Source organism: Janthinobacterium sp. ROICE36 (genome assembly GCF_002869965.1).
GTDB lineage: Bacteria > Pseudomonadota > Gammaproteobacteria > Burkholderiales > Burkholderiaceae_D > Janthinobacterium.
Window position 1 is genome coordinate 1 of record NZ_PEBS01000002.1, and the last position, 177,833, is coordinate 177,833.

168 protein-coding genes, 7 tRNA genes, 2 pseudogenes and 2 riboswitches are annotated in these 177,833 nt (G+C 62.4%); of the genes and pseudogenes, 69 read left to right on the forward strand and 108 right to left on the reverse strand.

Annotated features, from left to right (window positions below; translation table 11 throughout):
• Window positions 1–161: 161 nt before the first annotated feature.
• Window positions 162–545, reverse strand: a pseudogene (locus CSZ94_RS01035) (LysR family transcriptional regulator); the annotation flags it as partial.
• Window positions 546–678: 133 nt separating this feature from the next.
• Here CSZ94_RS01035 and CSZ94_RS01040 point away from each other — a divergent pair.
• Together CSZ94_RS01040 and CSZ94_RS01045 are read left to right on the forward strand one after the other, a co-directional pair.
• The gene (locus tag CSZ94_RS01040) at window positions 679–1,086 is read left to right on the forward strand and encodes a RidA family protein (RefSeq protein WP_258000707.1); all 408 of its coding nucleotides are present in this window, start codon (window positions 679–681) and stop codon (window positions 1,084–1,086) included.
• Between the two features lie 189 nt (window positions 1,087–1,275).
• Window positions 1,276–3,387, forward strand: coding sequence for a prolyl oligopeptidase family serine peptidase (locus CSZ94_RS01045; RefSeq protein ID WP_102119926.1), 2,112 nt, complete (start codon window positions 1,276–1,278; stop codon window positions 3,385–3,387).
• A gap of 59 nt (window positions 3,388–3,446) precedes the next feature.
• Here the strand turns inward: CSZ94_RS01045 and CSZ94_RS01050 are convergent, their stop codons facing one another.
• On the reverse strand, window positions 3,447–4,070 hold the full coding sequence (locus tag CSZ94_RS01050) for a glutathione S-transferase family protein (protein WP_102119795.1): 624 nt from the start codon (window positions 4,068–4,070) through the stop codon (window positions 3,447–3,449).
• A gap of 254 nt (window positions 4,071–4,324) precedes the next feature.
• Here CSZ94_RS01050 and CSZ94_RS01055 point away from each other — a divergent pair, with 254 nt between their 5' ends.
• The 3 genes from CSZ94_RS01055 to CSZ94_RS01060 all read left to right on the forward strand — a co-directional run bounded on the left by CSZ94_RS01055 (window position 4,325) and on the right by CSZ94_RS01060 (window position 8,285).
• Window positions 4,325–7,018 (forward strand): M1 family metallopeptidase, encoded by a 2,694-nt coding sequence (locus tag CSZ94_RS01055; RefSeq protein WP_102119796.1) that lies wholly within the window; start codon window positions 4,325–4,327, stop codon window positions 7,016–7,018.
• Window positions 6,990–7,361 (forward strand): hypothetical protein, encoded by a 372-nt coding sequence (locus CSZ94_RS27480; protein ID WP_146009705.1) that lies wholly within the window; start codon window positions 6,990–6,992, stop codon window positions 7,359–7,361. Before CSZ94_RS01055 ends, CSZ94_RS27480 begins: the two co-directional genes overlap by 29 nt.
• 183 nt (window positions 7,362–7,544) lie before the next feature.
• Window positions 7,545–8,285 (forward strand): YceI family protein, encoded by a 741-nt coding sequence (locus CSZ94_RS01060; RefSeq protein WP_258000708.1) that lies wholly within the window; start codon window positions 7,545–7,547, stop codon window positions 8,283–8,285.
• On the opposite strand, the gene CSZ94_RS01065 is transcribed toward CSZ94_RS01060, so the two are convergent.
• A complete protein-coding gene (locus CSZ94_RS01065; RefSeq protein ID WP_102119927.1) occupies window positions 8,248–8,877 on the reverse strand; it encodes a LysE family translocator in 630 nt (209 codons plus the stop codon). The two genes, CSZ94_RS01060 and CSZ94_RS01065, sit on opposite strands and share 38 nt — an antisense overlap.
• Window positions 8,878–9,030: 153 nt before the next feature.
• Between CSZ94_RS01065 and CSZ94_RS01070 the strand changes: the two genes are divergently transcribed.
• Window positions 9,031–11,919: a hybrid sensor histidine kinase/response regulator gene (locus CSZ94_RS01070; RefSeq protein ID WP_258000709.1), complete on the forward strand. Its 2,889-nt coding sequence runs from the start codon at window positions 9,031–9,033 to the stop codon at window positions 11,917–11,919.
• Here CSZ94_RS01070 and CSZ94_RS01075 read toward each other — a convergent pair.
• Together CSZ94_RS01075 and CSZ94_RS01080 are read right to left on the reverse strand one after the other, a co-directional pair.
• Window positions 11,904–12,815, reverse strand: a complete 912-nt coding sequence (locus CSZ94_RS01075) for an alpha/beta hydrolase (RefSeq protein WP_102119797.1) — start codon at window positions 12,813–12,815, stop codon at window positions 11,904–11,906. The genes CSZ94_RS01070 and CSZ94_RS01075 overlap by 16 nt on opposite strands.
• On the reverse strand, window positions 12,812–15,973 hold the full coding sequence (locus tag CSZ94_RS01080; protein ID WP_258000710.1) for an NAD(P)-binding protein: 3,162 nt from the start codon (window positions 15,971–15,973) through the stop codon (window positions 12,812–12,814). The genes CSZ94_RS01075 and CSZ94_RS01080 overlap by 4 nt, the downstream gene beginning before the upstream one ends.
• 208 nt (window positions 15,974–16,181) lie before the next feature.
• Between CSZ94_RS01080 and CSZ94_RS01085 the strand changes: the two genes are divergently transcribed.
• Both CSZ94_RS01085 and CSZ94_RS01090 read left to right on the forward strand, forming a co-directional pair.
• Window positions 16,182–16,763 (forward strand): phosphohydrolase, encoded by a 582-nt coding sequence (locus tag CSZ94_RS01085; RefSeq protein ID WP_102119799.1) that lies wholly within the window; start codon window positions 16,182–16,184, stop codon window positions 16,761–16,763.
• A gap of 329 nt (window positions 16,764–17,092) precedes the next feature.
• Window positions 17,093–17,692, forward strand: a complete 600-nt coding sequence (locus tag CSZ94_RS01090) for a response regulator (protein ID WP_258000711.1) — start codon at window positions 17,093–17,095, stop codon at window positions 17,690–17,692.
• Between the two features lie 417 nt (window positions 17,693–18,109).
• On the opposite strand, the gene CSZ94_RS01095 is transcribed toward CSZ94_RS01090, so the two are convergent.
• Window positions 18,110–18,331, reverse strand: a complete 222-nt coding sequence (locus CSZ94_RS01095; RefSeq protein WP_102119930.1) for a hypothetical protein — start codon at window positions 18,329–18,331, stop codon at window positions 18,110–18,112.
• A gap of 220 nt (window positions 18,332–18,551) precedes the next feature.
• Here CSZ94_RS01095 and CSZ94_RS01100 point away from each other — a divergent pair, with 220 nt between their 5' ends.
• Window positions 18,552–19,145: a chromate transporter gene (locus CSZ94_RS01100; protein WP_102119800.1), complete on the forward strand. Its 594-nt coding sequence runs from the start codon at window positions 18,552–18,554 to the stop codon at window positions 19,143–19,145.
• Window positions 19,142–19,726 (forward strand): chromate transporter, encoded by a 585-nt coding sequence (locus CSZ94_RS01105; RefSeq protein ID WP_102119801.1) that lies wholly within the window; start codon window positions 19,142–19,144, stop codon window positions 19,724–19,726. Before CSZ94_RS01100 ends, CSZ94_RS01105 begins: the two co-directional genes overlap by 4 nt.
• 2 nt (window positions 19,727–19,728) lie before the next feature.
• Here CSZ94_RS01105 and urtE read toward each other — a convergent pair whose 3' ends face one another.
• From urtE to CSZ94_RS01140, 7 genes are all read right to left on the reverse strand, one after another.
• On the reverse strand, window positions 19,729–20,427 hold the full coding sequence (gene urtE, locus CSZ94_RS01110) for an urea ABC transporter ATP-binding subunit UrtE (RefSeq protein ID WP_102119802.1): 699 nt from the start codon (window positions 20,425–20,427) through the stop codon (window positions 19,729–19,731).
• Between the two features lie 2 nt (window positions 20,428–20,429).
• Window positions 20,430–21,260, reverse strand: a complete 831-nt coding sequence (gene urtD, locus CSZ94_RS01115) for an urea ABC transporter ATP-binding protein UrtD (RefSeq protein ID WP_102119803.1) — start codon at window positions 21,258–21,260, stop codon at window positions 20,430–20,432.
• Window positions 21,257–22,372 carry an urea ABC transporter permease subunit UrtC gene (urtC, locus tag CSZ94_RS01120; protein ID WP_180977312.1) on the reverse strand — a complete coding sequence of 372 codons (1,116 nt, stop codon included), beginning with the start codon at window positions 22,370–22,372 and terminating at the stop codon, window positions 21,257–21,259. Before urtC ends, urtD begins: the two co-directional genes overlap by 4 nt.
• Window positions 22,369–23,955, reverse strand: coding sequence for an urea ABC transporter permease subunit UrtB (urtB, locus tag CSZ94_RS01125; protein WP_102119804.1), 1,587 nt, complete (start codon window positions 23,953–23,955; stop codon window positions 22,369–22,371). Before urtB ends, urtC begins: the two co-directional genes overlap by 4 nt.
• A gap of 108 nt (window positions 23,956–24,063) precedes the next feature.
• Entirely contained in the window at window positions 24,064–25,317 is a 1,254-nt protein-coding gene (urtA, locus tag CSZ94_RS01130) for an urea ABC transporter substrate-binding protein (RefSeq protein ID WP_102119805.1), read from the reverse strand.
• 317 nt (window positions 25,318–25,634) lie between these two features.
• A complete protein-coding gene (locus CSZ94_RS01135) occupies window positions 25,635–26,501 on the reverse strand; it encodes an ADP-polyphosphate phosphotransferase (protein ID WP_102119806.1) in 867 nt (288 codons plus the stop codon).
• Between the two features lie 51 nt (window positions 26,502–26,552).
• Entirely contained in the window at window positions 26,553–27,374 is an 822-nt protein-coding gene (locus CSZ94_RS01140; protein ID WP_102119807.1) for a PRC-barrel domain-containing protein, read from the reverse strand.
• Window positions 27,375–27,694: 320 nt separating this feature from the next.
• Here CSZ94_RS01140 and CSZ94_RS01145 point away from each other — a divergent pair, with 320 nt between their 5' ends.
• Window positions 27,695–29,020, forward strand: a complete 1,326-nt coding sequence (locus CSZ94_RS01145; protein WP_102119808.1) for a DUF2254 domain-containing protein — start codon at window positions 27,695–27,697, stop codon at window positions 29,018–29,020.
• Between the two features lie 167 nt (window positions 29,021–29,187).
• Here CSZ94_RS01145 and CSZ94_RS01150 read toward each other — a convergent pair whose 3' ends face one another.
• Window positions 29,188–29,985: a DUF4349 domain-containing protein gene (locus CSZ94_RS01150; protein ID WP_102119809.1), complete on the reverse strand. Its 798-nt coding sequence runs from the start codon at window positions 29,983–29,985 to the stop codon at window positions 29,188–29,190.
• A gap of 16 nt (window positions 29,986–30,001) precedes the next feature.
• On the reverse strand, window positions 30,002–30,613 hold the full coding sequence (locus tag CSZ94_RS01155; RefSeq protein WP_102119932.1) for a transglutaminase-like domain-containing protein: 612 nt from the start codon (window positions 30,611–30,613) through the stop codon (window positions 30,002–30,004).
• 255 nt (window positions 30,614–30,868) lie between these two features.
• Here CSZ94_RS01155 and CSZ94_RS01160 point away from each other — a divergent pair, with 255 nt between their 5' ends.
• Genes CSZ94_RS01160 through CSZ94_RS01170 form a run of 3 tightly spaced genes read left to right on the forward strand, consistent with a single transcriptional unit; the run spans window position 30,869 to window position 36,104 of the window.
• The gene (locus CSZ94_RS01160) at window positions 30,869–31,447 is read left to right on the forward strand and encodes a DUF2760 domain-containing protein (RefSeq protein WP_102119810.1); all 579 of its coding nucleotides are present in this window, start codon (window positions 30,869–30,871) and stop codon (window positions 31,445–31,447) included.
• Complete coding sequence (locus CSZ94_RS01165; protein ID WP_102119811.1) at window positions 31,444–33,324, forward strand: Hsp70 family protein; 1,881 nt, start codon at window positions 31,444–31,446, stop codon at window positions 33,322–33,324. Before CSZ94_RS01160 ends, CSZ94_RS01165 begins: the two co-directional genes overlap by 4 nt.
• A gap of 2 nt (window positions 33,325–33,326) precedes the next feature.
• Window positions 33,327–36,104, forward strand: a complete 2,778-nt coding sequence (locus CSZ94_RS01170; protein ID WP_102119812.1) for an Hsp70 family protein — start codon at window positions 33,327–33,329, stop codon at window positions 36,102–36,104.
• 30 nt (window positions 36,105–36,134) lie between these two features.
• Here CSZ94_RS01170 and CSZ94_RS01175 read toward each other — a convergent pair whose 3' ends face one another.
• Window positions 36,135–37,703: a CHASE2 domain-containing protein gene (locus CSZ94_RS01175; protein WP_102119813.1), complete on the reverse strand. Its 1,569-nt coding sequence runs from the start codon at window positions 37,701–37,703 to the stop codon at window positions 36,135–36,137.
• Between the two features lie 233 nt (window positions 37,704–37,936).
• On the opposite strand from CSZ94_RS01175, the gene CSZ94_RS01180 reads away from it, so the two are divergent.
• Window positions 37,937–39,079 (forward strand): sigma-54-dependent Fis family transcriptional regulator, encoded by a 1,143-nt coding sequence (locus CSZ94_RS01180; protein ID WP_102119814.1) that lies wholly within the window; start codon window positions 37,937–37,939, stop codon window positions 39,077–39,079.
• A 143-nt stretch (window positions 39,080–39,222) separates the two neighbouring features.
• A complete protein-coding gene (locus CSZ94_RS01185; protein ID WP_102119815.1) occupies window positions 39,223–41,031 on the forward strand; it encodes an NAD(P)/FAD-dependent oxidoreductase in 1,809 nt (602 codons plus the stop codon).
• A 74-nt stretch (window positions 41,032–41,105) separates the two neighbouring features.
• On the opposite strand, the gene CSZ94_RS01190 is transcribed toward CSZ94_RS01185, so the two are convergent.
• Entirely contained in the window at window positions 41,106–41,672 is a 567-nt protein-coding gene (locus tag CSZ94_RS01190) for a YceI family protein (RefSeq protein WP_102119816.1), read from the reverse strand.
• A 275-nt stretch (window positions 41,673–41,947) separates the two neighbouring features.
• Between CSZ94_RS01190 and CSZ94_RS27485 the strand changes: the two genes are divergently transcribed.
• From CSZ94_RS27485 to CSZ94_RS01215, 5 genes are all read left to right on the forward strand, one after another.
• The gene (locus CSZ94_RS27485) at window positions 41,948–42,142 is read left to right on the forward strand and encodes a hypothetical protein (RefSeq protein WP_146009706.1); all 195 of its coding nucleotides are present in this window, start codon (window positions 41,948–41,950) and stop codon (window positions 42,140–42,142) included.
• A complete protein-coding gene (locus tag CSZ94_RS01200) occupies window positions 42,142–42,600 on the forward strand; it encodes a YbaN family protein (RefSeq protein WP_258000712.1) in 459 nt (152 codons plus the stop codon). The genes CSZ94_RS27485 and CSZ94_RS01200 overlap by 1 nt, the downstream gene beginning before the upstream one ends.
• A gap of 325 nt (window positions 42,601–42,925) precedes the next feature.
• Window positions 42,926–43,735 carry a methionine ABC transporter ATP-binding protein gene (locus CSZ94_RS01205; RefSeq protein ID WP_102119818.1) on the forward strand — a complete coding sequence of 270 codons (810 nt, stop codon included), beginning with the start codon at window positions 42,926–42,928 and terminating at the stop codon, window positions 43,733–43,735.
• Window positions 43,728–44,402, forward strand: coding sequence for a methionine ABC transporter permease (locus CSZ94_RS01210; RefSeq protein WP_102119819.1), 675 nt, complete (start codon window positions 43,728–43,730; stop codon window positions 44,400–44,402). Before CSZ94_RS01205 ends, CSZ94_RS01210 begins: the two co-directional genes overlap by 8 nt.
• A gap of 25 nt (window positions 44,403–44,427) precedes the next feature.
• The gene (locus tag CSZ94_RS01215) at window positions 44,428–45,255 is read left to right on the forward strand and encodes a MetQ/NlpA family ABC transporter substrate-binding protein (RefSeq protein WP_102119820.1); all 828 of its coding nucleotides are present in this window, start codon (window positions 44,428–44,430) and stop codon (window positions 45,253–45,255) included.
• Window positions 45,256–45,345: 90 nt separating this feature from the next.
• Here CSZ94_RS01215 and CSZ94_RS01220 read toward each other — a convergent pair whose 3' ends face one another.
• Complete coding sequence (locus CSZ94_RS01220) at window positions 45,346–45,963, reverse strand: OmpW/AlkL family protein (protein WP_102119821.1); 618 nt, start codon at window positions 45,961–45,963, stop codon at window positions 45,346–45,348.
• A gap of 362 nt (window positions 45,964–46,325) precedes the next feature.
• Between CSZ94_RS01220 and fur the strand changes: the two genes are divergently transcribed.
• From fur to CSZ94_RS01255, 7 genes are all read left to right on the forward strand, one after another.
• A complete protein-coding gene (gene fur, locus CSZ94_RS01225; RefSeq protein ID WP_102119822.1) occupies window positions 46,326–46,763 on the forward strand; it encodes a ferric iron uptake transcriptional regulator in 438 nt (145 codons plus the stop codon).
• A gap of 68 nt (window positions 46,764–46,831) precedes the next feature.
• Window positions 46,832–47,197, forward strand: a complete 366-nt coding sequence (locus CSZ94_RS01230) for a MerR family transcriptional regulator (protein WP_102119823.1) — start codon at window positions 46,832–46,834, stop codon at window positions 47,195–47,197.
• 59 nt (window positions 47,198–47,256) lie between these two features.
• Window positions 47,257–47,847 carry an NAD(P)H-dependent oxidoreductase gene (locus tag CSZ94_RS01235; protein ID WP_102119824.1) on the forward strand — a complete coding sequence of 197 codons (591 nt, stop codon included), beginning with the start codon at window positions 47,257–47,259 and terminating at the stop codon, window positions 47,845–47,847.
• Window positions 47,848–48,027: 180 nt separating this feature from the next.
• Complete coding sequence (locus CSZ94_RS01240; RefSeq protein ID WP_219725955.1) at window positions 48,028–49,242, forward strand: SpoIIE family protein phosphatase; 1,215 nt, start codon at window positions 48,028–48,030, stop codon at window positions 49,240–49,242.
• Window positions 49,243–49,306: 64 nt separating this feature from the next.
• Window positions 49,307–49,864, forward strand: coding sequence for a SiaB family protein kinase (locus CSZ94_RS01245; RefSeq protein ID WP_102119825.1), 558 nt, complete (start codon window positions 49,307–49,309; stop codon window positions 49,862–49,864).
• Between the two features lie 22 nt (window positions 49,865–49,886).
• Complete coding sequence (locus CSZ94_RS01250; protein ID WP_102119826.1) at window positions 49,887–50,285, forward strand: DUF1987 domain-containing protein; 399 nt, start codon at window positions 49,887–49,889, stop codon at window positions 50,283–50,285.
• A 3-nt stretch (window positions 50,286–50,288) separates the two neighbouring features.
• Window positions 50,289–51,029 carry a GGDEF domain-containing protein gene (locus CSZ94_RS01255; protein WP_102119827.1) on the forward strand — a complete coding sequence of 247 codons (741 nt, stop codon included), beginning with the start codon at window positions 50,289–50,291 and terminating at the stop codon, window positions 51,027–51,029.
• Between the two features lie 11 nt (window positions 51,030–51,040).
• Here the strand turns inward: CSZ94_RS01255 and CSZ94_RS01260 are convergent, their stop codons facing one another.
• From CSZ94_RS01260 to CSZ94_RS01300, 9 genes are all read right to left on the reverse strand, one after another.
• The gene (locus tag CSZ94_RS01260) at window positions 51,041–51,754 is read right to left on the reverse strand and encodes a substrate-binding periplasmic protein (RefSeq protein ID WP_258000714.1); all 714 of its coding nucleotides are present in this window, start codon (window positions 51,752–51,754) and stop codon (window positions 51,041–51,043) included.
• A 154-nt stretch (window positions 51,755–51,908) separates the two neighbouring features.
• Window positions 51,909–52,004 (reverse strand) — tRNA-Sec (locus CSZ94_RS01265).
• A 12-nt stretch (window positions 52,005–52,016) separates the two neighbouring features.
• On the reverse strand, window positions 52,017–53,972 hold the full coding sequence (selB, locus tag CSZ94_RS01270) for a selenocysteine-specific translation elongation factor (RefSeq protein ID WP_102119828.1): 1,956 nt from the start codon (window positions 53,970–53,972) through the stop codon (window positions 52,017–52,019).
• The gene (selA, locus tag CSZ94_RS01275) at window positions 53,969–55,378 is read right to left on the reverse strand and encodes an L-seryl-tRNA(Sec) selenium transferase (protein ID WP_102119829.1); all 1,410 of its coding nucleotides are present in this window, start codon (window positions 55,376–55,378) and stop codon (window positions 53,969–53,971) included. Before selA ends, selB begins: the two co-directional genes overlap by 4 nt.
• Window positions 55,375–56,445, reverse strand: coding sequence for a formate dehydrogenase accessory protein FdhE (fdhE, locus tag CSZ94_RS01280; protein WP_180977314.1), 1,071 nt, complete (start codon window positions 56,443–56,445; stop codon window positions 55,375–55,377). The genes selA and fdhE overlap by 4 nt, the downstream gene beginning before the upstream one ends.
• 120 nt (window positions 56,446–56,565) lie before the next feature.
• Window positions 56,566–57,237 carry a formate dehydrogenase subunit gamma gene (locus tag CSZ94_RS01285; protein WP_102119831.1) on the reverse strand — a complete coding sequence of 224 codons (672 nt, stop codon included), beginning with the start codon at window positions 57,235–57,237 and terminating at the stop codon, window positions 56,566–56,568.
• Complete coding sequence (gene fdxH / locus CSZ94_RS01290) at window positions 57,224–58,147, reverse strand: formate dehydrogenase subunit beta (protein ID WP_102119832.1); 924 nt, start codon at window positions 58,145–58,147, stop codon at window positions 57,224–57,226. Before fdxH ends, CSZ94_RS01285 begins: the two co-directional genes overlap by 14 nt.
• Before the next feature lie 13 nt (window positions 58,148–58,160).
• On the reverse strand, window positions 58,161–61,232 hold the full coding sequence (fdnG, locus tag CSZ94_RS01295; RefSeq protein WP_102119833.1) for a formate dehydrogenase-N subunit alpha: 3,072 nt from the start codon (window positions 61,230–61,232) through the stop codon (window positions 58,161–58,163).
• A gap of 266 nt (window positions 61,233–61,498) precedes the next feature.
• A complete protein-coding gene (locus CSZ94_RS01300; protein WP_102119834.1) occupies window positions 61,499–63,649 on the reverse strand; it encodes a TonB-dependent receptor in 2,151 nt (716 codons plus the stop codon).
• Window positions 63,650–64,030: 381 nt separating this feature from the next.
• Between CSZ94_RS01300 and CSZ94_RS01305 the strand changes: the two genes are divergently transcribed.
• Window positions 64,031–65,746, forward strand: a complete 1,716-nt coding sequence (locus CSZ94_RS01305; RefSeq protein ID WP_102119835.1) for a methyl-accepting chemotaxis protein — start codon at window positions 64,031–64,033, stop codon at window positions 65,744–65,746.
• Between the two features lie 25 nt (window positions 65,747–65,771).
• Here the strand turns inward: CSZ94_RS01305 and CSZ94_RS01310 are convergent, their stop codons facing one another.
• The 3 genes from CSZ94_RS01310 to CSZ94_RS01320 all read right to left on the reverse strand — a co-directional run bounded on the left by CSZ94_RS01310 (window position 65,772) and on the right by CSZ94_RS01320 (window position 68,875).
• Window positions 65,772–66,224 carry a hypothetical protein gene (locus tag CSZ94_RS01310; protein ID WP_102119836.1) on the reverse strand — a complete coding sequence of 151 codons (453 nt, stop codon included), beginning with the start codon at window positions 66,222–66,224 and terminating at the stop codon, window positions 65,772–65,774.
• A gap of 66 nt (window positions 66,225–66,290) precedes the next feature.
• The gene (locus CSZ94_RS01315; protein ID WP_102119837.1) at window positions 66,291–67,778 is read right to left on the reverse strand and encodes a SulP family inorganic anion transporter; all 1,488 of its coding nucleotides are present in this window, start codon (window positions 67,776–67,778) and stop codon (window positions 66,291–66,293) included.
• A 458-nt stretch (window positions 67,779–68,236) separates the two neighbouring features.
• On the reverse strand, window positions 68,237–68,875 hold the full coding sequence (locus tag CSZ94_RS01320) for a TetR/AcrR family transcriptional regulator (RefSeq protein WP_102119838.1): 639 nt from the start codon (window positions 68,873–68,875) through the stop codon (window positions 68,237–68,239).
• 76 nt (window positions 68,876–68,951) lie between these two features.
• Here CSZ94_RS01320 and CSZ94_RS01325 point away from each other — a divergent pair, with 76 nt between their 5' ends.
• On the forward strand, window positions 68,952–69,776 hold the full coding sequence (locus CSZ94_RS01325) for an inositol monophosphatase family protein (protein WP_102119839.1): 825 nt from the start codon (window positions 68,952–68,954) through the stop codon (window positions 69,774–69,776).
• Window positions 69,777–69,800: 24 nt separating this feature from the next.
• Window positions 69,801–70,418: an NAD(P)-dependent oxidoreductase gene (locus tag CSZ94_RS01330; protein ID WP_102119840.1), complete on the forward strand. Its 618-nt coding sequence runs from the start codon at window positions 69,801–69,803 to the stop codon at window positions 70,416–70,418.
• A gap of 74 nt (window positions 70,419–70,492) precedes the next feature.
• Here CSZ94_RS01330 and CSZ94_RS01335 read toward each other — a convergent pair.
• The 15 genes from CSZ94_RS01335 to lepA form a co-directional block, all read right to left on the reverse strand.
• Window positions 70,493–70,566 (reverse strand) — tRNA-Cys (locus CSZ94_RS01335).
• Window positions 70,567–70,608: 42 nt separating this feature from the next.
• Window positions 70,609–70,684: transfer RNA gene (locus CSZ94_RS01340), tRNA-Gly, on the reverse strand.
• A gap of 83 nt (window positions 70,685–70,767) precedes the next feature.
• Window positions 70,768–70,843 (reverse strand) — tRNA-Gly (locus tag CSZ94_RS01345).
• A 56-nt stretch (window positions 70,844–70,899) separates the two neighbouring features.
• Window positions 70,900–70,975 (reverse strand) — tRNA-Gly (locus tag CSZ94_RS01350).
• 70 nt (window positions 70,976–71,045) lie between these two features.
• Window positions 71,046–71,121 (reverse strand) — tRNA-Gly (locus CSZ94_RS01355).
• 93 nt (window positions 71,122–71,214) lie between these two features.
• Window positions 71,215–71,290, reverse strand: a tRNA-Gly gene (locus CSZ94_RS01360).
• 105 nt (window positions 71,291–71,395) lie between these two features.
• Complete coding sequence (gene pgsA, locus CSZ94_RS01365; protein ID WP_071322919.1) at window positions 71,396–71,980, reverse strand: CDP-diacylglycerol--glycerol-3-phosphate 3-phosphatidyltransferase; 585 nt, start codon at window positions 71,978–71,980, stop codon at window positions 71,396–71,398.
• A gap of 127 nt (window positions 71,981–72,107) precedes the next feature.
• The gene (gene uvrC / locus CSZ94_RS01370; RefSeq protein WP_102119841.1) at window positions 72,108–73,988 is read right to left on the reverse strand and encodes an excinuclease ABC subunit UvrC; all 1,881 of its coding nucleotides are present in this window, start codon (window positions 73,986–73,988) and stop codon (window positions 72,108–72,110) included.
• 31 nt (window positions 73,989–74,019) lie between these two features.
• Window positions 74,020–74,415, reverse strand: coding sequence for a holo-ACP synthase (gene acpS / locus CSZ94_RS01375; RefSeq protein WP_102119842.1), 396 nt, complete (start codon window positions 74,413–74,415; stop codon window positions 74,020–74,022).
• A gap of 16 nt (window positions 74,416–74,431) precedes the next feature.
• Entirely contained in the window at window positions 74,432–75,193 is a 762-nt protein-coding gene (gene pdxJ, locus CSZ94_RS01380) for a pyridoxine 5'-phosphate synthase (protein WP_102119843.1), read from the reverse strand.
• Between the two features lie 47 nt (window positions 75,194–75,240).
• Window positions 75,241–76,104, reverse strand: a complete 864-nt coding sequence (gene recO, locus CSZ94_RS01385) for a DNA repair protein RecO (RefSeq protein WP_102119844.1) — start codon at window positions 76,102–76,104, stop codon at window positions 75,241–75,243.
• A gap of 28 nt (window positions 76,105–76,132) precedes the next feature.
• A complete protein-coding gene (gene era / locus CSZ94_RS01390) occupies window positions 76,133–77,035 on the reverse strand; it encodes a GTPase Era (RefSeq protein WP_102119845.1) in 903 nt (300 codons plus the stop codon).
• 1 nt (window position 77,036) lies between these two features.
• Complete coding sequence (gene rnc / locus CSZ94_RS01395; RefSeq protein WP_102119846.1) at window positions 77,037–77,852, reverse strand: ribonuclease III; 816 nt, start codon at window positions 77,850–77,852, stop codon at window positions 77,037–77,039.
• A gap of 91 nt (window positions 77,853–77,943) precedes the next feature.
• Complete coding sequence (lepB, locus tag CSZ94_RS01400; RefSeq protein WP_102119847.1) at window positions 77,944–78,861, reverse strand: signal peptidase I; 918 nt, start codon at window positions 78,859–78,861, stop codon at window positions 77,944–77,946.
• Window positions 78,862–78,863: 2 nt separating this feature from the next.
• Window positions 78,864–80,654: a translation elongation factor 4 gene (gene lepA, locus CSZ94_RS01405; RefSeq protein WP_102119848.1), complete on the reverse strand. Its 1,791-nt coding sequence runs from the start codon at window positions 80,652–80,654 to the stop codon at window positions 78,864–78,866.
• A 93-nt stretch (window positions 80,655–80,747) separates the two neighbouring features.
• Between lepA and CSZ94_RS27490 the strand changes: the two genes are divergently transcribed.
• Window positions 80,748–80,969, forward strand: coding sequence for a hypothetical protein (locus tag CSZ94_RS27490; protein ID WP_146009707.1), 222 nt, complete (start codon window positions 80,748–80,750; stop codon window positions 80,967–80,969).
• A 1-nt stretch (window position 80,970) separates the two neighbouring features.
• On the opposite strand, the gene CSZ94_RS01410 is transcribed toward CSZ94_RS27490, so the two are convergent.
• From CSZ94_RS01410 to CSZ94_RS01470, 13 genes are all read right to left on the reverse strand, one after another.
• Window positions 80,971–81,216 (reverse strand): glutaredoxin family protein, encoded by a 246-nt coding sequence (locus tag CSZ94_RS01410; RefSeq protein ID WP_102119936.1) that lies wholly within the window; start codon window positions 81,214–81,216, stop codon window positions 80,971–80,973.
• A 99-nt stretch (window positions 81,217–81,315) separates the two neighbouring features.
• Window positions 81,316–82,812 carry a DegQ family serine endoprotease gene (locus tag CSZ94_RS01415; RefSeq protein WP_102119849.1) on the reverse strand — a complete coding sequence of 499 codons (1,497 nt, stop codon included), beginning with the start codon at window positions 82,810–82,812 and terminating at the stop codon, window positions 81,316–81,318.
• A 221-nt stretch (window positions 82,813–83,033) separates the two neighbouring features.
• A complete protein-coding gene (locus CSZ94_RS01420; protein ID WP_102119850.1) occupies window positions 83,034–83,357 on the reverse strand; it encodes a sigma-E factor negative regulatory protein in 324 nt (107 codons plus the stop codon).
• A gap of 72 nt (window positions 83,358–83,429) precedes the next feature.
• Window positions 83,430–84,053 (reverse strand): RNA polymerase sigma factor RpoE, encoded by a 624-nt coding sequence (gene rpoE / locus CSZ94_RS01425; protein WP_180977315.1) that lies wholly within the window; start codon window positions 84,051–84,053, stop codon window positions 83,430–83,432.
• A gap of 66 nt (window positions 84,054–84,119) precedes the next feature.
• Window positions 84,120–84,650: a hypothetical protein gene (locus CSZ94_RS01430; RefSeq protein WP_146009708.1), complete on the reverse strand. Its 531-nt coding sequence runs from the start codon at window positions 84,648–84,650 to the stop codon at window positions 84,120–84,122.
• Between the two features lie 130 nt (window positions 84,651–84,780).
• Window positions 84,781–86,031, reverse strand: a complete 1,251-nt coding sequence (gene fabF / locus CSZ94_RS01435) for a beta-ketoacyl-ACP synthase II (protein WP_102119852.1) — start codon at window positions 86,029–86,031, stop codon at window positions 84,781–84,783.
• Window positions 86,032–86,060: 29 nt separating this feature from the next.
• A complete protein-coding gene (acpP, locus tag CSZ94_RS01440; RefSeq protein WP_008449912.1) occupies window positions 86,061–86,300 on the reverse strand; it encodes an acyl carrier protein in 240 nt (79 codons plus the stop codon).
• Window positions 86,301–86,478: 178 nt separating this feature from the next.
• Complete coding sequence (gene fabG / locus CSZ94_RS01445; protein ID WP_102119853.1) at window positions 86,479–87,222, reverse strand: 3-oxoacyl-ACP reductase FabG; 744 nt, start codon at window positions 87,220–87,222, stop codon at window positions 86,479–86,481.
• Between the two features lie 49 nt (window positions 87,223–87,271).
• Window positions 87,272–88,213 carry an ACP S-malonyltransferase gene (gene fabD, locus CSZ94_RS01450; RefSeq protein ID WP_102119854.1) on the reverse strand — a complete coding sequence of 314 codons (942 nt, stop codon included), beginning with the start codon at window positions 88,211–88,213 and terminating at the stop codon, window positions 87,272–87,274.
• Between the two features lie 31 nt (window positions 88,214–88,244).
• Window positions 88,245–89,243 carry a beta-ketoacyl-ACP synthase III gene (locus CSZ94_RS01455; RefSeq protein ID WP_102119855.1) on the reverse strand — a complete coding sequence of 333 codons (999 nt, stop codon included), beginning with the start codon at window positions 89,241–89,243 and terminating at the stop codon, window positions 88,245–88,247.
• 15 nt (window positions 89,244–89,258) lie between these two features.
• Window positions 89,259–90,326, reverse strand: coding sequence for a phosphate acyltransferase PlsX (gene plsX, locus CSZ94_RS01460; protein ID WP_102119856.1), 1,068 nt, complete (start codon window positions 90,324–90,326; stop codon window positions 89,259–89,261).
• A 210-nt stretch (window positions 90,327–90,536) separates the two neighbouring features.
• Entirely contained in the window at window positions 90,537–90,719 is a 183-nt protein-coding gene (rpmF, locus tag CSZ94_RS01465; RefSeq protein ID WP_010399517.1) for a 50S ribosomal protein L32, read from the reverse strand.
• 245 nt (window positions 90,720–90,964) lie between these two features.
• Entirely contained in the window at window positions 90,965–91,462 is a 498-nt protein-coding gene (locus tag CSZ94_RS01470) for a YceD family protein (RefSeq protein ID WP_102119857.1), read from the reverse strand.
• Window positions 91,463–91,697: 235 nt separating this feature from the next.
• On the opposite strand from CSZ94_RS01470, the gene CSZ94_RS01475 reads away from it, so the two are divergent.
• The gene (locus tag CSZ94_RS01475; RefSeq protein WP_102119938.1) at window positions 91,698–92,306 is read left to right on the forward strand and encodes a Maf-like protein; all 609 of its coding nucleotides are present in this window, start codon (window positions 91,698–91,700) and stop codon (window positions 92,304–92,306) included.
• 18 nt (window positions 92,307–92,324) lie between these two features.
• Complete coding sequence (locus tag CSZ94_RS01480) at window positions 92,325–93,074, forward strand: SAM-dependent methyltransferase (protein ID WP_102119858.1); 750 nt, start codon at window positions 92,325–92,327, stop codon at window positions 93,072–93,074.
• 65 nt (window positions 93,075–93,139) lie between these two features.
• Here the strand turns inward: CSZ94_RS01480 and CSZ94_RS01485 are convergent, their stop codons facing one another.
• A complete protein-coding gene (locus tag CSZ94_RS01485) occupies window positions 93,140–94,057 on the reverse strand; it encodes a 23S rRNA (adenine(2030)-N(6))-methyltransferase RlmJ (RefSeq protein ID WP_096236456.1) in 918 nt (305 codons plus the stop codon).
• Window positions 94,058–94,334: 277 nt separating this feature from the next.
• On the opposite strand from CSZ94_RS01485, the gene CSZ94_RS01490 reads away from it, so the two are divergent.
• On the forward strand, window positions 94,335–94,763 hold the full coding sequence (locus CSZ94_RS01490) for a thioredoxin family protein (protein WP_102119859.1): 429 nt from the start codon (window positions 94,335–94,337) through the stop codon (window positions 94,761–94,763).
• A gap of 6 nt (window positions 94,764–94,769) precedes the next feature.
• Here CSZ94_RS01490 and CSZ94_RS01495 read toward each other — a convergent pair whose 3' ends face one another.
• The gene (locus CSZ94_RS01495) at window positions 94,770–97,043 is read right to left on the reverse strand and encodes a xanthine dehydrogenase family protein molybdopterin-binding subunit (protein ID WP_180977316.1); all 2,274 of its coding nucleotides are present in this window, start codon (window positions 97,041–97,043) and stop codon (window positions 94,770–94,772) included.
• Between the two features lie 10 nt (window positions 97,044–97,053).
• Window positions 97,054–100,179 carry a bifunctional diguanylate cyclase/phosphodiesterase gene (locus CSZ94_RS01500; protein ID WP_102119860.1) on the reverse strand — a complete coding sequence of 1,042 codons (3,126 nt, stop codon included), beginning with the start codon at window positions 100,177–100,179 and terminating at the stop codon, window positions 97,054–97,056.
• Between the two features lie 261 nt (window positions 100,180–100,440).
• Here CSZ94_RS01500 and CSZ94_RS01505 point away from each other — a divergent pair, with 261 nt between their 5' ends.
• Entirely contained in the window at window positions 100,441–100,947 is a 507-nt protein-coding gene (locus CSZ94_RS01505; protein ID WP_102119861.1) for a DUF1993 domain-containing protein, read from the forward strand.
• Window positions 100,948–101,013: 66 nt separating this feature from the next.
• On the opposite strand, the gene CSZ94_RS01510 is transcribed toward CSZ94_RS01505, so the two are convergent.
• Together CSZ94_RS01510 and CSZ94_RS01515 are read right to left on the reverse strand one after the other, a co-directional pair.
• Complete coding sequence (locus CSZ94_RS01510; RefSeq protein WP_102119862.1) at window positions 101,014–101,208, reverse strand: DUF1289 domain-containing protein; 195 nt, start codon at window positions 101,206–101,208, stop codon at window positions 101,014–101,016.
• A complete protein-coding gene (locus CSZ94_RS01515; RefSeq protein ID WP_374703553.1) occupies window positions 101,208–101,786 on the reverse strand; it encodes a DUF1415 domain-containing protein in 579 nt (192 codons plus the stop codon). The genes CSZ94_RS01510 and CSZ94_RS01515 overlap by 1 nt, the downstream gene beginning before the upstream one ends.
• A gap of 343 nt (window positions 101,787–102,129) precedes the next feature.
• On the opposite strand from CSZ94_RS01515, the gene CSZ94_RS01520 reads away from it, so the two are divergent.
• The 3 genes from CSZ94_RS01520 (at window position 102,130) to CSZ94_RS01530 (ending at window position 106,336) form a co-directional block, all read left to right on the forward strand.
• Window positions 102,130–103,545: a transglycosylase SLT domain-containing protein gene (locus CSZ94_RS01520; protein ID WP_102119863.1), complete on the forward strand. Its 1,416-nt coding sequence runs from the start codon at window positions 102,130–102,132 to the stop codon at window positions 103,543–103,545.
• A 102-nt stretch (window positions 103,546–103,647) separates the two neighbouring features.
• Window positions 103,648–104,436, forward strand: coding sequence for an enoyl-ACP reductase FabI (gene fabI, locus CSZ94_RS01525; protein ID WP_102119864.1), 789 nt, complete (start codon window positions 103,648–103,650; stop codon window positions 104,434–104,436).
• 493 nt (window positions 104,437–104,929) lie between these two features.
• Window positions 104,930–106,336: a DEAD/DEAH box helicase gene (locus CSZ94_RS01530; RefSeq protein ID WP_102119865.1), complete on the forward strand. Its 1,407-nt coding sequence runs from the start codon at window positions 104,930–104,932 to the stop codon at window positions 106,334–106,336.
• Window positions 106,337–106,410: 74 nt separating this feature from the next.
• Here CSZ94_RS01530 and CSZ94_RS01535 read toward each other — a convergent pair whose 3' ends face one another.
• From CSZ94_RS01535 to CSZ94_RS27850, 4 genes are all read right to left on the reverse strand, one after another.
• Window positions 106,411–106,869, reverse strand: coding sequence for an acyl-CoA thioesterase (locus CSZ94_RS01535; protein WP_102119941.1), 459 nt, complete (start codon window positions 106,867–106,869; stop codon window positions 106,411–106,413).
• Between the two features lie 83 nt (window positions 106,870–106,952).
• Window positions 106,953–107,321 carry a hypothetical protein gene (locus CSZ94_RS01540; RefSeq protein ID WP_102119866.1) on the reverse strand — a complete coding sequence of 123 codons (369 nt, stop codon included), beginning with the start codon at window positions 107,319–107,321 and terminating at the stop codon, window positions 106,953–106,955.
• Window positions 107,322–107,450: 129 nt separating this feature from the next.
• Window positions 107,451–107,588: a hypothetical protein gene (locus CSZ94_RS27845; RefSeq protein WP_166674638.1), complete on the reverse strand. Its 138-nt coding sequence runs from the start codon at window positions 107,586–107,588 to the stop codon at window positions 107,451–107,453.
• Between the two features lie 273 nt (window positions 107,589–107,861).
• A complete protein-coding gene (locus CSZ94_RS27850; protein WP_180977317.1) occupies window positions 107,862–108,035 on the reverse strand; it encodes a hypothetical protein in 174 nt (57 codons plus the stop codon).
• A 116-nt stretch (window positions 108,036–108,151) separates the two neighbouring features.
• Between CSZ94_RS27850 and CSZ94_RS01545 the strand changes: the two genes are divergently transcribed.
• The 3 genes from CSZ94_RS01545 (at window position 108,152) to CSZ94_RS01555 (ending at window position 111,670) form a co-directional block, all read left to right on the forward strand.
• Window positions 108,152–109,408, forward strand: coding sequence for a glycosyltransferase (locus tag CSZ94_RS01545; protein ID WP_258000718.1), 1,257 nt, complete (start codon window positions 108,152–108,154; stop codon window positions 109,406–109,408).
• 190 nt (window positions 109,409–109,598) lie between these two features.
• Window positions 109,599–110,582: an EDSAP-1 family PEP-CTERM protein gene (locus CSZ94_RS01550; protein WP_102119868.1), complete on the forward strand. Its 984-nt coding sequence runs from the start codon at window positions 109,599–109,601 to the stop codon at window positions 110,580–110,582.
• Window positions 110,583–110,683: 101 nt separating this feature from the next.
• On the forward strand, window positions 110,684–111,670 hold the full coding sequence (locus tag CSZ94_RS01555) for an EDSAP-1 family PEP-CTERM protein (RefSeq protein ID WP_102119869.1): 987 nt from the start codon (window positions 110,684–110,686) through the stop codon (window positions 111,668–111,670).
• On the opposite strand, the gene CSZ94_RS01560 is transcribed toward CSZ94_RS01555, so the two are convergent.
• The 6 genes from CSZ94_RS01560 to CSZ94_RS01585 all read right to left on the reverse strand — a co-directional run bounded on the left by CSZ94_RS01560 (window position 111,651) and on the right by CSZ94_RS01585 (window position 119,242).
• Window positions 111,651–112,334, reverse strand: coding sequence for an acyltransferase (locus CSZ94_RS01560; RefSeq protein ID WP_102119942.1), 684 nt, complete (start codon window positions 112,332–112,334; stop codon window positions 111,651–111,653). The two genes, CSZ94_RS01555 and CSZ94_RS01560, sit on opposite strands and share 20 nt — an antisense overlap.
• Window positions 112,335–112,336: 2 nt before the next feature.
• Window positions 112,337–113,449 (reverse strand): nitroreductase family protein, encoded by a 1,113-nt coding sequence (locus tag CSZ94_RS01565; protein ID WP_308410527.1) that lies wholly within the window; start codon window positions 113,447–113,449, stop codon window positions 112,337–112,339.
• Window positions 113,446–114,315: a ThiF family adenylyltransferase gene (locus tag CSZ94_RS01570; protein ID WP_102119870.1), complete on the reverse strand. Its 870-nt coding sequence runs from the start codon at window positions 114,313–114,315 to the stop codon at window positions 113,446–113,448. The genes CSZ94_RS01565 and CSZ94_RS01570 overlap by 4 nt, the downstream gene beginning before the upstream one ends.
• A gap of 82 nt (window positions 114,316–114,397) precedes the next feature.
• Window positions 114,398–115,984: a methyl-accepting chemotaxis protein gene (locus tag CSZ94_RS01575; protein ID WP_102119871.1), complete on the reverse strand. Its 1,587-nt coding sequence runs from the start codon at window positions 115,982–115,984 to the stop codon at window positions 114,398–114,400.
• 122 nt (window positions 115,985–116,106) lie between these two features.
• Window positions 116,107–116,304 (reverse strand): hypothetical protein, encoded by a 198-nt coding sequence (locus CSZ94_RS01580; RefSeq protein ID WP_102119872.1) that lies wholly within the window; start codon window positions 116,302–116,304, stop codon window positions 116,107–116,109.
• Between the two features lie 94 nt (window positions 116,305–116,398).
• A complete protein-coding gene (locus CSZ94_RS01585) occupies window positions 116,399–119,242 on the reverse strand; it encodes a M16 family metallopeptidase (protein WP_102119873.1) in 2,844 nt (947 codons plus the stop codon).
• A gap of 184 nt (window positions 119,243–119,426) precedes the next feature.
• A riboswitch (FMN riboswitch) is annotated at window positions 119,427–119,577 on the forward strand.
• Between the two features lie 95 nt (window positions 119,578–119,672).
• Between CSZ94_RS01585 and ribB the strand changes: the two genes are divergently transcribed.
• Window positions 119,673–120,320, forward strand: coding sequence for a 3,4-dihydroxy-2-butanone-4-phosphate synthase (gene ribB / locus CSZ94_RS01590; protein WP_102119874.1), 648 nt, complete (start codon window positions 119,673–119,675; stop codon window positions 120,318–120,320).
• Window positions 120,321–120,327: 7 nt separating this feature from the next.
• Here ribB and CSZ94_RS01595 read toward each other — a convergent pair whose 3' ends face one another.
• Window positions 120,328–120,672 (reverse strand): hypothetical protein, encoded by a 345-nt coding sequence (locus tag CSZ94_RS01595; protein ID WP_180977318.1) that lies wholly within the window; start codon window positions 120,670–120,672, stop codon window positions 120,328–120,330.
• A gap of 126 nt (window positions 120,673–120,798) precedes the next feature.
• On the opposite strand from CSZ94_RS01595, the pseudogene CSZ94_RS01600 reads away from it, so the two are divergent.
• The 5 genes and pseudogenes from CSZ94_RS01600 to CSZ94_RS01620 form a co-directional block, all read left to right on the forward strand.
• Window positions 120,799–120,948, forward strand: a pseudogene (locus CSZ94_RS01600) (LysR family transcriptional regulator); the annotation flags it as partial.
• Window positions 120,949–121,017: 69 nt separating this feature from the next.
• Window positions 121,018–121,836: an MlaE family ABC transporter permease gene (locus tag CSZ94_RS01605; RefSeq protein ID WP_102119875.1), complete on the forward strand. Its 819-nt coding sequence runs from the start codon at window positions 121,018–121,020 to the stop codon at window positions 121,834–121,836.
• Between the two features lie 55 nt (window positions 121,837–121,891).
• A complete protein-coding gene (locus tag CSZ94_RS01610) occupies window positions 121,892–122,908 on the forward strand; it encodes an MlaD family protein (protein WP_102119876.1) in 1,017 nt (338 codons plus the stop codon).
• Entirely contained in the window at window positions 122,905–123,576 is a 672-nt protein-coding gene (locus tag CSZ94_RS01615; RefSeq protein WP_102119877.1) for a hypothetical protein, read from the forward strand. Before CSZ94_RS01610 ends, CSZ94_RS01615 begins: the two co-directional genes overlap by 4 nt.
• An 87-nt stretch (window positions 123,577–123,663) precedes the next feature.
• Window positions 123,664–124,992 (forward strand): ATP-binding protein, encoded by a 1,329-nt coding sequence (locus CSZ94_RS01620; protein ID WP_102119878.1) that lies wholly within the window; start codon window positions 123,664–123,666, stop codon window positions 124,990–124,992.
• A 10-nt stretch (window positions 124,993–125,002) separates the two neighbouring features.
• Here CSZ94_RS01620 and CSZ94_RS01625 read toward each other — a convergent pair whose 3' ends face one another.
• The 8 genes from CSZ94_RS01625 to CSZ94_RS01660 form a co-directional block, all read right to left on the reverse strand.
• Window positions 125,003–126,316: an HD domain-containing phosphohydrolase gene (locus tag CSZ94_RS01625; protein WP_102119944.1), complete on the reverse strand. Its 1,314-nt coding sequence runs from the start codon at window positions 126,314–126,316 to the stop codon at window positions 125,003–125,005.
• A gap of 14 nt (window positions 126,317–126,330) precedes the next feature.
• Entirely contained in the window at window positions 126,331–127,794 is a 1,464-nt protein-coding gene (locus CSZ94_RS01630; RefSeq protein WP_102119879.1) for an ATP-binding protein, read from the reverse strand.
• Between the two features lie 14 nt (window positions 127,795–127,808).
• The gene (locus CSZ94_RS01635) at window positions 127,809–128,648 is read right to left on the reverse strand and encodes an HDOD domain-containing protein (RefSeq protein WP_102119880.1); all 840 of its coding nucleotides are present in this window, start codon (window positions 128,646–128,648) and stop codon (window positions 127,809–127,811) included.
• Window positions 128,645–128,977: a hypothetical protein gene (locus CSZ94_RS01640; RefSeq protein ID WP_146009709.1), complete on the reverse strand. Its 333-nt coding sequence runs from the start codon at window positions 128,975–128,977 to the stop codon at window positions 128,645–128,647. The genes CSZ94_RS01635 and CSZ94_RS01640 overlap by 4 nt, the downstream gene beginning before the upstream one ends.
• Window positions 128,978–128,985: 8 nt before the next feature.
• Window positions 128,986–129,816, reverse strand: coding sequence for an ATP-binding response regulator (locus tag CSZ94_RS01645; protein WP_258000719.1), 831 nt, complete (start codon window positions 129,814–129,816; stop codon window positions 128,986–128,988).
• Between the two features lie 154 nt (window positions 129,817–129,970).
• Window positions 129,971–130,429, reverse strand: a complete 459-nt coding sequence (locus tag CSZ94_RS01650) for a hypothetical protein (RefSeq protein WP_146009710.1) — start codon at window positions 130,427–130,429, stop codon at window positions 129,971–129,973.
• A gap of 87 nt (window positions 130,430–130,516) precedes the next feature.
• On the reverse strand, window positions 130,517–131,779 hold the full coding sequence (locus tag CSZ94_RS01655; RefSeq protein WP_102119883.1) for a DEAD/DEAH box helicase: 1,263 nt from the start codon (window positions 131,777–131,779) through the stop codon (window positions 130,517–130,519).
• A gap of 80 nt (window positions 131,780–131,859) precedes the next feature.
• Window positions 131,860–132,918, reverse strand: a complete 1,059-nt coding sequence (locus CSZ94_RS01660; protein ID WP_180977320.1) for an Lnb N-terminal periplasmic domain-containing protein — start codon at window positions 132,916–132,918, stop codon at window positions 131,860–131,862.
• Window positions 132,919–132,990: 72 nt separating this feature from the next.
• On the opposite strand from CSZ94_RS01660, the gene CSZ94_RS01665 reads away from it, so the two are divergent.
• The 4 genes from CSZ94_RS01665 (at window position 132,991) to motA (ending at window position 135,696) form a co-directional block, all read left to right on the forward strand.
• Window positions 132,991–133,500: a hypothetical protein gene (locus tag CSZ94_RS01665; protein WP_146009711.1), complete on the forward strand. Its 510-nt coding sequence runs from the start codon at window positions 132,991–132,993 to the stop codon at window positions 133,498–133,500.
• Between the two features lie 4 nt (window positions 133,501–133,504).
• The gene (locus tag CSZ94_RS01670; protein WP_102119885.1) at window positions 133,505–134,209 is read left to right on the forward strand and encodes a hypothetical protein; all 705 of its coding nucleotides are present in this window, start codon (window positions 133,505–133,507) and stop codon (window positions 134,207–134,209) included.
• A gap of 135 nt (window positions 134,210–134,344) precedes the next feature.
• Window positions 134,345–134,701 (forward strand): glyoxalase superfamily protein, encoded by a 357-nt coding sequence (locus tag CSZ94_RS01675; RefSeq protein WP_102119886.1) that lies wholly within the window; start codon window positions 134,345–134,347, stop codon window positions 134,699–134,701.
• Between the two features lie 131 nt (window positions 134,702–134,832).
• Window positions 134,833–135,696: a flagellar motor stator protein MotA gene (motA, locus tag CSZ94_RS01680; protein WP_102119887.1), complete on the forward strand. Its 864-nt coding sequence runs from the start codon at window positions 134,833–134,835 to the stop codon at window positions 135,694–135,696.
• Here the strand turns inward: motA and CSZ94_RS28420 are convergent.
• From CSZ94_RS28420 to CSZ94_RS01700, 4 genes are all read right to left on the reverse strand, one after another.
• Window positions 135,585–135,980, reverse strand: coding sequence for a VOC family protein (locus tag CSZ94_RS28420; RefSeq protein WP_258000720.1), 396 nt, complete (start codon window positions 135,978–135,980; stop codon window positions 135,585–135,587). The genes motA and CSZ94_RS28420 overlap by 112 nt on opposite strands.
• A 349-nt stretch (window positions 135,981–136,329) precedes the next feature.
• Window positions 136,330–137,058 carry an alpha/beta fold hydrolase gene (locus tag CSZ94_RS01690; RefSeq protein WP_102119888.1) on the reverse strand — a complete coding sequence of 243 codons (729 nt, stop codon included), beginning with the start codon at window positions 137,056–137,058 and terminating at the stop codon, window positions 136,330–136,332.
• A 240-nt stretch (window positions 137,059–137,298) separates the two neighbouring features.
• On the reverse strand, window positions 137,299–139,143 hold the full coding sequence (locus CSZ94_RS01695; protein ID WP_258000721.1) for a DUF4153 domain-containing protein: 1,845 nt from the start codon (window positions 139,141–139,143) through the stop codon (window positions 137,299–137,301).
• 78 nt (window positions 139,144–139,221) lie between these two features.
• On the reverse strand, window positions 139,222–139,641 hold the full coding sequence (locus CSZ94_RS01700; protein ID WP_102119889.1) for a hypothetical protein: 420 nt from the start codon (window positions 139,639–139,641) through the stop codon (window positions 139,222–139,224).
• An 81-nt stretch (window positions 139,642–139,722) separates the two neighbouring features.
• Here CSZ94_RS01700 and CSZ94_RS01705 point away from each other — a divergent pair, with 81 nt between their 5' ends.
• Window positions 139,723–140,112, forward strand: coding sequence for a MerR family transcriptional regulator (locus tag CSZ94_RS01705; RefSeq protein ID WP_102119948.1), 390 nt, complete (start codon window positions 139,723–139,725; stop codon window positions 140,110–140,112).
• Between the two features lie 58 nt (window positions 140,113–140,170).
• Here CSZ94_RS01705 and CSZ94_RS01710 read toward each other — a convergent pair whose 3' ends face one another.
• From CSZ94_RS01710 to CSZ94_RS01720, 3 genes are all read right to left on the reverse strand, one after another.
• A complete protein-coding gene (locus tag CSZ94_RS01710) occupies window positions 140,171–140,812 on the reverse strand; it encodes a choice-of-anchor C family PEP-CTERM protein (RefSeq protein ID WP_102119890.1) in 642 nt (213 codons plus the stop codon).
• A gap of 143 nt (window positions 140,813–140,955) precedes the next feature.
• Window positions 140,956–141,450 (reverse strand): ribonuclease E activity regulator RraA, encoded by a 495-nt coding sequence (rraA, locus tag CSZ94_RS01715; RefSeq protein WP_102119891.1) that lies wholly within the window; start codon window positions 141,448–141,450, stop codon window positions 140,956–140,958.
• A gap of 33 nt (window positions 141,451–141,483) precedes the next feature.
• Window positions 141,484–142,719 (reverse strand): MFS transporter, encoded by a 1,236-nt coding sequence (locus CSZ94_RS01720; RefSeq protein ID WP_102119892.1) that lies wholly within the window; start codon window positions 142,717–142,719, stop codon window positions 141,484–141,486.
• Window positions 142,720–142,819: 100 nt separating this feature from the next.
• On the opposite strand from CSZ94_RS01720, the gene CSZ94_RS01725 reads away from it, so the two are divergent.
• The gene (locus CSZ94_RS01725) at window positions 142,820–143,620 is read left to right on the forward strand and encodes an AraC family transcriptional regulator (protein WP_180977321.1); all 801 of its coding nucleotides are present in this window, start codon (window positions 142,820–142,822) and stop codon (window positions 143,618–143,620) included.
• Between the two features lie 23 nt (window positions 143,621–143,643).
• Here the strand turns inward: CSZ94_RS01725 and fliD are convergent, their stop codons facing one another.
• Window positions 143,644–145,029: a flagellar filament capping protein FliD gene (gene fliD / locus CSZ94_RS01730; protein WP_102119894.1), complete on the reverse strand. Its 1,386-nt coding sequence runs from the start codon at window positions 145,027–145,029 to the stop codon at window positions 143,644–143,646.
• 28 nt (window positions 145,030–145,057) lie between these two features.
• Between fliD and CSZ94_RS27855 the strand changes: the two genes are divergently transcribed.
• The gene (locus CSZ94_RS27855; protein WP_180977322.1) at window positions 145,058–145,225 is read left to right on the forward strand and encodes a hypothetical protein; all 168 of its coding nucleotides are present in this window, start codon (window positions 145,058–145,060) and stop codon (window positions 145,223–145,225) included.
• A 32-nt stretch (window positions 145,226–145,257) separates the two neighbouring features.
• On the opposite strand, the gene CSZ94_RS01735 is transcribed toward CSZ94_RS27855, so the two are convergent.
• The 3 genes from CSZ94_RS01735 to alr form a co-directional block, all read right to left on the reverse strand.
• Window positions 145,258–145,527: a PilZ domain-containing protein gene (locus CSZ94_RS01735; RefSeq protein ID WP_102119895.1), complete on the reverse strand. Its 270-nt coding sequence runs from the start codon at window positions 145,525–145,527 to the stop codon at window positions 145,258–145,260.
• Window positions 145,528–145,708: 181 nt separating this feature from the next.
• Window positions 145,709–147,085: a DNA repair protein RadA gene (gene radA, locus CSZ94_RS01740; RefSeq protein ID WP_102119896.1), complete on the reverse strand. Its 1,377-nt coding sequence runs from the start codon at window positions 147,083–147,085 to the stop codon at window positions 145,709–145,711.
• Between the two features lie 74 nt (window positions 147,086–147,159).
• Window positions 147,160–148,254 carry an alanine racemase gene (gene alr, locus CSZ94_RS01745; protein WP_102119897.1) on the reverse strand — a complete coding sequence of 365 codons (1,095 nt, stop codon included), beginning with the start codon at window positions 148,252–148,254 and terminating at the stop codon, window positions 147,160–147,162.
• Between the two features lie 266 nt (window positions 148,255–148,520).
• Between alr and lplT the strand changes: the two genes are divergently transcribed.
• Window positions 148,521–149,783, forward strand: a complete 1,263-nt coding sequence (lplT, locus tag CSZ94_RS01750) for a lysophospholipid transporter LplT (protein WP_102119898.1) — start codon at window positions 148,521–148,523, stop codon at window positions 149,781–149,783.
• 99 nt (window positions 149,784–149,882) lie between these two features.
• Here the strand turns inward: lplT and CSZ94_RS01755 are convergent, their stop codons facing one another.
• The 4 genes from CSZ94_RS01755 to tsaB are packed head-to-tail and all read right to left on the reverse strand — an operon-like array spanning window position 149,883 to window position 152,920.
• Complete coding sequence (locus CSZ94_RS01755; RefSeq protein ID WP_258000722.1) at window positions 149,883–150,830, reverse strand: DUF1853 family protein; 948 nt, start codon at window positions 150,828–150,830, stop codon at window positions 149,883–149,885.
• Entirely contained in the window at window positions 150,814–151,704 is an 891-nt protein-coding gene (locus CSZ94_RS01760) for a uracil-DNA glycosylase (protein WP_102119900.1), read from the reverse strand. The genes CSZ94_RS01755 and CSZ94_RS01760 overlap by 17 nt, the downstream gene beginning before the upstream one ends.
• Window positions 151,701–152,198, reverse strand: a complete 498-nt coding sequence (gene rimI, locus CSZ94_RS01765; protein WP_102119901.1) for a ribosomal protein S18-alanine N-acetyltransferase — start codon at window positions 152,196–152,198, stop codon at window positions 151,701–151,703. Before rimI ends, CSZ94_RS01760 begins: the two co-directional genes overlap by 4 nt.
• Complete coding sequence (gene tsaB / locus CSZ94_RS01770) at window positions 152,195–152,920, reverse strand: tRNA (adenosine(37)-N6)-threonylcarbamoyltransferase complex dimerization subunit type 1 TsaB (protein ID WP_180977323.1); 726 nt, start codon at window positions 152,918–152,920, stop codon at window positions 152,195–152,197. The genes rimI and tsaB overlap by 4 nt, the downstream gene beginning before the upstream one ends.
• 224 nt (window positions 152,921–153,144) lie before the next feature.
• Here tsaB and dapC point away from each other — a divergent pair, with 224 nt between their 5' ends.
• From dapC to CSZ94_RS01805, 7 genes are all read left to right on the forward strand, one after another.
• Entirely contained in the window at window positions 153,145–154,374 is a 1,230-nt protein-coding gene (dapC, locus tag CSZ94_RS01775; RefSeq protein ID WP_102119902.1) for a succinyldiaminopimelate transaminase, read from the forward strand.
• A 16-nt stretch (window positions 154,375–154,390) separates the two neighbouring features.
• Window positions 154,391–155,218, forward strand: a complete 828-nt coding sequence (dapD, locus tag CSZ94_RS01780) for a 2,3,4,5-tetrahydropyridine-2,6-dicarboxylate N-succinyltransferase (protein ID WP_102119903.1) — start codon at window positions 154,391–154,393, stop codon at window positions 155,216–155,218.
• Between the two features lie 121 nt (window positions 155,219–155,339).
• Window positions 155,340–156,887, forward strand: coding sequence for an FAD-dependent monooxygenase (locus CSZ94_RS01785; RefSeq protein WP_102119904.1), 1,548 nt, complete (start codon window positions 155,340–155,342; stop codon window positions 156,885–156,887).
• A 134-nt stretch (window positions 156,888–157,021) separates the two neighbouring features.
• Window positions 157,022–157,378, forward strand: coding sequence for an ArsC family reductase (locus tag CSZ94_RS01790; protein WP_102119950.1), 357 nt, complete (start codon window positions 157,022–157,024; stop codon window positions 157,376–157,378).
• 34 nt (window positions 157,379–157,412) lie between these two features.
• Entirely contained in the window at window positions 157,413–158,549 is a 1,137-nt protein-coding gene (gene dapE / locus CSZ94_RS01795) for a succinyl-diaminopimelate desuccinylase (protein ID WP_102119905.1), read from the forward strand.
• Between the two features lie 56 nt (window positions 158,550–158,605).
• On the forward strand, window positions 158,606–159,496 hold the full coding sequence (gene prmB, locus CSZ94_RS01800; protein ID WP_102119906.1) for a 50S ribosomal protein L3 N(5)-glutamine methyltransferase: 891 nt from the start codon (window positions 158,606–158,608) through the stop codon (window positions 159,494–159,496).
• A gap of 55 nt (window positions 159,497–159,551) precedes the next feature.
• Entirely contained in the window at window positions 159,552–161,552 is a 2,001-nt protein-coding gene (locus CSZ94_RS01805) for an ATP-binding cassette domain-containing protein (RefSeq protein WP_102119907.1), read from the forward strand.
• 39 nt (window positions 161,553–161,591) lie between these two features.
• On the opposite strand, the gene CSZ94_RS01810 is transcribed toward CSZ94_RS01805, so the two are convergent.
• A complete protein-coding gene (locus CSZ94_RS01810) occupies window positions 161,592–162,092 on the reverse strand; it encodes a chemotaxis protein CheW (protein WP_102119908.1) in 501 nt (166 codons plus the stop codon).
• A 196-nt stretch (window positions 162,093–162,288) separates the two neighbouring features.
• On the opposite strand from CSZ94_RS01810, the gene arfB reads away from it, so the two are divergent.
• The gene (gene arfB / locus CSZ94_RS01815; protein ID WP_034749850.1) at window positions 162,289–162,687 is read left to right on the forward strand and encodes an alternative ribosome rescue aminoacyl-tRNA hydrolase ArfB; all 399 of its coding nucleotides are present in this window, start codon (window positions 162,289–162,291) and stop codon (window positions 162,685–162,687) included.
• A gap of 3 nt (window positions 162,688–162,690) precedes the next feature.
• On the opposite strand, the gene CSZ94_RS01820 is transcribed toward arfB, so the two are convergent.
• Window positions 162,691–164,550, reverse strand: coding sequence for a flagellar assembly protein A (locus CSZ94_RS01820; RefSeq protein WP_180977324.1), 1,860 nt, complete (start codon window positions 164,548–164,550; stop codon window positions 162,691–162,693).
• 159 nt (window positions 164,551–164,709) lie between these two features.
• Window positions 164,710–165,099, reverse strand: a complete 390-nt coding sequence (locus tag CSZ94_RS01825) for a hypothetical protein (RefSeq protein WP_102119910.1) — start codon at window positions 165,097–165,099, stop codon at window positions 164,710–164,712.
• Between the two features lie 264 nt (window positions 165,100–165,363).
• Here CSZ94_RS01825 and ompR point away from each other — a divergent pair, with 264 nt between their 5' ends.
• Window positions 165,364–166,065 (forward strand): osmolarity response regulator transcription factor OmpR, encoded by a 702-nt coding sequence (gene ompR / locus CSZ94_RS01830; protein WP_258000724.1) that lies wholly within the window; start codon window positions 165,364–165,366, stop codon window positions 166,063–166,065.
• Window positions 166,066–166,078: 13 nt separating this feature from the next.
• Window positions 166,079–167,437 carry a sensor histidine kinase gene (locus tag CSZ94_RS01835; protein ID WP_102119912.1) on the forward strand — a complete coding sequence of 453 codons (1,359 nt, stop codon included), beginning with the start codon at window positions 166,079–166,081 and terminating at the stop codon, window positions 167,435–167,437.
• A 34-nt stretch (window positions 167,438–167,471) separates the two neighbouring features.
• On the opposite strand, the gene CSZ94_RS01840 is transcribed toward CSZ94_RS01835, so the two are convergent.
• Together CSZ94_RS01840 and CSZ94_RS01845 are read right to left on the reverse strand one after the other, a co-directional pair.
• Window positions 167,472–167,951, reverse strand: coding sequence for an Imm26 family immunity protein (locus CSZ94_RS01840; RefSeq protein ID WP_102119913.1), 480 nt, complete (start codon window positions 167,949–167,951; stop codon window positions 167,472–167,474).
• Window positions 167,952–168,045: 94 nt separating this feature from the next.
• Complete coding sequence (locus tag CSZ94_RS01845) at window positions 168,046–168,351, reverse strand: ferritin family protein (RefSeq protein ID WP_258000723.1); 306 nt, start codon at window positions 168,349–168,351, stop codon at window positions 168,046–168,048.
• Between the two features lie 142 nt (window positions 168,352–168,493).
• Here CSZ94_RS01845 and CSZ94_RS01850 point away from each other — a divergent pair, with 142 nt between their 5' ends.
• Window positions 168,494–169,651 carry an iron-containing alcohol dehydrogenase gene (locus tag CSZ94_RS01850; protein ID WP_102119915.1) on the forward strand — a complete coding sequence of 386 codons (1,158 nt, stop codon included), beginning with the start codon at window positions 168,494–168,496 and terminating at the stop codon, window positions 169,649–169,651.
• Window positions 169,652–169,718: 67 nt separating this feature from the next.
• Window positions 169,719–169,816: riboswitch (TPP riboswitch) on the forward strand.
• A gap of 87 nt (window positions 169,817–169,903) precedes the next feature.
• Complete coding sequence (locus CSZ94_RS01855) at window positions 169,904–172,039, forward strand: TonB-dependent siderophore receptor (protein ID WP_102119916.1); 2,136 nt, start codon at window positions 169,904–169,906, stop codon at window positions 172,037–172,039.
• On the opposite strand, the gene CSZ94_RS01860 is transcribed toward CSZ94_RS01855, so the two are convergent.
• From CSZ94_RS01860 to CSZ94_RS01870, 3 genes are all read right to left on the reverse strand, one after another.
• Complete coding sequence (locus tag CSZ94_RS01860) at window positions 172,036–172,584, reverse strand: AAA family ATPase (RefSeq protein WP_102119917.1); 549 nt, start codon at window positions 172,582–172,584, stop codon at window positions 172,036–172,038. The two genes, CSZ94_RS01855 and CSZ94_RS01860, sit on opposite strands and share 4 nt — an antisense overlap.
• Window positions 172,584–173,195, reverse strand: coding sequence for a nicotinamide riboside transporter PnuC (pnuC, locus tag CSZ94_RS01865; RefSeq protein ID WP_102119951.1), 612 nt, complete (start codon window positions 173,193–173,195; stop codon window positions 172,584–172,586). Before pnuC ends, CSZ94_RS01860 begins: the two co-directional genes overlap by 1 nt.
• An 85-nt stretch (window positions 173,196–173,280) precedes the next feature.
• Window positions 173,281–173,805, reverse strand: coding sequence for a DUF2867 domain-containing protein (locus CSZ94_RS01870; RefSeq protein WP_102119918.1), 525 nt, complete (start codon window positions 173,803–173,805; stop codon window positions 173,281–173,283).
• A gap of 67 nt (window positions 173,806–173,872) precedes the next feature.
• Between CSZ94_RS01870 and CSZ94_RS01875 the strand changes: the two genes are divergently transcribed.
• The gene (locus tag CSZ94_RS01875; RefSeq protein ID WP_102119919.1) at window positions 173,873–174,508 is read left to right on the forward strand and encodes a TetR/AcrR family transcriptional regulator; all 636 of its coding nucleotides are present in this window, start codon (window positions 173,873–173,875) and stop codon (window positions 174,506–174,508) included.
• A 123-nt stretch (window positions 174,509–174,631) separates the two neighbouring features.
• On the opposite strand, the gene CSZ94_RS01880 is transcribed toward CSZ94_RS01875, so the two are convergent.
• The 3 genes from CSZ94_RS01880 to CSZ94_RS29145 form a co-directional block, all read right to left on the reverse strand.
• On the reverse strand, window positions 174,632–175,165 hold the full coding sequence (locus CSZ94_RS01880; RefSeq protein WP_102119920.1) for a hypothetical protein: 534 nt from the start codon (window positions 175,163–175,165) through the stop codon (window positions 174,632–174,634).
• A gap of 112 nt (window positions 175,166–175,277) precedes the next feature.
• Window positions 175,278–176,051: a substrate-binding periplasmic protein gene (locus CSZ94_RS01885; RefSeq protein WP_102119921.1), complete on the reverse strand. Its 774-nt coding sequence runs from the start codon at window positions 176,049–176,051 to the stop codon at window positions 175,278–175,280.
• 88 nt (window positions 176,052–176,139) lie between these two features.
• A partial coding sequence (locus CSZ94_RS29145) for a tetratricopeptide repeat protein (protein WP_219725956.1) occupies window positions 176,140–177,833 on the reverse strand: 1,694 nt, incomplete at its 5' end.

The following is a 177,833-nucleotide window of genomic DNA, read 5'->3' on the forward strand; positions in this document are numbered from 1 at the left end:
GTGTATCGATGGTTTGCGACCGGACCCTTCGTTCCAGTTCGGCACGGTCTTCCTCGCTCAATATAATCGGCGCCGCAGTCAGCATTGCTCACCTCATCTCAAACTCAATATGTAGATGATAGCGCAGTCTTTAAATAGTGCAACCATTTCGCAAGCAGTACACTAGCGCCCATATCGAGCTGGATGTCCGGATAGCGCGCGTAAAATTGCGGCAGCGCCGGTACCAGCAGCATGCTGGCGAGCGGACTGGGCACATCTACCCGCAACTGGCCACGCGGCAGCGCCGCAGCGCCGGGCAAGCCCGTTTCAATCTCGTCCAGGCTGGCCAGCACGGGCACGATGCGTTCGTAATACTCGGCGCCATCGGCCGTGACGTTGACTTTGCGCGTCGTACGGTTAAGCAGCTTCAGGCGCAAACGCGCTTCCAGCTGCTGCACCAGCTGCGTTACGCTCGTACGGCTCATGTGCAAGGTATGGGCCGCCTTGGTAAAACTGCCTGTCTCGACCACCCGCACGAATGCCCGCATCGTATCCAACTTGTCCATCGCCACCTCCGCATCCCGATTGTTTGGATTATACAAACAGTCTTGGGGGAGCCTGCCCCTTTATCTGCGCGCCGGCCCTGGCTAAAGTTCTGCCCAGGCCGCCGTTCGGCGGCAACATCCAAGGAGCCATGCCATGCGTAATGCAATCACCACCCGCGACGTCGTCTTCCCACCCGGACGCCAGGCGCTGTATGAAAAAAATCGCTATTCGCCGGCCGTGCGGGCCAACGGTTTGCTGTTTGTCTCCGGCCAGGTGGGCAGCCGCGCGGACGGCTCCCCAGAACCGGAACTGGAAGCGCAAGTCAGGCTGGCCTTCGACAACCTCAACGCCATCCTTCAGGCTGCCCATTGCACCTTCGACGATGTGCTCGACGTGACCATCTTCCTGGTCGAGCCGGAAGCAACATTCCAACGCATCTGGGATATGGTGCAGGCGCAGTACTGGGGCGTGGCACCCCATCCCACCGTCACGGCCGTGGGGGTGACGTGGCTGTACGGTTTCCAGTTTGAAATCAAGGTGGTGGCCAAGCTGCCGGACTAAGACGCATCCGGGCAGCGCCAGCGCCGCAGAATATACGGTCTGTTGCAGTCACGGCAAATATTACAGGAAAAACATGCCATCACTTTACTGATATCCAAGAGACACTGGTTCCCCACAGCAATCCATGGCAACATGAATGCGCCGTTTTTCCTGCAACACGGCGCAAACGAAACCATCAAGGAACCGTCCATGTCTTTTTATCGCACCTTCGCCGGCGGCCTGTTGCTCGGCCTGGCCGGCGCGGGCCTCGCCCATGCTCAAGCACCTACGCCCGCCGCGTCCGACTCTCCGGCTGACCCTCACCAGTGGCTGGAAGAAGTCCTCGGCGACAAGCCGCTGGCTTGGGTCAAACAGCACAATGCCGTCACCACCAAAGAATTGGAAGCCCGGCCCGACTTCCCTGCCCTGCAGGCGCGCCTGAAAACCATCCTCAATTCGAAGGAACGCATTCCCTACGTCAGCAAGGAAGGCGAGTTTTATTACAATTTCTGGCGCGACGCTCAGCATGTGCGCGGCATCTGGCGCCGCACCACCCTGGCGCAGTACCAGCTGGCCGAACCAACCTGGGAAACCGTGATCGACCTCGACCAGCTGGCCGCCGGCGAGCATGAAAACTGGGTCTGGGGCGGCGCCTCCTGCCTGTATCCGAAAGGCGAACGCTGCCTCATTTCCCTGTCGCGTGGCGGCGGCGACGCGAAGGTGGTGCGCGAATACGACGTGGCGAAACGCGCCTTTGTCGACGGCGGCTTCACCCTGCCGGAAGCGAAGGGCAGCGCCAGCTGGATCGACCAGGACACGCTGTTCGTCTCCACCGATTTCGGCCCCGGCACGATGACCAGTTCCGGCTACCCGCGCATCATCAAGGAATGGCAGCGCGGCACGCCGCTGGCGCAGGCGCACACGCTGTATGAAGCCAAGACCGACGACCTGAGCGCCGGCGCCTACAAGGACTTCACGCCCGGCCACGAACACCAGTTCATCGAGCGGCAGATCGATTTCTACAGCGGCGAAACCTTTTTGCGCGACGGCGCGAGCCTGACCAAAGTGCCAAAACCGGACGATGCCACCGTGTTTACCGTGCGCGGTCAATTGATCATCACCTTGCGCTCGGACTGGAAAGTCAACGGCAAGACCTACCTGCAAGGCTCCTTGCTGGCGACCGATTTCAAGGACTTCATGCAAGGCAAGCAGGCGCTGGAAGTGCTGTATGCGCCCACGGCCACGTCGTCGCTGGACAATGTCACGCCAACGAAGTCGGCCATCCTCGTGACGACCCTGGACAAGGTGAAGAACCGCCTGACGGAACTGCGCCACGTGAACGGCAAGTGGCAACGCCGCGCCGTCGATGCGCCCAAACTGGGCACCCTGGCCGTCAGCGCGCTCGATCCCGTCGACACGGATCAGTACTTCCTGACGGTGACAGACTTCCTCAACCCGACCACCCTGTACCTGGCCACGGCGCAAAGCGACAAGCGGACAAAAATCAAGTCGCTGCCGGCCTATTTCGACGCGACACCGTACAAAGTGGAGCAGTTCGAATCGACGTCGAAGGATGGCACCAAGGTGCCGTATTTCGCCATCATGGGCAAGAAGACGAAGTTCGACGGCCGCAACCCCACCGTGCTGTATGGCTACGGCGGCTTCGAAGTGTCGCTGAAACCAAGCTACAGCGGCACCACCGGCGTGGCGTGGCTGGAAAAGGGCGGCGTGTATGTACTGGCGAATATCCGCGGCGGCGGCGAATTCGGCCCCCGCTGGCACCAGGCGGCGCTGAAGGAAAACCGCCAGCGCGCGTATGACGATTTCATCTCGGTAGCGCAGGATTTGATCAAGCGCAAGGTCACCAGTCCGCGCCACCTGGGCATCATGGGCGGCAGCAATGGCGGCCTACTGACGGGCGCCATGCTGGTGCAACGTCCCGACCTGTTCAACGCCGTCGTCAGCCAGGTGCCGCTGCTCGACATGCGCCGCTATAACAAGCTGCTGGCGGGCGCCTCGTGGATGGGAGAATACGGCGACCCGGACGTGCCGGAACAATGGGCTTACATCAGCAGATACTCGCCGTACCAGAACGTCTTCAAGGATAAAAAATATCCGCGCGTGCTGTTTACCACCTCGACGCGCGACGACCGAGTCCACCCTGGCCATGCGCGCAAGATGGTGGCGAAGATGGAAGAGCAAGGCCACGACGTGCTGTACTGGGAAAACACGGAAGGCGGCCATGCGGGCGCCGCCAACAACGACCAGCAGGCGCTGATGTGGGCGCTGACCTACACCTTCCTGCTGGAGCAGCTGAAGTAAGGTGGTGGTAGGTCGGATTACGCGTTCCGCCAATCCGATCTACCCGGCTGCGGCAGCCCTTACTTCGCCTGCGCGCTGGGGCGCTCGGCGATGCGGTCGCGGTAGGCCTGCAGGTTCGACAAGCCTTCCGCGCCCGGCCGGTACTTCATCAGGCCGCGCGCGAATTCCAGCGCGCAGAAGGCCGTGATGTCGGCAATGGTGAAGCGCTCGCCGGCGATATACGGCTGCTGCGCCAGCACCTGGTCCAGCCATTGCGCCGTTTCGCGCAGCTTGCCCGCCTGCGCCGTGGCGAAGTCGGGAAACTGCGGGTTTTCCAGCGCCACCAGGGCCGGATGGCCATGGCGCACCCAGTTGGCGACGGCACTGAACAGATGCAGTTCCACGCGGCGGTCGGCCATTTCAATGAAGGCGCGCTCCTCGAAACCTTCGCCCATCAGCTTAGGCTGCGGCTGCAAGCCTTCCAGGTAGGTGCAGATGGCGCGCGTCTCGGTCAGCACGCGCCCGTCCGCCAGTTCCAGCACGGGCACGCGGCCCAGCGGGTTTTTCGCCAGGAAGGCGGGATCGCGGTGCTGGCCCGCCATCAGGTCGAGTGCCACTTCCTCGATGCCGGTGATGCCCTTCTCGGCGATGAACATGGTAACGCGGCGCGGGTTGGGCGTGCGGGGGCTGATGAACAGTTTCATGTGCGTGGGTCTCGTCTCGTTATGGTGTTGGCCAATCAACTGTGGCACCAGCCTGTGGCAATGCAGTCAGGCACCCATCATACCAGCGCGCGGCAGGCGTGCGCTGCTCCTGGCGCGTTGACTTTGCCCCCGTTTCACCTTAGATTGCTGTACGGGAACGCTGGCTTTCAGTTCCAGCGATGTCCCGCACACGTCATCAACGCCCGCAGCCTATCCGGCTGGCGGGCGTTTTATCCAAGAACCAAGGGCATACCATGCATCGCACACCGACTCCGCGTTTCCGCCGCAGCCAACTGGCCGCCGCCGTCCTGGCACTGACCGCCGCCACCGCTTTCAACACGGGCCACGCCGCCCCCGCCGTCAAATATACCTTGACCAGCCATGCTACCGGCACCACCACGCAGCTGCCGCGCGGCGTCACGCCTTTGCATTATATTGTGTCGATCACGCCGGACGCCGCGGCCTCCACCTTCAAGGGCGAAGCCGCCATCAAGGTGGCCATCGACACGCCAACGGCCAGCATCACCTTTAATGCCCTGAATCTGGCGTTTGCCGCCGCCGCCATCGAAGGCAAGGGCGGTAGCAAGCAGGTGACGCGCAAGATCGATTTCGATGCGGACAAGCAGACGGCCACCGTGCATTTTGCCGAGCCCGTGGCCAAGGGCGAGTACCTGTTGCGCATTGACTACAGCGGCAAGATCGGCACGCAGGCGACGGGCCTGTTCTCGCTCGACTACGACACGCCGCAAGGGCGCCAGCGCGCGCTGTACACGCAATTCGAAAATTCGGATGCGCGCAGCATGCTGCCGTCGTGGGATGAACCGGACTACAAGGCCACCTTCGCGCTGGACGTGGTCGTACCGAGCCACCAGATGGCCGTCGGTAACATGCCGATCGCCAGCAGTGAAGAGCTGGGCAATGGCATGAAGCACGTGTACTTCGCCACCACGCCGCGCATGTCGACGTATCTGCTGTTCTTCGGCCTGGGCGACTTCGAGCGCGCCACGGAGATGGTCGACGGCACGGAAGTGGGCGTCATCACGAAGAAAGGCGCGCTGGCGCAAAGCCGCTTCGCGCTCGACGAGTCAAGCGCCCTGCTGCGCGAATACAACGATTATTTCGGTGTGCGCTACCCGCTGCCAAAGCTCGACAACATCGCCGCGCCGGGCCGCAGCCAGTTCTTCGGCGCCATGGAAAACTGGGGCGCCGTCTTCACCTTCGAATACGGCCTGCTGCTCGACCCGAGCATCTCGACCCAGACCGACAAGGAAAACATCTACACCACGCTGTCGCATGAAATAGCGCACCAGTGGTTCGGCGACCTGGTCACCATGCGCTGGTGGGACGACCTGTGGCTCAACGAAGGTTTTGCGTCGTGGATGGAAAGCCGCACCACGGAGCGTCTGCACCCGGAGTGGAACACGGCCCTGTCCAACGTGGGCGGGCGCGAATCGGCGATGAGCCAGGATGCGCTGCGCACCACGCATCCCGTGGTGCAGCGCATCGCCACCGTGGAGCAAGCCAGCCAGGCCTTCGACGGCATCACCTATCAAAAGGGCGAAGCGGTGATCCGCATGCTCGAAGCGTACGTGGGCGCCGACACGTGGCGCACGGCCGTGCGCAGCTACATGCGCAAGCATGCGTATGGCAATACGGTGTCGGACGACCTGTGGCGCGAAGTCGATGCGGCCGCCGGCAAGCCTGTCAGCGCCATCGCCCATGATTTCACCCTGCAGCCGGGCGTGCCGATGATCACGGTGGGCCAAGCCGTGTGCAGGCAGGGCAGCACCCGCGTGACCCTGACGCAGACGGAATTTTCCAAGGACCAGCCGGACAAGAAACCGCTGTCGTGGAAAGTGCCGGTGATCGCCTCGACGGTCGGCAGCCACAAGCAGGCGCGCGTGCTGGTCAAGAATGGCAAGGCGACATTGAACGTGCCCGGTTGTGGCGCCCTGCTGGTGAACGCGGGCCAGAGCGGCTATTACCGAACCGTGTACGCGCCCGCCAACACGCGCGCGCTGGCGCGCAGCTTCGCACGCCTGGCGCCGATCGACCAACTGGGCTTGCTGGCGGACAGCCAGTCGCTGGGCCTGTCGGGCGCGCAAAATCTGGCCGACTTCCTGGAACTGGTGAAAGCGACGCCGCTGTCGGCAGATCCGCAAGTGCTGGGCAAGGTGGCCGCTTCGCTGAACGACCTGTATGAACAGTACGCGGGAGATTCTGTGCGCCAGCAGGCTTTCGGCCGCTACGCCATGGCGCGCCTGGCGCCGATGATGGCGCAGACGGGCTGGGAAGCGCGCTCGGGCGAAGCATCGAGCGTGGCGACCCTGCGCGGCCGGCTGATCGCCATCCTCGGCGACATGGGCGAGCCTGGCGTGATCGCGGAAGCGCGCCGACGCTACGCGGCCAGCGAACAGGATCCCAGCGCCATGCCTGCGCCGCTGCGCCGCACCATCCTGGGCGTGGTGGCGCAGCATGCCGACAGCGCCACCTGGGAACAATTGCACGCCAAGGCGCAGCAGGAAAAGACACCGCTCATCAAGAACCAACTGTATGACTTGCTGGCCTCAACCGACGATACGGCCCTGGCGCAGCGGGCGCTGGCGTTGGCGCTGACGGAGGAACCGGGCGTGACCAATAGCCCGGCCATGATCTCGCGCGTATCGCGCGCGCATCCGGAACTGGCCTTCGACTTCGCGCTGGCCCATCTGGAGCAAGTCAATGCGCGCATCGACGCCAGTTCGCGCAGCCGCTACTTCCCGCGCCTGGCGGCCGGCTCGGCACAGCCGGCGATGATCGCCAAGCTGGAAGCGTACGCGCAGGCCAACCTGCCGGCCAGCGCGCGCGGCGACGCCGACAGTTCCGTGGCCGGCATCAAGTACCGCATCAAGTTGCGTGCAGAACGGCTGCCAGCCGTCGATGCATGGCTGGCGCAGCAGGCGGGCTAAGTGGCATTCCCGGCGTCTCACGCCGGGAACTGCTGAAAACGCAGGCAAAAAAAACCGGCTTCGCAAGTCGCGGCAGCCGGTTGAAACGCTGTTTCAGAGCGCAGGGATAAAACGGGAAACACATGAAGAAGTGGAAATCGTGCCGGTCATTGAGGTGTCCGGCAACCTTGCGCCCGGGGTTTCCGTGCGCCATGTAGCCACTATGCCAGTCCTTCCCTCGGACAGGCTTAGGACTTCATTAAATCCCATTTCTTTTCCCGCTTTTACCCTGCATGCCTTGCCATCGCAGCAATTTCACGCTGCGCCAGCCTGTCTGGTGCCGATGGTTGAGCTCACCGGCTAAGCTGTTGAGTCATGCCTGCATCCTAGCGCTCCCGGAGCGTAGTGATCTGCGCAATGCATGCTGTGGCCAACGAAAGCATCATAACAGCCTCATATGACCGCCATATGACCTGGCTCTAACATTGCTCACGCGCTGCGGCGCGGATCGCGTACTATTCTCCCATCGCCCTTGCCCCTTTTGCCCATGCTCAGCCAGAACCGCCGCAGGCCCTCGAACATCCGCACCACTTTTCTGCTTGCCTGCGCCGTGCTGGCCTCCTGCACGCCCCTGCCTCCGGCGCCGCCCCCTGCGCCGGTCGCCCCCGCCATCATGCCCGCGCCCGCCTGGCAACAGCCGGGCGTGCGGGTCTTGCACATCGCGCCGCAGGAATCCCTGCTGACCATCACCGTGCGGCGCGGCGGCGCGCTGGCCCGCCTGGGGCATGACCACGTGATCGCCAGCCGCACCCTACAGGGCGTGGTCGCGCCGGCACTGGGGCGCGCGCAATTTCAGTTCCGGCTCGATGAGATGAGTGTGGATGAGGAAAGCTTGCGCCAGGCGGCCGGCCTGACGACGACGCCGTCGGCCGATGCCATCGCCGGCACGCGCCACAACATGCTGGTGCGCGTGCTCGAGGCGGAACGCTATCCGTGGGTGAGCATCGACGCCCGGCGCACGGGCGACAAGGAAGTGCTCGAGGCCGACATCACCCTGCATGGCGTGACGCGCACGCTGCAACTGCCGGTGCGGATCGAGCAAGCGGCCGAAGGGCGCGGCCTGCAGGCCAGCGGCAGCCTGCTGTTAAAACAGAGCGACTTCGGCATCGTGCCGTTCGCCGTCCTGGGCGGCGCCATGGCCGTGCAAGACCAGATGGAACTGGCGTTCCGCATTGCCGCCCGGCAAGAGGTCAGCGCGCCAGGATCAGGCGCAAACCCAGGCCGATAAAGATGCTGCCGGCTACGCGGTCCAGCCACAGGCCGGCGCGCGGGCGGCGGTTGAGCCACAGGCCGACGGCGCCGGAAAAATAGCCGAGCAAGCCAAACAGCACGCACGCCTGCGCCGTGAAGACCAGGCCCAGCTGCGCCGTCTGCCAGCTGGCATTGCCCTGCCCCGCGACGATGAACTGCGGCAGAAACGAGAGGAAAAACAGCACGACTTTCGGATTGATACTGTTGGCAAACAAACCCTTGCCGAACAGGCGCAGCAGCGACTCGTCGGGCAGGGCCGCCGCGCCATCGACCCTGGCGCCGCCACGGCTGCGCAAGGCGCCGATGCCCAGCCACACCAGGTACAGGCCGCCAGCCACTTTCAGCGCGCTAAATGCGGTGGGCGAGGCGGCCAGCAAGGCCGACACGCCGATAGTCGCCAGCACCGTGTGCGTGAGGCAGCCAAGGGCGCAGCCCAGGCCGAACGCCATGCCCTGGCGGCGCCCGCGCGACATGCCCATGCCCAGCACCATCAGGTTGTCGGGGCCGGGACTGGCGGTGATCAAAACGGCAGCGGCCAAGAAGGCCAGCAACTGGTCGGGACTGAGCATGAATATCTCGCGGGCAAAGGCGCCATGATACCGGAGCGTGACCATGCCGGCAGGACAGGAGTGCCCGTGTGCAACCGAGAGTCGATTAAAATGAGTACTCAACAACAAACGGCGTTGCCGCCAGTGCCCGCGCGACCATCACCACACTCATCGATGACAGCCCACCCGCCCCCATCCCGCTACTGCGCTTCCTGCTCCCGCGTCAGCGCCTGGCTAGGCGGCTGGCTGCTTGTGTTCGGCCTGCTGTTCGGCTTGCTAGGCTTGGCGGGCGCGGCGCAGGCAGCGCCATTACCCCTGGGCAAGCAAGGCATCGCTCACCTGGGTAGCGGCGGGCAACTGTTTTTCGCCGGAAATGAAACCGTGCCTGCCGATGCCACCGCCCTGCCCGCCTGGCTGGCGCGCCAGCGCCCGGCCAAACAGGTCGACCTGTTTGGCGGCGCCTACTGGCTGCATGCGCAGGTACGCAACGACAGCAACGTGGCGGCCTGGGTCATCGACCCGAACGACACCCTGATCGACCTGGTCGACCTGCACGTGTATGGCCCCGGGCCGCACGCGGCGCCGCAGACCTTGCTGACGGGCTACCAGCGCCCGCACGCATATTTGCTGCACTACGGCAGGAACGTGCAACTGGCACCGGGCGCCACGTATGACATCCTGATCCGCTTTTCCAGCCCCTACTATGCGCGCGCGCCCCTGTTCGGCGTGAGGACGCAACAGGACTACCGCAAGCTGGTGGGCAAGGAAAACTTCCTGATAGTCGCGTCCATCGGCGCCCTGCTGGCGCTGGGCCTGTTCAATTTCTTCATCTTTTCCATCACCCTGGAAAAAGCCTCGGCCTATTACGCGCTGTACGTGCTGACGTACGGCCTGGCCTGGGCCATGACCTTCCACGTCTTTGCCGACCTGTTCGACTGGCACCAGTTGCAGCTGCATTACCTGCCGTTTTTCCTGCTGCCCGTCTTCAGCACCCTGTTCTACATGCATTTTTTGCGCCTGCGCGACTACTCGCCCCTGCTGTACCGCATCAGCAAGATCAACCTGGTGCTGCCCCTGCTGCTCTTGCCCAGCTGCTTCTTCGCCCTGTCGTATGCGCACACCCTGGCCACCATCGCCATCAGCATCTGGATGCTGCTGGCGCTCATTTGCGGCATCGTCGTGTGGTGTCGCGGCTACCAGCCGGCGCGCTTCTTCGTGCTGGCCTTCGTCGCCCTGATGCTGCCCGGTTTTCTGATCCTGCCGGCCAACCTGGGCCTGATGCCGGCCATGGTGGCCAACGCCCAGCTGGTGACCCTGCTCGGTGGCACGCTCGACGGCTTGCTGCTGGCGTTTGCCCTGGCCGATCAGATCCGACTGCTGCGCAACAACCTGGAACAGCGCGTGCAGGAACGCACCTTGGCGCTGACCCTCAGCAACGACGCCCTGCTGAAGGCCAAGGAACACGCGGAAGTGGTCAGCCGCCACCGCATCGACTTCCTGTCGGCCATGAGCCACGACATCCGCACGCCGCTGGCCGGCGTGATCGGCATGCTGAAATTCGCCCTGCGCGACCAGTCCGTCAAAGGCCGCACGCAGGAATACCTGCGCATCGGCCTGCATAATGGCGTGTCGCTATTGACCATCCTTAATGATATCCTCGATTTCTCGAAGATCGACGCGGGCAAGCTGACCCTGGAAACCGTGGACTTCGACCTGCTGGCGCTGATCGGCGACGCGGCCGGCATCGTGCAGGGCCAGGCCGACGCCAAGAGCCTGCTGCTGCGCCGCGAACTGGCGCTGGACTTGCCGCGCTACGTGCGCGCCGATCCCACGCGACTGCGGCAAATCCTCATCAACCTGCTGGGGAACGCCTTGAAATTCACGGCGAACGGCGAAGTGCAGCTGGAAGTGCGGCGCGCCCGCACGCCGCCGCGCGGCGATGGCCGCAGCGAGATCGACTTCATCATCAGCGATACGGGCCCCGGTATCGACGCGGACACCTTGCCGCGTTTGTTCCAGAAATTCGAGCAGGCCGACCATTCCACCACGCGCCGCTACGGCGGCACGGGCCTGGGCCTGGCCATCTGCAAGGAACTGGTCGAACTGATGCAAGGCACGATCGGCGTGGAAAGCCGGGTCGGCATCGGCTCGCGCTTTCATTTCACCTTGCCGCTGCAAGACGGCAGCGCGCCGGCGGCCGACGCGCGCCGGCCGGAACGCCAGGCGCGCCATGCCTGCCGCCTGCGCATCCTGTGCGCCGAAGACGTGCGCACCAACCAGATCATCATCGGCACCCTGCTGGAAGGCATGGGACATGCCGTGGGCATCGTGGAAAACGGCGAGCAGGCGCTGCACGCGCTGGGCACGGGCGCCTACGACTGCGTGCTGATGGATGGCCGCATGCCGCTGATGGATGGCGAACAGGCCGCGCGCCTGATCCGCGATGGGGGCAACGCGCAGTTTCCCATTCCCGACGCGCACATCCCCATCCTCGCGCTGACAGCCAACGCCAGCGAACATGATCGACAACGCTACCTGGCCGCCGGCATGGACGACTTCCTCAGCAAGCCCGTCGACGAAGCGCTGCTATTTGAAAAAATCGACACCATCATCGACCTGCTGCTGGCGCGCGGCCTGGCACTACCGCCGGCCATGCCCACCGCAGACGATACCCTGGCGCGCCAGTTCGGCCTGGATGACGCCGACGAGTCACCGGCATCGGCCGATCCCATGACGGCGCCCGTGCACATCCTGCCGCTGGCAGGCCTGTCGCCGCAGCACTTGCAGCGCATCGCGCAAGCGTTCCTGATGGAAGCGCCGCGGCGCCTGGACCTGGCGTGCCACGCCGTGCGCGATGGCAACGCCAGCGCGGCCGCTGCCGCCTTCCACGCATTGAAAGGCAGCGCCGGCTACCTGAGCCGCCCCACCCTGCACGGCCTGTGCCACCAGATGGAAACCCTGGCCTCGAACGGCCAGCTCGATACTGTGGAGCCATTCCTGCCGCAGCTGCAGGCAGCGCTGGACGTGGCGCGGCGCGACCTCGAAGATCAACCCGGAGCTTGAGCCATCCAGCCGTGCGATCGCAGCCACGCCAGCAACAGTTGCGGCCAGGCGGCCGGCTCGCTGCCCGGCTTGCCCAGGCCCCAGCCATGGCCGCCGTGCTGGAACTGGTGCAGCTCGACGGGCACGCCCGCGCGGCGCAAGGCCGCTGCCATCAATAGACTGTTCTCGGGCGGCGCAATCGTGTCGTCCTGCGCCTGCGCGATGAACGTGGGCGGCGTGCGTGCATCGACGTGCAGTTCCACCGACAGCGCGTCGCGCGCCGCCGGCGTGGGGTGGCTCCCCAGCAACTGCTTCTTCGCATGCGTCGTGTCGAATGGCCGCTGCATGGTCAGCACGGGGTACAGCAGCACGGCAAAGTCGGGCCGCGCGGATACGCCATCGATCGCGTCGACGGGCGTGTAGCGGAAACCATCCGCTTGCACGGCCGTCATGCCGGCCAGGTGCGCGCCGGCGGAAAAGCCCAGGATGCCGATGCGCGCCGGATCGATGCGCCATTCGGCCGCCCGCGCACGGACCACGCGCATGGCGCGCTGGCCATCCTGGAAGGGCGCGGCCACCCCGCCGCCCTCCTGCGGCAGGCGATACACGAGTTCAAACGCCGTGATGCCCTGCGCCTGCAGCCAGTCGGCGGCCGGGCCGCTTTCCCTGCCCGCCTCGATATGCGCATAGCCGCCGCCGCTGACCAGCACGATGGCCGTACCGTTCGGCTGCACCGGGCGGTGCACGAGCAGGTAAGGCTGATCGACCTGCGTGATGGAACCCTTGGCGCTGTCGCGCTGCGGCCCGGGCGCCGCGCCACCGGGCGGCGCGCCCGGCCACAGCACAAGCGCGCCGGCCGGCGCCGCGCCCGCGTGCAGGTGGACAAGGACAAGGCACAAGCGCATCAAGCGCTTCATGCCTGGAAATCCGTCTCGCCCTGAATCACGGCCGGATAACCGGTCATGGCGCGCGCAGTCTGCATGCCCGCCATCACGGCCGCTTCCACGCAGCCCGCGTTGAGGCCCGTCCTGATCCAGTCGCCCGTGAGGAACAGGTTGGAAAAGCCTGACTGGTCGGTGGCCAGCCGGTACTGCGTGCTGCCCACCACGGACATCACGTAGCGTTCGGACGGGTCGACGTTGGCGCGCCAGTACTGGCTGTTGAAGCGCGCCGGCCCCGTGCCAGCCTTCGCGTCGACCAGCCATTGCCACGGAAATGCGCCCGGCGCGCCTGCCTCGGGCCACAGCGCGCCGATCTCGCGCTCCAACTGGTGCAGCGCGCCCTGTTTCGCCTTGGCTGCGCAGCGGGCGGGAAAGCCCGTGTCGGTGACGGGCGGGTAGCTGTCGATGGGGAAGGCGCTGCAAAAATACGAGACGTTTTTCGGCTCCAGTCCCGCCGGCCAATCCTCGTGCGCCAACAACTGGTCCATCGGCGCCCACGTGTCGTACGGCTCCGTGAAGGCCGATAGCACGGGCTGTTGCCCTTTCGGCTGAGTGGTCCAGCCCATCTGCGCCAGGCTTTTGTTCAACCACACCTGGTAAGCCTGCGTGGCCACGGTTTTCACCTTCTCGGCCGCCAGTTGCAGGGCCGGGCTTTGCGCCAGTAGTTGAGGGCACAGGGCGGGCAACGAGCCGATGGAAATGCCGAACACCACCTTGTCGAAATCGACGCCCTTCTTCAATACCGTGGCGGGCAACTGGCGGCCGAACGCCTGCTGATACTGCTGCGGCCAGTCGCTCCAGTACGATTCCAGCTTGACTTCCTGCGCTTGCAGCAGCGCCGCCTGGGCCGGCTCGATCTGCGCATAGTCGGGCGCGCTGGGCCAGCATGCCAGGCCCTTGACATCCACCAGCGGCGCGTAGCCGGCGGCCGGGTCCTTCAATTGCACCTGCTGCGTGATGCGGATGCTGTCGATGTCGCCCGCGCCCGGCACCAGCTCTTCCACGCGCTGGAAGAATTTGAATTCCACGCCTCTTTTTTTCAGCACTTCGTACATCGGCGTGAAGATGGTGTCGCCCATGCCGGCCTGCATCTTGAACATGATGCCGCCCTTGTAGGCCAGGCCGATGCGCGCCATCGCCCGCAACAAGGTGCCCGCCTCGATGTTCGGCTTGGCGAAATCGCCGCCCTCGTAGGCGAACACCAGGTCGTAAAAGCCCCGCACGGGCGCCGAATTGACGCTGAACTGCTCGTCGCCGCCATGTTTTTTCAGCCAGGCGCGGAAATCGATGTCGTTGATGACGTCAAAGCCGTGCTTGAACACGCCATCCTCGAACATGCCTTTCATCACCGTGATGCCCAGGTCCAGGCAGGTGAACAGGCGGCGCAATGCATCGTCGCCATCGATCAGGGAGCGGTAGCGCAGGCGCAGCCAGGCACGGATGCCGTTCAGGGTGCTGGCCAACAGCTGGTGGCGCGCCTGGTCGTGGCGCGTGGAGTCGGGCGCCAAATCGGCCACCAGCGCCACCAGCGCGCCCACGGACAGGCCCACGTCCAGTCCCAGTTCATCGGCCTGCCCCACCACTTCGTCGGCCAGGCGACGCAGCCAGCCCGGCCACACGCCCTCGCCTTCGCCTTCGCCGTCACCAATCTGCGCGCTGGCGCGCACGATGCGCGCGTCGGTATCGGCCACCTGGCGTATCTGGCGTATCCATTGTTCGATCCAGCCCACCATGGCGATGGCCATCTGCCACAGGGTGATGTCTTCGCCGCCCTCGCCCGGCTCGCCCGGCAAGGTGGGGAAGACGATGGACCAGTTACGCCACTGCCCCTTGACGTCTTCCGACAGGGCCACGTAATCGTGCTGCTTGAAAGCGTCGCGCCAGGTGGCCAGCGGGGCGCCGGGCGGACGCTCCAGGCTGGCGTAGGCTTCCTTGATCATTTTGAAGGCGTTCGCATAGAAGCCGAACCAGATGTGCAAGCCGTGTTCCTCGATGCGCTGGCCCACTTGCGCGTTGCGCCCGCTGGCGCCCTTGCCGCCCAGGCGCCAACCCAACTGGTAGACGGTGATGGCGTGCCGGTTTTGCCAGCCCGGCTGGTTTGTCAAATAGTACGCGGCCGTCATGGCCGCCACGCCGCCGCCCAGGATGGCGATCTTTTCCGGCGCGATTTGCGAGTTGTCGACCAGTTCCTCGCCCGGCATGGCCGTGAAGTCAAAATTCACATTGAACGGCAATATCGCCGCCTGCGGTCCCAGGCGCAAGCCCAGTGTCTGGTCCAGCGGAAAGCTGTCGAAGGCGTGCAAGGTGCATTCGTATTCATAGCCCAGCAGGCGCGCGCTGTGCAAGCGCTTGATTTCGGCCGGCGCGGCCACCAAGGCCTGGTACACGGCTTTCACGCCCGCGCTGTCGGGGAATTGCTTGAGGAAGATCTGGTCGATGCGCGGCTTGCGCAGCAGCGACAAAATATCGGCCCAGCCGGCGTGATCCATGTCAAAGAAGTCGGGAATGGAGAGGAAAATCGTGAAAGCTTGCTCGATCAGTTCCAGGAAACTGTTGACGGGTTTGTGCTGCCCCGTCTGCACGGTGGCATTGACTTCCAGCAGCGGGTGCAGCGCCAGTTTGGTTTCCGGCGAAAAATGCTGGAAACCCTTGGCGGCGACGGAACAGCGCAGCGGCTCGTTGCCGGCGGCGGGCATGTCGTAGTCGCACAGGTATTTCGGATAGCCGAACAGCTCGCGTCCGTTAATCAGGGCCATGGCGTCATCGACGAAAATATGGCAGGGGTACCAATAGATATGCGCGAGCTTGCCCGACGCATCCATCTCGCCGACCATGATCCAGGTGACGATGTCGACTTCCGTGATCCAGCCCTTGGCCTGGTCGACGGGGTTGCTTGAATCCGCATGATTGACGCGCGTAAACGTCAGCATCACATACGGCGACAGGGCTTTCAGGGTCATCGTGCGGCCCGCCACCTGGTTCAAGGTGGTATTCACGGTCGCTTGCAACTTGGCCAGGTCGCCCCTGACGAAATAGCCGTACATTTCCGACTGTTTCAATTGCAGCGGCGAGTGCATCATCACCGAACCGCCCTGATAGATATACGCAGGTCTTGCCGAAGGTATCGCCGTCATTGCCCTGCCCCTGTGAAGTTTCAGACAAACAAGATTGCTACAGTGTATTGAGAAAGAACAATGAATGATATGAAATAAATGAAAGGATTTGCCAAGATGCATGGCTTAGGCTCCATTCCTGCAGGAAACTTCCTGCGCACGGCAGCCGGGGCAAGTCCCTGCCATCGGGTGTAGGATGAAACATCCTGACCGTTCCCAGCTCCCAGCCATGGCAATGATTACCACCGACTACGTTTCCACTTATTCCGGCAACCGTTTTTATCCCTTGCGCCCGCATATCGACAAGGTAGTCATCGAGGATATCGCCCACGGCCTCGCTTACCAGTGCCGCTTCAATGGACAGACGCAAGTGTTTTACTCAGTCGCCCAGCACAGCCTGATCGTCGCCGGTCTGGTGCCGCCCCATTTGCGCCTGGCCGCCCTGTTGCATGACGCGGCAGAAGCCTACCTGGGCGATATGGTGAAGCCCTTGAAAGTGCTGTTGCCGGAATTTGCCGTGCTGGAAGACAAGGTCAGCGCCATCATCGCCAGCACCTATGACCTGGATTTTTCCGATTACGCGCCCATCAAGCGGGCCGACCTGATCGCACTGGCCACGGAAAAGCGCGACCTGATGCCCCACTCGGCCGAGCGCTGGGCTTACCTTGACGGCATCGCCCCCTTGCCCGGCATAATCGAAGCCATGGGTCCGGCCGAAGCCAAGCAGTGCTTCCTGCATGCGTTTGCCCAGCTGGGCGGACTTGGGCTTGCGGCGTCCAGCCCCTTCCCCGGCCGCACGAACGGGCGCTAAGCCCCGGTTTTTGCACGACTTTTTTAGATATCCACAGCAACTGTGGATAAAGTTGTTGATAAGCCCCTCTTGACAAGCCGCAACACCAGTATTGATGCGGGTTTCAACAATTTGCTGATTTCACAGGCATTTTTTTACCCCAATGAAATCAATGACTTAGAATCATGCGTTTGGGCTAGCCCAAAATTACTCGACCACCATGAAAATATAGTTTGCTGTGCATAAGCAATCCTGCTCCAGGCCGTCTTGCCTGAACAGCATTGTTTTGACAAAGCCCGCAGACTGGCATAGTGTGGAGTGAGCGAGCACGATCAACGGTGGATAAATGCATGAATATGGATAGCGATAGCGGCGCCAAGGGGGCGGATGAACCCGACTGGCTGGTCGATGCGCCACTCGGGCAGGCAGACGCGGCGGCAGAGCCCGCCAACGCGGCGCCATGGCGCGTGCTGATTGTCGATGATGATGTCGATGTGCACGTGGTGACCAAGTTCGCCCTCAGCCAGGCCAGTTTCCAGGGCCGCAGGCTGAGCTTTCTGCACGCCTATTCGGGCGCCGAGGCACTCAGCTTGCTGCGCGGCACACCCGATATCGCCGTGGTGCTGCTCGATGTCATCATGGAAACCCAGGATGCCGGATTGCAAGTGGCGCGCCAGATCCGCGAAGACCTGCACAACAGCGCCGTGCGCATCATCCTGCGCACGGGCCAGCCTGGCCAGGCGCTGGAACACCGCATCATCATCGACTACGACATCAACGATTTCTGGTGCAAGACCGACCTCACCACGCGCAAGTTGTTTACCACCGTGATCGCCTCGCTGCGCACCTACGCCACCTTGCGCGAAGCACAGCAGCAAGTCGCCGAGCTCGCCGCCGCCCTGGCCCACTGCGGGGACGCGCCAACGGCACCGGCCGACGGCACGCCTTGAACCACCACCGCTACTTTTAGTCACAAAAACAAGAGCACTGGATAGGCATACAGGCTTGTGCAAGCCACCATTTTGGCCTGCCGCGCCGCTGCATTGGCTGCGCCGATCCGGCGTCATTATCTAAGTGGCGGATTGTTAAGCGCTTTTTCAGATATCCACACGGACTGTGGATATCTTTGTGGATAAGCGCCTATTGACAGGCATCAAAGCCACAGCCCGTGCGGCTTTCAATAAACTGCTCAATCAAACAGCAAAAATAAATCCCATTAAAATCAAGCACTTAGAAATTCACAGATCGTCACGAGAAAATTATTTCGTCAGTTTCGCTAAGCCATTATTTGTGCATAACTGAGCCGTAATGATCAAACCGACAACACAGCACTGTCGCTGCCGGCAACACAGTTGCCGTGCGGATTCTCAATGCACGGTCTGGCGGCGCTGCTCCGGGTGCAGCAGCACGCGCTCGATCAATTCGGGGGCAACATTGTATGACTTCAGGTATTCCAGTGCGCACAAGGTACTGAAGGCAGCCTGCACGGCGATGCCCAGGTTGACGATATCGCACATCTTTTGATCGAGCCGGGCATGCGGCATCACGGTTTTGACGGGCATATGCAGCGTTTCTGTGGAATTAGGCATGATGAACAACTCCTGCGAAGGGGGAAGGAGGGGCGGAGACGGCATACCGGTGCGTACCGCGCCAGCGCGGACAGGAACAGCGGTCGTGTTGCCGATAAAGTATTGCCGATAAACTCTCGATGTCAATGGCAGGGAAACATGAGCCACGGATTTTTTCTTGCAGGCACAACTGGAGCCGAAAGCGATGGACAAGCGCAATCGGCCACGGCGATAATCAGCCATGCCCTCATCCTCCCTTTCTGCCCTCACGCCCGACCTGCCCCGCCCGCAACCGGCTTCGCTGGCCGACCTGTTCTTCTCGTTTACCTGGCTGGCCCTGCAGGGATTCGGCGGCGTGCTGGCCGTGGTACAGAGCGAAATGGTCGAACGCAAGCGCTGGCTGACGCAAGAGGAATTCCTGGAAGACTGGGCCGTGGCGCAAATCATGCCAGGGCCAAATGTCGTCAACCTGTCGCTGATGGTGGGCGGGCGCTATTTCGGCCTGCGCGGCGCGCTGACGGCGCTGGCCGGCATGCTGGCCGTGCCCCTCGTCATCGTGCTGCTGCTGGGCGTGCTGTACACGCGCTTTGGCGACAACCCGCACATGGCGGGCGCCCTGCGCGGCATGGCGGCCGTCTCGGCCGGCATGATCGCCGCCACGGGCGTGAAACTGGCAGCCGCGCTGGGCAAGCATCCGCTGCCCCTGTGGCTGACCTTGTCCATCACCGTGCTGGGCGTGCTGATGGTGGCGATCTTGCGCTGGCCCCTGCTATACATCCTGCTGGGCCTGGGTGGCATAGCCTGCCTGCTGACCTACCGAAAACTGTCCTCATGACACCGCCTTTGCAACTGGTGTTGAGCGCGGGCGACTGGCTGAACCTGTTCAGCCACTACCTGATGCTGTCGCTGATGTCGATCGGCGGCGCCATTTCCACCACCGCTGAAATGCACCGCTTCCTGGTCGAGCAGCACGGCTGGCTGACACAGGCGCAATTCAATGAATCGATTGCCATCGCGCAAGCCGCGCCCGGCCCCAACGTGCTGTTCGTCGCCCTGATGGGCTGGAACGTGGGCATGAATGCGGGCAGCTACACGGCCGCGTACCTGGGCGTGCTGGTGACCATGGTGGGCATCATGCTGCCCAGCACCACTCTCACCTACGTGGCAGCCCAATGGGGCTACCGCAACCGCGACCTGCGCCCCGTGCGCGCCTTCAAGCAAGGCATGGCGCCCATCGTCGTCGCCCTGCTGATTTCCACCGGCATGATACTGGGCGGCGCCAATCACGATATCCTCACGGACTGGCCCCTGTGGAGCTTGTCCATCGTGGCCGGCCTGATCATCTGGCGCACGAAGATCCATTTATTGTGGCTGCTCGCGGCTGGCGCCGTGCTGGGCTGGTTCCAGCTCGTGTAAGCCTACACGGCCAGGTGGCGCTTCACCTCGTCGCCATCCATCTGTTCCGCCTTGCCGCTGGCGACGACACTGCCGCGTGACAGCACGATGAATTCGTCGGCCAGTTCACGGGCAAAGTCGAAATACTGTTCGCACAGCACGATGGCCATGTCGCCCCGCTGTTTCAATAAGGCAATGACACGGCCGATATCCTTGATGACGGAGGGCTGGATGCCCTCCGTCGGCTCATCGAAAATGATCAGCCGCGGCTCGGCCAGCAAGGCGCGCGCGATGGCCAGTTGCTGTTGTTGCCCGCCGGACAAATCGCCGCCACGCCGCTGCAGCATCTCCTTAAGCACTGGAAACAGTTCATATACGTGGGGATCGATGCGCGAAGCTAGCCTGCCCGTCTTGACGGCCATGCCCATCAGCAAATTTTCCTCGACCGTCAGGCGCGCAAAGATGTCGCGCCCCTGTGGCACATACGCCATGCCCAGCTTTGCCCGCGCATGCGGCGCCAGCCTGGTGATGTCGCGGCCATCGAGCGCCACCTGGCCCTGCGCCACGGGCAGCACACCCATCAGGCATTTCAAGAGCGTCGTCTTGCCCACGCCATTGCGCCCCAGCAAGGCCAGGCATTCGCCTTTACGGGCCGACAGGTTGATGCCGCGCAAGGTGTGCGAGGAGCCATAGTATTGATTCAATTGTTGGACTTCGAGCATGCTTACCTTCCCAGATAGACTTCGATCACGCGCTCGTCGGCTTGCACTTCGTCCATGCGCCCCTGTGCCAGCACGGCCCCTTCATGCAGCACGGTGACGATGCCTTGCCGGGCAATTTCCGTGACGAAGCCCATGTCGTGCTCGACCACCATGATGGAATGCTTGCCGCGCAATTCATTGAGCAATTCCGCCGTGCGCGCCGTTTCCGCATCCGACATGCCGGCCACCGGTTCATCGAGCAGTATCAGCTGCGGCTCCTGCATCAAGAGCATGCCGATTTCCAGCCACTGCTTTTGCCCATGCGACAGCAAGCCGGCCGGCCGGCCCTCGTGGCCATGGAGGCGGATCAAGCGCAAGATCGCTTCGATCTTGCCCTCCTGCTCCGACGTCAGGCGCGCAAACAGGGTGGGCGCCACGCGCTTGTCCATCTTCATCGCCAGTTCCAGGTTGTCGAACACCGTGTGCTGCTCGAACACGGTGGGGCGCTGGAACTTGCGGCCGATGCCCGCGTGGGCAATTTGCGCTTCCGTCATGGTGGCCAAATTCATGCTCTGGCCGAACCAGGCCGTGCCGGACGTGGGCCGCGTCTTGCCCGTGATGACATCCATCATCGTCGTCTTGCCCGCCCCATTCGGGCCTATGATGCAGCGCAATTCGCCCACGGAAATATCCAGGCTCAGCTTGTTAATCGCCTTGAAGCCGTCGAACGACACGCTGATGTCTTCCAGATACAAAATGGCGCCATGCGTGGTATCGACGCCCTCGCCTTTCACGCGCGAATAGCTGGCGCCCGCTTCCGCGCTGGCCATGCCGGGCAACATGCGGATACTCATGCTGCCTCCTCTGCCACGCTGGCCTTGCGTTTGAACTTGTTCAGCACGCCCAACATGCCTTGCTGCATGAACAGGGTCACGCCGATGAACAGCAGGCCCAGTGCGAACAGCCACAATTCCGGCAAGGCGGCCGTGAACCAGCTTTTCAGACCGTTGACGGTGAAGGCGCCCAGGATGGGGCCAAGCAAGGTGCCGCGCCCGCCGACGGCCACCCACACCACCATTTCGATGGAGTTGGCCGGCGACATTTCGGACGGGTTGATGATGCCCACCTGCGGCACGTACAGGGCGCCGGCGATGCCGCACAGCACGGCCGACAAAGTCCACACAAAGAGCTTGAACCACAACGGGTTGTAGCCAAGAAACATCAGCCGCGCCTCGCTGTCGCGCACGCCTTGCAGCACTCTGCCCAATTTCGAGCGGACGATGGCGCGCGCACCGATCAAGGCGGCCAGCAGGAAGGCCAGGGTCAGCAGGAACAGCACGGCCCGGGTGGCGGGCGCCGTGATGCTATGGCCGAGGATAGTCTTGAAATCCGTGAAACCGTTGTTGCCGCCAAAGCCGGTGTCATTGCGGAAGAACAAGAGCATGAAGGCATACGTCATCGCTTGCGTGATGATGGAAAAATACACGCCCTTGATGCGCGAGCGAAAGGCAAAGTAGCCAAACACGAAGGCCAGCACGCCCGGCACCAGCACGACGAGGGCCATGCAATACCAGAAATGTTGCGTGAAGGCCCAGTACCAGGGGTAGGTTTTCCAGTCGAGAAAGACCATGAAGTCGGGCAAGCTGCTGTGATACTGGCCCTGATCGCCAATGGCGCGCATCAGATACATACCGTGCGCATACGCGCCCAGGGCAAAGAACACGCCGTGTCCCAAAGATAAGATGCCCGTGTAGCCCCAGACCAGGTCCAGCGCCAGTGCGGCCAGCGCGTAGCACATGAACTTGCCCACCAGCGCCACCGTGTAGGCGGACACATGCAGCGCATGGCCTTCGGCAAACGCCAGATTAAAAATCGGCAACAGCGCCGCCAGCACCGTGCATGCGGCAATGGCCAGCCAGACGGGCCGGGGAAACAGGCCCTCGTTGACACGGAGTGAGGTAATCATTCGACGCTGCGTCCCTTCATGGCAAACAGGCCCTGCGGCCGGCGCTGGATAAAAATGATGATGAACACGAGGATGGCGATCTTCGCCAGCACGGCGCCCGCCACCGGTTCGAGGAATTTGTTCACTTCGCCCAGGCCCAGCGCGGCGATCACGGTGCCGGCCAGCTGGCCCACGCCGCCCAGCACCACCACCATGAAGGAGTCGACGATATAGCTTTGGCCCAGGTCCGGGCCCACATTGCCCAGTTGCGACAGGGCCACGCCGCCCAGCCCCGCGATGCCGGAACCGAGGCCGAAAGTCAGCATGTCGACCTTGCCCGTGGCCACGCCCACGCAATCGGCCATGCGGCGGTTTTGCGTCACGGCCCGCACGAACAGGCCCAGGCGCGTCTTGTTCAAAATCAACCACACGGCCACCACCACGACGACAGCGAAGACGATGATGGCCAGCCGGTTGTACGGCAGCACGAGGCCGCCCAGCACGGTGACGCCGCCCGACATCCAGGCCGGATTGGCCACTTCCACGTTTTGCGCGCCAAAGATCGTGCGCACCGTCTGCATGAGGATCAGGCTGATGCCCCAGGTGGCCAGCAGGGTTTCCAGCGGCCGGCCATACAGCCAGCGGATGACCGTGCGCTCCAGCACCACGCCCACCAGGCCGGCAACAAAAAAGGCGGCCGGCAGCGCGGCCAGCAGGTAGGCATCCTGCAGGCCGGGCAGGTAGGTGCGGAAAAACAACTGGCACAGATAGGTCGTGTAAGCGCCTATCATCAGCAATTCGCCATGTGCCATATTGATGATGCCCATCAAGCCGAAGGTGATGGCCAGCCCCAGCGCGGCCAGCAGCAGCACGCTGCCCAGCGAAATGCCGTAGAACACAGTGCCGGCCAATTCCATGCGCGCCACTCTTGCCTTGATCTGGCGCATGGTCTCGATGGCGGCCAGTTGCACGGCTTCGTCGGGCTCGCCTTCCTTTTCCAGCATGGCTTGCAGCGCGGCCAGCAAGCGCGCATCGCTGCTGCCGGCCAACGCCTGCACGGCGGCCTTGCGCGTGGCGGCATCGGGCGCGTGCAAATTGGCGCTGGCGATCAGCACTTGCAATATCTGCTGGATCTCGGCATCGCTTTCCCGCCCCAGGGCGGTGCGGATCAGTGGGATTTGTGCGGCATCCACAGCCTTTTGCAAGGCTTGCGCGGCCGCCAGCCGGGCGCTGCGTTCCGGCGCCAGCAGCTGCAAGCCCGACAAGGCGCCCGCCACGGCCGCGCGCAAGCGGTTGTTGACCATCACGCCATCGATGCCGTCGGGCACCGGAGCAGTCTTGCCGCTTGCCGGATCGTAAGCCTGCTCGCCGTCGACCACATACACCTTGCCGTCGGGCGCGGCATACAAAGCATCCTCCTGCAAGGCTTGCAGCAGGCGGGCGGCTTCGGGCGTGGCCAGGGCGGCGATCTGCGCGACGGCCGCGACGCGGGCTTCAGGGTCCTCGCCCGACAGCGATTTCAGCAGCTCAGGAGGGATGGCAGCCTGCGCCAGCGGGGATAGCAACAGGCAGACGAGAAGCAGCAGTTTGGGGATGAACCTCATTGTAAGTTCCATGGAAAAACTGCACGGGGCGAACGCTTACCCCAAAGGCGAGGACTGGGGTCGGACCCTCAGGGTCCGACCCCGGCATTTGCTGGTGGGTGCGAACTCCTATAACTTCTGCTTGCCCTCATTGCCCTTGATATACGGACTCCACGGCTGTGCGCGTATTACTTCCCTGGTTTTCCACACGACATTGAATTGCCCGTCGGCCTTGATCTCGCCGATCATCACAGGCTTGTGCAAGTGGTGATTCGTCGCGTCCATGGTCAGCGTGAAGCCCGATGGTGCTTTCATGCTCTGGCCGGCCATGGCGGCGATCACCTTGTCCGTGTCCGTCGATTTGGCTTTTTCCACCGCTTGCGCCCACAGGTGGATGCCCACATAGGTCGCTTCCATGGGGTCGTTCGTCACCACGGAAGCGGCGTTCGGCAACTTTTGCGCCACCGCATACGTTTTCCACTGCTTGATGAAGGCCGTGTTGACGGGATTCTTGACGGATTCGAAATAATTCCATGCCGCCAGATGACCGAGCAAGGGCTTGGTATCGATGCCGCGCAACTCTTCCTCGCCCACGGAAAACGCGACGACAGGCACGTCCGTGGCTTTCAAGCCCGCATTGCCCAGTTCCTTGTAAAACGGCACGTTGGAATCGCCATTGATGGTGGAAATGACGGCCGTCTTGCCCCCCGCGGAAAACTTCTTGATGTTGGCCACAATGGTTTGATAGTCGGCGTGGCCGAACGGCGTGTAGACCTCGCTGATATCGCTCTCCTTGACCCCTTTGCTTTTCAGGAAGGCGCGCAATATCTTGTTGGTGGTGCGCGGATACACATAATCCGTGCCCAGCAGCACGAAACGCTTGGCGCCGCCACCATCCTTGCTCATCAGGTATTCGACGGCGGGGATCGCCTGCTGGTTCGGCGCGGCGCCCGTATAAAACACATTCTTTTCCAGCTCCTCGCCCTCGTATTGCACCGGGTAAAACAGCAGGCTGTTGAGTTCCTTGAACACCGGCAAGACCGACTTGCGGGACACGGAGGTCCAGCAGCCGAACACCACCGCCACTTTATCCTGCGCCACCAGCTGGCGCGCTTTTTCCGCGAACAAAGGCCAGTTCGATGCGGGGTCGACGACCACGGCTTCCAGCTTCTTGCCCAGCACGCCACCCTTGGCATTGATTTCAGCGATCGTCATCAGGGCCACGTCTTTCAGCGACGTCTCGGAAATGGCCATGGTGCCCGACAGGGAGTGCAAAATGCCCACCTTGATGGTATCGGCGGCCAAGGCTGCCTGCATATAGGTGGACGTGGCCAGGGCCAGTGCGCCGGCGGCGGCCGCTTTCAGGATGATGCGTCGTGACATGGAGACTCCTGTGGATTGTTCGTGGGGGACGGACTGGGCATACGTTGTTGTTAAAGCAGAATGCATGCCAGCATGCATGGCATGCGCAACAGGACAGGGAGGCGGGGCGCGACGCTGTGGCCACACTCTTTTGGTGCGGCCGTGCCACCTGCTGGTGAACAGCGCCGCAGAAGCTGGGGGAACGGTGGGTAATGGTGCAGGAAGCGCACCTGACGATCAACTAGACCAGCTGTGCACGCGCCATGGCGGTGCCGAGCATGGCCCGAGGCGGGCGCCAAGACTGCCGCAGCCAGGGCGCTGGGCGTGCTGGTTGCAATTTATTTGGCCAATTGCTTGCGTATCGCCTTCAGCTCGCGCCGCCGTGCGGCACTGACCACGGGATAGCTTAATTTGAGTCCGAGCATGGCATCGAGGACGATCTGCGAGACGATCAGGCGCGCGTTGTGCTTGTCGTCGGCCGGCACGATAAACCAGGGCGTATCGGCGGTGCTGGTGGCGGCCAGGGCATGGCCATAGGCCAGCATATAGTCGTCCCAGTATGCACGCTCGGCAATATCGGCCGCGCTGAATTTCCAGTTCTTGTCCGGTTCGTCGATGCGCGCCAGCAGCCGCTTGCGCTGTTCCTCCTTGGACAGGTGCAGGAATACCTTGACGATGCGCGTACCGTTGGCATGCAGATGCCTTTCCAGGTCGACGATTGAGCGGAAGCGGGATTGCCACACGGATTCATCTGGAGCGGGGTCGGGCAGGGATTCGCTGTGCAGCAGCTCCCTGTGCACGCGCACGATCAGCACCTCTTCATAGTAGGACCGGTTGAAAATGCCGATGCGCCCCCGCTCTGGCAAGTCGCGGGTGGTGCGCCACAGAAAATCGTGCAAGAGTTCACGCGCGCTGGGATGCTGAAAGCTGAACACCTGGCAGCCTTGCGGGTTGACGCCCGACATCACATGGCGGATGGCGCCGTCCTTGCCGGCCGTGTCCATCGCCTGGAACACGACCAGCAAGGCATGGCGGTTCGACGCGTACAGCATGCGCTGCTGATCGCTCAGCGGCTCGACGTGATCGTGCAACTGTTTGCGGTACGCCTTCTTCGACTTGCACAGCGCATCGATCTTCGTGGCCCACAAACCGAGGTCCACCGCCTCGCCTTCGCCCACCTTGTATGCCTGCGCATCGATTTTCATGCTGACTCCCTGTTGCTCAACCATGCAGCAGCGCGGGCGCCCGCCCGCCGCTCAGCCATCGGACCGGGCAGTGCCAGCCTGCTCCGATGCAGGCGCCGCGCCCGGCCAGTGCCCCGCCCAGCCGTAGTGCTGGTAGACGGCAGTCTCCATCTCGCGCGTCAGCGGCACTGCCGGGTCATAGGCGGGCGCCTGCCTCAGCGCCTCGCGCGTCAGGTCCACACTCACAGTCTGTTCTGCCCAGCTCATTTGCCTGATGCTTTGCGGGGCCAGCAGCACCTCGTGTCCCAGCCACCAGTTGCCGGTACGCACCACCAGATAGCGGATGGCCCAGCTGTCTTCGTCCACCAGCAAGCCCTGGACATGCCCGATCTCGCCATCGATGGCGACGATATGGTATCCGACCACCGCCTTGCAGCTGCGCAGGTGCGGGTCGGCGTCGCGCTCACGCTCTTGCCTGATCGCCTGGACACGCTCCATTTCAGCGTCGTCGCCGGCATAGCCGGGCATGAGCATGGATGGATAGGCAGCGCTGTCCCACAAGCCCATGCCGCCCCAATAGTAAGGATAATTGTAGTAATCGAGATAGCTGGTCTCGTGCTGACGGGTCAGCGGCTTATCGGTATCGATATCGGGAGCGTTCTTGACTTGCTCGCGCGTCAAGGAGACGGGCAAGGTCTTGCTCAGCCAATCGGCTGTGCCTGCGGCAATGGGCGAGATCAATACCTTGCGGCTGAACAGCCACGAGCCGGTATCGACGACCAGATAGCGTATCGCCCAGGCCTCGTCATCAAAGTACAGATCCTTGACGTCGCCGATGGCGCCGTCGGTGGCGTGGATGGCGAGATCCTGCAAGTCTTTCGTTTGGCGCAACATGGTGGCCTCACTTTCTAATGTATTGAACGCACAGCGTCCGAGACAGGCAGGGACGGTGTGTGCGCTGAGCACGTTGGCGGCACATGGCCCTGCGGCTGGCGTACCCGGGGTACACCAGTCGAGGATAGGCGCGCGCTGGCGCCGCGTCTGTTAGTTGGCGCACAGGACCGCCCCATCGCCGCAACGCAGCCTGCGCTGAGTTGCCAGCTTGGTTCGCTGGCGCACAGCGCATGTTGACGTGCTGGCGCAAGCTCTGCAGATGGACTGTCCGGCTCCCCGTCGGGGCGCTGCGTTGCAGGCCGACGTCTAGCTGAGGAAGCATGAAAACACTGCTGATGAAATACTGGGACCGCTTGCGTTCCAGTTTCTGGTTCGTGCCAGCGGCCATGGCCTGCCTGGCCGTGGCCCTGGCCATGTCTGCCGTCGCGCTCGACAAGGCCGCCGGTCAGCGCCTGGACTGGAGCTATTCCGGTGGCGCAGAAGGGGCCAGCCAGCTGCTGGGCACCGTGGCCGGTTCGATGATCGCCATCGCCGGCACCGTCTTCTCGCTGACGCTGGTGGCGCTGTCGCTCGCCTCGTCGCAGCTGGGCCCCCGACTGCTGCGCAACTTCATGCGCGACACCGCCAACCAGGTGGCGCTGGGTACCTTCGTTGCCACCTTCGTGTACTGCCTGTTCGTGCTGCGCACCATACGGCGCGCCGACGAAGTCGCTTTCGTGCCGCATCTGGCCGTGAGCATCGGCGTGCTGCTGGCCGTGATCAGCATCGGCGTGCTGATTTACTTCATCCATCACGTCTCGGTGTCTATCCAGGCCGACGAAGTCGTGGCAAGAGTAGGCAAGGAGCTCGACGACAGCATCGACAGACTGTTCCCCGCGCCCCTGGGGCAGCCCGCATCGATGGCAAGGGAAGCGACGGGCGCTGAACACCTGCCCGCGACATTCGCGCGCGATGCACGTCCTGTGCCCGCCCTCGAAGATGGCTATCTCCAGCTGATCGACGCCGACACACTGATGGCGCTGGCCAGCGAGGAAGATATGCTGCTGCAACTCGAGCGCCGGCCTGGCCACTACCTCGTCAAAGGCCGCGCGATGGTGATGGTCTGGCCGGGGGAGCGCGTTACCGACAGCCTGGTGGCAAGGATGAACGCCGCCTTCGTGCTGGGCAACCGGCGCACCGCCGGACAGGATATCGAGTTCTGCGTCCATCAACTGGTCGAGATCGCCGTGCGCGCCCTGTCCCCGGGCATCAACGACCCGTTCACGGCGATCGCCTGCGTGGACAGACTGGGGTCGGCCCTGTGCCGCCTGGCCCGGCGCGACATGCCGTCGAGCCACCGATACGACCCGGATGGGAAACTGCGCCTGCTAGTGCCGGTGCCCACGTTTGCAGGCACCGTGGACAGCGCTTTCAACCAGATACGGCAAAGCGCGCGCTCCAACCCGGCCGTGGCCATCCGCATGCTGGACGCCATCGCCCAGATCGCCGACCAGGTGCAGTCTGCACAAGATGCCGTTTGTCTGCAGCGCCAGGCAGACATGCTGATCAGGGGCGCGCGAGTAGCCGTGCCGGAAGCGGACGACCTGTCCGCCATCGAGGCGCGCTACACGCTGGCGACACTGGCACTGCACGCGCAGCGCGCGTGAAGCGCGTACTTGAAGCGCGTACTGCGTCTTGCCTGCGACTGCGTGCGGCTGGCCGTCCCGCGAGGTCGCCACCGCACAGGAAACGCAGTTGCAGAGCCAGCCGGACACGCACAGGGCAGCAAGGCTCTGGCCGCGCAAGTGACGAGCGCGGCGAGAAAAGCCGGCGCTCAGTGCGTTCCACCCTTGTCAGCGACGCCGCGCAGGCGGCGCCAGCCCTTGCGTCCCAGCGGGAACAGCAGCACGAAAGCGATCAGCCACGGCAGGATGTAAGCCATGGCCGTGATGGCGTTGGCCACACCTTGCGACAGGTTTTCCGTGAAATTGCCCAGCGCCCGCTTGACGGGCCGCCAGAACGATTGCTTGCCTTCGGCGCTGAGGGCCACGTTCAGCAAATCCGTATCGATGCGCTGCATCAGCAAGGCATTGGCCGCCGTCGCCTGCTCCAGCTCCACTTGCACGGTAGCGAGTTCCTTGGTCACTTTGATCAGGGCATCGACGTTCGCGCCCGAGCGCTTTTCCAGGTCCTGCAATTGCGCCTGGTATTGCTTGAGCATGTCCAGGCGTTTCTTGCTGTCGAGCACGGGGCGCCCCAGGTCTTCCACCTTGGTGCCCTGGCTGGTGACGTCGCCGCCGGCCGCGACCAGCGCGACAAGCTTCTTGATGCCGGCCGGCTTGGCGCGCATGCTGATGCGCGCATGCACGTAACGGCCGCCGTCTATGCTCGAATCGAGCAGCAGACAGCCATTGTCCGTATCGGCCTTGCAGGCGGCGACCACTTTTTCATACAGGGGCCGCACTTGCGCCTCGTGCGTATCGACGCTGACATTGTGTTCATAGGCAAGAAACTCGCTGCCCTTTTCCTTGCCATCGAGACGCGCGGCACTGGACTGCCCGGCGCTCTCGCCCTTGCCGCCGCAACCGGCCAGCAGCAACAGGCCGAGCAAGCTGATATACACTTTTTTCATGATTTCTTTCTTTAAACTATTTTCTAACCGGCAACATTTCAATATCGGGCAAATGCGCGGCCACATCCTGCACCGTGGCATACGCGGTCAAGGACGCCACCACCTGCGGCAACGGTGCCGGCCAGATTTCCGGCAAATCGCGTTCCTCGGGCGCCAGCACGGGAAAAGCCAGTTGTTCCTGCGGTGGCGTGAAGGCGGCAGCGACGCCAGGCTTGTTGCCGCGCGCATCGATGCGATACCAGCCAAACTCTTGCAGGTACACGGCGTTCAAGCCATGCAGGCAAAACGGCGGCCCCGCTTCGCCCACGGTCAGGCGCTGGTAGCAAAGGCCGGCAGGAATGCCGTTGGCGCGCAGCAGCGCAGCCAGCAAATGGCTCTTCGCATAGCAATAGCCGGTGCCATGCTGCAAGACATCGGAAGCGCGGCAGGTCACGGGATTGCGCTGGTAGTCCCAGCTGTGGGCGATCTCGTCGCGCACGTAGGCAAAGCAGCGGGCCGCGATGGCGGCGTCGCCCACCGCGCCTGCCGCCAGCTCGGCCGCCCGGGCGCGCACGGCCGGATGGTCGCTGTCTATGTAGGTGCTGCTGGCTAGATATATGGAAAAGTCGGGGGAAAAATCGGTGGACATGGCATCAAGGTCATGCAAAAAGATAATGCGCGATTCTAGTCGAAGCGGCCCGAAATCGAGCGTTACCTTGCGCAGGAACAAAGAAAATGCATGCCTCAGGTCGGCTGGACGGGGGGCGGCGGCTTTGGCAGCGGCGCCGTAGCTGGTATCATGCGGGCAAACGCAGCCGGCCATATAGGCGCGGCACATGCACTACCTTGCGAAGCGGCCCCGCGCCGCCGACGCCACCCTACAGATCAGAGAAACGAGTTCCCTATGCGCACTTCATCGTCCCACCCATCGTTCTGGCGCCGCATCCCGCTGGCCTTCGGCGCCTTCTTCAGTACCTTGTCGGACGCCGCCTATGCGGCCCGCGTGGAAAAACTGTCCCTGCCCGAGGTGGCGCCGGTGGCCCCTGCACCGGCACCAGCGCCCGTGCCGACGCCGGCCGCCGCCCCCGTCATCTTAAAAGAAGCCACACCGGACGCCGCCCTGCAACTGCTGGCGCTGCTGCAACGCGAAGCGCGCCTGATCGACTTCACCCAGGAAAACCTGGGCAGCCATGCCGATGCCGACATCGGCGCGGCTGCCCGCGTCGTGCATGAAGGCTGCGCCAAGGTCATGCGCGAATACTTCACCATCGACGCCGTGCGCCAGGAAGCCGAGGGCAGCCGCATCGTCCTGCAGGAAGGCTTTGACAGCGCCCAGGTACGCCTGACGGGCAACGTCGTCGGTTCCGCGCCGTTCACGGGCACCCTCAGCCACCGCGGCTGGCGCGCCTCCAGCGTGCGCCTGCCGAAACTCAGCGGGCAGCACGACGCTGCCATCCTGGCCCCGGCCGAGGTGGAACTGTGAGCGACGCGACGAACAACACCTCGAACACCCCGCGCTATGCCATCGGCATCGACCTGGGCACCACCCACAGCGCCCTGTCGTATGTGAACCTGCTTGACAGCGATGGCGAAAAGTCCAGCCATGGCGTGCTGAAAGTGCCGCAGCTGTCGGCGCCGGGCAGCGTCGAAGATCTTTCATTGCTGCCGTCGTTCGTCTACCTGCCGCACGCCGATGAAGTGGCGGCGGGCGACCTGGCCCTGCCCTGGGTCACCGAGGAAGCCGAAGCGCCGTTTGTCGTTGGCGAAATGGCCCGCAGCCGTGGCGCCACCACGCCGATTCGTTTGGTCTCCAGCGCGAAAAGCTGGCTATGCCACCCGGGCGTGGACCGCCGCGCGGCCATCCTGCCGAACGACGCGCCGGCCGAAGTGGCGCGCATTTCGCCCATCACGGCCGCCACGCGCTACCTGACGCACTTGCGCCAGGCCTGGGACAACGCCCACCCGCAAGCGCCGTTCGCGCAGCAGGAAATCACCGTGACGATTCCCGCCTCGTTCGATCCGGCCGCGCGCGAGCTGACGATGGAAGCGGCGCAGGCTGCCGGCTACACCTCGCTGACCCTGCTGGAAGAGCCGCAAGCGGCCCTGTACAGCTGGATACAGACCAGCGAAGGACGCTGGCGCAAGGAAGTCAAGCCGGGCGACATCATCCTGGTGGTCGACGTGGGCGGCGGCACCAGCGACTTTTCGCTGATCGCCGTGCTGGAACGCGACGGCGTGCTGGAACCGCACCGCGTGGCCGTCGGTGAACACATCCTGCTCGGTGGCGACAATATGGACCTGGCCCTGGCCTACCTGCTGGCCCGCAAGCTGGCCGCCAACGGCACCCAGCTCGACGCCTGGCAAATGCGCGCGCTCACTTACGGCTGCCGCAGCGCCAAGGAAAGCCTGCTGGCCGACAGCGGCATGGAAACGGCGCCCATCGTCGTGCCCAGCCGCGGTTCGAAACTGATCGGCGGCTCCATCCGCACGGAACTGACGCGCGCGGAAGTGTCCACCTTCATCCTCGACAGCTTCTTCCCGCAAGTGGAAGCGTCGAGCCGCCCTGCCGTGCGCACGCGCGCCGGCCTGACGCAACTGGGCTTGCCGTATGCGCAGGACGCGGCCATCACGCGCCACCTGGCAGCCTTCCTGGGCCGGCAGGTGGCGGCGACCAGCGAACTGGAAGGCTTTGCGGGCCGCCAGGCGGATGGCGCCAGCTTCTTGCACCCGACGGCCGTGCTGTTCAACGGCGGCGTCTTCAAGTCGGACTTGCTGGTGCAGCGCATCATGGCCACCGTCAACGACTGGCTGTACCTGGAAGGCGCGGAACCGGCGCGCATGCTGGCCGGGGCCGACCTGGACTTGGCCGTGGCACGCGGCGCCGCCTACTACAGCTACGTGCGGCGCGGCCATGGCGTGCGCATCCGCGGCGGCACGGCTAGTGCCTTCTATGTGGCCATCGAGTCTGCCATGCCCGCCATCCCCGGCATGGAACCGCCGATCCAGGCCCTGTGCGTGGCGCCGTTCGGCATGGAAGAAGGCAGCGAACTGGAACTGCCGGGCCAGCAATTCGGCCTGGTGGTGGGCGAGCCCGTGCACTTCCGCTTCTTCGCCTCGTCCACGCGGCGCAACGACCAGATCGGCGACCTGCTCGACTTCTGGGGCCCCGACGAATTGCAGGAGCTGAGCGAAATCCAGGCAACGCTGTCTGCCGAAGGCCGGTCGGCCGGCGACGTGGTGCAAGTCAAATTGCACGCGCGCGTGACGGAAGCGGGCACCCTGGAACTGCTGGCCGTCTCCCCTGACGGCGCCGAGCGCTGGAAAGTGGAATTCGACGTGCGCGGCACGCCGCAGCAATAAGCATGCGCAGCGTTGTGGGCAAGCCGGCCTTCCTGGTCGGCATCGACCTGGGCACCACCAACACGGTGGTGGCGTATGCGGCGGCTGGCGATGCGCAGGCAGGTATCAAGCTGTTCGCCATCGAGCAGCTGCTCGCTCCCGGCGAAGTGGGCGCACGCCCCTTGCTGCCTTCCTTGCGCTACCACCGCGCTGCCGGCGAACTGGCGGCGGGCGATTTGCAGCTGCCATGGCCACAAGTCGAGACGGCGGGAGAAGAACAGCCGGTGCTGGGCGCCCTGGCGCGCCAGCTCGGCGCGCAAGTGCCGGGCCGCCTCGTTTCCAGCGCGAAGAGCTGGCTGTCGCACGCGAACGTGGACCGCCAGGCGCCCATCCTGCCCTGGGGCGCAGACGCCAACGTGGCCAAGGTGTCGCCCGTGGCGGCCAGCGCCAGCTATCTCGCTTATGTACGCGCCGCGTGGAATCACCGCTTTCCCGACGCGCCCCTGGAAGCCCAGGAACTGGTGCTGACCATCCCCGCCTCGTTCGACGAGGGTGCGCGCGCACTCACCCTGGAAGCGGCCCGCATGGCGGGCTTGCCCACGCTACGATTGGTGGAAGAACCGCAGGCGGCCTTTTATGATTATCTGCAGCGCCGGCGCGAAACGCTGCGCCTTGACCTGGCGCAAACGCGCCGCATCCTGGTCTGCGACGTGGGCGGCGGCACCACCGATTTCAGCCTGATCGACGTCGCCTTCGATGACGATGGCCAACCGCAGCTCACGCGCAGCAGCGTGGGCAACCATCTGATCCTCGGCGGCGACAATATGGACCTGGCGTTGGCCCACTTGGTGGAAACGCGCATGGCGGCAGGCGTCGAGGGCGGCATGAAGCTATCCGCCGCGCGCCTGTCCCAGCTGATGGAGCGCTGCCGCGCCGCCAAGGAATTGCTGCTTTCCAGCGATGCACCCGACAAGGCCAGCGTCACCCTGCTGGGCGCCGGCTCGCGCCTGATAGGCGCCAGCCGTTCCGCCGACATCACGCGCGAGGAAGTGGCGGCCATGGTGGTCGACGGCTTCTTCCCAAAAGTGGAACTCAGCGAGGTGGCCAGGAAGGGCCGCGCCGGCATCGTCGAATTCGGCCTGCCCTACGCGCAGGACGCGGCCATCACGCGCCACCTTGCCAGTTTCCTGCAGCAGCATGAAGGGGCACTGCCCGACACCCTGCTGCTGAATGGCGGCGTGTTCCGCGCCGACGCGCTGGCGCGCCGCCTGGCCGATACGCTGGCGCACTGGCGCGGCGCGCCGCTCACCATTCTGCACAACGACAATCCCGACGTGGCCGTGGCGCGTGGCGCCGTGGCCTACGCGCTGGCGCGGCGTGGCCAGGCGCCGCGCATCGGTGGTGGCTCTGCGCGCAGCTACTTCCTCGTGCTGGGCGAGGCGGGCAAGGAGCACCGCGCTGTCTGCATCCTGCCCCGTGGCAGTGCCAGCGGCGAAGAAATCCGCCTGAGGCAGCGCCTGTTCGCCCTGCGCCTGGGCCGGCCCGTGCGCTTTCACTTGGCGTCCTCGATCGCGGAAACGGGCACGCCACCCAAGCTGGGCGACATCGTCGACCTGGACGCTGGCGAGTATCTGCGCCTGCCGCCGCTGGCCAGCGTGCTGCACGATAAACACGATGCCAATGACAAGCGCGAAATCACCGTGCAGCTGGCCACCGTGATGACGGAATTAGGCACCCTGGAAGTGCATTGCGTGGCCGAAGCCGATGCCGGCCAGCGCTGGCTGCTGGAATTCCAGCTGCGTGGCGAAGAAGAAGCACACGCCGACACGTCCAGCGTGTCGCCACGCGTCAAAGACGCCATCGAGAAGATCGAGCGCATCTTCGGCGGCAAGGCGCAAAAGGTCGACACCAAAGAAGTGCGCCAGCTGCGCCAGCACCTGGAACGGGGGCTGGGCGGACGCGAAAGCTGGGATACGCCGCTGTTGCGCCAGCTGTTCGACGCCCTCCTGCTGCGCGCCCGTGGCCGGCGCCGCTCCGCCGAGCATGAGCGGGTCTGGCTGAACCTGGCCGGCTACTGTTTGCGGCCCGGCTACGGCGATGCGCTCGATCCATGGCGCATCGAACAGCTATGGGCCCTGTTCGACACGGGCGTGCAGCATCACAAGGATAACCAGGTGTGCGCCGAATGGTGGACGCTGTGGCGCAGGGTGGCCGGCGGCTTGAGCACGCAGCAGCAACTGCGCCTGCTCGACGACTTCGCCTTCAATCTGCAAGCCGATGCGGTCCAACGCGGCAGCCGCCCTATCACCCTGATCAACGGCAGCGACGACGACATGCTGCGCCTGGGCGCGTCGCTCGAGCGCATCCCCGGCGCCTACAAGGCGGAAGTGGGCGCCTGGCTGATCAAGCGTCTGCAGAAGGCTGATAAAAAGGGCGAAGCGGCGGATACGAATACCCTGTGGGCGCTGGCCAGAGTCGGCGCCCGCCAGCCCTTCCACGGCAGCGCGCACGAAGTGGTCGACAGCGCCAGCGTGGCAGAATGGCTGCACCTGCTGCTGGCGCTGGACTGGAAAAAGACCGAGCCGGCCGCCTTCGCCGCCGCCCACCTGGCGCGCATGACGGGCGACCGCTCGCGCGACATCGCCGATGAGCTACGGGCCACCATCCTGGCGCGCCTGAAAGCCGTCGGCGTCCCGCCCCTGTGGCAGGCGATGGTCAGCGAAGTCACGCAGCTGGACGAAACAGCTACCCGGCGTATGCTGGGCGAGGCACTGCCGCCGGGATTGAAACTGATAGTCTGATCGGCTTCAAACGCAACCCGTCCTCCAGCCCTACACCAGCGCCACCACCAGCAGCAGTACCGCCAGCGGCGCCTGCACCAGCACGATGCCGGGATGCGTGCGGCGCAGCTGGGCCCAGACGGACAGGCCCGGCACTTCCTCGTGCGGATGGTGGGCTTCGTCGCGCAGCGACATCGCGTGCAGGAACATGCCGGCGATCAGGGGGCCGGGATTGACCCACCAGCCTTGCTCGAGCAAGCCGCGCGACAGGTAGATGGCCATCGCGCCGATGACGAAGGGCGAGGCCCACACCAGCACCAGCATCAAGCGGATGCCATAGAATTCAGCCAGGGTACCCATGCGGTGCAGGCGGCTGAAATCGTGGTCTTCCATGCGTTCGTCGATGGCCAGTTCGGCGCGGCCATACAGGGTCCACAAGCCGCCGAACAGGCAGCCCAGCAGCACGCCGATGACGATATCGGCTACGAACACCGCATATTTGTTGACGTCGGCCGTGCCGATACCCAGCGACGTGTGGGCGGCCGCGTGCAGGTGCAGGCTGGCCTGCTCGCCTTCGGCCGTCGTATAACGGTCGCGCACATCGTAGGTGCTGCCGATATACACGACGTTCTTGCGCAGCGTCCCGGCAGCCACGCCGGCCTGGCCATCGATCAGTGTCACACGTGTGCGCGTAGGGTCCAGGAATTGCGACGCCATGGCGGCCGGGTGAAATGGCGCGGTGACGGCATTCTGTTCGGCCGCCGCCCTGGCATCGCCATGGATGACGGGTTCGAAGGCCCAGCGCGCCAGCTGCTTTTCACTGTCCGTGCGCCGGGCCAGCTGGCACACACGGTCGGCCAGCGCCAGCCCTTGCTTTTGCTCGGACAAGAGGGCCGGCATGGGCTGGCGCTGCTCTTGCGCGTCGGCGCCATGCGCCAGCTCGAAGGCGACGGCCGCCAGCACGGGGCTTTTCAGCTCGATGCGCGTGACGGCGCCCATGCGTTCGCGGATCTGCTGGCTGGCAAAATGCAGGCCGGCCGCGCAGCGCGCGCGTATCCACGCCAGGTTCGCGTTACGCTCCGATTGCTCGGGCAGGATCAGCACCAGTTGCCGGCCATCGGCGACCAGTTGGTCGAGCAGGCGGTCCAGCGGCCGCTCGCCCGGCTTGTGCTGTTCATACACGGCCGGCGCCAGGTCGAGATCGATGGCCAGCACCCTGCTACCGCGCGCGGCGGCGCTGGCGATCACTTGCTCCAGGCGTGAACGCTCCAGCGGTTCGCGTTCATCGAAGACCTGTTCAAACGCAGGCTGGTCGATCTCGATGATGCCGGGCCGGTAGGCGGCGCCCGGATCCTTGTCCCGCTTCAGCAGCTGCCCCTGCTCCGCGCTGACACGCAGCATGGCCGCATCGAGCCATTCGAGCACATGAAAACCTTCCAGCAGCAGCATCAGCGCGGCGATCAGACTGGCGCCGATCACGTGGTGCAGCAGATGCGTGCCCGTCAACTTGAAGGCCGAGCCAAGCTGGAAGACGGGCCACAGCAAGCGCCGCCAGAACGGCGGGCGCGGTTGGTGTGACTGGCTGGTGTCCACGGTGCATCCCCCTTGCGTACGCTGCATGAATTATTATTAGAGCAACAATTGATGACGAAAGGATAGTGTATTGCAGTTGTGGCCGTTCCGCCGCACGGCTGGCTGTCCAGCTTGCGTGACTTACCGCATGGCTTGAGACGAATGTCTCACAGCCGCACCATGCTGCAGCGCAGGATGCGCGGGCCGGCGCTTCGTGCTAAAAACGAAGGCGACTAACAAAACACCATAAAAACCCGGATAACGAGACACTGGAGAGCACCATGCCCTACGTCCGCCAGACCAGCCATATGGACCGCGTGCGCGACTTGATCGCCGGCAGGATTGTCAATCCAGGTGCCGACACGGCCAGGCTGGCCTCATCGTACCGGCGCTCGCTGAACAACTACCGGCTCGATCCCGCCTGCACCACGGGACCGCGCATCCTGACGGGCGCCGAACTGCGCGCCGTCCAGCAATCCGAGGAAGGCTTCCTGCGCTCCACGGGCCAGTGCCTGCCGCGCCTGCACGCCATGGTGCGCGAAGCGGGCTACTGCGTCATCCTCGCCAATGCGCGCGGCGTGACCATCGACTACGTGGTCGACACAGACCAGCGCAAGGACTTCAAGAAGGCGGGTCTGTATCCGGGTTCGTGCTGGTCGGAAGAGGAGGAAGGCACCTGCGGCATCGCCTCCGTGCTGCTCGACCAGGAAGCCATCACGGTGCACAAGACCGATCATTTTCGCGCCGCGTTCACGGGCCTCACGTGCAGCGCCGCGCCCATTTTTTCACCGCACGGCGATTTGATCGGCGTGCTCGATGCGTCGGCACTGAACTCGCCCGACGCGCGCGACAGCCAGCGTCTGGTCAAGCAGCTGGTGCGGCAAGGCGCGACCCTGATCGAGGACGGTTTTTTTCTCAAGTCCTACAGCCATTGCTGCATCTTGCTGGCGCACCGCAACCGCCACTTCGTGGAAGTGCAGCCAGAGGCGCTGCTGGCCATCGATGAACATGGCAACGTCGTCGCCGCCAACCGCTGCGCGCGCGACGTCATCGGGGGCCTCGATAGCCTGCCGCGCCCCGTCTCCGAGGTGCTGGAGGTGCGCGCCGAGCGGCTGTTCGACGCGCGCGCGGGGCACAATCTGCTGTCCCTGCGCCTGGCGGGCGGCAGCACCTGGCTGCACGCCCGCGTGCGCGCACCGCTGCGCCAGGCCAGCGCCCGCCCGCGCGCCACGCGCAAGACGGCCATCGCGGACGACGTGCTGGAATACACGCCGCCGGAGCTGGCCGAACGCACGCGCATCGTGCAAGCCATGAACGCCGCCAAATGGCGCCCGCTGCAGGCAGCTGCCATGCTGGGCATCTCGCGCGCCACGCTGTACCGGCGCCTCAAGCAGCTGCACATCGTGGCGCCGCACCGCCAGTAGCCCATCCGAAAAGCTGAGATTTCCGTCTCAAATTCAGCCATGCTGCGCTGCAGGATGCGGCGCCAGAACGCCGGTGTTACAACATCGTCAGCGGCAACACAGCCGCATCCCATCATAAAGTCAGCAGACTTGGAGGAGACACGATGCAAACCGATAGCAACCCGCACGACCTGGCCGTGGCCGGCATCCTGGAGCAGCTCGAAGGTGCCCTGCGCGCCAGCGACAGCACGGGCGCCGCGCAACTGTTCGAACAAGACGGCTACTGGCGCGACCTAGTGCTGTTTACCTGGAACCTGAAAACCCTGGAAGGCCGCGAGCAGATCGCCGCCATGCTGGCCGCCCAACTGGGCGCCGTGCAGCCAGTTTCCCTCCGCATCGCCGACGGCGAGCACGCCAGCGTAGCCGGCGGCGTGCTGCAAAGCTGGATCACGGTGGAAACGAACGTGGCGCGCGGCGTGGGCTTCCTCCGCATCCGCGATGGCAATATCTGGACCCTGCTCACCACCATGAGCGAATTGAAAGGCTTTGAAGAAGCCAAGGGCGGGCGCCGTCCCATGGGCGCCGAGCATGGCGCACGCACGGACCGCAGCAGCTGGCTGGAAAACCGCGAGCAGGCGGCCAGGGAACTGGGCTACGCGCGCCAGCCCTATTGCGTCATCATCGGCGGCGGCCAGGGCGGCATCGCGCTGGGTGCGCGTTTGCGCCAGCTCAATGTCCCCACCATCATCATCGAGAAAAATGCGCGCCCCGGCGACAGCTGGCGCAAACGCTATAAATCGCTGTGCCTGCACGACCCCGTCTGGTACGACCACATGCCCTACATCCCCTTCCCGGACAACTGGCCCGTCTTCACGCCCAAGGACAAGGTCGGCGACTGGCTGGAAATGTACACCAAGGTGATGGAACTCAATTACTGGGGTTCGACATCATGCGAATCGGCCAGCTTCGACGCCACCACGGGTGAGTGGACGGTGCAGGTGCTGCGCGACGGCCAGGCCATCACCCTGAAGCCGAAGCAGCTGGTGCTGGCCACGGGCATGTCGGGCAAGCCGAACATGCCCAAGTTCCAAGGCATGGACGTGTTCCAAGGCGAGCAGCAACACTCGTCGCAGCATCCGGGGCCGGACGCTTACGTGGGCAAGAAAGTGGTGGTGGTCGGCGCGAACAATTCCGCGCACGATATCTGCGCCGCCCTGTGGGAAGCGGGCGTGGACGTGACCATGGTGCAGCGTTCGTCGACGCACATCGTCAAGTCCGACTCGCTGATGGACCTGGCGCTGGGCGACCTGTATTCGGAACGGGCGCTGGCGGCTGGCATGACGACGGCCAAGGCCGACCTCACGTTCGCCTCGATGCCATACAAGATCCTGGCCGATTTCCAGAAGCCCGTCTTCAAGGCCATCCGCGAGCGCGACGCGGATTTCTATGCGCGCCTGGAAGCACGGGGCTTCATGCTCGATTTCGGCGACGACGATTCCGGCCTGTTCATGAAGTACCTGCGCCGCGGCTCCGGCTACTACATCGACGTGGGCGCCTCCGAGCTGGTCGCCGATGGCAAGATCAAGCTGAAAAGCGGTGTCGGCGTGCAGGAGCTGAAAGCCCATTCCATCGTGCTGTCCGACGGCACGGAACTGCCGGCCGACCTGGTGGTCTACGCCACCGGCTACGGCTCCATGAATGGCTGGGCGGCCGACCTGATCTCGCCCGAGGTGGCAAACAAGGTGGGCAAGGTATGGGGACTGGGGTCCGCCACGACGAAGGACCCGGGTCCGTGGGAGGGCGAGCAGCGCAATATGTGGAAACCCACGCAGCAGCAAGCCTTGTGGTTCCACGGCGGTAACCTGCACCAGTCGCGCCACTACTCGCAATACCTGTCGCTGCAGCTGAAGGCGCGCATGGAGGGACTCGATACGCCCGTGTATGGACAGCAGCAGGTGCATCACCTTTCCTGAGCCACTGTGTAGAGACGAAAAAAATGGCGGCGGACTTCGGTCCGCCGCCATTTTTCATCCTGCAGCCAAGCATATTATTGTTTGATGGCTTCGATCGCGAACGTCAAGGTCACATCATCGCTGACGGCTGGCGCATATTTGCCGGCGTTGAATTCCGAGCGTTTGATCTTGGCCGTGGCGTTGGCGCCGCAAGCGTCTTTCTTCAGCATCGGGTGCGGTGCGCAGGCGAACGAGGTGACGGTCAGGGTGACTGGCTTGGTCACGCCTTTCAGGGTCAGGTTGCCGTCCACGGACGCCAGCTTGTCGCCGTCGAAATTGAACTTGGTCGATTTGTAGGTCGCGACCGGAAACTTGGCCGTATCGAGGAAATCTTCACCCTGGATGTGCGAGTTGAACAGGGTTGAACCCGTGTCGACGGACTTGGTGTCGATCAGCACTTCGACGGCGCCCGTCTTGGCGGCGCGGTCCAGCGTGACCTTGCCGGTGGTGTTATTGAAACGGCTTTGCTGCGTCGAGAAACCCATGTGGGTGTACTCGAAACGGGGGAAAGTGTGGCTACCATCGATGATATAGACTTCAGGAGCGGCGACGGCGGACAGCGAGAAGCCGGCGGCGGCGATAAAAGCGAGCAGTTTTTTCATTGTAAATTCCTGATTGGGAGTGGAGGATGTCAAAACCGCATGCAGCTGCAGGCGAACGGCGCATGCGGCTGATTGTCTGGCTTCAGTTGCAACAGATTATGCATGGCATGAAGATCGATGTAAAACGGAAAATATGCCTAGTTAGTATCGATAAAATCGATACTAAGGACCATACTGGCCGCGACAGCGCCTTCTGCTGCCGATTATTGTCTGCATTGCCAAAAATATCCAGCCTTATCCTGTGCCTCAGATAATACATCAAATGAGAATGATTCTTGTTATTATTCTGTGCGATGGTTATCATCGCGGCCCTGGCGGGCATGCAGCGCCGCCTTGATTCCTCCATAATAGCGCTGAAAACAGAGCAGAAAAACATGACGGCCACCCGCCACGCTATGAACACCATGCACGCGCACTCCACCACCAAGCAGCCCCGCAGCCAGGGCCTGCCAGCCGGCACCTTCGCCTGATGCAGGAGCCGCACACCCAGCCCCCGCTGCGCGAAGCGCACGGCATGCGCCTGCGTCGCTGGGCCTGGACCGCCGCCGGCGCCTTGATGGTGCTGCTGGCGATCATCGGCGCCATGCTGCCCGTCATGCCGACGACGATTTTCCTGATCCTCGCCCTGGCCTGCTTCAGCCGCGCCTCGCCACGCCTCGAGCACTGGCTGCTGCAGCATCCCCGCTTCGGCCCGTCGCTGCGCCAGTGGCGCGCACACCGTGCCGTCTCGCGGCGTGGCAAGGCCATGGCTTGCCTGGGCATGACCATCGGCTTTGTCGCCATGTGCCTGGGCCATCCGCCGTGGTGGGTCATCGCCATGGTGGGCGCGATGGAAATCGCCGTCCTCAGCTACCTGTTGCGCCGTCCCGAAGGCCCTGCCGCCACCGAGGCAGAATCTGCCCGCGAAGACGGTAATAGCGGGCAGTAGTCTGCCATTCCTGTGTCAAAAAAACGGCAATTCAGCCGAACTGCACCTAAAAACATCGGGTCGAGGCCACGGGGCGCGTCGAACTTTTCACCAAGATGCGGCTCTGCCACGCCTGTCCGCACGATTAAATTCGGCAAGAACTGCGCTTTCCCGCTTTTTCAACTAAAAAACAGTCGCATAGACATTATTTGCATATTCAAAGCAAGATTCTGTCGTAGGAGTAATAACAAGATCGGAGGTATACTACGTAACCGACGTAACAGGCCGGGCGATTTGGCCCCTGCAAGCAAGCCTGTCACGGTCCAAAAAAAAAAGGAAACACTGCATGACCACACCACACCGTACGCCGGTAATTCGCATCGACGGCGCGAACAAGACCTTCGCGCTGCCCAAGGGCGAACAATTCCACGCGGTCAAATCGGTCACGCTGGAAGTCTATCCCGGTGATATTTTCGGCCTGATCGGCAAGAGTGGCGCCGGCAAATCGACCTTGCTGCGCCTGATTAACCTGCTCGAGCGTCCCGACAGCGGCAGCATTACCGTGGCCGGGCGCGAACTGACCCGCCTGGGCAAGAGCGAATTGCGCGACGCGCGCCAGAACATCGGCATGATTTTCCAGCAATTCAATTTGCTGCAAAACGCCAGCGTCTTCGACAACGTCGCCTTCCCCTTGAAAATCCATGGCACGACCAAGGGCGAGCAAATCGCCGCCCGCGTCGAGGAATGCCTGGCGCTGGTGGGCTTGTCCGACAAGCTGCACAGCTATCCGGCGCAATTGTCCGGCGGGCAGAAACAGCGCGTGGCGATTGCCCGCGCCCTGGCCAGCCATCCCGACGTGCTGCTGTGCGACGAGCCGACGTCCGCCCTGGACGCGGAAACCACGCGCGCCCTGCTCGACACTTTGCGCGACATCAATGCGCGCCTGGGCGTGACCATCGTCATCGTCAGCCATGAGCTGTCGGTGCTGGGCGCCATCTGCAACCGCGTGGCCGTCGTGGAAAACGGCGCCATCGCCGAACAATTCGATTTGAGCGACACGGCCACCCCGCGCAAGACGGCGCTGGGACGCGAGCTGGCGTATTACGGCACCGAGGCGTTTGAAGCCACCGCATGGAAGGATGCAACACATGTTTGAAGAATCGATCAATAACGTCATCAATCTGCTGCCGGAAATCTGGGTGGCGCTGGGCCAGACCATGACGATGCTGGGCATCGGCTTGACGGCCGCCATCCTGATCGGCGGCCCGCTGGGCATAGTGCTGTTCCTCGTCTCGGAAGGCCAGTCGCTGGAAAACCGACCGCTGTCGACGATTTTGGGCTGGCTGGTGAATGCCGTGCGCAGTTTCCCCTTCATCATTTTGCTGGTCGCCCTGACGCCGTTTACGCACATCATCGCAGGCACCTCGATCGGCCCGCTGGCAGCTGCCGTGCCGCTGTCGTTTGCCGCCATTCCCTACCTGGCGCGCCTGGTGGAACAGAACCTGCGCGAAGTGCCGCGCGGCGTGATCGAGGCGGCGCATGCCATGGGCGCCTCGGAAATGCAGATCATTTTCCGCGTGCTGCTGGTCGAAGCGCGCTCCGGCCTGGTGCTGGCGCTGACCGTGCTGTCGATCAGCTTCCTGTCGTATTCGGCCGTGGCCGGCGTGGTGGGCGGCGGCGGCATCGGCGACCTGGCCATCCGCTACGGCTACTACCGCTTCGAGACGGACATCATGGTCGTCACCGTGGCCATCCTGATCGTGCTGGTGCAAACCATCCAGTTCGCCGGCACGCGCATCGCCAAGCGCCTCGACAAACGTTAATTCATATTCAGAAACAAGGACCTACATGAACCACCTTCGCCGCACCCTGCTCCTGGCCGCCGCCAGCCTGGCCTTCGCCACCGCCGCCCACGCCAAGGACCCGAAAGAACTCGTCATCGGCACCAGCTCCGGCCCGTATTCCGACCAGCTGAAGCTGGGCATCAAGCCGATCCTGGAAAAACAGGGCTACAAGGTCAAGATCGTCGAATTCAATGACTACGTGCAGCCAAACTACGCGCTGGCCGAAGGCTCGCTGGACGCCAACGTGTTCCAGCACATCGTCTACCTGACCAAGTTCGCCACCGATAACAAGCTGCCATTGAGCCCATTGATCACCGTGCCGACCATGCCGATCGGCCTGTACGGCGGCAAGCAAAAAACGCTGGCCGAAGTGAAGAACGGCGCCACCATCACCATGCCGAACGACCCGACCAACCAGGCGCGCGCGCTGGTCATGCTGGCCAAGATGGGCTGGATCAAGCTGAAACCGAACGTCGACCCGCTGCGCGCTTCCGAGCGCGACGTGCTGGAAAACCCGAAGAAGCTGAAACTGGTGCCGCTGGAAGCGGCGCAGCTGCCACGGTCGCTGGCGGACGCCGACTACGCCTTCGTCAACGGCAACTTCGCCCTGGCCGCCGGCATGAAGCTGACGTCGGCCCTGAGCGTGGAAAAAATCTCGGCCAGCTACATCAACCTGGTGGCCATCCGCACGGCCGACAAGGCCAAGCCATGGGTGAAAGACCTGGAAGCGGCCTACCGCTCGCGGGCCTTCCTCGACGCGACGAACAAATACCTGGCCGGCTACGAAAAAACGGACTACCAGCTGGCGCTGGAAAAGACGCTGAAAAAATAAGCGCAAGCAAAGCGCTGCACGCAAAAAGACGGCCAGGTTCACACCTGGCCGTCTTTTTTATTCTGCGCGCCACTCTGGCGCCATCACTGCTTAGAAGCGGTAACCGACACCGACGCCGATCAAGACAGGATCGATCTTGACTTCGCTGATCTTGGCGCCAGCGGCCAGTACGTCGCTGCGGATCTGTACTTTCTTGATGTCGAAGTTCAAGGACCAGTTTTTATCCAGCTTGTAATCGACACCGGCTTGCAGCGAGTAACCCCAGCTATCATGCTCGAGGCGGCCGGCGCCGTTCAGCAATTTCACGTCGGAGATATTCGTGTAGTTGATGCCTGCACCCACGTAAGGGCTGAACTGTTTTTCAGGCATGAAGTGGTATTGCAGCGACAGGGTCGGTGGCAAATGCTTGAACGTGCCGATCTTCGTACCGGACAAGGTGACGTCATGCTTTTGCGGGTAGGTCAGGATCAGCTCGGCAGCGATATTCGGGGTGAAGAAGTACGAAATATCGATTTCAGGAATCGTCTTGCTGCTGACGTGAATCAAGTCGGATGCGCCGACGCCACCCACAGGAGCAGATTTATTGGCCGGATCGATATGCACGGCGCGCGCACGGACCAGCCATGGGCTTTCCTGTGCCATGGCATTGCCGGCGAATGCGCCGATGGCGGCCAGGACGATTGCTGCTGCAGTTGCGGACGTTTTCATTATGTTTTCCTCTGTCGTTAAGTAACGCTGCGAAGTCTATGAGTGCAGTGCAACAAAAACTTTGATCCACATCAAATAGTGCTAGATGGCATCATTAGAGGGATTTTTTTCTTTATCCAGGTCAAGAAAATGCGGCATTGCAGCGTGACCACTCGCATTGCCCCGGTTTCTCCGGCGGCCAGCCCGCCGCGCCATGCGGACCCCAGTTGCCCGCCACGCAATCGCCACTTGCGCCAACGTCACTGGATTGCCTCCTGCCCGCACAGCATACTATGTCCGGTTCGCACATGAGAATAGTAATGATTATCATTTGCGATATAATGGCGTACCTCGCTCAGCGACTACAAAAAGGAATGGGAGACATGGATATATTGAGGGAACTGCGTGAATCGGGCTTGAAAGTGACCATCCCCCGCTTGCGGATTCTGCAGCTGTTTCAAGAAGGCACGATCAAGCACCTGAGTGCGGACGATGTCTACAAACTCTTGCTGACTGAAAAAATCGACGTGGGTCTGGCCACCATCTATCGCGTGCTGATGCAGTTTGCCGAAGCGGGCATCCTGTTTCGTCGGCATTTCGAATCGGGCCATGCCGTCTTCGAACTGAATGAAGGCCAGCACCACGACCACCTGGTGTGCACGGGTTGCGGCAAGGTCGATGAATTCGTCGATGAAGGTATCGAACTGCGCCAGAATGAAATCGCCACCGAGCGGGGCTTCGTGCTGCACGAGCACGCGCTGTCGCTATACGGCACCTGCGCCGAGTGCACGGCGAAGAAAATTCCGCCGCGCCGGGCCTGAAGGCGCCTGGGCCGCCTGGGCGCCAGTGCCTTGGGGTAAGATTCGCTCAAGCTTGAGAAAGGATCACCATGTACATCGGAGAAATCGCCCGCCTGGCGGGCACCTCGCCCAAGGCCTTGCGCCACTATGAAACGCTGGGCTTGCTGGGCGACGTGCGCCGTTCCGGCGCCTATCGCGTCTACACACAGCAAGACCTGGCGCAAGTCAGACTGATACGCCAGGCGCAGGCCCTGGGCTTCCGCCTGGCAGAACTACTGCCCATCCTGGCCGGCGACGATACGGACTGGGCCTCCTTGTCCCGGCACATCGCCGCCAAGCGCGCGCAAGTGCAGCAAGATATCGCCCGCCTGCGCCAGCTCGACGCGCAGCTGGCCGCTATCGACACGGAAATCGGTGACTGCCTGGCGCGCCAGCACCTTCCAGCGGCCGCTTGACTCTGCCACTAGGGGCAGGCTTTAGCATGCAAGCTGTTCTTTAATAGAAAGCCTGCATCATGAGCAAGACGACAACCAAGCGCATTTTAATCCTCCTGGGCCACCCGTCCAGCGACAGCTTTTGCGCCGCCCTGGCCGAGGGCTACGCCGCCACGGCCCGCAGCGCAGGCCACAGCGTGCGCGAACTGCGCCTGGGCCAGCTGGACTTCGACCCCATCCTGCACGAAGGCTACCGCCAGGTGCAGCCGCTGGAAGCGGACTTGCTGGCGGCGCAGGAAGCCATCAGCTGGGCCGAACACCTGGTGTTCGCCTACCCCATCTGGTGGGGCGGCGCGCCAGCCCTGCTGAAGGGCTTTGTCGACCGCGTCTTCCTGCCTGGCTACGCCTTCAAGTACCGTCCGGGCAAGGCTTTCCCCGCGCAGCTGCTGAAGGGCCGCACGGCGCAGCTGCTGGTGACGATGGATACGCCGCCGTGGTATTTCCGCTGGGTCTACCGCATGCCCGGCATCCACCAGCTGCGCAAGACGACGCTGGAATTTTGCGGTATCAAGCCCGTCAAGGTGGCCAGTTTCGGCCCCATCTTGAATTCCACCGAGCCGCAGCGCGCGCGCTGGCTGGCACAGGCGCAGGCGCTGGCCCGGCGCCTGTAAGTCCGGCAACGGCTTGCCATGCAGCCATCTTGCATACGGTTTTGACAAGCTGGTAATCAAGCCGTCATATTCCAGGGCTACCATGATGATATTGCCTGTTTGTCAGTCGCCTTGCCGTCGCGACAACAAAGGTCCGACCTCCATGTAAAGGTAGCCGCTGTGGAGTTCAACGCTTCTCGATTGCATCTTCCCCGTTATCGCACGTCCGTGGCGCTTGATCTGTGCATACCCACGGAATCGGTGCAGGCCGACGCCAGCAATTTCGCCGTGCTGGAACTGTTCACGGAACGGCGCGACATGATGAGCCTGCCCGTCACGGAACAGCAAAAGCCCATCGGCTTGATCAGCCGCAACATCTTCATGTCGCAGATGTCCAAGCCCTTCTACCACGAGGTGTACGGCAAGAAGAGTTGCATCGCCTTCATGGACAAGGAACCGCTGATCGTCGACGGCGCCATGAGCATCGAAGACCTCACCTTCCGCGCCGTGGACGCGGGCGAAAAGGCGCTGGCCGACGGCTTCATCATCACCGAGGATGGCGCGCTGGCCGGCGTGGGCTTCGGCTTGCAGCTGATGAACGTGGTGGCCACCATGCAGGCGGAAAAGAACCGGCAAATCATGCACAGCATCGATTACGCCAGCGTGATCCAGCGCGCCCTGCTGCGCACCTCGGATGCGGAATTGCGCGCCACCCTGCCCGACGCCCACCTGGAATGGCAACCGCGCGACGTGGTCGGCGGCGATTTTTACTTCTTCGAGCGCCACGCAGGCGGCTGGTTTGCCGCCATCGCCGATTGCACCGGCCACGGCGTGCCGGGTGCCTTCATGACCCTGATCGCCTCGTCGGCCCTGAGCCAGGCCTTGCGCGAACTGGGGCCGCGCGACCCGGCCGCCCTGATCGGCGCCGTCAGCCGCGCCATCAAGAACTTGCTGGGCCAGGATGCCGGCAGCGGCGAGGCCACCGGCCATGCCGGCTCGAACGACGGCATGGATTGCGCCTTTCTGTGCTACGACGAGGCCAGCGCCAGCCTGCGTTTCGCGGGGGCGAAACTGGCTCTGCACGTGGTGGCACCAGGCGAAGAGGCCGTGCGCGCCATCGATGGCGCGCGCATGGGCGTGGGCTATGTCGACACGCCGGCCAACTACTGCTGGCACAACGAAACGCTGGCCACACCCGCCGGCAGCCTGCTGTTCATCACCACCGACGGCTTGCTCGACCAGATCGGCGGCGCGCGCGACATCGCCTATGGCAAGCGGCGCATGCGCGAGCAGCTGCTGGCGCAGCGCGGCGCGCCCGCCGGTGACGTGGCGGCAGCGCTGCTGCAGGATAGCGCCGCCTGGCAGGGAGCGCAGCCGCGCCGCGACGACCTGACCTTTTTCTGTTTCCGCCTGTAGTTGGGCGCCATCGAGCCACCTTATCAACAAGAAACCGGGTCACCGGCTAGCCAGGAGCACGAACGTGCTGTACGAAGAATTCAACGAGTTTTGGAATGTGGCGCGCAAGCGCAACATCATCTTTTTTTACGTGGGCTATTTCTCGCAGCACGTGGTCAGCGCCATTTCCGAAACCGTCAAGGCGCGCCTCGATACGGCCGGCGCAGCCGGGCCCACGCGGCGGCGCATCTTTTCCTCGTTCATCGAGATGTCGCAAAACATCATGCATTATTCCGCCGACAGCCTGACGACCGATGCGCAGCTTGACCAGCAGATGCGGCGCGGCTCGTTTTGCATCGGCACGCGCGGCGACAGCTTTTTTCTGCTGTGCGCCAACCCCGTCTCGACCGACAACGTGGCGCAGATCCGCGCCCGCCTGGAGCCGCTGCACAGCATGACGATGGAAGAAATCCGCCTCGCCTACAAGAAGGCCCTGCGCGAGGAAGCGCCGGCCGACAGCAAGGGGGCGGGCCTGGGTTTTCTCACCATGGCGCGCGACGCCAGCGAGCCGCTCGAATTCGAATTCGTCCAGGATCCCCAGGAGCCGGGCCACACGATCTTCTGCATCAAAGCCATCATTTGAAAGAGCCGACTCAGGAAAGCATATGCAATTACCGTCACCACTGTTCATCGCCGCGACCCCGAGTTCGCCCGAAATCGACTTCCGTTTCGCGCAGCACACCCTGTCGATCAAGGGCGAGTCGTATCCGGAAAACGCGGCCGCCTTCTATGGCCCGCTGATCGCCGCCGTGCGTGCCTACCTGGACGCCTGCCGCGAGAGCGCCATCACCGTCAACGTCTCGCTGGCCTACTTCAACAGCTCCAGCACGAAGATGCTGTTTACCCTGTTCGACACCCTGAACCAGGCGGCCGTGGAGGGTAACCAGGTACGCCTGAACTGGTATCACGACGAGGATGACGACACCATCCTGGAATTCGGCCAGGAGCTGCAACAGGATTTCACCGCATTGGATTTCTGCGACCATCCCGTGCAGGGCAACTAGGCCATGCGCGCAGCCATCTCCGAGGCAGGACTGGAAGCCGACCTGTTCACCGTGGAAGCGGCGGCGCTAGCCGCCGCGCGGCGCATGCACGCCGACGTCCATGCCAGCGGCGAAGCGCAGCGCCGCGTGCTCGGTGAACTGATCAATCACTACGAACGGCTGATGCGCGAGACGCGGCGCCTGATCGGCCGCAGCGACCGCGCCGAGCGCGACATGCATTTGCTGAACCGCCAACTACAAGCCCTGGCCGGCCAGCTCGAATACCGCGCCACGCACGATCCGCTGACGGGTGCCCTGAATCGCGGCGCCGTGATCGAGCATGCCTCGCGCTGCCTGGCGCAGGGCGACATGGCCCTGATCGTGCTCGACATCGACCTGTTCAAGCAGGTCAACGACGATTTCGGCCACCCCGCCGGCGACGGCGTGATCCAGGCCGTGGTCGACTGCCTGAAGGGCTTATTAGGACAGGAAACGGCCATCGGCCGGGTCGGCGGCGAAGAGTTTTCCGTGGTCTGGCCCACCTCTTCGCGCGACGACGCGGCAACAGTGGCGCAGCGCATCTGCGAGAGCGTCGGCCGCCAGCGCCATTCGGCACCCATCACGCGTCCCATCACCGTCAGCGTGGGCCTGAGCTGGAACCGCGCCGGCACGGCCTTCGAGACGGCCTACAGCCATGCCGACCAGGCCCTGTACCAGGCCAAACGCGATGGACGCAACTGCGTGCGCCAGTGGCTGGAAAGCTGAAGCGGGGGGAGCTAGCGGCTACGCTCGCGCGCCATGCTGCCGTCGCGACGCATGGCGGCTGCGGCGCGTTGCATGGCCGCCACCTGCGCCTCGGGTACCTTGAGGTTACAGGCCAGGTAAGTCTGCACGCGATTAAAGGTCAGCAGCGGCTCCACTTTGCCCTCCCACTCCTTGCCGGCAAACGGCTTGCTGCCCACCGCCATGCCCACGGCCCACAGATCGATGCGCCCGAGCAACAGTTTTTGCGGATTGAGCCACTCCTGCGTCACGGGCGCCACGCTCAGGCCATGCTGGCGCAGGTAGTCGTCGCGCGCGTCGCCCAGCACCGTGCCGATCACCAGGCCGCGCGCATCGGCTAGCGTGCGCAGCGTCAGATGGCGTTCGGCCAGGCCATACAGTATCCACTCCGCTTCGTTGAGGGGGCCGATCCAGCGAAATTGCGCTTCGCGCTCTTGCGTGCGGCTGGTGGAAAAGATGCAGGTGTCAGCCTCGCGCAGCGCCTGCGCATACGCGCGCTTCCACGGCAGTAATTCGATACTGTAGGCAATACCGGCGCGCCCCATGATGTCGCGCACCTTCGTCGTTTCGCGCCCGATGACGACATTGCCTTCCATCATGCTCGATGGCGGCAAGTGCTCGCCAACGATGCGCAGGCCTGCCGCTGCGGCCAGCGCCGGCATCAGCAGCGCCACTGCCAGCAGCCATGCCATGCTTGCTTGTTTCATGCTTGCTTTCATCTGCTACAGGGGAGTCAAGCCGATGTTACCATCGGCCCGCGCCAGCATCGCTGCATATTATCAATTACAACATTTATTTTCCGCAACGTGGCAACAGGCCAACGCCGGGACGATCACCATGCAGGGAGAAGGGAAGAATAACTGGCGGAAAACAGTAGGAGTCGAACCTACGGGAGAACGTCTGACGCCCTCCACCGGGTTTGAAGCCCGGCCACATCACCGGATGCGTGTGCTTTCCGCGGTGCCTGAGCTAGCTGTTGGGCAAAGCTGCACTATAGGACCACAGCGCTTGCGGGCGCAATAGATGCCCATTGCCAACACGGCGAGTATAACCGACGCGGTCAAAGAATTCCAAGACCTGGATCGCCCGCTTGCGGCCCAGACCGCTGGCGTCGCGGAAGGTGGCGGCACCCACGGCGCCATTACCGGGCGGTAGACCTTCATCCTGTCCGGCTTTTTCGGCCAGACTGCGCACCAGTTGCGCCAGCTCGGCCAGCGCCGCCTGGTGATAAAACAGGTCGTGCACGACCTGGCTGATCTGCCCTGCCTTGGCAAGTTTGCGCAACAGCCGGCGCGTTTCGTCCTCGGCCAGGCCGGAGTCGCGCGCCAGGTCGCGCGTCCACGGCGGATCGAAGCGCCCCTGCAGCAAGGCTGCCAGCAAGGGCTCGGCCAGCGCATGCTCCTGCGGCGTCAGTTCCACGCTGTGCGTCGGCAGATGCAGACTGGCGCCGCGCGCCAGCACCCTGCCCTGCGCCAGCAAGCCTTCGACCAGGTGGCTCCACAAGGCGTCTTCCATCTCGGCGTCGACGATGCGCTTCAGGCGCCACAGTTCCGGCCCCGCTTCATCGGGCGCGCGCGCGTGGAAGACAGCCAGGGCGGCCAACACACACTGTACCAGTGCCGCCTGGGCCGCTGGCGCCAGCAACAGGGCATCGCCACCGCGCAGGGCGATGCGCCGCGTGTCGGGCGGCAACGCCAGGGCGTCTGCCGGCAACAGCGACAGACGCACCAGCAGCGACTCGCGCAAACCCAGCGGGCTTTGCGCCAGCAGGGCCGCATAGTCGCCCTGCGCGACAAAGGCCGCCAGGGCGTCCAGCCAGGCAAGCCTGGCCGGGCTGCGGCGCTTGCGCGCGGGGCCGAACGGGTCGAGCACCATGCCGCCGCCCACCGTTTGCGTCGCCTGCGCATTGCGCACGACGAAGCGGTCGCCGGGCACGGCGTGCATGGGCGTCTCGAACACCAGTTGCACCCTGCCCGTCTGCCCCGGCGACAAAGTCTCGCCATCGACCATGACGGCGCGCGCCAGCTGGTGCGCCGCGCCCAAATGCACGTGCAGCGGCGACCAGGCTTTCAGTTGCACGCCGGCGTCGGGCAGCAGGGTCAGTTCCACATCGAGGCGCTCCGAGCATTGCGCCAGTGTCGGCGCGACGATCCAGTTGCCCCGCTCGATGCGTTCGCGGTCGATGCCGGCCAGGTTCAGCGCCAGGCGCTGGCCCGCCATGCCCGTCTCGGCCGCGCGGTTCTGCGCATGGATGCTGCGCACGCGCGCCGGCGCGCCGCCGGGCGCCAGCTGCAGCATGTCACCCACCTGCGCGCGGCCCGCCAGCGCCGTACCGGTGACGATGGTGCCCTGCCCCGACAAGGTGAACACGCGGTCCACGCCCAGGCGAAACAAGCGCCGTTCATCGCGCTGCGGCAGGCTGCGCGACACCTGCGTCAGGTGCGCCAGCAAGGCTGCCACGCCGGCATCGTTGTCGCGGCTGGCGGCCGTGAGGAAGATGGGACTGCCCGCCAGCGGCGTGGCGGCCAGCAGCGCCTCGATCTCAAGCTCCACCTGCGCCACGCGGGCGCCGTCGGCGCGGTCGATCTTGGTCAGCGCCACGGCGCCCCGCGCCACGCCCAGCAGCTGCAAAATGGCCAGGTGTTCGCGCGTCTGCGGCATGATGCCATCGTCGGCCGCCACCACCAGCAGGGCAAAGTCGATGCCCGTCACGCCGGACGCCATGGTGCGGATGAATTTTTCGTGGCCCGGCACGTCGATTACGCCCAGCACCGTGCCGTCTGCCAGCGGCAGATAGGCGTAACCGAGTTCAATCGAAATGCCGCGCGCCTGCTCTTCCTTCAGGCGGTCGGTGTGCACGCCCGTCAGCGCGCGCGTGAGCGTCGTCTTGCCATGGTCGATATGGCCTGCCGTGCCGACGATCATGCGCTCAACTCGTCGAGCTGTGCGATGAAGGCTGTTTCGTGCGCCGCTTCCAGGCAGCGCAAGTCCAGCCACAAGGCATCTTGCCCGATGCGCCCGATCACGGGACACGACAAGGCGCGCAGGCGCTGCTCCAGGGCGCCCAATGGATTGCTCAGGCGCGAGCCGGGGGCGCTGCAGATGGCCAGGCCAAAGCTGGGCAACTCGTCGACGGGCAAGGCGCCGCTGCCGATCTGACTTTGCATCGCTTCGGCCGTGACCACATAAGCGGCACCGAGCACGCCCTGCAGCTGCGGCAGCAGGGTTTGCGCCTGCGCGCGCATGGCGCAAGCGGGGCGCGTCAGCAAACGCAAGGTGGTCAGGCGCTCGGCCAGCAATTCCGGCGCGCGGTACAGCTGCAGCACCGGGGCCAAAGCAGCCAAGGTCAGTTTACCCACGCGCAGCGCGCGTTTCAATGGGTTGCGCTTGATCTTCGCGATCAGGTCGGCGCGCCCGACGATGACGCCGCATTGCGGCCCGCCCAGCAATTTATCGCCGCTGAAGGTCACCAGGTCGGCGCCCGCTGCTATGGTTTCGCGCACCGTCGTTTCGTGCGGCAGCCCGTATTGCGCCAGATCAAGCAATGTACCGCTGCCCAGGTCCACCGCCGTCGGCACGCCGTGTTTTGCCGCCAGCGGCACCAGTTCGTCGAGTTCCACGCTTTTCGTGAAGCCCGTGATCGCGTAATTGCTGCAATGCACCTTCATCAACAGACTGGTGTGCTCATTGATGCCATTGGCGTAATCGGCCAGGTGCGTGCGGTTGGTGCTGCCCACTTCGCGCAGCACGGCGCCCGCGCGCGTCATCACGTCGGGGATGCGAAAGGCGCCGCCGATTTCCACCAGTTCCCCGCGCGAGACGATCACCTCTTTATTCTGCGCCAGGGTATTGAGCATCAGCAGCACGGCGGCCGCATTGTTGTTGACGATGGTGGCCGCTTCGGCTCCCGTCAATTCGCGCAGCAATTCCTCGACCAGGTCGTCGCGGTCGCCCCGCTTGCCCGTTTCCAGGTCGAATTCCAGGTTCATCGGCCACTGCAGCGCTTCCACCACGGCTTGCACGGCGGCGTCGGGCAGCAGTGCGCGGCCCAAATTCGTATGCAACACGGTGCCCGTCAGGTTGAACACGGCGCGCAGCTGCGGGCGCGCTTGCGCCTGCAGGCGTTCGGCCATGTGCGCGACGATGGCGGCAATCGAGGCCCCCTCTTCGCACACGGCTTCGGCCAGCAAGGCCGCGCGCAGTTCGGCCAGCAGCGTGCGCGCACAGGCCAGCGTCTGCACGCGGCCGTATTGCGCAATCAGGTCCAGGCAAACCGCGTCGCCCAGTATGCGATCTACCGATGGCAGGCGCACGGTTTGCCCGGTCGTCATGCTGGCTGTTCTTCCGCTGCGCCGTCGCTTTTTCCGAGCCACAGCAGCGGATTGCCGCTGGCGCGCTGGTAGCCCGCTTCGCCCACCAGCAGGTCGAGCATCAGGCTGGCCAGGTCGTCGGCCAGCGGTTCGACGTTGTAATCGTGTTCCTGGTTGAAGACCTTGCGGTAGGTATGGCAGTCGTCGCAGGTTTCCGCGCGCGCCACTTTTTTAGGATCATTCGCCTTGTTGGGCAATATGTCGTCCTTCGCCGTCACGGGGTCGAACGGCGCAGCCTCGGCCGCATCCAGGCCCTGGTAGGCGATCTTGCCATTCTGTTCGCAGGTCGAGCACTTCACGCGCACCATATGCCATTCGCTTTCGCAGATGCCGCAGTGCAGGTAGCGATAGCCCTGCGACTGGCCGCCGATACGGATCACGCTGGCGACAGGGTGCGAACCGCAGACGGGGCACAGAGTGCCCGTTTCCAGGTCCGGCACGCGCGCGGCGCGCAGTGCGCTAGCCGACACCGACCACAGGATTTGCAGCGCGGCCGCGACAAACGGCGCATGCATGGGATTGAGGTTGTCGCCGTTTTCATCGAGCACGGCATCGGCGCAGGCATCGAGCGCTGGCGCGTCGAGCGCGCGCAACTGGGCCAGCACCTGCGTCAGGCCGCCCGATAATGCCGGCTGACTGGCCGCCGTGGCCGCCAGTTCATCGAGCAGGCTGGCAAAGATGTCGCGCCAGACGGGCGGACGGGCGCCGCTGACGGGCAGCACGGGCATGCGGTGCTGGATGGCGCGGCGCAGCGCGTCGGGGTCGGCGGCAGGCACGGCGCCGGGTGCCAGTTTCCCCACCACGGCGGCCTGCGCATCGGCCAGCGCGGCCATCAGCACCAGGTAGCCCTGCATGCCCGCATCGACGGGGATGCCCTTGATCTTGCCTTGCGCCAATTCGCGCAAGCGCAAGGCGCGCGCCTTGAACAGGCTGTCAGGCTGCGCCAGCAGCAGGCGCGGAATCGCGTTGTGGTCCAGGCCTTCGATTTCGCCTGGCTGAAGAATGCGTTGTACCAATGGAGTTCCCATCAAAAAGGGGATGTAAAAGTATTTTAATCGATACAGTCATTGCAAGCCGAAAAGGAAAACCGGGGTCAGTCCCTTCGGGTCTGACCCCGGCATTTAGTGCACAGGTAAATCGAAAATAAATTACCTCTTCGTATTGCGAATGACCGCCTCAAACCACTTCGCATGGTGCTTGCGCGCCCATCCATAGGTGACGGTGCCGCGCACCATGGCACCGATCGAGCCCTTGACCCAGATCGCCGCGTAGATGTGCACGATGATGGCGCAGATGATGGCAAAAGCACAACCGGCGTGCAACAAGGCGGCAAAACGCACCACGTCGATCGGGAAGTAGAACGCGAAATACGCGCGCCAGATCACGATGCCCGACAACAACAATCCCAGCATGCAAGCGAGCAGGACAAAAAACAGGATCTTCTGGCCGGCATTGTATTTACCGATCTTGGGCAGCTTGTCTTCGCGGTTGTTGAGCACGTCGTCCATCTGTTTCAGCCACTGCTTGTCGCCGTCCTCGAACTGGTTGTGGCGCCAGAAGCGCAGCACCAGGATCGCGAACGAGACAAACATCACCAGGCCGGCAAACGGATGCAAAATGCGCGTCCATTGCCCGCCGCCGAACAGGTTCGCCAGCCAGGCCATCGAGGGATGGAACATGGCCAGGCCGGACAGGGCCAGCATGACGAAAGTGATGGCCGTGATCCAGTGATTCGTGCGCTCGTTCGGGTCGTAGCGCTGGATCAGCGGGTTGCCATCCTTGTCGTACCGTTTTCCATCATGCAGGTCATTGTGGCTCATGATGTTCCTCCCGGAGGCGCCCGGCCTCTTCCAGCGCTTCGCGCTCTTCGTCCTTGCTCACTTCGTTCGGACCGACCCGCGTGTAATGGAAGAAGCCTGCCAGCGCCGTGGCAGCCATGCCGGCCACTGCCAGCGGCTTGGACCAGCCCTTCCAGAAGCCCACCATCGGGCTGATGCGCGGGCGTTCCGGCAAGTTCGAATACAGCTTCGGCTTGTCGGCATGGTGCAGCACGTACATCACGTGCGTACCGCCCACGCCCAGCGGATCGTACAGGCCCGCGTTCTCGAAACCGCGCGATTTCAGGTCGACGATGCGCTCTTCCGCATGCAGCTTCATGTCTTCCTTGGTGCCGAAAACGATGGCGCCCGTCGGGCAGGTTTTCACGCAGGCCGGTTCCTGGCCCACGGCCACGCGGTCCGAGCAGAGCGTGCACTTGTAGGCGCGGTCGTCCTTTTTCGAAATGCGGGGCACGTCGAAAGGACAGCCGGCTACGCAATAGCCGCAGCCGATGCAGTTTTCCTGGTGGAAATCGACGATGCCGTTCGTGTATTGCACGATGGCGCCCGGCGCCGGACAGGCTTTCAAACAGCCCGGATCCTCGCAGTGCATGCAGCCGTCCTTGCGAATCAGCCACTCGAGGTTGCCGTCATTGTCTTCGTGTTCGGCAAAACGCATCACCGTCCACGATTGCGGCGTCAGGTCCGTGGGATTGTCATAGGTGCCATGGTTTTCGCCGACTTCATCGCGCAAGTCGTTCCATTCCATGCACGCCGTCTGGCAAGCCTTGCAGCCGATGCATTTCGACACATCGATCAGCTTGGCCACGGTGCCCGTTACCGGGCTGCGCGCCTGCGGCGGCGTCACCGTGGTCGCCGACAGGCGCCGGATATCTAAGGATTGCAGTGCCATTATCGAGCTCCCATCATGCTTTTTCCACCTTCACGAGGAAGGACTTGAATTCCGGCGTTTGCGAATTCGCATCCCCTACGCCTGGCGTCAGGGTATTAATCAGATACCCCGGCTTGGCCACGCCCGTAAAGCCCCAGTGCAGCGGCAGGCCCACGGTATGCACCGGCTTGCCCTCGATCATCAAAGCCTTGATGCGCTTGGTGACCACGGCCTTGGCGATGATATGCCCCCGTTTGGAACTGACGCGCACCCGGCCACCGGCAACGACGCCGATGCTCTTGGCCAGCTCTTCGCCGATTTCGACGAATTGCTCCGGCTGGATAATGGCATTCAGGCGTGCATGCTTGGTCCAGTAATGGAAATGCTCGGTCAGGCGATAACTGGTCGCCACATGCGGATATTGCTCATGCGTGCCGAACATTTTCCGGTCGTCAGCGAACACGCGCGCGGCCGGATTGCTGGTCGCCTGCGGGTTTTTCGGATGCATGGGGTTGTAGCCGAGCGGATTTTCGAACGGCTCGTAATGCTCGGGGAACGGACCTTCGGCCATGGCGCCGCGCGCAAAGAAGCGCGCCACGCCCTCGCCCAGCATGATGAACGGACCCATGCCATTTTCCGGTGGTTCGTCAACCTTGAAGTCGGGAATGTCGGCCCCGCTCCAGTGCGTGCCATTCCACTCGATCAGCTTGCGTGTCGGATCGAAAGGCTTGCCCTTCAAGTCGCACGAAGCGCGGTTGTACAGCACGCGGCGGTTGGCCGGCCATGCCCAGGCCCAGCCCAAGGTCTGGCCGATGCCCGTCGGATCGCTATTGTCGCGCCGTCCCATCTGGTTGCCCGCCTGCGTCCAGCTGCCGGTGAAGATCCAGCAACCGCTGGTGGTGGTACCATCGTCGCGCAATTGCGCAAACGAGGCCAGTTGCTCACCCTTTTTCACCAGCAACTTGGTGGGATCTTTCGGATCGTACAAGTCCGCCAGTGCCTTGCCGTTGTATTCCCGTGCGATCTCTTCCGGTTGCGGACTATGCGGCTGCGCATAATTCCACGTCAGGTTGAGAATCGGCTCGGGGAACTTGCCGCCCTCTTTCTGGTACAAGCTGCGCATGCGCAAGAACAGGCCCGCCATGATCTCCAGGTCGCTGCGCGCCTGGCCCGGTGGTTCGGCCGCCTGCCAGTGCCATTGCAAGACGCGCGAAGAGCTCACCAGCGAACCGCGTTCTTCGGCGAAGCAGCTGGTCGGCAAGCGGAACACTTCCGTCATGATCTTGGTGGGATCGACTTCATGGTATTGCCCGTGCGGCTTCCAGAATTCGCCCGTTTCCACGGCCAGCGGGTCCATGATGACGAGGAACTTCAGCTTGGCTAGCGCTTCCGTGACCTTCTGCTTGTTTGGTGCTGAGGCCAGCACATTGAAGCCCTGACAGATATAACCCGCCATCTTGCCTTGGTGCATGTTCTCGATGGCTTGCATCAAGTCATACGGCTTGTCGAGTTTCGGCAGGTAGTCGAACGCGTAATTGTTCTCGGCCGTGGCGAAATCACCCCACCACGTCTTCATGAAGCTGACGTGGAACTTGCGGTAATTGCTCCAGTAGCTGAGCTGGTTCGGCCGCAACGGCTTGGTGGCGCGCGCGGCAATGTAGGCATCGAAATCCTGCTCGCCTTCATTCGGCAGTGTCATGTAACCTGGCAACAGGTTCGACATCAGGCCCAGATCGGTCAAGCCCTGGATGTTAGAGTGGCCGCGCAAGGCGTTCATGCCGCCGCCCGCGATGCCCATATTGCCCAGCAGCAGCTGCACCATGGCGCCCGTGCGGATGGTTTGCGAGCCCGTCGAGTGGTGCGTCCAACCCAGCGCATACAAGATGGTGCCGGCGCGTCCCGGCACGGCGGTCGAAGCCAATGCTTCCGCCACCTTGTGGAATTTGTCAGGCGACACGCCGCACGTACGCTCGACCATTTCGGTCGTGTAACGTGCGTAGTGCTTCTTCATCATCTGGTAGACGCAGCGCGGGTGCTCCAGGGTCGGGTCGACCTTGGCATAACCATCGTCGCCGATCTCGTAATCCCAGGTGGCCTTGTTGGTGTACTTGTTCTTTTCCTTGTCGAAACCCGAGAACAGGCCGTCCTCGAACGCATAGTCTTCGCGCACGATGAAAGGCATGTCCGTGTAGTTGCGCACGTACTCATGCTGGATCTTGTCGTTCGTCAGCAGATAATTGATGATCGCGCCGAGGAAGACGATGTCCGTGCCGGTACGCGTGGCGCAGTAGTAATCTGCCACGGATGCGGTACGGGTAAAACGCGGATCGACAACGATCAGCTTGGCCTTGTTATGCGCCTTCGCTTCCGTGACCCACTTGAATCCGCAAGGATGTGCTTCTGCTGCATTGCCGCCCATGACCAGGATCACGTCGGCATTCTTGATATCGACCCAATGATTCGTCATCGCGCCACGGCCAAACGTCGGGGCAAGACCTGCCACCGTCGGTCCGTGTCATACACGCGCCTGATTATCAAAGGTCAGCATCCCCATGCTGCGCACTGTCTTGTGGGTCAGGTAACCGACCTCGTTGCTGCCGGCGGACGCGGCCAGCATGCCGGTGGAGAGCCAGCGGTTGACGGTCTTGCCGTCGGCATTCTTTTCGATCAGGTTGGCATCGCGGTCATCCTTCATCAGGCGCGCGATCTTGTCGAGCGCAACATCCCAGGAGATTGCTTGCCATTGCGTGCCGCCCGGTGCGCGGTATTCGGGCACTTTCAGGCGGTTCGGGCTGTGGATGAAGTCGACCAGACTGGCGCCCTTCGGGCACAGGGTGCCGCGGTTCACCGGGTGATCGGCATCGCCTTCCACGTGGATGATGCTGGAGACGGCATTTTTCGCGCCGTCGCCCAGTCCATACAGCAGGACGCCACATCCTACCGAACAGTAAGGACAGGTATTGCGTGTCTCGGTCGTGCGAGACAGCTTGTATTGCCGCACTTCCGCCATCGCCTGGCCCGGTGCGAAACCGAGCAGGGCGAGGCTGGAACCAGCAATGGTCGCGCCAGTTACCCGAAGGAACTGGCGCCTGGACATCTGAACCATATTCAGGCCTCTATGATGTGAGTAAATAAAAAGTCATACAACGTCGTGATGGTGTCATTCACCAAGATATAAGCACCATGCCTGTGCTGTATGAAAGTATTCTACCCCTCAATCCCAGACAAGGCTTGGTACACCGGGGAAAATTGCACATAGTCAACATTATTGATCGGTAGCGAACAATTCCTCCAAACAATGCCAGCCTGCCCGGCGCAGCTGTCCCCATGAAAAAACCCGCTCGAAAGCGGGTTGTATGGGAGTGGGGAAAATTACAGGCTGTAGCGCAAGGTCAGCGCCACGTTGCGCGGCGCGCCCGGCAAGCTCAGATTCGGGCTGGAACCGTGGCCCGAGACGATGTAGCGCGTGTCGCCGATATTGTTGACGTTCAACTGCACTTCATAGCGGCCCGTGCGGTACGCAGCCATGGCGTCGGCCGTCACGTAGCCGGGCAAGACCACCGTGTTGCCCGGATTGGCGAAACGGCTGCCGACGGCGTTTGCGCCGCCGCCCACGGTGAAGCCGTGGCCCAGGTCTTTCGTCAGCCACAGGTTGGCCGTGTTGCGCGCCGTCAAGGTGGCGCGCTTGCCCTTGATGGCGACGGCACTGGCCGTCGTCGTGCCCGGTACGTTGACGCTCTTGTCGACGGCGATGGAATCGGTGATCGTGGCGTCCAGGTAAGCATAGCCGGCCATCATTTTCCAGCCATCGTGCAAGTCCGCATTGAAGGTCAGCTCCAGGCCGTCCGTGCGCTGCGTGCCGACGGGCACGATGCGGTTCGTGATCGGGTCGCTGCTCTTGATATTGTCGCGCTCCAGGCGGAACAGCGACACGGTGGCATTCGCGCGGCCGCCCCACAAATCATACTTGGCGCCCACTTCCGTGTTGCGCGTGGTTTCCGGCGCCAGGTCGGCGTTATTCGCGGCCAGGGCGAAGTTCTCGCCGCTGGGCTGGAACGAACGGCTCCACGACGCGTAGTACGATTGCACGGCGCTCGGTTGCCAGACGAGGCCGGCGCGGGGGCTGAACGCCGAATCCGTGCGCGACAGGTCTGCCGTCGTCACGCCAAGCGCATTGGCCAGGCGCGATTGCTGCTTGTAGCGGTCATAGCGCAAGCCGGCCAGCGCCTTCCACTCGTCGCTGAAAGCGATGGCATCCTGCACGTAGGCGGCGGCCGTATCGTAGGTGCCGAACGTATCGCTGCGCGCGCCCAGCTTGCTGCGGTCGACCTGCGGCAGGACGGGATTGAAGATCGACACGTTCGTCGCCACCACGGTCGAAGCCCAGCTGTTGGCATCCTTGTTTTGCTTGCCGAACTCGGCACCATACAGCACTTCGTGGCGCAGGCTGCCGGTGACCAGTTTTTGCGTCAGTTCCGTCTGGTTGAACCAGCCGCTTTCATCGCGGTTCAGCTTGGTGTGGCCCAGGCTCATCGTGCCCTTGACTTCGTTGACGTTGCCGGAAATATTCGTGTTGTTGCGGTCCAGGTGGTAATCGTAATAGCGGAAGGCATTGCGCAGTGACAAGCTATCGCTGAACTTGTGCGTCAGGGTGGCGGCCGTGGAGACCACGCGCGACTGGCTGAAGTCCGCATCGCGGGCGTTGGCGGCGCCGTAGTAAGTGCCCGCATCGACAGCCACAGGGCGGCCCTGGTAGGACGGGATGCCGAAGTCCGTCAGACGGCGGTCTTCCAGGTAGTCGCCCTGCAGCAGCAGCTTGGTCGCGCCAGAGAGGCGGATGGCCACCGATGGCGCCAGCGCCGTGCGGTTGATGAACTGCTGCTCGCGGTAGCTGTCGGACAATTCACGCCCACCCGTGACACGCCAGTCCACCGTCTCGCCCACTCTGCCCACGTCGACTTCGCCGCGGCGCCCTTTTGTATTCGTCAAGCTCAGGGCCACGTCCGTGATATCCACACCCGGCTTCTTGGTGATGCGGTTCACCAGGCCACCCGAGGAACCGCGGCCGTACAGCACGGCGGCCGGACCCTTGATCACTTCCAGCCGCTCCACGTTCGACAGGTCGCGGAAATACAGGGCGTCGTCGCGGAAGCCGTCGACAAATTGATCGCCGATGGCCGTGAAGCCGCGGATGAACACCTGGTCGCGCTGGCCGTCGCCCGTGGACAAGCCCACGCCGGGGATGTTCTTCATGATGTCCTGGATCGACATGGCGTGCTGATCCTTGATGACGGCGGCCGGCACCACGTTGATACTCTGCGGTACATCGCGCAGGGCCATTTCCGTCTTGGTGCCGCTGGCGGAAGTGGCGGCGACATAGCCATCCTTGTCCTTCGATGCCGTCACGGTGACGGCGGGCAAGCTTTCCTGCGCCCAGGCCGCCAATGGCACGGCGCCGAAGGTCAAGGCGCCCAGTACGGCGAGAGTGATCGGTTTACATCCTGGCTTGCGCTGTTGCTGCATACAATTCCCTGGTCGAAGTTTTAATACGAATCATTATCATTAGTATTTTATCAGCCGACGCGGCGAAAAGTAAGGTGGAATGTAAGTGATAGTACTTATTGACCTAGTACTTGACGTAAAAATGCAACAGGAAACCAATATCAAAAAATAATTAAAATTGCTTTGAAAAACTATTTCTCTGCGTCAATGCTATACTTGCGGTTGCTGGTCAGCGGCTCTCCACGCCGCCACACCCCTTGCTTCACCTCCAACGCCGCGCACTGCGCGGCGCGCCGCAATGCATGCACGCGGCACCCGAAGACCCCGATCCCCTGCGCCTTGCGGCGCCTGTCCGCCCCTGCTGGCGGCGGCGATCATGACTATTAAATTGTTAGGAATTACATGAAAAACCTGAACATCGGCAGCCGCCTTGGCGTCGGCTTTGCTGTCGTATTGCTGTTGCTTGCCGCCTTGACCATCACCGCTCTCGTGCGCATGCAAACAGCCAGCGACCTGACTTACCGCCTCATCAATACCAGCATCAAGAACCAGCGCATGGTGGCCGAATGGTCGAAGATCATTGAACTCAATAGCGTGCGCGGCGTGGCCTCGTTTGAAATCACCGATCCTGTCGTGAGCGCCAAGATCGAGGACGACTTGAAAGTCGATGCGGACCGCTCCAGCAAGCTGCAGGACGACATCATCGCGTCCTTGCTTAACCCGGCCGTGATCGAGCAATTCAAGGTGGTGCACAAGGTGCGCACCGACTACGTGACGACGCGCGCACGCGCCTTCAAGATGAAGGCCGACGGCGACATGGCGGGCGCCAAAGTTGTCTTCGACAAGGAAGTGGCGCCGATCACCGTGGCTTACCTGGCCGAAGTGAAGCGTTTTGCCGGCATGCAGATCAAGGCCGCCGACGGCGTCGGCGCCAGCATCATCGAGGCTTACAGCAGCACCCGCATCTTCCTCATCACCATGGGCGTGCTGGCCGTGCTGATGGGCATCGGCTTTGCGTGGTGGATCACGCGTTCGATTACCGGCCCCATCCGCGACGCCGTGAAAGTGGCGGAAACCGTGGCAGCAGGCGACCTGAGCAGCATCATCACGGCGCAAGGCCGCGATGAAACGGGCCAGCTGATGCTTGCCCTGAAAACCATGAACGAAAGCCTGGTGGGCATCGTCGGCCAGGTGCGCAGCGGCACCGACACCATCGCCACGGCGTCTGCGGAAATTGCCGCCGGCAACCAGGACCTGTCGTCACGCACGGAACAGCAAGCCAGTTCGCTGGAAGAAACGGCTTCGTCGATGGAAGAGCTGACCAGTACCGTGAAGCAGAATGCGGACAACGCGCGCCAGGCGAATAAACTGGCGGGCGACGCGGCCGGCATCGCCAGCCGCGGCGGCGCCGTGGTGGCCGAAGTGGTGGCCACCATGGGCGAGATCAATACCTCGTCGAAGAAAATCGTCGATATTATCTCTGTCATCGACGGCATCGCCTTCCAGACCAACATCCTGGCCCTGAACGCGGCCGTGGAAGCGGCACGCGCCGGCGAACAGGGTCGCGGCTTTGCCGTGGTCGCCACGGAAGTGCGCAACCTGGCGCAGCGTTCGGCGGCGGCGGCCAAGGAAATCAAGGGCTTGATCGACGACTCCGTGCAAAAAGTCGATGTGGGCACGGACCTGGTCGACAAGGCCGGCAAGACGATGGAAGAAATCGTGCAAAGCATAGGCTTCGTCACGTCCATCATGAGCGAGATCAGCAACGCCAGCGAAGAGCAAAGCGCGGGCATCGAGCAAGTCAACCAGGCCATTTCCGAAATGGACCAGGTAACCCAGCAAAATGCAGCCCTGGTGGAAGAAGCCTCGGCAGCGGCCGAAGCCATGCAGGAACAGGCGAGCGAACTGGCGCAGGTGGTCAGCGTCTTCCGCCTGGACGCCAACGCGGCGGCCACCGACCGTTTCAGCATGAAAGCGGCGCAACGTAGCGCCCCGGCCGCGCCGGCAACTTCGGCCGCACCAGCCCGCAAGACCTCGTCCCCTGCCCTGCGCCTGCCCGTGACGCGCGCCAGCAGCAAGGCAGCAAGCCCTGCCGAAGGCGAGTGGGAAGAGTTTTAAATCTGCTTCTGCAAGCTGCGCGGCATCAAGCCTCGCGGCCTTGCGCTTTGGCGATCAGTGCCGCCAGTTCGCGCGGCACGGATTGCCCCAGAAATGCCAGCGCCAGCGCCTCCGGATCGATGGCGGCGTCCGCCGGCAAGCCATGCTCGAAGCCGCCCACCATATAGCGGCAGAAATGTGGCGACTCGGCCCGCGTTTCCACATACCAGCAGCCAGCATGACCCTGCACGAAGTATTCGCCGATAAAATAGCCGAGCATGGTTTTCACCCATTGCCAGCTCTCGTCGCGGATGACGATGGTGCGCATGGCCGCATCGATGTACGGCAGGTATTCGGCCGCGTTCGTCAACACTTCGTGGGCCGGCTGGATGCCCAGGCGCTCGACAAAATTCACCAGCGCCGCGCCCAGCGCGTCATAGTAGGCATCGAAGCCCGCCTGGCTTTGTTGCAACAACTGCTCTTGTTCGTCCGACAGCATCAACACTCCATCCACTAAAAATCCCGCCGCTCTCGCACGATTGCGCGGGACAGCCTCTCCATTATTTTACGCCGCGCTCACATCCACGCCTGCACGCTGCAGCAAGGCCTGGTTGCGGGCCGACAACTGCGTCACCTGCAGGTGCTTGCCGGCCTTTTCATAGCGCTCATACAAGGCTTCGATGGCGACGATGGCCGAGTGATCGGCCATGTGCAGATGCCGGCAATCGAGGATGATGCGGGCCGGGTCCGACGCAGACTGGAACAGTTCCTGGAAGTGCGTGGTGGAAGCAAAAAACAGGGTACCGTGCGGCAGGTAGACGCGCATGCCGTGGCTGCTGTCATCGATGTCGGCGCGCATTTCGCGGGCATGCTGCCAGGCAAAATTCAAGGCGGCGATGACTATGCCGCACAGCACGGCCGTCGCCAGGTCCGTGAATACCGTGATCACCGTCACGGCGACGATCACCAGCGCATCCTGCATCGGCACCTTGCCCAGCACGCGCAAGGAACCCCAGGCAAACGTCTGCTGCGCCACCACGAACATCACGCCGACCAGGGCGGCCAGCGGGATGCGCTCGATCAGAGGCGAGAGGAACAGGATGAACAGCAAGATCATCACGCCGGCCGTGACGCCCGACAGGCGCGAGCGCCCGCCCGAGCTCAGGTTGATCATGGTCTGGCCAATCATGGCGCAGCCGCCCATGCCGCCAAACAGGCCGGAGACGACATTCGATGCGCCGAGGGCGATGCATTCGCGATTCGGCTGACCCCGTGTTTCCGTGATCTCATCGGTAAGATTAAAGGTGAGCAAGGTTTCCAGCAAGCCCACCATGGCCATCAGCGCCGCATACGGGAAGATGATGTGCAAGGTGGCCATGTCCAGCGGCACGCTGGGCCAATGCAGGGCTGGCAAGCCGCCGGCGATATGCGCGAGATCGCCCAGGGTGCGCGTCGGCAGGTGCAAGCTATAGCTGAGCACGCCCACGCCCAGGATGGCCACCAGCGCCGGCGGCACGGCACGCGTGATGCGCGGCAGCACGTAAACGATGGCCATGGTCAGGGCCACCAGCGCGCCCATCACGAGCAAGGGCGTGCCTTGCAGCCAGGTCTCCCCTTGAGGCGTGGCCTGGCGAAAGTGCTCCAGTTGCGCCATGGCAATGATGATGGCCAGGCCATTCACAAAGCCCAACATCACGGGATGAGGCACCATGCGGATCAGCTTACCCAGACGCAAGATGCCAAACAGCGCCATCAAAATGCCACTGAGCACGACGGTGGCCAGCAGGTATTGCACGCCATGCTGCGCCACCAGCGCCACGATGACGACGGCCATGGAACCGGCGGCGCCGGAAATCATGCCGGGGCGCCCGCCAAAGATGGCCGTCAGTGCGCAAATGATGAAGGCGCCATACAGGCCCATCAGGGGATTGAGTTGCGCCACCAGGGCGAAGGCGATGCATTCGGGCACCAGCGCGAACGAGGTGGTCAGGCCAGCAAGAAAATTCTTTTGTATATTCGGGAACCATTCGGCCCGAAACGTCGTGTTGATCATTGAACTATCCAAGTTTACAACAGTGAAATAGCGCCTGAGGCGGCGCATCCAGGCGCAAGCAGACGACAGCTTCGCAAGGGAAGCCGGCATGTGGCGAACAGTTGGAAAGTCTATGACTACATCGGTATGGCGAAAAGGACAATAAACCGCGCGCCGGGCGCTGCTGCTGGGCCGGCCTGGATTATACAAGATCACCCGGGCAAACCTTTACTGCCGGAAGGACCCAGGCCGTAGGCAACTATCGGCCAATGGTGGAAACACTTGAATTGAAGCATGAAACCATCGATGGCAAGCCGCCATTGCTTCGAACAACGGTGCGCATTTAGCGTCTTTCTCGCCAGCCGGCGCCAACTGGAACCGCAGCAGTCCGGCCGGCCTGAAGGACGGCGCCGCACACAGGCTTGCACCGCGAAGTGCTGGCCGCACGGACCGCTACGTTTGCGTCCGGCCCCAGATCATCACATCCCAGGCTGAGCGAGCGCACCGAGATAAGCGCGCACCGTCGCTTCAATACGCGCCACCAGTTGTAGCGGATCAACGCTGCCACGGCGGCCGGCGGCGTCTGTCAGCGCGCTGATGATGGCCATCAGATCGGTCGCGGCCGGTTCCGGCGCCAGCATGCCCTTCGGGACGCCAGCGCGCACGAAGCCGGCCAGCGCCGCATGCATGGTCACGCCATTGCCAGATGCCGGCATGACCGCCGACAAACGATGCTGCTCAAAATCGAGCAGCGCCGCCAACGCAGGCCGGCGCAACTGGTGGCGCACCGCAATCTCGATCAACTGGTGCAACGCCAGGCATCGGTCATCCTGAGCCAGCGCCTGCATCGCCTCGCGCACCAACTCTGCTCTCTCGCGCTCGATCAGCGCCACCGTCACCGCATCCTTGGTGGGAAAATATTGATAGAGCGAGCCGATGCTGACGCCGGCGCGTACGGCGATGGCATTGGTGCTGTAACCGTCCAGTCCGGACTGCTCAAGAATGTGAGCCGCACCTTCGAGTATGACCTCGACGGTATGGGCGGAACGCGGCTGGGACGGCGCTTTGCGCGGCTTCAGGCGGCGCGCACTCGCCGCTTTGGATTGCGAGTTGTTCATGCGAGCTAATGCTCATATCATTTTCCTGCCACGTCAAGCGCAATTTCTGCGCTAGTGAACCAATACGGAAACATCCATGAACTCTTCAAACAATACAAGTGCCACCGCGTCCGGCGATGCCGAACTGCTGACGCTGGTCGTGAAAGCCGTGCAGTCGGCAGGCAAGGCCATCGAGGCCCGTTTCAACCCTGGCGCACGCCCTGAGCACCGGGGCGACATTGGCGAGATGATCGCCGCCAACGATGCCGTTGCGCTGGCCATCTTGCGCCCGGCCTTGGCTAAGGCCCATCCCATGGCGCGTTGGGCGGAGGATGAAGGCGGCAGCGGCTTGTTGCCTGACGGCGAATGGTGGGTCAGCGATCCGGTCGAGGGAGCGATCAACCATGTCCACGGTGTACCCGACTGGGGCGTGACGGCCACGCTGGTGCGCGACAACACGCCCGTGCTCACAGCAGTGCATTTACCCATGGGCGCAGACACTTATACGGCCTTGCGCGGCGGCGGCGCATGGCTGAATGGAAAACGGTTGCACATATCGCTGAAAACCGAACTGAACGCAGCCATGGTCGGGACCGGCCAGGCGGTGCCCGATGAAGGCCGCAGCATCTACCAGCGCATCGGCAAGTCGGTGAGCGCCATGCTGGAAGCGGCGCTGGTGGTAAGAGTTTCGGTGCCATCGACCTTGCAGCTGGTGCAGGTTGCTGCCGGCCGCCAAGATCTGTTCTGGCAATACAGCCAGGTGCGCTCAGGCTTGCTGGCCGGAGCGCTGCTGGTGGCCGAAGCGAACGGCAGTGTATCCGACCTGGACGGCAATCCGTGGCACTTGGGCAGCAGCGCCCTGCTCGCCGGCGCCCCAGCGCTGGTGGCAGCCGCTGTTGCCGTCATGTCCAGCATTGCCTGATTTCCACTCTTTCAAGGAACATCCATGAAACTTGCCATTTTTGGTGCCTCTGGCGCCACCGGCCGTCAGCTGCTGCAGCAGGCGCTCGACGCCGGCCACACGGTCTCGGTGTTGCTGCGCAGCGCAGACGCTTTAGCTATCAATCATGCGCGCCTTACGCGCATTGTTGGCCAACTGGGTCACCCCGCAACCATGCGGACTGTCGTGCAAGACGCCGAAGCGGTGATCAGCGTGCTGGGCGCTCGCAAGGGCGGCGCACAGAACATTTGCAGCGATGCCATGCGTCATATTTTACCGGCCATGCAGGCGACCGGAGCGCGCAGGCTGATTGCCCTGAGCGCCTATGGTGCATCGGAAACAGGCAACGCCTCATGGTTCATACGCTGCGTGCGCAAGATGATAGGTGCAAAAATGCGCGACAAGGACGAGATGGAAGCACTGGTGCGCGCCAGCGCTACCGACTGGACGCTGGTGCGCCCGCCCGCGCTGACGAACGGCACCTTGAGCGGCGTGTATCGTAGCGGCACCACTTTGAAACCGGGCATCATGGGACGGATATCCCGTGCCGACCTGGCTGCTTTCATATTGCGGACGGCTGAACAGGGAAATCATATCGATCAGGCGCCCATCGTCTGCACCTGAGTGCACATCGTCGCCCGTCGCAGAGAAAGCCCAAATGAAAATAGCCCACTCGAAAGTGGGCTATTTTTTTCATCTGGAGGCGAGGACGGGAATCGAACCCGTCTAAACGGCTTTGCAGGCCGCTGCATAACCTCTTTGCTACCTCGCCAGAGGAACTGCTTGGATGGGCCTTGCGGCACACCTTGAAAACTGGAGCGGGAGAAGAGTCTCGAACTCTCGACCTCAACCTTGGCAAGGTTGCGCTCTACCAACTGAGCTACTCCCGCATTGGAGCTTGCTTGCTGCTTAATCACGCTGCGTACTGCGGCGGATAAAAAAAGGAAGCCAACTTAGCTTCCCCTTAGAATTCTGGAGCGGGAGAAGAGGCTCGAACTCTCGACCTCAACCTTGGCAAGGTTGCGCTCTACCAACTGAGCTACTCCCGCATGGAGCTTTCATATACTGTTGTTACGCCAATTACCGTACTGCTTCGAGCTTTTACTGGAGCGGGAGAAGAGGCTCGAACTCTCGACCTCAACCTTGGCAAGGTTGCGCTCTACCAACTGAGCTACTCCCGCTTTGCAACATCATTCTACTTCTATTTACTGCGCCATTACTACCTTCGAGCACTGCTGAACCAGCATACACTGGAGCGGGAGAAGAGGCTCGAACTCTCGACCTCAACCTTGGCAAGGTTGCGCTCTACCAACTGAGCTACTCCCGCAGTGGACAACATTGTATCAGAAGCTCTATCACATCGCCAGTACTACTTTTTTGCTGCATTCGCTGTTTTTACCTATGACACGATCCAGAAAACTGGAGCGGGAGAAGAGGCTCGAACTCTCGACCTCAACCTTGGCAAGGTTGCGCTCTACCAACTGAGCTACTCCCGCGTCATCAACAACAGGCCAGCATTGTAAAGGATTTACAGAGGCTGTCAACGGGCAATATCTGGTGTTTTGCAAAATATTCCGCAGACAGCAGCCACCTGCTTATTCTTAGTGCAGATTTCCCGCTTTTTCCTTGATGAGCGGCCATGCCAGGCGCAAATAATAGAACATCGACCATACCGTCAGCACGCAGGCGATCCACAACAGGCGCTCGCCCCACACATGCGTGTCGATCGCGCCGAAGATCACTTCGTGGTACAGCAGCAAGGGAATGGCCGTCATTTGCGCGGCCGTCTTGATCTTGCCGATCGAGCTGACGGCCACCGATTTCGATGCGCCTATCTGTGCCATCCATTCGCGCAGCGCGGAAATGGTGATTTCGCGGCCGATGATGATAAAGGCCAGCACGGCATTGACTCTGTCCAGCTGCACCAGCACCAGCAAGGCGCCCGCCACCATCAGCTTGTCGGCGACCGGATCGAGGAAGGCGCCAAAGGCCGAGGTCTGGTTCCAGCGACGCGCGAGAAAACCATCGAACCAGTCAGTCACTGCAGCAACAATGAAGACCAGGGTGGCAACCAGGTTCTGGTCGCCATGCAGCAGCATCGACGGCGGCAAATAAAATACGCCAACGACGAGTGGAATCAGAGCCACGCGCAGCCAGGTCAAAAGGATGGGAATATTAAAAGGCATAAGGAAGCAATCGGCCGACGGGTAAATTGAACATGAAGAAAGCGTGAAGAAAACGCCACTAGTCTACATGGCCCGGGGGTATTAGCCTAGTCCGGTTGCCGCAGCACTGGAGCAGGCGATCCCTTCATTAATGCAACTGCTTGTAAATCTCTTCTGCCAGTTGCGTGGAAATCCCCTCCACCGACATCAGGTCCTCCACGCTGGCGTCGACCACGCCGCGCAAGCCGCCAAAGCGCGACAGCAGCTTCTGGCGGCGCTTGGCGCCTATGCCTTCTATCTCTTCCAGGCGCGAAGTCTGGCGCGTCTTGGCGCGCTTGGCGCGCATGCCGGTGATGGCGAAGCGGTGCGCCTCGTCGCGGATCTGCGCGATCAGCATCAACGCCGCCGATTCCTTGCCCAGTTCCTGCGCCGGACGACCATCGACGAACAGCAGGGTTTCCAGGCCCACCTTGCGCCCTTCCCCCTTGGCCACGCCGACAATCAAGCTGATATCGAGTCCCAGTTCGGCAAACACCTGGCGCGCCATTTCAATCTGTCCCTTGCCGCCGTCGATCAGCACCACGTCGGGCATCACGCCATCGCCATTCGCCACCTTTTCATAGCGGCGCATCAGCACCTGGCGCATGGCCGCGTAATCGTCGCCGGGCGTGATGTCGTTGATGTTGTAGCGCCGGTATTCGCCGTTCTGCATGGCATGGTGGTGGAATACCACGCACGAGGCCTGTGTCGCCTCGCCCTGCGTGTGGCTGATGTCGAAACACTCGACGCGCAGGCTGTCGAGGTCTTCCGTTTCCAGGCGCAGCGCCTCGGCCAGCGCGCGCGTGCGCGATTGCTGCGAACCCTGCTCCGACAACAATCGCGCCAGCGAAATCTCGGCGCCCTTTTGCGCCATCTCAAGCCATTGCCGGCGCTGCCCCTGCGGCTGGAAGATCAGGTTGATGCGGTGGCCGCACTGCTCCATCAGCGCCACCATCAGGGCCGGCTGGTCGAATTCGATATTCAGGATCAGGGTGCCGGGGATGAATTTTTCCGTGTAGTGCTGGGCCAAGAAAGCGGCCAGCACTTCCACCTCGATGGCTTCTTCGGCAATCGCCGCCGCATCGCTGAGCTGGCTGGGGAAGTAGGCGCGGTCGCCCAGGTGGCGCCCGCCGCGCACCATGGCCAGGTTGACGCAGGCGCGCCCGCCCTGCACCAGCACGGCGAGGATGTCGACGTCGGCGTCGCCCGTCGTTTCCATGCTTTGCTGGTGCAGCACGCGCGACAGCGAAGCGATCTGGTTGCGCACCACCACAGCCTGCTCGAACTTCAGCTCGGCGGCAAACGCATGCATCTTCTTTTCCAGGTCCGCCATCACTTCGCTCTGGCGCCCGCGCAAGAAGCGCGCCGCGTTCTCCACGTCGTTTTTATAGTCTTCCTTGCTGATCAGGTCCACGCACGGTGCGCTGCAGCGGCCAATCTGGTGCAGCAGGCAGGGACGCGTGCGGTTCGCGTACACGCTATCCTCGCAGGTGCGGATGAGAAACACCTTTTGCAGGATCTGCATCGATTCCTTGACGGCCCAGGAACTGGGAAACGGCCCGAAATACTGGTTTTTCTTGTCCACCGCGCCCCGGTAATACACCATGCGCGGCGCATCGCCGTTGGTAATTTTTAAATACGGATACGATTTGTCGTCGCGAAACAGGATGTTGTAGCGCGGTTGCAGCGCCTTGATCAGGTTGTTTTCCAGGATCAAGGCTTCGGCCTCGCTGTGCGTGACGGTGGTTTCCAGGCGCGCGATGCGCTCGACCATCATGGCAATGCGGGGACTGGCCAGGTTTTTCTGGAAGTAGCTAGAGACGCGCTTTTTCAGGTCGCGCGCCTTGCCGACATACAAGACCTTGTCGCTGGCATCGAAATAGCGGTACACGCCGGGTAAATTCGGCAGCTTGGCGACGGTGGCCAGCACTTGCGCGCGCGGGTCGGACGGCGTTTGCGTGGAATGGAGATCGGGGTTTGCTTCGGTCATTGCTGGCTCATTGCTCATTGCGCACTCATGGTTACGCTGCTTGCTCCACGATCACGAACGCGACCGCATACTCTTCTTCATCGCTGATGGTCACTTGCGCGCTCAGGCGGTTTTTCTCCATGAACTCCGCCAGCACGCCGCTGCAGACGATCATCGGCTTGCCACTGGGCTGATTCAGCATCTGCGCGGCGGGCCAGGTCATCGGCATGCGCAAGCCCAGGCCGATGGCCTTGGAAAACGCCTCTTTTGCCGCAAAGCGCGTGGCCAGGAAGCGCACGCCGCGCACGGCGTTTTTCACGCTACGGGCGCGGAATTTTTCCATCTCTTGCGGCCCCAGTATCTTTTGCGCGAAACGCTCGCCGTGGCGCGCCAGTGCCGCCTCGATGCGGGGAATCTTGCAGATATCGGTGCCGATGCCGTAGATCATGGGCTGGTCCTATTTCTCATGCTTTGCGGCCCAGGCGCGCAGCCACCATGGTGGCCTTCATTTCGCGCACGGCGTTTTCCCAGCCGACAAACACGGCGTGCGCGACGATGGCGTGGCCGATGTTCAGTTCGGTAATGTCAGGAATGGCGGCGATCGCCTGCACGTTGGTGTAATGCAAGCCGTGGCCTGCATTGACTTTCAAGCCGCGCCCCACGCCGAACAATACGCCCGCCTGGATGCGTTCCAGCTCGGCCAATTGCTCGGCGCCTGCCGTGTCGGCGTAGCGGCCCGTATGCAGCTCGATCACGGGCGCACCGAGTTCGGCAGCGGCGGCGATCTGCTGCTCGTCGGCATCGATGAACAGGCTCACGCGGATGCCCTCGCCTTGCAATTGTTGCACTGCCGCCTGCACTTCCTTGAAGTAGCGCACCACGTCCAGGCCCCCTTCGGTGGTCACTTCCGTGCGTTTTTCCGGTACCAGGCAGACATCTGCCGGGCGGATGCGGCAGGCGAAATCGATCATCTCGGCCGTCACGGCCGCTTCCAGGTTCATGCGCGTGAGCAATTGCGGCGCGATGGCGATCACGTCCGCATCCTTGATGTGGCGGCGGTCTTCGCGCAAATGCAGGGTGATGGCGTCGGCGCCCGCCTGTTCGGCCAGCAGGGCCGCGCGGACCGGGTCCGGATAGGCGGTGCCGCGCGCATTGCGCAAGGTGGCCACGTGGTCGATATTGACGCCCAGGTCGATGACGGGGCCGGAAGGCTGCAAAAAGCTCATAGTTGGTATCCGTAAAGTGCCGTAACGCTGCAATGTAAAGAGCAGCACTACAGCTGCATTAAATCGATCAGTATCTGGCGCGTGTTCAAGGTGGCGCCCCCCAGTTGATGGGCCAGCAAAAAGCGCATCAGCAGCTTGCTTTGCGCCTGCGTGGCCACATCAAGATAATCTTCGCGCTCCATGTCGAGCAGGGTCTTGCCCGTGATCTTAGGCCAGGCATCGCTGGCGCGCGCCGGGCGCGGCCCCCGTTCCGGGTCGACCACGTAGACCTGCCCCGCCTCGACCGCCTGGCGCGTGCCCGTGCAGCGCGTCAGGTCGGCCGCCACGCCCGTTTCCTTGAGCAGGGCGCGCTCGAACTTGCGCAGCACGATGGGCGGAGGCTCATTGTGCGCCAGTTGATTCAAGGTGGCAACGTAGTGGTCGAACAGGACGGGATGCGGGTCGTCGCGCGCCAGCAGTTTCACCAGCAATTCGTTCAAATAGAATCCGCACAGCAGGGCGGTCTTTTCCAGCGGCAACATGCCGCCCACCCATTCGGCGCCCGTCAAAATGCGCAATTCGGACTTACCCGTCCAGCCCGCTTGCAGCGGTTGAAACGTCTGCAGCACGCCGCGCAACTGGGAATGGGGCCGCTTGGCGCCCTTGGCGACGAGCGCGATGCGGCCGTACTCGCGCGTAAACACGTCGACGATGAGGCTGGTTTCTTTATGCGGGTAACTGTGCAGCACGAAGGCGGGCTGGCCCGTGATGCGGCCGTCGCGCGCGGGCGGACGGCTGCGCCGCGGCGCAGTCGGTGTGGCAAAGGCGGGAGTTGCGGCCGGCGGCGCGATGGCCACCGGCGCGGGAACAGCTGCGGAGACAGCAAATGAGGCTGGCGCGATGTCAGGCTGCGCTGGCGTGGTGGTGCTCATGCGTGTAGCGTCGCCCCCGGGTTGCGGATTACTCGTAGCCGTAGGCGCGCAAGCCCGCCTCGTTGTCGGCCCAGCCCGATTTGACCTTGACCCAGATTTCCAGGTACACGGGGCCGCCGAACAGTTTTTCCATGTCCAGGCGGGCCTGGGTGGAGACTTCCTTCAGGCGCGCGCCCTTGTTGCCGATGATCATGGACTTGTGCGTATCGCGCTCGACCAGGATGGCGGCGAACACGCGGCGCAAATCGCCTTCCTGCTCGAATTTTTCGATCAGCACGGTGCTCGTGTACGGCAATTCATCGCCTACGAAACGGAAGAGTTTTTCGCGCACGATTTCCGAGGCGAGGAATTTCTCGCTGCGGTCCGTGATGTCATCCGGGCCGAAGATCGGTTGGTTTTCCGGCAGGAAACGCTTGATCTCGTTCTGCAAGCCTTCCAGCTGGAAATGCAGCTTGGCGGATACAGGCACGATGGCGGAAAAGTCGCGCATGGCGCCGATCTTTTGCGCAAACGGCAACAATACAGCCTTATCCTTGACGCGATCGGATTTATTGATGACGAGGATGCATGGCACTTCCTTCGGCAGCAAATCCATCACTTGCTGGTCGGCCGGGCCGAACGTACCCGCCTCGATCACGTACAGGATGACATCCGAGGAAATCAGCGTGTTCGTCACGGTTTTATTCAGCGTCTTGTTCAGCGCGTTCGAATGGCGCGTCTGGAAACCTGGCGTGTCGACGTAGATGAATTGCGCGTCCGGCACCGTCTGGATGCCGGTGATGCGGTGGCGCGTGGTTTGCGCCTTGCGCGAAGTGATGCTGACCTTCGCGCCGATCAGCACGTTCATCAGGGTCGATTTGCCCACGTTGGGGCGGCCCACGATGGCGATATAGCCACAGCGGAAGTTGTCGGGCATTTTGGTGGCTGTCATGCTAGTGTCGATTCTGTTTAGTATGAGCGGCGTTCGCCGGAACAGCCGGGGCTGCCGCGTCGTCGCTCTGGATGGTGGCAATACCGGCCAGCTTGAGCTGGGCGGCGCGCGGTTTGGGCTTGCGGCTGGCGGCTGGCGACTTCGACAGCGCCTGCTCGGCCACGTCCAACGCCAGTTTGGCGGCGGCTTGCTCACCGGCGCGGCGGCTTCCGCCACGGCCGTAGACCTGGATATTCAATTTCGGCACCAGGCATTCGATCTCGAATTCCTGGCTGTGGGCGGCGCCGTGGGTAGCCACCACGTTGTATTGTGGCAGCGAAATTTTCTTGCTTTGCAAAAACTCCTGCAGCAGGGTCTTGGCATCCTTGCCCAGGGTTTGCGGATCGACTGAGTCGAGGATGGGAATGTAGAAGGCGCGGATCACCGTGCTGGCCGCGTCAAAGCCCGTATCGAGAAAAATCCCGCCCAGCAAGGCTTCCAGGGTATCGGCGAGGATGGACGGACGGCGGAAACCGCCTGACTTCAGTTCGCCTTCTCCCAGGCGCAAAAATTGCGACAGTTCCAGCTTTTGCGCGATTTCATACAGCGACTGCTGCTTGACCAGGTTGGCGCGCAAGCGCGACAGGTCGCCCTCGTCGATGGTCTTGAAGCGTTCGTACAGGATGGAGGCGACCACGCAGTTGAGAATGGAGTCGCCGAGGAATTCCAGCCGCTCATTATGCAAACTGCTGTGGCTACGATGCGTCAAGGCTTGCTGCAACAGGCCAGCATCCTGGAACGTATAGCCTAAACGGGTTTGCAATAGCTGAAGATTCATTGTTGTTTCTGTGTCATCTGAGTAATTCGGCTGGCCGCCGCGCGGGGAGTCGGCGCGGCAGCCATGGGTGGTCTCTGCAGACCTGGCCGGTTTAGTGTATGCCGCCCACGCGTTTCGGGTTGCTGAAGTTCATCCATACCAGGAAGGCCTTGCCGACGATGTTCTCGTTCGGCACGAAGCCCCAGTAGCGGCTGTCCGCGCTATTGTCGCGGTTATCGCCCATCATGAAGTAATTGCCTTGTGGCACCACACACGTAAAACCGTCTTCGTTGTAGTTGCACGCATCCTTATGCGGGAAATCCTTCACTTCGCGCAAGTTCAACGTTGGAGCAGGCTCGTCGTTGAGGATGCGGTGGCTCACGCCCGTCAGATTTTCTTCCAGCTGCTTGTGATACACAGTGCTTTCGTCATCGAGGTAGTCGTCCAGCGGGGTGTAGGCCACTTCCTTGCCGTTCACCGTCAAGCGCTTGTTTTCATAGGTGATTTTATCACCGGGCACGCCGATCACGCGCTTGATATAGTCTTGCGACATATCTTTCGGGTACTTGAACACCATCACGTCGCCGCGCTGCGGATCGTTGACTTCAATGATGCGCTTGTTGACGATCGGCAAACGAATGCCATAGGTGAACTTGTTGACCAGGATCAAATCGCCCACCAGCAAGGTCGGCACCATCGAGCTCGACGGGATCTTGAACGGCTCGTACAGAAACGAACGCAGGCAGAACACCAGGGCGATAACGGGGAAGAAGCTGCCCGAATACTCGACCCAGGTAGGCTGGCGCAACAAAGCTGCCTCGATGGTCGCGCGGCTGCCGCCCGCATCGGACTTGATGCCCTCGGCGGACAGCTTGGACTGGCGCGCATCGAATTCAGCCAGGGCGCGGTCGGCCGCCTTGCGGCGCTGCTTGGACAGATAAAACACATCCAGGCACCAGACCAGGCCCGTCAACACCATCAGCACGAACAGGATTAAAGCGAAATTTCCTAAAATCACTTGCAGGTTCATTATTAACCATCCACTTGTAAAATTGCCAGGAATGCCTCTTGCGGGATCTCCACGGAACCCACTTGCTTCATGCGTTTCTTACCCGCTTTTTGTTTTTCCAGCAATTTTTTCTTGCGGCTGATGTCGCCGCCATAGCATTTGGCCAGCACGTTCTTGCGCAAGGCTTTCACGTTCTCGCGCGAAATGATGTTGGCGCCAATGGTGGCCTGGATGGCCACATCGAACATCTGGCGCGGGATCAGTTCACGCATCTTGGCGGCCACCTGGCGGCCACGGTACTGGCTGTTCGAACGGTGGACGATGATGGCCAGCGCATCGACTTTTTCGCTGTTGATCAGCATGTCGACCTTGACCACGTCGGCCGCGCGGTATTCCTTGAACTCGTAATCCATCGAGGCATAGCCGCGCGACGTCGATTTCAGGCGATCGAAGAAGTCCAGCACGATCTCGGCCATCGGCATTTCATACACGAGCTTGACCTGGCGGCCGTGGTAGCTCATGTCCATCTGGATGCCGCGCTTGCCGATACACAGGGTAATCACGGAACCCACGTATTCCTGCGGCATATACAGATTGACCGTGACGATAGGCTCGCGCACTTCCTCGATGCGCGACGGATCGGGCATCTTCGATGGATTGTCGACGCTGATCATGGTGCCGTCGCGCTGTATCACTTCATACACCACGGTTGGCGCCGTGGTGATCAGGTCCATGTCGAATTCGCGCTCCAGGCGTTCCTGCACGATTTCCATGTGCAGCAAGCCCAGGAAGCCGCAGCGGAAGCCGAAGCCCAGCGCCTGCGACACTTCCGGCTCGTACATCAGGGCCGCGTCGTTCAGTTTCAGCTTTTCCAGCGAATCGCGCAGCGCGTCGTACTGGTTCGCTTCCACAGGGAACAGGCCGGCAAACACTTGCGGCTGCACTTCCTTGAAGCCAGGCAATGGCGCGGCGGCAGGACGGCTGACCAGGGTGACGGTATCGCCCACCTTGGCTGCCTTGAGTTCCTTGATGCCGGCGATGATGAAGCCCACCTGGCCAGCGGAGAGTTGCGGCAAGGATTGCGAACGGGGCGAGAACACGCCGATGTCTTCCACCAGTTGCACCGAATCGGTGGCCATCAGGCGGATCTTGTCTTTCGGTTTCAGGGTGCCGTTGACCACGCGCACCAGCATCACCACGCCCACATAGGCGTCATACCAGGAATCGACGATCAGCGCCTGCAGCGGCGCATCAGGGTCGCCCTTCGGTGGCGGCACCTTGACGATCAGTTGCTCTAGCACATCGAGCACGCCGAAGCCCGTCTTGGCCGAGCAATGCACGGCGTCGGCCGCGTCGATGCCGATCACGTCTTCGATCTCGGCAATGGCGTTCGGCGGGTCCGCGTTCGGCAAGTCGATCTTGTTCAGGACGGGCACCACTTCCACGCCCAGGTCCAGCGCCGTGTAGCAGTTGGCCACGGTTTGCGCTTCCACGCCTTGCGACGCGTCAACCACCAGCAGCGCGCCTTCGCAGGCGGACAGCGAGCGCGACACTTCATAGCTGAAGTCGACGTGACCTGGGGTATCGATCAGGTTCAGGTTGTAGATCTGGCCATTGCGCGCCTTGTAATGCAGGGCCGCCGTTTGCGCCTTGATGGTAATGCCGCGCTCGCGCTCCAGATCCATCGAATCGAGCACCTGCGCCTCCATCTCGCGGTCGGACAAGCCGCCGCACAATTGAATGATGCGGTCAGCCAGGGTCGATTTACCGTGGTCAATATGGGCGATGATGGAGAAGTTGCGTATGTTATTCATTAACTAATATATGTGCGAGTGACAACACTGCTTTAACAGGAATCAAGGGGATCATGCTCGGGCCAAACAGGGCCAAAACCGGCCGCCCCACTCATGATGAAAAAAGCGCTCCGAACAGGACATCTGCATGCCCAGGCGAGCGCTTTTGAAGCGACAGAAGCTGCTGCCTCGGACAGTAGCTTTTTCGACCTCCCCATTTTACCGGATTTCAGAGCGGAAAGCCCGTCTTTCAGAGGCAGGCACCGGGGCAAGGCGACATTTTCAGCCGTTTCCGGCACCGGAATGGTGCATCGCAGTGTCAATATTGACATTTAAGCTAGACCAGGCAGCGCCGCACAGCAGCCTCATCCAGAAAATAATGGCACAGCTCGGGTTGCTCCAGATCGCCAAACAACACCGGCACCAGCTCGTCGAAACGCGCCAGCAGCGAGGCATCGGGCGAGACATCGATATCGATCACATCCACTGTGAACGGTTTCCCAGGCGGCTGCAGCAGGAGCAAGGCGTCGAGCATATCCTGGCATAAATGGCAGTAACTGCGGGAATAAAGGGTAAAGTGCATGGGAAACTTGAATAAGCCCAGGAACGGCAACTGGGGCCGGACGGGGACGCCTAGCCCCTGAAGTCCGACCCCGGCTTTTGCGGGGTGCGGGTTGAAAAGTTATTTGGCCGATGGACGCAAAGAAACGAATTGTGCCGTGTCGCCACGGCGCACCAGCACGGCTGACGACTTCTTCGGATCGAGCTTGGCCACCAGGGCATGGAACTGCTTGGCATCTTTCACCGCAACGTTGTTCAATTGCAAGATCACATCGCCAGGCTGCAGGCCGGCCAGGGCCGCCACGCCATCCGCATCATCGACCAGCACGCCCGCGTCGATCTTCAATTCCTGTTTCTTCGCGGCAGGCACGTCGCTAACCTTCAGGCCCAGTGCATTCACGGCTTGCGCTTCCGGCTCCCTGGCACCCTTCTTCGCCGTTTTCTCGCCTTCCAGTTCGACGACGGTGACAGCAATATCTTGCTGCGCACCCTTGCGCCAGACAGTCACCGTGGACTTGCCGTTGACGGCGGCGCCGCCTACCAGGCGCGGCAGGTCGGACGAACGCTCGATCGCCGCGCCGTTGAATTTCAGGATAATGTCGCCCGGCTTGATGCCCGCCTTGTCGGCCGGACCGCCGGGCTCTACCATCGACACTTGCGCGCCCTTGGCACTCGGCAAGCCCAGCGATTCCGCCACGTCCTTGCTCACTTCGCCGATCTGCACGCCGATACGGCCGCGCACGACCTTGCCCGTCTTTTTCAGCTGCTCGCCCACGCGCATGGCTTCATCGATGGGCACGGCAAACGAAATGCCATTATAGGCACCGGACAGGGTGGCGATCTGCGAATTGATGCCGATCACTTCGCCGCGCATATTGATCAGCGGACCGCCCGAGTTGCCGGGGTTGACGGCCACGTCGCTCTGGATCAGGGGCAGGTAGTCGCCCGTGTCACGGGACTTGGCGGAAATAATGCCGGCCGTCACCGTATTTTCCAGGTTGAATGGCGAGCCGATGGCGATGACCCACTCGCCCACGCGTATCTTGTCCGAGTCGCCGATGGTCAGGCGCGGCAGGTTGCCACCCTCGATTTTCAGCAGGGCTACGTCGGTGCGCGCATCGGCACCGATCACCTTGGCCTTGAATTCGCGCTTGTCCGTCAAGGTCACGTACACCTCGTCGGCACCATCGACCACGTGGGCATTGCTCAGCACATAGCCATCCGCCGAAATGATGAAGCCGGAACCGACGCCGCGCTGCACTTCCTGCTCCTGCGGCACGGCACGGCGGCCGCCGCGCGGCGCCTGCTGGCGCGGCGTGGGCATGGCGCCACCAAAGAAGCGGCGCAGGAATTCCTGCATTTCCTGCTCATCCTGGCCACCCGCGCCGGGCGCCGTCATCTTCAGGCGCTCGGTGGTGCGGATATTCACCACGCCCGGGCCGACGGCGTCGACCAGGTCCGCGAAATCAGGCAGCTTCACGGCCGGCACGGCGGCGTGCGCCTGTGGCGCCAGGCCCAGCATGCTGGGAGCAAGGAAGACGCCAGCCGTACCGAACAATAAGGCGGAAAGCGTCTTCACTGAAAACGACTTGCTGGCGGCACATATGTTTTTTTTCATGGAAAGGATCTTTTCGAGTATATAAACCAGATCAGGCGAATGCCTGCGTGCATGGATTGGCCCCCATGACGGAATCCCAGGGGCACTACACCTGACAGCACGCATGGCAGCAACAATATATCGCAAAAGCAAGATATTGCCTGCACACAGTGTCAATCGTAGCGAAGTCCAGTGTCAAGGGGTCCAGGAGGAAGTTAAGCCTGGCATAAGATGCCGCAGCGCTAACGTTGCGCCAGCGGGCCAGCCTCCAGCGGTTCGGCGGCGCCCGGCTGCACGATGGCAGCAGACAGTGGCAGATGGGCAGCCGGCGCGTCCGGCGCCGCCTCGGCTGCCAGATGGCTGGCCAGGCGCGCGTCGAATTGGGCGCTCAGGGCATGGCCGCACTGCTCCGAGCGCAGCACGTCGCCGATCAGGCGATAGGCATCCCAGGCTTGCCGCCCCGATGGCGTATCGAGGGCGGCAAAAGCCAGTTCGAGTTCGCTTGCCGCCAGCTCGCCATCGGCCAGGGCGGAAATCGTCTCGTGCAATCGTGTATGCGTATCCATGATGGGTCCTGCCATTTCAAGAGGATAATTGCGAAAACCGGACGCAGCCATGCCAACCTCATGCTCACCAGATTACCAGCGCTTGTCAATCGGCATGTCCAACAACGGTTTCAATTTCTCCGCAATCACTTCGCGCGCGCGAAAAATGCGACTGCGCACAGTACCGATGGGGCATGCCATGATCTCCGATATCTCTTCATAGCTGAGGCCCTCAATCTCGCGCAGCACGATGGCCGTGCGCAACTCGATGGGCAGCACCTCCATGGCCGCATTGACGGTGGCCGCAATCTGCTTGCTGGCCAGCACTGATTCGGGCGTATTGTTGTCGCGCAATTTATTGCCATCCTCGAAGGACTCCGCCTGCTCCGCGTCGGCGTCGCTGGACGTGGCGGCACGCCGCCCTTGCGTGACCAGATAATTCTTGGCAGTATTGATGCCGATGCGATACAACCAGGTATAAAAAGCGGCATCGCCGCGAAAATGGCGCAGCGCCCGGTATGCCTTGATAAAGGTTTCCTGCACGACATCTTCGGCCTCCGCCGGGTCATGCACAAGGCGCGACACCAGGCGCATCAAGCGACGCTGATATTTCGATACCAGCACATCGAATGCCCGTTTGTCGCCAGCCTGCACCCGCTCGACCAGTAACTGATCATACTCGCGCTCTGTCGTCACGCCCAATGCCCCTGGTGGCATGCAGCGTGGGCGCCTGTATGGATATAGAGTTGGCCCGCTGCAAGAAGTTCAGTGTTCGCCCCATTTTTATTCTTCCCCACTGCGCGCCGCGATGGCCCGGCACGCCACGGCCAGCGGACGGAAGGCGACGCAGCTACTGCCACGCTGCACCAGCACCTGCGTGCGCCGCCCCGCAGCATCGCCCAGGCACAGCACCAGCAACGACGGCCACAGGGTCGAGCCCGGCAACAGGCGCAGCACAGACGGCACCAAGGACCCCGAGCCGGACGGCGCACCGCCATGCTCCAGATATACCGCCAGCCGCAACTGGCCGACCGGCGAAATATCAAGCACTTGCGGCTTTCTGCGCCTGCGCAGCAAAGCCAGCAAAAACACGCCGCCAGCCGCACTCGGCAGCGCACCGGGCCAGCCCAGCGCATAGCCGCCCACCAGTTGGCCGAGGCCGAGGCCGGGGCCGGGGCCGGGGCCAGACAGAGCCGCAGCGCGCCAGACGCCGCTCAAGGGCCAGGCAGCCAGCAAGGCGCATAGCCCCAGCACCGCTTGCAGCAGGCGCAAACAGACAGGCGCGCGAATGACAGCCGCTACCGCAATCGACATATTGCCAACTCAAAGGGAAAAACATCAGGCGCGCCGGCACCATGCCGGGCAAATTCAGGCGCCAACGAACGTTGGAGCCGAATCAGCGCTCACTACGGTTTGACCGTAGCGAGCGCTTGAAAGTTCCTACTTATTTCGCTTTACCGAAAATCAGCGTGCCATTCGTTCCGCCGAAGCCGAACGAATTCTTCACTGCATAATCGATCTTCATATCCCGCGCCGTGTTGGCACAGAAATCGAGATCGCAAGCAGGATCCTGGTTGAAGATGTTGATGGTCGGTGGCGACACCTGATGGTGCAATGCCAGGACCGTAAACACCGCTTCCAGACCGCCCGCGCCGCCCAGCAAATGGCCCGTCATCGACTTCGTCGAGTTGACGACCAGATGCTTGGCATGCTCGCCGAAGGTGCGTTTGATACCCATCACTTCCGCCATGTCGCCTTGCGGGGTCGACGTGCCGTGCGCGTTCAGGTACTGAATCTGATCCGGGTTCAAGCCTGCGTTGTTGAGCGCCGCGATCACCGATTTGCTGCCGCCGCTACCATCTTCCAGCGGCGAGGTCATGTGATAAGCATCTGCACTCATCCCGAAACCATGCACTTCAGCATAGATCTTGGCACCACGAGCCGCCGCTTGCTCGTACTCTTCCAGCACCATGACACCGGCGCCCTCGCCCAGCACGAAGCCGTCGCGGTCGGTATCCCACGGACGCGATGCCGTTGCCGGATCGTCGTTGCGGGTCGACAAGGCACGTGCCGAGGCGAAACCGCCCAGGCCCAGCGGCGACACGGTCGATTCAGCACCGCCGGCAATCATGACGTCGGCATCGCCGTACTCGATCATGCGCGCGGCAGCGCCTATGCTGTGCAAACCGGTGGTACACGCCGTTACGATCGCCAGATTCGGGCCCTTCAGACCATATTTGATCGAAAGGTTGCCAGAAATCATGTTAATGATCGAGGCAGGCACGAAAAAGGGCGAGATACGGCGCGGACCGCGCTTTTCGTACTCGGATTTGGTTTCCTCGATCAGCGGCAAGCCACCGATACCGGAACCGATGATCACGCCGATGCGCTCGGCGTTTTCCTCGGTCACTTCCAGACCGGAGTCCTGCATCGCCTGGATGCCTGCAGCCATGCCGTAATGGATAAAGGTATCCATGTGGCGGGCTTCCTTACCGGAGATGTACTCTTCGATATTGAAACCTTTGACTTCACCGGCAAAATGCGTGGTGAAGGGCAATGCATCAAACTTGGTAATCGTGGCAATGCCGGATTTACCTTCAATGATTGCGCCCCACGCCTCGGCAATAGTATTGCCGACAGGTGAAACACAGCCCAGGCCGGTTACAACAACACGACGGTTTTTAGAACGGCTCAAGCGATTCTCCTGAAGTCGGTCAGACAGGCTTAGGCCTTGACGTGTGCGGTGGCGTAGTCGATCGCCTGTTGCACGGTGGTGATTTTTTCAGCTTGTTCGTCAGGGATTTCCATTTCGAATTCGTCTTCCAGGGCCATGACCAGTTCCACGGTGTCCAGGGAATCGGCGCCGAGATCGTCGACGAAGGAGGATTCGATTTTGATGTCTGCTTCTGCAACGCCCAGTTGCTCAGCGACGATTTTCTTAACGCGTTGTTCGATATCCGACATGTTATGGCTCCAAAGTGTGTGTTACGGAAAGTGCGCGCATTTTATCAGGTTTGCGCGTCCGAATACTAATTTCGGCGTCTGCTGCTAATTCGACCGAAGCTGCTGCTAAAAGATGCGATTATAGACAAAAACGACCGTTGAATCATGCCACAAACGCCCGCCCCGTCTACCTTTCACATCAATTCATATACATTCCGCCGTTCACGTGCAGGGTCGTGCCCGTGATATACGCCGCTTGCGGCGAGGCCAAAAAGGCCACCGCCGCCGCCACGTCTTCCGGTTTGCCCAGGCGTGACAGGGGAATTTGCGTCAACAGGGCCGCGTGCTGCTCTGCGCTCAGCGACTTGGTCATGTCGGTATCGATGAAGCCCGGGGCGATGCAGTTCACCGTAATGTTGCGGCTGCCGATTTCGCGCGCCAGGGCGCGGCTCATGCCTTCCACGCCGGCCTTGGCCGCCGCGTAATTCATTTGCCCAGGATTGCCCGACGAAGCCACGACCGACGTAATGTTGATGATACGCCCAGTTTTGGCTTTCATCATGCCGCGCAACACGGCGCGCGACAGGCGGCCGACGGCCGACAGGTTGGTGGAAATCACGCTATCCCACTCTTCATCCTTCATGCGCATGGCCAGCTGGTCTTGCGTGATGCCCGCATTGTTGACCAGGATCGAGAGGCTGCCGTAGGTTTTCTGTACTTCATCGACGACGGCCGCGCAGCGCGCCGCATCGGTCACGTTCAGGACCAGACCCTTGCCTGCCACGCCTTCGGCGGCCAGGTAATCGGTGATGGCCTGCGCGCCGCTTTCCGAGGTGGCGGTGCCAACCACGGTGGCGCCCTGCCTGCCCAGTTCGGTGGCGATGGCGCGGCCGATGCCGCGCGAGGCGCCCGTGACCAACACGACTTGATTTGCTAAATTCATGAGTATCCTTAAAAGCAAGCGCGGCAGGCTGGCTGCCGCGATCTGATGTTTATTTGAGCTGCGTCAAAATGCGTTCCAGCGAGGCCTGGTCGACGATGGCGTCGCCCACCAGCACGGGATCGATGCGCTTGGCCAGGCCCATCAGGACCTTGCCCGGACCGCACTCGATCACTTGCGTGATGCCATCCAGAGCAAGCTTCTGCATGGTTTCCACCCAACGCACGGGGCTCGCTGCCTGGCGCACCAGCGCATCCTTGATGCCGGCGACATCGTTGACGATGGCCACGTCGACGTTATTGATCAGGGCGATCTGCGGCGCGGCGAACGTCAAGTCGGCCATGTAGTCGCGCAAGCGGTCCGAAGCCGGCTTCAGCAGCGACGAGTGGAATGGCGCCGAGACGGGCAGCTTCATGGCGCGCTTGGCGCCCTTGGCCTTGGCCAGTTCGCAGGCGCGCTCGACGGCCGCCGTATGGCCGGCGATGACCACTTGCGCAGGCGCATTGAAATTGACAGGCTCAACCACCAGGGCCGGGTTTTCTGCCACCGCTTCCGCACAGGCGGCGCGCACGTCGTCATCCGACAGGCCCAGCACGACGGCCATCGTGCCCTGCCCCACGGGCACGGCTTCCTGCATGGCTTGCGCGCGGAAACGCACGAGCGGCACGGCGTCCTTGAACGAGATGACGCCAGCGGCGACCAGCGCCGAGTATTCACCGAGACTGTGTCCGGCCACGACATTCGGCACGGGGCCGCCCGCTGCCAGCCAGGCGCGGTAAAAGGCCACGGCCGCCGTCAGCATCACAGGTTGCGTGTTGGTGGTCAGGTCCAGCTCTTCTTTCGGACCTTCGGCGATCAGCTTGCCCAGATCGAATTGCAGGGCGTCCGACGCTTCGGCCACGGTCTGGGCCACCACGGGGTTGCCGGCGAAACCGTCGAGCATCGCAATCGCTTGCGAGCCTTGGCCTGGGAAAACAAATGCAAATTGTGTCATGCTGACTCCGTTTTTTAATAGTGTTGCGAGATTACATGCGCGCCAGCACGGCGCCCCAGGTAAAGCCGCCGCCCACGCCTTCCATCATGACGTTGTCGCCCTTCTTGACGCGGCCGTCGCGCACGGCGAGGTCCAGCGCCAGCGGGATCGAAGCGGCCGAGGTGTTGCCATGCTGGTCCACAGTGACGACCATCTTTTCCAGTGGTAAGCCAAGTTTCTTGGCCGTGCTGTTCATGATGCGGATGTTCGCCTGGTGCGGGATCAGCCAGTCGATCTGGTCCGCCGTCATGTTGGCGTGTTGCAAGGCTTCGTGCGCCACTTTTTCCAGTACCGAGACGGCCAGCTTGAACACGGCCGGGCCATCCATGTACAGAAACGCGCTACCGGCCAGCGCGCCGCCGGCCACACTGCCCGGCACGCTGAGGATATGCGAGTGGCGGCCGTCCGCGTGCAGCTTGGTGGCCAGGATGCCTGGCTCGCTGGAGGCCGTCATGACGATGGCGCCTGCGCCGTCGCCAAACAACACGCAGGTGCCGCGGTCATCGAAATTGAGGATGCGCGAAAACACTTCCGCACCGATCACCAGCACGTTTTTATGCATGCCCGACTGGATGAAGCTATCGGCCGTGGCGACTGCATACACGAAGCCGCTGCAGACGGCTTGCACGTCAACGGCGGCGCAGTGATTCGTGATGCCCAGCTTGCTCTGCACGATGCAGGCCGTGCTGGGGAAGCTGCCGAAGAAATCGGGGGTCGAGCTGGCGACGATGATCAGGTCCAGGTCGTTGCCGCTCAGGCCCGCCATTTCCAGGGCCTTCTTGGCCGCTTCCACGCCCAGGTCCGAGGAGTTTTGCGACGGCGCCGCGTAATGGCGCGCGGAAATGCCGCTGCGCGAGACGATCCATTCATCCGACGTCTCGATGCCCTTGGCGGCGAGCTGTTCGGTCAAGTCCTGGTTGCTGACGCGCTTCTCCGGCAAGTAGCTGCCGGTGCCGATAATTTTGCTGTAAGTTTTGTTAAAAACAGTCATGCAAGTACCCGTCCACTAAATGGTAGAGCTTGTTGATGTAGGTTCGTCCGGTACTGGCGTGCGCGGCATCAGCTCGGCGATCATGCTGGCCAAGTGCGCTTGCACGTCATTTTTTGCCGCATCAAAGGCGCGGCGCAAGGCCCATTCAAACGAATAGGCGTCGGCGCTGCCATGACTCTTGAAGACGAGGCCACGCAAGCCCAGCAGGCTGGCGCCGTTGTAACGCGAAGGATTCAGGCGGTTGCCGATGGCTTTCAAGGCCCCGCGGGCGATCAGCGCGCCCAGCATGGTGATCGGGTTGCGCTTGAATTCGGAAGTGAGCACGTCCTTCATGAGGCGTGCCAGGCCTTCGATGGCTTTCAGGGTGACATTGCCGACAAAGCCGTCGCAGACGACAATATCGGTCGTGCCCTTGAAGATATCGTTGCCTTCCACGTTGCCGTAGAAGTTCAGCGCGCCACGCTCGTGGTCGGCCTGCAGCAGCTTCGAGGTGAGTTTCACCACTTCATTGCCCTTGATATCTTCCGTGCCCACGTTCAGCAAGCCGATCGTCGGGCGTGCTATGCCTTCCATGGCGGAAACGAGCACGGAGCCCATGATGGCGAACTGGTGCAAGTGATGCGGTTCGCAATCGACGTTGGCACCCAGGTCCAGCATGTAGGTGGGGCCGTTCTTTTGATTCGGCAAGATGCTGCAAATGGCCGGGCGATCGACGCCGGACATGGTTTTCAATACATAGCGCGACACGGCCATCAGGGCTGCCGTATTCCCGGCGGAAACGGAGGCTTGCGCCGCGCCGCTCTTGACCTGTTCGATGGCCACGCGCATGGAGGAATCCTTCTTGCGGCGCAGGGCCACTTCCAGGGGATCGTCCATGGTAACTTGTTCGGAGGCATGCAATACGGACAGGCGCGGGTGCGTGTCGGCTTTATGTTTCTTCAGTTCGGCACGGATCACGTCTTCCAATCCAACAAGGATCAGTTCGGCTTCAGGCTCATGTTTTACGAAGGAAATTGCTGCGGGGATAGTGACTGAGGGACCATGATCTCCGCCCATACAGTCGATAGAAATTTTGATTGTCATTTGTGTTGATTCAATACCGCTGCGGGCGTGCGGCAAGATGTGAATCGGACTGGAGCATATGCAGGGCGCAACATGTCATGCACAGACCTGGACAGCGTGATTCAAAATGACGGGTGTGCAAGATGAATTGCAGCCGATAAAAAAGAAGAAGCGGCGCCACGCCGAATAACCACGCAACACCGCTTTCATCTTACCCAACAAAAACGTCGATTACTCGTCGTTTTTGGTCTTCAACACTTTGCGGCCACGATAAAAGCCGTTAGGGCTGATATGGTGACGCAGATGTGTTTCGCCGGTAACTGGCTCGACGCTCAATTGCGGCGCGACCAGGAAGTCGTGCGAACGGTGCATGCCGCGCTTGGAAGGGGTTTTCTTGTTCTGTTGAACTGCCATGATGACTCCTAATACATAAGTTCTAAAATTTTAGCACAATCGATAGGCAAATACATGCGAATCGAGTATCCCAGCGGCAAAGACTACCCGAAAATAGCCCGGACCGACATCGTTTATTACACTACATTTCACTACACTTGCCATACTCGATTACCACACGCGTTTGACACGTTCTTTACAGGAAGCCTCGACAAGTTGTTGCGCTGCCCGCTCGCTACGGTTTTTGAGGCTTCCTTTTAACTACTTTATTCTGGCTTCAACTCTTTCAGGGCCGCAAACGGCGACTTTTTTTCAGTCTTGAGAGCATCGAGCTGCGCCGTATCGGGGCAGACCTCGTGTTTGGGTACCTGCGGCAGGGCCAGCAAGGCTTCATCTTCGATCAGGGCTGCGGCATCCATGCTGCGGCTGCCGACGATCACATCGATCTTTTCATCGTTGACGATTTCTTCGATCTCGTCCGCGTGCTCGTCATCCTTGCCCAGCATCAGCGTAGTCGTCGAATCAATTGCGTAAGCATACGGGGCCAGGCAACGCTGGCAAACCAGCTGAACGGTGCCGTTGACCGACAAGGTCAGTTGTTGGTAGCCCAGCTTGCTGGTGCCGCCGACGATCTTCCAGGAGATCTCGCCGGAAGCATCTGCACAATCCTTGGTCAACCGGGTCATTTCAGCGACAGGAGTTACACCCTCGCGGCTCCCGCTGATACGACAAAAATCAAAGGCGTCGATCACAAAAGCATTCATTGGTAGAAAATTTCCCCGGAAAACCTGCGATAATAACAGGGTTTTTAGTGCCGAGTCAAAGGCTATGCGTCTTTTTCGACGCACTGATTGGCCTATTTGTTAACACACCACCAATAGCGCCATGCCGCCCGGGGCCTCATTGACAGGTCCCGCACCCCGGAGTTTCACTGAAATCCCCATGACGCACATACTGACACCGACTAGCAAGGCCATGCCGGCCACCATCGATTACCGAATGATACCAACTTCCGCCCCATTGCGCTTGATTCTTGCATCGAGTTCGACCTACCGCAAGGAACTGCTGGATCGCCTGCGTCTGCCCTTCGAGGTGGCCGTGCCCGATTTCGACGAAAGCCCCCTGCCCGGCGAAAGCCCCAGCGCCACGGCCCTGCGCCTGGCCCAGGCCAAGGCGCAGGCCGTGCTCGACCGCTACCCTGGCAGCCTCGTCATCGGGTCCGACCAGGTCGCCACCCTGGATGGCGCGCAGATCGGCAAGCCGGGCAACCATGCCAGTGCCATGCTGCAACTGCAAACCATGCGCGGACGCCAGACCGTGTTCCATACGGCCCTGTGCCTGCTCGACGGGCGCCACTCGCCCGCCGTGGCGCAAGTGGAAGATATCCAGACCCTCGTCACCGTGCGCGACTTGCCCGATGCCGAGCTGGACGCCTACCTGCGCATCGAGCAACCGTATGATTGCGCCGGCAGCGCCAAGAACGAAGGCCTGGGCATCGTCCTGCTCGAATGCATCGACAGCGTTGACCCCACGGCCCTCACCGGCTTGCCGCTGATCGCCCTCACTGGCATGCTGCGCAAGGCGGGCGTGGCATTTTTCACCATTTAATTTACCCATAAGTAGAATATGACCGGCACCCTGTACCTGATCCCCAACCACCTTGGCCTGTCCGAAGGCGCAATCGATCCGCTGTCCCACATCATTCCCGAGCAGGTGCGGCAGATCACGTCGCAGCTCGATTATTTCGTCGCGGAAAACGCCAAGACGGCGCGCGCCTTCCTGAAATTGATCGGCAACCAGCATCCGCTGGCCAAGCCCTTGCAGGAAATCACCATTTCCGAACTCAACGTGAATACCCCGGCGCAAGCGCTGGCCGGCTTGCTGGCGCCCTTGCTGGCGGGACGCGATGCGGGTCTCGTCTCGGAGGCCGGCGTGCCCGCCGTGGCCGACCCCGGCGCCGACCTGGTGCGCCTGGCGCATCAGCACGGCATTCAAGTACGCCCACTGGTGGGCCCGTCGTCGATCCTGCTGGCCGTGATGGCCAGCGGCTTGAACGGCCAGAGTTTCGCCTTCAACGGCTACCTGCCCACCGATGCGGCTCTGCGCGCCAAGCGCATCAAGGAACTGGAAGTGCGTTCGCGCACGGAAAAGCAGACCCAGCTGTTCATCGAAACGCCCTACCGCAACGCCGCCATGCTCGAAGCGCTGGTAGCGCAATGCGCACCTGCCACGTTGATCTGCGTCGCCACCGACCTCAGCCTGGATACGGAAAGCGTGCAGACGTGGAATGGCGGGCAGTGGAAGAAACAATTGGCGGCAGGCAAGGCGCCCGACTTCCACAAGAAGCCGACCGTGTTCTTGTTGCTGGGACAGTAAACGACAAACGCCACGGACAATTATCCGTGGCGTTTTTGATTGCAGCCCTACTAGGACAAGTACGATTACACTCTTCTTGTTCCAGTATTTTTCTGGCCGCCCTTACCCGTTTCCAATACGAACTTCGCGCCATCGTCGCGACCCAATACCTTGACCAGGTACGGCATGACTTCGCGCAACATCGGCTCCAGGGTGTACGGCGGGTTCAAAATGAACATGCCACTGCTGTGCAAGCCGAAACCGTCCGGCGATGGCGTGTTGACGGTCAGGGTCACGTGCAGCCAGTCCGAGCTGGGCAATTGCTTGAGCTTGTCGGCGAACTGGCGCGATTCCATGCGCTGCAGCACCGGGTACCAGACGGCGTAGATGCCTGAAGGGAAGCGCACGAGGGCGTCGGCCAGGGTGTCCTTGACCTTGCGGTAATCCATCTTGTCTTCATACGGCGGGTCGATCAGCACCAGCGCGCGGCGCGAAGGCGGCGGCAGCAGCGCTTTCAAGCTCTGGAAGCCGTCCGCCTTGGTGATGAGCACGCGCTTGCCGCGCACGCTAGGACGCTCGCCCTGGGCCAGCGCATGCGCCTCGACCTTGCGGAAGTTGTCAGCCAGAATCTTGGCATCGGCAGGATGCAGTTCGAACAGGCGCAGACGGTCTTGCTCGCGACTGACCTTGTCGGCGCAGTACGGCGACCCCGGGTAGTAGCGCATCTTGCCGCTCGGATTCATTTCCTTGATCAGCTTCATGTACTCGGCCAGCGAGGCCGGCAAGTCCGTGCGGTCCCACAGGGGCGCGATGCCCGTTTCGTACTCGGCATTTTTCGCAGCATAACCACCGTCGAGCGCATACACGCCCGCGCCGGAGTGGGTATCGATATAACTATAGGCGGTATCTTTTTGATTCAGATATTGCAACAACTGAATCTGCACATAATGTTTCAACACATCGGCGTGATTACCCGCGTGAAAGGCGTGGCGGTAACTCAACATAAGCTGGCTAATTCCATAATAAAAATAAATAAAGGCGGGAGCGCTGACACCGGGCAGGGCATGAAAACAGACTGGAGGGGGTCAGGCTGCGGGGCCAGGAAACAGCATGGACCAGCGTCATCAGCGCGCAATAAGCAGCATTATCCACCAGAAAGGCGTATTACATCAAAAAACACAGCTAAACAAGCTCATGCATTCTCAGGATTGAAGGGGCCGGGCAAGGTAGAATACGCGCATCGGGCGCCCCGCGCCCATCCGCCTACTCATATATACCGCCATGCACAGCCTGACCCTCACGACCGATAACCGCGCCGACGTCGCGGCAGCCCTGGCCGGCCCGCACTGGACGGTGGCCTGCCTGTGTGCGCTGTGGTGCGGCACCTGTGGCAGCTACCGCGCCACGTTCGAGGAACTGGCCGCGCGCCATCCGGATACCGTCTTCATCTGGATCGACATCGAAGACCAGGCCGACGTGGTGGGCGACCTCGATATCGACAACTTTCCCACCCTGCTGATACAGCGCGATGACAACGTGGCCTTCTTCGGCACCGTGCTGCCCGACGGCGGCCTGGCGCACCGCATGGTGCAGGCGCAGCAGGCGCTCAGCGGGGATGAACTGGCGGCGCTGGCCGGCAGCACGCAGGAGCGACGCGACTGGCAGCGCGATTGCAATTTGCGTCAATTACTGGCCGCCACCCTGGCCTGAGCCACCTCAAGCGAGACGCAGCGGCAGGCTGCGCAGCCGTTTCCCCGTCAAGCTGAATACGGCGTTGGCCACGGCCGGCGCGATGGGCGGCGTGCCCGGTTCGCCCACGCCTTCGGGATGCTCGGCGCTGGCGATGATGATGCTTACCACCTCGGGCGTTTGCCCCATGCGCAGCACGGGATAGTCGTGGAAATTGCTCTGCTCCACTTTGCCATCTTTGAAGGTAATCTCGCCGCCCAGCGCCGCCGACAGGCCGAACAGCACGGCCGACTCCATCTGCTGGGCGATGATGTTCGGATTGACGGCGATGCCGCAATCGATGGCGCACACCACGCGCTGCACGCGGATCTCGCCATTTTCCACGGACACTTGCGCCACTTGCGCCACGATGCTGCCGAACGACTGGTGCAAGGCCACGCCATGCGCATGGCCGGGCGGAGGAGTGCCCGCCTTGGCCACCGCCGCATCGAGCACGGCCAGGTGACGCGGATGTTTCAATAACATGGCGCGGCGGAAAACGATGCCATCCTGCCCCGCCGCATGCGCCAGCTCATCGATAAAACTTTCCTTGAAGAATGCGTTGTGCGAATGCCCCACCGAGCGCCAGTAGCCGATGGGAACAACGCTATCGGCGATTACGTGGGCGATGCGCTGGTTGGCAATTTCATACGGCATGTCGAATTCGCCTTCGGCCGTGGTCTTGTCCGGCCCCGCGCCGGGCAAGCCAAAATTGCGCTGCAGAAACTGATGCGTGATGGAACCGCTGACGGATTTATTGTCCCAGGACGCGATGCGGCCGTGCTCATCGAGGCGTGCCGCAAAACGCGCCAGCGCGGCGGGACGGTACATATCGTGCTGTATGTCCTGCTCTCGCGTCCACACCAGCTGCACCGGTGCGCCGTCGCACTGCAGCGCAATGGCCACGGCTTGCGCCACCATGTCCACTTCCAGACGGCGGCCGAAACCGCCGCCGAGCAGCAGCACCTCGATGACCACGTCCTTCGCGTCGACGCCGGCCACTTTCGCCGCCACGTCGACGGCGATGCCGGGCGCCTGCGTCGAGACCCACAGCATCACCTTGCCATCTTTGACCTGCGCGGTGCAGTTGACGGGTTCCATGGCCGCGTGCGCCAGGAACGGCGCGCGGTATTCAGCCTTGACGCTGCGCAAAGCCTGCACAGCCTTGCCCTCCACCTCGCCGCTGGCGTGGTAGGCATGGCCCGCCTCGCTATCCAACAGGCGGGCAAACTCCGCATACACGCCGGCGCTGGACAGCTTCGCTTGCGGGTCAGCCTTCCACTGCGTCGGCAAGGCGGCCGCCGCCTGTTTGGCGTGCCACCAGGTGTCGGCCACCACGGCGGCACAAGAGACGCTGCGCTGAGCCAGCTGCGGCGTCAGGTCCAGCACTTTTATCACGCCCGGCAAGGCCAGGATGGGTGCTGCATCGAATGCGGCCAAGGTATCGCCCAGGCGCGGCGGCAAATGCAGGGCCGCGTACAGCATGCCGGGCGGGCGCGCATCGATGCCGAACCGCGCGCTGCCATTCACTTTGGACGGCGTGTCGCGGCGCGGCGCCGGCTGGCCGATCAGTTTGAAATCCTGGGGCAGTTTCAGCACGGGCGTGCCCGGGTCGATGGCGGCGGCGCGCTGCGCCAGGCTGGCGTAGCTGGCGCGCCGGCCATCGGGGTGGATCACGGTGCCATCCTGCGTGCGGCATTGCGCGGCCGGCACTTGCCACTGCGCGGCGGCAGCTTTCAGCAGCATGGCGCGCGCCGACGCCCCCGCCTCGCGCATGGGGCCCCAGCCATCCTTCACGCTGGACGAACCGCCCGTGACGATCACGCCCAGTTCGCGCGCCGCCTTGGCCACGGTCCACTGGGCCAGCGTCTTCAGGCGGCCCTGGTCGTCCGGGTGGAACGGCAGGCTATCCTTGAGCATGGCCACATTGCCGAAGATTTTATCCATGGGCCCCTGGATCAGCTTGACGCTGTTCAAAGGCACGTCGAGTTCCTCGGCCACCAGCATGGGCAAGGCCGTGTGCACGCCCTGCCCCATCTCGCTGCGCGGCATGGCCAGGATCACCATGCCATCCGCGCCGATGGCCAGCCAGCCATTCAGCGCCACGGCGCCATCCTGGAGCGGCAGCGGCGCGCTGCCGTGCAGGCGCTGGCGCGGCGGCAGCACGCCCCAGCCCAGCACCAGGGCGCCCACGCCGGCCACGCCGAGACCCAGGCCGCCGAGCAGGAAACGGCGGCGCGACGGGGAAGATTGTGCGGCCATGGGTTGTCCTTTAGAGTGGTGAGTGATCGATCCAGCGCTCCAGCATATCCTGTGCCAGTAGCGGACGGCTATAAAAATATCCTTGCGCCAGCTTGCAGCCATGGCGCAGCAGGAAGGCGGCCTGCTCTTGCGTCTCCACGCCTTCGGCAATCACCGACAAGTGCATGCTCTTGCCAAGCTGGATGATGGCAATCGCAATCGCTTCGTCGTTCACGTCCGTCGAGATATCCTTGATGAAGGAGCGGTCGATCTTCAGGGTCTGCACGGGCAACTGTTTCAGATACGCGAGCGAAGAATAACCGGTGCCAAAATCGTCGATGGCCAGGCCCACGCCGATGGCATGCAAATCATTGATGAAACCGAGGGCGTCGTCCGTGTTCATGATGACCGATTCCGTCACTTCCAGCTGCAAACGCTGCGGCTCCAGCCCCGTTTCCTGCAAGATATCGGCCACCATGCCGGCGATGCTGCCCCGCTCGAACTGTTTCACCGACAGGTTGACGGCCATCTTCGGCACGTGCAAGCCCTGCGCCTGCCAGCGCATCATCTGGCGGCACGCTTCGTCGAGCACCCATTTGCCCAGCTGGTTGATGAAACCGCTGTCTTCGGCTAGCGGGATGAAACGCACCGGCGGCACCAGGCCCAGTTCCGGGTGGTTCCAGCGCACCAGCGCCTCGACGCCGACCAGGCGGCCCGTGTCGATTTCCACCTGCGGCTGGTAATTCAGGAACACCTCGTTTTTCTCGATCGAGCGGCGCAAAAAGGTTTCCAGGCGCAGGCGCTCGACACCCTCGCCCGTCATCGACGGCGCATAGAAGCGGTAGCCATTGCGCCCGCGCGCCTTGGCCTGGTACATGGCCACGTCGGCATTGCGGATCAGCATGTTCAAGTCCAGCGCATCATCGGGATACAGGCTGATACCCACGCTGCAGGTGACGAACAATTCATGGCCGGCCACCGTAAACGGCTGGTCGAACATGGTCATCAGCTTTTCCGCCACCTGCGTGGCGCCGTATTCGCCGTCGATGCGCTCGAGCAGCACGATGAACTCGTCGCCGCCCAGGCGCGCCAGCGTGTCGCCTTCGCGCAGTCGGGTAGCCAGTTGGCTGGCCACCTTTTGCAGCAATTCATCGCCGACATGGTGGCCCAGGGTGTCGTTGACGTTCTTGAAGCGGTCCAGGTCGATGAACAACACGGCCAGTTGCTCCTGGTCGCGCGCGGCGCGCAGCAGGGCGTGCTGCAGGCGGTCGTGGAACAGCAGACGGTTCGGCAGCGTCGTCAACGGGTCGTGGTGGGCCATGTGGTCGAGCTTTTCCTGCGACTCCTTGATCAAGGTGATGTCGCTGAACACGCCCACGTAATGCATGGTGTCGGCGCGCGCGTCGCGCACGGCGCTGATGGTCAGCCATTCCAGGTAAATTTCACCGTTCTTGCGTTGGTGCCAGATTTCACCGCGCCAGAAACCGCTGGCCTTCAGTTCGTGCCACATGACCTCGTAAAACGCCGCGTCGTGGCGCGCCGAGCGGTTCAGCGATGAATGCCGGCCCACCGCCTCGGCCTCGGTATAGCCGGTGATCTGCGTAAAGGCGGGATTGACGGTGACGATGATGCCATGCGCGTCGACGACCATCACGCCATCGGCGATGTATTCCAGCACGGTGGCCGACAGGCGCAGCTTTTCTTCCGCTTCCTTGCGCGCCGTGATATCGGCATACACCCAGATGCTGCCTTCGTTGGGGCGCAGCGGATCGAGCGCGCAGCCGCTGACCAGCGCCCAGAACAGGCTCCCATCGCGGCGCTTGTATTGGCGCTCCTCGCTGAAATCGCCACCGCTCGCCAGCGCCGGATACTGGCGCTCGCCCGCTTCCTCGAAGTCATACGACGTCATGAACACGATGGCGGTCGAACTGCCCGTCATCTCGGCGTGGCCATAGCCAAACAGTTCCTCGCAACGGCGATTGACGGAAATGATGCGCCGGTGGCGCACGAACATCACGCCGAACATCACGTTGTCCAGTATCGCGCTTTGCTCCGTCAGCAGCGCCTCGATGCGCATCTCGTGGTGCTTGCGCTGGCTGATGTCGGCAATGATGCCGTCAACCCAGGTGACGCCCTGCTCGCCCGCCTGCGGCTGGCCATTCTCCGCCACCCAGCGCTCGATGCCGAAAGCGTCGATGATGCGGTATTCCAGTGCATACGGGCGCACCTCTAGCACCGCCTGGCGCACGCCGCGGCGGTGTTCGCGGCGGTCTTCCGGGCAGATCAGGTCAACCCAGGCATGCGTAGTGCCGCGCATGAACTGGCGCGCCGAATAGCCGGCGATGTCCTCGATGGCATCGCTGACAAAATCGATGGGGCCGTCGGGCCGATAGCGGAAGACGGCGCCCGGCACCTGCGTGACGATGCTGCGGAAACGCTCTTCGCGCTGACCCACATCTTCGAACAGCTGGCGGATGGCCGCGCGCATTTGCTCGAGCTGGGCCGTCAGGCGTCCCAGTTCGTCATTGCTGTGCGAGGCCAGCGGCGTATCGAAATCGCCGTGTGACAGGCGGTCGGAAAAGCCCGTCAGGCGGCGCAGAGGTTTCAACAGGCGGCGGTTCAGGAACAGCACGATCAGCGCCATCGACACGGCCAGCTGCGCGCCCAACACGAAAATGTAGGACATCTGCTTTTCGCGCAGCTCCTGCTGGCTGCGCGCATCGTCCATCTCGACGACGATGTGGCCGATGCGTTCGCCGCGCACGAGGATGTCGCGCTCGGCGCGATACAGATTACCCACGGGCCGCTGCGGCGCCTGCAGGCTGATGAATTCCGTATCACCCTGCCCCTGCACCTTCACCAGCAGCACGGCGCGGTCGCGCATCACCGACTCGACCAGCGAATGGGCCGATTCCGCATTCATGTTCCACAGCGATTCCTGCATGCCCAGCGCCAGGATGTCGGCATTGCGCTGCAAGGCTTCGTTCAGGCTGGTGCGCGCCGACTGGCGTTCATGCACGCCGACCAGCAGGTAGCTGCCGAAAATGGCGGGAACGACCAGGCCGCCAAACACCACCAGCAACAAGGCGCCATAGATCGACGAGCCGTACAGCACGCGCAGGCTGGCGCGCAGGCGCTGATAGGGCGAATTAAACATGCGGCAACAGGGCGATAGGGATCAGGCAGGCAATCATGGAACTTTACAGGGCAATCCGGGTGATAAGGCGGGAAGAAACTTTTTCAGGAGCAATTATGCATGGAAAAAGCGGGGGAAGTCACCAATAAACACGCGCCAGCGGCCACGTCATGCCATATAGACAGGGTTGAAAAACCACACGCGGGCTGGCGCGCCCGGCCAGCGCCAGCAGAAAAGCGCGCAGCTTGCTATCATCGCGCCACTTTACCTAGAGGAACCACCATGACCTTCTCCATCTACTCCGCTTCCATCCCCGTCTTCAAACAGATCCTGGGCAGCCTGGCCGCCATCCTGGACAAGGCCGAAACGCAGGCGCAAGACAAGAAAATCGACCCGAACGCCCTGCTGCAATTCCGCTTGTTCCCGGACATGCTGCCCTTCGTGCGCCAGATCCAGATCGCCACCGACTTCGCCAAGGGCTGCGGCGCGCGCCTGGCCGGCGTGGCCGTGCCACCGTATGAAGACAGCGAACAGAGCTTTGCAGAGTTGAAAGCGCGCATCGTGAAAACCATCGCCTTCCTGGAAAGCCTGCCGCAAGCGGACATAGCCGGCAGCGAAACGCGCGCCATCACCACCGGCAGCGGCGAAAAGACCAAGCACTTCACGGGCCAGACGTATCTGTTCCACTACGCGCTGCCGCACTTTTTCTTCCACGCGACGACGGCCTACGACATCCTGCGCCACAATGGCATCGAAGTGGGCAAGAAGGATTTCATCGGCAGCTATTAATCGTTACCCCCTAAAGTACCGGGGTCGGACCTTGAAGGTCCGACCCCGGCAGTTGCATTGGGTTACTTAAGTATTCCGGCGCGGATACCCTTGAGAAAGAATCCGCACCCATACCACTTCCTTCTCTTCATCCGTCATCGACACCCAGTGGGCCACTTCCACCACCGTGCGGCCGCAGCCGCGGCAGATTTCATCGAACGTCGTCGAGCAGACGGCCACGCAGGGCGTGTCTGGACGCGGCGGCAGTTCCTGTTCCGCCATCAGGACACCTTCGGCAAGCCGAGCTTTTCCCAGCCTTCGACACCCAGCGCTTCCAGGGTGGCGATATTCTTGTCAAAGATTTCCGACGCTTCCGGGAATGCCTCGACGGCGCGCTCTATGCTGTCTTCGCGCAGCAGGTGCAGGGTCGGGTAGGGCGAACGGTTGGTGTAATTGCTGATGTCGTCTTCGAACGTCTCGGCAAACTGGTAGTTCGGGTGGAAACTGGCCACTTGCAGTTCGCCGGCCAGGTGCATGTCTTCCACGGCCGCGTCGGCCACATCGAGAAACTCGTTGTAGTCGAGGAAATCGTTCAAGGTGTACGGATGGATCAGCAAGGTCGTGTCGATCTGCTCGGGGTCCGTGTCGGCCAGCGTTTGCAGCTCGTCCATCAGCATCGCCAGCAAATCTTCCGGATTGCCCGATTCGCACACCACGTAGCGGATCTGCTTCTTGACGTGCACGGCCTTGGCGAACGGGCACAGGTTCAGGCCGATCACGGCCTTTTCCAGCCAGGCAACGGTATTGGCGATGATGACGGCGTTATCGTCGTCGTGGCGCGGCGGGGTGTTCATATGCATGACTCTCTATTAATAAGGCGGCCGGCAGCTGAATGGCCGGCCAAAGCCAAATTGTACGCACTCTTTGCGCAGTCTCATACTGGACGGCTGCCAAGCTTGCGCCATCGTCGTCGCCATGTATGCTATAACAGCGGCCGAATCACGCATCGGGCAAATTAAATTTGCAATAATGACAGCATTTACGAATGGAGACCCAGTCGCTTCCCACTTATTGCTACTGATTGCCGCGTATTTCCTGTCATCATGCTGACATAATTCTTGACTCCTGCATGTGGATATACGTACACTCGCAGCTTGATCATGGGTCTGTCCGATGTTTCTCCGACGACAACAATGGAACACTATGCACGAAAACTCCTTTACATCTACCGTCCTGGCGGCGTTGGCCCTGGCGCTTGCGCCCGCCCTCAGCCAGGCGTACGAAGCCGGTGTTGAGAGCGATAACGCGCCAGTCGCCGCCGCCACCGCACCGGCCCTGATCCCGATGACCGCCCAGGTCACGGCGAAACTCCCCACCCTCGACAACCGCCTGCAAAAGACCGATCGTCTGCTGAAAAACCTCAGCGACAATTCCGATCCGCTGCGCGAAGCCGACGTCTGGGGCCGCATCCGCAGCGGCTATGCGATTCCCGACATCAACAACCAGCTGGTGGCCAACCACGTCAACTGGTATGCCACCCGCCCCGACTACATCGCCCGCACGACGGCGCGCGCCTCGCGCTATATCTTCCACGTGGTGCAGGAACTGGAAAAACGCGGCATGCCGACGGAACTGGCCTTGTTGCCGTTCATCGAGTCCGCCTTCAACCCGCAAGCGTTCTCCAGCGCCAATGCGGCCGGCATGTGGCAATTCGTGCCAGCCACGGGGCGTGATTTCAACCTCAAGCAAAATATGTTCAAGGACGAGCGCCGCGGCGTGCTGGCCTCGACCGACGCGGCCCTGACGTATCTGCAGCGCCTGTATGACATGTTTGGCGACTGGCAACTGGCATTGGCCGCCTATAACTGGGGCGAAGGCTCGGTGCAGCGCGCCATCAAGAAAAACCAGGCGCTGGGCAAGCCCACCGATTTCGAAAGCCTGGCCGACCTGATGCCGGCCGAAACGCGCAATTACGTGCCCAAGCTGCAAGCGGTGAAAAACATCATCGCCAATCCGGCCCAGTTCGGCCTGACCCTGCCCGTGGTCGACAACCAGCCCTATTTCACGGCCATCGACAAGACCAGCGACATCGACATCACCGTCGCCGCCCAGCTGGCCGAACTGTCGATGGATGAATTCAAGGCCTTGAATCCGCAATTTAACCGCCCCGTCATCATCGGCGGCGAAAAGACCAAGATTTTGTTGCCGCAGGAAAACGCCGCCAAGTTCACCACCAATCTGGCGCAATGGGGCCATGCCTTGTCGAGCTGGACCACGCACAAGATCACCAATGCGCGCGAACGCATCGAAACCCTGGCGTCGAAATTCGGCACCACGGCCGACGTGCTGCGTCAGGCCAACAACATTCCCCAACGCACCAGCCTGCGCGCCGGCTCCACCATCCTCGTGCCGAAAACCTCGGCCACGATGAACAAGGATATCACCCAAGAAATTGCCGATAGCGCCACCATGCTGCTGGAAGCGGACCGTCCGGAACGGGCCGCCAAAGCACTGCGCCGCGTCGCCAAGGGCGGCAAGGTGCAAACTGCGCCAATTTCTCTGGTGAAACCGCGCATCCAGCGCGGCGGCGGCAATAGCCGGGCAAAAGCGCGTCACTGATCGCCTGGTCCTTCTGAGACACACCACCGGCCGCCACAGCTTTGCTGTCGCGGCCGCTTGTACATACGCCCACCCCGTCCACCCACCCAGACAGGAGTCGTCATGGCTTTCTTGCAAGGCAAAAAAATCCTCATCACGGGCCTGCTGTCCAACCGCTCCATCGCCTATGGCATCGCCAAGGCTTGCCACCGCGAAGGCGCCACCCTCGCCTTCACCTATGTAGGCGAGCGCTTCAAGGAGCGCATCACGGAGTTTGCCGCCGAATTCGGCAGCGAACTGGTGTTTGACTGCGACGTTTCCAGCGATGAACAGATCAGCGCCATCTTCAGCGACCTGGCGCGCCACTGGGAACACCTCGACGGCCTCGTGCACGCCATCGGTTTCGCGCCGCGCGAAGCGATCGCCGGCGACTTCCTCGACGGCCTGTCGCGCGACAGCTTCCACATCGCGCACGACATTTCCGCCTACAGCTTCCCTGCCATGGCCAAGGCGGCCCTGCCCCTGCTGCATCCGGGTGCCTCGGTCCTGACCCTGAGCTACCTGGGCGCCGTGCGCGCCGTGCCCTACTACAACACCATGGGCCTGGCCAAGGCGTCGCTGGAAGCGTCCGTGCGCTACCTGGCCGAATCGCTGGGTCCGCGCGGCATCCGCGCCAACGGCATCTCGGCCGGCCCCATCAAGACCCTGGCCGCCTCCGGCATCAAGGATTTCAGCAAGCTCCTGGGCTTTGTGGCCGAGCACGCCCCGCTGCGGCGCAACGTTACCATTGAAGAAGTGGGCAACACGGCCGCCTTTTTGCTGTCCGACCTGGCCTCGGGTATCACGGGCGAGATTAGCTACGTCGATGGCGGCTTTTCGCAAGTGATGGCCGTTAATCCCGAAGTCGAGTGACAGGAATGTGGCGCAAGTGCGGGGCCTGTCCCGGCACACCCTGCATCAACGGATGAAGCAATACTGGCACAGGCGCCCCCGTTGCCCGACGACATCGCCACCATGCTTGCCGGACTGGCGGAAAGCTACGTAATCTTACTCATTCCACATAGGAAACATGTTCAAAACGTGGTAGGACTGGCGTTTCTTCCCATTTAGGCCGTGCAAAACGACGGCAAATACGGTATAGTGTCGTTGTGCGCTGCAATATGTTCGCTTGAAGCGATGGCAACACCGCAGTATGCAATTACAAACTTAGCAGCTTCGCAAGCCTTAGCGCATCCACAGGATGCCGCTTATAAAGCCCTCCCGCCTTGTGTGTCGCACCTGACACCGTCCCGGCGCAAAGCTTTTGTGCCGAAATTTCTTTCTAGTTGAGTCATTTCGTTTTGGTTGGCGTTGCTATTTTGCGTTCTGCTTTTTGCAAGAACGCTGATTTTTACGAAAGAAAAGAATGACATTTGAATCCTTAGGCCTGCATCCGTCCATCATCGCCGCTCTGACCGAATCGGGCTACACCGCGCCAACCGCGGTACAGTTGCAAGCGATTCCAGCCGCGATCGAAGGCCGTGACCTGCTGGTCTCGTCGCAGACCGGTTCGGGCAAGACCGCAGCTTTCATGCTGCCGTCGCTGCACAAACTGGCCATCGCCGAACAAAGCGCCGCCGGCAAGACGCCAAACCAGGAAATGCAAGCATCGCGCGCCCGTGGCGAGCGTCCACGTTTCAAGGCTGCCCAGCCAAAAATGCTGGTGCTGACGCCAACGCGCGAACTGGCACTGCAAGTCACCACCAATACCGACAAGTACAGCACCGGCATCCGCCGCATCAAGGCTGTGTCGATTCTGGGTGGCATGCCTTACCCTAAACAGATGCAATTGTTGGCCAAGAATCCTGAAATCCTGGTCGCCACCCCAGGCCGCCTGATCGACCACATGGACTCGGGCAAGATCGACTTCTCGCAACTGGAAATCCTGGTGCTGGACGAAGCCGACCGCATGCTGGACATGGGTTTCATCGACGACATCGAAAAAATCGTGGCCGCGACGCCAGAAGGCCGTCAAACCATGTTGTTCTCGGCAACGCTGGACGGCGTGGTCGGCAACATGGCCCGCCGCATCACGAAAAACCCGCTGGTCATCCAGATCGCCGGTTCGTCGAACAAGCATGAAAACATCACCCAGCGCGTCCACTTCGTCGACGATCTGTCGCACAAGAATCGCCTGCTGGACCACCTGCTGCGCGACGAAACGCTGGACCAGGCTGTTGTGTTTACCGCCACCAAGCGTGACGCCGACACCATCGCCGACCGCCTGAACATCGCCGGCTTCTCGGCTGCCGCCTTGCACGGCGACATGCATCAGGGCGCGCGTAACCGCACCCTGGACGGCATGCGCCGCGGCCAGGTCAAAGTGCTGGTCGCCACCGACGTTGCCGCCCGCGGTATCGACGTGCCAACGATCACCCACGTGTTCAACTACGATCTGCCGAAGTTCCCGGAAGACTACGTCCACCGCATCGGCCGTACCGGCCGCGCTGGCCGCAATGGCCTGGCCATCTCGCTGGTGAACCACGCTGAAGGCATGAATGTCAAACGCATCGAACGCTTCACCAAGCAATTGATCCCGGTCAATGTCATCGAAGGTTTCGAGCCTAAGAAAACGGCGTCGGCACCGCGTTCGAGCGCCCGTCCAGGCGGCTGGAAACCAGGCGACAACCGTGGCGGCGCGAAGCCAGCGCAACGCACGTTCAGCAAGCCAGGCGCACCACGCAAAGACGGCGCACCTAGCACGGGCGGCGGCTACAAGGGTTCCAACCCGCGCAGCACCGACGGCGCACGCCGCAGCTACGGCGACCGTTAATCACGGCGCAGGCGGTAGGCAATAAAAACGGCGACCAGATCACTCTGGTGGCCGTTTTTTTATGCCCGGTGCAGTTACTTCTTCGACACCTTCTGGCGCGACAGCTTGCGCAGCTTGGCTTGTTCGAAACGCACTTTCTGCTCCGGCGTTTCCAGCACCAGCGGCGGCACGGCCACCGGCTTGCGGTTGGCATCCACGGCCACCATCGTGAAATAGCAGCTGTTGGCGTGGCGCACCAGGCGCTGCTGAATGTTTTCCGTCACCACGCGGATGCCCACTTCCATCGAGGTCGTGCCCGTGTAATTGATCGAGGCGAGGAATGTCACCAGCTCACCCACGTGTATCGGCTGCAAGAACATCACCTGGTCCACGGACAGGGTCACCACATAGCTGCCCGAATAGCGGCTGGCGCAGGCGTAGGCGACGCTATCGAGATATTTCAGGATGGTGCCACCGTGCACGTTGCCGGAAAAGTTGGCCATATCAGGCGTCATCAAGACCGTCATCGTCAGTTCGTGGGCCGACCAGTTCATCGCGCTGTCCAAAGTGTTCTCCAAAGGGGAAATAAGAAAAAGAGTGGGGATGTGAAAACCGGCCCCAGGGGCCGGTGTAGACCTTACAGGCCCAGAGTGTCGATGTCGGCCAGCGAGTCGCGGCCCTTGTCGGAAATGTCGTGCCCCTCGCCTTCGGCGCGCGCCACGATGTGGGCTTTCTTGCCCAGGAAATAGGCCACCTCCGTGTCCAGCTTGGTCAGCGGATCGGCGGCGACGGCGCGCAAACCCGTGATGCAGCGGCGCAGGAACAGCAATTGTTGTGCTTTCTCGGTGATGGACAGGCGGCCATCACGGGCGTAGCTGAGCAGCTTCAGGCCGGACAGGCGCTTGGCATTGCGGGCAACGCAAGCACTGGGACGCTCGGTCTTGATACCGCGCGCCACTTGCTCCAGCGCGTCATATTCATCGGTTGTTAATTTCTCGTTCTTCATTACTTTTCCATAAAAGGCCAGGTGTTCGGCCCCCATGGTACGCGCCCCGCTGCGCATCGGCAACAGGCAACGTGATTGAGTCGCCGCCCGCCCCACGGACGGCGTGCTGAGAATGCACGTGGAGCGCGCTTATTTGTAGGTGCGCAGCAGCAGCCACGCCAGGCCGCAACCGGCCACGGCGCCCGCCAGGGCCAGCGCTGCGAGGTTTTTACTGGTGATCACAGGGCGCCGGCCCAGGTAGATTTTGTTATGCAAGGAATTGCCCATGATGGTCTCCTGTACAAGAATTTTTATGATGTCTTATTATAAGAACAGAATCGTGACGGCCGCATGACACACAGCAGTTAGCGCTTGATTTGTATCCACTCGGCAACGTTTATTGGCATTTTTGTTGTTTAAATGGCGTGGCGCTGGCGGCCATCGCGCAGTCCATTTCCGATTGGAAATAAACATGGCGCGCGCCTCCCCTCCCCGCCATGACGGGAGCGTCCTGCGCCATGGCCGTGGGCCGCGAACGACTCGCCACGCACCGCGACCCGGTCAATGCATTTTCACGGGCGGTGGTGGCGGCGTCGGCTCCTCGACCGGCACGGGGTCGATATGGGGCGGCTGTTCTGGCGGCGGCGTGAGGGGATCGCCTTCTGGTGGTGGCGGCATATCAGGTTCGGGCGTGCTGTGCGCACGCAGCGGGGCATGACGGGATTGTGCTTGCATGGTGACCTCCTTTACCCCACTGTAGCCGATACGGCCAAATCCTGGCGCCCGCAAGTGGCAAACAACTGCGGGAACTAAATGGCGTGACGCCACTCCAACCTGGCAGGTACCTCCTCATGCGAGTGCAAGCGATCCCCATGGCGCGCAAGAAAATACTCTTTATGGCCGAGGCAGTGACCCTGGCCCATGTCGGCCGCCCCCTGAGCCTGGCCCAAGGCTTGGACGAGGAAGAATATGAGGTGCATTTTGCCTGCGCCGATGGCTATGACTTTTGTTTCAAGCAAGCCCCCTTCCGGCGCTGGCGCATCGATAGTATTTCATCGCTGCAATTCCTGCACGCGCTGGCCCACGGCAAGCCCGTCTACACGGAAAGCACCCTGCACGCGTATGTGGAAGACGACTTGCGCCTGCTTAATGCCGTCCAGCCCGATCTGGTGATCGGCGACTTTCGCCTGTCGCTGTCGGTCAGCGCGCGCCTGCAGCACATTCCCTACATCACCATCAGCAATGCCTACTGGAGTCCCTACGTGCGCCAGCACTACACGGTACCCAGCCTGCCCCTGACAGGCATGCTGCCCATCTGGCTGGCCCACCCCCTGTTCCGCTTGATCCGCCCGCTGGCCTTCGCCTCGCATGCCGTGCCCCTGAACCGCGTGCGCCGCCGCCATGGCCTGCCATCGCTGGGCAGCGACCTGCGGCGCATCTATACGGATGCCGACCGCACCCTATACGCGGATATTCCGCAACTGTTCCCGCCGCAGGCCATGCCACCCACGCACGACTACCTGGGCGCCATCATCTGGGCGCCGCCGCTCGACTTACCGGACTGGTGGCAGCGTCCGGAACTGAGCACCGGACGGCCCATCATCTATGTCACCTTGGGTAGCTCCGGCCAGGGGCAATTGCTGCCGCGCGTGCTGCGCGCGCTGGCGCCCCTGCCCGTCATCGTGCTGGCGGCCACCGCCGGCACGATCCGCATCGATACCGTGCCGCCGAATGCCTTTGTCGCGCCATTCTTGCCCGGCGATGCCGCCGCGCGGCGCGCCAGCCTGGTGATCTGCAATGGCGGCAGCCCCACCAGCCAGCAGGCGCTGACGGCGGGCGTGCCCGTCATCGGCATTGCCAGCAACCTCGACCAATTCCTGAACATGCATGCCATCGTTGGCGCTGGCGCCGGACTCCTGCTGCGCGCCGACCGCTTCCGGGAAACCGCCTTGCGCCATGCGGCCACGCGCTTGCTGGACGATAGCCGGGCAAGGCTGGCCGCGCGGCAGCTGGCCGCCGCATTCCAGGCCTATGTGCCGGAAAAACGCTTGCAGGCAGGCATGCAGACCCTGTTCTCGCCATCTCCCCACGGCGACAGCCAGCCTTGAAGCCACGGCGTCGGTTTTTCTTACAGCGTGCCTGACGGCAGCTGCCAGGAGTCAACAAAATCCATCCAAGTTATTGATTCATAAAGGGATGCCAGCGTTGGCATGGAAGTCGCTTAGTAGTGGCCATGAGCACCTGCCCACAGGACTCAGGCAAGACATCCATCCATCCACGTGACGTGAGGTAACCCAAATGAAACTGTCCCAACTGAAGCTGATCCCGGCCGCAGCGGCGCTGGCCATGCTGTGCGCCGCCGGTAGCGCCCACGCAGGTGCTTATGGCTATTCCTACAACAACATCTTCGGCTTGACAATCAACAACCCGACCGGCGTGATCACCTTGGCAAACAGCACCACGATCTCGCGCAGCACGGCGACCCTCAATAACGTGAGCGTGATCAATGGCGGCGCGGGTTCAATCGATGCGCCCCGTTCCGCCGTCGGCGCCGTGACCAAGGGTGAAAACAACTTCACGCAACAAGGCCCGCTCGGCACGTTCTCGCGCGGCGACGCGCAGATCGTCAGCACGCAGTTCCCCTCGTTCCCGCCTGGCGCCACCTCGACCCAGGCCGTCAACGTGGCCGAAGCCCACCTGGATGGTCCGGGCACGGCCGACGCATCGGGCCGCAATGGATCGGCCACAGGGTTCTCGGTCAATTTCGTGGTTGGCTCACCAACGGCCACCCTGAGTTTCGATTTCCTGGCCTCGCCTTTCATGCAGGTATTTCTGAACAACGATGTCGGCCTGCAGTCGACCGCCACCGCCAACCTGGCGGTCACGTTCACCATCACCGACGCCGCCGGCGCCATCGTGTTCAACTGGGCGCCCGACGGCGTGATCGGTTCCGGCATCGTAGGCGGCACGGAATCGGCCGATGCGGCTAACCTGAACACCAACCTGGGGACCACCTACCTGACGCGTGGCAATCTGCTTACCTACGATCCCAGCGGTTGCGGCACGCCCACGGGCACAGGCGTGGGCACGACCTGCGGCGGCGCCTATGGCGCACTAACCAATACCCTGCTGGCCGGCAACTACACCTTGACCTTGAATGCCGTGGAGAGCGTGGACTTGGTCAAACAGGCGGCGACGCCAGAACCCGGCACCCTGGCCCTGCTGGGCCTGGGCCTGGCGGGCCTTGGCTATGCCAGCCGCCGGAAAATGGCCGCCGGATAGAGACAACGGAGACGTTGACAGGCGAGCGACGTTTCCTCGCCTTTTTTCTGTCGGTTTTCTTGACGACCACCACCACCCGGAGCATGAGCCAAGGACTCCACATGAGCGTATTTTCCCGCACACGCCTGCCGGCGACCATGCTGGCCCTGCTGCTGCTGGGCGCCAGCGCCGGCGCCGGCGCAAGCGCCTACGGCTATTCATACAACAACGTCTTCGGCTTGACGATCAGCAATCCCAGCGGCGCCATCACCGTGCTCAACAACGTCGATTTATCGCGCACCACCGCCACCCTCAACGGCCGCAGCGTCATCCGCGGCGGCAGCAACATCATTGATGCGCCGCAAGCGACCGTTGGCGCCGTCAGCAAGGGGGAAAATGATTTTTCACGGCAAGGCATGGGCGGCAGCGCCTACTCGCGCGGCGAAGCGCAGATCATCAGCTCGCAGATTCCCCCGTTTCCGCCAGGCTCGACCAGTACGAATACGGCCAACGCAGCCGAAGCCTTCCTGCCCGGCATGGGCAGCGCCGATGCCTCCGGACGGAATGGTTCCACCACGGCCATGGCCGTCAACCTTGTCGTCGGCGAACCGGGGGCGACCATTGCGTTTAATTTCCAAGCCGCGCCCTTCATGCAACTGTATCTCGATGCCACGGCCGGCAAGGGCTCCTCCGTCACGGCCAATATGACGCTCAGCTTTTCCATCATCGACGCCAGCGGCCAGATCGTGTTCAACTGGACACCTGACGGCCTCATCGGTTCCGGCATCCTGGGCGGCACAGAACTGGCCGATGGGGCCAACCTGAATACGGGCTATGCGCAAACACCGCTGACCAATGGCAGCCTGTTCACCTACGACCGCATCGGCTGCGGCGCGCCCACGGGCAACGGCACCGGCACGGGCTGCGACGGCAGCTTCAGCGCGCTGAGCGACAATCTGGTGGCGGGCAACTACACCCTGGTCCTGGACATCAAGAACAGCGTCGACCTCATCTTCGCTCCACAGACAACGCCGATACCGGCGCCAGGCACCCTGGCCTTGCTGGGACTGGGTTTGCTGGGACTGGCCCTCATTCGCCACCACTGCTAGCCACCCTTTTTTTCAACAGGCGCGCGGGAATCCCGCCCCAGATTTCGCCGGCGCCCACCACGCTATCCTTGGTTAGTACGGCGCCCACGGAAATGATGGCACCGTCGCCGATGCGCGCGCCGGCCATGATCACGGCGTGCGCGCCGATGGTCACGCCGTCGCCGATTTCCACGCGCTTCAACTCCAGCCGCTGGCCTTCGATCACGTGGGCGAACACCACCGCGTCATGGCCGACGATGGTATTGCTGCCGATCGTGGTCAAGGGGGGATCGAGCAGGGCTCCCGCGCTGTAGGTGTTGCGCCCGAGCCGGGCGCCCAGCGCCAGGTACACCAGGCGCAGCAGCGGCAAGGGCAAGAAATGCGTGCGGATCAAGGTATTGAACAGCAACAGGTAAAACAGGATGTTGACGTTGACAGCGAATTCCGCGCGCGAGCCGGGCGCGGCGGCGCCATCGCGCAGCGGCAGCAGGCGCAGGAAGAGGCGGTACACGGCGAACGCATACAGGTAACTGAACAGCACGGCGGCGCTCACCAGCGCCACGCCGCGGAAGTCCCCCAACGGCAACGCGCCCAGCAGCCAGGCCGTGCTGGCGATGCCCAGCGCCAGGATCAACGCCAGCAGACATAGAAAAAACAGGATCTCCCTGGGCTGTATCTCACGCATGCTCACTCCCCCCTGGCCGGCGCCACGATCAGGTCTTGCAGCGGCCGGCGCAAGGAGCGCGCCTGGGCCGCCGGGCCGGCGCCGATGCGGCCCAGGAACACGGCCCGCTCGAATACCACCGCACCCAGCACGGCCTGGCATTGCCGCGCCAGTTCCTGCGCCAGCGCCAGCATGCCGTCGGTGCGCGAAAAGGCCCGCCGTTCGCGCACATAACGGGCGAAGATCAGCGGCGTCAGTTCCGGCTGCAACTGCAGGCCCAGCTGCGTGGCCGTCAGCCAGAAGCGCTGCATGGCGCGGCCCGCCGCCACGTAATCGTCGATATGGCGCGGCGGCGCATCGGCCAGCAGTATGAAATGCGCAGCGCAATACAGGCCCGGCAGCAAGTCCATCTGCAGGCGCGGGGCGATGGTGCCCCCCAGCCAGGTATTGAAAAAATCCACGCGGCGCCAGCTGTGCATGACCCAGCGCATCAGGCGCGCCGTCATCGGGTCGACGCCCAGCGCCTGCTCCGGGATGCGGTCACTGCTGAAGCGCGCACCCCATTCGATCACGTCGCGGTGTACCTTGTGCGCTTCGGGCATGGTCAGGCGCAGCTTCGCATTGTCGAACATCAGGCGCGCGCAAGCCAGGCGCGCGCGCCAGCCTTCGAACCACTGCACACCGTAGCCAGGCGGCAGGCTGGCCGCCAGCGCCGCCTTTTCGCTGGCGCGCAGGTGGCGCGTGCTGAGCCGTCGCCGCTGCACGCTGCGCTGCGGCAGGAAGGCCGCCAGCGGGTCGGGCAGCATGCCGGGACTGGCAATAAAGTGCACGTCAAACGTGGGCAAGGTATCGGGCAAGCCGCCGTGCCGGTGCGCTTCCATGCGCAAGCCATGGCTGCTGGCCGCCAGTGCCATGCTTTCGAGCAAGGCGCCCAGCGATAGCTGGCTGGGATGGCCGTCGAGGTCGTACACGCAATGGCTGCGCGTATCGAAGCCATGCACGACGACATGGCGCTGCGCCACGACTTCAAAGCGCCACGGCTGCGTATTGTCGCCGCTGGGCGCCCAGCGCGCCTGGTCGAGAATGTTTTCCAGCACAGGATCGATCTGCGCGCTCAGCGGTGCTTGCGCCATCATGCCCCCTGCGCGGCGCGGCGCCGCTTGATGACGGCCATCGTCAGCCGTTGCAGCGGATGACGATGGCCACCGGGACGCCAGGTATGCACGAGCTTGTTGCGGTAGGCGTCGAAATGCATGCCGTGCGGCGCCGCCATGACCTTGCCGCGTTTCAAGAGTATTTTCAGCGCCTCGGTGGCGGCCGCGCCCGCGCACAGCTGGCAACCCATGATGGTCGATGGCCCGCGCCGCTCCTTCAGGTTGATGGCCGCCGGGTCGACCAGGTAAGGGCCATGCAAGCCGGCCGGCGCCAGCCCGACGAGAAAACGCAAAGCTTTTTCTTCTTCAGGCAAGTCGCCCCAGCCAAAATACTCTTCGAACGTCATGCCGCCCGGTATGAAACTGAGCACAGCCGTGCCCATGCCCAGCGGCGCGGCCGTGATGGCAGGGATGCCCAGGCGCGCGCAACTGGCGAAGGTGGACTGGCGCGCGGGAAAGGCAAAGAAATCCAGGCCGTCTACATACAGGTCGACACCGGCAAAAAACGCGGCCAGATTGCTGTCGTGTATGCCGTCAGGAAATTGTTTAATCTCCAGTTCGGGATTGATATCATGCGCCATCTGCGCCAGCACGGCCACCTTGGGCTGGCCCACGGTGGACATCATGGCGCCGGCCTGGCGATTGAAGTTGGCGATATCGAAAGTGTCGAAATCGGCGATGTGAAAAGCGCCGATGCCCAGCCGCGCCAGGGTCAGCAAATGCACGCCGCCCACGCCGCCCATGCCGGCAATGGCCACGCGCTTGCCGCGCAAGCTGTCCTGCTCCGCCTGCGTGACCCAGCCCAGGTTGCGGGAAAACGCCGCCTGATAGGAAAAACCATCTGTCATGCTTACCTCTTCTATGCGTCAGCTAAGGACCAAGAATAGTTTGACAGACGGTTGGGCGATAAGTTCCCGCTATGACGACGCCTTAGCGCGCCAGACGGCGCTGCGCTGCCGGTGCCGCGCGCGAGGGTGCCGCGGCCTGCCGCGCCACTGCGCCCACCTTGAACACGCTGACGATCTGCGCCAGCCCGGCCGCCTGCTCGTTCATCGCTTGCGCCGCCGCCGAAGCCTGCTCGACCAGGGCCGAGTTTTGCTGCGTCATGTTATCCATCTCGACGATGGCCTGGTTGATCTGCTCGATGCCGGCGCTCTGCTCGGCGCTGGCCGAGGAAATCTCGGCCACGATATCGGTCACATGCTGCACGCTGGAAACGACTTTTTCCATCGTCTCGCCCGCCAGCGCCACCAGTTTTTCACCGGCGCCCACTTGCTCGGCGGAACTGTCGATCAATTGCTTGATCTCCTTGGCAGCGGCAGCCGAGCGTTGCGCCAGATTGCGCACTTCACTGGCGACGACGGCAAAGCCACGGCCCTGCTCGCCCGCGCGCGACGCTTCCACGGCGGCATTCAAGGCCAGGATATTCGTCTGGAAGGCGATGCCGTCGATGACGGCAATGATGTCGCCGATCTTTTTCGACGAGGCATTGATGGCGCCCATGGTGTCGACCACCTGGCTCACCACGCCGCCCGCCTGCGTCGCCACTTGCGAGGCAGAAATAGCCAGCTGGTTGGCCTGGCGCGCATTGTCCGCATTCTGGCGCACGGTGGAGGTCATTTCTTCCATGGTCGAGGCCGTTTCTTCCAGGGATCCCGCCTGCTGCTCCGTGCGCGCCGACAGGTCGTGGTTGCCCGAAGCAATCTCGCCCGACGCCGTGGAAATGGCATCGGCATCGTTGCGCACCTGGCTCACCAGGTGCGCCAGGTTGTCGCGCATGGCCTTGATCGCCATCAACAGGCTGTCCGTATCGCCGGGGCGCGTGTCGATCTGCGTGGTCAGGTCGCCCTTGGCGATTTGCGCCACGATGGCCGCCGCATAGTCGGGTTCGCCACCGAGCTGGCCCAGGATGCGGCGCAGCATCAAGGCCGCCAGGGCGCCCACCACCAGCATCAGCGCGCCGCCGATGGCCAGCAGCACGCCGGCCTGAGCCCAGAACTTGTGGTTGATGTCATCGATGTAGGTGCCCGTGCCGATCAGCCAGTCCCACGGCGCAAATTTCACCACGGCATACATCTTCGCCACCGGGTCCTTCACGCCGGGACGCGTGCCATCCGCCTGCACCAGGCCGATGCGGCTGGTGGCCAGGGCCGCGCGATAGCGGTCGCCCGACTGCTGCATATTCTTTTGCGACACGCCGATGCGCGAGGCATTCGGGTGCACATACAGCAAGTCGGTACTGAAATCGCGCACAAAGTAATACATCTCGTCCTTGGCGAAGCTGCCGATGGCCAGCTTGGCCTGCTGCTGAGCCTGCTCACGCGTGAGCTTGCCCGACTGTTCCAGCGCATACGCCTTTTCCACCGAGGCATTGGCCAGCTCCACCAGCACCGTCAATTGCTCGACCCTCTCGGCCATCATGGTCTGGCGCAATGAATACAGGGAAAAAGAGGCGATGAGGACAATGCCCAGCAAAGTGCTGAAACACAATAAAAGAATGCGCGAACGGAGAGTCATGGCTACCTGGAAGTCAATAGAAAATTCAATTGCCCGATGGAAATCTTTTCAGAAAAGCAAAACGGACGGCGCTACCGGGCTGTGCCCGGCAGGCACCGCCCGCTGTAAGTCATTGTTGCAGGTCAGGCCAAGGCTTCCTTGGCCGCCTCTTCCGGCGTCAAGCCGTCGTAGAACTGGTCGGTAAACCACTCGACCTGCTCTTCGATATGGTCTTGCGCCTGCGCCATGGTGGCGCCGCCGGCCACCAGAAAGCCTTCAACCTCGATACACCAGTTGATCAATTCCAGGGTTTCCGGATCGAGTTCTTCTTTCTTAGCCATCGTGCATTCCTTGCTTGTTAAATTGCGATCAAATCCATCAGCAGCAGTTTAACAGCTTCGCCGCCCTGCTGCCCCTGCAATGCAACAATTAAGTTTACTTGGAGGCAACTTTTTTACGTTCCGGATACAACACCACCTGCACGTAGTTGTGCATGTCCAGGTAGCGCTGCGCCGCCTGCTTGACGGCTTGCGGCGTGATGGCCCGCACGCGCTGCGCGTAGCGCAGGATCTGCGCGGGATCGCGGCCCTGCGTCACCGAACCCATCAGTTGGTTCATCCAGTAGTTGTTTTCGCGCAAGGATTTCTGCTGGCGCGTAATCCAGTTCAGCTTGACCTTTTCCAGGTCGGCCACGGACGGCCCCTCGGCCTTCATCTTGTTGATTTCGGCAAAGGCGGCGGCGATCACCTTGTCCACGTTTTCCGGCCCCGTCGGCAAGTTCAGCGCCACCGAGTAATGGCCATACGGATGCTGGCCCATGGTGGTTTCAAAGCCGCCGCCATAGATCATGCTCATCTTTTCGCGCAGCACTTCGATGACTTTCAGGTTCAGCACCTCGCCCAGCGCCTGCAGGGTCAGTTTTTGCTCGTCCGAATACGCAGCGTCGCCATTGAAGGTGATGGAAATCGTGCTCTTCGGCTCGCTGCCCATGTAGATATCCTTCTTGACGATCCCTGCCACCGGGCGCATGCCCACGTCGCGGTAGGCGTGCGGCACCTCGGCCACGGGCAAGGTGCCCAGATAGCTGGCGATCAGCGGCTTGATCTTGTCGAGTTCGAAGCTGCCCGTGAAGATGAAGGTCATGTCGCGCGCGCTGGAAAAGCGCTGGCGGAAGATCTCCAGCGCGCGGTCCAGGCCCACCTTGTCGAAGTCGGCCGCGCGCGGCACGCCATCGACGCGCGGGTTGTCGCCAAACATGGCGTGCTGGATGGCATCGTAGAACACGGCTTCCGGCTGCGCCATGCTGTTTTTCGCCAGGTCCTGCTGCTTGCCGATGAAGGATTGGTACAGGCCCGCATCCTTGCGCACGTCATGGAAATACAAATACACCAGTTGCAGCATCGCTTCCACGTCGGCGCTGCTGGCCGAACCGCCAAAGCCTTCGCTCAGTTCGCCCAACGAAGCGCCCACATTGACCGTCTTGCCGGCCAGAACCTTTTGCAATTCCAGCGGCGCCATGTCCTTCAAGCCCATGCTGCCGACCACGGCGCTGGCATAGCGGGCGTTGTAGATATCGGCGTCGCCAAACAGCGACTGGCCGCCGAAACGCGTCGAGCCCATCAGCACCTGATCATTCTTGAAGTCCGTCGGTTTCAGCAGCACGCGCACGCCATTGCCCAGAGTCAGCTCCGTCACGCCGATGGCGCTATTCAACTTTTCAGCGACGACGCTGCCACCGGCCGGCGGGCCATCCATCAGCTTGCTGGCCAAGACTTTTTCCGTGCGCGGCGCGACTTTCTGCCGCTCGGCTTGCGCGACCGCGTCAAGCAACTGCTGCTGCGTCGGCACAGCGGAGGCCGTATCGCCCGCTTTCGGCTCGGCGCCCATGAAGACCACCAGTTTCTTTTGCTGGTCGGGGATGACCCTGGCGACCGTCTCATTGATTTCCTGCAAGGTCACCTGCGGCAAGAGTGCCTGCGCATACATCAGCTCGTTGGCGATGCCGGGAATGGCTTCCTGCTCCAGGAAGTTGCGCGAATACTCGGCCACAAAGCCCGACGAATCGGACTTGTCGCGCTCGCTGTATGCGCGCTCGTAATTGCGCAGCATGTTCTTGCGCGCCCGGTCCAGCTCATCCTGGCTGAAACCGAAGCGGCGCGCCCGCTCATCTTCCTGCACCAGCGCGTCGACGGCCGGCTGCACGCCGCCCTTGCCCAGCAAGGCATAGGCGCTGAACGATTCATAACCGCGCACCAGCTTGCCCATGCTGCTGCCGCCCTGGATGAAGGGCGGGTTCGCCTGTTGCGTCAATTCCTGCATGCGCGCGCTGAGCATCTGTCCATACAGGTTTTCAATCATCTGGCGGCGGTAATCGGCAATGCTGACGGGCTCCTGCGCGGCGCGGATCGGGTAGCGGATAAACACGGTGTCGTCGGGCGCTTCCTTGTCCGTGATCACCAGCGCTTCCGTCTGCGAGCGCTGCGGCACTTCCGCATACAGGCGCGGACGCGGTTTCGCGGGGTTTTTCAGCTTGCCGAAATGTTGCTGGATCAGCTTTTCAGCCTGTTTCGGCTCCACGTCACCGACCACCATCACGGCCATCAGGTCGGGACGGTACCAATCCTTGTAGAAACGCTTGATGGCTTCCGGCTTGAACGTTTTCAAGACCGATTCCTTGCCGATCGGCATGCGCTCCGCATAGCGCGAACCGTTCAGCAGCTTCGGATACAAGACCTTGTTCATGCGGTCGCTGGCGCCCTTGCCCAGACGCGCCTCTTCCAGCACGATGCCGCGCTCGCTGTTGATGTCGGCCGGATTGAATTTCAAGCCATGCGCCCAGTCTTCCAGCACGAGGAAACCCTTTTCCAGGTTGTCCTTTTTCGTCGTGGGAATCGGCAGCACGTACACGGTTTCATCAAAGCTCGTGTAAGCATTCAGGTCGGCGCCGAACTTCACGCCGATCGATTGCAAATAGGAAATGAGTTCGTTGCGTTTGAAATGCGTGGAGCCATTGAAGGCCATGTGTTCCGTGAAATGCGCCAGGCCTTGCTGGTCATCGTCTTCCAGGATGGAACCGGCTTTCACCACCAGCCGTAATTCCACTTTCTGGGCGGGACGGGCATTTTTCTTGATGTAATAGGTCAAGCCGTTCGGCAGTTTTCCGACGGTCACTTCTGGTGCCAGCGGCAGGGGATCGCTCAAACGGATTTCTGCCTGGGCCATGCAGGCGCACGCCAGCAAGACGGCGCCCGAGATCAGGCGTAATTTACTCAGCTTCATGTATTCTCAACGGTAAGATTCAGTAAGCGTACCTTACACTGAAATCGTCTTTCCGCCATTAAAAACAGCTTAGGAAAACCTGCGTTTCCCAGGCAACTTTGCCGAATGACAAACGCAACCTTGCCCCGCCATGCTTTTCATCTGTGCTAAAGTATTGTCGCCGGTCATGTGGACCGGCACAACAATACGTCTTCGGGGCGGGGTGCGATTCCCCACCGGCGGTAAGAACGGCAACGGTCAAGCCCGCGAGCGCCTGTCAAACGTCGTTTGACAGGGTCAGCAGATCTGGTGTGACTCCAGAGCCGACGGTATAGTCCGGATGAAAGAAGATGTGCAGTAAACGCGATGTCCCATCGACCTGTCGATGCGGCCAGTTGCGTCTATTCGCTTGCCCTGCAGCGTTTTTCGCCTATGCGAGGAGCGTTTCACCATGTTAGTCAACAGCTATACCCTGCTTTCCAACGACCTGGAAGGTCGTATCCAGTCCGCCCTGGCCGCCATGCGCGCCGGCATTCCCGTCATCCTGCTCGACGATTTCGACCGTGAAAACGAAGCCGACCTGATCCTGTCGGCCGAGAAAATCACGCACGAAACCATGGCGTTGCTGATCCGCGAATGCAGCGGCATCGTTTGCCTGTGCCTGCCCACGGACGTCGTCAGCACGCTGGCATTGCCGCCCATGTCGCCCGACAACGGCAGCCGCTACGGCACGCCATTCACGGTCTCCATCGAGGCACGCGACGGCGTCACGACGGGCGTCTCGGCCGCCGACCGCGTGACCACCATCCGCGCCGCCATCGCCCCGGACGCCAAGCCTTCCGACCTGGTGCGTCCCGGCCACGTCTTCCCCCTGCGCGCCGCGCCCGGTGGCGTGCTCGAGCGCCGTGGCCACACGGAAGGTTCCGTCGACCTGTCGCGCATGGCGGGCCTGAACCCGGCCGCCGTGCTGTGCGAACTGATGAATCCTGACGGCAGCATGATGCGCGGCGACGCTATCGAGCGCTTCGCCGAACTGCATGGCATGCCGATTCTCACCATCGAAGAACTGGTGGCGTGGCGCAGCACGCGCGAACAGTAAGCTTGCTTCAGGCGGCGGCTGCCGCCTTCGGAAAATGTACATGTTTGTACACGAGGCAGGCCACCAGGCCATACGCGGCGGTGATCGTCGCGTAGGCCAGCGGCAAGCGCAGCGACCAGTCCTGCAGCATGTGCAGGATGCTGCCGATCAGGGCCGCCGCCGCGCTGTTCGCATGCTGCTTGCCGGCCACCCGCATCACGCTGGCCGTCATGGCGGGAATGGCGGGAATGGCGATACCGATGGCCACGTTCATGAGGGCCGTGCCCAGCGCCAGCAAAGCGTACGGCGTGCCGCGGCGCAGTCTCATCAGCAGCGAGGCCATCACGGCGCCTACCGGCAAGCCTAGCAGCATCGGCGCCGCCAGACTGCTGCAGGAACAGGCTCAATAAAAACAGCTGGCCGAACACACAGAAATTGATCAAAAAACCCACGCCATTGGCCGCGGCAAAACTGCTGCTGTGAAACAGAGCGCGCGGGCCTGGGCGATATAGCCCCGCAGCTGGTGCGCATCTGGCCCGAGCGGGCGCAAGCCTATGACGTCTGGCTGCTCATGCATGCCGACCTGAACCGCTCCGCCCGCGTGCGGGCGGCGGCCGACGCCATCCTTGCCAGCGTGGCGGGCCCATAGCGGGCCACCCGCGCACGGTTGCACGGCCGGGGAATCGCTTGTATCGAACGCATCCAATGTTAAGATGCCATGATGACCCTCTCCGTCTCCCTCATCATCAGCCTGCGCCGCCTGCACCGGGCCACCATGGCCTGGCTGGTCAGCTGGTGGCGCATGCTGCATTTCGCCACCCTCGTGTTTTCGCTGGCCGTGTCGCCATCGAGCTATAACCGCGACAACCGCCCCATCCTGGCGCACCGCCTGGTGACGAATACGGCGCCCAACCTGGTGTGGTTCAGCGTCGCCTGCGCGCTGGTCAGCCTGGTGCTGATCCGCATCGTCGTCGTCAGCGCGCAAAGCTATGGCCTGTCGCGCTATGCGCTGGAAATGGTGGTGCGCGTGCTGGTGCTGGAACTGATACCGCTGACGGCCGCCCTCTTCGTGGCCCTGCGCCTGACACTGCCCGACGGCATTGCGTTTGCGCAAATGCGCTCTTCCGGCATGCTCGACACCATGCAGCGCCAGGGCGTCGACCTGTTGCGCCGCGAATACTTTCCGCGCGTCATGTCCGGCATCTTCGCCGTGTGGATGCTGGCCATCGTCAGCTGCGTCACCTCGCTGATCCTCGCCTACATCATCATCTACGGTTTTACACCGTGGGCGCTGCAAGGCTATACGCGCGTGGTGGGGCAAATCTTCAATCCGGCCGTGGCCCTGATCCTGCTGCTCAAAGTCATTTTCTTCAGCTTTGCCGTGGCCCTGATACCGCTGGCTTCCTCGTACTATCCGGAAGAGCCGCACGGCCGGCGCAACCGCCTGTGGGCCGCGCACGGCCTGTCCGAGATGCTGCGCCTGTTTTCCGTCATCCTGCTGATCGAAGTGGCTTCGCTGATGGGCAATTACTACTGATGCCCCGCCTGCCACCGCCAGCGATCCCGAACCACCCATACGAGAGCCAGAAGCCATGAGCCAGAGCCAACCACCGAATCCCGACCAGACCGACGTCACGGCGCCCGACGCTGTGCTGCCCGCGCCGCCGCCCGTGCGCCACGCTGAACTGAAGGCAGCCATCCTGCTCGTCTTCATGTTCGTGCTGGTGGTCGGCTCCGTCGTCTACCTGATGTATGCGCGCGGCGCCTTTGAGGCAACGCAAACCTTGGTGCTGACGACCGACGATTCGGACGGCGTGGGCGTGGGTGCCGACCTGACCTTTTCCGGCTTCCCCATAGGCCGCGTGCAGCGCATCGAGCTGGCGCCGGACGGCAAGGCCCGCGTCATCGTCGACGTGCCAAGGAAGGATGCGCACTGGCTGCGCAGCAGCTCCATCTTCACCCTGGAACGGGGCATCGTGGGCGGCGCCAAACTGCGCGCCTACAGCGGCATCCTGACGGATCCGCCGCTGCCCGACGACGCCACGCGCGACCTGCTGGTGGGCGACATGGCGGCGGAAATCCCCCGCCTGCTGGCCGCCGCCAAGGATTTGCTGAACAATGTGGCCAGCCTGACGGGCACCGATTCCGCCCTCGACGGCACCCTGCGCAATGTGCAGGCCGTGACGGGCAAGCTGAGCGGCCCGGGCGGCGCCATGGGCTTGCTGACGGGCGACGACAAGCAGTCGCGCCTGCTGGTCGAGCGGGCCAACGCGCTGTTACTCACGGCGGACCAGCTGGCGCGCCGCACCGATGGCCTGGTGGCCAATGCCGATACGCGCGTGTTTGGCGACAAGGGCGTCATGACGGATGCGCAGGCCACCATCGTGCAGCTGAACGCCCTGCTGGCCGACACGCGCGCCAGCCTGAAAAAGGTCGACGCCGTGCTGGTCGAGGCGCAGGCCGTAGGCGCCAACGCCAGGGCGGCGACCGCCGACCTGGGCCCGCTGCGCGCGGACGTGGAAAGCAATCTGCGCAAGGTCGAGCAGCTGGTCAATGAAATTAATCGCAAGTGGCCATTCAAGCGCAATCCGGAGATCAAACTGCCATGATAAATATCAAGATCCTCTTGCCTGCCCTGGTCATGACGGCGCTCGCCGCCTGCTCCAGCGGCCCGCCCGTGCCGGACTGGAAAATGAATGCGCAAAGTTCCGTCGAACGCTTTCAAGCGGCTTATTTGAGCGGCAACGCCCTGGTCGAACAGACTGAATTCCGGCGCGCCCGCAGCCAGGTGGCAGGCACGGGCAAGCTCGAACTGGTGGCGCGCATCGAACTGCTGCGCTGCGCCGCGCGCGTGGCCAGCCTGGCCTTCGAGGACTGTGCCGGCTTTGAGGCCCTGCGCGCCGACGCCAGTGCCGCCGAGCGCGCGTATGCGGCCTGGCTGGCTGGCCAGGCCCAGCCGGCCGACATCGCCCTGTTGCCGGAAGCGCAGCGGGCGGCCGCCAGCGCCAGCTCGGACGCGGCCGCCGCCGGCGCCGTGGCGGCCATCAAGGACCCGCTGTCGCAGCTGGTGGCGGCCGGCGTGCTGCTGCGCGCCAGCCGCGCCACGCCGTCGCTGCTCGATACAGCCGTGGCGACGGCATCGGACCAGGGCTGGCGCCGCCCGCTGCTGGCGTGGCTGGGCGTGCAACGCCTGCGCGCCGAACAGGCGGGCGACACGCAAGCGGCGCAACACATCGCGCGGCGCATGGCGATCGTCGAGCAGCCGCTGGCGCCTTGAGCGTGCCGATGACGGCCCAAACGACGCAGAATCAGGCATAATCGAGCCAGCATGATATTCATGCCGTGCAGGCAGCGAGGTAAGACCATGCAGTTTGAGGATTTCGACCTTTCCACTCCCGATGCCAGCCGGCATGCCGGGGCAGCGCCTGACGAGGATGCGTCCGCCGGCACGGCCGTGCGCCTGCAATATCTGCTCGACAATACGCCCTCCATCATCTATTGCACCGTGCCCAGCGGCGACTTCAAGATGACCTTTGTCAGCAACAATGCCTTGAATGTGCTGGGCTACCCGCCCGAAGACATGGTGGCCGACCCCAATTTCTGGTTCGACCACATCCACCCCGACGATGCGCCCGGCATCTTTTCCAGCCTGGCGCAGATTTTCGTCGAAGGCGCGCGCGCCTATGAATACCGTTTCCGCGTGCACGACGGCAGCTACCTGTGGATGCACGACAGCCTGCGCCTGGTGCGCGACGAGCATGGCGTGCCGTTCGAGGTGATCGGCTCGCTGACGGACATTACCGAACGCAAGCGCATGGAAGCGATGCTGCAGGCGCGCGGCGAAGAGCAGCAACTACTGATCAGCAAGCTGCAGGAAGCGCACGACCAGTTGTTGCAATCGGAAAAAATGGCTTCCATCGGCCAGTTGGCGGCCGGCATCGCGCATGAAATCAATAACCCGATCGGCTTCGTCAACTCCAACATGAGTTCGCTGCAAGGCTATGTCGGCACCCTGTTCGGCGTGATCGCCCAGTATGAAGCGGCGATGCAAGAGCCGCTCGACGGCCCGGCCCTGGCGGCGCGCGTGGCCCAGGTGCGTGCGCAGGCCGACCTGGCCTTCCTGCAGGACGACATGGTGGACCTGGTGCGCGAATCGATGGATGGCTTGAAACGCGTGCGCGACATCGTGCAGGCGCTGAAGGATTTTTCCCACGTGGGCGAGACGGACTGGCAAGTGGCCAGCCTGCATGCGGGCCTGGACAGCACCCTGAACATCGTCGCCAACGAATTGAAATACAAGGCGCGCATCGAGAAACAGTATGGCGAACTGCCGCCGATACTGTGCCTGGCCTCGCAGTTGAACCAGGTCTTCATGAACCTGCTCGTCAACGCGGGCCATGCCATCAGCGGCGAAGGCGTGATCAGCATCCGCACGGGCCGTGCAGACGGCTGGGTGTGGGTGGAAATCGGCGACACGGGCGCCGGCATCGCGCCCGAGCACTTGAACCGCATCTTCGAACCGTTCTTTACCACCAAGGCCGTGGGCAGCGGCACGGGCCTGGGCCTGTCGCTGTCGTACGGCATCGTCAACAAGCACGGCGGGCGCATCGAGGTGGCGTCCGAAGTGGGCCAGGGCACGCGCTTTACCGTGCACCTGCCCGTAGCACCGCCAGCGGCCCAGGCGGTGCCCTAGCCTTCCCGCCCTAGCATTCCTTCAAGGGCGCGTACACGCGGATGCTGAGGCGGCCGCCATTCTTGCCTTCGAAATCGAGCAGCTGGGCGATCACGCGGGCCGTCAGCACGTGTTCGGCCGCCAGCAGCATCAGGCCATCGCGGCTGATCAGGTCGCGCGACAGCACCATGCCCGGTTCCAGCTCGCCCGACAGCACGGTCAGGTCGCGCGCCGGCGGTTCCGTCTCCTCCATGATGCTGCGGAAAGCGGCCACCACGGCGGGGTCATAGCGCTTGCCGACGCTGTCGTAGATCAGGGTGCGGGCCTCTTCGGCGCGCAGGTTGCGCTGTACCATGGCACCGATCTGCAAGCCGTCATAGTCCGACGCCAATGCCAGGATGCGCGCGCCCAGCGGAATGGCCAGGCCCACCATGGCATCGGGAAAGCCGCCACCGTCGAAACGCTCCAGTTGCGAGCGCAGGATCACGGAGACGGCGCGCAGCTCGTCCAGCGCCATCAGCAACTGTTCCGCGCGCAGCGGATGCTTGCGGAACGCGGCCAGCTGCTCGCCCGTCCAGGCGCTGGCAGGCAATTCCAGCACATCGTCACTCAGGCTGAGCTTGCCGATATCCTTGAGCAGGGCCGCGATGAACACGTCGCGCGCCTCCTGCCCTTCCAGGCCCATCGCCTGGGCCAGCTTGCGCGCCAGGTCCGCCACCCGCCGCGCATGGCCGACCAGCTTGCCGCCGCGCATCTCGATCAGGTTGGAAAACACCTTGATGGTCGTCACGAACGTGGCCTTCAAGCGCTCATTGGCCGCCTGCACCTCGTCGTGCGACTGTTTCAGCTGCTGCGTGCGCGTGGCCACCTTTGCTTCCAGGCTGGCGTTAAGCGCCTGCAGTTGTACGTTCTGGCTGGCCGTCAGCGCTTCCAGACGCAGTTTTTCCTGTTCCAGCGCGCGCCGTTCCAGCGCATGGCGCACCACCAGCACGATATCGTTCTCATCCCAGGGCTTGGTTACGTAGCGGTAAATCTCGCCCTGGTTGATGGCGTCGAGGATGGACTGGATGTCGGCATAGCCCGTCAGCAGCAAGCGTATGGTGCCGGGCCAGCGCTGGCGCACCTGGGCCAGGAACTGCGCGCCATCCATGTGCGGCATGCGCATGTCGGAGATGACCAGGTCCACCGTCTCGCTCTCAAGCAGGGTCAGGCCCGCCGCGCCGCCGTCGGCCGTCAGCACGCGATAGCCGTGCGGGCGGAACAAACGCCGCAGCGACGACAGGATATTCGGTTCGTCGTCGACGCACAGGATGGTCGGCGGCACGGCCGCGGTGCTGGTGCTCATGTTGTCCTGTTCAGTCATGGTGCCACGGCCTGCGCCTGACACACGGGCAAGGTAATGCGGAAGGTGGTGCCGCGGCGGATGACGCTGCGCACGTCGATGCGGCCATGGTGTTTCTGCACCGTGGTGTAGGCCAGCGACAGGCCCAGCCCCGTGCCCTTGCCGACGGCCTTGGTGGTAAAGAAGGGGTCGAAGATGCGCGACAGGTGTTCGGGCGCGATGCCGCCGCCCGTGTCCTCGACCTCGATCCACACTTCCGTCGCATTGTCGCTGCCCGTGCGCAGGGTGATGCGACCGCGCGCCTCGCCCATGGCGTGGGCCGCATTGACGACCAGGTTCATGATCACCTGGTTCAGCTCGGAAGGCTGGCATTCGATGTCGGGAATGTCGCCATACTCGCGCACCACGTCGGCCTTGTACTTGACCTCGTTATTCACGATATTGAGCGTGGTATCGATGCCCTGGCGCAGGTCGGCCCAGACCCACTCCTGGTGCGCATCCGTGCGCGAAAAATCCTTCAGGTCCTGCACGATGCGGCGCACGCGTGAAATACCCTCCTTCGACTCGCCCATCAGCAGCGGGATGTCGGTGCGCAGGAAATCCAGGTCGATCTGTTCGCGCAACGCGCGCAGGCGCGCCGCCACCGCCGGGTCGGCGACGGCCGGCTCGGCTTCCTCGTAGGCGTCGAGCATGCTGAACAGGTCGTCCAGATAGCCTTCCAGGGTGCCGACATTCGAAAATACATAGCCGATGGGATTGTTGATCTCGTGTGCCACGCCGGCGGCCAGCTGGCCGATCGAGGCCAGCTTTTCCGACTGCAGCAGCTTTTGCTGGGCCAGCGACAGCTTGCTGTTCAATTCCGTCAGGGCCAGGTTACGCTCGCGCAACGCCATATCGGCGATCTGGCGCTGGCGGATATCGTCGGCCAGGCGCTCGTTCATGTCGGCCAGCTGGGCCGTGCGCTTGGCCACCAGGTGTTCCAGGTTGTCGTGCGCCTTGCGCAGCGCCAATTCCGCAAGGCGCCGCTCGCTCACGTCGCGCAGGGTTTCGATGGCGCCCACCAGGCGCCCTTGCCGGTCGCGCAGGGGCGCCGCCGTGAAGTGCAGCCAGTGGCCGGTGGGGCCGATATCGGCAAAGAAATCCTCGGCCTCGAAAGCGCCAGGGATCACGGGAGAGCGCTTCAGCTTGCCAAGATAGAGGTCATTTTCGCCGAGCGAGATATCGTCGGCCACCAGCAAATCGGCCAGGCAAGCGCGCGGCTGCGGATAGAACGCCTTCCAGTGGTCGCGCGTGCCGACCATCTCGGCGGCCGTAAAGCCCAGCAGCTGTTCGCAAGCGCTGTTCCAGTGCGTCACCACATGGTCCGTGTTGATGGCGAAAGTGGCCACGGGATGGCCATCGAAGAATGCCGATAGCGCGATGGAATCGGTCTGGCGGCGTTCCGGCGTGGCGGGCAGCGCCTGCCCTGCGTCTGTTTCCATGGCCTCTATCCTGTTCATGCCAGCATGATGCGCGACATTTCATCGAAGGTGTGTTCCGTTTGCCGCAGCAGCGCCAACCAGGCTTGCTCGTCCAGGGCAAGGCTGCGCCAGACTGCGGGCGACAGGGGCGGCACCAGCGCATTGTCGATACCGGCCAGGTCCAGCGCCAGGGCGACGGCGTTGGCCATATGCACGGCCAGCGGCAAGCTGCCCGCCTCCAGCCGGTCGATGGCGTGGTGGTCGGCCACCGCCTGCTGTATCGCCTCGGGAAACTTCCAGTAAGCGGCCAGGGCACTGCCCACTTGCGCGTGATCAATGCCGATCACGGCCAGTTCCGCGTCGGCCATCTGACAGTCATGCGCCTGGCGGTAGTTGCGCACGAGCGCGTGCTCGGCCGGGAAGCGCGTCACCAGCACCAGCGTGCCCAGGTCGTGCAGCAGGCCGGCCGTGAAGGCGGTCTCGGGATTGATGCGCAAATGCGGCGCCAGCAGGCGCGCGGCGATGGCCGTGGCCAGCGAATGGCGCCAGAAGGCCTGGAAATCGAAGCCGCCGTTCACCGGCGCGAAGCTGCCCGTCAGCGCGCAGGCCGTGACGACGGTGCGGATGCTGTGAAAGCCCAGCACGGAAACGGCTTGCGGAATGCTGGTGACCTTCGATTGCATGCCGTAGAACGAGGAATTGGCGATGCGCAAGGTCTTCGCCGCCAAAGCCTGGTCCAGCTCGATCTTTTGCGCCAGCACATGCACGTCCGTATCGTCCTGGTCCATGCTCGACAGCAGCTCCAGCACCACCACCGGCAGCGACGGCAATTCCTGTATCTGGCGGATGATATGTTCAAAACTGAGCCGTGTCATGCCCCGCTCCCTTGCCGGTAGCGCTGCAACAGCGACAGCAATTGCGCCCCTGCGGAGTCGGGCGGCGTGGTGCGGAACAGCACGGCCAGCCGTTCCAGGCGGCGTACCCGTTCCTGCTCGGCATGCGCTTGCGCAGCCGGGTCAGGCACTGCATCCATGACGATGTGGCAGCGTTCCACATTGCGCCGGCGCAAGGCCGTCAGGCTGGCCGCCGTCAGGGTGGCGCCCCGGGCCAGCAGCACGGCGCCGCTGGCGTCGCTCAGCGCCTGCGCCAGCACCATGCCTTCCTGCGCCTGTTCCATGGAAATCTCGCCTCCGCTTTCACTCATGCTTTCAATCATGTCCCCGCTCCATGACGACTCAGGGTGACCAGGCTGCCGCGCGAGCGCGAATGCAAGCCCATGGGATGGACCGCCACGGCATACGGCTGGCCGTCGATGGCGGCCAGGCGGTGCACGCCCTGCCCGTCGAACAGCTGCGGCAGCACCAGCGCGGCCTCGTTGCCCAGCAAGGCAGCGCCACGCTCGAACAGATTTTCCGCCGCCGCGTTGATGAAGGCGATCATGCCATCCTCGTCGAGCCCGATCACGGGCAAAGGTAAAAATTGCAGCAATTCGCGCGCGATGCCCAAGCTGACCTCGTCGCGGCTGATCTGGTGCTGCTGCTGGCGTAGCAGCGCCTGCATGGCCGCATTCGCGGCCGCCAGCGCCTGGTTGGCATCGCGCAGCTGGGCATTCAGGCGCACATTGTCGTCGTCGATGCCCTTCAGACGAAAGGCTTCGGCGATATGTTCGCGCAGTTGATGGTCTTCCCAGGGCTTGGTGAGGAATTTGAAGATGGCACCCTCGTTGACGGCATCCGTGACGGCCTGCAACTCGGTATAGCCCGACAGCATGATGCGTATGGTCTGCGGATACAGCAGCTTGGCCTTGCGCAGGAAGTCGGCGCCCAGCATGCCGGGCATGCGCTGGTCCGAAACGATCACGTCGACCGCATGGCTGGCCAGCACATCCAGCCCTTCCTGGCCGCTGTTGGCAGTGAGTATATGGTAGCCATCGCGCCGCAGCAGGCGCTTGAGGGAAGCGAGAATATTCGGCTCGTCATCGACCAGCAGCAAGGTGCGCTGCTGCACCGCAGGCTGCCGCACGGCATCCGCAGTCCCTGGCATACCATGCTCGTCGTGCACATCCATCGGACCATCCTCTCATCGCCACTGCGATATGGGAGCTTGCCTGGAGCGGGAATCTGCCGCGCGGCACAATCTTGCGCGGCAGCCAGCTTGCGCTGATGAAATTATACGACTAAATGTTCCTGCATGGCACTTATCCGCGCTGTGCCGGACAAGGCGTGTCGCGGTAAAACACAAAGCCGCCCAGACCGATGGCTTGCGTATCGGCCTTCACGGCGTACACCAGCGTGTTCCTGGCCGCCTCGACCCTCAGCAGATTCTTGTGCAACACCGTTTGCGCGTGCGCCAGTTCCAACGATGGCGTCGGCGCCAGTACCAGGCGCAGTTCGGACGTAGCGGCATCATACGTCCAGCGGCCCGGGTTGAAAAAAGCGAAGCCGCCGTCGAAACGCAGGCTGCCATCCTTGAACTGGGTCAGGCAAATGCCGGGAAATTCGCTGGGCGGGTTATACCAGGTGGCGGCCACGGCCGCATCGGCCGGCGCTTTGCCCGGCATCTGCATGCCGCTCGCGTCATGCTTCCCGCCCATGCCGGCGCAGCCGGCCAGCGCCAGCGCGCAAGCCAGTGCGCCCGCGCGTTTGATGAATCTCATGTGCATTCCCGCCCCCTTGCTTTGTAGAAACACAATCTTAGTCCGGGATGGCTGGCTGTTCAAGCGGCCAGCGCACATAAGGGGGATTTAATTTCCCTCGGCAGCTTTTGGCGCCAGGGCAGCCGCCTCGCGCAATTTATCCTTCTTGCTCTTGCGCGCGCCCTTCACGCCGCCGTTGACAGTATCGGTGACGGGATTCACGGGCGCGGACAATTCCGTCGGTTCGAAACCGGCCACCACTTCGCGCACGATGCGCAAATCGTTGCGGTTTTCGATCAGGCGGAAATGCGCTTCCGTATCGGCCGTCACAAAACTGATGGCCGTGCCACTTTCGCCGGCGCGGCCCGTGCGGCCGATGCGGTGCGTGTAGTCGACGGCCGAGCGGGGCAAGTCATAGTTGACAACGGCCGGCAAGCCGGCAATGTCGATGCCGCGCGCGGCCACGTCGGTGGCCACCAGCACCTGCAAACGCCCCGCCTTGAAATCGGCCAGCAGCTGGCTGCGCGTGCCCTGGCTGAATTCGCCGTGGAAGGCACCCACGTGCAGGCCCGCGCGCTGCAACTTGTCGGCCACGTGTTCGGCCGCGTACTTGGTGGCGACAAACACCAGCACCCTGTCCCACTGCTGCTGCAGGATCAGGTAGCGCAGCAGCTGCGTGCGGCGCGGCACGTCGACCGTGATGGCGCGCTGCACGATGTCGGGCTGGTCCTGCGGTTCGGACGCCACCTCGATGCGCACGGGTTCCTTGAGCAGGCTGTCGGCCAGCGCCTGCACGCTATCGGGGAAGGTGGCGGAAAAGAACAGGTTTTGCCGCTGCTTGGGCAGCAGCGCAAGGATGGCGTTGACTTCCTCGCTAAAGCCCATGTCGAGCAGGCGGTCGGCTTCGTCGAGCACGCACAGCGACACGCCGCCCAGTTTCACGGCATTTTGCCGCACCAGGTCCAGCAATCGGCCCGGCGTGGCGACGACGATATCGGCGCCGCCGCGCAAGTCCATCATCTGCGGATTGATCGAGACGCCGCCAAACAGCACGGAAATCTTCAATTTGACGGGCAGCGGCTTGGCCAGCGCGTGCACCGTCTGCCCCACCTGCGCCGCCAGCTCGCGCGTGGGCACGAGGATCAGCGCGCGCACCTGGCGCGGGCCGGAAGCGGGCGCCATCAGCGCCTGCAACAGCGGCAGCGCGTAGGCGGCCGTCTTGCCGGAACCCGTCTGGGCCGCGCCCAGCACGTCGCTGCCGCGCAGGATGGCGGGAATGGCGGCAGCCTGGATGGCCGTCGGCGCGGCATAGCCGGCCTTGTCAACGGCGCGGACCAGGGCGGGAATCAGACCCAGTGAGGAAAATGGCATAGCGGGCCTTCTTATATTCGTAAAGTGAGACCGGCCGCAATGTGCGGCCGGTCGGAATAGCGACAGTATAAAGCAGGCGCTTACTGCTTGGGCATTTGCAGCTTCGGATGGCCCGTTTCATCGTAGCCCGGCATGCCGTGGCGGATCGCGTGTGAAAAGTCCGCGTCGTCATTCGCGGCCCGCGCGCGCGCCGTGATGTGGCCGCCGTCACGCAACTGCTGGAAGCTCAAGCCGGGCACCAGGCCCTTGACGTCGAACAGATAACGGTCCAGGTAGCCCGAGGCCAGCAGGCGGTAGTCGAACGGCAGGCCCGGCACGATGCGGCGTACCATCTCGAAGACGATGGTGGTGCAGTTGGCCGTCAGGGTATTGTAGAACTGCGGCTTGGCCTTCAGCGCTTGCGCTTCGTCAAGGTAGGCCAGGAACAGCGAGCGCATGGCCGCTTTCGGCATCATCACGCGGTACAGATACATGTCCTCGCCGCGCGCATTCGTGCGCACGCGCAGGATGTCGCGCTCGTCGGCGGCGACCAGGCTCGTCTCGAAATGCTTGAAAAAGCCACCGATGGCGGAAAAGCGCTCGCCCTTTTCCTTGCGGATCTCGATGGAAAACGTCAAAAAACGTCCGTCGGCAAAGCCGAACGAGATCAGGGTATGCGCAATGTACGGCCCCGTCCAGTACGACAGCGCCGTGTCCACCGTGCGCAGCTCATCGAGGTCGTAGCTGCGCTGCTCCCACTTGACCGTGTAATCGTCGTCGCTGCGCCAGTCGAAATTGCGCACATTGTCCAGCGTAACCAAATTGCCCGTCACCGTGCCCGTGACATTGCGCGCCACGTCGTCGGCCCACACGCGCTGCTGTTTCGGCGTAATCAGGCTCCACCACAGGAGCAGCAGGATAAAACCGGCCGCATACGGCAGCAGCACGCGCAAATCGCCGCGCGTCCACCACAGCACCACGCTGGCCACGCCCAGCGCGCCCCACAGCAGCGCACCGATGGCTTGCGCCGCCGTGCCGCCGGACAGCTGGTACCACAGCGCCAGCGCGCCCCACAGTGCAGTCAACAGAAGAATCAGGGAAACGGCCATTTTGCCGAGGGTGGCCAGCACGGAGCGGGCACGCAGTGATAAGAAAGTCATGCCCTGATTATAAGGGCAAGTGAAGATGGGCAAGTATTTCGGACGTGCCATCCTATCTTGGGACAGGTCACGATGTTATTTCGATGGCATAATGATTTCTTTTGCAATCAATTCTGCCTGCGTATGCAACTCCATGGTTTTTCCATCCTCAAGGGTTTAACCAAAATATTGCTTGAAGGGCAAGAACTTGACCTGCACAACGATTACGAATTCACACAGATCGACTACCGCATCGCTGCACGGCAACTGCAGCTGCATTGGGTACGCAGTGCCGGCGACTGGGTCAGGCCATCCATGCCCCCGGCGCTGACACTGGTGTGCGCAGGCGTGCAGGTGCTGAAAATCCGGGAAGCCAGCGAAGATGAGCATGTTGACGGGGAGAAATGCCTGTCCTCCATCGGCTTCATGTGGAATGCCATGCGCGATGACATGGACGGCGTCGCATCGCATGAGGTGAGCCAAGGCTGCACGGATCTCGCGTTGATTTTCATGAGTGACCTGAGCATCAAGATTGCCGCCGCCGAGGCACGCATCCATCGCAGCAGAGCAACAACTATAACAAGCACAACAACATTCAGGTGACACTTTGCAGCATCAAACGCTCTACGCCCTCGCCGGCAGCCTCAACTCCCTCTTCATCGTCGTCAGCTTGTACGGCCTGTGGTCCCAACTGCAAAAAATCTGGCAGCGCAAGCACGATGCCAGGGTCGGCGCCGGCAAGACGACGGACATCCTGTCGCTCAACCAGTTCAGCGTCAGCTTCCTTGCGTATTGCGCGTTCTTTGTGTACGGCTATTCGATCACGCCGTTCAACCATTACATCGTCTGGCCCCGCTTGATCGCTTCGCTGATCGCGCTGGCCATCCTGTATGAAATCGACCGCGACCGGCGCAGCCTGGCATCGCGCAATGCACTGCTGGCCTGCACGCTGCTGCTGTGCGCGGGGGTGGCGGGGCTGGCGTTCGACCCCACCTTCACCGATGAAAAGCGCGTGATCTCGCAAAGCCTGATCGTCGCCGTCACCGTGCTGCTGGCGCAGGGCTATGCGCACCAGATCCGATTAATCTGGCGCTCAGGCAAGACGGGCGCCGTGTCGCTGAAAATGAGCCAGTTCATCCTGGCGATGGATATCAGCACCATCTTCTTTGCCTGCGTCATGGGGCTGAAAACCGGCTGGCCCCTGCTGCTACTCGCCTGCGTCAGCGCCACGACCAAGCTGATCATCATGTGGCTGTTCCGCTGGGAGAAGACCAGCGCCGCCGCGCGGATCAAACGGCAAGTGCCGGCCTGAGGCTAAGTAACAGTGCTCGCACTGCGTCGCTGCAGGCGCCTTGCACCGCATCCGGTTCTGTTCCTCATAAATTTACAATAATTTCCCGAGCATTACTTAGAATGGCGGGATCGCCACCATGTTGAAAGCGCCGCCATGCATGCTCCCATTCCTATCCTGCGCAGCTTCTCCGAAGCCAAGGCGCGTGAGTTCTACCTCGATTTCCTCGGTTTTACCCTGGACTGGGAACACCGCTTCGTGCCCACGGCGCCGCTGTACCTGCAGGTGACGCGGGGCAATCTCGTGCTGCACCTGAGCGAGCACTACGGCGACGCCACGCCCGGTGCGGCGCTGCTGATCCCCGTCGACAACATCGCCGCCCTGCACGCGGAGCTGCAGGGCAAGGATTACCCGTATGCGCGGCCCGGCATCCGCGACGAGGACTGGGGCCGCATCCTGGAAGTGGCGGACCCGTTCGGCAACCGGCTGCGCTTCTGGCAGCGCAGCGAATAACGCCTATTGTCCGCTCAGAGCGCGCTTTTATCAATTTTCTCGGCCAGCAGTTGCAGCCGGAAGCGGCCACGGCAGCCGAATCAGGTTAAACTACAATATTGCGATATGGCAATATTATGAAGGAGTAAGTTTTGCTAGTCATACTCGGATTTCTCGTCGTGCTGTTTTCCGTCTTCGGCGGCTTCGCCATGCAGGGCGGCCACCTGGCGGCCCTGTTCCAGCCGCTGGAATTGCTGATGATCGGCGGCGCCGCGCTGGGTACCTTCTTTGTCGGCAACGACGCCAAGGCCATCCGCGCCACGTTCGCCGCCCTGCCCACCCTGTTCCACGGTTCGCAATACACGAAGGCGCGCTATATGGAGCTGATGGGACTGATGTATGAAATCCTCAGCAATATCCGCAAGGAAGGCCTGATGTCGGTCGAGGACGATATCGACGATCCCTACCGCAGCGCCATCTTCGTGAAATACCCGTACACGCTCGGTGACGAGCACATCCTGGAATTCATCACCGATTATTTGCGCCTGATGGTGTCGGGCAATATGGACGCTTACCAGATCGAAAACCTGATGGATAACGAGATCGAGACGCACCATGAAGATGCGGAGATGCCGATCCAGACGATTTCGCAGCTGGCCGACGCCATGCCCGCCTTCGGCATCGTGGCCGCCGTGATGGGCGTGGTGCATACCATGGCCTCCGTCGGCTTGCCGCCGGCCGAGCTGGGCGTGCTGATCGCCCAGGCGCTGGTGGGCACCTTCATCGGCATTTTGCTGGCCTACGGCTTCATCGCGCCGCTGGCCAGCTTGCTGCGCCGCAAACACCATGAAACGGCGAAGATGTACCAGTGCGTGAAAGTGACCTTATTGGCCAGCCTGAACGGCTACGCGCCCGCGCTGGCCGTGGAATTCGGCCGCAAGGTCATTTCCGCCACAGAACGCCCCTCATTCAGCGAACTGGAAAACCACGTGCGCCAGGTGCGCACGAAGAACTGATCCGGCCTGTTTCGCTTGTTCGGCTTGTTCGGCGCCTCAGGCTTCCGGCGCCGTCCAGACCAAATTCCACAGGTGGCCATCGATATCGCCAGCGGCTTGTCGATCAGGGACTGGAAGAAGAGTTCGGCCGTCAGCATGGCATCGATGGCGCCGTCGACGATGTTCATGAACGCCGCATTCTTTCCGCTAAAGCGGTGATTGAAGGTAAAGCCGAGAGCGGCAAAGAAAGCCTTGGATTTGTCCAGGTCCTTCACGGGCAGGTTGAGGATGATCTGTTTGTTCATGGCGCCTCCTTGTGATTAAGGTGGAATCGGCAAGCGGTGCCTCATCCCTGCGAGGGGTGACGGCATACAAAATCGACATGCTGGCGAAAAAATAGTCCGTCTAATACATCAATAAAAGTGACGGCAAGACGACGTGATCGATGTCATGCACGCAAGACTGGCATGCTTTCCAACTCTTACTATTTGAGACAGCCTCCAGCCCGTCAAGACCTTACATCATCTGACAGCGGCTGTCAGCGCAAGTCTGCGCGACGATACCTGCTACGACAGCCCGCCTCTGGCTGCTTGCTGTCATCGGCAACTTCCGTCCCGAAGCGGACTTTGCAATATAACAATGATCGTCTGAACATCATTCGAGCTTTGAGTCTCGGTCGCAAGCGTATTTAGGGTGCTGCGCTGGAGCGAGGAAAGTATCGATGGCGGATACAATTTTGGCCTTCAATTGTTCACTACCAGCATCTTGCATATCCTTGTGGCGAGAGCCTTTGATGTGCACCATGCATGTACCGTAGTGGTCGCGCTCTTTCTTGTTTGGCAATACACCGGGGTCGGCAGTAGTGTCGCTGGCACGAATTGTCAGGACGTTGATATCTGCTGAGCGAGGCAACGCGACCCGACGGTTGTCGAGGCTGATAAGGCTCGATACGCGGCTCGGGTTGTCAGCGGCAAACTGAGCGGAACTGTCGCCACCAAGGGAGTGCCCGACGAGAAGCAAGTGTCGCCAATCGAACTGAGGATAGCGTACTGCGGTCCCGTCGATCACGGTGGAGATTGACCGTGAAGTTACGTGGGCCATCGCCCGTAGTTGCTTCGCAATCGGCGCGTCTTGATCTAACTCCATGCCGCCAGAGCTATCTTGCAACGCGACAACCAAGTAACCCATTCGGTTGAGATTTTGTGTGACGAATGAGTAATCTGAACCGGAAAGCCCATATCCTGGGCTAAGGATTGCAACTGGACATGGCTGCGCACGAGTGCACGCTTGCACATCAGGTGGAACGTGAATATTCACTGGTACGGCGGCAAAGGCCATAGGTGTGCAAAACATCAGTGCAAATATAGTAACGAGACGGCTCATCGAATCCTTTCTTGCTACCTTTGGAGGATGCTGAATCTGGGTTACTGACGATTATCTCTGAAGTCGAACAACGAACAATGAGAATGCGATGTAACGACTACATGACGAGTTAAGGCGTAGCCTCGCAACAGGTCTGCTTTTGGCCGATAGCGGACGGTCCGAATGATTCAGCACGCGAAATTATTGCCTTAATAGCAACAAAAAGGCTTAACCAGGCTCGCTGAGCCCTCTCGCTGCCATTTACTGGCCCGGCGCCGTCTCATCCGGGCAGCTGACCTCGTCCTCTGGCGTATATAGAGTCATCGGCACGCGCTGGCCGTCGACTTCCAGCTCGCGCACTTTCGGCGGCACCAGCTGGAACTCGCCCGCCTGCAGTTTATCGCGCAGGGGCTTGCAGCGCAGGGCATCCACGGGGATTTGCCCGCGCGCGGTCCAGCTGCCATCGTCCTTTTCCGCCAGCAATACCGACGAGGCGCGCGGGTCATTGCTGATCAGCAGCACGTCCTCTTTGCCATCGCCATCGAAATCCATCAGATACGCGTCGCACTGAGGCCCTGCCCGCTTCAAGCAGGCAGGCAGACGCCAGGCCGGGCTCACTTGTGTCCAGTCCTGGCGCAGGAAACTGTCCGGCAGCTTCGCCGTGGCCGGACGCAGGGTCAGGTTGATCGACACGTCGCTCAGCGCGCCCGTCTCGTCGAGGCGATTCTGGCGCTTGAGCATGGCCTCGGCGCGGGCCCGCACGATAGCCGCGTCGGCGCCCGTCGTGCGTTTGCTCAACTCCTGCAAGGCTGCCTGCCCATAGCGGGCGCCCTGGAAGCGCAGGTATTCGAAATCGAACTTGTCGACGCCGACCTTGCCGCTCTCCAGGCGCGCCATCTGGCTGGCCACGGAAATGCGCGCCGGGTCCGCCAGCGGCGAGAACAGGGCGAACAGTACCAGCAGGGTGACCCCGGCGGTGGCCACGTTGACGTTGGCGATCAGGTGCAGCCAGTCGCCATACTTGCCGGCCGCCCAGGCATAACCGGCGGCGTAGCAGGTGGCGACCAGCAGGCAAGCGGCAGCGATCAGGCGGTCGGCCGTCCAGCCATGCGACATCACGCGCAGGGTCAGCGCATAGATGGCGATGCCCACCACCCACGGCAGCAGCAGACAGGCCAGGCGCGTGCCCAGGCGGATGCCGCGCGCCACGCCATGGCCCACTTCGCCATTCTGGAAGGCGGCATTGATCAGCACCACCAGCACGCCGGCCATGCCCAGCAACACGGACGCCGCATGACGCGTGGCCCACAGGCGCTCGAAGCCGATGAATGGCAGGGTCAGCAGGAAACCGGAGACCAGCACGGCGGCGATCGGCATCAGCCACGACAGCAGCACCAGCAGCAAGGTGCGGATGCCGCGCACGATGGACGGGCGCACGTCCGTGATGTGGATGGCGAACGAAAAGGCGAAGCAGATGACGGGAATCACGAACCAGGCCTGGCCCAGCAATTTTTTCAGGAAACTCAATTTTATCAGCAGGAACAATTGCCCGCCCAGCCACAGCACCAGCCACAGGCCCAGCACGAACAGCAGGGAAAACAGCAGCTGGATGCCGAGCTTCCAGGCAATTTCAAAATACGTGGAGTAGCGGGCGATGCGCTGGCCGTCCTGGGCGCTGGCCAGTACCAGCGCGTGGGCGATATACAAGCCCACCACGCAAAAGCCGAACAGCTGGGCGGAAATCACGCGCAGCGGCGCGCCCGGCTTGTAGTTGCCCCAGATGACATGCTCGGCGCCGCGCGCCACGTCATGCCAGGCCAGCACGGCCAGCACGGCGGCAGCACCCGCCATCCACAGGCCGATGCGCTTGGCCGACATATGGCCCAGGCTGGAAACGAGCAAAATGGGCAGCAGCAAGCTGATCAGCATCAATGGCCCCAGCAGATAGGCTTCCGTGGCGGGCCACACCTTGTCTTGCGCCGTGCTGTACAGCCAGTACAGCAGCAAGCCTTGCAGCAGGCCCGTCACCAGGCGCGTCACCGCGATGCGCGGCGCTACCACCGGATCGAGCAAGGCCATGTTTTTTCCAGCGGCATTTTGCTGCATAGTCATTCCCTTAATATTCGTTTATTGCTGAAAAGCACGGCCATTATTACATTTCATTATAATCATCTCAACGACGATTCACGCCCGCGCCCCTTCCCTAACTGCGGCGCGACGCAATGGCAGGCTTTGCGCCAGGCCCCAGGCCAGTTCCGGCACGATGAACAGCCACAGCACGGGCTGGCCCGTCACCACCAAGGCCCACGCCATCCAGGTGGAAAACAGGGCGCGCGCCGCCGCGTCATAGCGGCCGAAGCGCGGCTGCGGGTCAAGAATGCGCAGCGCCGACCAGACCAGTACCACGCTGCCCAGCAAGCTGCTGATGAGCAGGTGAAACGGCACGAAGAGGGGCAGCGGCACGCCGCCCAGGCGCACGTTGAGGGCACTCAGTTGCTCGCGCAACAGCAGAAACGTCCACGGCGTGGCAAACGCGGCCGTCATGAGCACATCATAAATGGCGCTGGCGCGCACCAGGCGGCGAAAAGCGGAAACAGACAACATGGCAACTCCTGTCAGTGGAAAGTGTCCATGATCAAGGCTGGAGTACACTCCATGGTCAAGCATTTTATGAAAGAAACCACCATGCAAATCGGCGAGATGGCGCAGGCGACGGGCTTGAGCCGCGATACGCTGCGCTTCTATGAAAAGCGGGGCTTGCTGCGTGCGCGGCGCGGCGCGAACGGCTACCGCGACTACCCGCCCGAGGCGGCCGACTGGCTGCGCTACCTGCGCACGGCGCAGCAACTGGGCTTTACCCTGGCAGAAATCGAGGCCGACATGCCGCTGCTGGCCAGCGCCGGCGATCCCGCCACGGCGGAACTGCTGCGCGCGGCGCTGGCGCGCAAGCTGGGCGACATCGATGCGCGCATCGATGGATTGACGCAGTTGCGCGGCGAACTGGCGCGGCGGCTGGGGCCGCAGGCGGCGGCGTGTCCGTTAAGGGGAGAGGCCGATACAGCTCATTTAGCCTGAAGTAAAAAAACCGCCTGTGCATGGCAGCAGGCGGTTTTGACGTAGGGCAGAGCCGGAATTACCTGGCGGCCTTGCGGCGGCGCAGGAAACCCATCAGGCCCAGGCCAGCGAGCAGCATGGCGTAGGTTTCCGGTTCCGGCACGGCGGCCATCACGGACACGTTGTCGATCACGGCGCCCGAGTAATTGTCGAACGGCGTGCCAGCCTTGGCGGCGCTGGCAAACGACAGGGTCGCCAGGCCGGTGGTGGCGGCCGTGAAGCTCAGGGTATTGCAGTACAAGGTGTTCGACGCGGCGGCGGTCGAGTAGAAATCGCCTGCCACGCCGCCGAAATTGACAGCCACGCCCTGGCCTGCCGGGCCGCCGGAATTGCGCGCCATGTCAAAGCTTAGATTATACGTCTGGCCGGCAACGACACTGAAATTTTGCGACAGGAAACCCGGACCCGGCGTGCCCAGCATGTCGATGCTGTAGCCATCGATGGCATTGTAGGCATTGCGGATCAGGTCGACGGAACTGGCGCCCACGGTCCAGCCCGTGATGGCCGATGAACCGCTGTTGACGACTTTAAAACCGCTGTCGAAGATGTAGCCGGAAGCGAGCGTTTCAAAATTGCCATTCGTGATCAGATTGACTGTGCTGGCGCTGGCGGTACTTGCAGAAAACACGGCGACAACTGCTACGATGGTGGCGATTTTCATGAGCTGATTTCCTTGCCTTGTTGACATTAAAGTTACCTTAAGTGAAATCATATCTCAGCCATGATGAAAATCAAAGAACTTTGCAAAAATATATTTAATGTGGATAATTTGTAACGTTTTCAACCGTACAGGAGGGCGATGGCTCAATCGAGTTCCTGGCGCGCCACCAGGATGCCGTCCGCATCGGCGTAAATCCAGTCGCCCGGATGCACGGTTACGCCGCTAATCTGCACGCGCACGTCGCGCTGGCCCGTGCCCGCCTTGTTGCTCTTGCGCGGATGCGTGGCCAGCGCGCGCACGCCGATCTGGCAGACATTGATTTCCTCGCTGTCGCGGATGCAGCCATCGACGACGATGCCGCTCCAGCCGTTGTTTTGCGCCAGCACGCCCAGCTGGCCGCCCACCAGCGCGCGGCGCAGGCTGCCACCGCCATCGATCACCAGCACATGGCCCTGGCCCGGCGTTTCCAGGGTGCTGCGCACGAGCGCATTGTCTTCAAACACTTGCAAGGTGGTGGCAGGGGCGCTGAAGCGCACGCGCTGGCCGAAGGCGCGGTACACGGGCGGCAGCACGGCCAGGGTGCCATCGTCCAGCATGGCTGCATAGTCGTCGCACAGGTCGGTGGTGGCAAAGGTCATGGGGAGCTCCTTTCGTGACAGATGGCAACGATTCTATGCCTTTTGCAACGCTGCGGCACGTGTTTTCCCGCCCACGCCCACGGCCGTGGCGATGGCCAGCGCCTGAAACACGCCGATGAAGACGAACAACAGGGCTGGATGGTCGCCATCCATCAGCGCGCCAAAGAACAGCGGGCCCACGGCCAGGCCGCTGTCGAGGCCCGAATATACGACGCCATACACGCGCCCCGTGGCATTCTTGGGCGCTGCCGCGCGTATCATCAGGTCGCGCGACGGCCCCGCCACGCCGGACGTCAGGCCGATGGCGCCCATCAGTACCACAGCGCCCCAGGCCGGCACGACAGCCATGGCCAGCAGCACGGCCAGCAGGGCGGCGGCGGAAAAGGCGATCGCCACGTTACGGTCCGGCTGCTTGCTGCGCGCGCCCACCACCCCACCGGCCAGCATGCCCACGGCCGAGGCCAGCATATACGCCGTGTAGGCGCTGGTGGCCAGCGCCAGGCTCATGCCGTACAGCTTGACCAGGGCCATGCTGGCAAAGCTCTGGATGCCGCCCAGCGCGATGGCGGTAATGAAGAAGAAGGCAAAGCACATCCACACGGCCGGCAGGCGCAAAAAGTCCAGCGTGCCTTCGCCACCGGTGGCCTGGCCCGGCGCGGCCTGTTTGACAGGCTCGGGACGGATGGCGCGGCGGTTCAGGAACAGGATCAACAGCACGCCGAACGGCAGCACGGCCGCGCATTGCAGCGCGACCCGCCAGTCATAATGGGTGGCAACATACGTCATGAACAGGGGCGCCAGGGCCCAGCCGATATTGCCGCTGATGCCATGCACGGAAAAGCCGTAAGCCACGCGGGCCGCCGAGACACGCTGGTTGAGTATGGTGTAGTCGGCCGGATGGAACACGCTGTTGCCCATGCCGGCCAGCATGGCGCCCAGCATCAGCGCCGCATAGCTGTGCGCGGTGGACAGGGCCAGCGCCGACACGCCCAGCAAGAATATGCCGGAAAACAACACGGCGCGCGCGCCGAAGCGGTCGACGACAAAGCCGGCCAGCGCCTGCCCCACGCCCGAGACGATGAAAAACACCGTCATCAGCAGGCCCAGTTCCGCATACGACAGGTCGAAAGCGGGTTTCAGCCAGACGAACAGGGCCGCGAGGATCAGGTGGTAGAAGTGCGACACGCCATGCGCCAGCCCCACCAGGGTGATGACGCGTGCATCGCTGCGCAAGGTGGGAAGTTCGAATGCCGAGTTAGTTGTTATCATGTCATACCCTGTCTTATACTGATGAAGCTCAAGTGTATGCAAAATACCATCGTCTGCTTTCCGACAGAACGACATAATTTATCGAATTAAGGCCAAGCTGATGGGTGTACCTATTCTCCACCATACCCGCATGTGTCCGCCGCGGGAAGCGCCCAGCGCGACCATCCCCGTGACGATGATCGCGCGCGACCTGCAGCCCGATGAATTTTTATTACCGCACAGCCATCCCTGGGGCCAGGTCACCATGGCGCTCGAAGGCGTGCTGCGCATCACTGCCAATAATAGCAGCTGGGTGCTGCCGCCCATGCGCGCCATCTGGATCGCACCGAATGTGGAGCATGCCGTCACGATACTGGAAAAAACCCGCTTGCGCCCGCTGTGCATCCATGCCGCACGCGCGCCGTTTGCAGGACATGACTGCAAGGTGCTGGAAGTGTCGAGCCTGCTGCGCCAGCTGATCATGGCGCTGGAACAACTGGACCGGGGCCAGGAACCGGCGCGCGAGGCATTGCTGGCCGAACTGATACTCGATGAATTGAAACGCTCGGCCACGCACCCCATCCGCGTCCCCTTGCCTGCCGACAAGCGTCTGAAAACCCTGTGCGACAGCCTGATCGAGAAACCGGGCGGCACCCAGACCCTGGAACACTGGGCGCAGCTGGTCGGCGCCTCGGAGCGTACCCTGGCGCGGCTGTTCGAACGGGAATTGGGCATGAGTTTTGGCCAGTGGCGCCAGCAGGTGCGCCTGGCGCACGCGGCGCCGCTGATCGCGCGCGGCGTGCCGCTGTCGCAGGTGGCCGAAGAACTGGGCTACGCCAGCCAGTCGGCCTTTTCCGCCATGTTCAAGAAGACCTTTGGCAGTTCGCCATCGGCCTTCTTTGCGCAAGGCGACAGGGGCTAGGCAGCGCGCGAGCGCGCCGTGCCTCAAGCCATGAAGTCAAATAAAGAATTCTTGCCCGTATAACCCGGCAAGGCCGAGTTCGTGCCCATCTGTTCCTGCGCCGAATACGCTTTCACCAGCGCCTGCGCCTGGGCGGTCAGCGCCTTGGCCAGCACGGCTTTCTTGTTGGTCAGGGTGGTGATGTCCTTGCCCACCGATTGCACTTCTTTGCGGATGATGCTCGTTTCGCCCGTCAGTTCACCGATCTTGCTGGAAAACTGGTCCGCCACGCCCTTGCCGTTATTGGTGAACAGCTTGCTGACGGCATCCGGATCGGCCGCGATGGCGGCCTTGAGCTTTTTATCATCGAGCACCAGCTCACCGCTCTTGCCCAGGGTCACGCCAGCGCTGCCCAGGATGGAAGCGGGCACGCCCGTGCTGGCCGTGCGCAATACTTGCTCCATCTGCGAACGCACCTGGCCCAGGGCCGTGTCGGACTTCAAATCGCCCTGCTGCAGGCTTTGCAGCTTGCTGTTGAGCTCATTGTAGGCCGTGACGAAGCTGGCCACGTTGCTGGCGATCTGGCTGCTATCGTTGGCAATGACGAGGTCGGTCGTGCCTGTTTTCTTCAATTCGATGGTGGCGCCCTCGACGGCCGTCGTCAGGGTATTCGTGGCGCTCTTGATGTCCTTGCCGTCGACGGTGAGCAGCGCATCCTGTGCGGCGGCCGTTTGCTGCAGGCCCTTGCCCGAACCGGGCGCATAGCTCAGCAGGTTGCTGACCGCCGCATCGCCGGACACGCTGATGCGCATGCTGCTGTCGGCACCGCTCTTGCCGTTCAGGGCCAGAGAATAGCCATCCGGCCCCTTCACTACGCTGGCGTCGATGCCCTGCTGCTTCAGCGCGGCGGCGATGCCGTCGAGGCTATTGTTGCTGCTGTCGATGGTGAGCGAAATGATCTTGCCGCTGCCTGGGGTAAATTGCTTGCCGTCGGTCGCGCCCACTTCAATCTTGAGCAGCGCCGGCGCTCCTGTGCCGATCGCCGCGCTCGAGGATTTCTGTGCGCCGCTGAGCAGGGTCTGCCCCTGCGCCAATTGCTTGATGTTCATTTCGTGGCTGCCGCTGACAGCCTTGTCGGTGGTGGTGGCGCTCAGCACATCCTTGGTGCTGGATGTGGCCGCCGTGGCCAGGCCGCTGCCGGCCATGTTCTTGGCCACCGTCTGGAATTTCGCCAGCGCCGATTGCAACTGGCCCAGGCCCGAGAATTTGGCCTGGTCGCGCGCCAGGTTGGCATTGAGCTTGACGACGCCCGTGTTCTGCGACTGCATCTGGCGCTCCACCTTCGCATACACATCGGCCGAGATATTGCCCTGCGTCGTTTGCTGCGTGTTGTTGGTGTAGGCCCGGCTATTGATGGTCGAATTAAACATGGTAGGCATTCCCGTCAGGTGTAAGGTCATGGCACACGGTGCAGGTCTTGACCGCGCTGCGCTGGAAACGGACAGCAGGCGCGCGTGGCGCGGCAAGGTCCCTCTTCTGGTTGATCATTATGCAGTATTACCGGAATATCAAAACAGCGAGCAGAACAAGTTTTTTCTGACTGCAAACCAATATGCACCATTTTAGCGCAATCACTGCCTCCCGTCTTCGGGCCTGCCTCAGCGCATGAATTTTGAAATGGCGCTGCTGACGGCCATGTCCCGCTGCAAGAAAGTGAGTCCCACCTTGAAACCTGCACTGCTGAAAATGCAGTGCGAGACGCTCACGCGCGCCTCGATGATGTGCGCCGAGCCATCGTAAAACAACTCGAACAGCACCTTGCCCTGCTTGCCTGTCGGCACCGGTTCTGCGATGACGGCCGCCTTACCGCCCGGCCCCACATCGAGGGTGCGCGCCGCCACGGGCCCTGCGCCATCGATTACCAACATTGCCTTGGCACGCACTATTTTGCGTGCGCCCTGCCTTTGTTCAACTGACACTGTATTCCGCTTCTCTATCTATGCATTGTCGATGCGGATTCACGTGGGAATCCATCGGACAAATATTATAGTTCCAAACGGAAATTTTATTTGACTTGCCTCAAGCTTGGCATTTAAACCATACCAACCCTTACTCCAGATCGCGGAGTTTGTTGAATGCCTCGTCGATGCGCTCGACGCCGATGACCTTGAGGCCCTCGATGGCTTGCTTGGGCAAGTTGGACTTGGGCACCACGGCCAGGGTAAAGCCCAGCTTGGCCGCTTCGCGCAAACGCTCCTGGCCCCGTGGCGCGGGACGGATCTCGCCGGCCAGACCTACTTCACCAAACACCACGAGTCCCCGTGGCAAAGGCTTGTTGCGCATCGACGAATTAATCGCCAGCAACACGGCCAGGTCGGCCGCTGGCTCCGTGATCTTCACGCCGCCCACGGCATTGATGAACACATCCTGGTCGAAGGCGGCGATGCCCGCGTGGCGGTGCGCCACGGCCAGCAGCATGGCCAGGCGGTTCTGTTCCAGGCCGACGGACAGCCGGCGCGCATTCGGCAAGTGGCTGGTATCGACCAGGGCCTGGATTTCCACCAGCAAGGGACGCGTACCTTCCTGCGTCACCATCACGCAGGAACCCGGCACCTGGTTGTCGTGCTGCGACAGGAACAGGGCGGACGGGTTCGACACGCCCTTCAAGCCCTTTTCCGTCATGGCAAACACGCCCAGTTCGTTGACGGCGCCGAAACGGTTCTTGATGGCGCGCACCAGGCGGAAGCTGGAATGGGCGTCGCCCTCGAAATACAGCACCGTGTCGACGATGTGTTCGAGCACGCGGGGGCCGGCCAGCGCGCCCTCTTTCGTCACGTGGCCCACCAAAATGATGGTCACGCCCGTCTGCTTGGCCGCCCGCGTGAGTTGCGCCGCGCATTCGCGCACTTGCGCCACGGAACCGGGCGCCGAGCTGAGCGCATCCGAATACACGGTCTGGATCGAGTCGATGACCACCACTTCCGGCTTCAGGTCGGCCAGGGTGCCGAGGATTTTTTCCAGCTGTATCTCCGCCTGCAATTTGAGCTCCTTGGCGTCGATCAGCAGGCGCTTGGCGCGCAGGGCGATCTGCGCGCCCGATTCCTCGCCACTCACATACAGCACGCGCTTGTGGTGCGACATGTTGGCCAGCGCCTGCAGCAACAGGGTCGACTTGCCGATGCCGGGATCGCCACCGATCAGCACCACGCCGCCGGCCACCATGCCGCCGCCCAGCACGCGGTCGAATTCTTCGATGCCCGTGCCGAAGCGGGGCACGTCGATGGCGTCGATATCGTCGAGCGACAGCACGGGCGCCGTCTGCGCCAGCGACATGTGCTGCGGGTTCGAATAGCGATTGTTGCCGCCCGTCTCGGGCAGGGTCTCCACCATGGTATTCCACTGGTTGCACGCGGTGCATTGCCCCATCCATTTATTACTGATGGCGCCGCAATCGCTGCAGGTGTAGATGGTCTTGACTTTTGCCATGGTGTACTTTGCTCAGGTAAAATGAAACAGCTGGTTATATATACAGTATATACAAACCACGCTTCCGCGTCACCCTACGCTTCGTTCACCGGTACGCGGGGCGCCAGTGCGCACATCAGCTCGTAGCCGATGGTGCCGGCGGCCAGCGCCACCTCGTCGATCGGCATGCCCTGGCCCCACAAGGTGACCGAACTGCCGACTTTTGCACTCGGTACGTGGCTCAAGTCCACCATCAGCATGTCCATCGACACCCGCCCGATGAGCCCCGCGCGCACGCCATCGACCAGCACGGGCGTGCCTGCGGGCGCGTGGCGCGGGTAGCCATCCGCATAGCCGCAAGCCACCACGCCCACCTTGATATTGCCGGCCGCTGCGTAGCGACTGCCATAACCCACCACCTCACCGGCGGCGATATCCTGGATGCCGATAATGCTGCTGCGCAAGGACATGCTGGGCAGCAAGCCGAACGCCTGCGCCGAGGTGCCGCTGGGCGTGCCGCCATACAGCATGATGCCGGGGCGCACCCAGTCGCTGTCCAGATGGTGCAGCAGCAAGCCGGCCGAATTGCACAGACTGCGCGGCAAGGCCGGACCTTCGCCGGCGGCACCGATGCTGGCCGCCCCGGCCTCGAAGCGCAGCATCTGCTGGGCCAGCGACAAGCGCGTGGGCGCCGCCTCGTCCGCATTGGCGAAATGCGTCATCAGGGTGATCGTGCCGATATGCGGCATGGCGCGCAGGCGCGCATACGCGGCGGCGATGGCTTGCGGCGTAAAGCCAAGGCGGTTCATGCCCGTGTTCATCTTCAGGTGCACATCGATGGCGTGCGGCAGACGCGTCGTTGCCAGCATGGCGATCTGCTCTTCGCAATGCACGCTGCCATTCAAGCCGTATTGCGCCATGACAAGTAAATCGCTGGCGTCGAAAAAGCCTTCCAGCAGCAGGATCGGCTTGATCCAGCCCAGTTCGCGCAAGCGCACGGCGTAATCGACCTCGACCAGTGCCAGGCCATCGGCGCCCGCAAAGCCCCGCATGGCCCGCTCCAGGCCGTGGCCATAGGCATTCGCCTTGACGACGGCCCACACCTTGGCGCCGCGGGCGCAAGCACGCGCGCGCGCCAGATTCTGTTGCATGGCATCCAGATGGATGGTGGCGATGAGGGGCCTGGGCATATGCGTCGTTCACGGCGGGTGGGAAAGCCGTATTTTACCGGATGGGCACGATGCGGGACGGCAAGCCTGCCAGACGGACGGGTGCGAGGGTCGCGATAGTCACCCACGACAGTATGTATAAAATGCTCACATGTGATGTATTTTTATACGGCAGAAAAATTAGGCTTCGCTTAGGCACGACTATGCAAAACGACCCCGCCCAAACTTGGGGTTTGCCGTTTTTTCGTGGTATAAAGCAAGCCAGATATGATTTCAGGCAATCCAGAATGAATCGTGGTTTTTATACCATCATGGCGGCGCAGTTCTTTTCTTCGCTGGCAGATAACGCCCTCTTTTTTGTCGCCGTCGATTTATTGGTGTCCATGAAATCCCCGGCGTGGATCACGCCGCTGCTCAAATTGTCGTTCGTGCTGTTTTACGTGCTGTTAGCCGCTTTTGTCGGCGCCTTCGCGGATGCATTGCCGAAAGGCAAGGTCATGTTCATCGCCAACATGGTCAAGATCTTCGGCTGCGCCCTCGTCTTCTTCCACGTGCACCCGCTGCTGGCCTACGCCGTCGTGGGTTTTGGCGCGGCCGTGTATTCGCCCGCCAAGTACGGCATCCTGACGGAACTGCTGCCGCCGGAAAAACTCGTGGCGGCGAATGGCTGGATCGAAGGCTTGACCGTCACCTCCATCATCCTGGGCACCGTCATGGGCGGCGCACTGGTCAGCGGCCACGTGTCCGACCTGCTGCTATCGATCGATATCCCGCTGATCGACACGGGCATCACCAGCAAGACGGAAGCGGCCTTGTGCGTGGTGGTGGGCATCTACGTGATGGCGACCCTGGCCAACCTGAAGATTCCCGACACGGGTTGCGTGTATCCGCACCAGGAACGCAATCCTATCAAACTGATCACCGATTTTGCCAATTGCTATTCCATCCTGTGGAAAGACAAGCTGGGCCAGATCACCCTGGCCGTGACCACCCTGTTCTGGGGCGCTGGCGCCACCTTGCAACTGATCGTGCTGGAATGGGCCAAGCAGTCCTTGAACATGCCGTTCGACAAGGCAACCAGCCTGGTGGGCGTGGTCGCCATCGGCGTGGCCGTCGGCGCCGTGCTGTCGGCGCGCTTCATTCCGCTGCGCAAGTCGCTGACCGTCATTCCGCTGGGCATCGCCATGGGCGTCATCGTCATGATGATGACGCAAGTACACTCCGTGTGGATCGCCTACCCGCTGCTGATACTGATCGGCGCCCTGTCCGGCTTTTTCGTCGTGCCCATGAATGCCCTGCTGCAACACCGCGGCCACGTGCTGATGAGCGCGGGCCATTCCATCGCCGTACAGAACTTCAATGAAAACCTGTCGATTCTCACCATGCTGGCCGTGTATTCCATCATGATCCGTTTGCACCTGCCGCTCAATATCATCATCACCCTGTTCGGCCTGTTCGTCGCCGGCACCATGTACATGATCATGCGCAGGCACAAACTGAACCAGGCCGAGCACGACAATCTGTCCTTGATCGGCGAGCATAAACACTAAACCCAAGCAAGGGCTGGGGTCAGACGGGGACGCCGATTCCCTGAGGGGGAATGTATCCCAATGGGATACATTCCGATCGCAAAGCGACCGACCCCAGCATTACGCTGGCAGCGTACCTAACAGCCGCCGCGCGGCAGCCTGCTGTGTCCAGTCATGGGGCACGACAAAACCTCGCGTGCGCTCCACTTCCCAGCCGTCGACATTGTCCACCGTGGCCACCATTACCGGTTGCGCCAGATCAAACAACTGCGCGCGCAAGGCATCGAGGTCCAGTACTTCCACGCTTTGCCCCTTGAACGGCGCCAGCCATTGCAAGCGCGGCAGCACGATATAGCGCTGCTCCGGCAGCTGGGCTGGCGTGCACCAGAAGCCGTGTCCATGTTCTTGGGAAATACCGTCCATGCCGGGCACGGAGCCCGCCGCATAAAACAGCCAGCCCTTGACCAGCGCCTGCGCCGCGCGCACGGGGTGCACCAGCAGGCTTTGCGCGGCCGGATGGCGAGACAAGGCCAGTTGCTTGTCGAGAATCTTGCGCATCTTCAAGCCCAGGGTGTCAGCCAGGTTGGGGCCGATCAAGTGGTTGAAGACGCCGGGATCGGGCGCCCCTTCGAGCAGATAGAACTTGGTGGCAAATTCCCAGTGCAGCAAGCCATCTCCGTCACGCAGCAAAAAATCGAATTCGCCCACCGTGTCGTTGCGGTTCACCTGCACTTGCAAGCCATGCGCTTGCAATACGCCGCGCTGCTCAAAATAAAAGGCCAGCAGCTTTTCAGCGTACAGACCCAAGCGGGAATAGCATCGGGGACCGAGCGCCGCATCGAGCGGCGACGGGTCATCTTGCAGCGCCCCCAGCCAGGCCGCCACGGCCGGGGTGACGGGTTCCAGGCTGGCGATGCGCCCGCCCCAGTGGGCGCTGGCCGGGTCCAGCACGTCGGGCGAATCGAGCAGCCAGGCCAGCGCACGCACGCGGGGATGGGTCAAGCGTCCCCAGCGGCGCTCGAAACGGGCCTGGAAGGTGCCGACGTCCGTGTCAATCACCGTGCGCACTTTTCGCCAGACACAGGTCGGCCCAGGCGCGCGCCTTGGCCTTGCCCGTCTCGTCCTGCAGCAGCATTTCCGGGTGGAAGGTGGCGACAAGCGAGGCATTGCCCAGTTGGCGCACTGTACCGCGCACGGGTTTTTCACCGGGATGGATGCCGGCGGCGGCCATCGAACCCAAGGTGACGATGGTGCGCGGCTGCAGCAGGGCCAGTTCGCGCTCAAAATACGGGCGGCAGGCGGCGGACTCTGATTCGGTGGGCAAACGTTCCTGACCAGCCTCGTCGAGCGGACGGCATTTCAGCAAGTGCGTGATGTACACGTTGCTACCCCCATCGACAGCGATGGCTTTGAGCATATTGTCGAGCAATTTTCCCTGCTCACCCGGCAAGGCGCGCCCTTCGCGTTCTTCCAGGCGCGACGGGCTGCTGGCCAGCATCAGCCAAGCGCCCTGGCGGTCGCCACGGCCCATGACGACGCCCTTGCGCGTCTTGCACAAGTCGCAGCGCGCGCACTTGGCCACGGCGGCCGTCAAGCCATCCCAGTCGAGGGCGGCAATATCGGCATCGCTCAGCTGTTTGGCCGCTGGCGGTGGCGGCGCGTCGTCGAACCAGGCCGTGTCGTCCGACTCGACGGCGGCAGCAGTAGCAACTACGGGCGTAGCGGCAACGGCGACGGGCGCCTCGGCCTTTACCTCGGCAACTACCTCGGCAACTACCTCAACCACTGCTTCAGCGGCTTCGGCCACAGGCTCCGCCACGATGGCTTCCATCTCCACAGGGGCCTCGACAACGACTTCAACGGCCTCGGGCGCAGCCCCCTGGCGCAAACGCCACAGGGGACCGACGCCCATCTCATCGAGGAAAACGGCGCTGCGGCTCATAAGGTATAACGCATCACGATGGCGTCCTCACGTTGCGAGTTGCTGGCCGGATAGTATCCCTTGCGCCGGCCTATCTGTTCAAATCCATAGCGCTGGTAAATATCGAGCGCGCGCACATTCGACGGGCGTACTTCCAGCAGCATCGATTCCATGCCCAGCTGGCGCGCGCAGGCGCAGGACTGGTTCAGCAGGAAACGGCCCAGGCCCTGCCCCTGGATGGCGCCCTCGACGGCCACGTTCAGCAGGTGCGCCTCGTCGACGACCAGCATCAGCAAGAAGTAGCCAAGCAGGGTGCCGTCCACGTCGCGCAGCACCCAGGCCGGGTAACCGCTCTTGAGCGAATCGACAAAGTTGCCGTGCGTCCAGGGATGCGGATACACGCGCTGCTCCAGCGCCAGCACCTCCAACAGATCCGCCTCAGCCATCGGCTGATAATCGAGGCGCAGCAAGTCCCAGTCTGCCGCGCTATTCGTATCCTGGCCCGCTACGCTCATCGTGCCGACTCCGCAGCGGCCTTCGCTGCCTGCATGTCCTGGCGTTCCGCACTCGTGTAGGCGATCTTGTTGCGCAAATACAAAGGCTGCGCCTCGGCCGCCGTCACGAAATGGCCGGCCGCAAAGGCGATGCGCGCCAACTGCGCCACCTGCACGGCGTGCGGCATGATGGCGACGTCGGCCGTGGCGGCGCACGGCAGTGCGGCCAATGCCTCGGCATAGGCGCCAAAGCCGTTGCCGCAGCCGACGACGTCGCCTTGCGGCGCCACGCCGGCCGGCGCGCTCAGGGCCGGTGGCGCAATGATCTGCAAGCCATCCTGGTAATCATATTGCCCCCAGTACACTTCGCCCATGCGGGCGTCGAGCACACTCACGATGCGCTGCGCGCCATGCTGCTGGTGGCATGCCAGCGCCATCGCGTCGAGGGTCACGACGGGCACGACGGGCAGATTGGCGCCGTAGGCCAGGCCTTGCGCGATGCCGCAGGCCGTGCGCACGCCCGTAAACGAGCCGGGGCCGGAGCCGTAGGCGATGGCGTCCACGTCGGCCAGGGTCACGCCCGCTTCGGCCAGCAATTCCTGCACCATGGGCAAGATGGACTGGGAATGGGTGCGCACGCCCGACGAGGCGCGGGACAGGACGACATCGCCGCGCAACAAGGCGCAGGAGGCGAGTTCGGACGAGGTTTCAATAGCAAGCAAGGTGGGAAGTAAGATAGGCATGGCGTATTTTACCTTGCCGCGCCATGCTGCGGCACTCCCCGCTGCGGCATGCCGTGGGCAGCCGGGCAGCTCTCAGGCTGATGCGGCTTGCGGCGGCATGCCCTGCGGGCCCGCGAGGACGGCTATAATGAAAGACGCAGCTGATTATTTGACCGGCATCAAGTCTGCCGCGCCAGGTAGTCGCTTAGCCACATCGTCTTTCCACTCTTGCCCTGGTCCGTTCCGTGAATCCACTTCTTGCTAAACTGCAACCATATCCATTTGAAAAGCTGCGCCAGCTGTTTGCCGGCGTGACAGTCAACCCCGAGTATGCGCCCATCAGCCTGGGCATGGGCGAACCCAAGCACCCGACGCCAGCCTTCATCGAGCAAGCATTGGTCGACAATATCCACGGCCTGGCCAGCTATCCGACCACCATGGGCTCGGAAGCCTTGCGCAGCGCCATCGCCGGCTGGCTGGAGCGCCGCTACGGCATCCCCAAGCTCAATCCTGCCACGCAAATCCTGCCCGTGAACGGTTCGCGCGAAGCGCTGTTTGCGCTGGCGCAAACGGTGATCGATCCGTCGGCCGGTTCGCTCGTGATCAGCCCGAATCCGTTTTATCAGATCTATGAAGGTGCGGCCTACCTGGCAGGCGCCGAACCGTATTTCGTCAATTCCGACCCCACGCGCAATTTCGGCTGCGACTACGACGCGGTGCCCGCGTCCGTGTGGGAAAAGGTCAAGCTGCTGTTCCTGTGTTCGCCCGGCAACCCGACGGGCGCCGTCTTGAGCCTGACGGACTGGGAACATTTGTTCGCCCTGTCCGAGCGCTACGACTTCGTCATCGCCGCCGACGAATGTTATTCCGAGATTTACCATGGCGACACGCCCCCGCTGGGCGCGCTGCAAGCAGCGCACATGCTGGGCCTGTCCACCATCGAGCGCCCGTATGCGCGCCTGGTGGTGTTTTCCAGCCTGTCGAAGCGCTCGAACGTGCCGGGCATGCGCTCGGGCTTCGTCGCCGGCGACGCGGAAGTACTGAAAAAATTCCTGCTCTACCGAACCTACCACGGCGGCGCCATGAGCCCCGCCGTGCAGGCGGCCTCCGTCGCGGCCTGGAACGACGAAACCCATGTCGAGGAAAATCGCGCCAAGTACCGCGCCAAGTTCGACGCCATCACGCCGCTGCTGCAAGCGGTGATGGACGTGCAATTGCCGGACGCCGGCTTCTACCTGTGGGCCGACGTCAGCCGCACGGGCCTGTCCGACACCGAATTCGCGCAACGTCTGTACGCCGAATATAATGTCACGGTATTGCCTGGCAGCTACCTGGCGCGCGACGCGCACGGCATCAATCCGGGCCGCAACCGCATCCGCATGGCCCTGGTGGCCGAAACGGCCGAAGGGCTGGAGGCCGCATTGCGCATAGTAAAATTCTGCCAGCAGCTTTCCGCATCCGCATCAACTCACTAATCAATAAGACATCATCATGAGCCAACAACTGCAAACCATCATCGACCAGGCCTGGGAAAACCGCGCCGAGATCAATCCAGGCAACGGCGCGGCCGAACTGCGCGACGCCGTGTCCCACGTCATCAACGGCCTGGACAACGGCAGCATCCGCGTGGCGGAAAAAACCACGGGCGACTGGGTCGTCAACCAGTGGGTCAAGAAAGCCGTGCTGCTGTCGTTCCGCCTGGAAGACAACGTCGTCCTGCCATCGGATGGCACGATGCAGTTCTACGACAAGGTGCCAACCAAGTTCGCCAACTACACCGCCGAAGACTTCGCCAAGGGCGGTTTCCGCGTGGTGCCGCCAGCCGTTGCCCGCCGCGGCAGCTTCATCGCCAAGAACGTCGTGCTGATGCCGTCCTACGTCAACATCGGCGCCTACGTCGATGAAGGCGCCATGGTCGACACCTGGGCCACCGTCGGCTCCTGCGCCCAGATCGGCAAGAACGTCCACCTGTCCGGCGGCGTCGGCATCGGCGGCGTGCTGGAACCGATGCAAGCGAACCCGACCATCATCGAAGACAACTGCTTCATCGGCGCCCGCTCGGAAATCGTCGAAGGCGTGATCGTCGAAGAAAACTCGGTTATCTCGATGGGCGTGTACATCGGCCAGTCGACCAAGATCTACGACCGCGCCACGGGCGAAGTGACGTATGGCCGCGTGCCAGCCGGCTCCGTCGTGGTCTCGGGCAACCTGCCTTCGGAAGATGGCAAGTACTCGCTGTACTGCGCCGTCATCGTCAAGCGCGTGGATGCCAAAACCCGCGCCAAGACCGGTATCAACGAGTTGCTGCGCGGTATTTAATCACTGCGCCGCAAGGCGCACGTAACCCCTGAATGTCTCGCTTCGGCGGGACATTTTCATTTCAAAATCGCCACTTCAATCGTCCCGCTGCCCTCTTCCATCCTGTCCTATACTGGATGGCATGCATACTCCTCGCGTATTGATCGTCGGCGCCGGTCCTACCGGCCTCATGCTTGCCTTGCGCCTGGCACGCCATGGCGTAGCTTGCCGCATCATCGACAGGAACAGCGGTCCGGGCCAGGCGTCGCGGGCCATGGCCGTGCATGCGCGCACGCTGGAGTTTTACCAGCAACTGGGCTTTGCCGATGAACTCGTCAACCTTGGCATCAAGATCAATGCCATGCACATCCACGAAGGCGGCGAAGAACTGGTGACACTGGCGCTGGGCGAGATCGGCGAAGGCTTGAGCCCCTATCCTTTCGTGCTGAGCCTGCCCCAAGACGAACATGAACGCTTTCTCATCAGCAAGCTGGCGGCGGCCGGCGTGCACGTGGAATGGAACGTGACCCTGGACCTGTGGACGCAGGACGATAGCGAAGTGCAAGCCATCCTGCTCAACAATGACGAACGGCAATATTGTACGTTTGAGTATATCTGCGGCTGCGACGGCGCCCGCAGCAAGGTCCGCGAAATCGCTGGCTTTGCGTTCTCTGGCGGCACCTACGACCACCTGTACTACGTGGCCGATGCCCAAGTGGCCGGCAGCAATACAGATTTGCACGCCCACCTGGGCGCGAACGCGTTTGCCCTGATGCTGCCCGTGCGCACCAGCGGCATGCAGCGCCTGATCGGCATCCTGCCCGACCGCCCCGCCGGCGCGCCGGCGCCCGTCTTCGACGACGTGCGCGAACAGCTACAAGCCTTGCTGGGCATTCAAGTTGAACACGTGAACTGGTTTTCCACCTATAAAGTCCACCACCGGGTGGCGGCGCAGTTTCGCGAACGGCGCTGCTTCATCCTCGGCGACGCGGCCCATTTGCACAGCCCCGTGGGCGGCCAGGGCATGAACACCGGCCTGGGCGACGCCGTCAACCTGGCCTGGAAACTGGCGCAAAAGCTGCACGACCAGAGCAACGACGCCCTGCTCGACACCTATGAAAGCGAGCGCATCGTGTTTGCCCGCAAGCTCGTCGCCAGCACCGACCGCGCCTTCCAGGCCATCGTCGCACAGGGAATCGCCGGGCAATTCCTGCGCCGCTGGCTGGTGCCGCACGCGCTGCCCTTCCTCTCCGGCTTCGGGCGGGCGCGCCGTTTGCTGTTCCAGACCGTGTCGCAAATCGAGATCAGCTATGAAGACAGCGCCCTCTCTGCAGGCCACGCGCAATACCTGCGCGGCGGCGACCGCCTGCCGTGGTTCTCGGATGGCACGCAAGACAACTTTACGGCCCTGCGCAGCATGGCCTGGCAATTGCACATCTATGGCGAGCCGGCGCCCGAACTGCTGGCCGAGGCGCGCGTGCTGAAGCTGCCCGTGCATTGCTACACCTATAACGTGGCCGCCAAGCTGGCCGGCCTGGGCCGCGACGCTGCCTATCTGGTGCGCCCCGACGGCCATATCGCGCTGGCCCTGCACCTGCAGGAAAGCGGCGGCTTACGCGCCCTGGCTCTGCGCCTGGGCATGCATTTCGGCCCGGCAGAACCAGGCAAGACGGCGCCACGGCCGGTGTAGGGGCAGCACGGGGCCGTGTTGCAGCGCCGCATCGCCTGCCGCATCGCCTGTATAATGGCGGATAACATCACATTTTGTTCTGGCGCAAGCGCCGCGATCAAGCGAACCGCATTCATTCCCCCTTGGCCCTACCCATGACGACCATTACACTCTACGGTATCCCCAACTGCGATACCGTCAAAAAGGCCCGCACCTGGCTGGCCGCGCAGCAACGCGATGTCACTTTCCACGACTTCAAGAAGCAGGGGCTGGAACGCGCCACCGTCGAAGCATGGCTGCAGCAATTGCCGTGGGATGTGCTGGTCAACAGGAAAGGCACGACCTGGCGCGCCCTGTCCGATGAGCGCAAGGCATCGATCACGGATGCGGCCAGCGCTGTGGAACTGATGCTGGAAAACCCCTCCATCATCAAGCGCCCCGTGCTGGACAAGGATGGAAAGTTCAGCGTGGCGTTTTCGGATGCACAGTACGCAGCCATTTTCGGGCTGTAATTTTTACTTAGACAGAAGCACCCCGCTCTACACCATGACCACCTCCAACACCCTCGCCCTGACCGAAAAACTGATCGCCCTGTCTTCGGTCACGCCCGACGACAAGGGCTGCCAGCAGCACCTGATCGACATCCTCACGCCGCTGGGCTTTGTCTGCGAGACGATACAGTCGAACGACGTCACCAATTTATGGGCACGGCGTGGCACGACGTCCCCCGTGTTCGTCTTTGCCGGCCATACGGACGTGGTGCCCACCGGTCCCGTCGAGCAATGGCGCTCGCTGCCCTTCATCCCCACGCAGCGCGACGGCAAGCTGTATGGCCGTGGCGCGGCCGACATGAAGACTTCGATTGCCGCCATGGTGGTCGCTTGCGAGGAATTCATCGCCGCCACGCCCGGGCACACGGGTTCGATCGCCTTCCTGATTACCAGCGACGAGGAAGGCCCGGCCACGGACGGCACTGTCATCGTCTGCGAGCAACTGAAGGCGCGGGGCGAGCAGATCGATTATTGCCTGGTGGGCGAGCCGACCTCAAGCGCGCAGCTGGGCGACATGATCAAGAATGGCCGCCGCGGTTCGCTGTCGGGCCGGTTGACGATCAAGGGCGTGCAAGGCCATATCGCCTACCCGCACCTGGCAAAAAATCCCATTCACGAAGCGGCGCAGGCGCTGGCCGACCTGGTCGAGGAAAAGTGGGATGCGGGCAACGAGTATTACCTGCCGACGTCGTGGCAAATGTCCAACATCAACGCGGGCACGGGCGCCAACAACATGATTCCGGGCGACATGGTGATCGACTTTAACTTCCGCTTTTCCACGGCCAGCACGGCGCAAAACCTGCAGGAACGCGTGCACGCCATCCTCGACAGGCATGACTTGCAATACGATATGCAGTGGACCCTGAGCGGCCTGCCCTTCCTCACGCCGCGCGGCACCCTCTCCGATGCCCTGTCGTCCGCGATTCACGCGGAAACGGGCATTGTGACGCAGTTGTCGACCACGGGTGGCACCTCGGATGGCCGGTTTATCGCGCAGATCTGCCCCCAAGTGATAGAATTCGGGCCGCCCAATGCCAGTATTCACAAAATCGACGAGCACATCGAACTGCGCCACATCGATCCACTGAAGAATATTTACCGGCGCACGCTGGAGCATTTGCTGCCCGTCTGAACCAGAATACCGAGGCCCGTCACGGCGGGCCAGAACACCGTCTTTTCGAGAATGCCATGACCCCGAACCCGTTTTCCACGCCACGCGACCTGCTGCGCTACGCCGTTACCCGTTTTAATACCGCCAAGCTGTTTTTCGGCCACGGCAGCGCCGAAGCCTTCGACGAAGCGGCCTATCTGATCCTGCACACTTTGAAGTTGCCGCTCGACAAGCTCGAACCTTTCCTCGATGCCAAGCTGCTGCCGTCGGAAATCGCCAGCGTGATGACAGTCATCGACCGCCGCAGCATCGACCGCGTGCCAGCGGCCTACATCACCAAGGAAGGCTGGCTGGGCACGTACAACTTCTATGTCGACGAGCGCGTGATCGTGCCCCGCTCCTTCATCGCCGAGCTGATCCCTGAATACTTCTCGCCATGGGTGGCGGAACCGGAAGCCTTGGAAAACATCCTGGAACTGTGCACCGGTTCGGGCTGCCTATCCATCATGATGGCCGACGCCTTCCCGAACGCCGCAGTCGATGCCGTGGACATTTCCGCCGACGCGCTGGCCGTGGCCAAGCGCAACGTCGACACGTATAAATTGCAAGACCGCGTCAACTTGATCGAATCGGACCTGTACACCAACGTGCCGGCCAAGAAATACGACTTAATCATCAGCAACCCGCCGTACGTGAATTCCGCGTCGATGGGCGCCTTGCCCCAGGAATACCTGGCCGAACCGCAAATCGCCCTCGACGGCGGCAGCGACGGCATGGACCTGGTGCGCAAGATCATCGCCGGCGCGGCTGAACGCCTGACGGACGATGGCATCCTGATGATTGAAATCGGCAACGAACGCGCATACGCGGAAGCGGCTTTCGGCGAGCTGGGCCTGACCTGGCTGACGACGAGCGCCGGCGACGACATGGTATTCCTGCTGACGGCCGAGCAGTTGAAACTCGCCTAATTGACTATCGGGGTCAGACCCGCCGGGTCTGACCCCAGCCTCCACAAAGAAAAAAATGATACGTTTCCTACAAGTAAGCCTGATGCGCGGCATCAAACCGTTGCTCGAACAAGTCGATGTCACGCTCAACCCGGGCGACAAGATCGGCCTGATCGGCGCCAATGGCGCGGGCAAATCGAGCCTGTTCGCCATGATGCGTGGCGAATTGCACCCTGACCAGGGCGAGATCGATTTCCCGGCCAAGTGGCGCGTGGCTTACGTGGCGCAGGAAACGCCGCCGCTGGAGCGTGCCGCGCTCGACTACGCCATCGACGGCGACGCCACCTTGCGCAAACTGGAAGCGGAACTGGCGCATCTCGAGTCGCAAGCGGAAAGCACGGAAAACGGCATCGCCATCGGCAACATGTACAGCGCGCTGGCCGATGCCGACGCTTACACGGTGCAGTCGCGCGGCGAGCAATTGCTGCTGGGCCTGGGCTTTACGCTGGACCAGATGCAGCAACCTGTCGCCAGCTTCTCCGGCGGCTGGCGCATGCGCTTGAACCTCGCGCAAGCGCTGATGTGCCCGTCCGACCTGCTGCTGCTCGATGAACCGACCAATCACCTGGATCTGGACGCCATCATCTGGCTGGAAGACTGGCTCAAGCGCTACGCCGGCACCTTGCTGATCATTTCCCATGACCGCGACTTCCTCGATGAAGTGGTCAACGTCGTCGTGCATATCGACGAGCGCAAGCTGAAACGCTATTCGGGCAACTATTCGAGCTTCGAGCGCCAACGCGCGGCGCAGATGATCCTGGCCGCCGGCGCGCTGGAAAAGCAACAGCGCAAGCGTGCCCACCTGGAATCGTTCGTCAACCGCTTCAAGGCGCAAGCCTCAAAGGCCCGCCAGGCGCAAAGCCGCATGAAGGCGCTGGCGAAGATGGAAGAACTGGCGCCCTTGCGCGCCGCCGCCGAATTCTCGTTCGAGTTCCGCGAGCCGCTGTCGGCACCGAATCCTTTGATGGTGATGGAAGACGTCGATGCGGGCTACAAGATCGAAAACGAAGCGACGGGCGAAATCACGCATAAAACCATCGTCAACGGCATCAAGTTTTCCTTGCAGATCGGCCAGCGTATCGGCCTCTTGGGCCAGAATGGCGCCGGTAAATCGACCCTGATCAAGACCATCGCCGGCGAACTGATGCCTTTGAGCGGCGACGCCACCATGGGCAAGGGCCTCAACATCGGCTACTTCGCCCAGCACCAGGTGGAAATGCTGCGCCACGACGAATCGCCGCTGTGGCATCTGGCCAAGATCGCCCCCACCGTGCGCGAGCAGGAACTGCGCAACTTCCTGGGCGGCTTCAACTTCCCCGGCAACATGGTCACCGCCTCGATCGCACCATTCTCGGGCGGCGAAAAAGCCCGTTTGGCGCTGGCCCTGATCGTCTGGCAGCGTCCGAACTTGCTGCTGCTCGATGAACCGACCAACCACTTGGACCTGGAAACGCGCGAAGCGCTGACGGAAGCGCTGGCCCAGTTCGAAGGCACCCTGGTCGTCGTATCCCATGATCGCCATTTGCTGCGCGCCACCACGGACGAATTCATCATCGTTGCCGACGGCAAGCTGCAGCCATTCGACGGCGACCTGGACGACTACAAGGACTGGCTGTTCAAGACCAAGCTGGGCAAAGGCACCGACGTGCTGCCGGCCGCTGGCAAGGCCAACAAGACGGACTTCCCCGTGACTTCTTCCATACCTTCGCCGGTAGCGCCCCCCGCCCCCGCCGCACCCGTGCGCGACAAGCGCCAGGAAGCGGAAGACCGCCAGAAGGCAGCCGCCTTGCGCAAGCCGATCGAAAACAAGATCAAGCGCCAGGAAGAGCAGATCGCCAAGCGCAACGCGCAAAAGGCGGAAACGGAAGCCAAGCTGGGCGAACCGACCATCTACGACGCGGCCAACAAGGCCAAGCTGAAGCAATTGCTGGCCGACCAGACCTTCTTCACCAAGGACCTGGCGCAGCTGGAAGCGGAATGGCTCGATCTGCAGGATCAGCTGGAAAAACTTGGTTAATCAAGTGACGACAAAAGACGACCCACGGGTCGTCTTTTTTTAGGCCACCTGCATGGGGCTGGGGCTGCGGATCGCCATCAGGCGGTCGATGTCGACGAGGATCAATCTACGTCCCGCCAGCGTGCCCATACCCAGCAGATAATCGGCTTCCGCCTCGCCCAGGCCGGGCACGGCGGCGATGTCGGTGGGCGCCAGGCTGACGATATCGGTGATGCCATCGACCACCATGCCCATCACGCCATTGCTCAACTGCAGGATGATCACGTCGGTGGACGGGTCGGGCGCGCCCCGGGTGCTGCCAAACGCGGCGCGCATGTCGACGATGGGGATGATCACGCCGCGCGAGACAGCCACGCTGTGCAGCACTTCCCCTTCCGAGGAAAAGCGGTCGAGTTCCTTCAGCGGGCGCAATTCCCGCACGCAACGATAATCGAGGCCGTATTCCAGGCCGCCCAAGCGGAAGCTCAAGTACTGCGTCAGGTATTGCACGGTGCTACGTTCCGCCGTTGTTGCGGCGCCAGGCGTCGTCGTGGGCTGCATGATGATCCTTTCATCCGGTAAGCGCTGCCAGGATGCGCAGTGGCGCAACGTTGGCCCCATGCTAACCAGCATCGCCGCAGGCGGCGTTGAGAAACATCAATTTTCCAGGACGACATCATCGACCGGCCGGCCCAGCCTTGCGCCGGCGCAGCCATCTTCCCTTACAATACCCCCATCGTTTCCCCACAGGCAGGCCATGCAACACCTCGTCAATCCCGCTGAAGTTGAATTTTCCGCCATCCGCGCCCAGGGCCCGGGCGGGCAGAATGTCAACAAGGTGTCCAGCGCCATCCATTTGCGCTTTCCCATCGCCGCCTCGTCGCTGCCGGAAGCGTACAAGGAGCGGCTGCTGGCCTTGCGCGACAGCCGTATCAGCAAGGATGGCGTGCTGGTGCTCAAGGCGCAGCAATCGCGCAGCCAGGAACAGAACAAGGAAGAAGCCTTGCGGCGCTTGCAGGAAATCATCGACAGCGTGACCTTCCTGCCCGCCGTGCGGCGCGCCACCAAGCCCACGCGCAGCTCGCAGCGGCGCCGCCTCGACAGCAAGAGCACGCACAGCGTGCTCAAGCAATCACGTGGCAAGGTCACCGACTAAACGTTATGGTGGCGGCTGGTAAGTCCAGTCCAGGCTGCCACTGCTGTCCGCAAACACGCTCTGCGTGGCCGGCGTGGCGCTGCGCAACAGCGCCTTGATCTCTTTCGGCGGCCGGTCGTAGACCTTGGCCGGTCCGGATGGCACGACCATGGTGCGCACCGCCGTTTCGCCATCGACCAGACCCAGGCTGCAGCGCGATTGGCCGGCCGTCGCTTGCCGCTGCTGGCGCACTTGCTCCACCAGCGCCAGCATTTGCGCCTGCAGGATTTCCGACTGTTTCACCTCCACGCGCAGGCGCGCCACTTCCTTCAGCACGGGGCCGATGCGCGCGGCCAGCTTGTCGTATTGCAGTTGCTGCGCCGGCTGCAGCTGCAGCTCGCCGCGCCGCAGCTGGCCCGCCAGGGCCAGGTAGTTGTGCACCTCGGGCAATTGCGCAATGGCATCGATTTCCTGCTGACGCTTGTGCTGCGCCTGCAGGTACTGGGCCGCCTTCTCCAGGCTTTCCGCAATTTTCTGCTCCAGCGCGCTCAAATCGGGCACCAGCGGGAACAGCAGCATCTCCACCTGCTTGCGCGGACCGGCGCTGCCGATGCGGATGGTACGGGCCGCCACGGCGCAGCCTTCGGCCAGCTCGATGACGACTTCGTCGGCGATGATCTCGCAATTGCTGGCATGGTCGATCACCACGCGCGTGCCGGCGATGACGCAACTTTCCGCGCGCTTCACGTGCACTTCGCCGCTCAGCGCCTGCAGCACGGAACCGGAAGCCACGCCCTCGACGCGCACGTCGCCATGCTCGTTGAAGGCCGTGCCGCCTACCAGGTTGCGCTGCAACCATATTAATCCCCCCTGCGAGTGCAGATGGCCATACACGTCGCCATGGATGGTGATGTCGCTGCCGTCGAGCTGGCGCTGCTCCTGCACTTCGCCATATTCTTCATACGCGGCGCGCAGCTTCAGATTGCCCGTGGTGCGGCTGCTGACGCCTTCGCGGCTGACGATCTTGTTTTCGATGGACATCTTGCCGTGTTCATCGACATTCACATAGCCATCCTGGGTCGCCACGACGTAATCGCCATCGCTGAAGCGCTCGACCGCCGTGCCCGCACCTGCCACCGCCGCCGGGTCCAGCTCCAGCGGCGCGGGCGGCGGCAACAGCGTGCCGGCCAGGTCGTAGCCGGACAAGCCGGGCGCACCGGGCAGCAGCCGCAGCAGGCGCACGTGTTTCTTCACTTGCGGAAAACGGTTCTTGAAACTGAGCAAATCCAGGCGGCCATCGGAGCGTTCGCGCGGCGCGTCGTCGCGGTGCATGCCTTGCGACACTTCAAGCAGCCGGGCGTCGCGCCCCGGCTGCGGCGGCAGTGCACGCGCCACCGTGATGCGTTCGGCTTTGCCGCTGCCCAGAATGGCGCGCACGGCCGCGCCGTCGATGCCATAGTGCACGCCCTTGCACCACAGGTCGGCCACCAGCTCGTCAAACTCGCGGCGCGCCGGCACCTGGCCATCCGCGTCAGGCGACAGCGCTTCGAAGTAAAACTCGGCGCTGTCGCCATGGATCTTGACTTGCTTGTACAGCGCGCGGCGCTGGGGCGGGAATGGCGCCACGCGGGCGGCGATGCGCAGCAAGACATCGCCCTTGTGGGCGGTGCGGGGCGCGGGGGCATGGAACAGGGTCAGCAGGAACAAAGCGTAATCGAGACCCACCAGCAGTTGCCCCGACTGGAACAGCTGGTCGACGGCGGCGCGCAACTGTGCGGGCGCCAGGGACAGGTCGAGCCACACGCCCTCGTCGCGCTGGACCAGGCCGCGCGGCAAGCTGCCCGCTTGGGCAACATCAGGAACGGGTGTGTCGTCGTCGCTCACCACTTGCCTCCCCCAGCAACACATTCAGAGAATTGCCTCAGTGCCCTGGAACAATATCACGGGGCGTGGCGGCGTGCCTGACTCGGCAAAAATGTGCTTGCCAGATGCAAACAGGGCCATGTCTTGCGAAATGGCCCTGTCGGATGAAAAGTGTAATGGCTAGCGGCGCGGCGGGTTGGAATAGATGTCCTGGCCCACTTCATTGATCTGGCGGCGCAGGTCGCGGCGCTCGTCGGGCGTCATGCGGCCCGTGCGGCGCGAGGCGTCGGCGCCCTCGTTGGCGCGGCGCTGCTCTTCGGCGCGCGTGTCGAAACTGCGTGCGTCACGCTGTTCGCGCAGTCGCGTATCATTGCTATTGCTGCGTTGTACCTGTTCATAGCGCTGGGCCTGCACTTGCGGCTGGTCGTCACGGCGTGGCGGCGGCTGGTTTTGTGCCAGCGCCAGGCTGGCGGCAAACACGGAACAAACGGCAAATGCGCACAGCACAGTCGTACGTGCGGCAATAGCTGCGCTGGGAGCGTCGTGAATTTTTTTAGTAAAGATATTCATTGATTTCCTCTTCCGCGATGCCGTATAAACTTAAAGCTTAATTCCACTGTGGCCCCAGTGTATGATGCTTTACACGGTGCAGTAAGAGTAATTGGGTAAAGTTTGTAACACTTTGTAATGGGTCGCCATACCCCCTTGCCGACGCCGCGCGAGGCGTTACTATAGCAACTAATATAAGATAACACGACACCTTAAATGACCACAATTTCCACCTCCGGCAGCAACACGACTACGCAATCGATTCACGGCCACCAGGCAAAAATCATGGTGGTTGATGACGATGTGCGCCTGCGCGACCTGCTGCGCCGCTACCTGACTGAACAGGGTTTCAATGTCTTCACGGCAGAGAGCGCGACGGCCATGAACAAGCTGTGGCTGCGCGAACGCTACGACTTGCTGGTGCTCGATTTGATGCTGCCCGGCGAAGACGGCCTGTCGATCTGCCGCCGCCTGCGCGGCGCGGGTGACCAGACACCGATCATCATGCTGACGGCCAAGGGCGAAGACGTGGACCGCATCGTGGGTCTGGAAATGGGTGCCGACGACTACCTGCCGAAACCGTTCAACCCGCGCGAACTGGTGGCCCGCATCGGCGCCGTGCTGCGCCGCAAGGGTCCCGATGAAATCCCCGGCGCGCCGTCGGAAACGCCGCAAACCTTCGAATTCGGCGAATTCGTGCTGGACCTGGGCACGCGCACCCTGAAAAAGAGTGGCGAAACGGTGCCCCTGACAACAGGCGAATTTTCCGTGCTGAAAGTGTTTGCCCGCCATGCGCGCCAGCCGCTGTCGCGCGAGAAACTGATGGAACTGGCGCGTGGCCGCGAATACGAAGTATTCGACCGCAGCCTGGACGTGCAAATCTCGCGTCTGCGCAAGCTGATCGAACCCGATCCGTCTAGCCCGCTGTTCATCCAGACCGTGTGGGGCCTGGGCTACGTCTTCATCCCGGACGGACAGCCGCGCTGATCGCAGGCAAGGCATGATGAAGCTTGTTCCCGATATCAGCCTGGCGCGGCTGAAAAGCGGCCTGTTCTGGCGCACCTTTTTGCTGCTCGGCACCTTGACCACGGTCAGCATGATCACCTGGATCGGCATGATTTCCGTCATCCAGCGCGAGCCGCAGGCGCAGCAGATTTCCGCCCAGATCATTTCCGTCGTCACCATCACGCATGCGGCACTGACGCACTCGGCACCCGAGCTGCGGCGCGAGCTGCTGTTCGACCTCGTCAGCAACGAAGGCATCCGCATCTTCTCGCTGGAAGAGGACGACCGCATCGAGCCGCCGTCCGAGAATTACCTGATGCCCGACATCGAGGCGCTGGTGAAAGCCAAGCTGGGCAAGGACACGCGCTTTTCCGCGCGCGTCAACGGCGTGGCCGGTTTCTGGGTCAGCTTCAAGATCGACGACGATGAGTACTGGCTGATGCTGGACCGCGAGCGCCTGCGCGGCCTGACGGGCTTCCAGTGGCTGGGCTGGGCCAGCCTGGTATCGCTGCTGTCGCTGCTGGGCGCAGCCATCATTTCCAGCCTGATCAATTTACCGCTGTCGCGCTTGACGGCGGCCGCGCGCGACATCGCCAAGGGCAAGCAGCCGGCGCCGCTGCCGGAAAAAGGCCCGATCGAAATCATCGAGGCGAACCGCAGCTTCAACCAGATGGTCGATGATTTGAAGCAGGTGGAATCGGACCGCGCAGTGATTTTGGCCGGCATTTCGCACGATTTGCGCACGCCGCTGGCGCGCATGCAGCTGGAAGTGGAAATGGCCAACCTGTCGGACGAGGCGCGCCTGGGCATCCAGTCCGATATCGGGCAAATGGACGCCATCATCGGCCAGTTCCTCGACTACGCCAGGCCGACGGAAACGTCGACCTTCACGGACGTGGACTTGAGCGGCTTGCTCAGCGACATGACGCGCGAAGCGATGCGCCTGCCGGACGTGAAGATCAATGCCACCATCGCGGAAGGCGCGCATGCGATGGGCAATCTCACCGACCTGCGCCGCGTCATGAACAACCTGATCGAAAATGCGCGCCGCTATGGCAAGACGCCGGGCAGCGATGTGACGGAAATCGATATCGCCTGCCAGGCGCGCACCAGCCACGGCGTGAAAAAGGTGATTATCGAGGTGCAGGACCACGGCACGGGCGTGCCGGCGGAAAAGATCGAGCAACTGATGAAACCGTTCACACGCCTCGACACGGCGCGCGGGCAAGCCAACGGCGCCGGCCTGGGCCTGGCCATCGTCGACCGCGTGCTGCTGCGCCATGGCGCTGAATTACAAGTGCGCAACCGCGAAGGCGGCGGCCTGGCGTTTCAGATCAGCTTGCCGGCCATATGAAACTGAACGGCACAGAAGCGCCGTTCAGTGACGTTCAAGCTGGCGCCTGCTTTTGCACGAGCAATTTATTCATCAACAATTCCGTCGCCCCGTAGCCGTACAGCGAATCGCTTTCCATGCCCGGCGTATCGAAGGGTATCGATTCCTCACGGTTCAGCTTGGCAGGGTCGGCATCCGCATAGCTGGCGCGCCAGGCGCGCTGCAAGGATTCATTGCGGCGGATAAAGGCCGGCATGGGCCAGGCATCGCGTTCCCAATGGCTGCTGTCGCCCAGCAGGGGCCAGCGTTCGTTGAGCAGGGCCATGTCGCCCGTGCGCAGGCGGCGCACGGCCTGTTCCGGCCGCAAGCCTTCCAGTTCGTCCAGCGCAGGCAGGCTGTCGCGCTTCGGCCCGAACATGTACGCCAGCATGATGCGCCCGGAAGGCGCCCTGCGCGCTACCACGCCGACGGCATAGCCGCCGCCCGGCAAGGGCACGGCAAACCAGCTGCCTTCTCGGTATGGTAATGATCTCATCGTTGCAAACTCTCCCAAAAAACGTGTTCGGGGCACAGTCTACGCGATGCAAGGCGACAGTGGCGCATGGTACGCCACGACAACAAACCAATCGTTACGCTATTTTTTCATCATAGTGGTACTGCGCAACAATCGGCCCGGCCTTGAACAACGCTTCCTTCATGGCCGTGTCCAGTCGCGCATCGCGGCGGCGCATCCATTCGAGCAGCATGGCCGCTTCCTTGCGGCTGGTGTCGCCTGCATGCGCCAGCACGCGGCGCAGCTCCGGGTCCGTGCACGCCTCGAAGCGCTGGCTGTTCAAGTCCAGCGCCTGCAGTGCGGCGATGGTGGCGCCGATGGCGCGATGCATGTCGAGTGCCGTGGCCGGCAAGCCCGTTTCTTCCAGTGGGACGGTGGTCATGCGCATTCCTTTTCGCGTGGTGGTGATATCGGCTGCATTCTCCACCGCGCGGCCGAAAAGCTCAAGCGTCCACGACACGTTTCCACCCGTTCGGCCATAATCATGGCTCAGCAACAGCCTACACTTCAGCGCCAGGAGCCCCATGTTCAATTTCGACTTTTACAATCCGACGCAAATCCTCTTCGGCCAGGGCCAGATCGCCGCCATCGCCAGCCTGATCCCGCCGCAGGCGCGGGTCCTGATGACCTACGGCGGCGGCAGCATCAAGCGCAACGGCGTCTACGATGAAGTCAGGGCGGCGCTGGCCGGCCATACGGTGCTCGAATTTGCCGGCATCGAACCCAATCCCAGCTACGAAACCCTGATGCAAGCCGTGGCCATGGTGAAAAACGAGCGCATCGATTTCCTGCTGGCCGTCGGCGGCGGCTCCGTGGTCGATGGCACCAAATTCATCGCCGCCGCCGCCCTGCATGAAGGCGATGCCTGGGACATCCTGGCGCAAGGCGGCAAGATCGTCGAGGCCGCCCTGCCCTTCGGCACGGTGCTCACCTTGCCGGCCACGGGTTCCGAAATGAATGGCTCGGCCGTGATCACGCGCAAGGCCACGCAGGAAAAGCGCTCGTTCATGAGCCGCAAGGTGTATCCGAAGTTCTCCGTGCTGGACCCGTCGAAGACGTTTACCTTGCCGCTGCGCCAGGTAGGCAATGGCGTCGTCGATGCGTTTGCGCATGTCATGGAACAGTACCTGACCTACCCTGTGAACGCGTCGGTGCAGGACCGCTTCGCCGAAGGCATTTTGCTGACGCTGATCGAGGAAGGCCCGAAAGCCCTGTCGCACCCCGACGACTACGACGTGCGCGCCAACGTGATGTGGAGCGCCACCCTGGCCTTGAACGGCCTGATCGGCGTGGGCGTGCCGCAGGACTGGTCCACGCACGCCATCGGACACGAATTGACGGCCCTGTATGAACTTGATCACGCGCAAACCCTGGCCATCATCCTGCCCAGCATGCTGCGCGTGCGCAAGCAAGCCAAGCGCGCCAAGCTGCTGCAATACGCGGCCCGCGTGTGGGGCCTGGACGGCGGCGACGAAGATGGCCGCATCGAGGCGGCCATCGCGCGCACGGAATTCTTCTTCCGCCACATGGGCGTCAAGACGCGCCTGGCCGACTACGGCCTGAACCATGCCAGCGTGGATGCCGTCGTGGCCGCCCTGGAAGCGCACGGCATGACGGCCCTGGGCGAACAGCGCGACATCACGCCCGACGTCAGCCGCAAGGTGCTGGAATTGAGCTTATAGATTCAAGCCACACTGTTGTAAAACGGTCAGCCAGGTGGGACAGCTGGCCGTGCTTCATGCTAAGCTGTCATTTCGCTAGGGGTCCTGGAGCAGTCATCCGGGTGAGAGATACCCTTCGTACCTGATCTGGATAATGCCAGCGAAGGAAAGCGCAAAGTACCTCCCTCCTTTGATAGCTCCTGCGTTGGCGCCAGCCGAACAAGCAGCCTGCCGTATTCTTTCCCCAGAGACGGCTTGAACCACGAGCAATCTATGTCCACACCGAATTTATCTATTTCCGTTTTGACCCTGGCCATCCTGCACGCGTTTGCCGCGCCCGCCTCTGCCTCCGACGCAGCCGACCCGCAAGCCCAAAGCATGGCTGAAGTCGTCGTCACGGCCAGCAAGGCGCCGGCCGCCAAGCGCGCCTCCGTGGGCGGTTTTTCCGACGCGCCCCTGCTGCAGACGCCCGCGTCCGTCACCGTCATTGCGCAAAAAGACATGCAGGACTTGCAAATTCGCAATCTCAGCGATGCCGTCAAGCTCGACACCAGCATCAACGACGCCTACAACGCCGTCGGCTATGCGGAGCAATTTTCCATCCGCGGCTTCAAGCTCGACAACAATTCCAGCTACCGCAAGGATGGCGTGGCCATTCCCGGCGACACGCAAATTCCGCTGGAAAACAAGGAACGCATCGAAGTCCTGAAAGGCCTGGCCGGCTTGCAGGCGGGCGTCGCCGCGCCGGGCGGCGTGATCGACTTCATCGTCAAGCGCCCGACCGCCGCGCCGCTGCGCACCGTCACCGTGGAAACGCGCGAACGGGGCACCCTGTACGGTGCCATCGACCTGGGCGGCCGCCTGGAAGACACGCGCTTCGGTTACCGTGTCAACGTCGCGGCCGAGCGCCTGCGCTCCTACATCAAGGGTGCGGATGGCAACCGCAAGTTCATTTCCGGCGCCTTCGACTGGCAAATCTCGCCGCAAGCGCTGCTGCAAATCGATGCCGACTACCAGGACAAGGCGCAGGCGACGGCGCCCGGCTTCCAGCTGCTGAATAACACCACTTTGCCGACCGGCATCAGCGCCGACGCCATGCTCAACCTGCAGCCGTGGACGCGCCCCGTGGAAACCGTCACCAGCAATATCGGCCTGCGCTTCCAGTACGCGTTCAATGACGACTGGCACGCCACCCTGTCGGCCAACCAGCACTCGTTCAAGCGCGACGACTACACGGCCTTCCCGTATGGTTGCAGCGGACAAGACCTGTATCCGGGCTTTTGCGGCAATGGCGACTATGACGTGTATGACTACCGCAGCCTGGGCGAGACGAAAAAGCCGCTGAGCGCGCAAGCCATGATCCAGGGCAAGTTCGCCACCGGCTCGCTACGCCATGAATTCACGGCCGGCGTGTCGACCTTCCGCCGCAAGGACCGCGCCGGCCTCTACGTGTACGACTGGGTAGGCGTGAGCAACATCTACCGGCCGCAGATCGTCGGCACCTCGCCCGGCGTCACGGGCCCCGTGCGCCTGGTGCGCAAGGATACGGAAAACGCCGTCTTCGTGCAGGATATCGTCAGCCTGGCGCAAAACTGGAAGTTGCATGGCGGCTTGCGCCATATCAATGTCGACGGCTACCAGTATGTGCTCAAGGCCGACACGGAAATCCGCGCCAAGCACGACTTCCTGCTGCCCAACGTGGCGCTCGTCTACACCCCGCTCGACAATATCTCCGTATATGCGGCCTACTCGCAGGGCATGGAACATGGCGGCACGGCCGACCGCAAGGCGATGAATGCCAACGAAGAGCTGACACCGAGCCGCTCGAAGCAGATCGAATTGGGCGTGAAGATGGATGTGACGCCGGACTTCATGCTGGCGGCCAGCCTGTTCCATATCCGCAAGGGCCTGGAATTCCAGAACGCTGCCGGCTACTTCGTGCGTGAAGGCCAGGCGCAGCACCGTGGCCTGGAATTATCCGCGCAAGGCAAGGCGGGCCGCGACCTGAACCTGGGCGTCTCGCTGACGGCCCTGAACAGCCAGCAATCGAACACGGGCGAGGCATCGCTCGACGGCAAGCGCGTGCCCAACGTGCCCGCCTTCAAGGCGGCCGTGCATGCGGATTACGCCGTGCAACAGGTGGCGGGCTTGAGCGTCAACGGTAGCTGGGAATATGCGGGCAAGAAAGCATTTGAGTACAACAACACGACCTTCGTGCCGTCCTACAACGTGTTCAAATTGGGCGCTGCCTGGGCCACGCGCATCGCCGGTAAGACAGCCGTACTGCGCGCCGCCGTCAACAACGTGGCAGACAAGTTCTACTGGCGCGACGTGACGCCGGAATCGGATGGCTATCTGTACCCGGGCGCCAGCCGGACATTTAAACTGTCGGCGCAGTTCGATTTTTAATTGAGGGAAATGGCAGGCGCTGCAGCGAGCGCCTGCAGCAGCAAAGGCGCCGCCTGTTCCAGGCGCGCCTCCAGGTTGTCGCGCAACACGTGGTAGACGATGCCGCGCGCGTCGAGCTCGTCGAGCAGGTAGCGGTAGATCAGCTGGCGCACGGCTTCCGACTCGCGCTGCAAGCCGTCGGCCACCCACGGGCTGTCGGGCGCCGTCACCAGGGTCACGTCGTAGTGCGTGGCATCGGCCAGCGCCGCCAGCTGCGCGTCCGCGCCATCAAAATAATGGCGGCTGTAGACGGCCGTCATCAAGGGCGTGGTATCGCAAAACAGATAGTTCCGGGCTTGCGCGGCGGCTGCCGCTTCGCGTTCGACTTGCATGCGCGCAATACCATACTGGTCGGCCGCGACGGGCACCCTGCCCTGCGTTGCCACGAATTCGCGCAAGTATTCCGGTACCCAGACGCTGCCGTAGCGCTCGGCCAGGGCGGCCGCCAGGGTCGACTTGCCCGACGATTCCGCGCCCAGGATGGCCACGCGCACGCAAGGCGCCATCACTTGAGGACCATGGCGTCGGGCGCGGCCGGTGCCGACTTTTTCCACGCCAGCAAGCCGATGATGGCCATCACGACGAAGAAGCCATACAGCACGGCCGTCAGGGTCAGGCCCTTGTGCAGGTACAGCCAGACATACAGCACGTCGACGACGATCCAGGCGATCCAGTTTTCCAGCTTCTTGCGCGACAACAAGAATTGCCCCACCAGGCTGCCTGCCGTGAGGAAACCATCCGCATGGGGCACGTCCGTGTCCGTCGTCGTCAGCAGCCCGGCAATCAGCAGGAAACCGATCAGCCAGCCCGCGGCGCAGGCCAGCCAGCCGCGGCCATCGAGGCGCGTGACGGGCAGGGTCTTGCCGCCGCGGGCTGGGTGCAGCCACTGATACCAGCCCCAGAACGAGACGCTGATGAACAGCAGTTGCAAGGCCATGTCGCCATACAGGCGCGACTCGAAAAACACGAAACCGTAGGCAGCCGAGGAAATGATGGCGAACAGCCACGCCCAGTGATTCTGGCGGATGTTCAGCGCAACGGTTGTCAGTGCCAGGACAAAGGAAATCAGTTCAAGCGGCGTGGTGGCAAAACCCAGCAGGAGAAGCGTATCGTTCATGGGAATCGTGATGAGGCTGGTGGCGCAGTATGCAATACCGGCCATGAATAAGCAAGATTGCCCGCGCCGTCACGCCCCTTTCTCCTCAGGCAAAGCCCCCCTTGACGGCGCGCGCCAGCGAACGCTGCACGATCAGCTTGTGGAAAGGCCGGATCAGCAGGATGTAGGCGCGTCCCACCCTATTGTGGCAATGCACGACGCTGGCCACGGTGACGCTGCCGAAATGTTCCTGCCCCGCGTCGCGCTGGCGCAGCACCGAGATGCGGAAATCGAGATGGCTGTCATCCTCGCCCACGATGATTTCATCGTCGCTGACGGCAAAGATGCGGAAGATGCCGATGCGCTTGCCTGGCCTGGCCTCCATCTGCTTTGCCGTCCGGATGCCGAAGCGCGCCACGATGGCGTCACGCAGCAGCATCAACTTGCGCGCCCAGCCCGGCTGGCTGCCCAGCAGCTGGCGCGCCAGGCTTTCCATGTCCAGCTCGCCGGCGCGCGCGTTCGGCAGCTCGACGGCATACGCGTCGGCCAGGTTGCTGCCCGGATACAAGGGGGCGATGCTGGCGCCCGGCGGCAAGGCCACGGCGCGGACGGCGAGGTTCATCTCTTGCATGTGCTCTCCATGTGTTCAGTGATAACATGACCATCATACACGACAATGTGAACAGCGATAACATAGAATGACAACAACGAGTAACTATCATCACGGCAACTTGCGCGACACCCTGGTCGCCACCGCCATCGCGCAACTGGCGCAGCAGCACGACGCCGCCCTCTCGCTGCGTGAACTGGCGCGCACGGTGGGCGTGTCGATCGCCGCCGTCTACCGCCACTTCCCCAGCAAGGAAGCCCTGCTGGCCGAGGTGGCGGCGGCCGGCTTCGCCAGCCTGATCGTCAAATGGGAGGCAGAACTGCCGCCGCCGGGCAGCCTGCCCGCCGAGCAGCGTTTTCAGCTGCTGGGCCAGCAATACATCGAATTCGCCCTGGCCGCGCCGGCCCACTACCGGCTGATGTTCGAGCACCAGGACGTGCGCCAGTTCCCCGCCCTGCAGGAAGCGGCGCAAGCGTGCTTCCAGTATGTGCTGCAGACGGCCGGCGCGGCCGTGCGCGAAGCGGGCCTCGATGCGCGCTGGGACAAGGCCGCCGCCAGCGCCGGCTGGTCGCTGGGGCACGGCTACGTGATGCTGCTGCTGAGCGGGCGCCTGGCCATGGCGGACAGCGGCGACGAGCTATCGCCAGCGATGGTGCCGCGCTTTTTTCAGTTGCCGGTGGCGGCCTTGCGGCAGGCGCATCAGCCAGCGGGAGAAAAGCAATAAAATGAATCAGTGACCAGCAGCACAGGTGCAGATTGCACGTCCGTCCTCCCCTCATTCAGAGCAGACGCTACCGTCCAAAACTGACGATTTACACACCATGCGGCCGGCAATGGCGGCGGAAGCTCACGCAAGGAGGCCTTGGCGCACTTGCTCGAGCAGGCGCTCCTCTTCGTCCGTATCGGCATCGACTTGCGTGACCACGGTCCAGAACGGCGTGCACGTCTTGATGTGCTCGAAAGCATGGCTCGTTTCCAGCCGCACCATCGTTTTCCTCAGGCTGTGCAGATAGCCCTCCTCGATGGCGCAGAGCAATTCATCATCGGCAGCGTCAATCAGCTCGCGCAACGCATCTTCGATCCTTGCGTGGCCCTCCTCCCACAGTTGGCCAATTTCCGGCACGTCGGCTTCCATGCACTCGTTCGACCAGTCCGGAGGATAGTCATCGCGCTGCCGGTTATCGGGATCGATGTCAAAGCTCAACGAAATGGACGGAAGCGATACGGCATTGAAGGCAAAGGCTGAAAATGCCTGATCCTTGAAAGCGGACGCGCCCAGCAGCGCCAGCGAGGCGCTGGCCAGCCTGAACCAGGTTGCTTCAACGTCATAGACCGTTTCAAACGCGTGCCAATCCGGCGGCATATCGGGAGTATCGGGCATGGGGGCCTGTCGTAAAAGAATAGCGGTGGATAGTGGAGGAATTATACGTGGCACTTCCCGCGCGACAGACGGCAGCATGTGTGCAGTACGCGCATGGGCGTCAGGGGACGGTTTATCTCTGTGGCAGACTGAATGACTTGCTGTACTTGCTCATGATCTGTTTGATCTCGCCGCTAGCCGAGAGCTTATCGAGCGCCTCTTTCAGTGCCCGAGTCGTTTCCGGCTTTGCGGTTTTCTTGGAAATAAACAAAATGAAATCGTTGCTGCCCAGGACGAGCGGAACGCCTATGTCTTCCGGTTTCACGCCGCCCATGTACGCGCCGTAAAACAGGCCCATACTCGATCCCACCCCCGCGTCCAAACGTCGCATCGCCAAGATCTTTGCCATGGTGACATAGTCATTGACGGGATACTTCTGGATCGCCTTGTCGGTGTCGAATTGCTCCACATATTTGCTGGTGCGTACCACGCCGACGGTCTTCCCGTGCAATTCGCTCAGCTTGCTGTAGTTCTTGCCGGATGGGTCCACGAGGATGACAGGCATGGACACGACGACGCCTGCCGGCACTGCGCCGCGCGTCATTTGATCGTTGCCGAAGCGTATGATCACATCGGCGCTCCCGTTTTCAATATCGGCGCCGGTTCTGGGATAAGGGATAACGGACAAGGGACAAGGGACAAGGGAATTGGTGTAGCGCAAGCCTGCAACTTCCGCGATGCGATTGCCGATTTCGTACATCATGCCGGTGGGCTGGCCGTCGCTCCCCATGAATCCCCATGGCGGGCCGAGAATGGTGGCAATCTTGAGCGGTTCGCCGAGCGCCTGGCCAGGCAGCGCCAGCAAGATAGCGAGCATTGCAAACAGCCTGACAACTTTCATTTTCATCACTTTTTTAGATGCGTGGATTCAATTGATCCCGCGCATAGTGTATGCCCGATTGGCCTGGATGCACTGCATGACGATCAATTTTCCATCAGCTTTGTGCTGCTGGAAGGGACATATCCATCAAATGCCACGTCACCTCGTCGTCAGGCAAATCGAGCAGCCAGTCGCGGCGCGGTTGCGGGAACGGCGCGCCCTGGGTCAGCCAAGCCTGGCGCCAGTATTGGTTGACGATGGCCTGCAGCGGATGGTCCGCCGCTACCCACGGTTGCCAGACGCCGCTGACCGGACAGGCTTGCCCGCGAGCACAGCTCAACCATGGCTCGGGCCGCGCCACATCGCGCAGCAAACCGCGCGCCGCGCGCGGTTCCACGGCGCCTTGGTTGTGCCGTATCGTCAGGCACTGTTCCCACGTCACGGGGCCATAACGGCTCTTGCCAGCGGCAACCAGCACGCTGAAATGGCGGAACTCTTCGCCTTTGCGCAGCAGCCGGGCCGGCTCCGTCAAGCCCTGCCCTTGGGCGGGTTGCCAATACGCCGAAAATGGCGCGGTCGGCGCATCGCTGTGCAAGCCGGCAGGGCGCAGGGCATAGTCGGCGGCCAGGAAATACGGCTCCCGGGAAAGTGCGGCGGCGCCCGGTTTCGGGATGGACGGCGGCGGACGAACGCCCATGGCGGCGTCAAGCAGGCTCTTTCGTTGACCATCCCACGGCGGCAGATCGGCCGGTGGCAATGGCAAGATTTTATCGAGGTTGGGAAAGCGGCGATTGGGGTTGAAACCGAGGGCACGACTAAGTACGCCGTAACGTTCCGCTCGCGCCTTATCAATATACGGAACCAGCATATTTGCAAGATCAAACGGATCGCCGAATTCAATCGTGAGTTTGTTTGCGCATTTCTCGCAGCCCAGCCTTACTCCGGTATGTAATACTTGCAAAGCACGTTCTTTGGTTTCAGTTGTTCTTTCCCCATCAGACGTGCCGTCAGGCGTTCTTAATACAACATATAAATAAGATAAATCATATGCGGATGGGCCATATCCCTGCCCCAGCGTGCACTCCATCATCTTGATTGCCACAGGAATATTACCCCACATTTCGGCACCAGGATAATCTTTTCCTGCGGTTAGTTTTTCTCCTAAAAAATCCATCGCTTGAGGATTACCCATCTGTGCTGCCTTTTGCCAGAAGGCATAGGCACGCGTGATGTCGCCGTTGACACCCGTGCCATTCGCGTAATACGTCCCCATCCGGTCATATGCCGCCGGAATCCCGAGCCGCATCGCCTTTTCAACCAGTTGCACCGCTTCTTCCTCTCCATGCAAGGGATCGCGCCCTTCCACATACAAGCTGGCCAGATTGAGCATCGCCTTCCAGTGCAACCGCTCTGCCGCTTGACGCGTCAGATCAACGATTTTTTTGTAATCGCGGTCTTCCACGAAAATTTCAGGGTCTTCCATGGCGCGCGCTTCGAGGAACCAGTCCTCCGCTTGCGCATCGATGGGCGGTACTTTGCTCGCCTCGGTTTCGCAAATGAAATCAGGAACATGGGGATTGAAAAGTGGCAGGCTTTGGTTGCGTGGCAGGACTTCTTTCGTGTCGTTTGGCATTTTGCAGGCAAGCAGGCAGCACAAGAAGATAAGCGACGCCAGGCGTCCTTGAGGTGTACTGTCAATAGCGGACACTCTTGTTTCAAGCCGCCCGTGTCTGTTTGCTGAATTTTTCAGCGAACAACGCGGGCGGAACATTGCCGAGGCGCGAGTGGCGCCGCTGGCGGTTGTAAAAG

Bases quoted from the DNA above. Each gene is read 5' to 3' on its own strand.
- ompR (WP_258000724.1), top strand. From the start codon at position 165,364: ATGGTGGTTGATGACGATGTGCGCCTGCGCGACCTGCTGCGCCGCTAC.
- CSZ94_RS01320 (WP_102119838.1), bottom strand. From the start codon at position 68,875: ATGAACAACTCGCAATCCAAAGCGGCGAGTGCGCGCCGCCTGAAGCCG.
- lepA (WP_102119848.1), bottom strand. From the start codon at position 80,654: ATGAATAACATACGCAACTTCTCCATCATCGCCCATATTGACCACGGT.
- CSZ94_RS01505 (WP_102119861.1), top strand. From the start codon at position 100,441: ATGACCTTCTCCATCTACTCCGCTTCCATCCCCGTCTTCAAACAGATC.
- CSZ94_RS01845 (WP_258000723.1), bottom strand. From the start codon at position 168,351: ATGACCACCGTCCCACTGGAAGAAACGGGCTTGCCGGCCACGGCACTC.
- CSZ94_RS01285 (WP_102119831.1), bottom strand. From the start codon at position 57,237: ATGAGCCACAATGACCTGCATGATGGAAAACGGTACGACAAGGATGGC.
- rnc (WP_102119846.1), bottom strand. From the start codon at position 77,852: ATGAATCTTCAGCTATTGCAAACCCGTTTAGGCTATACGTTCCAGGAT.
- CSZ94_RS01880 (WP_102119920.1), bottom strand. From the start codon at position 175,165: ATGCCCGATACTCCCGATATGCCGCCGGATTGGCACGCGTTTGAAACG.
- CSZ94_RS01650 (WP_146009710.1), bottom strand. From the start codon at position 130,429: ATGAGATTCATCAAACGCGCGGGCGCACTGGCTTGCGCGCTGGCGCTG.
- CSZ94_RS01050 (WP_102119795.1), bottom strand. From the start codon at position 4,070: ATGAAACTGTTCATCAGCCCCCGCACGCCCAACCCGCGCCGCGTTACC.
- CSZ94_RS01540 (WP_102119866.1), bottom strand. From the start codon at position 107,321: ATGAAGAACGAGAAATTAACAACCGATGAATATGACGCGCTGGAGCAA.
- CSZ94_RS01260 (WP_258000714.1), bottom strand. From the start codon at position 51,754: ATGAAACAAGCAAGCATGGCATGGCTGCTGGCAGTGGCGCTGCTGATG.
- CSZ94_RS01325 (WP_102119839.1), top strand. From the start codon at position 68,952: ATGAACTCTTCAAACAATACAAGTGCCACCGCGTCCGGCGATGCCGAA.
- CSZ94_RS01490 (WP_102119859.1), top strand. From the start codon at position 94,335: ATGCACAGCCTGACCCTCACGACCGATAACCGCGCCGACGTCGCGGCA.
- CSZ94_RS01190 (WP_102119816.1), bottom strand. From the start codon at position 41,672: ATGAAAAAACTGCTCGCTTTTATCGCCGCCGCCGGCTTCTCGCTGTCC.
- CSZ94_RS01210 (WP_102119819.1), top strand. From the start codon at position 43,728: ATGTTTGAAGAATCGATCAATAACGTCATCAATCTGCTGCCGGAAATC.
- CSZ94_RS01060 (WP_258000708.1), top strand. From the start codon at position 7,545: ATGCTCAGCCAGAACCGCCGCAGGCCCTCGAACATCCGCACCACTTTT.
- tsaB (WP_180977323.1), bottom strand. From the start codon at position 152,920: ATGCCTATCTTACTTCCCACCTTGCTTGCTATTGAAACCTCGTCCGAA.
- rimI (WP_102119901.1), bottom strand. From the start codon at position 152,198: ATGAGCGTAGCGGGCCAGGATACGAATAGCGCGGCAGACTGGGACTTG.
- acpS (WP_102119842.1), bottom strand. From the start codon at position 74,415: ATGATCTACGGCATCGGCACCGATATCTGCAAGATTCCCCGCATCGAG.
- dapE (WP_102119905.1), top strand. From the start codon at position 157,413: ATGACCACCTCCAACACCCTCGCCCTGACCGAAAAACTGATCGCCCTG.
- CSZ94_RS01315 (WP_102119837.1), bottom strand. From the start codon at position 67,778: ATGATCAACACGACGTTTCGGGCCGAATGGTTCCCGAATATACAAAAG.
- CSZ94_RS01710 (WP_102119890.1), bottom strand. From the start codon at position 140,812: ATGAAAATCGCCACCATCGTAGCAGTTGTCGCCGTGTTTTCTGCAAGT.
- CSZ94_RS01785 (WP_102119904.1), top strand. From the start codon at position 155,340: ATGCATACTCCTCGCGTATTGATCGTCGGCGCCGGTCCTACCGGCCTC.
- fabD (WP_102119854.1), bottom strand. From the start codon at position 88,213: ATGACACAATTTGCATTTGTTTTCCCAGGCCAAGGCTCGCAAGCGATT.
- rpmF (WP_010399517.1), bottom strand. From the start codon at position 90,719: ATGGCAGTTCAACAGAACAAGAAAACCCCTTCCAAGCGCGGCATGCAC.
- fdhE (WP_180977314.1), bottom strand. From the start codon at position 56,445: ATGGGAACTCCATTGGTACAACGCATTCTTCAGCCAGGCGAAATCGAA.
- urtA (WP_102119805.1), bottom strand. From the start codon at position 25,317: ATGTCACGACGCATCATCCTGAAAGCGGCCGCCGCCGGCGCACTGGCC.
- CSZ94_RS01870 (WP_102119918.1), bottom strand. From the start codon at position 173,805: ATGCAAGAGATGAACCTCGCCGTCCGCGCCGTGGCCTTGCCGCCGGGC.
- CSZ94_RS01430 (WP_146009708.1), bottom strand. From the start codon at position 84,650: ATGTCGATTGCGGTAGCGGCTGTCATTCGCGCGCCTGTCTGTTTGCGC.
- CSZ94_RS01105 (WP_102119801.1), top strand. From the start codon at position 19,142: ATGACACCGCCTTTGCAACTGGTGTTGAGCGCGGGCGACTGGCTGAAC.
- CSZ94_RS01045 (WP_102119926.1), top strand. From the start codon at position 1,276: ATGTCTTTTTATCGCACCTTCGCCGGCGGCCTGTTGCTCGGCCTGGCC.
- CSZ94_RS01090 (WP_258000711.1), top strand. From the start codon at position 17,093: ATGAATATGGATAGCGATAGCGGCGCCAAGGGGGCGGATGAACCCGAC.
- lepB (WP_102119847.1), bottom strand. From the start codon at position 78,861: ATGAACCTGCAAGTGATTTTAGGAAATTTCGCTTTAATCCTGTTCGTG.
- CSZ94_RS01665 (WP_146009711.1), top strand. From the start codon at position 132,991: ATGTTATTTCGATGGCATAATGATTTCTTTTGCAATCAATTCTGCCTG.
- CSZ94_RS01625 (WP_102119944.1), bottom strand. From the start codon at position 126,316: ATGAGCACCAGCACCGCGGCCGTGCCGCCGACCATCCTGTGCGTCGAC.
- CSZ94_RS01075 (WP_102119797.1), bottom strand. From the start codon at position 12,815: ATGAAGCGCTTGATGCGCTTGTGCCTTGTCCTTGTCCACCTGCACGCG.
- CSZ94_RS01695 (WP_258000721.1), bottom strand. From the start codon at position 139,143: ATGCAGCAAAATGCCGCTGGAAAAAACATGGCCTTGCTCGATCCGGTG.
- CSZ94_RS01610 (WP_102119876.1), top strand. From the start codon at position 121,892: ATGAGCCAGAGCCAACCACCGAATCCCGACCAGACCGACGTCACGGCG.
- CSZ94_RS01080 (WP_258000710.1), bottom strand. From the start codon at position 15,973: ATGACGGCGATACCTTCGGCAAGACCTGCGTATATCTATCAGGGCGGT.
- CSZ94_RS01620 (WP_102119878.1), top strand. From the start codon at position 123,664: ATGCAGTTTGAGGATTTCGACCTTTCCACTCCCGATGCCAGCCGGCAT.
- CSZ94_RS01305 (WP_102119835.1), top strand. From the start codon at position 64,031: ATGAAAAACCTGAACATCGGCAGCCGCCTTGGCGTCGGCTTTGCTGTC.
- CSZ94_RS01410 (WP_102119936.1), bottom strand. From the start codon at position 81,216: ATGCACTTTACCCTTTATTCCCGCAGTTACTGCCATTTATGCCAGGAT.
- CSZ94_RS01825 (WP_102119910.1), bottom strand. From the start codon at position 165,099: ATGAATATCTTTACTAAAAAAATTCACGACGCTCCCAGCGCAGCTATT.
- CSZ94_RS01150 (WP_102119809.1), bottom strand. From the start codon at position 29,985: ATGAAAAAAGTGTATATCAGCTTGCTCGGCCTGTTGCTGCTGGCCGGT.
- CSZ94_RS01140 (WP_102119807.1), bottom strand. From the start codon at position 27,374: ATGTTGCGCCAAACGAAAGACTTGCAGGATCTCGCCATCCACGCCACC.
- CSZ94_RS01485 (WP_096236456.1), bottom strand. From the start codon at position 94,057: ATGTTGAGTTACCGCCACGCCTTTCACGCGGGTAATCACGCCGATGTG.
- CSZ94_RS01790 (WP_102119950.1), top strand. From the start codon at position 157,022: ATGACGACCATTACACTCTACGGTATCCCCAACTGCGATACCGTCAAA.
- CSZ94_RS01215 (WP_102119820.1), top strand. From the start codon at position 44,428: ATGAACCACCTTCGCCGCACCCTGCTCCTGGCCGCCGCCAGCCTGGCC.
- CSZ94_RS01145 (WP_102119808.1), top strand. From the start codon at position 27,695: ATGAAAACACTGCTGATGAAATACTGGGACCGCTTGCGTTCCAGTTTC.
- CSZ94_RS01700 (WP_102119889.1), bottom strand. From the start codon at position 139,641: ATGTTGTCTGTTTCCGCTTTTCGCCGCCTGGTGCGCGCCAGCGCCATT.
- CSZ94_RS01705 (WP_102119948.1), top strand. From the start codon at position 139,723: ATGCAAATCGGCGAGATGGCGCAGGCGACGGGCTTGAGCCGCGATACG.
- CSZ94_RS01065 (WP_102119927.1), bottom strand. From the start codon at position 8,877: ATGCTCAGTCCCGACCAGTTGCTGGCCTTCTTGGCCGCTGCCGTTTTG.
- CSZ94_RS01615 (WP_102119877.1), top strand. From the start codon at position 122,905: ATGATAAATATCAAGATCCTCTTGCCTGCCCTGGTCATGACGGCGCTC.
- CSZ94_RS01560 (WP_102119942.1), bottom strand. From the start codon at position 112,334: ATGCGTGAGATACAGCCCAGGGAGATCCTGTTTTTTCTATGTCTGCTG.
- era (WP_102119845.1), bottom strand. From the start codon at position 77,035: ATGACAGCCACCAAAATGCCCGACAACTTCCGCTGTGGCTATATCGCC.
- CSZ94_RS01185 (WP_102119815.1), top strand. From the start codon at position 39,223: ATGCAAACCGATAGCAACCCGCACGACCTGGCCGTGGCCGGCATCCTG.
- selA (WP_102119829.1), bottom strand. From the start codon at position 55,378: ATGACGACCGGGCAAACCGTGCGCCTGCCATCGGTAGATCGCATACTG.
- CSZ94_RS01160 (WP_102119810.1), top strand. From the start codon at position 30,869: ATGCGCACTTCATCGTCCCACCCATCGTTCTGGCGCCGCATCCCGCTG.
- CSZ94_RS01070 (WP_258000709.1), top strand. From the start codon at position 9,031: ATGACAGCCCACCCGCCCCCATCCCGCTACTGCGCTTCCTGCTCCCGC.
- CSZ94_RS01575 (WP_102119871.1), bottom strand. From the start codon at position 115,984: ATGACTCTCCGTTCGCGCATTCTTTTATTGTGTTTCAGCACTTTGCTG.
- CSZ94_RS01055 (WP_102119796.1), top strand. From the start codon at position 4,325: ATGCATCGCACACCGACTCCGCGTTTCCGCCGCAGCCAACTGGCCGCC.
- urtD (WP_102119803.1), bottom strand. From the start codon at position 21,260: ATGAGTATCCGCATGTTGCCCGGCATGGCCAGCGCGGAAGCGGGCGCC.
- CSZ94_RS01860 (WP_102119917.1), bottom strand. From the start codon at position 172,584: ATGGCGCCTTGCGTGCGCGTGGCCATCCTGGGCGCGGAATCGTCGGGC.
- CSZ94_RS01500 (WP_102119860.1), bottom strand. From the start codon at position 100,179: ATGTTTAATTCGCCCTATCAGCGCCTGCGCGCCAGCCTGCGCGTGCTG.
- CSZ94_RS01720 (WP_102119892.1), bottom strand. From the start codon at position 142,719: ATGATAACAACTAACTCGGCATTCGAACTTCCCACCTTGCGCAGCGAT.
- CSZ94_RS01840 (WP_102119913.1), bottom strand. From the start codon at position 167,951: ATGAGATCATTACCATACCGAGAAGGCAGCTGGTTTGCCGTGCCCTTG.
- CSZ94_RS01220 (WP_102119821.1), bottom strand. From the start codon at position 45,963: ATGAAAACGTCCGCAACTGCAGCAGCAATCGTCCTGGCCGCCATCGGC.
- CSZ94_RS01660 (WP_180977320.1), bottom strand. From the start codon at position 132,918: ATGACTTTCTTATCACTGCGTGCCCGCTCCGTGCTGGCCACCCTCGGC.
- CSZ94_RS27850 (WP_180977317.1), bottom strand. From the start codon at position 108,035: ATGCAAGCACAATCCCGTCATGCCCCGCTGCGTGCGCACAGCACGCCC.
- CSZ94_RS28420 (WP_258000720.1), bottom strand. From the start codon at position 135,980: ATGAACAAACAGATCATCCTCAACCTGCCCGTGAAGGACCTGGACAAA.
- CSZ94_RS01170 (WP_102119812.1), top strand. From the start codon at position 33,327: ATGCGCAGCGTTGTGGGCAAGCCGGCCTTCCTGGTCGGCATCGACCTG.
- CSZ94_RS01645 (WP_258000719.1), bottom strand. From the start codon at position 129,816: ATGCCAGGGACTGCGGATGCCGTGCGGCAGCCTGCGGTGCAGCAGCGC.
- CSZ94_RS01675 (WP_102119886.1), top strand. From the start codon at position 134,345: ATGCATGCTCCCATTCCTATCCTGCGCAGCTTCTCCGAAGCCAAGGCG.
- CSZ94_RS01100 (WP_102119800.1), top strand. From the start codon at position 18,552: ATGCCCTCATCCTCCCTTTCTGCCCTCACGCCCGACCTGCCCCGCCCG.
- CSZ94_RS01415 (WP_102119849.1), bottom strand. From the start codon at position 82,812: ATGAAAAAAAACATATGTGCCGCCAGCAAGTCGTTTTCAGTGAAGACG.
- CSZ94_RS01420 (WP_102119850.1), bottom strand. From the start codon at position 83,357: ATGGATACGCATACACGATTGCACGAGACGATTTCCGCCCTGGCCGAT.
- CSZ94_RS01135 (WP_102119806.1), bottom strand. From the start codon at position 26,501: ATGAAAATCGATGCGCAGGCATACAAGGTGGGCGAAGGCGAGGCGGTG.
- arfB (WP_034749850.1), top strand. From the start codon at position 162,289: ATGCAACACCTCGTCAATCCCGCTGAAGTTGAATTTTCCGCCATCCGC.
- CSZ94_RS27855 (WP_180977322.1), top strand. From the start codon at position 145,058: ATGGCACACGGTGCAGGTCTTGACCGCGCTGCGCTGGAAACGGACAGC.
- CSZ94_RS01230 (WP_102119823.1), top strand. From the start codon at position 46,832: ATGTACATCGGAGAAATCGCCCGCCTGGCGGGCACCTCGCCCAAGGCC.
- CSZ94_RS01155 (WP_102119932.1), bottom strand. From the start codon at position 30,613: ATGTCCACCGATTTTTCCCCCGACTTTTCCATATATCTAGCCAGCAGC.
- ribB (WP_102119874.1), top strand. From the start codon at position 119,673: ATGTTAGTCAACAGCTATACCCTGCTTTCCAACGACCTGGAAGGTCGT.
- CSZ94_RS01585 (WP_102119873.1), bottom strand. From the start codon at position 119,242: ATGAAGCTGAGTAAATTACGCCTGATCTCGGGCGCCGTCTTGCTGGCG.
- dapD (WP_102119903.1), top strand. From the start codon at position 154,391: ATGAGCCAACAACTGCAAACCATCATCGACCAGGCCTGGGAAAACCGC.
- CSZ94_RS01250 (WP_102119826.1), top strand. From the start codon at position 49,887: ATGCAATTACCGTCACCACTGTTCATCGCCGCGACCCCGAGTTCGCCC.
- CSZ94_RS01875 (WP_102119919.1), top strand. From the start codon at position 173,873: ATGACAACAACGAGTAACTATCATCACGGCAACTTGCGCGACACCCTG.
- CSZ94_RS01690 (WP_102119888.1), bottom strand. From the start codon at position 137,058: ATGAGCCGTCTCGTTACTATATTTGCACTGATGTTTTGCACACCTATG.
- CSZ94_RS01300 (WP_102119834.1), bottom strand. From the start codon at position 63,649: ATGCAGCAACAGCGCAAGCCAGGATGTAAACCGATCACTCTCGCCGTA.
- CSZ94_RS01480 (WP_102119858.1), top strand. From the start codon at position 92,325: ATGACCGGCACCCTGTACCTGATCCCCAACCACCTTGGCCTGTCCGAA.
- rpoE (WP_180977315.1), bottom strand. From the start codon at position 84,053: ATGCCACCAGGGGCATTGGGCGTGACGACAGAGCGCGAGTATGATCAG.
- CSZ94_RS01735 (WP_102119895.1), bottom strand. From the start codon at position 145,527: ATGTTGGTAATCGATGGCGCAGGGCCCGTGGCGGCGCGCACCCTCGAT.
- urtB (WP_102119804.1), bottom strand. From the start codon at position 23,955: ATGAGGTTCATCCCCAAACTGCTGCTTCTCGTCTGCCTGTTGCTATCC.
- CSZ94_RS01510 (WP_102119862.1), bottom strand. From the start codon at position 101,208: ATGGCGGAACAGGAACTGCCGCCGCGTCCAGACACGCCCTGCGTGGCC.
- CSZ94_RS01555 (WP_102119869.1), top strand. From the start codon at position 110,684: ATGAGCGTATTTTCCCGCACACGCCTGCCGGCGACCATGCTGGCCCTG.
- CSZ94_RS01630 (WP_102119879.1), bottom strand. From the start codon at position 127,794: ATGGAAACAGACGCAGGGCAGGCGCTGCCCGCCACGCCGGAACGCCGC.
- CSZ94_RS27845 (WP_166674638.1), bottom strand. From the start codon at position 107,588: ATGGGCAATTCCTTGCATAACAAAATCTACCTGGGCCGGCGCCCTGTG.
- urtC (WP_180977312.1), bottom strand. From the start codon at position 22,372: ATGATTACCTCACTCCGTGTCAACGAGGGCCTGTTTCCCCGGCCCGTC.
- fabG (WP_102119853.1), bottom strand. From the start codon at position 87,222: ATGAATTTAGCAAATCAAGTCGTGTTGGTCACGGGCGCCTCGCGCGGC.
- CSZ94_RS01180 (WP_102119814.1), top strand. From the start codon at position 37,937: ATGCCCTACGTCCGCCAGACCAGCCATATGGACCGCGTGCGCGACTTG.
- pdxJ (WP_102119843.1), bottom strand. From the start codon at position 75,193: ATGAGCTTTTTGCAGCCTTCCGGCCCCGTCATCGACCTGGGCGTCAAT.
- acpP (WP_008449912.1), bottom strand. From the start codon at position 86,300: ATGTCGGATATCGAACAACGCGTTAAGAAAATCGTCGCTGAGCAACTG.
- pnuC (WP_102119951.1), bottom strand. From the start codon at position 173,195: ATGAACGATACGCTTCTCCTGCTGGGTTTTGCCACCACGCCGCTTGAA.
- CSZ94_RS01725 (WP_180977321.1), top strand. From the start codon at position 142,820: ATGGGTGTACCTATTCTCCACCATACCCGCATGTGTCCGCCGCGGGAA.
- CSZ94_RS01855 (WP_102119916.1), top strand. From the start codon at position 169,904: ATGTCCACACCGAATTTATCTATTTCCGTTTTGACCCTGGCCATCCTG.
- CSZ94_RS01810 (WP_102119908.1), bottom strand. From the start codon at position 162,092: ATGCAGCCCACGACGACGCCTGGCGCCGCAACAACGGCGGAACGTAGC.
- CSZ94_RS01885 (WP_102119921.1), bottom strand. From the start codon at position 176,051: ATGAAAATGAAAGTTGTCAGGCTGTTTGCAATGCTCGCTATCTTGCTG.
- CSZ94_RS01535 (WP_102119941.1), bottom strand. From the start codon at position 106,869: ATGAACTGGTCGGCCCACGAACTGACGATGACGGTCTTGATGACGCCT.
- CSZ94_RS01580 (WP_102119872.1), bottom strand. From the start codon at position 116,304: ATGGCTAAGAAAGAAGAACTCGATCCGGAAACCCTGGAATTGATCAAC.
- fliD (WP_102119894.1), bottom strand. From the start codon at position 145,029: ATGTTTAATTCGACCATCAATAGCCGGGCCTACACCAACAACACGCAG.
- CSZ94_RS01565 (WP_308410527.1), bottom strand. From the start codon at position 113,449: ATGATGGCGCAAGCACCGCTGAGCGCGCAGATCGATCCTGTGCTGGAA.
- CSZ94_RS01200 (WP_258000712.1), top strand. From the start codon at position 42,142: ATGCAGGAGCCGCACACCCAGCCCCCGCTGCGCGAAGCGCACGGCATG.
- fabI (WP_102119864.1), top strand. From the start codon at position 103,648: ATGGCTTTCTTGCAAGGCAAAAAAATCCTCATCACGGGCCTGCTGTCC.
- CSZ94_RS01550 (WP_102119868.1), top strand. From the start codon at position 109,599: ATGAAACTGTCCCAACTGAAGCTGATCCCGGCCGCAGCGGCGCTGGCC.
- CSZ94_RS01850 (WP_102119915.1), top strand. From the start codon at position 168,494: ATGTTCAATTTCGACTTTTACAATCCGACGCAAATCCTCTTCGGCCAG.
- pgsA (WP_071322919.1), bottom strand. From the start codon at position 71,980: ATGCCTTTTAATATTCCCATCCTTTTGACCTGGCTGCGCGTGGCTCTG.
- CSZ94_RS01095 (WP_102119930.1), bottom strand. From the start codon at position 18,331: ATGCCTAATTCCACAGAAACGCTGCATATGCCCGTCAAAACCGTGATG.
- plsX (WP_102119856.1), bottom strand. From the start codon at position 90,326: ATGACAATCAAAATTTCTATCGACTGTATGGGCGGAGATCATGGTCCC.
- CSZ94_RS01175 (WP_102119813.1), bottom strand. From the start codon at position 37,703: ATGCAGCGTACGCAAGGGGGATGCACCGTGGACACCAGCCAGTCACAC.
- CSZ94_RS01655 (WP_102119883.1), bottom strand. From the start codon at position 131,779: ATGCCATTTTCCTCACTGGGTCTGATTCCCGCCCTGGTCCGCGCCGTT.
- uvrC (WP_102119841.1), bottom strand. From the start codon at position 73,988: ATGACCGAAGCAAACCCCGATCTCCATTCCACGCAAACGCCGTCCGAC.
- CSZ94_RS27480 (WP_146009705.1), top strand. From the start codon at position 6,990: ATGCATGGCTGGCGCAGCAGGCGGGCTAAGTGGCATTCCCGGCGTCTC.
- CSZ94_RS01515 (WP_374703553.1), bottom strand. From the start codon at position 101,786: ATGCATATGAACACCCCGCCGCGCCACGACGACGATAACGCCGTCATC.
- CSZ94_RS01545 (WP_258000718.1), top strand. From the start codon at position 108,152: ATGCGAGTGCAAGCGATCCCCATGGCGCGCAAGAAAATACTCTTTATG.
- CSZ94_RS01085 (WP_102119799.1), top strand. From the start codon at position 16,182: ATGGCAATGATTACCACCGACTACGTTTCCACTTATTCCGGCAACCGT.
- CSZ94_RS01805 (WP_102119907.1), top strand. From the start codon at position 159,552: ATGATACGTTTCCTACAAGTAAGCCTGATGCGCGGCATCAAACCGTTG.
- CSZ94_RS01495 (WP_180977316.1), bottom strand. From the start codon at position 97,043: ATGGCCGCACAATCTTCCCCGTCGCGCCGCCGTTTCCTGCTCGGCGGC.
- CSZ94_RS01835 (WP_102119912.1), top strand. From the start codon at position 166,079: ATGATGAAGCTTGTTCCCGATATCAGCCTGGCGCGGCTGAAAAGCGGC.
- urtE (WP_102119802.1), bottom strand. From the start codon at position 20,427: ATGCTCGAAGTCCAACAATTGAATCAATACTATGGCTCCTCGCACACC.
- CSZ94_RS01530 (WP_102119865.1), top strand. From the start codon at position 104,930: ATGACATTTGAATCCTTAGGCCTGCATCCGTCCATCATCGCCGCTCTG.
- CSZ94_RS01760 (WP_102119900.1), bottom strand. From the start codon at position 151,704: ATGAGCCGCAGCGCCGTTTTCCTCGATGAGATGGGCGTCGGTCCCCTG.
- radA (WP_102119896.1), bottom strand. From the start codon at position 147,085: ATGGCAAAAGTCAAGACCATCTACACCTGCAGCGATTGCGGCGCCATC.
- CSZ94_RS01455 (WP_102119855.1), bottom strand. From the start codon at position 89,243: ATGACTGTTTTTAACAAAACTTACAGCAAAATTATCGGCACCGGCAGC.
- fdxH (WP_102119832.1), bottom strand. From the start codon at position 58,147: ATGGCACTGCAATCCTTAGATATCCGGCGCCTGTCGGCGACCACGGTG.
- CSZ94_RS01330 (WP_102119840.1), top strand. From the start codon at position 69,801: ATGAAACTTGCCATTTTTGGTGCCTCTGGCGCCACCGGCCGTCAGCTG.
- CSZ94_RS01595 (WP_180977318.1), bottom strand. From the start codon at position 120,672: ATGCTGCTAGGCTTGCCGGTAGGCGCCGTGATGGCCTCGCTGCTGATG.
- CSZ94_RS01040 (WP_258000707.1), top strand. From the start codon at position 679: ATGCGTAATGCAATCACCACCCGCGACGTCGTCTTCCCACCCGGACGC.
- CSZ94_RS01470 (WP_102119857.1), bottom strand. From the start codon at position 91,462: ATGAATGCTTTTGTGATCGACGCCTTTGATTTTTGTCGTATCAGCGGG.
- alr (WP_102119897.1), bottom strand. From the start codon at position 148,254: ATGCCCAGGCCCCTCATCGCCACCATCCATCTGGATGCCATGCAACAG.
- prmB (WP_102119906.1), top strand. From the start codon at position 158,606: ATGACCCCGAACCCGTTTTCCACGCCACGCGACCTGCTGCGCTACGCC.
- CSZ94_RS01570 (WP_102119870.1), bottom strand. From the start codon at position 114,315: ATGACAGATGGTTTTTCCTATCAGGCGGCGTTTTCCCGCAACCTGGGC.
- selB (WP_102119828.1), bottom strand. From the start codon at position 53,972: ATGATCGTCGGCACGGCAGGCCATATCGACCATGGCAAGACGACGCTC.
- recO (WP_102119844.1), bottom strand. From the start codon at position 76,104: ATGAGCACCACCACGCCAGCGCAGCCTGACATCGCGCCAGCCTCATTT.
- CSZ94_RS01635 (WP_102119880.1), bottom strand. From the start codon at position 128,648: ATGACACGGCTCAGTTTTGAACATATCATCCGCCAGATACAGGAATTG.
- CSZ94_RS01310 (WP_102119836.1), bottom strand. From the start codon at position 66,224: ATGCTGTCGGACGAACAAGAGCAGTTGTTGCAACAAAGCCAGGCGGGC.
- CSZ94_RS01205 (WP_102119818.1), top strand. From the start codon at position 42,926: ATGACCACACCACACCGTACGCCGGTAATTCGCATCGACGGCGCGAAC.
- CSZ94_RS01475 (WP_102119938.1), top strand. From the start codon at position 91,698: ATGATACCAACTTCCGCCCCATTGCGCTTGATTCTTGCATCGAGTTCG.
- rraA (WP_102119891.1), bottom strand. From the start codon at position 141,450: ATGACCTTTGCCACCACCGACCTGTGCGACGACTATGCAGCCATGCTG.
- CSZ94_RS01605 (WP_102119875.1), top strand. From the start codon at position 121,018: ATGATGACCCTCTCCGTCTCCCTCATCATCAGCCTGCGCCGCCTGCAC.
- CSZ94_RS01640 (WP_146009709.1), bottom strand. From the start codon at position 128,977: ATGAGTGAAAGCGGAGGCGAGATTTCCATGGAACAGGCGCAGGAAGGC.
- CSZ94_RS01235 (WP_102119824.1), top strand. From the start codon at position 47,257: ATGAGCAAGACGACAACCAAGCGCATTTTAATCCTCCTGGGCCACCCG.
- CSZ94_RS01520 (WP_102119863.1), top strand. From the start codon at position 102,130: ATGCACGAAAACTCCTTTACATCTACCGTCCTGGCGGCGTTGGCCCTG.
- CSZ94_RS01255 (WP_102119827.1), top strand. From the start codon at position 50,289: ATGCGCGCAGCCATCTCCGAGGCAGGACTGGAAGCCGACCTGTTCACC.
- lplT (WP_102119898.1), top strand. From the start codon at position 148,521: ATGAATCGTGGTTTTTATACCATCATGGCGGCGCAGTTCTTTTCTTCG.
- CSZ94_RS27490 (WP_146009707.1), top strand. From the start codon at position 80,748: ATGATGAAAAAAGCGCTCCGAACAGGACATCTGCATGCCCAGGCGAGC.
- fur (WP_102119822.1), top strand. From the start codon at position 46,326: ATGGATATATTGAGGGAACTGCGTGAATCGGGCTTGAAAGTGACCATC.